A 228,649-nucleotide genomic window follows, 5' to 3' on the forward strand; every position below is an offset into this window, starting at 1 on the left:
CTTGCCGAGGTGGCCGAGGAAAAGTCCGATCGGCAGCGCCACCGCGCAGGCGATCGCGAGCGCGACCGCGCTGACGTAGACGTGCTCGCCGAGCCGGTGCCACACCCCGCTCTCCCCGGACCAGTTGGCGCCGTTCGCCAGCCAGTCCCAGGCCCCTCCGATGACGCCTCCCACGCGCTCAGGCCCCCTTCGCCGGAGCGGAGGCCGATGCCGGCTCCGCGCCCGAAACCGAGGTCGCGGCCGGGGTCGCGGTCGACGTCGTCGCCCGGGTCACGGACCGGCCCCCGGCACCTGCCCGGGTCCACGGGGTGAGCAGCCGCTGTACGCCGAGCAGCAGCAGGTCGGCCACGAGCGCGAGCAGCACGCACAGCACCGAGGCGGTGAGTACCTGGGCCTTGAAGGAACTGTTCACGGCCGGGGCGATGAGGTTGCCGAGGCCGCCCTTGCCGACGATGGACCCGACCGTGGTCAGCGCGACCGTCGAGACGGTGGCGATCCGTACGCCGGCGAGCAGCGCGGGCAGCGCCAGCGGCAGTTCGACCTGCCACAGCAGGCGCCCGGGGCCGTATCCCATGCCGCGCGCCGCCTCCCGTACCTCCTCGGGGACGGCCTCCAGGCCGGCCAGGACGTTGCGGACCAGGATCGTCAGCGAATACAGCACCAGTCCGGTGACCACCAGGGCGGCCGAGAGTCCGAAGACGGGCAGCAGCAGGGAGAACATGGCGAGCGAGGGGATCGTGTAGAGCAGGGTGGTCAGGCCCAGGACGGGCGCCGCCCAACGGCGGCCGCGGCGGGCCAGCAGGGCGAGCGGCACGGACACGGCGATGCCGATCAGGACCGACACGCCCGTGAGCCAGATGTGCTCGACGGTGGCGTCGGTCAGTTCCTGGGAGCGGGAGGTGACGTAGTCCCAGCAGATCCAGTCGTTCGCCACCAGGCAGTTCGGTGCCGTCACACCCCTCACCCCCCGTCATTCGAACGCACGTCTTCACACTCACCCGATACAGCGACCCTAACCCCCACCACCCTCAAGGGACGGAATCCTTCGCATCGAGGCAACACGCCCTTCACAAATCAGCGGCCGGCGTGCGGAAAGATGGGCTTGTGATCCGATTCGAGCATGTGACCAAGCGCTACCCCGACGGGACGACAGCCGTCGAGGACCTGTCCTTCGAGGTGGCGGAAGGTGAGCTGGTCACGCTCGTGGGCCCGTCCGGCTGCGGCAAGACGACCACGATGAAGATGGTCAACCGGCTGATCGACCCGACCTCCGGCCGGATCCTGCTGAACGGCGAGGACATAGCGGCCGCCGATCCGGTCGAGCTGCGCCGCCGGATCGGGTACGTCATCCAGCAGGTCGGGCTGTTCCCGCACAAGACGGTGCTGGAGAACACGGCGACCGTGCCGCAACTGATCGGCACCCCCAAGGCGAAGGCCCGCGCCCGGGCGGCCGAACTCCTCGAACTGGTCGGCCTGGACCCGGCCGTGTACGGGGGCCGGTACCCGGAGCAGCTGTCCGGCGGCCAGCGCCAGCGCGTCGGCGTGGCCCGCGCGCTCGCCGCCGATCCGCCGGTGCTGCTGATGGACGAGCCCTTCGGCGCGGTGGACCCGGTGGTGCGCGAACGCCTCCAGAACGAGTTCCTGGACCTGCAGAGGACGGTGCGCAAGACGATCCTGCTGGTCACCCACGACCTGGAGGAGGCGATCCGGCTCGGCGACCGCATCGCGGTCTACGGCACGGGCACCATCGAGCAGTTCGCCCGCCCGGCGGCGGTCCTCGGGGCTCCCGCCACCGCGTACGTGGCCTCCTTCGTCGGCGCCGACCGGGGGCTCAAGCGGCTCGCGGTCACCGCGGTCGAGGCGGCCGACCTGGCAAAGACGGACGGGCAGGCCCCGGCGGCCTCGGTGGAGCTGGGGGCGACGCTGCGCGAGGCCCTCGCCGTCCTGCTGCAGCAGGACTCGGGGCGGATCGGGGTCACGGACCCGCGATCCGGCGCGCTGGTCGGCGTACTGACCCCGGAGGGCGTCCACCGGGCACTGCGCCGGGCCCAACCGCAGGGGGCCTGACCCCCCGAACGACCGTGACCGGCCCCGTAGGGCCGGTCACAGGTACGTCGGCGCCGGAAGCCGGCGGGCGGGGCGTCCGTCGGACGGCGGGTCAGGCCTGGATACGGCCGCTCATCCACATCAGCATCGGCGGGATCTCACGTCGCCAGGTGTTGAAGTTGTGGCCACCGCTGTCGAGGATGATGGAGGAGACCCGGTCCGGGCCCTGCACCTTCTTGATGAACTTCCTGGTGTCGGCGAGGTTCGGCTCGCCCTTCTCGCTGCTGGTCACGAGGAAGGACGTACCGGTCGGCTTCTTGTGCTCGATGCTGTGCAGCACGTCCGCGCGCTTCTTCAGCTTCTCGTCCCCGTGGAACAGGTCACCGGTCGTCGGGTCGTCCGGCGCCTCGTAGTACGCGGACAGGCCCGCGGCGGCGCCGAAGGTCTGCGGGTAGTGCGCGGCGATCTTCAGGGCGCAGTAACCACCCGTGGAGTTACCGATGAAGCCCATGTTCTCGGGCTTCTTGCCGACCCGGAAGGTCGCCTGGATGGCCTGCGGGAGGTCCTCGCCGAAGAAGGTCTCGGTCTGCGGGCCGCCGGGTATGTCGACGCACTCGGTGTCCCGCGGCGGCGCCACGGTCGGGCGCAGCATGACCAGGATCATCGGCTTCATCTTGCCCGACTTGGACAGGCTGAAGGCCTTCATCGGGTAGTCGAGCCCTTTGATGAGGTTCTCGGCGGTGCCCGGGTAGCCCGTCAGGACGATGGACGCGGGGAAGTTCTGGTCCTTGTGCTGGGGCTGGAAGTACTCGGGCGGGAGCCACACGTAGCCGGGGCTCGTTATCTTCGACTTCTGCCCGGTTATGGCAACCTTCAGGATCTGACCACCGACCTGGGGCTTGGCGCCACCGGGTACGTCCAGCTTCTGCTTGTCGACGACCTTGATGTCCTTGCTGCTCATCGAGTGGTCGACGACCTTGCCCATGGACGTCTCCTGGCCGAGCAGGTCGGCCCAGGAACCGTAGAAGAGGAACGACTTGTTAGCCGCCAGCCCCACAGCCGAGAACAGCGCCAACTGGGTCGCCAGCAGCAGCCCGATACGGCCGGCGAACGCGCGCCAGGTGCGGCCCGAGAGCTTCGGCCAGAACCACACCGTGGCCGCGAAGAGCAGCACACCGGCGATGATGGCCAGCGCCAGAACCGTATTACTGGTGAGACCCATGAGCAGTCAGTCGACTTTCTGGTGGCAGGACTGTTTTTTTCCGACGAAAGAGTGAACCCGCTCCTCGTCGATGTCGTCCTAAGGGACGCACCACACACCGGAGGCTGTCGCGGCCTTCGGCCACATGATCTCTCGCGGAGCAACGGGAAGCGATGTCTAGCAGGATAGATGGCGATAAGTCGGGACAGGTTCCGAGCAGGGTCCGCCGAATCCTCCGAGGTCCACAGCCGGAGTCGGTGCCCGGCCTGGTAGGTACGGCCGTCATGATCGTCGGCCTTCTGGACGTCGCGGCAGGGGTGTTCCCGCGATTCCGGCACAGCCGGATCCACGCGGTCGCCGAGGTGCTGCCGGTGTTCGGCCCCTTCGCAGCGGCCCTCGCCATCAGCGCGGGCGTACTGCTCCTGCTGCTCGCGCACGGCCTCAAGCGCCGCAAGCGCCGGGCCTGGCGGGCGGCGGTCGTACTGCTGCCGGCGGGTGCCGTGGCGCAGTTCCTCTACCGGCACTCGATCCCGGGCGTGATCATCGCGGCGGTGCTCTTCGCCCTGCTGCTGCGCCACCAGAGTGAATTCAAGGCGCTGCCCGACCCGCGCAGCCGCTGGAAGGCCCTCGCCAACTTCGTACTGATGAGCGCCGGCTCCATCGGGCTCGGCCTGCTCATCGTCAACGTCCACCCGAACCGCGTCGTCGGCAACCCGGGCCTGTACGAGCAGATCACCCACGTCGTCTACGGCCTCTTCGGCTTCGAAGGCCCCGTCGACTACGCCGGCCAGGTGTCCTGGACCGTCGGGTACTCCCTCGGCGCCCTCGGCATGCTGACCGCGCTGACCACCATCTACCTGGCCTTCCGCCCCGAGCACCCGGCCGCCCGGCTCACCGCCGACGACGAGGGCAAGCTGCGCGAGCTGCTCGCCAAGCACGGCGGCCGCGACTCCCTCGGCCACTTCGCGCTCCGCCGCGACAAGGCCGTCGTCTTCTCCCCCAGCGGCAAGGCCGCCGTCACCTACCGCGTCGTCTCCGGCGTGATGCTCGCCTCCGGCGACCCCATCGGCGACGTCGAGGCGTGGCCCGGTGCGATCGAGCGGTTCATGGAGGAGGCCAAGGCCCACTCCTGGACCCCGGCCGTCGTGGGCTGCAGCGAGACCGGCGGCGAGGTCTGGACCCGCGAGACCGGTCTGGACGCCCTGGAGCTGGGTGACGAGGCGATTGTCGATGTCAAAGACTTCTCCCTCGCGGGCCGCCCCATGCGCAATGTCCGCCAGATGGTGAAGCGCATCGAGCGCAACGGCTACACCACCCAGGTCCGCCGGGTCAGCGAGCTGACCGAGGAGGAGCTGGAACGGGTCCGCGGCGCGGCCGAGGCCTGGCGCGGCACCGACACCGAGCGCGGCTTCTCGATGGCCCTGGGCCGGGTCGGCGAGGAAGGCGACGGCGACTGCTTCATCGCCACCGCGCACCGCGTGGAGGAGGGCGACACCAGCCCCTTCGGCGACCTCAAGGCCGTCCTGCACTTCGTCCCGTGGGGCAAGGACGGCATGTCGCTGGAGCTGATGCGCCGCGACCGCGCCGCCGACCCCGGCATGAACGAGCTGCTGATCGTCGCCTCCCTGCAGGCCGCCCCCGAGCTGAAGATCGAGAAGGTCTCCCTGAACTTCGCGATGTTCCGCGCGGCCCTCGCCCGCGGCGAGAAGATCGGCGCCGGCCCGGTCCTGCGGATGTGGCGCGGCCTGCTGGTCTTCCTCTCCCGCTGGTTCCAGATCGAGTCGCTCTACAAGTTCAACGAGAAGTTCCGCCCCCGCTGGGAGCCGCGCTTCATGGTCTACCGCAACAGCCGCGACCTGCCCCGCATCGGCTTCGCCGTGATGCAGGCCGAGGGCTTCGTCACGGTGGCCCTGCCCCGGCTCTTCGCCAGCCGCCGTCGGCCCAAGCCGGTGCGCACCTGCACGCACACCCACATGACGGCCGTGCCCAAGCAGACGGATCGCGAGGTCCAGGCCGCGTAGCCCTCGCCGGGTGTGCGGGGCGGACGCGGCGGGGCGGGGCGGGGGCCGGTGGCCCGCGGGCCCACCGCAGGCCCCGGGCCCGGTGGCTCCGGCCCCCGGCAGGCGCGCGCGTCCGCCGGGGGCCGGAGCCACCACCGGCCGGACCACCCGCCGTACGGCCCGCACCTCGCCCAGGCACCGGCCCCGGCACCCTCGTACCGCCCGGCGCGGACAAGGGCGCCGGGGCCCTGCCGTATCCAGGTCAGCCCTACCCTTGGACCTATGAACACGAAGCGCGGAGCCACCGGCAGGGGCCGGGTCGCAGGTCTGCCGGACCGGGACCGCTGCGCGGTCATGGGCGTCGTCAACGTCACCCCCGACTCCTTCTCCGACGGCGGGCGCTGGTTCGACACCACCGCCGCGGTCAAGCGCGGCCTCGATCTCGTCGAGCACGGCGCCGACCTCGTGGACGTCGGCGGCGAGTCCACCCGCCCCGGTGCCTCCCGCGTCGACGAGGAAGAGGAGCTGCGCCGGGTCGTCCCCGTGGTCCGGGGCCTGGCCTCCGAAGGCGTCACGGTCTCCGTCGACACCATGCGCGCCGTCGTCGCCGCCCGGGCCGTGGAAGCCGGCGCGGCCCTGGTCAACGACGTCAGCGGCGGGCTGGCCGACCCCGAGATGATCCCGGCCGTCGCCGCCGCCGAGGTGCCGTTCGTGGTCATGCACTGGCGCGGCTTCAGCGCCGGCATGAACAGCCTGGCCGTCTACGCGGACGTGGTCGCCGAGGTCACCGCCGAACTGCGGGACCGGATCGACGCGGTCGTGGCCGGCGGGATCGCCCCCGAGCGGATCATCGTCGACCCCGGGCTGGGTTTCGCCAAGAACGCCGAGCACGACCTGGCCCTGGTGGCCCACCTGCCCGAGCTGCGCGCGCTCGGCTTCCCGCTGCTGGTCGCCGCGTCGAGGAAGCGTTTCCTCGGCCGGATCCTGGCCGGCGGCGCCGACACCACCCCGCCGCCCGCCCGCGAACGGGACGCCGCCACGGCCGCCGTCTCCGCGATCGCCGCCCACCAGGGCGCCTGGGCCGTGCGGGTGCACGAGGTACGGGCGACCGCGGACGCCGTACGGGTCGCCCGCGCCGTCGAAGGGGCACTCTGATCGTCACCCACCGACAAGGAGCACCGTGAGCAGAACCGACATCGAGGCGGTCGAAGAGGTCAACACGGCCTTCTACGAGGCAATGGAGCGGGGGGACTTCGACTCACTGTCGGCGCTCTGGCTGGAGGACGAGATCTCCTGCGTCCACCCCGGCTGGCCGGTGCTCTCGGGCCGCGGCGAGGTCCTGCGCTCGTACGCGCTCATCATGTCGCACACCGACTACATCCAGTTCTTCCTCACCGACACCAAAGTGGCCGTAATAGGTGATACCGCCCTGGTGACGTGTACGGAGAACATCCTCAGCGGCGGCCCCGCCGAGGACGGCGGCGAACTCGGCCCGCTCGTCGGTCAGCTCGTCGTCGCGACGAATGTGTTCCGACGCACATCCGAGGGCTGGCGGCTCTGGTCCCACCACGGTTCTCCCGTCCTCACGGAGTCCGACGAGGACGAGGAGGAGGACCCCTCCTGACCCCTCCGGCCGGAGCCGGACTGTTTCGCAGGTAAATTCGAAGACGGACGACGCCGACCGCACTCGGCGCAGCCATGGCCCCGGGGAGCCCCGGGACCGGAAGCACCTACGAAAGCAGGAGTGATTCGCGTGGATCGTGTCGCGCTGCGCGGCCTCAAGGCTCGCGGGCACCACGGCGTCTTCCCCCGGGAACGCGAAGAAGGCCAGACCTTCATCGTCGACCTCGTGCTGCACCTCGACACCCGCCCCGCGGCGGCCGGAGACGACCTGGCTAAGACCGTGCATTACGGGGTAGTCGCGGAAGAAGTCGTCGACGTGGTCCAGGGTGAGCCCGTCGACCTCATCGAAACCCTGGCCGAGCGGATCGCCCAGCAGTGCCTCAAGCACGAAGCGGTGGCGCAGGTGGAGGTCGTCGTCCACAAGCCGGACGCGCCCATCACCGTCCCCTTCGACGACGTGACCATCACGATCACCCGGAGCCGCGCATGAACAACGCACTGAACGCTCAGAGCGACCCCACCGTCCAGCCGGTACCCGCCTCCGTCGTCGAGACGGTCGACGCGGCGGACGTGACCCTGTCCAACCCCAAATGGGCCGTGATCGCGCTCGGTGCGAACCTCGGTAACCGGCTGGAGACCCTGCAGGGCGCCATCGACGCCCTCGGCGACACCCCCGGCATGCGGGTCAAGGCCGTCTCCCCCGTCTACGAGACCGAGCCGTGGGGCGTCGACCCCGGCTCGCAGCCCTCGTACCTCAACGCGGTCGTCGCGGTGAAGACCACCCTGCCGCCGTCCTCGCTCCTGGAGCGCGCGCACGCCGTCGAGGAGGCCTTCGACCGCGTCCGCGAGGAGCGCTGGGGCCCGCGCACGATCGACGTGGACATCGTCGCGTACGCCGACCGCGTCTCCGACGACCCGGTCCTCACCCTCCCGCACCCGCGCGCCCACCAGCGTGCCTTCGTGCTGGCCCCCTGGCACGACATCGACCCGGAGGCCCAGATCCCGGGCCGCGGCCCGGTCACGGCACTGCTGGCCGAAATCGGCCTGGTCGGCGTGACGCCGCGCCCCGACCTGGAACTCCACCTCCCCGAGTAGTCGTTAGCCTGTTCACGGCTACTCGCTGAAAGTGGGGAACAGGCAAGTGAAGCAACTGAGGCCGGCGGTCCTGGCGGGCATCTTCGTGGTCGCCGGGATCCTGTCCTGGGCGGGCGCGCGCCTGTGGAACGCCTACGGCACCCTGCCGGGCGTTCCGCTGGCCGCGCCGATCGTCCTGGGCGTCATCGCGGCGGTGCTGCTGGCCACGGCCCTGTCCATGCGCGCCCGCCTCAAGGCCCAGCGCGAGCGCCGCCCGGGCGCCAAGGGCGTGGAGCCGCTGATGGCGGCCCGCGCGGTGGTCTTCGGCCAGGCCAGTGCCCTGGTGGCGGCACTGGTGGCCGGCATGTACGGCGGTGTGGGCGTCTTCCTGCTGACCGATGCCCTCGACGTCCCCGCCCGCCGCGACCAGGCCTGGTACGCCGGCTTCTCGGTCCTGGCGGGTGCGGCGGTCATCGCCGCGGCCCTCTTCCTGGAGCACGTCCTGAAGCTCCCGGAGGACGAGGACCCGACCAAGGCCCCGGCCAAGGCCTAGGCCGTCTCTCGCGGGCGGCCAGGGCGCCTACCGGGGGTGGACGAGCCCCAGCCGCTCCCGGCCGTCCGCCCCGGACACCGGCCTCAGCGGGCCATGATCAGGCTCATGGCCTCGTTACGGGTGGCGGGGTCGCGGAGCTGGCCGCGGACCGCCGAGGTGATGGTCTTCGCGCCGGGCTTGCGGACCCCACGCATGGTCATGCACATGTGCTCGCACTCGATGACCACGATGACCCCGCGCGGGTCCAGGATCTCCATGAGGGAGTCCGCGATCTGCGTGGTCAGGCGCTCCTGCACCTGCGGACGGCGGGCGAACACGTCCACGAGGCGGGCCAGCTTCGACAGGCCGGTGATCTTGCCGTCGGTGGACGGGATGTAGCCGACGTGCGCCACGCCGTGGAACGGGACCAGGTGGTGCTCACAGCTCGACATGACCTCGATGTCCTTCACCAGGACCATCTCGTCGTGGCCCAGGTCGAACGTCGTCGTCAGGACCTCTTCGGGCTTCTGGTACAGCCCGGCGAATATCTCCCGGTACGACCGCGCCACGCGCGCCGGGGTCTCCAGGAGGCCCTCGCGGTCCGGGTCCTCGCCGACCGCGATCAGGAGCTCACGGACCGCCGCCTCGGCGCGCTTCTCGTCGAACACACCGATCGTGCCCTCGTCACCGGTCAGGGTCACTGGGTCGGTCATCTCATCCTCGTTCCTGTCCGAACACGCGGTCGTACGAATATGCCGCGCCCCCCAGGCTAGAACCTGGGGGGCGCGGCTTCCATTCCGGGTGGGTCGAGCCGCCCGTTACTCGGGGCGGTCCTCGGGAGCCACTTCGATGCCCTTCTCCGTGGAGACCGGCAGGGCGGTGGCCGACGTGCCGTTCGCCGAGTTCGTCAGCTGGAGCTCCTTGGGAGAGAGCACCGGCGGACGGGTGGAGGGGGTGCGGCGGGAGGAGCCGGTCCACGCGGGGCGGGCCGGACGCTTCACGATCGTGGAGAAGATCTCGGCGATCTGCTCCTTGTTCAGCGTCTCCTTCTCCAGCAGCGCGAGGACCAGGTTGTCGAGGACGTCGCGGTTCTCGACCAGGATCTCCCAGGCCTCGTTGTGCGCGGTCTCGATGAGCTTCTTGACCTCTTCGTCGACCAGCGCCGCGACCTCTTCCGAGTAGTCCCGCGGGTGCGACATCTCGCGCCCCAGGAACGGCTCGGTGTTGTCGCCGCCGAACTTGATCGCACCGAGACGCTCGGTCATGCCGTACTGCGTGACCATGGCCCGCGCCGTGGCGGTGGCCTTCTCGATGTCGTTCGCCGCGCCGGTGGTCGGGTCGTGGAAGACCAGCTCCTCCGCCGCGCGCCCACCCAGCATGTACGCCAGCTGGTCGAGCATCTCGTTGCGCGTGGTCGAGTACTTGTCCTCGTCGGGCAGGACCATGGTGTAACCCAGGGCCCGACCGCGGGACAGGATCGTGATCTTGTGGACCGGGTCGGAGTTCGGGGAGGCCGCCGCGACCAGGGCGTGTCCGCCCTCGTGGTACGCGGTGATCTTCTTTTCCCGGTCCGACATGATCCGGGTCCGCTTCTGCGGGCCCGCCACGACGCGGTCGATCGCCTCGTCCAGCGAGTGGTTGTCGATCAGCTTCTTGTCCGAGCGGGCCGTGAGCAGCGCGGCCTCGTTCAGGACGTTGGAGAGATCGGCACCGGTGAAGCCGGGCGTGCGACGGGCGACCGCGCCCAGGTCGACGTCCGGGGCGACCGGCTTGCCCTTCTGGTGGACCTTGAGGATCTCCAGACGGCCCTGCATGTCCGGACGGTCGACCGCGATCTGCCGGTCGAAGCGGCCCGGGCGCAGCAGCGCCGGGTCGAGGATGTCCGGGCGGTTCGTGGCGGCGATCAGGATGACGCCGCCCTTCACGTCGAAGCCGTCCATCTCGACCAGCAGCTGGTTGAGGGTCTGCTCGCGCTCGTCGTGACCGCCGCCCAGACCCGCACCGCGGTGCCGGCCGACGGCGTCGATCTCGTCGACGAAGACGATCGCCGGAGCGTTGGCCTTGGCCTGTTCGAACAGGTCACGGACACGCGAGGCACCGACACCGACGAACATCTCGACGAAGTCGGACCCGGAGATCGAGTAGAAGGGGACGCCGGCCTCGCCCGCGACGGCACGCGCCAGCAGGGTCTTGCCGGTGCCGGGCGGGCCGTACAGCAGCACACCCTTGGGGATCTTGGCGCCGACGGCCTGGAACTTCGCCGGCTCCTGGAGGAACTCCTTGATCTCGTGGAGTTCCTCGACGGCCTCGTCCGAGCCCGCGACATCGGCGAACGTGGTCTTCGGGGTGTCCTTGGTGATGAGCTTGGCCTTGGACTTCCCGAAGTTCATGACTCGGGAGCCGCCGCCCTGCATCTGGTTCATCAGGAACAGGAAGACAACGACGATGAGCACGAAGGGCAGGAGCGAGAGCAGCACGCTCAGGAACGGGCTGGTCTTGTCCGGCGTGACGGAGTACCCGTCCGGGATCTGACCGGCGTCGTACTTGGTCTGGAGGCTCTGGGCGAGCTGGACGCCCTGATCCCCGATGTAGTTGGCCTGGAACTTGGTGCCGTCGTGCTTGCCGAGCTTCTCGCCTTGCTTGAGCTCGATCTTGATCATCTGGCTGTCGCCGGTGGTCAGCTTGGCTGTCTCCACCTGGCCAGTGTTGATCGCCTTGATGACCTCGCTGGTGTCCACCGACTTGTAGCCGCCGCCGGAGCCGACGACATTCATCAACACGACCACGGCGAGGACGGCCAGCACGATCCACATGACCGGCCCACGGAAGTATCGCTTCACGTCCATCCATACGGGACGCCAGGCGTCCCGTCCCTCCTGCCCGTAGGTAAATGCTGCTGTGAGTAAAGACTGTTCTTCGGAATGTACCCCTGAATTGTCACCCGCGGCCCTGTGGGACGGCTGACAGACCCGCCTTCCCCTGCTTCAACGCCGGGAATCGCCCCCAGGTTCCCCGCAGGCTCGGCGGGGTTCCCGGGGACGGGGGGCGGGCGGGGGTGGATCAGCCGCCGTAGACGTGCGGGGCGAGCGTGCCGACGAACGGCAGGTTGCGGTACTTCTCCGCGTAGTCCAGGCCGTAGCCCACGACGAACTCGTTGGGGATGTCGAAGCCGACCCACTTCACGTCGATCGCGACCTTCGCCGCCTCGGGCTTGCGCAGCAGCGTGACGACCTCCAGGGAGGCCGGCTGGCGGGAGCCCAGGTTCGACAGCAGCCAGGACAGCGTCAGACCCGAGTCGATGATGTCCTCGACGATCAGGACGTGCTTGTCCTTGATGTCGGTGTCCAGGTCCTTGAGGATCCGCACCACACCGGAGGACTGGGTCCCGGCGCCGTACGAGGACACCGCCATCCAGTCCATGGTGAGCGGGGTGGACAAGGCGCGCGCCAGGTCCGCCATCACCATCACGGCGCCCTTGAGCACACCGACGATGAGCAGGTCCTTGCCCGCGTACTCCGCGTCGATCTTCGCGGCCAGCTCGGCCAGCTTCGCGTCGATCTCTTCCTTGGTGATGAGCACCGACTGGAGGTCGCTGCCCATGTCCTTCTCGTCCACCCGCATCACTTTCGTTGTCGGCCGGGGCTCCGGGGGCGACCCCGGAGGACTCAGCCGTGTTTCAGCACCAATCAGCCCTGCCGGATGACAAGTCTGCCACCCTGCCGCTGGGCCTCGACCCGGCCGGGCAGGTTGATGGCGCCCTGACCCCGCCATCCGGTGATGAGACGGTCGACTTCTTCGATGTGGCGGGCGAAGAGGGAGCCCGCGGGAGACCCCGCCGCGACGACGGCCCTGCGCAGCACGCGGCGGCGGACGGCCGGGGGCAGGGCGTAGAGCTTGGCGCACTCCAGGCGGCCGTCCGCGTCGCGTACGCCGGTCTCCGCCTCGGCGGCCCAGGCGTCCAGGGCGTCGGCGTCGTCGCGGGAGAGCTGCGCGGTGCGGGCGAGCGCCTCGACGACCCCCTTGCCGAGCGCCTTCTCGAGGGCGGGCAGCCCCTCGTGGCGCAGCCGGGAGCGGGTGTAGGCGGGGTCGATGTTGTGCGGGTCGTCCCAGACGGGGAGGGACTGGACCATGCAGGCCTTGCGGGCGGTCTGCCGGTCGACCTGGAGGAAGGGGCGGCGGTAGCGGTTCGTGCGGCCGGCGGACCCGCCGGAGACCTCGGGCATGCCGGAGAGCGAACGGATGCCGGAGCCGCGGGCCAGGCCCAGCAGGACGGTTTCGGCTTGATCGTCCCGGGTGTGGCCGAGCAGCACGGCGGCGGCGCCCAGGCGGTCCGCGGCCTCGTCCAGGGCCCCGTAGCGGGCGTCGCGGGCGGCGGCCTCGGGTCCGCCGTCGCGGCCGACGCGCACGGCGACGGACTCCACCGGGTCGAGCCGGAGTGCGGTCATGCGGGTGACGACCTCGGCGGCGCGCAGGTCGGAGCCGGGCTGCAGTCCGTGGTCGACGGTGATGCCGCCGGCCCGGATGCCGAGCTTGGGGGCCTCGAAGGCGAGGGCGGAGGCGAGCGCCATGGAGTCCGCGCCGCCGGAGCAGGCGACGAGGACGAGCGGCAGGGGGCCCCCGGGGCGGCGGGGGGCGGCGGGACTGCCTGTGTGGTCGGTGAGGTCGGTGAGGACGTCGTGGAGTACGCGGCGGACCGCCAGGCGTATCGCCGCGACCGCAGGATGGGGACCCATGTCCGGTGCCCTTCGATGGAGTTCGGATGCCTCGGAGGCGTTGGGGTGGTGTGCTGGGGTGCTGCTGCCCGGCTGCCCCCGCGGAACGGGAGGATGTCACTCAGAGTGCGTCGATGGTGACAGAACCGAGCCGTTCCCCGAGCATCGCACGCCCTTCCACGGCCCACGGTCCCTCGGACGGGTGACGCTGCTTCCCCCAGTGAGACATGTTTACGCCCCCTGTGTCACTCCGCTTCGCTCGGTTCGCTCCCCTTACGGTGCACGCGTGCCACCCAGTCGGCGGGGCTGGCGATCTCGGCCTTGGTCGGCAGTGTGTTCGGGGAGGTCCACACCCGGTTGAAGCCGTCCATGCCCACCTGGCCGACGACGGCGCGCACGAAGCGCTCGCCGTCGCGGTACTGGCGCAGCTTGGCATCGAGGCCCAACAGCTTGCGCAGGGCGACGTCGAGGCGGCCGGCGCCGCTGGCCCGGCGCTGCTGGAACTTCTCGCGGATCTCGGCGACCGAGGGCACCACCTGGGGGCCGACCCCGTCCATCACGAAGTCGGCGTGGCCTTCCAGCAGGGACATGACGGCCGTCAGACGGCCCAGGATCTCGCGCTGCTCCGGGGTCTGTACGAGTTCCACGAGGGAGCGTCCCTCGTCCCCCTGGTCGGTGTCGGGGCGGGCGCCCGCGAAGGACTGGGCGGCCTCGCGGAGGCGTTCCAGGACGGTGGACGGGTCGACCTCGGTGGCGCCGAGAAACGTCTGGATTTCGCCTTCGAGGTGCTCGCGCAGCCACGGGACGGCCGTGAACTGTGTACGGTGCGTCTCCTCGTGCAGGCAGACCCAGAGCCGGAAGTCGTGGGGGTGCACCTCCAACTCGCGCTCGACGTGCACGATGTTGGGCGCGACGAGCAGCAGCCGGCCACCGCCGGCGCCGGGCAGGTCCCGGGTGACCGGTGCGAAGGTCTCGTACTGGCCCAGGACCCGGGAGGCCAGGAAGCTCAGCAGCATCCCCAGTTCGACGCCGGTGACCTTGCCGCCGACGGCGCCGAGGACGGCTCCGCCGGTGGTGCCCGCGCGGCGGTCCTGCATCTTGCCGAGCAGCGGCTGGAGCAGCTCGCGGAATCCGGCGACGTTGGCCTTGACCCAGCCGGCCCGGTCGACGACCAGGACGGGCGTGTCGGGGACGGTCACCCCCTCGGGGATCATCCGGGTGAACTCGCGCACGTGCCGTTCCGAGGTCTTGGCGTGCCGCCGCAGCTCCGCGACGACGGCCCGCGCCTCGTCCCGGGTGACCTCCGGGCCGGGTCGTACCAGTCGGGTCGCGGTCGCCACCGCGAGGTTCCAGTCGACCATCTCCGCACCACCGATGCTCGTCATGCGTCAACCGTACGTGGACCGGCCCTTCTACGGACCCCCTACGAAGCGGTCGCGACGGCGGCGGCCAGCTTGTCGAGGGCCTTCTCCGCGCTCTCGGGGCCGGGGCTGTTCGCCGTGAGGAAGGCGAAGGCGAGCAGTCGGCCGGAGGAGTCGACGACCGTCCCGGAGAGCGAGTTCACCCCGGTCAGGGTGCCGGTCTTGGCGCGGAGCAGGCCGGCGGCCGGGGAGGTGCCGGAGTTGCGGCCCTTCAGGGTTCCGGTGAATCCGGCGACGGGCAGTCCGGTGAGGACCGGGCGCAGCTCGGGGCGAGCGGGATCGGCGGCCTTGGTGAGGAGCCCGGTCAGCAGGCCGGCGCTGACCTTGTCGGCGCGGTTCAGGCCGCTGCCGTCGGCGAAGCGGGAGCCGGCGGTGTCGATGCCGAGGGCGGTGAGCCGGTCGGTGACGGCCTTCTCGGCGCCTTCGAAGCTCGCGGGTCGGCCGGAGGCCAGGGCGGTCTGGCGGGCGAGGGCCTCGGCGATGTCGTTGTCGCTGTTGGTCAGCATCCGCTCGACGAGCCCGCCGATCGGGGTGGAGAGGGTGACGGCCAGCGGCTGGACCCCGGCGGCGGCCCGGGCCTTCGCCGGTTCGCCGGTGACCTTGATGCCGCGCTCGGCCAGCAGGGTGCCGAAGGCGCGGGCGGCGTCGCGGGAGGGGTCCTCGGAGCGGTCCACGGGCCCGGAGGCGGAGTCGTCGGGGCGGCCCTCGTCGGCCGTCAGGGCGGTCACGGGAGCGATGTTGGGGTTGCCGCCGATCGGGTGGCGGACGGGTCCGGTGTAGAGGCTGTCGTCGTAGCCGAGGGTCACCGTGTCGGTGCCGGCGGCCTTGAGGGCCTGCGCGGTGTCGGCGGCGAGGGCGACGAGGCTGCCGCCGGATCCCGCGGGGCGCTTCTTCTTCGCGGTGAGGGAGGGGTCGCCCCCGCCGACCAGGACGATCTGTCCGGGGGCGGCGCCGGGCGTGACGGTGGTCCGGATCCGGTGCTCGGGCCCGAGGGCGGCCAGCACGGCCGCGGCGGTGACGATCTTGACGGTGGAGGCGGGGGTCATCGCGTCCCGCGCCCCGGAGTCGTAGAGGACCTGCCCGGTGGCGGTGTCGACCACGGACGCGGTACGGACGGTGCCCAGCGCGGGATCGGCGAGCAGCGGCTTCAGGGCGGCGCCCAGGCCGTCGGCGGAGGCGGGCTCGGCGGGGGCGCTCTGCGCGCGCGGGGCGCCGGGGCCGATCGCGCCGAGCACCCCGGGGGCGCTGGGCGCGGCCTCGGGCAAGGTGCCGGAACGGGCCCCTCCACCGTGATCTGCGCCACCCGTACGGTCCCAGGAGGCGGCTCTGTCCCGCTCGGCCTTACGCTGGCCGGAGTCCCAAGGACCGGCCGCGGTCACCGCTGCCACCGACAGGGCGAGGCCGGCGACGGCCGACCCTGCGATGAGCTGCCAGGTCTTGACCAATGGCACCTCGGACCAGCCCCTTTCGCGATCACACATATGCGTGAGGGACACTTAACCACTGCGTCTTGCCGCGAGCATGGCACCCCACCCGGCAGGGCTGGGACGGACGCGCACGCAGATGAATCGACGCAGTCCCGAAGCAATGCAGCTGATCATGGAGGAGCAGGACGTGGAGTTCGACGTCACCATCGAGATCCCCAAGGGTTCGCGGAACAAGTACGAGGTGGACCACGAGACCGGCCGGATCCGTCTGGACCGTCGCCTCTTCACCTCGACCAGCTACCCGGCCGACTACGGCTTCGTCGAGAACACCCTCGGCGAGGACGGCGACCCGCTGGACGCGCTGGTCATCCTCGACGAGCCGACCTTCCCGGGTTGCCTGATCAAGTGCCGCGCCATCGGCATGTTCAACATGACGGACGAGGCGGGCGGCGACGCCAAGCTGCTCTGCGTGCCGGCCTCCGACCCGCGTGTCGAGCACCTGCGCGACATCCACCACGTCTCCGAGTTCGACCGCCTGGAGATCCAGCACTTCTTCGAGGTCTACAAGGACCTGGAGCCGGGCAAGTCCGTCGAGGGCGCGAACTGGGTCGGCCGCACCGAGGCCGAGGCCGAGATCGAGGCCTCGTTCAAGCGCCTGGAGGCGCAGGGCGGCCACCACTGAGCTCGCGCTCGGCGGTGACGGGCCGGGGTGCTCCCCCGCGCCCCTCGTGACATGGCGGGCGGTATCCCGGACCGGGATGCCGCCCGCTGTCGCGTTCTCGGACCGCTGCGACGGGCGTCACCGGGTATGCGGTGGGTGCGCGCCGGCCGTACGGCGGGTGCGCGCTGGGTGTGCGGCGGGAGGAAACGATTCCGCATACTGATACCCCGGGTGATCACGGACTGGAGGACGCGTGGCGGAGGCCGACGGGGCAGAGGACAGGAAGCCCCAGTCCGACGAGGCGCACAGCGCCTTCACGCCGCCGCCCGGCATGGAGCCGGACGTTTTCGAGGAGGACCAGCCCACCTCGGAATTCGCCCGTCCGGCGGGCGCCGATCCGGTGGAGCCCGAGCCCGAGGGGTCGGCCTTCGCCGCCCCGGCCACCTACCGGGCCGCGCAGTCCCCGCCCGCCTACACCCCCGGCCAAGGCTTCCCCGTCGCGCGGATGAAGGAATCGCCCTGGCAGGACCGCATGCGCACGATGCTGCGCATGCCGGTCGACGTGCGCCCCGTACCGGAGCTCGTGCAGCGCCACAGCGAGACCGGGCCCGCCGTGGGCCGTGTGCTCGACCTGACCCTGCGCATCGGCGAGCTGCTGCTCGCGGGTGGTGAGGGCGCCGAGGACGTCGAGGCCGCGATGTTCGCGGTGGCCCGCTCGTACGGACTGGACCGCTGCGAGCCGACCGTCACCTTCACCATGCTCTCCATCACCCACCACCCCTCGCTGGTGGGCGACCCGGTCACGGCCAGCCGGACCGTGCGCCGACGCGGCACCGACTACAACCGGCTCGCGGCCGTGTTCCGGCTCGTGGACGACATCAGCGCCCACGAGATCGACGTGTCGCTGGAGGAGGCCTACCGGCGCCTCGCCGAGATCCGCCGCAACCGGCACCCCTACCCCGGCTGGATGCTCACGGCCTCCGCCGGACTGCTCGCCGGGGCCGCCTCCACGCTCGTCGGCGGCGGGGTCCTCGTCTTCGTCGCGGCTGCGATCGGCGCGGTCCTCGGTGACCGCCTGGCCTGGCTGTGCGCCGGGCGCGGGCTGCCCGAGTTCTACCAGTTCGTGGTCGCCGCGATGCCGCCGGCCGCCATCGGGGTCGCGCTCAACATGACGACGATCGACGTCAAGGCCTCCGCCGTGATCACCGGTGGGCTCTTCGCGCTGCTGCCGGGACGAGCTGTGGTCGCGGCCGTGCAGGACGGTCTGACCGGCTACTACATCACCGCCTCCGCCCGGCTGCTGGAGGTCATGTACCTCTTCATCGGCATCATCATGGGCGTGCTGGTGGTGCTCTACGTCGGGCTGCAGTTCGACGCCTCGCCGCGCCCGGAGGAGGTCTTGCAGATCCAGCAGCGGCCGCTGATCCAGATCGCCGCCTCGATGGTGCTGGTGTTCACCTTCGCGATCCTGCTCCAGCAGGAGCGCTCCAGCGTCTGGATCGTGACGCTGAACGGCGCGGTCGCCTGGGTCACCTTCGGGGCCCTGCACTACGCGGGAGGCATTCCGCCCGTCCCGTCCACGGCCGTCGCGGCCGGGCTGGTGGGCCTGTTCGGGCAGCTCTTCTCCCGCTACCGCTTCGCCTCCGCCCTGCCGTACGTGACGGCCGCCATCGGCCCGCTGCTGCCCGGCTCGGCGGTGTATTACGGGCTGCTGCTGATCGCCGAGAACCGGCTGAACGAGGGCCTGGGCTCGCTGGTGAACGCCGCGGCCGTCGCGCTGGCCATCGCGATCGGGGTCAACCTCGGGTCGGAGGCCTCGCGGCTGTTCATGCGCATCCCGGGAGCCGCCAGCGCCGCCAAGCGCCGTGCGGCCAAGCGGACCCGAGGCTTCTGAGCACCGACGCACCGCGTGGATGCGCTCGTGCGGGGCCCGTGCGGGGCCCGTACGAGACCCGTGCGTGGCCCGTACGTGTGCCCGTACGCGGCCTGGTGCGGGCACACGTACGCCCCGGGGCCCTTGATGGGCTCTCCGGGGCGGTACGGGCGTACGGGGGTGCTGCGGGCGGGCCTCAGCGCTTGGCGTGGCGGCCGCGCGCGCCCGGGGCCTGCGGGGCGGAACCGTCGACCACGGCCTCGGCGGACTCGGCGGCCGCCTTGCCCTCCTTGCGGGCCTTCAGCACCTCGAAGATCACCGGGATGACCGAGATCAGGACGATGCCCACCAGGATCGGCTCGACGTTCGTCTTGATGAACTCGATCTGTCCGAGCCAGTAGCCGGCGAGCGTGACGCCCGCACCCCAGCCGATGCCGCCGATGACGTTGTAGGTCAGGAAGGTGCGGTACTTCATCGTGCCGGCGCCCGCGACCATCGGGGCGAAGGTGCGGATGATCGGCACGAAGCGGGCGAGCACGATGGCCTTCGGGCCGTGCTTGTCCATGAACTCGTGCGCCTTGTCCAGGTTCTCCCGCTTGAAGAGCTTGGACTTCGGGCGGTTGAAGAGCTTCGGCCCGAAGAACTTGCCGATCATGTATCCGACCTGGTCACCGATGATGGCGGCGGCCACGATCAGGGTGCAGACCAGCCACAGCGGCTGCTTGATGTACTGCCCGTCCGCGACCAGCAGACCCGCCGTGAACAGCAGGGAGTCACCGGGAAGGAAGGCGAAGAGTCCCGATTCGGCGAAGACGATGACCAGGATGCCGATCAGACCGAAGTGCGAGATCAGGTAGTCCGGGGACAGCCACTGTGGGCCGAGCGCAAGCGTATACACGGGTTCCGGGCTCTCCTGGATCGGGGGGCGTAAGGCGGAAGGAGCGGTTTCAATTATCAACGCACACGACCCCCGCCCGGTTCCAGGGACCGGAGGGGGTCGCGCGGGTGATCATCCGGCTACGCCTTGCGCACCGCGTTCGCCAGGATCGCGTCCCTGACGTAGACCGCGAGGCCCGGCCGGACGGCCTCGTAGTACTGCGTGAACCGCTCGTCCGCGACGTACATCTCGCCGAGGCAGGTGTGGACCTCGTAGGTGCAGAAGTAGTAGCTGCCGTTGATCCAGCCGCGGTGCTCCTCGGCGAGGTCCATGGCCTCCTCGCACTCCGCGGGCGCGCCGGAGGCCAGCAGGTCCGCGAACCGCCGGTTGATCCCCTCGGCCTGTGCCTGGACCCGCTGCCAGTCCTCCTTGGTGTACGAGGCGGTCCGGCGCGCCGACTCCTTGTACGCGTCCGTTCCGCCCCAGCGGCGCTGCGCCTCCTCGGCGTGCTCGTCGGGATCGAAGTCACCGAAGACCTCGAACTTCTCCTCGGGCGTGAGGTTGATGCCCATCTTCTTCGCCTCCATGGCGTGCTCGACGGCCTTGGCCATCTGCTGGAGCCGGTCGATCCGGTCGGTCAGCAGGGCATGCTGCCGGCGCAGATGCTCCCGCTGATCGGTCTCCGGGTCGTCCAGCAGGACCGCGACCTCGTCGAGGGGGAAGCCGAGCTCCCGGTAGAACAGGATCCGCTGCAGCCGGTCCAGGTCGGCGTCGTCGTACCGCCGGTGTCCCGCGTGGCTGCGGCCGCTCGGTGAGAGCAGCCCGATCTCGTCGTAGTGGTGCAGGGTGCGCACGGTGACCGCGGCGAAGCCGGCGACCTGGCCCACGGAGTAGCTCATCTCTTCCGCCCTCTGGTCGGGTACGCCCTTCACTGTGGTCCCTCACGTGGCGTGAGGTGCAAGTCCGCTCCGGCGGCTACCGGCTCAGGCCCCGGAATCTGCCCACCGCCAGCGGGAAGAAGACCGCCAGTAGCAGGACCGGCCAGCCGACGGCGAGCAACGCCGCGTGGTCACCGGCCCACGAGCCGCCGGCCGCGGCGGGGTTGTCGAACAGGTCGCGGACCGCCGTCGCCGTCGCCGACATCGGGTTCCATTCCACCACCGTCCCCAGCCAGCCCGGCATGGCCTCCGGTGTGGCGAAGGCGTTGGAGAGGAAGCCCACCGGCCACACCAGGATCTGCACCGCCTGCACCATCTCCGGACGGCCCGCGACCATGCCGAGGTAGATGCCGATCCACAGCATCGCCAGGCGCAGCAGCAGGAGCAGCGCGAAGGCCGCCAGGGTGGCTGCGGGCGAGCCGTGCGGGCGCCAGCCCAGCAGCAGGCCGACGCCCGCGAGGACGACCAGGCCCAGTGCCGACTGGACCATGTCCGCCACGCTGCGGCCGACCAGGACCGCCGCGGAGGACATCGGCATGGCGCGGAACCGGTCGATCACCCCCTTGCCGAGGTCCTGGGTGACGGCGGTCATCGTCGCCTCCAGGCCGAAGGCCATGGTCAGCGCGAGCATCCCGGGCACCAGGAACTCCACGTACTCGCCGTCGATCCCGCGGCCGCCGCCGATGAGGAAGCCGAACATCAGCAGCAGCATCACCGGGAAAGCCAGTCCGACGACCATCTGGACCGGCCGCCGGCCCCAGTGCGCGAACTCGCGCCGGGTCATCGTCCAGGAGTCCGAGACCACCCATGCGGCGCTCATGCGGCCACCTCCGTGGCGTCCTCGCGGTCGGTCAGGTGCAGGAAGACCTCGTCGAGCGTGGGGCGGCGGACCGCGACGTCGAGCGCCTCGATACCGGCCCCTTCCAGTGCGCGCAGGGTCAGGGTCAGGCCCGCCGTCCGGTCCGCCACCGGGAAGCTCAGGGTCAGGGACTCCGGATCCACGGTCGGGTCCGGCAGCAGCCGCGCCGCCTGCGCCACTCGCGCCGCGTCCCGCAGGACCACGACGATCCGGTCCGCCCCGACCAGGGCCTTCAGCTCGTCGGCCGTGCCCTCGGCCGCCACCCGGCCCGCGTCGAACAGCGTGATGCGGTCGGCCAGCTGGTCGGCCTCCTCCAGGTACTGCGTGGTCAGCAGGACGGTGGTGCCGCCGCCCACCAGGGAGCGGACCGCGCTCCACACCTCGGCGCGGCCGCGCGGATCGAGCCCGGTGGTGGGCTCGTCGAGGAAGAGCACCTGCGGGTCGGTGATCAGGGACGCCGCGAGGTCGAGCCGGCGGCGCATGCCGCCGCTGTACTGCTTCACCGGCTTGCGGCCGGTGTCCGCGAGGCCGAAGCGGTCCAGCAGTTCGTCGGCCCGCAGTGCGGCCCGCCGCGCGCCGAGGTGGTGGAGCCGGCCGAACATCTCCAGGTTCTGCCGTCCGGCCAGGTCCTCGTCGAGCGCCGCGTGCTGGCCGAGCAGCCCGATCCGGGCGCGGACGGCCGGCGCCTGGGTGCGTACGTCGTGGCCGGCGACCCGGACCACGCCCTCGTCGTGCCGCAGCAGGGTGCTCATGATGCGCACCGCCGTGGTCTTTCCGGCTCCGTTGGGCCCGAGCACGGCGTGCACCGTGCCGGGCTTCACCTCCAGGTCGAGCCCCGCCAGCGCGGGCTTGTCGCCGTACCGCTTGTGGACACCTTCGACGAAGATCGCCAAAACCGCTCCTCCGGTAATCAAATTTGAGTAGCTGGGGGCGCCAAGGTAATGCCCGCCTTCCGGCTAGTCAAACTTGATTACGCATCCTGGTGCGCGGCGTACGGATTCTCCTGGCCGTCCGCGAGGACCCCCACGAACGGAGCGCCGCCCTCACCGGCGAAGGAGTACGCGCCGCCCTCGATCCGGGCGACCAGCCCGCGCGTCCACTCCGCCTCGGCATCCGCGGAGTGGACCCACATGTGCATGATCTCGCCGATGTGGCCCAGCGCCTCCGGGCCGCCCTCCGGCGTGTAGTAGTCCGTCACCGACGACCGCCAGAGCGCCAGCTTCGCCATCCGCTCCCGGAGCAGCGCGAGCACCTCCGCCCGCGGCAGATCGACCATGAAGCCGATCGCCGCGGACAGCACGTCCGTCTTCTGGTCGTACGCCGCGAGGGCCTCGCGCAGCAGCCGGAAGTACTCCTCACGGCCCGCGTCCGTCACCTCGTACTCGGTGCGCGGGGGCCCGCCCGCCGCGCTCGGCGCCACCTCGTGCGCGTGCAGGACGCCTTGCTTCGCCATCTGCTTGAGCGCGTGGTAGATCGATCCGGGCTTGGTGTTCGACCACTCGTGGGCGCCCCAGTACTCCAGGTCGTTGCGTACCTGGTACCCGTGGGCCCGCCCGTGCTGGCGGACCGCACCGAGGACAAGAAGCCGGATCGCTGACATGGGGCCAGGCTACTCACCCACGTTCAGCCCATGGCGCGGGTGCCGTCCAGGGACTCCCGGACGATGTCCGCGTGACCCGCGTGCCGGGCGAACTCCTCCACCAGGTGCAGGAGCATCCAGCGCATCGAGACCTTGGTGTCCTTGGGGAACCAGGGCGCCGGCGGCAGCGGGAAGGTGTCGTCCAGGCTCGGGACGGAGGCGACGAAGGCCGCCGTCTGCTGCGCGACCTCGTCCCAGAAGGCGAGCACCGACGGGATGGACTCGCCGTCGACCAGGCGGAAGGCCTCACCCCAGGTCTCCTGGGTACGCGCCCGCTCGTTCGGTGCCTGCTGCGCCAGGCGCAGCCAGTTCAGCTCGACCTCGGCCACGTGCTTGAGCAGACCGGACAGGTTGAGCTCGCTGACGCTGGGGCGGCTCGCGGCCTGCTCCTCGCTGAGCCCGAGGAGCGATTCGCGGATCGCCGTGCGCTGGGCTTCGACGAAGGCGAGGAGAGTGCCGCGCTCGTCGCCGGGGACTTCGGTGGAGATCTGAGCCATGACCGACCGCCTTATGCGTGGGGTGTCGTGCCGGGGGGCTTCTTCCCCCCGACACGACCCACGCTACGCAGCATCTAGGTCAGAGCCTGTCCTCATCCGAGGTTCAGTTGCCTTCGATCTCGCCGTCGGGGCGGATCGCCGGCAGCGCGGTGGCGGGCTGCGGGAGCAGGGCCTTGGAGAGGTCCTGCTTGCCCGTCGGGTCGAGCCCGTACATCGCCTCGTAGATGTTGCGAACGGCCGGTCCCGAGGCGCCCGAGCCGGTGCCGCCCTGGGAGATGGTCATGACGATCGCGTAGTCCTCGGTGTACGAGGCGAACCACGAGGTCGTCTGCTTGCCCTGGACCTCGGCCGTGCCCGTCTTGGCGTGCATCGGGATCTGCTTCTGCGGCCAGCCACCGAAGCGCCAGGCGGCGCTGCCGTTGGTGGCCACGCCGGCGAGGGCCTCGTCGATGTTGTCGCGGGTCTTCGCATCCATCGGCAGCTTGCCCGTCTCCTTGGGCGCGATCTCCTGGACCGACTTCCCGTCGGCGCTCACGATCGCCTTGCCGATGCTGGGCTGGTGCAGCGTGCCGCCGTTGGCGATGGCCGAGTAGACGGACGCCATCTGGATCGGGGTGACGAGCGTGTCGCCCTGCCCGATCGAGTAGTTGATGGCGTCACCCTCACGCATCTGGTTGCCCTGGCGGCAGTTCTCGTAGGCGATCTTCTCGGCGAAGGAGCCGTTCTTCTTGCCGTCGCGGCACCAGGCGTCCTTGTTCGCCTCGAAGAAGTCCTGCTTCCACTTGCGGTCGGGGACCCGGCCGGGGACCTCGTTCGGCAGGTCGATGCCGGTGCGCTTGCCCAGCCCGAACTCGTGGGCGGTCTTGAGGAACCAGTCCTTCGGGTCCTTCTTCGGCTTGATGCCGCCGTCCTTCTTCCACTCCTGGTCCGCGAGGGCGTAGTAGACGGTGTCGCAGGAGACCTCCAGCGCCCGACCGATGGTGATGTCACCGTGGCCCTGGGACTCGAAGTTCGTGAAGGTCTGGCTGCCGACCGAGTACGAGCTGGGGCAGGGGTAGCGGTTGTTGAACGGGTACCCGGCGTTGACCGCGGCCGTCGAGGTGACCACCTTGAAGATGGAGCCCGGCGCCGCCTGGGCCTGGATGGCCCGGTTCAGCAGCGGGTAGTTCGACTCCTTGTCGGTGAGGCCGGCGTAGTCCTTGGCGGAGATGCCGCCCACCCAGGCGTTGGGGTCGTAGGTCGGGTTCGAGGCCATCGCCACGACCCGGCCGGTCTTGGTCTCCATCACCACGACGGCGCCCGAGTCGGCCTCGTAGTTGCGGCCGGTGTTCTTGTCGTTGACCTTGCGGGCCTCGATCATCGCGTTGTTCAGCTCGCGCTCGGCGACCGCCTGCACCCGGGAGTCGATCGAGGTCACGACGTTCGAGCCGGGCTTCGCCGGGTCGGTCTCGCCCTGGCCGATGACCCGGCCGAGGTTGTCCACCTCGTAGCGGGTGATGCCCGCCTTGCCGCGCAGCTCCTTGTCGTACGTGCGCTCCAGCCCGGAGCGGCCCACCTGGTCGGAACGCAGGTACGGCGACTCCGACTTCTTCGCCTTGGCGATCTCCTCGTCGGTGACCGGCGAGAGGTAGCCCAGCACCTGGGAGGTGTTGGCCTCGTCCGGGGCCGCGTACCGGCGCAGGGCGGTCGCCTCGGCCGTGATGCCCGGGAAGTCCTCGGGGTGCTCGCGGATCTGCAGGGCCTGCTCGGTGGTGGCCTGGTTGCTGACCGGGATCGGCTGGTAGGGGGAACCGTTCCAACAGGGCTGCTTGGTCTTGGCGTCGCAGAGCCGGACCTTGTCGATGACCTCCTGGGGATCCGTGCCCAGCACCTCGGCGAGCCGGGTCAGCACGGACCGGCCCTTGTCCTTCATGGTCAGCAGCTCGGTGCGGCTGGCGGAGACCACGAGGTGGGTCGCGTTGTCGGCGAGCGGCACCCCGCGCGAGTCCAGGATCGAGCCGCGCACGGCGGGCTGGACCACCTGCTGGACGTGGTTGTTCTTCGCCTCGTCCGTGTACTCCGAGCCATTGCGTATCTGGAGGTACCACAGGCGTCCGCCCAGCGTGAGCAACAGTGAGAAGACCACGATCTGGATGACGACGAGCCGGTTCTGGACCCGAGGGGTCCGGCCGGTCTCCGGTATGTTGCTCAACTCGATCTCCCCCGGGCGGCTGCCTACGCCCGGCCGAGTCTAGGGGGACGACCTGTGAGACCTAGAACGGGAAGGTCGTCCGGCCGTGCTGGACGGAGATCCACTTCTGGGTGGTGAAGGCCTCGATCGTGGCCTCGCCGTTCAGTCGGCCCAGGCCCGAGGCCTTCTCGCCGCCGAACGCGGCCAGCGGCTCGTCCCCGATCGTGGAGTCGTTGACGTGGATCATGCCCGTCTCGATCCGCTGGGCGAAGCGGACGCCCCGCTCCACGTCCCGGGTGTGCACGGCGCCGCTGAGCCCGTACGGGGTGGCGTTGGTCAGCCGTACGGCCTCGTCCTCGCCGTCGAAGACCACGAGCAGGGCCACCGGGCCGAAGATCTCCTGGCTCAGCAGCGGGGAGTCCTCGGGGATCCCGGCGAGCACCGTGGGTTCGACCAGGTTGCCGCGCGTAGAACCCCGTACGAGGGCCTGCGCGCCGGATTCCACGGCCTGGTCCACGAGCGTGGTCAGGGCGTCGGCCTGGAAGGAGTTGATCAGGGGGCCGATGTGGGTGTCGGCGTCGTGCGGGTCGCCGGTCTTCAGGCCGCGCACGCGCGCGGTGAACTTCTCGGTGAACTCCTCGGCGACGGAGGCGTCGACGAGGATGCGGTTGGCGGCCATGCAGACCTGGCCCTGGTAGACGAAGCGGCTGAAGACGGCCGCGTCCACCGCGTAGTCGAGGTCGGCGTCGTCGAGCACGACGAGCGCGCTGTTGCCGCTGAGTTCCAGGACGGTCCGCTTGAAGTGGCGGGCGGCGATCGCCCCGACGTGCCGGCCGACCCGGTCCGATCCCGCGAACGAGATGACCTTGGGGACGGGGTGCGTCAGGAGCGCGTCGCCTATCTCGGCGATGTCGGTGACCAGGACGTTCAGCAGGCCGGCGGGCAGCCCGGCGTCCTCGAAGATCTTGGCGATCACGCCGCCGCCCACGACCGGAGCGTTCTGGTTGGGCTTGATGACGACCGCGTTGCCCAGCGCCAGGGCCGGGGCGACCGACTTCAGGGTCACCAGGAAGGGGAAGTTGAAGGGGCTGATCACCGTGACGACACCCACGGGGAGCCGCTGGACCCGGTTCTCCTTGCCCTCGACCGGCGAGGGCAGGATCCGCCCCTCGGGCCGAACGGCGAGCTGGAGGGACTCCCGGATGAACTCCATCGCGAGGTGGACCTCGTACTCGGCCTTGGGACGCGTCCCGCCGAGCTCGTCGATCATCGCCTCGACGATCTCCTTCTCGCGCTCCTCGGTGATCCGCAGGGCGCGTTCCAGGACGGCGCGTCTGATGTACGGGCTGGTGGCGGCCCACTCACGCTGGGCGCGCTCGGCGCCGCGGTAGGCCTGGTCCACCTGCTCGACGGTGGCCACCGTGATGGCCGCGAGCTTCTCCCCGTTGTAGGGGTTGACGTCGATGATGTCCCACGAACCGGTACCGGCCAGCCATTCGCCGTCGATGTACTGGTGAGCCAGGTCGCTGAATATGGACATGCCATCCCTTACTGCGAGCGCGCACCCGTGCGCTGCACCGGAGACCGATCGGTCATCATGCACTGATCAGACGTCATACTACGTGCGGATCAAGACAGTTGGAGCAGGCCGCGGAGAAGATCCCGGGTCCGCTCGACATCGGGGCAGTCCGCCTGGAGCCGTTCCATCGCCCGTTCGTACTGCCCCACTTCCTCGCCCTTGTCCAGGTAGAGGGCACTGGTGAGCTGTTCCAGATAGACGATGTCCTGGAGGTCGGACTCGGGGAAGCGCAGCAGGGTGAAGGCTCCGCTCTCGCCCGCGTGGCCGCCGAAGGAGAAGGGCATCACCTGGAGCTGCACGTTGGGGCGCTGGGAGACCTCGATGAGGTGCTCCAGCTGGCCGCGCATGACTTCGCGGTCGCCGTACGGGCGGCGCAGCGCGGCCTCGTCGAGGACGGCGTGGAAGATGGGGGCGTTCTCGGACACGAGGACCTTCTGGCGCTCCAGGCGCAGGGCGACGCGGCGGTCGATCTCGGCTCCGGAGGCGCCCGGCATGCCGCGGCTGACGACGGCGTGGGCGTAGGCCTCGGTCTGCAACAGTCCGTGGACGAACTGGACTTCGTAGATGCGGATGAGGGAGGCGGCGCCTTCCAGGCCGATGTACGTCTGGAACCACCCGGGCAGCACGTCGCCGTAACTGTGCCACCAGCCGGTCGCGTTGGCCTCGCGGACCAGTCCGAGCAGCGACTCGCGCTCCGTGCTGTCCGTGACTCCGTAGAGCGTGAGGAGGTCCTCGACGTCTCTGGCCTTGAAGCTCACCCTTCCCAACTCCAAGCGGCTGATCTTCGATTCGGATGCGCGGATCGAGTAGCCGGCCGCCTCACGGGTGATGCCGCGGGATTCTCGGAGTCGCCTGAGCTGGGAGCCCAGGAGGATGCGGCGCACCACAGAACCGCTTGCTTCTGCGGTCACTAGTACTGCCCTCCCCATCGCATTGGCGTGCGCGTGGTGTGCGCGAGCGTCTCGGGGCCCCCGTACCCCAGGGGCCGCAGTCTGCCACCAAAACGCATCGGCCCGTACTCGTTCCGTAACGGAATCCCGCCTCCGGGAAAAGAAGTCCGTAAGTATGCGTAGGAAGAAATGAGTCAGAACCGTCACGGGAGGGGACAGGTCCGGCGCGTGCACGTGCATCTGCCCTTGCATCCGGCCCGAGCATTCGGAACGATGGTCCCCGCGCACCTGCGTGCTGTTCGCGCCGGCGCCGGACCCACCCCGCAGTTCTTTCTGGACGGAGATGACCGCTCCGCCCGCGAATCCCGGGAGTGCCTCGCATGGGGACGAATGGATCGACCATGCTCGAGCCGTTACGGCAGGGGCTGCCCCCGGTCGACCCCACGGCTGTCTCCGGGTCCGCCTCCTGCGCCCTGCCCGCCCGCTACGACGCGGTGCGCGGAGCGCGCTCCTTCTGTCGTTCGACCCTGTCCCAGTGGGGCCTCGACGACCGCTTCGACGACGTGGCCCTGGTCGTCTCCGAGCTCGTCACCAACGCGCTGCGCCATGCCCTGCCCGAGGACGCGCGGGGTGCGGACGCCGAGCCGGAGCCGCCGGTACGGCTGCACCTGATGCGGTGGAGCACGCGACTGGTGTGCGCGGTGCGGGACCCCAGCGAGGACCGGCCCGGCGGGGCGTTCTCACCGGAGCGGACGTCGGAGAACTGCGACCTGGAATCCGGGCGCGGGCTGTTCCTGGTGGATGCCTACAGCGACAGCTGGGGTTGGCACCCGCTCGCGGGTCGGCTGACCGGCAAGGTGGTCTGGGCGCTCTTCCTGCTCCCGGACTGAGCACCGCCGGCCGGCGACCGGCGGCCGTCCCTCAGGGGCGCACACAGGACAACTGGCCGGGATCGATCATTGCGATCGGTCCCGGCCAGTGCACGTGCATGGCCTGATGGATGCGCTGTTCCGTCAGCTGATCAGGTGATCGAACTCGCCGTCCTTGACGCCCAGCAGCAGGGCCTCTATCTCGGCCGGTGTGTAGACGAGCGCCGGTCCGTCGGGAAAGCGCGAATTGCGCATGGCGACATCGCCGCCCGGCAGCCGCGCGAACTCCACGCAGGAACCCTGCGAGTTGCTGTGTCTGCTCTTCTGCCACGTCAGCTCAAACAAGGTAGCGAGTTCTGCAGCTGCCATCCCGTTGTACGCGTGGTCCACAGGAAGCCCCCGATAGTGCAGATGTCAACTCCTCCGGATCATAGCTGTGTTCATGAGCGGCTGCACGGGCAGATGCACGTGCACGCGGGGTGGTCCGTTGATCACGTACAGGTCCCTACTCGGGGGTAGGGAGTCCCGGTCGTCTCGGCCGGCGTGACCGGAAGCCGCGCGGTGAGCCCGCCCGCTTTCAGGACTTCTTCAGATTTGTCCTACCGCGGGCCGAGCCTGTTCCATGAGCCGGTCGTTCGAAAAGAAGCGGCCCGTACGGAAGGTGAGACGCCTGTGCTCCGCAATGCGTTCCAGCCCTGGCACCTGGTCCTGGTCCTGGTGGTCTGCCTGCTGGTGTTCGGTTCCAAGAGACTGCCCGACATGGCCCGCTCGCTGGGCCGGTCGATGCGCATCCTGAAGTCCGAGGCACGCGCCCTGCGCTCGGAGGACACGCCTTAGCGGCGGGCCGTCCGTGGTGGGATGGCCCGATGATCGCCACAGTGCTCTGGGAGCGCGCATTGCACCAGCGGGGCGGCGGCTCGGCCTAGCCCGGCAGCGGCTTGTGTCGGCCGCCCATGTGGGCGCGGTCGGCGGCCGCCGTGCCGTCCTCCCAGCCCGCGTGGTCGGTGGCGCCCCGCAGCCGGGTCGTGGTGGTCCGGGGGAACATCTCCTCCGCGCGCGAGGTGACCGCCACGTCGCGGGCCACCAGGGCCGGCAGGTTGTCGGGGGCCTCCGTCGCCGTGTGTTCGGCGGTCTCGGCGAGCCGGTGGCCGAGCCGGCTGGCGTACGCGAGCAGGAAGGACTGCCTGAAGGTCTTCGTCCGCTTGCGTCCGCCGGAGCGCTGCGCGGCCTCCGCGCGGGTCATCGCCGCCGTGCCCTGCACGAGCAGCGAGGTGTAGAGCAGCTCCACCGCCTCCAGGTCGCTCTCGAAGCCGACCACCGTGGAGAACTCGAAGCCGCCGTTCCACACCGCCCGGCAGCGGTTGGCGCCGGCCACCGCGTCGAGCAGCACCGCCTTCGCCTCCTCGTACGGCGGCTCGACCCCGATCCGGCAGGCGCCGGGCACCTGCGCCGGGCCCTTGCCGCTCGCCGCCAGCACCGCCTCGTCCACGGTGTGCCGGGCCATCAGTTCCTGGGCCTTGGCGCTGAGCGCCTCCGCCTCCTCCGGGAAGGTGGTCGCCTCCGCCTTGGCGAGCAGGGCCCGGATCCGGCCCAGCATCCGGGGCTCGATGTGGGCGTGCTCGGCGAGCGCGTCGGCCGGGTCGCCGGGCAGCGGACCCACCGGCTCGATCGAGGGCAGCCTGATCAGCAGCCGCAGCACCTCCAGGAAGGCGGTGGCCAGCGTGAACCGGTCCGATCGTTCCCGCTGCGCCAGCCCGTCGGCGTACTCCTCGTCGCTCTTCCACCACACCTCGGAGACGCCCCAGCGCGCCGGGAGCCGGGCGTAGCGGCGCGCCTCGGCGGCCATCAGGTCCCCGGTGATGCGCAGGTGCCGCTCCTCCAGGTCCCGGCGGACCAGTCGCAGCACGTCGGCCGGCTGCCAGCCCCGCTCCCAGCCCTGGCGTACGTACGCCTCCCCGCGCGCCAGCAGCTCCCGCCCGACGGCGGGCCAGCCCGCCTGGTCCGCGACGAGCAGCGAGGCGCCGGTGTCCAGCCCGGCGTCGTCCTGGGCGTAGAGGGCGGCGGCGAAGGCTCGGTCGACGGTCTCGGCAAGGTCTCTCACACCTCTCAGCTTGGCATGTCCCCTTTCGCGTCCCCTTCCCGGCAGCGTCCACCTCCACCGGATCTGGGCCGCCGCGCCCGGGGGACGGCCGCCGCCCGGCCCCTGTCAGACCCTGGTGGGACACTCGCACCCATGAGCGACCGCACTCCCCGGTGGGCCCTCGCCGAGGACGGCGACGGGTGGTGGCACGCCGCGCCCGTGCCCGGCTCCGACGGAATCCGGATGCGCGTCCGCGACCCCGCCGAGGCGATCCGGGCCGCCCCGCCCGGCACCCGCTGGGTCTGGCGGTCCACCGCGGCCGTGTACCCCCGGCTGCTCGCCGCAGGCGTCCGCGTCGAGCGGTGCCACGACATCGAGGCCGCCGAGCTGCTGCTCCTCGGCCACGAGGGCCGCTTCGGCGAACCCCGCTCGGCGGCCGCCGCCTGGGCCCGGCTCACCGACGCCCCCGTACCGCCCGATCCGCGCCCGCGCGCCGCCGAACCCCGCGCCCAGGACTCCCTCTTCGAACCGCAGCCCACCCCGGTCCCCTTGGACGCCCTGCTCGCCGTCCATGCCGACCAGACGCGACGGATCGACGCCACCGGCCACCCCGACCGGATGCGGCTGCTCACCGCCGCCGAGTCGGCGGCCTTCCTCGTCGCCGCCGAGATGAACCGCGCGGGCCTGCCCTGGCGGGCCGACGTGCACCGCGCGCTGCTGACCGAGCTGCTGGGCGAGCGGTACGCGGGCGGCGGGGAGCCCCGGCGCCTCGCCGAGCTCGCCGACCGGGTGTCCGCCGCCTTCGGCAGACGGGTGCGTCCCGATCTGCCCGCGGACGTCATCAAGGCGTTCGCGGGGGCCGGCATCAAGCTGAAGTCCACCCGCCGCTGGGAGATCCAGGAGCTGGACCATCCCGCCGTGGAGCCCTTGATCGAGTACAAGAAGCTCTATCGGATCTACACCGCCCACGGCTGGTCCTGGCTCGCGGACTGGGTCCGGGACGGCCGCTTCCGCCCCGAGTTCATCCCCGGCGGCACCCTCACCGGCCGCTGGGTCACCAACGGCGGCGGGGCCCTGCAGATCCCCAAGGTGATCCGCCGGGCCGTGGTCGCCGACCCGGGCTGGCGACTGGTCGTCGCCGACGCCGACCAGATGGAGCCGCGCGTCCTCGCCGCGATCTCCCGTGACCCCGCCTTCATGGAGGTCGCCGGGGAGGCCTCGGACCTCTACACCGCCGTCTCCCGGCAGGGCTTCTCCGGTGACCGGGACAAGGCCAAGATCGCCGTGCTCGGCGCCGTCTACGGCCAGACCTCCGGGGACGGCCTGAAGAACCTGGCCGCGCTCCGCCGCCGCTTCCCCCGGGCCGTCGCGTACGTGGACGACGCGGCGAAGGCCGGGGAGGAGGGCCGGCTCGTACGGACCTGGCTGGGCCGCACCTGCCCGCCGCCCGCCGGCTCCGGCGAGGGCGACGAGGCGGGTGACGGCGGAGTCGACCCGGGCGAGGGGTACGACGAGGGCGGGACCCGGACCGCGCAGGACCGGGAGGACGGCTGGACGCCGAGCTACGCCTCGACCAACACCCGGGCCCGCGGCCGGTTCACGCGTAACTTCGTCGTCCAGGGCAGTGCGGCCGACTGGGCCCTGCTGCTGCTCGCGGCCCTGCGGCAGGCGACCGTCGACATGCGCGCCGAGCTGGTGTTCTTCCAGCACGACGAGGTGATCGTGCACTGCCCGGCCGAGGAGGCCGAGGCCGTCGTGGAGGCCATCCGCACCGCCGGCGAACGGGCCGGCCGGATCGCCTTCGGCGACACCCCGGTCCGATTCCCGTTCACGACGGCGGTCGTGGAGTGCTACGCGGACGCCAAGTAGGACCGCTCGGTCGGGACCGGAGGCCGATCAGTCGGTGGGCGCGGGCGTGGGCGTGGGCGTGGTGAGCTTCCACTCCGGGGCGAGCGCGAGCTGCCGTAGCTGCTTCATCGTCAGCGCGGGTGCGGGGCGGGTGGCCGGGCCGTGCTGGTCGGCCGTGTTGAAAGCCGTGATCAGCACGCGCAGCCCGTCCCCGCGCAGGGTGTCCACCTTCCACTGGGTCACGCCCTTGTTCTTCTCCCCGGGCCCCGCCGTCTCCTTCACCTCGGTGCCGTCGGGCTCCGTGGTGACGGCGGGGTTGCGCGCGAAGCCCAGCGGGCCGGCGGCCGCCTGGACGTTGATCTGGACCAGCGACCTGCCCTTGCCGTCGTCGAGTACGACGTAGCCGTACCCGCCCTGCCCGCCCCGGGAGACGATCGGGACGGTGATCCCGAGCCGGCGCATCAGCTGGTCCAGGGCGTCCACGGCCTTGCGGTCCCGCAGGGCGATCGACTCGGGCCGGGGCGCCGGCTCGGGCTCGGCCGCCGGCAGGTCGTTCAGGGCCGCGTGCCAGGTGTCCGAGGTGACCAGGCCCTTCAACTGCTCGATGGTCAGCGGTGGATCGGTCCGGGAGACGGGGGCGCCCTTGTCGGCCGCCGCGTTCCACTCGGACGCGTCGACCAGGAAGCCCTTCACCGTCACGAGCACGGCCCGCCAGACCTTGGTGTCCTCCCGGCGGTCCGGGTACTCGTACCCCTGGTGGAGCAGCAGCCTGGACCCGTCAGGCAGTTGTTCCACCCGGCAGTCGTCGTAGCTGTGCAGGTTCTTGTCCTCGCACTCGGTCTGCGCGCGGGCCCCGCTACCGAACGGGTCCACCCGTTGGAGGCCGAGGGAGACGGCCGCCGGTCCCTTGCCGTCGTCGAACACGACGCCGACACGGGGTCCCAGCTCGTCCTCCGTGCCCCGTGCCGTGGGCGCGGTGATCCGGCCGCCCGGCAGGAGCGCCTGCATCTTGGCGATCATCCGGTCGGCGGTGACCGCGCCGGTGCCGGTCCGCCGCCCGTTGCTCGGCGGTGTCGGGGCCGGGGCCGCGACACGGACCGCGCCCTCGGCGTAGAAGTCGCCGAACAGGCCGCCGGAGTAGGCCGCCGTGGCGATCAGGACCAGGGCCGCCACGGATCCACCGGCCACGGCGGCCCGGCGGCGCGCCACCAGGCGCCTGCCGCGTGCCCGGCCCGCTTCCGCGAGGGCCCCGGGGTCGGGGGCGAAGCCCTCCCCCGTGCGCCGGAGGGCTTCGGCGAGTTCGTCTTCGAAGGACATGCGGACCAGGCCTTCCGTGTGCCGGGTGGAGGGAGGGGGAGGGGATGGCGGTAGGGGGTGGGGATGGGGTGCGGGAGCCTGCCGGAGCCTTCAGAGGTCCACGAAGGCGGTAAGGCTGCCGCCCAACTGCTCCCGCAGCCGGGCGAGCGCGCGCGAGGTCCGCGCACGGACCGCCGCCGAGCCGGCGTTCATCGCGTCGGCGGTCTCCTCGACGCTGCGGTCCTCCCAGTAGCGCAGCACCAGCACCGCCCGGTCCTTGGGCGACAGCCGCCCCAGGGCCTCCAGCAGCGTCGGCCGCGACGCCGGACCCCCGCTCCCGGGCGTCGGCGCGCCGACATCGGGGAACTCGCCGACCGGCCGCTCCCCCGCGGACCGACCGCGCCGGTGCGTGAGGAAGACCCGTACCAGCACGGTCTGCGCGTACGCCGCCGGATTGTCGACACGGGAGATCCGGCCCCACCGCAGGTACATCCGCCCCAGGGTCTCCTGCACCAGGTCCTCCGCGAGCTGGGTGTCCCCGCCCACGAGCAGGGCGGCCGACCGGTACAGATGGCCCGAGCGGCCCGCGGCGAACTCACGGAACCCGTCCTTGCGCGCCTGGCGCATGTGCTCCCCCCTCACGTCCCTCTCACCCCTGTGACGCGCCGGCGGCGGAGAATGTTTCACCTCTCCGCCACCGATCCCGTGAGCGCTCCTGCCGCGGACCCGTCAGCCCAGGTCGTGGAAGTACACGTGGAACTCCTCGCGGACGAAGCCCTCGCTCTCGTACAGCCCCTGCGCGACGGTGTTGTCGTACGCCGTCTCCAACTGCACACCGGACACCCCGGCCTCGTGGGCCCGGCGCAGCACCTCGCGCAGCAGCGCCCGGCCGGCCCCGGTGCGGCGGCCGGCGGGAGCTACGTAGAGGTCGTTGAGGACCCAGGCGGTCTTCAGGGAGAGGGAGGAGAACCCGCGGTAGACCTGCGCGAAGCCGACCGTGCCGATCTCCGGGACATCGGCGAGCAGGACCAGCGACTCGTCCTTGGCGATCCGCTCCGCCAGGAAGGCCCGCGGGGCGTCCGGGTCCTCGATGTCCACCTCGTAGAAGTCGAGGTAGCCGCGGAACAGCGCGGCCGCCACGTCGACGTCCGCCTCGCCGGCCGCGCGGACCGCGACCACCGATACGGAGTCCTCCGCCGGGGACCGGCCGTCCCGCTGTGCTGCCTGACCGTTCATGTGCGTCTCCCTCAGGGGTGTTTCGCGCCGCGGACCATGATGGGTGGAGGGTGCCGAGCGGTCCGGGACCCCCGACGCCCTCGACCGCCTACGCTACGGCCGGAGTCGGCCAGGGCGAAGGACGGGACGGGACGCATGTAGCGGCGGGCCCCGGGACCGAAGTCCCGGGGCCCGCCGCTCACATGTGGCTGTCGGAGGGTCCGCTCACGACGCCGGCTGGGCGGGGAGCGTGTAGACCCGGTCGGGGGTCACGATCTTGGTGATCGCCTCGCCGAACAGGGTGCTGGGCTCCTGGCCCTGGGACCCGATGTCCGTGTTGAGCAGCACGACCAACGTGGCCTTCGCCTCGGGCAGGTAGAGGACCAGCGATCCGTAGCCCGGCAGTGAGCCGTTGTGGCCGATCCAGCCCTGGACGTTGAAGATGCCGAGGCCGTAGCCCGTGCCCGGGAGCGCGTCGACCACGTCGAGACGCTGGGCCTGGGTGGCGGGGGTGAGCAGGGTGCCGGTCGCCAGGGTCTTCGCCCAGCTGCGCATGTCGGGGAGGTCGGAGATCATCGCGCCGGCCGCCCAGGCCCAGGAGGGGTCCCATTCGGTGGAGTTCTCGGTCTTTCCGGAGGCCGTCTGGTTCGTGTAGCCCTGGGCGTGCGGGCTGGGGAACTCCGAGCCCGTGGGGAACAGTGTGTGCTTCAGCCCGGCGGGCGTGACGACCTCCCGGTCGATGAACCGGTCGAGGGGGACGCCGCTGACCTTCTCCACCACCAGCCCGAGCAGGATCAGATTGGTGTTGCAGTAGTAGAACTGCGCGTTCGGCTCGAAGAGCACCGGGTGCTCGAAGGAGTAGGCCAGCAGCTCCTGCGGGGTGAAGCGCCGGTCGGGGTCGCTGGTCAGCGCCTTGTAGAAGTCCTCGTCCGCCGAGTAGTTGAACAGACCGCTGCGCATGCCGGCCAGCTCGCGCAGGGTGATCCGGTCGCCGTTGGGCACTTTGGAGATGTACTTGCCGATCGGGTCGTCCAGGGCGACCTTCCCCCGGTCCACCAGCTCCAGCAGGGCGGTCACGGTGAAGGTCTTGGTCACGCTGCCGATCCGCATGTTCAGGTTCGGGGTCATCGGCGTGCCCGTGGCCTTGTCGGCGACGCCGAAGGACCGTATGTACTCACCCTTGCCGGGAGCCGACACGGACACGATGACACCGGGGACCTTCGCCTCCGCGAGGACCTTCTTGATCGCGGTGTCCAACTGGCGGGTGACGGCGGGGGTCAGTTGCGCGAACTCGTCGGAGGCGGCGGGTGTCGGGGTCGGAGCCGGGACCGTCGAGGTCGGTACGGACGCCGTGGGCGCCGCCGCGTCCCAGGCGTACACCGCGCCCGCTCCCGCCCCTACGGGCCCCACCACGAGTCCGACCGCCGCCACGGCCACGGCGGCACTGCGCCAACGTGTCGTCATGCCCGGCCTCCTCACCCACCGAGCCGAGAAACCTTCCCTCCACGCTAGACCTGCGCCATCGGGCGGGCGACCGGAGCCGGCGGCGAGGAATTTCGTCCAAAAATCTGTTCTAGAAATATCTCCGGATCGGCCAGAATTCCCCCATGACCGGTCGTACCTCCGGCCCACGGCCGGAACCCGACGAGCGGCGGACCGCCGGCTTCGGCCCGCCGCCCGCGCCGTTCGCCCCACCCACGCCACCCACGCCACCCACGCCACCCGCACCGCCCCTACCACCCACGCCACCGGGGCCGCCCCTACCGCCCACCGTGATCGCCGCGCCGTCCGGCGGGCGCCGTCGGCCGCGGCTGCCCCGGCCCGTGGCCGCCGCCGGCGCCGTCGCGGCGCTGCTCGCCGCCCTGCTCGGGATCGGCGGCGGCGCCTACCACCTCACGGTCCGTGGCGGGAGCGCGGAGCCCCTGGCCGGTCCCACCGGTTCGCCCTCGGTCGACCAGGGGGACGGCAAGGGCGACGGCAAGGGCGGTGGCGCGGGGCCCGCTGCCTACGACCCCAACGCCGGTATCCGGGCGGGCGAGGCCCGGATCTGGCTGCGCGACAACCAGGCCGAGGTGGCCGGATCGGGGACCACGCAGTACGGCCCGTGGCGGGTGGGCGACACCGTGGTCAGCGCGATCCAGAGCGGTTTCACCGCGTACGCGGTGACCGACGGCCAGGAGAAGTGGAAGCTTCCGGTCCAGACCCCGCTGTGCGGGATCCCACCGGCCCCGTCCGCGAACGGCAAGCTCGTCGTGGGGGTGAAGGAGAGCGCCTCGGAGAGCTCGCGCTGCACCCACCTCCAGCAGATCGACCTCACCACGGGGCGGGCGGGCTGGAAGGTTCCGCTGCCGCCGGAGAACGCGTACGACAGCACGGCCCAGTTCGAGCTGGTGATCAGCGGTGACACCGTGGTCGTCGTCCGGTCGGCCGTCATGAGCGGGTTCTCGGTCACCGACGGCCACAAGCTCTTCGGCACGTCGAGCCCGAACGGCTGCTACCCGTACGGCTTCGCCGGGGGCTCGCGGTTGATCGCCATCCGCCAGTGCCCCGACCCGAAGGACGTCGTCGCACGCGGACAGGCGATGGTCGAGGAGCTGGATCCGGCCACGGGCGCCGCGCGGTGGAGCTACAAGTACGCCCCGGACTGGACGGTCGGCCGGGTGCTGTCCCTCGACCCGCTGGTGATCACCGCCCACCACAAGGACAAGAAGACCTGGAACCTCACGGCGTTCGCCGCCGACGGCACGGTCCGCTCGCAGAGCGCCCCGGCCTTCGGGGTCAGCGGCCGGTGCAACGGCTTCGGCAACGCGACCGGTTTCCAGGAGTGCTACGCCGTCGCGGCCGACGCCGACTCGATCTACATCGGGGCGGGCAAGCCCGGCACCACCCTCGACACCGACGCCACGAACCAGGTCGTCGCCGTCGACCTGAACACCGGCAAGGAGCGGTGGCGCACCGCCGAGCAGCCCAAGGGGCGCACCATGTGGCCGCTCGCGGTCGAGGAGGGCAAGGTCCTCACCTACGTCACCCCGGGCAGCGGCGAGGCGGGGGCGGTCGTCTCCCTCGCCGCTGCCGACGGGGCCTCGCGGCCCCTCCTGCAGAGCCCGGCGGCGGCCGCCGGACCCGAGGACGTCTTCTACCCCCACGGCATCCGCATCGCGTGGGCGGGCGGGCGGTTGTTCCTGCTCAACGGCCGGGTCTACAGCCCGGAACCGCGCAAGGTGAGCCGCGCGATCCTGTCCTTCGGCAAGTAGGGCAGGCAGGTACCAGGAGGGACACCGTGCAGAACCCGTACCAACAGCCGACCCACCCCGGCGGCCTGTACCCGCCGCCGCTCCAGGCGCCGCGGGAGCCCGACACCGTTGCCGGCGGGGGTCGGACCGGCAGAAGACGGCGCGTCGTCGGGATCTGCGCCCTGACCGCCCTGGCGGTCGTCGCCGCCGGGACCGGCGTCGCACTCGGCGTCCGCGAGAACCGGGCCCGCGCCTCGGCGGTGGCCGCGGCGTCGGCGGCGGACCCGACTAGGCCGCTCGTCGCAGGCTGGAAGACCGTGATCAACCCCACGCACGGCACCGCGTTCGACGTCCCGCCGGGGTGGGAGGTCCTCGAACCCCAGGTCTTCAGCGGCTATGAGGACAGCAAGGACCGGGAGAAGGTCCTCATCGGGCACACGGCGCCCGCCTTCTACAAGTCCCGGTGGTGCACCGTCGACGGCGACGGCGACGGCTCGGTCTCGGACGTCCGGCTCGCCAACACCGGCACCAAGGGCGCCGGCGGCGCCAAGGACCCCGCCGACATCGCCGTGAAGGAGGCACCCACCTGGGTCTACGCCGCCTACACCCAGCCGGACAAGAGCGTGGTCACGTCCGACAAGCCGGTGGCGTTCACCACGAAGTCGGGGGTCAAGGGGAGTTACGTCAGGGCGCGCTCCTCGGGCGCCGCGCGGACCGACCCCTGCGCGGGCGACGGCCAGGCGATCGTCTTCGGCTTCCGCAACTCCCGGGGCGACCTCGTCTCCTGGGACTTCTACGGCCGCACGGGGGTCCCGGGGGCCGTCGACGACGCCCTGATCATGCGCATCCTGAGCACGGTCCGCCTGGCGGGCGACCCGAAGGACCCCGGCCCCGGGCCGTGATCGCCCGGGGCCGTCCGCCCGGCGTCCCGGGCGGCGGCTCCGGGCGGTCGTCCCGGCCCGGTCTCACCCCTTCAGGAGACGGGCCTCGGCCTCCTCGGTGAGGCCGTCCGCGAGGCTCAGCTCGGCCGGCGGGACCGACCGCTGCCAGTCCCAGGTGTCGGCGACCGTCTCGGACACCGGGCGGCAGACCAGGCCCGTGGCGTGGGCCCGGGAGACGTCACCGGCGTGGATCGCGGCGTGGAAGTCCGAGCCGGGCGGGGCCCAGACGGGGAGGTCGGTCCACGGGGAGACCTCGGCGGCGGCGATCGCCTCGGGGGAGGTCCAGCGCAGCTCGGCGGCGGCGCCCGTGACGCGTACGCAGAGGTCGAGGAGCTCACCGATGGTGGTGTGGCCCGGCTGCGAGACGAGGTTGTACGGGCCGTGCAGGGAGGACTCCAGCGCGTCCAGGAGCCAGGCCGCGAGGTCGCGTACGTCGACGTACTGGAGCGGGGTGTCCTGCGGACCGGGGGCCGGGACCTCTCCGCCCCGGGCGATGCGCGACAGCCACCACGGCAGGCGGCCCGCGTTCTCGCGCGGGCCCAGGATCAGGCCCGGCCGCACCAGCAGGGTGCGGGCCTCGCCGAACGCGCGCAGCACAGCCAGTTCCGACCCCCGCTTGTCGGCCGCGAAGTCGGTCGCCTCCGCGTCCGGATCGCCCTCGGCCAGGGGCCCGAACTCGTCCAGCCCCGCCGGCACCGGCCAGGCGTACACCGAGCGGCTGGAGACGAAGGCGTGGCGGCCGGTACGGCCCGCCAGCAGGTCGGCCGCGTCGCGGACCACGGTCGGGGCGCCCGACCAGGTGTCGACGACGGCGTCCCACTCCCCCGTCGCGAGGGCGGCCAGGCCGTCCGCGCGCGTGCGGTCGCCGTGGCGGACCCGTACGCCGGGCGGGGCCGGGTGCTCGCCCCGGTGGAAGACGGTCACGTCCCAGCCCCGGGCGACCGCGCCCTCGGCGACGGCGCGCCCCGCGAAGTCCGTTCCGCCCAGCAGCAGCAGCCTCATCCTGGTTCCTCTCCGTGGAGCCGAGTTCGTCCGTCGTGTCGTGCGGCGCGCGAACGCCGCCGAGGGCCGTGGGGCCGCCGGCGGCGTTCGGCGCGGATCCCCGGTCAGCGGGCGGTGCGGTCCCGGTACGCCGCGAAGCGCTCGGCGATCTCCTGGGCGCGGCCCTCGGCCTCCGAGAGCTTCATCTCGGCGCAGTCGTAGCCGAGTTCCTCCTTCATGATCGCCATGGCGGAGGGCTCGAAGACGACGGTGCCGTCCGCGCGGATCTCGCTGATGCCGTCGTGCAGCTGCCCGGAGACGTTGATGGCGTGGGCCTCGTCCGCCGTCATGCCGTCGGGGAGCAGCGCGCGGAACTTGCCGTTCTCGATCGCCACCGGGTAGCCGCCGAGCGCACCGTCCGCGCCGGGCGCGTGGACCACCGCGTCGCGTTCGTCGGCGAGCGGCTCCAGGACGCTGAGCGCGGAGGAGGCGGTCATCGTCTGGCCGGGCAGGCCGCCGGTGCGGCGGTACGCGCCGGGCAGGCGGTTCAGGAGCTCCGCGACGTCCAGCTCTCCGGTGACGTCACGCCCGTCGAGGCGGATGCCGAGGCCCATGCCGGCGGGGCCGCTGCTGCCGGTGCGGGACAGTCGGTGCGAGACGTAGTGGTGGGCCACCAGGCGGACCTCGACGTCGGCCGTGCTGCGGCCGAGCTCGTCGGCGGCCACCGCGGTGATGCCGGGGACGTTGTTGGCGACGTTGCCGATGCCGATGTGCGGGGAGAGGCCGACCGCGGTGAGCGCGGGGTGCACGGCGTCGGGGTAGGCGGCGTTGACGACCACGGCCTGGGTGCCGGAGAGACGGACGGCCTCCATGGCCTTCATCACCGGAACGAGGTGCATGGGCAGCCACGGGCCGTAGTTGGCGGCGTAGACCCGCTGGAAGGCGTCCTGCTGGAGGGTGGAGATGACCCACCAGGACTGGTAGCTGACGGCCAGGAAGATGATGTCGGGGTCGAAGGCGGATATCCGCTCGGCGGTGCGCGCCACGTCCGTGATGTCGGTCCGGGCGTGGCTGACCTCGTTGGTCCAGCCGCGCTGGACGCTGCAGAAGCGCGTCAGGTTGGCGGCCTTCAGGACGGTCTCCTCGTCGCGGCCGACGAGCTGGACGTGGCGCGGGTTCGGGCTGTGCGCCAGCTCGTGGAAGACACGGCGGCCGATGTCGCCGGCACCCAGGACCATGATCTTGCGGGCGTTGTTCATGAGGTACCTCCGAAGGGCGCGGCAGCGGCGAAGGGGGTGGCGGCGGGGGCCATCAGGTGGGCGTCGCGGACGAGTCGGGGCAGTGCGCGCATGGACGGGAAGGTGAGGGCGCCCTCCCGGTGGGGCGGGGTGGCCGGGTCGGCGGTGTACTGCAGGACCCGCATCCCGGCGGCCACGGCGGCGTCCACGCCGACCGGGCTGTCCTCGACCACGACGCACTCGTCGGGCGTGACGCCACACCTCTCGGCGGCCCAGCGGAACAGCCTCGGGTCGGGCTTCCACGCGTCGACGTCGTACGCGGAGAAGAGCCGGGCGCCGAAGTGGTGCAGGATCCCGGCCTTCTCCAGGCGGCTGCGCATGATGGCGAGCGGGCTGTTGGAGGCCACGCACATGCGCTCGCCCACGGCGGCGGTGAGCTGTTCGAGGGCGTACGCGACACCGTCGATGGGCTCGATCCGGTCGCCGATCAGCTCCTCGCACCGGGCGCGGGCGATCACCATGGCGTCCTGCGGCGGGGCGTTGCCCGACAGGTCCGCCATCAGGTCGAAGCACTCCTGCATCTTCTTGCCGGAGAACAGCTCGTCCCTCTGGTCCTTGTCCAGCCGCAGGCCCATCATCTCGCCGACGTGCGCGATCCCGCCGTTCTCGGCGTCCTGCGTGTCCACGAGGACGCCGTCCAGGTCGAAGACGACGAACTCGTCGGCTCGTACGGGGAACTCACTCATAGTCGATCCAGTCCACGCTCTCGATGGCGGCGACGGTCGCGGCCAGTTCCTCATGGGTGGCGGCGGAGCCGATGACGGCCGCCGTGTTGCCGCGTGCGCCGATCCGCCAGTCCACGTCCGCGCCGGGCTCGGCGAGGACGACGACCCGGTCGACGTGGGCGAGGCGGCGCAGCGCGGAGACGCCCCGGATGGCGCGCACCCGGCGGGCGCCGACGGGCGGCACGGTCAGGTAGTGGAAGGCGATCGGTCCGCCCTGCTTGACCTCGGGGGTCTGGTACGGGAGGCCGAGCGCGGCGGCGACCGCCACGTACGCGGGGTCGGAGGTGCCGGAACGGACGGCGAGGTCGTCGACCCAGGCGCCGAGCCGGCCGTTGACCTCGATGACCCGGGGGCCGTCGGCGGTCAGTTTGATCTCGACGTCGGCGACGCCGTGGATGTTCAGGGCGCGGACCGCGCGGCAGGCGAGATCGCGGACCGCCCGCTCCTCGTCCTCGGGCACGACGGAGAAGCCGCCGTAGCCGCCGCGCTCGCGGAACGGCTCGGCCAGCGCGAACTTGCTGGTGACGAAGACCGGTCGGACGTCGTCGCCGTCGGCCACGCAGTCCACGGCGATGTAGTCGCCCCAGGGCGCCGGGGTGGGCCGCCCGACCAGGAGCTCCTCCAGCATCACGGCGGTCTCGGCGGGTCCGCCGTCGGAGCCGGTGAAGATCGCCGCGAGGGCGGCCCGGCACTCCTCGGGGGTGGCGACGGCCTGCGTGTTGCGGCTGGACGCGCCGATCACCGGCTTGATGATGGCCGGCAGCCCGACGTGGGCGATCGCCTCGTCGGCCTGGGCGGGGTCGGTCAGGGTACGGAAGCGCACGCTGTCCACGCCCGCCTCGGCGAACCGCTCGCGCTGCAGGTCCTTGTGGGTGATCGCGTCGACGTCGGCCGGCCGGTGGTAGCGCAGACCGAGCGCCTCGGCGAGCCGCACGGTCGGGGCGATCCGGAACTCGCTGAAGGTGATGATGCCCGCCGGGGCGAGCGCGCGCAGCTCCGTCTCGGTCTGCTCCTCGGTGCGCCCCGCGGTGTTCACCACGGTGCCGACCATCTCCAGGGTCGGGATCATCTCCTGGGCGTGCGCGGTGTCCGCGGTCACGAACACCAGGTCGCAGCCGGCCTGCCGGGCCGCCTCGGCGAGCCGGGTGGGTGCGAGGCTGCCGACGTCGTAGACGACGAGCAGCACGGGGCGGGTGGGGGTCGCGGTCATGGGTCAGCCTCCGGCCGGGAACGCGCCGGTGCGGCGGGCGACGGTCAGGGCCCCCGCGAGCGACTCGACGGTCGAGTAGGTGAACAGGGTGCGTACCGGGATCTCCAGCCCGAAGTCCTCCTGGAGCCGCAGCGCCACCCGGGTCGCGGTCAGGGAGTCGCCGCCCAGGTCGAAGAAGTCGTCCTCGGCCCCGACCTCGTCGGCGTACAGCGTCTCGGCCCACACCCGGGCCACCGCCCGCTCGGCGGGGGTGCGCGGGGCGATGAACTCGGCTTCCAGGCCGGTGCGTTCGCCGTCGGGCGCCGGTAGCGCCTTGCGGTCGGTCTTGCCGCTGGTGGTCAGCGGCATCCGGTCCAGGAAGACGTACGTACCGGGCACCATGTAGCCGGGCAGGGTGCGCCCGCACCGGTCGCGCAGCGCGCCGATGCCGGGCACCGGGCGGCCGGACACCGGGACGACGTACGCCACGAGCGTCTTCTCGCCGGGGACGTCCTCGCGGACCGTGACGACGCAGGAGTCGACGTCCTCGTGGGCCAGCAGCGCGGCCTCGATCTCGCCGAGCTCGATGCGGAAGCCGCGCACCTTGACCTGGTGGTCGAGGCGGCCGAGGAACTCCAGGTCGCCGCCGGGCAGCCAGCGCACCAGGTCGCCGGTGCGGTAGACCCGGCCGTCCGCGAACGGGTTCGGGGTGAAGCGCTCGGCGGTCAGGTCGTCGCGGCCGAGGTAGCCGCGGGCCACGCCGGCGCCGCCGATGAGCAGTTCGCCGGGTACGCCGACGGGGACCGGGCGGTCCGCGTCGTCGACGACGTACAGCTCGGTGCCGGCGGTGGGGCGGCCGATGGGGACCGTACCGGTGGTGTCGGTGATCTCGGCGACGGAGGCGTAGACGGTGGTCTCCGTCGGGCCGTAGCCGTTGAGGACGCGGGTGCCGGCGCGCAGCATCCGGGCGGCCAGTTCGGCGGGCAGGGCCTCTCCGGCGGCGAAGATCTCCAGGGCGCGCGGCCGGTCGCCGAGGGCGTCCAGGAGCGGGCGCAGCGCGGACGGTGTGGCCTGTACGAGGGTGACGGCGTGCCGGTCGATCAGCTCGACGAGGGCCGGCGGGTTGTGGATCTGGTCCTGGTACGCGCCGACGATCCGGCCGCCGGTGATCAGCGGCAGGAACATCTCGACGCCCGCGATGTCGAAGGTGGCCGAGGTGGTGAACAGGACCCGCTCGTTCGCCGGCGCCGGGAAGGTCTCCCGCATGCCGCACAGCAGGTTGCCGAGGCCGCCCCGGGTGACGGCGACGCCCTTGGGGGTGCCGGTGGAGCCGGAGGTGTAGAGGACGTAGGCGAGGTGCTCGGGCCCGGCGGCAGCCGCCGGTTCCACCACGGGGGAGGCGGCGATCGCCGCGGCGTCGGAGTCGAGCGCGACGAGGTGTCGCGACCCCGCGCCGTCGCCGCCGGACAGCCGGCCGCGCAGCGACTCCTGGGTGACGACCACCGGCGCGGCCGTGTCCCGCAGGACGAACTCCAGGCGGTCGACCGGGTGCTGGGGGTCGAGCGGCACGTAGGCCGCGCCCGAGCGGAGCACCGCGAGCAGCGCCACGATCAGTTCGGTGCCGCGCTCCAGGCAGACCGCGACCGGCACGTCCGGGCCGGCGCCGAGGCCGCGCAGGTGGTGGGCGAGGCGGTCGGCGCGGGCGTCGAGCTCCCGGTAGCCGACCTCCTCGGCGCCGAAGACGACGGCGACGGCGTCGGGTACGCGCCCGGCCTGCTCGGCGACCAGAGCGGCCACGTCCACGCCGTCGGCCTCCGCCGCGGGGAACGCGGCGCGGCCGCGGCCCCAGCCGGTGAGCAGCAGCTCGCGCTCGGCGGCGCCGAGCGGGTCGAGCCCCTCCAGTGCGATCCGGGGGGCCTCCGCGACGGCGGTGAGCAGGGTGAGGTAGCCGTCGGTGAGCCGCTCGGCGCTCGCCGCGTCGAACAGCTCGGCGGCGTACTCGACGCGCAGGCCGAGGCCCTCGCGGCCGGCCGCCGGGTCCAGGACCAGGGTCAGGTCGGGCGGGCAGCCGCCCTCGGCCCGGTGGGCCGGCGCGTCCGTGAACAGGGCCTGGACCACGGGGTGGTGGCCGTCGGCCGGCGGCCCGAAGGCGGCGGCGAGGCGGGTCACCGGCAGCGCGGCGGCCCGGCCGCGGGTCAGCGCGGCGTCGGTCCGCACGACAAGCTCGGCGAAGGCCGGGCCGGCGGTCAGGTCGGCGCGGACGACCGCCAGGGCGCCGTCGGGGCCCGGGACGCCCACCGCGAGGTCGCCGCGGCGGGTCCAGCGGCCGAGCAGCACCTGGTAGGCGGCGAGCAGTACGGACGACAGCGGGGCGCCGTACTCGGCGGCCGCCTTGTCCAGCCCCTGCGCCGTGCCGGCCGGAACGGTGCGGGTGACGTGGCCCAGGGCGCCGGTACGCGCCGAGGGGCGCGGCCGGTCGGTGGCCGGCTCCAGCGGTTCCAGGCCCGCCAGTTCGGTACGCCAGTACTCCAGCGCGTCGGTCATGACCCCTCCGTCGTGTCGAGGATCCGCGCCAGTGCCTTGCGGTCCGTCTTTCCGTTGTCGTTGAGCGGCAGCCCGCCCGGCAGGTGGGTGAGCGAGGCGGGCACCATGTGCAGCGGGAGCAGCTCGCGCAGCCAGGCGTCGAACCGCTCGGGGTCCACCTCGCGGCCCGCGTAGGCGCCGACCAGCTCGGTCTCGCCGTCCGGGCCGGGCAGGGCGAGCACCGCGGCGTCGATGACGTGCGGGTGGCGGTGCACGGCCGCCTCTACCTCGCCGAGCTCGATACGGAAGCCGCGCACCTTGACCTGCTGGTCGAGGCGGCCCCGGTGCACGTAGAGCCCGTTCTCGCGCCGGACCCGGTCACCGGTGCGGTACCAGTGGCGGTCGGTCAGCGCGGTGCTGCCGTCGTAGTCCGTGGCGGGGCCGCCGTCGGGCTCGTACGCCACGAACCGCCCGGCGTTCTCACGCGGGTCGAGGTAGCCGCCGAAGCGCTGCGCGCCGCGCACGCACAGCTCGCCCTCCTCGGCCGCCAGACCGTCCGCGTCCAGCAGCACCATCTCGTTGCCGGGGAAGGGGACGCCGATCGGCACGGTGCCGTTGGAGAACTCCGGCCACCGCGCACTGGGCCCGGACAGGTCGTGGTGGGTGCAGCACACCGTCAGCTCGGTGGGCCCGTACACGTTGTGGATCACGGTGTTCGGGGCGACCGCGCGCCACAGTTCGGCGTGCTGCGCGGTGACCGGCTCGGCGCCGAACATGCTGTGCCGCAGGTTCACGGCGCGGCCCAGGGGCAGGTTGCCGAGCCGCTGCGCCTCGCGGATCACCGAGGGCACCGAGAACCAGTGGGTGAGCTCGCGCTCGACGACGAAGTCGATCGGCCGGTAGAGGTCGGCGGCGAGCGGCACCACCAGGGTGGCGCCGCCGCCCCAGGTCGCGAACAGGTCGATGACGCTCGCGTCGAAGGTCAGGCCGAAGGTCTGGGTGAGCCGGGCGCCCGGCGCTATCTCGTACCGCTCGATGTTGTGCGCGAGGAACAGCGAGGTGTTCCGGTGGCGGATCGGCACGCCCTTGGGCTGGCCGGTGGAACCCGATGTGAACATCAGGTACGCCTCACGGTCCGGGTCGTCCGGGACCGGCGGCAGCGACCGCTCCAGTACGTCGCTCGCCGTCCCGGAGACCCGCTCGTCCTCGTCGAGTGCGAGGACGGTCGGCCGGTGACGTTCGGGCAGCCGCGTGAACAGCTCGGCGGACCGGGTGTCCACCAGGGCCACCTCGACACCGGCCCGCTGGGCGATGTCGAGATTGCGCTGGGCGGGGTAGTCGGGGTTGAGCGGGACGAGGCTCGCGCCGAGCCGCTGGATCGCCAGGTAGCCGGCGTAGGCGGCGACCGAGCGGGTGGCGGCGAGCGCCACCCGGGTGGGCGGCGAGCCGTGCTTGGCGGCGATGCGGTCGGCGAGGGTGAGCGCGAGGGCGCGCAGCTCGCCGTAGGTCAGTACCTCGTCGCCGATCTCCAGGGCGGGCAGGCCCGGCTGCCGCAGGGCCGTTCCCTCGAACCACTGGTAGAGCGTGCGCTGTTGCACGTCGTCGTTCATCGCTTCCTCGGTATCGGTGTGCTGGTCCGTCGGGCGTCGCCGCGGGCGCGCATGGCCTCGGCGCGGGCCTGGGCCCGGCTCTGCCCGCGCTCCCCGGCGGCCGAGGGGGCGTCCGGGGCGGGGACGCCGCCCAGGAAGGCGGCCATGGCCTTGACCGTGGAGTGCCGGAACAGGTCCACCACGTCGACCTCGCGGTCCAGTGCGCCGCGCAGCCGGTCCCGCAGTCGGATCAGGAGCAGCGAGTTGCCTCCCACGTCGAAGAAGTTCTCCGAGGCGCCGACGGTGCGGCCCAACACCTGCTCCCAGGCCGCCGCGACGGTCCGCTCGGTGTCGGTCGCCGGGTGTGCGTCGGCCCCGTCGGCCGGCTGTGCGGCCTCGGCGGCGGCCGCCTCGGCGATCAGCTTCGCGATCGCCTCCCGGTCGGGGCGTCCGCCCGGCAGCAGCGGCAGCCGGCCGGCCAGGTGCAGCCGGGCGGGCAGCAGATGGCCGGGCAGCAGGTCCCGCAGGTGGGTACGGAGTACGTCGACGGTCAGGTCCGCGCCCGGCCGGGTCGCCACGGCCGCCGCGAGCGAGCCGTCCGCCGGGTCGATGAGGACCTGGGCCCGGGCGACGCCCCGGTGCGCGAGCAGCGCGGCCTCGACGTCGAGGGCGGCCACGCGGACGCCCCGTACCAGGGCGTGGTCGGCGGCCCGGCCGGCGAAGACGAACCGCCCGTCGGGGAGCCGGCGGGCCAGGTCGCCGGTGGCGAACAGCCGTGCGCCGGGCTCGCCGCCGAACGGGTCGGGCAGGAAGCGTTCGGCGGTGCGGCCGCCCCGGTCCAGGTAGCCGCGGGTGACGGCCGGGCCGCCGATGTGCAGCTCACCGATCGCGCCGGTGGCCGCGATCGCGCCACGCGCGTCCAGGACGTAGGCCGTGGCTGTGGCCGGCGGTCCCAGCGGCAGGGGGCCGTGGTCCTCCCCCTGCGGGGTGCGGGCCGGGCCCGCGAGGACGGGGCCGGCCGTCTCGGCGCAGCCGTAGAGCTGGTGCACGTCCGTGGCCCCGGCGGCCAGCGCGGCCGCGAGGGTGCCGGGGAACAGCGGCTCGCCCGTGCTGAGTACGGGGATCCGCGCACCGCCGGTGAGCAGCCCGGCCAGCTCGGCGGGGGCCGCGAGCACGGTGGCCTCGTCGCCGCCGGTGGGGACGACCGCGCGGCCGCCCCGGGTCAGCGGGCCGAACAGCTCCAGGAACGCGGCCGGTGAGTCCGGGGCCGCCAGCTGGGCCACCGCGTCGAGGGCGGAGGCGGGCAGCTCGCGGTGGGCCCAGCGCAGCCGGGACACCAGGTTGCGGTGCTCGGCGACGACCGCGCGCGGCTCGCCGGTGACACCGGCCGTGCGCAGCACCCAGGCGGCGCCCCGCGCGGTGACCCGTACGGCCCGCGGCGCCGTCCCGGACGCGTCGTCGGCGGCGTCCTGCGCGTCGAGCACGTCGACCCGGGTGTGGTCGAACAGCGCGCCGGAGTACGCGTCGGCGAGGACGGTGCGCAGCCCCGCGTCGTCCACGGCGAGCCGCAACAGGAACGCGGGCAGCTCCGGGTCGAGCGGTACGCAGATCCCGCCCGCCCGGACCACGCCCAGCTGGGCGGCGGCCAGCGCGAAGGACTTCGGGGCGCACACCCCGACCGGGGTCTCGGGGCCGACCCCGAGCGCCCCGAGGCGCGCCGCCACCCGGTCCGCCGCGCGGTCGAGTTCGCGGTACGTCCAGGTGCGCGTCCCCGCGGCCACGGCGACCGCGTCGGGGGTGCGGGCGATCTGCTCGGCGACCAGCTCGTGCAGGGTGCCCGGGGCCCCGTCCTCGTACGCGGCCCCGGGCGCCGGGGCCTCGGTGCGCAGCAGAGCGGAGACCCGGGCCTTCGGGTCCGCGCCGATCCGCTCCAGGACCAGGCGCAACCGGTCGAGCAGCAGCCCGACGGTGGCCTCGTCGAAGAGGTCGGTGCGGTAGTCCGCGAGGGCCAGCAGGCCGTGCTCGCCCTCCACGGTGTCGATCGCCAGATCGGTCTTCATGGTGGGCAGGCGCAGCTCGGCCGCCCCGAACCGGGAGCCGGCCGCCTCGTGGAGGGGCGCCGCCGGCGCGTGCGTGTACATGACCTGGTAGAGCGGGTGGTAGCTCGGGTCGCGGGCGATCCCGAGCCGGTCCATGACCTCGTCGACGAGCAGGTCGGGGTGGTCGAGGGCGTCCAGGAGGTCGCCTCGCACCCGGCCGATCAGGTCGGTGAACTCCGGGTCGTCGGCGAGCTCGCCGCGCAGGACGACGGGCCGGGTGAGGTAGCCGATGACACCGGCGCTCTCGGTGGTGTCGCGGCCGGAGACGGCCATGCCGGTGAGCACGTCGGTGCCGCCGTACTGGCTGAGCACCACGTCCACGGCGGCCTTGAGCACCATGAACAGGCTGGCGCGCTTGGTGCGGGCCAGCCGGCGCAGGGGCTCCACGACCGGCTCGGGGACCACGGTGGTCACCCGGGCCCCGGTGTGCCCGGCGCGTGCCCGGCGGGGCCCGGCGAGCGGCAGTTCGAGGAGGGCGGGGGCGCCGGCCAGGCGCTGTGTCCAGTAGGCCAGCCGTTCGGGCGCGGCCTCCTCGTCCTGTGCGGTGCGCGCGGCGAGGAACTCCCCGTACCCGACGGCGGGCCGGGGCAGGGGTTCGGTCCGGCCGGTCGCGAACGCCTCGTACAGGGCGACGAGTTCGGTGGTGAACAGCTCCAGCGAGGCCCCGTCGAACACGATGTGGTGGACGCCGACGAGGAGCTGGTGGCTCAGCGGGGACAGGCGCAGCAGCTCGGCCCGCAGCAGCGGTCCGCCGTCGAGGTCGAAGGGGGTGCGGACGAAGGCGTCCGCGCGGGCGGCCGCCTCCTCCCGCGTCACGTCGACCGGGTCGAGGGCGATCGGGGCGGGCGCCCCGATCCGCTGTACGGGCTCGCCGTCGGCGTCCCGCTCGATCCGCACCCGCAGCGCGTCGTGGCGCCGGACGAGGGCGTCCAGGGCCTGCCGCAGGGCGTCGACGTCGAGCGGGCCCTCGACGGTGATCGCGAAGGGGATGCTGAAGAACGGGTCGGCGGGCCGGAGTTGTCCCAGCGCCCACAGCCGCCGCTGGGCGGGTGTCAGCGGGAGGGCGGGCAGGGGAAGGGCGGGCGGGGGAAGCGTGCTCATGCGACGGCCTCCGGTTCCGGGGCGCCCGCTCGGTCACCGCGGCCGCCGCGCAGCCGGGGGACGAGCAGGACGAGGGCCGCGACGACCAGGACGGCGCCGGCCACCACGATGGAGTCGGCGATGCCGACGAGCCCGGCGAGCAGGCCTCCGACGACCACGCCGAGGACGGTGAAGTTGACCATCAGGGCGTTGAGCAGGCCGACGCCGCGTCCGCGCAGCTCCTCGGGCAGGTCGCTGAGCAGGGTGTTGGCGACCGGCACCTGGAAGAGCCCCGAACCGAGCCCGGCCAGGACGCACCAGAGCAGGACGACGATCAGACCGAGTACGCCCTGGTCGGTGGCGTCCCACACGGTGCCCGTGGGGGCGAGCAGCAGCAGGGAGGCGCCGAAGAGCACGATCGACCCGATGAGCAGTCCCCGGTCGGAGTACCGGCGCACCAGCGGCGGGCCGGTGAGCGCGCCGATCACACAGCCCGCGCCGAAGCCGGCCTGCGCCAGTCCGTACTCGAAGGCCGGCAGCTCGAAGACGCTCAGGAGCTGGGAGTTGAGGTTGGTGGTGAACAGGCCGAGGACCAGCATCACCGGCACCATGACGATCGCCAGGAAGCGCAGCGAGGGCACGGCGAGCACACCCGAGATGCCGGTGCGCAGCGACTGCCAGTACCCCTCGCGGCCGCTGTCGGCGCCCCGCACGGGCACCTCCCGCAGGACCGCCATGCTGGCGAGCAGCAGCGCCGAGACCACGAACGTCACGGCGTCGAGCACGAAGACCGTGGTGACGCTGCCGAAGGCGATGAGCAGTCCGCCGAGCGCCGGGCCCACCAGGTTGAGGGTGTGGTTGGTGGACTGGAAGAGGGCGACCGCCGTGGGGATGCTGTGCCCGCGCACGATCAGCGGGATCGCGGTGATGCGGGCCGTCTCGAAGAAGGCCTTGGCGATGCCGCTGAGCAGGATGAGGACGAGCAGCAGCAGCGGGGAGTCCCGTACGACGATCATCGCGAGCACCAGGGCGACGCGGACCAGGTCCGAGCCGACCATGAGCAGCCGGGCCGGCAGCCGGTCGGCCAACGGGCCCACGAACGCGCCGAGCACACCGAAGGGCAGCAGCTGCGCGATGACGACCAGGGAGACGTACAGGACCGGGTCGTCGGTCTCGGTGGCCACCACGTAGATCAGGGTGATCTTGGTGATGGCGTCACCGAGGAAGGAGGCGACGACGGCCGACCAGTACCGGATGTAGGTCCGGTCCTTCAGCAGCTCAAGCATGGTTCTCCCCGCCGTTCCCGGCCGCGCCGCCCAGTACCTCGTTCAGGACGTCGGCGACGCCCTCGATGTGGGGGTGGCGCATCATCGTGTAGTGGTTGCCGCCGACCGTGCGGACGTCGAAGTGCTGTCCGGTCAGCTCGGTCCAGGAGGTGGCGAGGTCCCACTCCTCCTCGTCGGCGCGGATCAGCGTGACCTTGCCCTTGACGGGGTCGGGCCGGAAGTTCCACACCAGGCGCAGGTTGGCGACCCACAGCTCGTAGATGCCCTGGATCTGCTCACGGCCGGCGTCCGGCGGCAGGTAGTCGCAGTCGCGGGCGATGCCGAGCAGGTAGTCGAGGTGCTCGCCCTCGTCCATGGCCTGGAGCTCGGCGAGCGGCTTGAGGCGCTGCCCGTAGTCCCACTGCAGGTTGGCGGCGATGGCCTCGACGATCTCGGCCGGGTCCGGCTCGGAACCGGCCGGTACGACGGCGGGCGCGTGCGCGTCCATCATGACCACCGACACCTCGGCGCCGCTCTTCTCCAGCTCCCCCGCGACGGCGAAGGCGTTGGCACCGCCGTAGCACCAGCCGGCCACCGTGTACGGGCCCTCGGGCTGGGTCTCGCGGATCAGCGCGGCGTACTGGGCGGCGCGGTCGCCGAAGCCGGTGAACGGCAGCTCGCCGCCGGTGGGCGGCGGCGAGGCCAGCGCGTACAGCGGGCGCCCGGCCGGCTCGACGAGCGCGGCGAACGGCATGTAGCAGACGACCTCGCTGCCGGCCGGGTGGGCGAAGAACACCGGGGAGCCGGCGCCGCCGTCACCGGAGCCGAGCTCGACCAGGTGCACCCCGGTCTCGTCCTGGTAGCCCTCGCGCAGCATCCGGGCGAACCGCTCGACGGTGGCGCCCCGGAAGATCGCCGCCATCGGGAGCTGCTGACCGAACCGCTTCTCGATCTCCGCCATCAGCCGCAGGACGAGCAGCGAGTGACCGCCCAGGTCGAAGAACCGGTCGTGCAGGCCGATCGGGGAGACCCCGAGGACCTCCTCCCAGATGTGCGCGACCTCCAGCTCGACGGCGTCGCGCGGCGGCACGTAGCTCGCGGCGTCGCGTTCGACGGCGGGGGCGGGCAGGGCCCTACGGTCGATCTTGCCGCTGGTGTTGAGCGGGAAGGTCTCCAGCCGGACGATCGCGGCGGGGACCATGTAGTCGGGCAGGAACCCGCGCAGGTGCTCGCGCAGGTCCTCGGCGGTCACCGCCTCGTCGGCGGACTCGACGTAGCCGGTGAGCCGCTTGTCGCCGGGGCGGTCCTCGCGGACCAGGGCGACCGCGCGGCGCACCGCCGGGTGCTCCTCCAGCCGGGCCTCGATCTCGCCCAGCTCGATGCGGAAGCCGCGCAGCTTGACCTGGCCGTCGTCACGGCCGAGGAAGACGAGCGTGCCGTCCTCGCGCAGCCGCGCCTTGTCGCCGGTGCAGTAGAGGCGGGCGCCGGAGCGGCCGCCGAACGGGTCGGGAACGAACCGCTCCGCGGTCAGGCCGGGCCGGCCGCGGTAGCCGCGGGCGACCCCGGTGCCGCCCAGGTACAGGTCGCCGGGCATGCCGACGGGGACCGGGGCGAGCCGGTCGTCCAGGACGTACACCTGGGTGTTGTCGAGCGGCCGGCCGATGGAGATCTGCTCGGTGCCGCTGTCCAGGCGCCGGAAGGTGGACCAGATGGTGGTCTCGGTCGGCCCGTACACGTTCCAGGTGCGGCCGGGTTCGCGGACCAACTGCTCGGCCAAGGCGGGCGGCAGGGCCTCACCACCGACCAGGACGCGCAGCGAGCCGTCGTTTCGCCAGCCCGCCTCCACCAGCAGGTGCCAGGTGGCGGGGGTGGCCTGCATGACCGTGGCACCGGTCTCGGCGAGCAGCTCGGCGAGCCGCCGGCCGTCGACGGCCTGCTCCTTGGTGACGACGTGCACCCGGGCCCCGCTGATCAGCGGGGCGTACAGCTCCAGGCCCGCGATGTCGAAGGTGACGGGGGTGACGGCGGCGAGCGTGTCGCCGGGGGCCAGCCCGGTCTCCCGGGCCATCGCCAGGAGCAGGTTGACCAGGTTGCGGTGGGTCACCTCGACGCCCTTGGGGCGGCCGGTGGAACCCGAGGTGAAGATGACGTACGCGAGGCGGTCCTCGCCGGAGGCGGGCTGCGCCGGGACGGCGGGCGCGGCGGCGATCGCCTGCGCGTCGGTGTCCAGGCGGATCCGCTCGCCGGGGCAGTCGGCGAGCGCGCCGAGCAGACCCTCGCGGGTGAGCAGGAAGCCGGTGCCGGCGTCGCCGGTCATGTCGGCCAGGCGCTGCGCCGGGTAGGCGGCGTCGAGCGGCAGGTAGGCGCCGCCCGACATGACCACGCCGAGCAGGGCGACGACGAGGTCCACCGAGCGGTCCAGGCAGACGCCGACGACGGTCTCGGGGGCGACGCCCCGCGCCTGCAGATGGGACGCCAGCCGGCCGGAGCGGTCCAGGAGTTCGCCGTACGTCAGGCGCTCGTCGCCGCAGGAGACGGCGACCGCGTCGGGGGTGGCGGCGGCCTGGCGACGGACCAGCTCGTCCAGGCCGAGGCCCGGCTCGCGTGCGGCCTCGGTGCTGTTCCACTCGACGAGCAGGGTGTGCGCCTCGTCGGCGTCGACCAGGGACAGGTCCTCGACGGTGCGTGCGGCGTCCTCGGTCATCTGCTCCAGGAGCCGCACGACCTGGCGGGCCATCCGCGCCATGGTGCTCTCGTCGAACAGGTCGGTGTTGTACTCGAACAGGCCGTGCAGGTGGTCCGCGGCGAGCTGCGGGTCGTCGAGGAACCCGAGGAACACGTCGTCCTTCGCGGTGGCGTTGTCGAGCATCAGCTCCTCCACGCGCAGCCCGGCCATCGGCGGCGGGTCCTCGTGGACGAAGTCCACCAGGATGAAGGAGGCCTGGTAGATCGGCGTACGACTGGGGTCGCGGGGGATGTCGAGCTCGTCCAGCAGGGTGCCGAACGGGATGTCGAAGTGGTCGAAGGCGCCCAGCATGGTGGAGCGGGTCGCCTGGAGCAGCTCGCGCACCGTCATCGCGGGCGAGACGGTGGTGCGCAGCGGCAGCATCGTGAGGAAGTAGCCGATCATCGGCTCGGTCTCGGGCCGGCCGCGGGTGGAGGAGGTGGTGCCGACGACCACGTCCTGCTGGCCGGTGAGCCGGTGCAGCAGGGTCTTCCAGGCGGCGAGCAGCACGATGTTGATCGTGACGTCCTCGCGCTTGGCGAGGTCGCGGATCGCCTGGGTCAGCTCGGGGGTGAGCGGGAACTGGTAGCGGGCGCCGTTGGAGGTCATGACCGGCGGGCGCGGCCGGTCGGTGGGCAGCTCCAGGACCAGTTCGGCGCCTTCGAGCTTCTTCTTCCAGTACGGCAGGTGCTTGTGCCGGACCTCCTCGCGCAGCCACTGCGGCTGCCACTCGGAGTAGTCCGCGTAGTGCACCTCGACGGGCGGCAGCCGCGGCTCCCGGCCCGTCGCGAACGCCGTGTAGAACTCGGCGAACTCGGCGTTGAAGATGCCCATCGAGCCGCGGTCCCAGACCAGGTGGTCGACGGTGCCGACGAGCACGTGCTCGTCGTCGGCGACCCGCAGCATCGCGATGCGCAGCAGCGGTCCCTCGACGAGGTCGAAGGGGGCGCGCATCTCCTCGGTGGCCAGGCGCGTCAGCTCCGCCTCGCGCTCCTCCTGCGGTACGGAGCGCAGGTCGACGTGGCGGACCGGCACCTCCATGGCGGGGTGGACGACCTGGACGGGCGCGTGACCGTCCTGCTCGAAGGTGGTGCGCAGGGCCTCGTGGCGCCGCACGAAGGCGTCGGTGGCGCGCTGGAGGGCGTCCCGGTCCAGCTCGCCGTGCAGCTTCGAGGCGAAGTAGACGTTGTAGAGCGGGTCATCGGCGTCGAACTGGTGGATCAGCCAGATGCGCTCCTGGTCCACGGTGAGCGGGATCCGGTCGCCGCCCGTGCGCCGGGGGATGGGGCCGGCCGTCGCGGGCGTCTGCGCCCGCTCGCGCATCTTCTTGTCCAAAAGGGCCCGTTGGGCGGGCGTGAGGCCGGCGAGCCGGTCGGCGAGTTCGGTCACGACTGGTCTCCTTCGGTACAGGCCTCGGCGGCCCGGTACCGGTTCTTGAGTTCGGTGAGGTGTTCCAGGCCCTTGACGACCTGGCCCGGCGCGAGGCCGAAGTCGACCAGGCAGGCCACCTCGTCCACGCCGATGTCGACCAGGTCCTCGATCAGGGACTCGCACTTGTCGGGCGTACCGAGCAGCGCGAGCGTGTCGAAGTACCGCTCGAAGGTGGCGTTCAGCATCACGTCGCGCTCGGCCTCGGAGAGCTTGGAGTACTCGCTGCCGAAGCTGTCCTGCTGCGCGAGGAAGGTCTTGAGGTAGCCGGTCAGCGGCTCCCGCACGATCTCCCGGGCGCTCTCGTCGTCGGAGTCCAGGAACGTGTGCACCATCGCGGTGACCTTGGCGCGGGACGGGTCGTGCCCGGCCCCGACGAGCGCCTCGCGGTAGGCGGCGATCTTGTCCTTGAGGTCGGCGGGCCGCTGGGCGACCAGACCGGTCAGCAGGTACGCGCCCGCCTCACCGGCCTTGACGAACGTCTCGGGGCTGCCCTGCGCCGACACCCACACCGGGAGTTCGGCCTGGATCGGGCGCGGCAGGGTGCGTACCGACTGGAGCGAGCCGTCGGCGCGGGGCAGTTCGACGCTCTCCCCGGCCCACAGCCGCCGGATCGTGGCGATCGCCTCGAACATCTCCTCCTTGCGGCGCGGGTAGCGCTGCTGCCCGTCACCGGGGGCCAGGAGGAAGTCGTCGGGGTGCCAGCCGGAGGCCGCCGAGATCGCGGCCCGACCGCCGGACAGGTTGTCGACGACCGCCCACTCCTCGGCGACGCGCACCGGGTGGTGCAGCGGCAGCACACAGCTGCCCGCCCGGATCTGGATCGACTGCGTCTGTACGGCGATGGCCGCGGCCAGCACCGACGGGTTGGGGTAGAGGCCGCCGAAGTCCACGAAGTGCCGCTCGGGCACCCAGATCCCGGCGAAGCCGTTGGCGTCGGCGATCCGGGCGCTCTCCATCAGCAGGTCGTACTTGCCCGGACCGGCGGCGGTGCCGTCGCCGGAGAAGAAGAAGAGGCTGAACTCCATGGTGCTGTCGGGGCGCCGGGTGCGGCGCGGCGCTGCGCTCGGCCGGGCGCCGGCCTGCTGCCCCGCGTCCACGGTGGCGGGCGCCTTGAGGCCGCGCTCGCGCATCGCGCGCAGCAGGACCTCGCGCTGGTCCGGGCTCAAGGAGGCGAGCCGCTCCTGGAGCATGCGGGCCTGCGCCGCCTCGGCGTCGATGGTCGTCTTCTCGTCAGCCATGGTCAGTGCTCACCCTTCAGCTTGTGTTCGGCCTCGGCGGCGGAGAGGGCTTCGACCTCGCGCAGCATCGCCTCGAACTCGTCCAGACCGATGGACTCGGCCTGGTGGGCGCGGATCGCTGCCGCGAGCCCGGGTACGGTCGGCGCCTCGAAGACGGCGCTCATCGGGAAGTCACCGTGCGCCTGGCGCAGCCGGCCCACGATCTGGATGGCGAACAGCGAGTTCCCGCCCAGGTCGTAGAAGTCGTCGTCCGGGCCGATGGGGGAGGCGCCGAGCGTCTCCTGCCACACCCGGGCCACCGACCGGGCCAGTTCGTCGTCCGGCCAGACCGTGGCGGGGTCCCAGTCGCCGGCCTCGCCGCGGCCACCGCCGAGCGCGTTCGTGAAGGAGGCCGCGGTCATGCCCTGCTGGTCGGCCAGGACGTCCTGGAAGTCGGCCCGGGACACGACCAGCTGGGGCAGGCCCGCGAAGAGCGCGGCACGGGCCAGGGCGAGACCGTCGGCGACGGGGATGCCCTGGCTCAGGCGCAGCCGCTCGTAGAGCTCGCGCACCTCGGGCAGCCCGGCCATCTGCTGCTCGAACCAGTCGTCCCACTCCCACTGCGACCAGTCGAGGGTGACGGTGGTGCGGCCCTGGGCGGAGCCCGCGGCGGCGAAGGCGTCCAGGAAGGCGGCGGCCGCGCAGTTGTCGGCCTGGCCGAAGCCGCCGACGATGCCGGTGGTGGCCGAACCCGACAGGAAGAAGTCCAGGTCGTCGCCGGCGAGCAGCTCTTCGAGCAGCAGCGTGGAGCGCACCCGTGCCGCCAGTACGGCCTCGAAGTCGTCCCGCGACTTGAGCGCGACGAGTCCGGTGCCCCGGGCGTCCGCGCAGTGCAGGACTCCGTCGACGCCGCCCAGCAGGGAGCGGGCCTCCTCGACGAGCAGCCGGGCCTGCTCCGGGTCGGCCAGGTCGGCCGACCGGTAGGTGACGGCGTCCGGGCGGGCGGCGCGCAGCGCGGCGATCCGCCCGGCGCGGGCCCGCTCTGCGCCCGCGGGAAGCGCGGTCCACTCGCCCTCGGCCGGGAAGTGCGGGTCCCCGACGAGCACCAGGCGGGCGCCCGCCGCGGCGAGCTCCTCGGCGAAGCTCAGCCCGGCCTCGCCGGACACGCCGGTGACCAGGTAGCCGGCGTCGGCCCGCCAGGCCCGCGGGGAGGGTACGGCGGCCGGCTCGACGGGCGCGAAGGCGCGGATCAGCCGCTGGGTGCCCCGGTAGGCGACGAGGTTCTCGCTGCCGGGACCGGCCAGTTCGGCGGTGAGCTGCCGGGTCAGCCGCGCCCGGGCGGCGCTGTCCGCCGGGGGCAGCACGTCGACGCTCCGGCAGGTCAGCCAGGTGTACTCCTGGGGCAGGACGGTGACCGCCCCGTACAGGGCGGCCCGCTCGGGGCGGATCACGTCCGAGCCGTGCGCGTCCTGCAGCCGGTCGGTGAGTACGTCGACGCGCACCGGGGTGTCGACGCCGCTCTCGCCGAGCGCCTGGGCCAGCGCGACCAGGCTGTGGAAGCCGGTGGCGACGCCGTCGGCGTAGCGGTCCACGGCCGGGGCCGCGGCCGGGGCCGAGCCGTCCGGTCCGGTGACGGCCCAGGCGTGCACGATCCGGTCCGGGACCGTCCCGTCCTGGCGCAGCTCCGCCAGGACGCGGCCCAGGTGCGCGGCGTCCGCCGGGTCGGCGTCGAAGCCGCGCTCGCAGGTGCGGGCGTACGTCGCCGCCTTGCGCACGGTGATGACGCCGTCGCCGCGCTCGCGCAGGGCGGCGGCCAGGTCGTCGGTCAGTCCGCGGTCGTCGGCCAGCACCAGCCAGGTGGCCGGTCCGGTCGGCTCCGGTCCGGTCGGCTCCGGGGCGGCGGCCAGCGGCGCGCGGTGCCAGACCGGCGCGTACGTCCAGCGTGAGCTGTCGGTGCGGACGCTCGCGGTCCGGGTGGGCTTCGGCAGCAGGTGGCTGCGGCCCTGGAAGGGGTAGGCGGGCAGCGGCACCCGGCGGCGCGCGGTGCCCTCGTGCAGCGCGCTCCAGTCGACGCCGACGCCGTGGCGCCACAGCTCGGCCAGGCCCTCACGGACCGCGCGGTTCTCGGCGGGCGCGTCGGCGCCGGCGCGCGGCTTGCGCAGCAGGGTGACGACGGGGCCCGGCTCCGGGTGGGTCTTGACCAGCCCGCCGAGCTGGCTGCCGGGACCGGCCTCGACGAACACGGCGGGGCCGCGCTGGGCGAGGGCGGCGACGCCGTCGGAGAAGCGCACGGGGCGGCGGGTGTGGGCGACCCAGTACGCCGGGTCGGTGGCCTGCTCGTCGGTGATCCAGGTGCCGGTGACGTTGGACAGGAAGGGGATCTGCGGCGCGTTCAGCGTGACCGAGCGCAGCACCTCCTCCAGGCCGGCCAGGGCGGGCTCGACCAGCGCGGTGTGGAAGGCGTGCGAGGTCTCCAGCTCGCGTACGGAGGCGCCCTGGGCCTCCAGGACCCGACGGGCCTCGGCGACCTCCTCGGGGGTGCCGGCGACCACGCAGGAGCCGGGGGCGTTGACCGCGGCGATCGTCGCGCGGCCCTCCAACGCCCGGGCGAGCGCCTCCTCGTCGAGGAGCACCGACAGCATCCGGCCGGGCGCGAGGTCCTGCATCAGCCGGGCGCGGCGGGCGACCACGCGCGTGATGTCCTCCAGGGTGAACACCCCGGCCAGGCAGGCCGACACGTACTCGCCCAGGCTGTGGCCGGTCATCGCGGACGGCCGGACGCCCCAGGAAAGCAGCAGCTGCGCGGTGGCGTAGTCCACGGAGAAGACGGTGGGCTGGGTGTAGAGGGTCCGGCTCAGCCGCTCGCGGGTCTCCTCACCGTCGGCGGCGAACGCCACCTCCCGGACGTCCCAGCCCAGGTGGGGCAGCAGCAGTTCGGCGCAACGGTCGAGGGCCGCGCGGAAGACGGGCTCGGTGCGGTACAGGTCCGCTCCCATGCCCGGGTACTGGGCTCCCTGGCCGGGGAAGAGGAACACCACCTCGGGAGTCCCCTCGCCCTGACCGGCGGCCACGGCGGGCCGGCCCTGGCGCAGCGCGGCGGCGGCGCCCTCCCGGTCGGCGGCCACCACGGCCCGCCGGTAGGGGAGTTCGGCGCGCCCCTGCTGCAGGGTGTGGGCGGCGTCGGCGAGGGCCGGGCCGCTCCCGGCGAGCGCGTCCGCGAGGCGCTCCGCGGCGGCGTCGAGGGCCTCGGGGGTACGGGCGGACAGGGGCAGGATCTGCCAGTCGCCCTCGGTGTCCCCAGCCGTCCCGGGTTCCGTGGCGACGGTGGGGGCCGCCTCCAGGACCACGTGCGCGTTGGTGCCGCCGATGCCGAAGGCGCTCACCCCGGCGCGCGGCGGGGTCGCCGTCACCGGCCAGGGGATGCCTTCGCCGGTGACGACGAAGGGGCCCTTGTCGAGGGCGAGCCGCGGGTTGGGGGCGCGGAAGTGCGCGGTCGGCGGGATGAAGCGGTGCTCCAGGGCGAGCGCGGCCTTGATCAGGCCGGCCACGCCGGCGGCGGCGTCGAGGTGGCCGATGTTGGACTTCACCGAGCCCAGGTGGACGGAGCCGGCGGCCGCGTCGGGCCCGAACGCCTCGGTGAGCGCCTGCACCTCGATGGGGTCGCCGAGCGGGGTGGCTGTGCCGTGCGCCTCGACGTACTGGACGGTGCCGGGCGGGGTGCCCGCGACGGCCAGCGCCTCGGCGATGACCTCGGCCTGACCGTGCGGGGACGGTGCGGTGAAGCCGATCTTCGCGGCGCCGTCGTTGTTGACGGCCGAGCCGCGGATGACGGCGTGGATGTGGTCGCCGTCGGCGACCGCGTCCTCCAGGCGCTTGAGGACGACCAGGGCGACGCCGTCGCCGGAGACCGTGCCGGAGGCGTCCGCGTCGAACGGGCGGCAGTGACCGTCCGTGGAGAGGATCGCGCCCTCCTCGTAGCGGTAGCCGCGCGGCTCGAACTCACGCACCGCGACCCCGCCCGCGAGCGCCATGTCCGACTCGCGGCCGAGCAGCGACTGCACGGCCAGGTGCACGCCCACCAGCGAGGAGGAGCAGGCGCTCTGCACGGTGAAGCTGGGGCCGGTCAGGCCGAGCTTGTAGGACAGGCGCAGCGCGAGCATGCCGGGGTCGTTGCCGATCGCGACCTGGATCTCGTCGGAGATCAGGCCGTCGTCGCCGGCGTCGGCGATCCGCTCGCGCAGGTAGCCGCTGCCGGAGGTGCCGGCGAAGACTCCGGTACGGCCCTGGAAGGAGCCCGCCGGATAGCCGGCCCGCTCCAGGGCCTGCCAGGCGGTCTCCAGCAGCAACCGGTGCTGCGGATCCATCAGTTCGGCCTCGGAGCGGGTCACACCGAAGAACTCGGCGTCGAACCGGTCGAACCCGTCGAGGGGGAAGCCCGACTTCACGTAGGCCGGGTCGGTCAGCAGCCGCTCGGGCACGCCCGCCTCGGCGAGCTGCTCGTCGGAGTAGTCGGTGCGTCCCTCCTCGCCCGCCGCCACCATGCGCCACAGGGCGTCGACATCGCCGGCACCGGGGAAGCGACCGCTCATCCCGATGATGGCCACGGACTGCTCGGGCAGCGGCAGATCCGCTTCGTACGTCATGCGTTCTCCCCGTGCGGGTTGGTGGTGGACTGTGCGGCGAGCAGCTCTTCCAGGGCCGCCGCGAGTTCTCGGACCGTGGGCAGGTCGAAGAAGATCCGCAGCGTGACGGCGACGCCGAACTGCTCCTTCGAGCGGGCCACGACCTGGGTCGCGAGCATCGAGTGCCCGCCGAGGTCGAAGAAGTCGTCGTCGAGGCCCACGCGGTCGACCGAGAGGACGTCGGCCCAGATCTCCGCGAGGGCCTTCTCGACCGGGGTACCCGCGGCCTCGAAGTCGCCGCCCAGGTCGGGGCGTACGGCCTCGGGCGCGGGCAGCGCCCGCCGGTCGACCTTGCCGTTGAGGGTCAGCGGCAGCCGGTCCAGCCGGGCGAAGACGTTCGGCAGCATGTACGCGGGCAGGGTGCGCCCCAGGTGCTCACGCAACTCGACGGTGCTGTCGTCGCGTTCCGCACCGCCGGACACCCAGTACGCGACCAGGCGGGGCTCGCCGACCGAGTCCTCGTCGACGATCACCACGCAGTCCCGGACGTCCGGGTGGCGGGTCAGGGCGTTCTCGATCTCGCCGAGCTCGATCCGGTAACCACGCACCTTGACCTGGTGGTCGAGCCGGCCGAGGTACTCGTGGTCCCCGTCCGCGCGCCGTCGGGCGCTGTCGCCGGAGCGGTAGCGGCGGGCGCCGGGCTCGGTCGCGTCCGGGTCGGGCAGGAAGCGCTCGGCGGTCAGGGCGGGCCGGCCCAGGTAGCCGCGGGCCACGCCGGCGCCGCCGACGAACAGCTCGCCGGCCTCGCCGTCGGCGGCCCGCGTGCGCCCGGCGTCCTGCGCGCCCTCGCCGTCCTGCGCACCCTCGACGGGGGCGACCTGCATCGTCCAGCCCCGGAAGGCGCCGCCGATCATGGAGCCGGCGCCGGCGTCGAGGTCGGCCGAGGTCATCCGGCGGTAGGTGGAGTGCACCGTGGTCTCGGTGATCCCGTACATGTTGACGAGCTCGGGCCGGTCCTCGCCGTGCCGGGCGATCCACGGCCGCAGCATCTCGGGCGGCAGCGCCTCCCCCGCGAAGACGACCAGGCGCAGCGCGTCGAGGGCGGCCGGTCCGACGCCGGGCGGCTGCTCCTCCTCGTACCGCACCAGCTGCCGGAAGGCGGCCGGGGTCTGGTTGAGGACGGTCACCCGCTCGCGGTGCAGCAGCGCGTGGAACTCCTGCGGCGAGCGCCGGGTCTCCTCCGGTACGACGACGAGCCGCCCGCCGTGCAGCAGCGCGCCCCACATCTCCCACACCGACACGTCGAAGGCGGCGGAGGCGAACAGGGACCAGACGTCCTCGGGACCGAAACCGAAGTGGCCCCGGGTGCCGGTGAGCAGGCTCGTCACATTGCGGTGCTCGATCATGACGCCCTTGGGGGTGCCGGTCGAGCCGCTGGTGTATATGACGTACGCGAGGCTCGTCGGGCCGGTGCCCACGCCCTCCGGCGCGGTGTCCGGGAAGGCGCTCAGGTCGGTGCCGCCGGGGCCGGTCAGGACGGTGTGCGCGGCGGGCAGGCCCCGCCCGTCCCGGTCGGTGACCAGGACGCCGGCGCCGGCGTCGGCGAGCGTGAAGGCGATCCGCTCGTCCGGGCTCGCCGGGTCGAGCGGTACGTACGCGCCGCCCGCCTTGAGCACCGCGAGCAGCGCCGTCACCAGGCCGGCGGTGCGCTCCACGCAGACGGCGACCGGCACTTCGGGGCCGACGCCGAGGGAGCGCAGGTGGTGGGCGAGGCGGTTGGCGGAGCGGTCCAGCTCGCGGTAGGTCAGCCGGCCGTCGATGCCGGTCACGGCGATCGCGTCGCCCCGCGCCGAGGCCTGCCGCGCGAACCAGGCGTCGATGGTGCCCGTTCCCGGGGCGGCCAGTGGGTCAGCGGTCACGATGCGTGTTCCTCTCGGTGCCGGACTGCCGGAAGCGGACCGCTGGAAGATCCAGTACGGGCCCGTCCGGGAAGGTGATGGCGTCGTGCAGGGTCTGCTCGTAGGCGGCCAGCAGCGCGGCCGGGGTCTCGGGCCCGAACAGGTCGGTGTCGTACTCGAGGGTCAGCGCGACCGACGCACCGCTCTCCTGCGCGTACAGGCTGAGGTCGTACTTGGCGGTGTCCTGCGGGCCCGTGAGGTCGAGGGAGCAGTGCTCCAGCCCGGCGAAGACCGGGTCCGACTGCTCCTTGAGGAAGCTGAACATCACGCGGAACACCGGCAGGAAGTCCCGGCTGCGCCGGGCCACCAAGGCCTCCACCAGCTTGTCGAAGGGCAGTTCCTGCTGCGCGGACGCGTCGAGCAGGGCGGTGCGGGTGCGGGCGAGCAGAGCCCGGAAGGCCGGGTCCCCACCGAGCCCGACGCGGACCGGAACCATGTTGATGAGGCAGCCGAGGAGCTCCTGGAGCTCGGGCCGGGTGCGGCCCGCGACCGGGATGCCCACGGTGACGTCCTCGGTCCCGGACCAGCCCGCGAGCAGCGCCTGGAAGGCGGCGAGCAGCGTCATGTTGAGCGTCCCGCGCTCGCCCCGGCCGAACTCGCGCAACCGGCCGGTGAGTTCGGGCCCGAGATCGCGGGTGACGACCGCGCCCCGGAAGGAGCGGTGGCGGGGCCGGGGGTGGTCGGTGGGCACGGCGAGGGCCTGCGGGTCGCTGCCGAGCACGGCCCGCCAGTGGGCGGTCAGGGCGTCCAGGGTGTCGCCCTGGAGCCGCTCGCGCTGCCAGCCGGCGTAGTCGGCGTACTGCAGCGCCGGTGCGCCGCCCGCGTCCGGGTCGCCGTACAGCTCGCCCAGCTCCCGGAAGAAGATCTCGACGGACCAGCCGTCGACGGCGATGTGATGGAACGTCACCACCAGGTGGTGGTCGTCGGCGCCGAGCCGCAGCAGGTGGGCGCGCAGCGGCAGGTCGGCGGCGAGGTCGAAGACGTACGCGCCCACCTCGGCGGCGATGCGCGCCGCTTCGGCCGCGGGCCGCGCCCCGGCGCTCAGGTCGGTGTACGGGAGCGCGAATCGCACCGGTGCGCAGACGACCTGGTGGGGCACCCCGGACGTCGCCCCGTAGGTCGTGCGCAGCACCTCGTGCCGGGCGACGAGCGCGGTCAGCGCCCGCCCGAGCCGCTCGTGGTCGAGGGCGCCGCGCAGCCGCAGCACGGTCGGTACGTTGTAGAGCGTGGTGTCGGGGTCGATCTGCTGCATGAACCAGAGCCGCTGCTGGGCGAAGGACAGTGCGGGCCGCTCCGGCCGCGCACCGGCCGTCGGGCCCGCCGCTGCTGCGGCCGCCGGAGCGGTCGCCGCCTTCCGGGCCGCCATGGCGCCGCGCACCAGGCGGGCCATGCCCTCCAGGGTGCCCGCGTCGAGCAGCCCCGCGGGCTCGACATGGGCGCCGAGCTCCTCGTCGATGCGGTCGGCGAGGGTGCGTACGGCTTCCGGCCGCCCGCCGAGTTCCTGCCAGTGCGAGCCGAGCGTCACATCGGAGGCGTCGAGGATCTCGGCCCACATCTGGGCGAGCTCCTCCTCCACGAATCCCATGACCGTCATATGAGTTGTGTCCCGGAGTGAGAGTGGCGCACGGCGTCCTGGAGCAGTTCGAGGAATGTGGGCGGGTTGCCGCTGAAGTAGAAGTGGTCGCCCTCGAAGACGTGCACGTCGGCGTCGGCCGTCGTGTGGGCGCCCCAGGCGCCGGCCTCGGCGAGCGGCACGTCGTGGTCGCCGTCGGCGACGAACACGGTGACCGGGCAACCGACCACGGCGCCCGCGTCGACCCGGTACTCCGCGAGGGCGCGCAGGTCGCCCCGGATGGCGGGAAGCACCAGCCGCATCAGTTCCGGGTCCTGGCGCACACCGTCGCTCGTGCCGCCGAGGCCCATGATCCGGGCGAGCACGGCGTCGTCGGGCTCGGGCTCGGACTCGGCCTCGCCGTGCCGGGCGCCCGCCCCGGCGCCGGCGCCGGCGGTCAGCATGTCCGTGCGCACCGAGGGCGCCGGACTCGCCGAGGCGACCAGGAGGTGGGGAGCGGCGCCCCCGGCCGCCTCCAGCCGCCGGGCGACCTCGAAGCCGACGAGCCCGCCCATGCTGTGCCCGAAGAAGGCCGGGCGGCGCGGCAGCCGGGTACGCAGCGCCTCGTACACGCCGTCCGCCAGCGCCGCCACCGATCCCGCGGGCTCCTCGAAGAGCCGGTTCTCGCGGCCCGGGTACTGGACGACCAGCATCTCGATGTCCGGGTCGAGCGCCGCCGACAGGTCGAAGTAGTAACTGGCCGACCCACCCGCGTGCGGGAAGCACACGAGGGTGTACCGGGCGGTCGGCTTCGGGTGGAAGCAGCGGATCCAGGTGGTGGGGGCGAGGGCGGGACCGGTTCCGAGGACACGCACCGGTGCCGTCGTGGCCGGAGCGCCGTCGGGACGGTGGCTCCCGTCGGGACGGTGGCCTTCGTCGGGACAGTGGCCTTCGTCGACGCCGCTCAGCACGCGTGCACCGCGTCGGACCGCAGCGCCCGGTGGGCCCGGCGCGCCTCCGCGAACTCGACGACCTGGCCGGCCATCGCGGTCAACTGCTGCTGGATGTGCGGGTCGGAGCACTCGCCGTCCGCACCGAACCCGGCCGTCGCGCTGTTGAGCGCCACCCCCAGCGGGGTGGTCCAGCCGCGCAGGGCGTGCACGATGTCGCGCAGGGCGGCGAGCGTGGTCACCGCGCCCTGCCAGCCCATCCCGACGGACAGGCAGCCGACGGCCCGTCCCGAGAGGTAGGGCCGGGGGTCGCCGCGCAGCTCCTCGGTGTGGTCCAGGGCGTTCTTCAGGAGCCCGGACACCGTGCCGTGGTACGCGGGGCTCGCCAGCACCACGCCGTCCGCCGACGCCACCTCGTCGAGGAGTCGGCGCGCCTGGGGCGGGCAGGCCGCCACCCGCGGGTCGTACAGCGGCATGACCAGGTCGGCGCCGCTGACGAGGCTGACCTGGGCGCCCAGCCGGGCGGCCTCCGCGAGCACCACCCGCAGCCCGAGCTCCGCGGTGGAGCCAGGTCGGGAGGATCCCCCGATTCCGACGACCTTCACGGCCTGCTGCATGAACTCCCCGTTTCGCGTGTTCCGGTCCGGAACCCCGGCCGCCCGTCCTTTCGGCGCGCCGGCTTCCCCGGTGGTCGATCTCCCCGGTCGATCAGGACCGGCCACAGCCTTCGGTACGGCAACTTGCCGGTCAACGCCCGCTGTCCGGGGAGATCCGATGGCCTCGTTCGGACATTCCGATGCCGCTTGCGGTAACACCGCCACCCGTCGGCGGACTCGCCCGTACCGCGCGCCCCGGGCCCGCCGGGATCGATCGTTCCCATTGATGGGAGCCATCGGAGATACCCGTCGGCCCGCCCTGTGCCGGGCGCCCGCGAGCGCGGATCATCGCAGTGGCGCCGATCGCGCACACCGCTCCATGTCGAACTTCCGGCGCGTACTCGAACAGGGTCGTGCACCGGAACCGACGGCCCGCACGGCCACAGGCCGTCCGTGTTCCCTGCCCACCGCGGATCCGAGAAGCCCATGCCCCAGGTCGACGACCCCGCCGCCCCCCGCATCGCCGTCGTCGGAGCGACCGGCGCGGTGGGCGGCACCCTGCTCGAACTCATCGAGGACCGCGCCCTGCCGTACCGGAGCCTGCACCTGGTGGCCTCCGACCGGTCGGCCGGCCGGACGATCCGCGTCGACGGCCGCGACCACCGCGTCATCGAGCTCCCCCGGTTCGCGTTCGGCACGGTCGACGTCGCCCTGTTCTGTGCCGGCGAGCGGATCAGCAGGCAGTGGGTCCCGGTCGCCGTCGCGCACGGCGCGCTGGCCATCGACAGCACCCCGGCCTTCCGGATGACCCCGGGCACCCCCTTGGTCGTCCCACAGCTCGACGCGGCCGAGCTGGGCCGCCGTCCGGCGGGCGGGGTGATCGCGGTGCCCGGCGCCGCCACGGTGCCGGTGGTCCGCGTGCTGCGGGACGTGGAGCGCCGCTGGGGGGTCCGCCGGATCGTCGTCAGTACGTACCAGGGCGCCTCGGGAGCCGGGCACGGCGGTATCGAGGAGCTCCAGGACGGCTCGCGCACGGTCCTGCAGGATCCGCAGGCCACCGTGCCCTCGACGCAGTTCTCGCCCCCGCTGGCCTTCAACGTGCTGCCCGGCATCGGCGAGGTCCTGGAGGACGGCTCGACCCTCCAGGAGCGGGAGGTGGCCGACGAGGTCCGTAAGGTCCTGGGAGTGCCGGGCATCGAGGTCACGGCGACCTGCGTTCGGGTCCCGATGGTCAGTGGGCACGGCGCGGCGGTGTGGGTGCAGTGCGCTTCCGCGGTGGACCGTACCGAGCTGGTGGCGTTGCTCCGGGCGTTGCCCGAGGTCGTGGTCCACGACCCCGGTGGCCCGACCCCCGCGGCGCTGGGCGACCCGGACCAGCTCCACGTGGGGCGGATCCGGGTCTCGACCACCGCCCCCGACGCCTTCTGGGTGTGGCTGGCCACCGACAACCTCCGGGTGGGCGGCGCGCTGGACGCCGTACGGATAGTGGAGGAACTGCTGGCTCGGGGCGCGTTGTGAGCACGGCCCCGCCGGCCCGCCCGGAGGCGGTGCCGGCAGGGTCGTATGCGGGTGGTCCTCGGCAGCCCCCGACAGCTCTCGGTAGCCCTCAGCAGGCCACGAGCTGCCGGTCCTGCTCCGCGAACCGGACCATCCAGTCGATGAACACCCGCATCTCACGGGTGAGGTGACGCCCGGACCGCCACGCGATCTGGGTGTAGACCTCGAACGGAGCCGTCCAGTCCAGTACGGTCAGCGACTGCGCCTCGATCTCGGCGGCCACCGCCATCGCGGGCAGCACGCTGACCCCCAGACCGGCCGAGACCCCGCGCTTGATGGACTCGATGTTGCCGAACTGCAGCAGCGGTACGGGCTGCTCGGTGCCGCTGTTGAGCTCCGCCTCGAACATCGCCCCGTACGAGCAGCCCGCCTCCGGCGCCAGGATCGGCACCGCCCGCAGATCACTCGTGGAGACGTCGCGGACGCCCGCCAGGACGTGGCCCGGGGCGGCGACCGCGACCAACGGTTCGCGGCCGAGGACCTCGGTCCTGATCCCGGGATGGTCGGTCTCGGCCTCCATGAGGAAGCCCAGGTCGAAGGTGCCCTGCCGGAGCGCCTCGCAGGTGTCCCGGCACAGGCTGGGCCGCAGGGCCAGCTGGAGCTGCGGGTAGCGGTGGTGGAAGTACTCGAGGACCGGGGGCATCCGGTAGGACGTGAAGCTCTCCATCGTGCCGATCGTCAGCACCCCCGAAGGCTCGCCCAGGCCGGTGGTCCGGTCCCGGGCCTCATCGACCAGGGACAGGATCTGCTCGGCGTACGGAACGAGCCGTTCTCCCGCCGGAGTCAGCCGGATCCGTCCCCGCAGGCGCTCGAAGAGCTCCACCCCCAGCGCCACCTCCAGGCCTTTGACCTGGGCGGTGACGCTGGACTGCGCGTACTTCAGGTCGGCTGCGGCGCGGGTGAAGCTCAGCAGTGTCGCGACCCGGTGAAACGTGGTGAGCTGCTTCAGATCCATGCGCTGTCCCGGCGGTGCGCCGTCCCCGTGCTGGTGGAGTCGGTCACTGCCAGCCCATGTCCGTCTTCTGGGCGTCGACCTGCGTGGTGGGCGCGGCGGCGCCCTGCGGTGCTTCCGTGGTGTCGGCCTGCGCGACGGCGGGCGCCATCAGCACGGCGGTACCGAGAACGACGATCGTGACGGCTTTGCCCATACGAGTGCTCAGCATCAAAAAACATCCCCCTGTGACATGCGTGTTTCTTGCGGCTCCAGCATCACCACGCGTCACAGACTCGGGAAAGGGGTTTTCGGTGGTCGGATTGGGCCCTGACCCAATCTGACCAGCACGGGCCGAACGAGCCACGGCGGAGATAATGGTGGCTGCTGACGGATGGGGGGGCCGATGCTCGACGTACTGGGACTGGACGGACCGACCGAAGCCGTTTACCGAGCGATGTTGAGCCACCCGCGGGGCGACGCCGAGGAGCTGGCGGAGCTGCTCGGGATCCCCGAGGAAGCCGTGCACGAGGCATGGGACCGGCTGTCCGGCCTCTCGCTCGTGCAGTACCCCGCCGACGGGCCCGCCGGCGCGTCGGCGGCGCCCCGCGCGGTCAGTCCGGAGGTCGGCCTGGAGTACCTGCTGGCCCGGCGCCAGGCCGCGCTGGCCCTGGAGAACGAGCGCATCGCGGGCGCCCGCGCCGTGGCCCGACAGCTGATCTCCGAGTACGAGGACCTGCGCCCGGTCGGGGCACCCGTCAGCGTGGAGCACCTCGCCGACGTCGACGAGGTCCGGACCCGCCTCGCCGTGCTCACCGAGAACGTCCGCACCGAGGTGATGGTCTTCGCCCCCGGTGGGGCGCAGACGGAGGCGAACATGGCCGCCTCCCGGCCGCTCAACGAGCGGCTGCTCGGCCGGGGCGTCGCCATGCGGACGATCTACCTGGACAGCGTGCGCAACGACCCGGCCAGCGAGGCGCACGCCAAGTGGCTCACGGAGCTGGGCGGCCAGGTCCGCACGATCTCCGTGCTGCCGCTGCGCATGACCATCGTCGACCGTACGACCGCCGTCCTGCCCGTGAACAGCGAGGACAGCGGGGAAGGCGCGGTCGCGCTCACCGGCCAGGGCACGCTCACCGCCCTGTGCACGCTCTTCGAGACGGTGTGGGAGAACGCCCGGCCGCTGGGCCGGGCCCCGCGCCGCGACGAGGCCGAACTGGACCACCAGGAGGCCGCCAGCCTGCGCCTGCTCGCCGAGGGCCACACCGACGAGGGGATCGCCAAGCGCCTCGGTGTCTCCCACCGCACGGCCCGCCGCATCGCCACGGTCCTGATGGAACGCCTGGGCGCCCGGAGCCGCTTCGAAGCGGGCGTCCGAGCGGTCCAGCGCGGCTGGCTCCCCCCGGACGCGTGACCCGGCCGCGTGACCCGGAGCCGATGACGGGCTAGCGCACGCTCAGCGGGCGCTGGTCCGTCCAGACCTCGTCGATGTGCTCGAGGCACTCCTCCTTGGTGCCGGTCACGCCCGTGTTCCGCCACCCCAGGGGCACTTCGCGCCCTTCCGCCCAGATCGAGTACTGCTCTTCGCCGTTGACGACAACGGTGAACCGCCCCACTGCGCACCTCCACCTACGCGCCGGCCCGACAGCGCGGCGACCTCATCTGCGGGCCCCAGCCTCATCGGCCCGCCCCGCCACCACAACACCCGTCCCATACCGGCTCCCGAACCGCACAATCGCCCCAGCCGATCGCCGGCGACGTACGCCGCTCTGAGTAGACGCAACGTCTAGTCTAATGTCACGCTCGGACGCAACGCATCGTCCAGTCTTTTGCCGGAGGTCATCCCGTTCGGCGCGCCGGTCGCGCTGCTCGCGCTCACGGTGCTGCTGAGCCTCGCCCGCACGCACAAGGGGTCCGCGTGATCGGCCGGTTGCGACCCCGATCCGGTGTGCCAGAATCGCGGCATTCGCACGAAACGAGAGGTGGCCGACCATCAGCGCCGCACGGAAGACCGAAGGCCGCCGCGTCCCCTCCCCCGTCGTGAGCCGCACGGGTCCGCGGCGCAGTGAGAGCATCCGCGTCGCGGTGCTGAACGCCGCCGACGACCTGCTGGTGGAGCAGGGTTTCGCCGCGACGACGATCGAGGGCATCGCCACCCGGGCGGGCGTCGCCAAGCAGACGATCTACCGCTGGTGGAAGTCGAAGGTCGAGATCCTGCTCGACGCCCTGGAGGACGACGCACTCGAAGGGCTGGCATGGGCCGAGCCGGCCGGTACCCCCGTCGAGGACCTCGTCGCGCACCTGCACCGCGTCGCCGACTTCTTCCAGGAACCGGCGGGCCAGGTGCTCCAGGCCCTGCTCGGCAACGCGCAACTGGACCAGGACGCCGCCGTCGCGCTGCGCGAGGGATTCCTGCGGGGGCAGCGCGAGCGCGATCTGGTCGGCCTGGGCGCGATCGTCGAACGTCACACCGGCGAGGCCCCGGACAGGGAGCACCTCGGCCGCCTGGCCGATCTCCTGCTGGGCCCGATCTACTACCGCGTACTGGTCTTCGGCGCTCCGGCCGACAAGGAACTCGGTGAGGCCGCGGCGCACCTCGTACTGGGATCCACGGACTGACCGAGCAGCACCGTGAGGCCGATGCCGATGCCGATGCCGGTGCCCTGCGCGGGCATCGGCACCGGCGGATGCGGCATCAGTAGCGCGGCTTGCGCGTGAGGATCAGACCGCCGAGCAGGAACAGCACGCCGATCGCGCCGGCGACGACGGCGGAGGTCATCTGCGCGGGCTTGCTGCTCGCGTCGAGCACGGCGGTGACCAGCCCGGCGACGCCGCTGATGTAGCAGAAGATCGTGATGAAGATCTTGAGGTTGGGGTTCATGGGGGGCCTCTCGTTTCGGTTCGGTTCTTGTCGTGCCGGGCTTGTCATGCCGCCGGGCCGGGGGAGGTCCCGGCGGCGATGAGGCCGAGCAGCATCACCCAGGCGTCGGGGTCGGAGCGGAACCGGTTCCACCGGTCGGCCGCCAGGGAGAGTTCGGCGAAGGACAGCACCCCGGTCGCCAGCAGGGGTTCGAGGCGTTGCGGCCCGAGATGGGGAGCGAACGCCTCGGTCGGGTGGTCGTCGTTGGTGGTGGCGAACGGGCGCAGTACGACGTCCTCGAAGCCGTCCGCGCGCAGCATCCGGGTGAGCCGGCGGCCGATCGAACGGTCACCGCCGGCCGCGCGCTGGGCTCCGGCCACCTTGGCGTGGATGCCCGCCATCTCCGGATAGGACGGTTCGGCGATGCCCCAGCAGGAGGTGTCCACCTCGGTGACGATCACCCGGCCGCCGGGCCGCAGCACCCGTCGGACCTCGGTGAGCACCTTCGACGTGTCCGGCACGTGTTGCAGGACGTAGCGCAGCAGGACGGTGTCGACGCTGCCCGTCTCCAGCGGCAGGTCCGCCGCGTCGGCGACGATCAGCTCGGCGCCGGTGCCCTCGGCATGGGCGAGCAGGGTTTCGTCGATGTCGACCGCGACGATCCTGAGGCCGGGGAGCGCGGCGCGCAGGCAGCGGGTGACCGCGCCCGATCCGGCGCCGAGTTCGAGCAGGGTCGAGGACTCGCTGACACCCAGCTCGCGCAGGATGCGCAGCTCTTCGGGGAAGGACAGGGCGGCCTGTGCTTCGAGGCGGGCCAGCTCGCCGGTCAGACCGCCGGTGGTGGTCCGGGCCGGATCGTACGAACCGCCCTTGAGGGTCGAGGTGTTCACCGGGTCCTCACCATCATGCTCATGCCGTGCCGGGGGCGCAGGGTGACCAGCGCTTCCGGCTCGACGGGGAAGTCCTCGACGAGTTCGCACGCGACGGACTGCGTCAGCATGGCCAGGACGAGGGTCGCCTCGACCATCGCGAAGTGCTGGCCGATGCAGATCCGGTCGCCGCCGCCGAAGGGCATGTAGAGGTGGCTGGGGAGGTCGGCGTCGATGAAGCGGTCGGGGACGAACTCCTCCGGCGCCTCCCAGTGGTCGGGATGACGGTGCAACACCCACTGGCTGATGCAGATCAGGGTGCCCGGCGCGACGTCGTAGCCGCCGATGACGTCGGGACCGGTCGCCCGCCGGGAGGTGAGCCACACCGGCGGGTAGAGGCGCATGGCCTCCTTGATCGCCCGCTGACAGACGGGCAGGTCCACCAGGTCGGCGGCGGTCGGGGTACGCCCCTTCAGCACCCGGTCCACCTCCTCGCGGACCCGCGCGGCCTCGGCCGGGTTGCGGTCGAGCAGGTAGAGCGTCCAGGTCAGCGACTTCGCGGTGGTCTCGTGACCGGCCATGATGATCGTCAGTACCTGGTCGCGCAGATCGGCGTCGGAGACCTGGCGGTCGGCACTCATCATCGCGTCCAGCAGATTGGTGCTGCCGGTGGCGGCGCCGGTGGCCCGGCGGGAGGCGATGAGGGTACGGGTCACGGCGTCCAGGAAGGCGCGCGCCGAGGCGAATCCCTGCCGACGCAGCGCGGTGTCCGTCGGATCGGGGTCCTCGGCCGGTACGTAGTGGCCGATGTAGCGGTTCACCGCGTCCACCGCGCGACCGAAGCCCTCGCCGATTCCGTCGATGTCGGCGCCCAGGATCGCCCGGGTGATGATGCCCAGGGTCAGGGCCGTCAGATGGTGGTCGACGGCGATCGGTCCGGCGCCGTCCAGCGCCGGGCGCCAGCGCTCCAGCATGTTCGCGGTGGCGTCGGTGACGATCCCGTCGAACGTCCTTACCGCGCTGGGCCGGAAGGCGGGCGCGCACATCCGGCGCTGCTTCGCCCACTCCTCGCCGTCGCTGGTCAGCAGCCCGTTGCCGAGCAGGGGACGCAGCATGTGGTCGTCGGGAGTGTTCTCCTTGGTGTAGTTGGCGCCGTTCTCCTTGAGTACGTAGCGCGCCAACTCCGGCCGGTTGAGCAGGTAGACGGTGTCGCCGTCGGCGCGGTGGCAGGTGATGTCGCCGTACTCATGCGCGAGCCCGGTGACGAAGGCCAGCGGATCGTTGCGCATCTCCTGCATGTCGGCCGGGCCTTCGGGGCCGGGGGGCAGGACCAGGGTCCGTGCGGGCATGGTGGCGGTCACCTCCGTGGTGTGGCCGTCGGTCGAATGCGTACACCGAATGCGTACGCAGAATTCTGAATACGTAGCAGAGGGCACCCGATACGTAATCGGAATACGTACACCTAGGGTCGGCAATACGTATCGATTCGCATGTCCAAGGGGTTCTGCGGGGCGCAATCTATCGCACTGTTCTGGGGCGCTCAATACTTACCGATGCACGCCGAAGATTAAGTCTTGGCGGGGTCTTTCCCGCATGCCAAGCTTCGTTTTGTCGCCGGCACAACACGGTGCTCGGCGGTACTCGAAGGAGGAGTCCACATGTCGCTGGACCCGCAGCAGCGCGCTGAATTCGTCAACGCGTACACCAAGACGCTCATCACCGCCTGGTCGAGCGAGGAGTACGTGGCCCGCCTCAACTCGGAGCCGCGTGCCGCGCTGGCCGAGTCCGGTCTGAACGTCCCCGAGGGCGCCGAGATCGTCATCGTCCGCACCCTCCCGGACGGCAAGCAGGACGGCAACCTGGACGTCCAGGTTTCCTTCTGGGAGCAGGGCCTGGCCACCGGCCGCTTCGAGTTCCACATCCCGGAGACCCCGGTCGTGGACACCGCCGAGCTCAGCGAGGGCGACCTGTCCGACGTCGCCGCCGGTGGCAACTACTGCTGCTGCCCCTGCTCCTGCTGCACCTGATCCGCGGCTGCGGAGAGCTCGAAAAGGTTCGCGGCTCCGCAGGATGACGGAACCGGTGCTGTGCGCGGGCCCTCGGTCGGACAAGGCCGAGGCCCCGCGCAGCCGGCTCCCGCCACAGCATTCGGATCCTGTTCTCGGTGCCCCCCGTGCGTCCCCCGTGTACGGGGTGCCTGGAATACATAGAAAGAGAAACCAGCATGGCGATGGATGCCCAGCAGCGTACTGAATTCGTCAACGCCTACACCAAGACGCTCATCACCGCCTGGTCGAGCGATGAGTACCGTGCCCGACTGAAGTCGGACCCGCGCTCGGCCCTTGCGGAATCCGGGCTGACCCTTCCCGCGAACGCCGAGATCGTCATTGTCAGCGCCGACCCGGAGACCCAGCCGGACGGAAACCTGGACGTCCAGGTCGGTCTGTGGGAGGCGGGGCTCGCGAGCGGCCGCTTCGAGTTCCACGTGCCGGACGCGCCCGTCGTCGAGACCTCCGAGCTGAGCGAGAGCGACCTCTCGGGCCTCTCCGGCGGCGGCAAGGGCGGCGGCCCGACGGTCCTCACGTGCTGCTGCCCCTGCTCCTGCTGCACCTGATCACCGCCTCGTAAGGAGAGCACCGAAGTGCTGCACACCGCATCGGAAGAAGACCCTGTCGTTGTCCGGGGCCTGCGCAAGCAGTACGGCGATTCGCACGTCGTACAGGGCGTGGACCTGACCATCCACAAGGGAGAGGTGTTCGCCCTGCTCGGGCCGAACGGCGCGGGCAAGACGACGACCGTCGAGATCCTCGAAGGGGTCCGCCGGCGGACCGGCGGCGACGTGCGGGTACTCGGATGCGATCCGGCCGAGGACAGGCGGGACTGGCGGGCACGCATCGGTGTCGTGCCCCAGTCCACGGGCGCCTACACCGATCTCACCGTGCGCGAGGTCGTGGAGCACTTCGCGGCGCTGTATCCGGCGCCGTTGCCCGTGGGCCAGGTCATCGACATGGTCGGGCTGGGCAAGCACGGCAAGAAGCAGACGACGGCTCTGTCCGGCGGCCAGCAGAGGCGCCTGGACGTGGCCGTCGGGGTGATCGGTGACCCCGAACTCATCTTCCTCGACGAACCCACCACCGGGTTGGACCCGGTGGCTCGTCGAGAGGCCTGGGATCTGGTGCAGTACTTCGCCGACCGTGGGCGGACGACCGTACTCACCACGCACTACCTGGACGAGGCCGAGGCGCTCGCCCAGCGCGCGGCCGTCATCGTCGACGGAAAGGTCGCCGAGGTCAGCCGGGTCTGCGAACTCGGCGGACGCGCCGACACCTCGACGACGGTGTCCTTCCGGATGCCGCCGGAGCTGGTCGGACGGACCCTGCCTGCCCTGCCCGCCGACGTCACGGTCGAACGGGACGGAAGCAAGGGCGACGGCATCGTCAGCATCCTGACCAGAACCCCCACCGCGGTCCTCCTGGTGCTGCTGGCCTGGGCCGCCGAGGCCAGGGTGCGGGAGCTTCCTGAGCTGCGCGTGCACCGGCCGACGCTCGAGGAGATCTACCTCGACCTGATCAGCAGGACCCGCGACGCAAAGGCAGGAACCCCGTGACCGTGTCAGACGCCCCCTCCGTCCCTGCCCGCACGACCGCGAGGACCGCCGCGACCGCCGCGACCGCCGAAGCCGGCGAACACCGCGCGCCCCGCCGTACGCCGGGCATCTGGCGGGCCTCCGTCGCGCGCTCCTCGGTGGAGCTCAAGAGCTTCTTCCGCAACAAGCAGTCGCTGATCTTCACGCTCATGTTCCCGGTGCTGATGCTCCTGGTCTTCGGATCGATCTTCTCGGGCAAGGTCGCGGGCACGGACACGGACCTCAAGCAGGTCTTCATGGCCGGGATCATCGCGTCCGGCGTGATGAGTACCGCCTTCTCCGGTCTCGCGATCAACATAGCCATCGAGCGCGACACCGGTACGGTCCGCCGGCTCGCCATGACGCCGATGCCCAAGTCCGCGTACTTCATCGGCAAGTTGGTGCGCGTGGTGGTCACCACCGTGCTGGAGACCGCACTGCTGATGGCGATCGCCGTGACGGCCTTCGGCCTGCCGCTGCCCTCCACCGCGCAGCGCTGGACGACGCTCGGGTGGGACCTGGCGCTGGGCACGGTCGCCTGCGCCCTGCTCGCCGTGGCCTACAGCGCGATCATCCCCAACAGCCGGTCGGCCGCCGCCATCGTGACCCCGGTCTTCATGGTCACGCAGTTCATCTCGGGTGTGTTCTTCCCCTTCAACCAACTGCCCTCCTGGATGCAGACCCTCGCGGCGTTCTTCCCCCTCAAGTGGATCGCCCAGGGATTCCGGTCGGTGTTCCTGCCGGACTCCTTCGCCGTGGTGGAGCCTGCCGGCAACTGGGAGCTCGGCAGGATCGCGCTGATCCTGGCGCTCTGGTCACTGGCCGGACTCGTGCTCACCGCGATGTCGTTCCGCTGGCGCGGCCCGCGCGTCAACTGACCCAGACAGGAACCGTCGTGTCCTCAGCCACCCTTCGCCTTCCGGGCCACCTCGCTCATCCGTTCTCGCCGATCGGACGGGTGGACCCCCACCCGGCGTACCGGTGGCTGCGGACGTACGCCCCGGTGTACCAGGACCCCGCCACCCGGATGTGGCTGCTCACCAGCCACGCGGACTGCTCGGCGGCCCTGCGGAGCGACGCCTTCTCCGCGGCCCAGGGTCAGCAGGGGCGTGCCAGGGACGACGCCCTCCCTCCGTCGATGCTCACCACCGACGCACCCGACCATCACCGGCTGCGCGCCCCGGGCGGCCTGCTGCTCGGCCCGGAGGCGATCCGGTCGGTGGCGGACGGGATCGGCCGTGAGGTCGACGCCCTGCTGGAGCGATCGGCCGGTCGGGCCGGGGAGCTGGACGCGGCGACCGACATCGGACAGCCCCTGGCCACCGCCGTCTACGCGCGACTCTTCGGGCTGGCGGACGCCGAGCGCCCGCGCTTCGAGGAGCTGGCCCGCGCGGTCTCCGTCAACCTCGACCCGATGGCGGGACCGGCCGCGGCCGCCGCGGGCCGGGCGGCCATGGGTGAGCTGAGCCGCTACCTGGACGCGGTGGCGCGGCGCCACGCCGCGACCGGATTCGACTGCCCGCTGTCCCGGCTCGCCGCCGACGACCGGCTGACCAGGCCCGAGATGCTCGGCATCCTGGGCCTCGCCGTCGTCGGCGGCTGGCAGCCGTTGGCCGAGACGGTGGGCAACGCCCTGTACTGGCTGCTGCCCCGCCCGGCTGCGGTGGAGTACCTGCGGCGGGCCGACGACCGTGCGGCCGGCACCGCCGTGGACGAGCTCCTGCGTCTGGAGGCCCCGATCCCGTTCACCGCGCGCGTCACCACGCGGGAGGTGGAACTGCCCGGCGGCCGGGTGCCCGCCGGCGCTCGGGTGCTGGCCGTGCTCGCGGCCGCGAACCGGGATCCGGCGGTCTTCGAGCGCCCCGACGAGCCGCTCCTGGACCGGTCCCCCAATCCCCACCTGGCCTTCGGCGGCGGGCCGCACTTCTGCCTGGCGGCCGTGCTGGTCCGACGGACCGGGGCCCTGCTGCTGCCCCGTCTGCTACGCCGCTTCCCGGGCGTCTCGGCCCACCAGGACCGCGCCCGCTGGGACGACTGCGTGCTGCCTCGCCGCCTCGCGGAGTATCCGCTGGAACTGGACCCGCGCCCTTCGGCCACCTGCGGCCGGAACACGAACCACATGGAGGCCTGATGCGAACCGACGTCCTCGTCGTGGGCGCGGGAATCAGCGGTTTGACCTGCGCGAGCCGCCTCACCGAGGCAGGCCTGCGCGTCGTCGTCCACGAGGGCCGCGCACGGGTGGGCGGACGGATCCGCACCTTCCGTCCGGCCGACGGCGGACCCGCTCTCGAACTCGGCGCGCAGGTGGTCCACGGCGTCCGCAACCCGGTCCACACCCTCATGGGGAGCGACCGCATGGAGAGCGTGCCGCGCGACGTCGCGGCCCGGGTCGTCGAGGACGGCGCGCCGGCGGAGATGGGAGTGCTCGCCCGTGGCCGACGCGGCCCGTGGGCACTGGAGGCCGAGCTGAACGCGGCGCGGACCGATGCGGACGTGTCGGTCGGCGACTGGTTGCGTTCCCGGGGCGCCGACGGTGCCGAGGAGCGCGCGGCACGGGAGTGGTACCGGCAGAACTGGGCAGCGGAACCGGACGAGGTGAGCGCCTCGGCGGTGGCCGCCGCGCACCACGCGGATGCCGTCGGTGGCGGCGAGTTCGCGGTGAGCGGCGGTTTCGACCGGCTTCCCGAGCAGCTCGCGCAGAGCCTCGACGTACGCCTCGGCTGCCCGGTGGACGAGCTCGACTGCTCCGATGGACAGGTACGGGCCCGCACCGCGCAGGGCCTGTTGCAGGCCGGTGCGGCGGTCGTCACCGTTCCTCCGCAGGTGGTCGCGAGCGGCCGGCTGCGGATCGTCGGGCTGCCCGCGGCCAAGTGGCAGGCGGCGAAGGACCTGCCGGCCGGTGACGGCTACTGCGTGGTCGTCACCCTCTCCGCGCCCGCGCCGGAGTCCGCGGTGGTGTTCGACGTGGACGGCCTGGGCGGATTCGCCCGCAGCCGGGCCGGCCGGCCGGAGGTGCTGATCGTGGCCAAGGCCACGGCCGCCGCCGCCGTACGGTCCGCCGTACGAGGAAGCGGCGGCCTGACGGCGCTGCTGGCCCGGTCCATGCCGTGGACCCGGTCCGCGCGGGTGGTGGCCACCGAGGCGGCCGACTGGGGGAACGACCCCTGGTCGGGCGGAGCTTTCACGGCTCCCAGGACCGGCGCGCGGGACGCGTCCGTCCGGTGGGCCGAACCGATCGAGGGCACCTTGTTCTTCGCCGGAGAGGCGACCGTCTGCGGCCGTCAACTTCCCTGGGTCCAGGGGGCGATCGCCAGTGGCGAGCGCGCGGCCGCACAGATCCTGTCGGGAGAGGCACGATGACCGTACGATCCGAGGCCGGGCGGCCGGCGGCGGTGCGCCGCGAAGGGGCGTACTCCCGAACGGTGCACTCCGGCTGGCACCTGGTGGCCTTCCTGTCCGAACTCACCGCCGAGGTGACCCCGCTGGCGATCGGCCCGCGCCGCCTGGTGGCGGTCCGCGACGGCGACGACGTACGGCTCTTCGACGCGAACTGCCCGCACCGGGGCGCGCACCTGGGATACGGCGGCACGCTGGACGGCAACTGCCTGGTCTGCCCCTTCCACGGCAAGCGCATCGCGCTCGGCGACGAGACCAAGCGCTGGTCGGTCGCCGAGCACCAGGTGCTCCGGGCCGGTGAGGCGGTCTTCGCCCGGCTCGGCGACACCGCGCGGGACGACCGAGGGTTCGAGAAGGTGATCAAGGAGATCGCCGTCAGCCACCCGCTGGTCGAGGCGGTCGTCCTGCCGGTCGCCGCTCCGTCCGGTCTCATCATCGAGAACGCCTTCGACACGGACCACTTCACCGCCCTGCACAAGGTCGAAGCCGTCGAAGGCATGGACATCGTGCCGACCGAGAACGGTGAACTGGCCATCGAGGGCACGTTCCCGATGCGCAACTCCCCCTGGAAGAGCGATCTCGCCCGGGCGGAGGCCAAGTGGCGGGCGATGCGTAACGGCGACACACGACGGGAGTACGTACCGCGGTTCTACGCACGCGCCTTCAGCCCGGGCCTGGTGGTCACCGAGTTCGGGCCGCCCGGACAGGTGCACGTCCTGGTCACCGGAGCCACGCCCACCCCGGACGGCTGTGTCGCCCGGGTGGCGGTCGGGGTCGTCCCCGGCCGGGAGAGCGACCTGCGGATGTTGATCGTCGGCAGCGAACGCGCGCTCGCCGAGGACCTCACCGTCTGGGAACACCTGGATCCGCACGCGCCCGTGCGCTACGACGCCCGGGACGAGCCGGTGATCGCCTTCCGCGAGTTCTGCGAAGGCTTCGAGGAAGTGAACTGATCATGAACCAGCTGTCCGTCCGCACGTCCGGCAGCGGCCCCGCCGTGCTGTGGATCCACGGCTACACCATGGACTCCAGCACCTGGGAGCCGCTCTGGGAACTCCTGCCCGGCTGGCGGCACATCGGCGTCGACCTGCCCGGCCACGGCGGCTCCGACCCCATTCCTCGCGGGCTGACCCTGCCCGCTCTGGCGCGGCAGATCGCCGAGATCGTCCGGGCCGAGCAGGCCCACCGGATCGTCTCGCTCTCGTACGGCTCGTCCGTGGCCCTCCAACTGGCCATCGACGAACCCGAGCTGGTGCACGCCCTGGTGGCCGCCGCGCCCACCCTGGCGGGCGCGGCCCCGGACGCCGACGCCCGGCGGCGCTACCAGCAGCTGATGATGCTCAAGCCGCTCGCCGGCCCCGGGGAGCGGATGGCCGATCTGTGGATGGCCTCGCCCCCCGACATCTTCCGCGGCACCGAACGGCACCCGGAGCTGCGCGCCGCGCTGCGCTCGGTGATCGTCAGGCACTCCTGGGCCGAACTGGACAGCGGCGCCATGATGACGCTGTCCGCGCACCGCCACAGCCCGGCGGACCTGGCCCGCATCCGGGCCCGGACCCTGGTGTTCATCGGCGACGAGGACATGCCCGCCTTCGTCCGCAACGCCGAGCTGCTGCGCGACAACGTCGCCGACTGCAAGGTCGTGACGCTGCCCCGGTCCGGTCATCTGCCGCTGCTGGAGCGGCCCGAGGCCGTCGCGGCCGACCTCGCGGCGCACCTGCTCCACGCCGGCTGAACCACCGACCCGGCTTCCGTTCCCCCCTCATGCCGACGGCCCGCGGACTCCCGTCCGCGGGCCGTCGGCATGGGCGGGTCTCAGCGGTCGGACGAGGCTTCGGGGCCGTGCGCCGTACGGAACCGCCGCACCATCAGCGCGTGGCCCGGGCCGGTGGCGGCCTCGTACGCGCCGAGGGCGTTGACCCGCTCCACGGTGGAGGAGCCCAGCTCGGCCCGCAGATCGGGCGAGCGGGAGAGCAGGAACATGCCCTCCTCCGTGTAGCCCTCGTCCAGCCAGCCCTGCCACAGCGCGTCCCGGTCCTGCTCCTGGCCGGCGAAGTACGCGGTGCTCCGCTCCCGTGGCGCGGTGGGCGGGGCGGTGTCCGGGACGGGGGCGGCGCGCAGGACGATCCGCCGGCCGCCGAGGTAGGCGATCCGCAGGCCCTTGCGGATGCAGAAGACCAGCGCCTCGGCCGCGGTGTCCACGACCGGCTCGCCGCGGTCGTTGAGCGAGGTGTTGCACACGATCGGCACCCCGGTCCGGGCGTGGAACGCCCCGATCGCGCGGTGCAGCAGCGGGTTGGCCGCCGCGGTGAGGACTTGGTGGCGCGCCGATCCGTCCAGGTGCACGATCGCCGGTACGGCGTCGCGTACCTCCGGCCGCACCTGGACGGTCTCCAGCATGTACGGGGACGGCCGGTCGCCGTCGAACCAGTCCGGGGCGTACTCGGCCGCCACGATCGGGGCGACCGGGCGCCACCACTGCCGCTGCTTGTACGCGTTGAGCAGGTCCTTGACCTTCGTCGACCGGGGGTCGCCGAGCAGACTGCGATGGCCGAGGGCCCGGGGGCCGATCTCGGCGGCGCCGTCCACCCAGGCGACGACGCTGTCGTCGAGGTCCTCGGCGAACCGCTCGGGCGAGAAGTCGCCGACCTCCTCGATCCACGGCGCGAACTCCGCCAGCGCGGCGTCCACGTCACGCAACTCGTTGCCGTAGTAGGCCGATTCGATCAGGATGTCGGCGCTGTCCAGGGCGCCGGTCCCGTACAGGGCGAGCAGCCCGAGTCCCAGTGCCTGGCCGGAGTCGTTGGCGCAGGGCGGGGTGAGCAGGCCCTTGAAGCCGAAACGGTCCATCAGCAGGGAGTTGGCGGGGCAGTTCAGCGCGAAACCGCCGCTCGTGGAGAGGTAGGCGTCCTCCGCCCGGACGCCGCCGATCGCCAGCAGGCGTTCGACGTTGCGGACCGCGACCAGCTCGCAGCACCGCTGGACGACCTCCATGACGGCGCTCTGCAGGTTCTCCTCGTCGGTGAACTCCCGGTCCAGCTCCTTGCCCGCCAGCTGCCGGCGGGCCTCGGACACGATCGAGGCGACGACCCGGTGGGCGTCCTGCCACGGTGCCCGCCGCCCGCCGAACAGCTCGACGCCGGCCATGACCGCTTCGACGTCGAGGTCGATCCGGGTCCGGCAGGCCGAGGCCAGGGCCATGAGGGTGCCCGGCTCCTTGCCGAAGATCGTCTCGGCCGCCGTGTAGAGGGGGCCGGGGGATTCCACCGGGGCGAAGGCCGGCCGTCCCTGGACGGAGACGCACCCGGCGTACCAGGCGCTCTTGGTCTCCCGGTCCTGGACGAAGTCGGGGCCGCCGTCCACGGCCATCGCGATGATCGTCTCCCGTTTGAACAGCGCGCTGTCCATCAGCAGGCCGCTGAAGAGATGACCGAGGCTGTGGAGGGGGAAGTCCTCGGCGCCGGCCGGGACCGGGATCTCCGCGTGGCCGGGCAGGCCCGGGGTGCCCCAGGAGGCGCTGATGTCCGACAGGTCCAGGCCCTCGGTGGCGAGCAGTCCGTTCAGGAACGCCTCGGCCCGGGCGGGGGTGTAGAGCGGCTGATGGTGGTGCTTGTGGCCACTGACCCGTTCGAGTTCCCAGACGCGTACGAGCTCCACGGCCCGGCCGCCGCGTCGCCACAGGGCGACGTTCTGGTCGTGGCGCGCGGACAGCACGGCGGTGGGACCCGGCGGTGTCAGGTAGCCGGAAAGGAAGTACTCGACGTCATGCCGATCGGCCACGGCACTGCTCCTCTGCTTGCTGTCCGGTGGGTTCATCGGGGTGTTCAGGAGGCGCCGGGACGATCGCAGCGGCGCAGCCCGACCGCGTTCCCGGGGCCCACCGGCATCCGCCGGGCCCACTCCCGTGCTTCTTCCTCGGTGGCCACCTCGATCAGCCACAGGCCGCCGAGCTCCAGCTCGCCGGGCGTCGCGCGGTCCTCCCCGGCAGCGCCGTCGGGGCGGGCCAGCCGGGCGCCGTAGCGCACCCGCACCCCCGCCTCGGCGAGGTCACGGCCGTAGGCGCGGTTCGCCTCGTACCGTTCCTGGCGTTCGGTCGGAGACATGTCGTCCCATGCGCGCTCTTCGCCGTAGACGAGCAGTGCGAATTCCATGAAGATCCTTCCTCAGGAGACCTGGCGGCTGGCCAGGCGGGCGAACAGGCCGTTCTCGTCGGCGAGCAGTTCCTCGTAGCGGCCCTGCTGCACGATCCGTCCCTGGTCGAGGACGATGACCTTGTCGGCGTCGGCCACCGTCGACAGCCGGTGGGCGATGACGATCCGGGTGGCGCTGAGCTTGCGGGTGCTCTCCGCGACCAGCCGCTGGGTCGGGTTGTCCAGGGCGCTGGTGGCTTCGTCGAAGAAGACGATGCGGGGGCGGGCGACCAGGGCGCGGGCGATCATGAGCCGCTGGCGCTGTCCGCCGGAGAGGGTGTTGGTCCCTTCGGAGAGCACGGTATTCATGCCCATGGGCATGGCCGAGATGTCGTCGGAGATGCCCGCCATGGATGCCGCCACCCAGGCGTCGTCCAGGGTGTGGCTGCTGCTGCCGATGATGTTGGCCTTGATGTCGCCGGCGAGCAGCGAGCCGTTCTGCAGCACGACGCCGCACTGTCGGCGGACGGCCGAGACCTCCAGCTCCGCCAGGTCCTGCCCGTCGTACAGCACCGTGCCCGACACCGGCTGTTCGAAGCCCAGCAGCAGCCGCAGCACGGTGGACTTGCCGCTGCCCGAGGAGCCGACGATGGCGACGAACTCGCCCGGCGCGATGGAGAGGGTGACGTCGTCCAGCACGAGCGGGCCGTCGTCGCCGTAGCGGAAGGAGACCCGACTGAGGTCGAGCCGGCCGGAGAGGTCCCCCGGGGCGGCCTTGGACCGGTCGACCTCCGGTGCCGTCTCCAGGATCGGGCGCAGCTTCTCCAGCAGCGGTACGACGCCCATCGCCGTGATCGCCGCCGAGGTGAACTGCAGGCTGGAGGCCAGGAGCAGGTTGAAGGCCGCGAAGAAGGAGAGGAAGGCCGCGATGGGCACCTGGTCCTGCAGCGGCCCGCCGATCACCGCGAAGATGATGACCGAGCACACCAGCGGGAAACCGGCGTTGAAGGTCGTCACGATGTTCTGCACCCGCCGGGACGCGGCGGCCAGGCTGCGGCCCTTGGCCAGTTCCGAGGCCCAGACACCGAACACCCGGTCCTCGGCGGCGGTGACCCTGAGCTTGGGTACGGCGGTGAGCAGTTGGAAGACCCGCGAGGACAGCTTCTGCTCGTGTGCGTAGAGCTTGCGCTGCCAGCGCACCTCGATCCGTCCGGCCACCAACGCGAACACCGCTCCGACCAGCACCAGCACGGTGGCCAGCAGCGCGAGCCGCAGGTCGTAGAAGTAGACGAGGACGAGATTGGCGGAGCCGGTGATGAAGCCCAGGGTGGCGCTGGTCATCATGCCCGAGAGCATTTCCTGGGCGGCGCTGACACCGAGCACGGTCGTGCCCAGTTCCCCGGTGGAATAGCGGGTGAAGAAGGACGTGGGCAAGGAGAGCAGTTTGGTCCAGACGCCCACCTGCATGGCGGCGGTGGATCGGCTCTCGATGCGCAGGACGGCGATGTTCTGGACGATGGACAGCGCCGCGACGACCAGGGCCGAGCCGATCACCACCAGCGAACCCTGGACGATCAGACCCCGCTGGGCCTGCGCGACGAAGGTGCCGAGGACCTGCCCGGTCATGACCGGGACCAGCAGGCCGACCAGGGCGGCCAGGGCCGCCGTCCAGGCGAACATCCACAGGTCGCGCCGGTTGCTGCGGATACCGAAGCGCAGCAGCCCGCTGATCGACCGGACCGCGGAGGGCAGCGGCTGGTAGAGCATGACGGCCTTGGTCTGCAGCTCCTCGGCGAGCTTGCCGGTCACCTCGGTGATCTTGCCCGCCTCGGCCAGCACATAGCGGCCGCCGATGGGAAGCAGCGCCACCGGCTGATCGCCCACCTTGCGGTAGCCGATCGCCGGGCCGAAGTCCGTCCGCCACCACCGGCCGTCCAGCCGGATGGCTCGGGTGCGGACACCGGAGGCGTGGGCGATGGACTGGAGGTCGTCCAGGTTGCGGCCGTGACCGCTGCCGACCAGGGGTGCCTTGACGGTGAAACCCTGGTGCGCGGCGACCAGCCGGGCGGCCGCCAGCGTCGGCGGGTCCGCGGCGACGTCCGCGAGCCGGATCCGGGCCTCGGTGTCGTGCAGGACGGCCTCGAAGCTGCGGGCCGTGGTGGCCAGGGTGCCGGCCTCGTGGGCCTGGCGGACGTCGAGGGCCTGGCGTTCCAGGCCGCGCTGGCCCTCGATGCGCCGGTCGACGGTGTAGAGCAGGCGGGTCGCGTGGGCGAGCAGGAGTCCCCAGAGGGCTCCCTCGTCGAGCAGTTCCCGCGAGGAACGGGCCCGCAGCCGGGCGGGTGAGTCGGCGATCAGCCAGTCGCGCTGGGTGAGGCAGGTCTCCATACCGGTCGTGAGCCGCCCGGAGACGCCCTCGCCGAGCTCGACCGAGCCCTCCTCCACCCGCACCCAACGGACACCGTCCACCGAACGCACGGCCGCTCCGGCGGCGAGCTCGGTCGGCCCGTCGGTGGACAGGGGGACGAACTCACGGGGCGGCAAGGTGTCGCGCAGCGCTTGGGCGAGAGCCACGATGCCCTGCTCCAGGCCGTCCAGGAACTGCTGCACCGCGTCCCGGTAGGCCTCGGTGGACAGGGCGCGCACCGCCAGCCCCGACGGGGTGTCGCAGGCGGCTCGGCGGGCCGAGAGGCCTTCGAGGTGGGAGAGCGGCAGGTACGACAGCACAGTGTCGGGCACCGGCCGGCCGACGATGCCGTGCCGCGGTCCGGACGGCGATCCCATGAGCAGGGCTCCGGCCTCCACACGGGCCAGGAAGTTCCAGCGCCCGGTGGGTACTCCGTCCACCAGGCGGACCGCGAACAGGTCCACGGCGCCGGACTCCACCAGCAGCACGCGGCGTACGTCGTCCAGGACGGTGAACGGGTCGGTGTCGAGGTCGGCGGGGGTGGCCGCGTCGGAGAAGAACGGCGCGAACGCGGAGGTGATCACAGGTCGCCCCCTTCGGCGGTGCGGACCGAATCGATGAGACCGGCGTAGTGGCCGCCGCGGGCCAGCAGGTGCTCGTGGGTGCCGCGTTCGGCGATCTGCCCCTTGTCGAGCACGATGATCTCGTCGGCGTCCCGCACGGTGGACAGGCGGTGGGCGATGGTCAGGCAGGCGCAGCCACGGCGGCGCAGGTTGTCCATGATGACTCGTTCGGTTTCCGGGTCCAGGGCGCTGGTGGCCTCGTCCAGGATGAGCAGGGTGGGCTGGGTGGCCAGGGCGCGCGCGAGTTCCAGGCGCTGGCGCTGGCCGCCGCTGAAGTTGCGTCCGCCCTCCCAGACCATGGAGTGCAGACCACCGGGGCGGGCCATGACCGTCTCGAAGATGGCGGCGTCGTGCAGCGCGGAGACGATGACGTCGTCGGGGACGTCGTCGTTCCACAGCGCGAGGTTGTCCCGGACGCTGCCCTCGAAGAGGGAGATGTCCTGGTCGACATAGGCGACCGAGGCGGCGAGCACGGTGCGCGAGATCTCCTCGCGGGGCCGGCCGTCGAGCAGGATGCGGCCCGACCACGGCGCGTACAGACCGGTGAGCAGCCTGCCGAGGGTCGACTTCCCGCTGCCGGAGCTGCCGACGACGGCGATCCGGCGGCCGGGCACCACGGAGAAGGACAGGTCCTTGATGAACGGCGCGGCCAGCGGGCTGTAGCCGAAGGTGACGTCCTCGAACTCCAGGTGCCCGTCGAGGCGCCCGGTGCGCGAGGGGTCCTCCGGAACGTCGAAGGAGGTGTCGGCCGGATAGTGCTCGACGTCGTACAGCCGCTTGATGTCGGCGGTGACGTCCTGGAGCCGGCCGCCGAGGTTGGTGAGCTGGGTGACCGGGCGGCTGAGCGCGGCGAGCAGGGTCTGGAAGGAGACCAGGATGCCGACGCTGATCGCGCCGTCCACCACCCGCTGACCGCCGACCAGCAGGATCAACCCGCTGTTGAGGGAGGCGAGCATCGGGGGCACCACGATCAGCACGGCCGTCGGGACGCCCAATTGCTGCTTCGCGGAGATGACCTTGGCCAGGAAGCCCGCCCAGCGGCTGAAGGCATCGGGCTCGGCGCCGGTGGCCTTGACCGTCTCGATCTGGCTGAGGGTGGTGAAGGTGGTCGCCGTGAGGTTGCCGCGGTCGGTGCGCAGCGCCACCACGGCGTCCGTACGGGCCCGGGCGACCCAGCGCAGCACCACGATGTTCAGCAGCGCCATGCCGACACCGATGGCGCCGAGGAGGACGTCGAAGTGGATCAGCAGGGCGGCGTAGAACACCACGAGCACGAGGTTGACGACGGTGAGGGCGAGGTCCCGGGAGAGGATCTCGGCCACGACGTCGTTGCCCGCGACCCGGTTGGCCACCTCGGCGGGACGTCGCTGCATGAAGAAGTCGACGGGCAGCCGCAGGAGATGGCGGAAGAAGCGGGCCGAGGAGACCAGCCCCATCCGGATCTCCAGGCGCAGCAGGTAGTGCCGCTGCACGGAGGTGAGGACGAAGACGCACAGCGCCGTGAACATCATGGCGAGCAGCAGGGGCACCAGGTACCCCGCCGATCCTCCCGCCAGGACCCGGTCGATGAAGACCCGGGTGAAGGCGGGGGTGGCGATGCCCGGAACGACCAGCAGCGCGCTGGCCATCAGCACGAGCGGCAGGGCCCGCCCCGAGGGCAGCCGACGCGACAGCAGCGCGGCGCCGACCTTGGTACGGGTACCGCCGCGCACGAAGTCCGGGCCGGGCTCGAAGGACAGGACGACTCCGGTGAAGCCGGAGTCGAACTCCTCCCAGGCCATCAGCCGGGGCCCGCCGGCGGGGTCGTTGACGGCCACGACGGTCTTGCCGTACTGGGTGCGCACGCCCTCGACGACCAAGAAGTGCTGGAAGGCCCAGAAGATGATGACCGGGCGGTCGAGGTCCTTCAGGTTCTCCGCTTCGGTCTGGTAGCCCCGGGCGGTCATGCCGTACTGGCGGGCCGCCGCCAGGACGGTGGCGGCGTTGGCGCCGTCCCGGGACACCCCGCACACGCCGCGCAGCTCTTCGAGCGGGACGTGGCGTCCGTAGTGGGCGAGGATCATCGCCAGGGAGGCCGCGCCGCACTCCACCGACTCCATCTGCATGACGGTGGGGACCTTGTGGCGCCAGGGCCGCATGCGGGGCAGCGGCATCCGTCGGCGCCAGCCGCCCGGCCGGTCGGGTCCGCGGGTGGCGGGCGGGGTCGTGTCCTTCGCCGGGGGCTCGGCCGGGGGCTTGGCCAGGGTGCTCTGCGTCATGGCGATGTCCCCTCAGCGTCCGAGGATCAGATTGAACGGGGTCTGTTTGCCGAGATTGATCGTGGCCGACACCCCCACCTGGGTGGTCAGCGCCGTCTGGGGGCCGCTGGTGTTGGACCAGGCGAAGCCGGAGCGGGTGTTCTCGTCGCGCACCAGGTCCACGACGACCAACCGGGGCGCGGAGCCGGAGGCGAACTGCCGCGCCGCCAGCTCGCCGCCCACCAGGCCGGACAGGGCCTGCGACGTCAGCGGGTAGGGGCTGACGGAAGTGACGGTTCCGCGGAGCAGGCCGAAAGCGGCGGGCGGGGCCGTGGACACGGCCAGGTCCACCTTGTTGCCCGGATGGAGCCGTGCGGCCCGGTCGGCGGGCACGAACACCATGGCGATCATGCGATCGCCGGAGACGTCGGTGCGCTCCACGGTCAGGACGGCGGAGCCGACGTCGATCATCTGGCCGTCGCTGACCGCCAGCCCGACCACGTGGCCCGCGAACGGGCTGGTGATCCGGCGGACCTGACCGGCGGGATCCTGCACCTCGATGACCGTCTGCCCCGCGGTGACCGTGGCGGTGGGCTGGGTGAGCACCCGCTGCACCATGCCGGTGAAGGGACTCTGCACCTGCGCCGTGCCGCCCGGGCGGGTCAGCATCCCCGGCGCGCTCACACTGATCAGCAACTGGCCGGCGAACGCCCAGATCACCGCGGCGGTCATGGTGATCATGACGACGAACAACGCGATCCAGCCACGTGGCGCCGCCAGCAGGGTGGGCGAGTCCAGTTCGTCGGGCTCGCGCATCCGCTGGAGCGCCTTGAAGCGGAACATCATGACTGCTCCTCCCCGCGTGGGACTCCCGCGCTGTGCCGCAGCGTCCGCGGGCGGCTGCCGACGACGAGTTCGCCGACCGTGCCCTCGACGTGCCGGTCCAGGCCCGAGGCGGCCGCGAACTCGTCCGCGTCCCCGCCGCCGAGGCCGCACACCGCCAGGCCCATGGCCGTTCCGACCAGGTAGAGGGTCTGGTAGAGCACGCCGACGTGCTTGAGGACGAGCGAGTAGGCGACGCTCTCGTACTTCCACATGACCCGCCCGAAGCGGGCCGCGACCAGCAGCGTCACCTGCGGAGCGGAGTCCATCAGGGCGCTGCCCCGGGCGGACTCCACCAACGCGGCCGTGGCGGGGCCGGGTTCGGCCACCAGCTCCAGCTCGTGCCGGTCCGGCGCGTAGTGCCACAGCCCCGGCTCGGCGCCGACGCACTCGGTGATGAGCGGGTAGACCTCCAGCTCGTGGACGGAACCACCGGACGGGTACGGCCGGTCGGCCAGCTCCTGCCCGTCGCCGCCGGTGAAGGTCTGCCGCAACCGCATGCTGCGGTACAGCAGTTCACCCAGCTGCTCCAGGGTGATCGGCGCGTCCGCGTCGTGCTCGCGGATCGACCTGCGCCGCTCCAGCACCTCGCTCAACGAGGCCTCGCTCCTCGCACGGGCGTCCAGGTCGGGGACGGCCAGGGCGATCCGCCGTCCGGGGAAGGGCTCCCGGGACGCCGGCTCGGGGCCGAAGCGCTCCCCGAGCGGGTAGGTGCCGCCGTAGCCGGCGACCGTACGCGGACCCCGGGTGCGGGAGTGGAGGGCCAGGTCGGCGGCGGACCACTGGGCGAGCCGGCGCTCCCCGGTCTCCGGGTCGTGTTCCGGCCCGCCGGTGACGAGCAGCCCACCGGCCGCGCACAGCCGCAGCACCTGGGACACGGCCGGATCCGGGAGCCCGGACAGCTTGGCCGCCCCGGCCGGGCTGTTCCAGTCGGCGAGGACACCGAGCAGTGCGGCGGCGGTCGGGGAGAGCTCCAGCGCGAGCGCGCTGCCCGGCGCGCGCACCACCAGCAGCCCGCCCTCGGCGGTCGCGGTGGCGAACCGGGACAGCTTGACGAGGGCGTCGGCGGCCGGAGCGGCCGGGAGCGCGAGGCGGCCGCGGCCGACCTGGCGCAGCCGGGCGATCGACTCACCGTCGAGCCGTACCGCGCGCTCCGTCATGCCGGCGGCGTCGAGCTTGTGCAGCAGCATGTGGAGGCGCAGCAGGCCGAATTCCCCGTCGTGCGCGGTGACGAGGGGAGCGAGCCGGTCCTCGGCCTGGTCGTCGGCGGCGAGGGCGGTCAGCACCGCCAGCAGTCCGGGAGTGGTGTCCGGCAGGGCGACGGCGCCGGCCGGGGCCGACAGGAGCCAGGCCCCGGTGGCGACGGCCCCGGGGCCTGGGGCTTCCTGGAGCGTCGCGTCCCGCCGCAGCCGCAGGACCGCGTGCACGGTGCGGGCGGGGTGCTCCGGGTGGGCCAGGTGCTGCGGGTGCTGCGGGTGTTCCAGGTGCTGCGGGTGGGCTCGGTCGGTCTGCCCAGTCGTCATGATGTCCGTCCGGCCGGGTCTAGAAGAAGACATTCCAGGGATTCATCTCGTCCTCGGTACGCGGCTGTTCCAGCCGCCCGGTGCGGGTCGGGACCTCGTAGAGCCGACCGGGGCCCAGCCGCCGCCAGAAGTGCCGCATGCCGGGGGCGATGACCTTGACCACGCACAGGTCGAGATCGGGGCGGGTCTGGTCCAGCACGATCACCTCGATGCCGGCGGCCTCGGCCCGGGACACACAGTCCTTGATGTGGTCGGCGAGGTCATGGCCCACCAGCGGGGCGAAGTCACCCACCGTGGTGGGCTTCCGGTCCGGGTCGGGGGTCAGCCACGGCTCGTCCGCCAGCTTGACCTTCTTGCACCACGCCAGGGTCTCCGGGTCGTCCGACCGGTAGACGGTGTTGCCGTCGGCGTCGCGGCGGTCCACGTACGGCAGGAACTGGTTGACCTCGGTCAGGGCACGGACGGCGGCGATCCGCGCGTCCGGGTGCGAGCCGAAGCCGACCATGACGTCCTCGACGTCGTGGCGGCGCCCGGAGACCGCGGCGAAGGTGGGGATGCCCAGGTCGGAGGTGATGTCCAGGACCCACACGTCGCGGTCCATGCTCGCGTAGAACTCGCGCATGGTGTCCACGTACGGGTCGTCCAGCGAGTCCAGGTCGAACTCCGGGACCCGCAGGCGGTTGTACCACCACAGCGCCACCGAGTCGCGCTCCACGACCTCGCAGAAGCCCTGGAGGATGGCCTCTTCCAAGGTGTTTCCGCTGGCCCCGCCGTTGGAGTCGCCCACGCAGTAGAAGTGCTCGGCGAGGTCCGGGTGGCCGTACCAGGCGTAGCCGGACGGAATCATCCGCTCGGTCTCGCGGGTCAGGGACCAGCCGGTGGACCAGTCGATCGGCAGATCGGTGCGGAAGGGGTCCGGAACCAGGTGGAGCCGGTGGGTGGGATCGGCGTTCCACCGCTCGCGGCCGGCGACCTGCGCCTCGGAGAAGCCCAGCAGTTCGTCCATGTGCACGGCGACGTCCGGGTCGAGGTCCTCGTACGCGGCCCGGGTGACCGGCTCGCCGCCCCGCCACACCGCCGAGTAGCGCTCGATGGCCTCGCACATCGCGCTGACCTTGGCCTGTATCTCGGAGCGGCCCTTGCCGCCGCTCTGGCCGCGCATGTTGCGGCGCAGCAGGTCCATGTTGTCGTTGACCATCGCGAAGTTGTGGCCCGCGGTGAAGCTGTAGGTGACGCCGTTGCCGGTCTCCTCGTGGGCGCCGAGCTTGGTGATCGCGCCGAGGTAGGGGCTGATGTGCCGCTTCAGCCGGTCGTACGTCAGCTGCGGCGGCTGGATCCGGTAACCGCCGTCCGTGGTGTGCCGGGCGGGACTCGCCGTGAGGGCGACCTTGGGGCTGCGCTCGGAGACCAGCGTCGGGTCACCGCAGGAGGCACACTGCGGCTGTCGTACGAGGGTGTGCTCGGCGCTCTCCAGGGTGATCAGGTCCATGGTGCGCATCACGCCGGTCAGGGACTCGGACGTGCCGGTGACGACGATCCGGGCGGCCTCGACGGCGAGCAGGCCCGCGATCAGGGTCGCGCTCGCGGGGAGTGCCGCGTGCGAGGGGTGGCGGGGGGTGTGGTCACCGCGCTTGCCGGAAAGGTAGCGCTCGACCTGGCGGTTGCCGCCGAGGCGCTGGGCCAGGCAGGTCCAGCAGCCGGTCTCGCCGGGGCGCAGGAAGGGGCCGACCCACGGCACGACACCGGCGGGCTTGGCGGGCAGCCAGGAGCGGCCGGCGGCCAGGTACGCGGTGTTGAGGCGGTCCAGTTCCGGGTCGAGGTAGTCGTCGACCAGGACGACGGTCAGGCCGTCGCCGTCCCCGGCGTCCGCCGAGCCGATCGCCTCGTCGAAGCCGACCACACGCACCCGCAGGCCGTTGGACTCCAGCGCGTCGAGCACCGGTCGGTGGTCCAGGCCGGTTGCGGCGACCAGGGTCAGCTCGGTGGCCGCGGTGGCGGCCACCACCCGGTGCGGGTCGATGCCCTGGGCGTCCCAGAAGGCCAGCGCCTCGTCCGACATCTCGGGACGACCCTCGGCCAGATGACCGGCTGCCTCGTACCGACGCAGGGCGGTCAAGGTCTCGGTGATCGACAGCTGTCCGGCGAGCGCCCCCACGATCTCGGCAACGGTCCTACGGCCGTCGAGGTGCGGAAGCACCGCGGCCGCCGCGGCCCCCTGGACGAGGAAATCTTTTCCCTCGGCGAGCAGGAAGACTTTCGAACCGTCGACCACTTCACTGATGAAATGGGCCTTGAGTCGCGGACGCTCCATCTGGCTTTCCCCCTGCTTTATCCCCGGTGTTCCATATTTCGCTCGCCATCCAATCATGTGGCTGAAACCCATGTACATGCTGAAAAGCGTGAGGTGATGCGCCGCTTAGGTATGTGCGGGTCGATACGTAATCGCGGGCCGCGATACGTAAGCCATACGTATCTTTTCGAAAGGCCGCACCTGTTCTGGACTACAGTGGTCGCGGATGCGATGATCATGGCTGCGGTCGACTGCCGCTGACGGGGGATGATTTACGGTGCCGACGGGGCAGTTGCAGCATCGGGAAGGCGAGTTGGCCGCACTGGGGGAAGTGCTCGACGAGGCGGCTCAGGGCCGTCCGGCGCTCGCGTTGATCCAGGGACCCCGGGGCATCGGCAAGTCCGAGCTGCTCCGTGCGGCCCTCGCGAGGCTGCCCCAGCAGAGCATCGTTCTGCGGGCCCGATGTCATGAGAACGAGCAGGAATATCCCTACGGCGTCGTGCGCCAGCTGTTCGACCCGTTCATATCGGCGTCCGGGAGTTCCGGGGCCACCCCGGAACCCCTCTCCGTGAATTTGCCGAACAGCCTTGACCAATCAGCCGTTCCCGCGAACGGCGCCGCCGCACATCATCTTCTGCAGAATCTGTTCCAGGCCACCCGCTCCATGGCGACGACGCGGCCGCTGGTCATAGCCATCGACGACCTCGATTTCGCCGACGAAGCCTCGCTGCAGTGGTGCTCGTACATCGCCCGCCGCCTCGAAGGCCTCCCGGTCGCATTGCTGGCCACCGTTTCCTCGGAGTCCGCCGACGTCCACGAGAACCTGCCCGCCGAACTGGGCGCCCTGCCGTACACCCGGGTGGTCCGGCCGGGTCCGCTGTGCGACACCTGCAGCGCGGAACTGATGGCCGCCGCGTTCGGGGCCCCGCTCGACGCCGAACTCGCCGCCGCCTGCCACACCTTGTCCCAGGGCAACCCCTTGGTGCTGCGGGAGCTGACGAAGCGCCTGATCGCCGCGCCGATCTCGCCCGGGTCACCGAACCTGGACGACGTGCTGCGCATCGGCGCACAGACGCTCTCCGACACCACGTTGACGTGGCTCGACCAGTACCGGCCGGCAGCGGTGGAGCTGCTCAACAGCCTCGCGATCCTCGGGCCCGGGGCCGATCCGACGACCGCGGCCATCCTGGCCGGCCAGGGCGACTTCCAGGCCGCGCAGGCCCGGGCGGCGCTGTGCCGCACCGGTCTGCTCGACCCCGGGCCCCCGGAACACTTCCGCAACGAGCTGGTCCGTACGGCGATCCTGTCCCGCATCGACTCCGACCACCGCCTGGACCTGCACGAGCGAGCCGCCGCCCTGCTCGCCCGGCTCGGCGCCCCGGCCACGCAGACCGCCGAGCACCTGATGTCCCTGGGTACCGCCGACCGCGCCTGGGCACTGCCGATCCTACGGACGGCTGCCGACGAGGCCGCCGCGGCCGGGGCATGGGACACCGCCGCGCGCTACCTGCGCCGGTCCCTCGCGGAGTCCGACGACCCCATGGCGCTACGGGAGACCACGGCCCGACTGGGCGCCGTGGAGCTGCACCGGGACCTCGCCTCGTGCGTGCGCCACGCCACGACGGCCGCTGCCGCCGCCGACCCGGCCGACCGCGCCCGGGACCTGCTGCCCTTGGCCCATCCCGCCCTCACCGTCACCTCCACGACCGCGGCCCGGCACTTCGCCGATGCCGCCGCCGCGTTGAGCACCGTCGAGGACGCCCCGCGCGAACAGGTGCTGCGACTCGGCTCCCAGGCGCTGCTGGCCGGCCACCGCGTCGGCATGAAACGCGCCGTACGTGAACTGCGCGCCGCCGAGAACGTCCCGGCGAGCTGGAGTTTCCTCGGCGCCCTGGCCGCGATGACGGCCGCCGGAGGCCGGTCGCCCCTGCGCGCCGCCCGGCTGGCGGTGCGTTGCACCGAGGCCGCGTCCCCGGCCGGTGCGGACGCCGGGCTGGTGGGCGCGGTACTGGCCTTCGCCTGGACGGGCCGGCCGGCCGAGGCGGAGCGGTGGAGCACCTGGGTCGTCCGGTCCGCACGGCGACTGCGTAGTCCCGCCGAACTGGCCTTGGCGTTGCTGGTGCGGAGCGAGGTGACCTACCGCCGGGAGAAGTGGGACGAGAGTCTGCGCGACGCCCGTGAGGCCGCCTCACTCGCCCGGGCCGTCAACGCCGTCGGCCTGCACGGCGCGGCGACCGCCTGCGCGGCACGCGCCCTGGTGCGGCTCGGTCAGGTGGCGGAGGCGGCGGGCTCGCTGGTGGGCATGGAGGTCCCGAGCGAGGTCCATCCTCTGATCCGGGGCGTGATCCTGGAGGGGCAGGGCGTCGTCGCGGCCGCCCGGGGCGACCACCAGGAGGCGCTGCGGCTGTTCCTGGAGTGCGGGCACCAGCTCGCCACCCGGGGCATCGCCAACCAGGCCTGCGTTCCCTGGCGGGCCCATGCGGCCAACTCCTACCAGCGCCTGGGCGAGTACGCCGCCGCGCGGACCATCGTCGCGGATTCCGTCGGCACCACCGCGCGCCGGACGTCCGGTGCGGGGGCGCCGGATCGGCCCCCGCCGGGGAGCGCGACGCCGGAAGCCGCGGGCGCGGCCTCGACCTCGGCCGTCCGACTGAGCCCCGCCGAGCGCCGGGTGACCGACCTCGTCCTGATGAACCTGAGCAACCTCGAAGTGGCCGAGCGACTGTGCCTCAGCAAGCGCACGGTCGACACCCACCTGGGCCGGATCTACCGCAAACTCGGGATCGTCGGCCGCCCCGAGCTGGCCGCCGCCGTCGAGGGGCTCGCACCACGCGGCTGAGGGCTCCCCGACATACGAGAAAGCGGCGTGTGCACAGCCGAGAGGCTGTGCACACGCCGCTTCGTCGGTCGGGGCCGGCGCCCGCGCGGTGATTCAGACCTGTGCGGAGGGCCTGGTCATACCGAAGACGGCTCCCCAGGGGTCGCGCAGCACCGTCCGGGTCCCCGTCGGCCGCCGCACGAGCCGCGCCCCGGCGGCGAGCGCGTCGGCCTCCGCCGCGACGAGGTCGTGCACGCCGATGTACGGGATCCAACCCGGTTGCGCCGCGGGGTCTTCGACGAGCCCGGCCCACGCGGTGCCGTGCAGATCGAGGGTGAGCCGGCCCTCGTCGCCCGCCGCGTCCACCCCCTGTGCCCGGTGTCGGCCGGTACGGAATCCGAACAGGCCACCGTAGAACCGCTCGGCGGCATCGGCCCCGGGCACCACGAGATCGTGGCCGCACACGGCCCCGGCCTCGTCGGCCAGGACGACGCCCTGGGCGTGATGTCCTTCCCAGAAACCGACCGGCGCTCCTTGCGGGTCGACGGCCAGGAACAGCCGTCCGTCCTCGCCGGCCGGCACGGGTCCCATCACGACGGTCCCGCCCAGGTCCTCGACATCGGCCCGGGTCCGGTCGACGTCCTTGGTGGCCAGGTAGACGTTCCAGGCGGCCCCGCTCCAGCGGCCGGGCGGCGCCGTCCCCAGGCCGCCGATCAGTTCCCCGTCGAGGACGGCCAGTCGGTAGTTTCCGCCTTCGTCGGCGAACTCCCAGCCGAAGAGGTCCCCGTAGAAGCGTTGGGCGCCCGTCAGATCAGGAGTGATGCAGTCGACCCAGCAGGGGACGCCCGGCCGGTAACTGGTACGTCTGGGCACAGCTCTCGCCTTTCCGAGGTCATTCGGTGATCGATGAGTCCGGCGGCTTCCTCGGCGCCACCGGACTCGGGAAGCTCCAGACGGAACGAAGGGACGTCCGCCATCTCCGCGGCGGCCTCCGGCGGCCAGGTCTGCGTGGGAAAGTCCCACGGCTCCAGCCGGGCGCCCTCGTTGCCGCTCCGGCACAGCCGGAAGAGCTCCGGCGGCCCGAGCCTCGCCCGGATGGGCACGATGTCGCCCAGAGCCTCCGGGCGCACCATGAGGACCTCCCCCGTCAGGGGTGACGTACGGGATGTCCAGGTGCCCGGAGCGAGCCCGGCGGCCCGGAGGCCGACGGCCGTGGCACCGCGGAATTCCAACGGAACGTGATACGGCATGACGTTTCCGTCGGTCCGGTCGGTGATGAGCAGTTGGCCGGAAACGATCCGCCACGAGCGCTGGGCCAGCGCGAGGGCGACACCCTCGCGGTCGGAGTGCGGGCTGCCGATCAATGCGACGGTCGTCCCCCCTTTGGCCAGCACCACCGCCTGCACCAACGAAAACCGCTCGCGGAGTACGGAAAATGGCGGCACGGGAGGCGGAACATTGCTCCAGCCGCGGAATGCCCGGCGCAACAAGGGGGGCCCGTCGTCACGTCGGACCACCAGCTCCGCCCAGGCGTCGCCGGATACGGAATGCCCCGGGCGCGGATACCCGAACTCGACCCGGAGCCGGTCGGCGGCTCCGGAGTCGGGCACGACGTGCGGACCGAAGAGGAATTCCAGATCGGATACGTCGCCGGTGGTGGTGGAGACGGAAATCTCGGCACCGAAGAACTCAAGACAGAGGGAATCCATGTCGGCGTCGGCGGTCCCTTCCGGTTCAGCGGCGAACGGTGGCGGCCATGGCGTGCGGCACCACGGCGAGGACACGGGGCGATCTCACAGCTCCGACGCCCATGCCCAGCCGCCCAGCTGCCGAGCGGCCTCCATCGCCCGACGGCAGGTCTGCGAGACGGCCGACGCGGCCGCGCACGGACTCTCCGTCGCATGGAAGAACACCAGCTCAACGCGGCCTGGAGTGCTCCGGACGGTGATGTGCTCGGGACGGTCGGCCGGGGCGCAGGTCCCCGTGAGCAATGCCGTGAGCAGCTCCGGGTCGAGTTCGAGTCGGGCATCACCGTCGACGGCGACCATGGTCACCTCGGTCATGTGCACGCCGGCGGCCTCAGTCCCAGTTGAGGTTCGCGTTGTGGGCCGGAGCGAAATCCCAGTTGAGATTCGACGGGTGGACCCGCTCCGCCACCGCCGTTTCCCCGGCGGTCACGGCCGATGCGGTGGCGGCCGGAGAAACGGCGCCGACGCCGGCGGCGAGACAAAGGCAAGCTGCCGCGGCACGCCAAAAGGAAAGGGAAGAAGACATGGTGGTACCCCGTTGGTTGTAGCGAAGTGTCTGCACGCCAGGCGCTGGAATCGAGGCCTGTGGTCCGCGTGGTCGGCGGGCATTGCCCCTCCGATGATCACAAGTCTGCGTGAGTTGTTTTGCAACGGGAAGGGGGTGGGCCTGGCAGCAAAAGCCGGGTGGCACCTCAGTGCCAAATCAGAATCCTTGAACCTTGAATCAGCGATTCATTCCGCCCCGCGCGACCCCCTACAGAACCACCCGATCAAACTGTCCCTTTGGTCACATATTGTCACGATCAAGCACTTCCTTTGCCCGTAAAAGCACAACTTCTTGGCCTACGGTTTGCTTGATCATGGTTGGTGCATTGCGAAGGGTAGGAATGATGACGCGGGCGGTGACTTCAGGCCAATGCAAGGGGGGGGTAGGGCGAGCCATGCTCGAGGTGTTGGGGCTTGACATGCGTACGGAGGCGATCTACCGCCTCATGCTGACCAATCACCGCTGGGGTGTGGCCGAGCTCGCCGAGCAAGTGGGGCTGTCGGAAGCCGAGTTGCGTACATCTCTCGACCACCTGGCCGAGCTGAAGCTCCTGACCCACTCGGCCGTCCCCGGCGAAATGGTGCCGCTGGACCCGAAGGTCGGCCTGCAGACCCTCCTCCAGCGGCAGCGCTTCGAACTGCAGCGACAGCAGGAGGAGTTCGAGCGGTGCCAGGCCGCCATCACCTGCGTCCTGGACGAGTACGCCGATCTGTACGCCGGCCGCCAACAGCACGCCGAGCACCTCATCGGCGTCGAGGCCGTGCAGGAGCGCATCAAGGACCTGGCCCGCGAGGCCACTTCGGAGTGCCTGACCTTCAACCCCGGTGGCGCACAGTCCGCGTTGAGCCTGGAGGCCAGCAAGCCGCTGGACCGCGATGTCATGTCACGTGGCGTCATGATGCGGACCGTGTATCTCGACAGCGTGCGCAACGACTCCGTGACGGCGGAGTACGCACGGTGGCTGACCGAATGCGGCGGCCAGGTGCGAACCGTCCCGGCCCTGCCGCTACGGATGCTGCTGATCGACCGTCGCGTGGCCCTGGTCCCGGTCGACCCCGGAAACTCCCGCAAGGGCGCGGTCCAGCTCAGCGGAATCGGCGCCGTCGCCGGCCTGGTCGCGCTCTTCGAACAGGTGTGGGCCGGCGCCGCCCCCCTCGGAGCCAGCCCCGAACGCGACGAACAGGGCCTGAGCCGGCAGGAGCAGGAACTCCTGCGTCTCCTGGCCGAGGGACTCACCGACGCCGCCGCGAGCGTGAAGCTCGGCCTCTCCCTGCGCACGGTCCGCCGCATGATGGCCGACCTGATGGAGCGCCTGGACGCCCGCAGCCGCTTCGCCGCCGGCCTCCGCTCGGCCGAACGCGGCTGGCTCTGACGCCGCCCCGGGGCGCCCGCAGCCACCCACGCCGGACCAGGACCTCGTCGAGGCACCTCAGCCGCGACGAGACCGCCGTCCACGTGCACCTCGAGCCGCACCGGCACCCCACTCCTCGGTGCCCGGACAGGACGGCCTCACGACGGCCTCACGACGGCCTCACACGAGGGCGCGAAGATCGTCGCGCACCGTCCCCGCCTCGCCGGGGCATAAGAAAAACCCCAGGTCACGGCGAGTGAGTCCTGGGGTTTCTCTGGAGCCGCCTTCGGGATTCGAACCCGAGACCTACGCATTACGAGTGCGTTGCTCTGGCCAACTGAGCTAAGGCGGCACCGCTGGTCAGACAAGTATTCCCTCGAAGAGGGGCGCTCATCAGCAGCGGCGCCAAGTCTACAGGGTGTGGACGGGTGCCCCGAACCAGGTTTCGCGGGGGCGGGACACAGGCCACTTTTCGGGGCTTTCCCGGCCTACCGGGGCGGTGGTCTCAGCACTTCTTGCCGTCCTGCGGGGGCTTGCCCTCCAGCAGGTAGCGGTTGATCGCGGTGTCGATGCACTCGCTGCCGCGGCCGTATGCCGTGTGCCCGTCGCCGTCGTAGGTGAGGAGCGTGCCCGACTCGAGCTGGCCGGCCAGCGCCTGGGCCCACTTGTACGGGGTCGCCGGGTCCCGGGTCGTGCCCACCACCACGATCGGCGCCGCGCCCTTCGCGGTCAGCTCCCTCGCCTTGCCCGTGGCCTTCACCGGCCAGTACGTGCAGTTCAGCGCGGCCCAGGCCAGACCCGCGCCGAAGACCGGGGAGGCCTTCTCGAAGGACGGCAGGGCGCGGTCCACCGCCTCGGGGCCGCTGAAGGCCGCGGGCTGGTCGATGCAGTTGACGGCGGCGTTCGCGGACATCAGGTTCGCGTACGTGCCGTCCGCCTCACGCTCGTAGTAGCTGTCGGACAGGCTCAGCAGCCCCGATCCGTCGCCGTTCATCGCCGAGCTGAGCGCCTCGCGCAGCTGCGGCCAGGCGGCCTCGTCGTAGAGCGCCGCGATCACCCCGGTCGCCGCCAGGGCCTCCCCCAGCGGACGGTTCGGGTCGCCGGTGGCGACGGGCTGCGCGTCGAGCTTGCGGAACAACTCCTTCAGGCGGTCCGCCACCGCGTCCGGGTCGCCCTTGCCCAGCGGGCAGTCGGGCTGCTTGGCGCAGTCCTTGGCGAAGGAGGTGAAGGCCGTCTCGAAGCCCTCCGTCTGGTCCCGGTTCATTTCGAGCGCGGGCCGACTGGGGTCCATCGCCCCGTCCAGGACCAGCCGGCCGACCCGGTCCGGGAAGAGGTCCGCGTAGGTGGCGCCCAGCATGGTGCCGTACGAGGCCCCGACGTAGTGGAGCTTCTCGTCACCGAGCACCCCACGCAGCAGGTCCATGTCCCGGGCCGCGTCGACGGTGGAGACGTGCGGCAGGACCCGCCCCGACTTCGCCTCACAGGCCTGCGCGAACTCCTTGAAGGCGGCCACCAGCTTCGCCTTCTCGGCCGGGTCGTCCGGCGTCTGGTCCACCTGCGTGTACTTGTCCATGGCCGGGCCGCCGAGGCACTCGACGGGGCTGCTGCGTTCCACGCCGCGCGGGTCGAAGGACACCATGTCGTACCGGGCCCGCACGGCCGCGGGATAGCCGATGCCCGCGTACGCCTGGAGGTAGCCGATGCCGGAGCCGCCGGGACCGCCCGGGTTGACCACCAGCGAGCCGAGGCGCTTGCCGGGCCCGGTGGCCGTGCGGCGCGACACCGCGATCTCGACGTCCTGGCCGGAGCCGGGGTTCGCGTAGTCCAGCGGGGCCTTCATGGTGGAGCACTGGAAGCCGGGGACACCGCAGTCGCGCCAGGTCAGCTTCTGCGCGTAGTACGGGCGCAGCGCGGCGGCGTCCGGCGACGGCTGAGCCGAGGACGCGCCGGACTCCGATGGGGACAGCGCGGCGGCCCCCGGGTCCCCCAGCCCGCCCGAGGTGCACCCGGAGAGCAGCAACCCGGCGGCTGCGATCACGGTTCCGGTCGTACGCAGCAGGCGACTGGTGTCCATCCTCGGAGCGTACGTCCTGCCGGGGGCGATGAGCAGGCGTACCGGGGCCGGACGGCCGCACGCCTTCCGTGCCCCGCACCGGGCGTGGCCCGGACCGGGCGCTGCCCGGCCCCGACGGCCGATTCGCCCGCACGGGTGAGCCGGTCAACCGGGTGTGGACCGCCGCCCGGCGGACCGGCCGCGGTCAGCCCGCGCGCAGGGCCATCGTCATCGCCTCGACGGCGAGGAGCGGGGCGACGTTGCGGTCGAGGGAGTCCCGGCAGGCGATGATCGCCTCGATCCGGCGCAGGGTCCGCTCAGGGCCCGAGGCGCGGGCGATCCGGTCCAGGTCGTGCCGTATCTCCTCGTTGGCGATGGCCACGGACGAGCCCAGCTGCAGGGCCAGGACGTCGCGGTAGAAGCCGGTGAGGTCGGTCAGGGCCACTTCGAGGGTGTCGCGCTGGGTGCGGGTGCGCCGGCGCTTCTGCCGGTCCTCCAGCTCCTTCATCACGCCCGCCGTGCCGCGCGGCATCCGGCTGCCGGCGCCCGCTCCGGCGCCGAGCGCGGCCCTCAGCTCCTCGGTCTCCTTGGTGTCGACCTCGTCGGCGACCTGCTTCGCGTCCTCCGCGGCGGCGTCGACCAGCTCCTGCGCGGCTTTGAGGCAGGCGCCGATGTCGTCCACCCGAAGCGGGAGCTTCAGGACCGTCGCCCGGCGCTCCCGGGCCGCCTCGTCGGTGGCCAGCCGACGGGCTCGGTCGACGTGCCCCTGGGTGACCCTGGCGGCGGTCAGGGCCACCGTCGGCTCGATGCCGTCGCGCCGCACCAGCATGTCGGCGACGGCCGCGATCGAGGGGGTGTTGAGGTTGAGGTGGCGACAGCGCGAGCGGATGGTGGGCAGCACGTCCTCGACGGAGGGCGAGCAGAGCAGCCAGACCGTACGGGGCGCGGGCTCCTCCACGGCCTTGAGGACCGCGTTGGCGGACTTCTCGTTCAGCCGCTCGGCGTCCTCGACCAGGATGATCTGCCAGCGGCCCGTCGCCGGGGACGTGTAGGACTTGCGGACGGTGTCGCGCATGTCGGCGACGAGGATCTGGCTGCCGACCGCGACGACGGTGGAGACGTCCGCGTGCGTACCGACCATCGTGGTGTGGCAGCCGTCGCAGAACCCGCACCCGGGCTCCCCGCCGAGCGCCCGGTCGGGACTGGTGCACTGCAGGGCGGCGGCGAAGGCCCGGGCGGCGGTGGTCCGCCCGGATCCGGGCGGACCGGTGAACAGCCAGGCGTGGGTCATCTTGGACGTCTCGGGCGGCGCGGTCCCGGCCGTGGTGGCCGTGACCAGCGCGTCGGCGTCACGGGCGGCGGCCGCCAGCTGCGCCTGGATCCGCTCCTGTCCCACCAGGTCGTCCCATACGGGCATCCCGCCCACCACCTTTCACTCTCCGTGCACCCATTGTGGCGGGCGCCACCGACATTCCCGTCCCCGCCGAGATCAGCGGCGGCGGCGCGGTCCGCGTTCGCCCTCGTCGCCGTCCTCGTCGTCGTGGCGGCGGCCCAGCAGTTCGTCCGCCAGCGTCGGCAGGTCGTCCAGCGGGGTCTCCTCGGCCCACTCCGGGCGCGGCCGACGCGGCCGGCCCTCGCCGTCGACGACGGGAAGCTCCCGCGTCCGGTCGTTGCCGGAGTCCCGGAAGATGCCCGAGGGCACCCGGTCGGTCGGATTCTCCTCGGGGCGCTGGGCCGTCGGCCGCGTGGCGGACCGGGACCGCCCGGTACCGCCGTCCTGCTGGGACTGCGGCGCCTGCGGGGACTGCGGTGCCTGGGGGGCGGCCGGGCGTACCGGCGGCAGCACCGCCGTCTCGTCGACCGGGCGTACGGGCGGCAGCACCGCGGTCTCGTCCGTCGCGCGAACCGGCGGCAGCACCGCGGTCTCCGCGGCGGAGGCCGGGTCGACCTTGGGCACCGGGACGGTCTGGGTGACGTCGTCCGGCTGGACGACCCGCTTGACCGGCTTGGCCTCCGAAGCCGCCGGGGCGACCGGCGCCACCGGGGTCTCCACCGTCACCGCGTCGTCCGGATGCGGCTCCGGCTCCGGCTTCTTGGTCATACCGATCTTGGGCGCCGCAGACGTAGCGGCAGGTGCGGGCGCGGGAGCGGGAGCCGGCGGCGCGACCGCAGCGGCCTCCGCGGCCGCCACGGCGGCAGCGGCCGCCGCCTTCGCCGCCGCCTCGGCCGCCACCAGCCGGCGGGCCTCCTCGGCCTTCAGCAGGGCCTCCTCGGCGCGCCGCTGCTTCTCCAGCCGGCGCTCCTCGGCCTCGGCCCGCAGCCGGGCCTCCTCCTCGGCCTGCCGGCGCAGCCGCTCGGCCTCCGCCGCGCGGGCCTTCTCCTCGGCCTCCGCGCGCAGCCGCTCGGCCTCGGCCCGGGCGCGGGCCTCCTCCTCGGCGCGCAGCCGTGCTTCCTCCGCCTGGCGGGCGGCCTCCGCCTCGGCCCTGATCCGCGCCTCCTCGGCCTCGCGGGCCAGCCGTGCCTCCTCCTCGGCACGCAGCCGCGCTTCCTCCGCCTTGCGTGCCGCCTCTTCCTCGGCTTTGCGCCGTGCCTCCTCCTCGGCGAGGCGTCGCGCCTCCGCCTGGGCGGCGACCTCGGCCTCCGAGAGCGGCAGCATCCGGTCCAGGCGGTGCCGTACGACGGTGGTCACCGACCCCGGGTCCTGGCCCGCGTCGACCACGAGGTAGCGGCCGGGGTCGGCCGCGGCGAGGGTCAGGAACCCGGACCGCACCCGCTGGTGGAACTCCGCCGGCTCCGACTCCAGCCGGTCCGGAGCCTCCGTGAACCGCTCGCGCGCCGCCTCCGGCGATACGTCGAGCAGCACGGTCAGGTTCGGGACGAGCCCGTCGGTGGCCCAGCGCGAGATCCTGGCGATCTCCGTCGGGGAGAGGTCACGGCCGGCGCCCTGGTAGGCCACCGAGGAGTCGATGTAGCGGTCCGAGATGACGACCGCGCCACGCTCCAGGGCCGGGCGCACCACCGTGTCCACGTGTTCCGCCCGGTCGGCGGCGTACAGGAGGGCCTCGGCGCGGTTCGACAGACCGGCCGAGGAGATGTCGAGCAGGATCGAGCGGAGCCGCTTGCCGACGGGGGTCGCGCCGGGCTCCCGGGTCACCACGACCTCGTGGCCCTTGCCCCGTATCCAGTCGGCCAGCGCCTGGACCTGGGTGGACTTGCCGGCTCCGTCGCCGCCCTCCAGGGCGATGAAGAACCCGGTGGCGGACGCCGCCTGTACGGGCTCCCCGCCGCGCAGCGCCTCGCGCAGGTCCCGCCGCAGGGGGACGCCCCGGCGGTCGTCGGCCTTCGTCAGCACGACCACGGCGACCGGCAGCAGCAGGGCGCCGACCAGCATCAGGGTGAACGCGGCACCGCCGTGCGCGAAGACGACCTCGGCACCGGTCAGCCGGTGCGGGCCGATCGCCGCGGCCAGCACGGGCGCGGCGACGGCGCCGAGCGCCACGGCCACCCGGACGGCCGCCTGGAGGTGCTCGGTGATCCGCGCCCGCCGGAACTCCTCGGTCTCCTGGTCCAGCAGGGTGTGGCCGGTGTTGGCCGCGACGCCCGCGGCGATGCCGGCGAGCAGCGAGAGGAACAGCACGGTCGCCATGTCCGGGACGAGCCCGGTCAGCAGCAGCGCGAGCCCGGTGACCGCTATGGCGAGGGCCATCAGCCGGCGGCGGGACAGGGCGGGCAGCACCTTGCCGGCCTGGGTGGCGCGGATGCCCACGGCGGTGCCGCCGACCAGCGCGAGGACGAACAGCGCGAAGGCGGCCGGGCCACCGCCCAGGTCGAAGGCGTGCAGGACGGACACGGACACGGCGCAGGACACCGCTCCGGCGACCGCGGCGCAGCTCAGGACGAGGAGGGGGATGGCGCCCGTACGGCCCTTGTCGGGTCGGTCGCCCGCCTTGGGGGTGCGCAGGCCCTCCAGCGGCGAACGCGGACGCGGGGTCGTCCCGCCCGGCAGCACCAGCGGCAGCAGCAGCGAGACCGAGGCCGCGAAGAGGCCGGAGGCCACGTACGAGCCGAGGGCGGCCTGGTTCGCGGCGAACCAGTCGATGCCGAGGCCGAGCGCCTTGCCGACCAGGGTCGCGGCGAGCAGCGCGGCCGCGGCGATCGGGAGCGCCGCGAAGGAGGTCCGCAGGGTCAGCCGCCGCAGCGCGTCCAGGTGGTCCGGGAGCGGCCGTACGGTCGCCCCCTCCGGCGGCGGCGCGGGCAGCAGGGCGGGCGCCGCGCTCTCCTTGGCCAGGGTCCACAGCCGCTCGGCGGCGCCGGAGACGAAGACGGTGGCCAGCAGCGCGGTCAGCGCGTGGGCCGGGATCCAGTCGAGCCACAGCGGGGCGACGACGAAGAGCCCGAGGCGGACCCCGTCGGCCCCGATCATGGTCCAGCGGCGGTCCAACTTGCCGCCGGCGCCCAGCAGCCCGGCCAGCGGGCCGAGGAGGACCGCGCCGAAGAGCAGGGTGGCGAGGATCCGGACCCCGAAGACGGTGGCGACGGCGAGGGCAGCGCCGCGGGATCCGCCGCCGAAGGCCCCTTCCGAGGCCACGGCCTGCAGGGCCAGCAGCACCAGCACCAGCAGGGCCAGGGCATCGCCGATGCCGCTCACCAACTGGGCGCTCCACAGCCGGCGCAGCCTGGGAGTGCGCAGCAGTGCGCGCACCGCACGCTCGCGGGAATCCGCGGCTAGGGCTTCGTCGTAAGTGGGGTTCCCCGGGGCGGTCACGACCGCCGGCTGCTCGGCTCGCGTCATCCGCCCAGCCTATCCGCTGCGCTCGGCGGCTGCGGAGGCCTGTGGACGGGGCAGTGTGTGACCCCGGACCCACCTTCCGGGAAGCGGCCCGACGCCGGTGCGAGGCTCTGCCCCGAACCCCGAACCCCGAACCCCGAACCACGCCCCCGAACCACGCCCCCGAACCACGCGCCTCGAACGCCGACGGGGCTGGAGTCGCCGTGTGGCTCCTCCGGCCCCGCCAGGGGTGCTACTCGTCCGCGGCCACCGGGGTCGCGACCGTCTTCTTGGCCGTCGCCTTCTTGGCCGTGGCCTTCTTCGCGGCCGTGGTGGTCTTCTTGGCCGCCGTCGTCTTCTTCGCGGCAGCGGCCTTGGTCGCCGTCGCCTTCTTCGCCGGGGCCTTCTTGGCGGGGGCCTTCTTCGCCACCTTCTTGGCCGGGCCCTTCGCCCGCTTCTCCGCGAGCAGCTCGTAGCCGCGCTCCGGCGTGATCGTCTCGACGTCGTCGTCCCGCCGCAGCGTCGCGTTCGTCTCGCCGTCCGTCACGTACGGCCCGAAGCGGCCGTCCTTGACCACGACCGGCTTCTCGCTGACCGGGTCTGTGCCCAGTTCCTTCAGCGGCGGCTTGGCCGCGGCCCGCCCGCGCTGCTTGGGCTGCGCGTAGATGGCGAGGGCCTCGTCCAGCGTGATCGAGAAGAGCTGGTCCTCGGTCTCCAGCGACCGCGAGTCCGTGCCCTTCTTCAGGTACGGGCCGTAGCGGCCGTTCTGCGCCGTGATCTCCACGCCCTCCGCGTCCGCGCCGACCACGCGCGGCAGCGACATCAGCTTCAGCGCCTCGTCGAGGGTGACCGTGTCCAGGCTCATGGACTTGAAGAGCGAGGCCGTCCGCGGCTTGACCGCGTTCTTGCCCGTCTTCGGGGTGCCCTCGGGGAGGATCTCCGTCACGTACGGCCCGTAGCGGCCGTCCTTGGCGACGATCTCGTTCCCGCTGACCGGGTCCTTGCCGAGCTCGAACTCGCCGCTCGGCTTGGCGAAGAGCTCCTCCGCGTAGGCGATGGTCAGCTCGTCCGGGGCCATGTCGTCCGGGACGTCGGCGCGCTGGTGGCCCTCCGCGTCCTTCTCACCGCGCTCCACGTACGGCCCGTAGCGGCCGACGCGCAGCACGATGCCCTCGCCGACCGGGAAGGAGGAGATCTCCCGGGCGTCGATCGCGCCGAGGTCCGTGACCAGCTCCTTCAGACCGCCGAGGTGGTCCCCGTCGGCCGGCACGACCTCGGTCGCGTCCTCCGAGCCGAAGTAGAAGCGCTTCAGCCACGGCACGGACTGGGCCTCGCCCCGCGCGATGCGGTCGAGGTCGTCCTCCATCTTCGCGGTGAAGTCGTAGTCGACGAGGCGCCCGAAGTGCGTCTCCAGCAGGTTGACCACGGCGAAGGACAGGAAGGACGGCACGAGCGCCGTGCCCTTCTTGAAGACGTAGCCGCGGTCCAGGATCGTGCCGATGATCGACGCGTACGTCGACGGACGGCCGATCTCGCGCTCTTCGAGCTCCTTGACCAGCGAGGCCTCGGTGTAGCGGGCCGGCGGCTTGGTCGAGTGCCCGTCCGCCGTGATCTCTTCGGCGGCGAGCGCGTCGCCCTGCGCGACCTGCGGCAGGCGCTTCTCGCGGTCGTCGAGCTCGGCGTTCGGGTCGTCCGCACCCTCGACGTAGGCCTTCATGAAGCCGTGGAAGGTGATCGTCTTGCCGGAAGCGGTGAACTCGGCGTCGCGCCCGTCCGAGGCCCGGCCGCCGATCTTCACGGTGACGCTGTTGCCGACCGCGTCCTTCATCTGGGAGGCGACGGTCCGCTTCCAGATCAGCTCGTACAGGCGGAACTGGTCGCCGGTCAGACCCGTCTCGGCCGGGGTGCGGAAACGATCACCCGACGGACGGATCGCCTCGTGCGCCTCCTGCGCGTTCTTGACCTTGCCCGCGTAGACGCGCGGCTTCTCCGGCAGGTAGTCGGCCCCGTAGAGCTGGGTGACCTGCGCCCGCGCCGCCGACACCGCGGTGTCGGACAGCGTGGTGGAGTCGGTACGCATGTAGGTGATGAAGCCGTTCTCGTACAGCTTCTGCGCCACCTGCATCGTCGCCTTCGCGCCGAAGCCCAGCTTGCGCGAGGCCTCCTGCTGCAGCGTCGTCGTACGGAAGGGCGCGTACGGGGAACGGCGGTAGGGCTTGGACTCCACCGAGCGGACGGCGAACGAGGCGTCCGCCAGCGCGGCGGCGAGCGCCCGCGCGCCTCCCTCGTCGAGGTGCAGCACCTCGCTCTTGAGCTGCCCGTTCGAGCCGAAGTCGCGGCCTTGGGCGACGCGCTTGCCGTCCACCGTGTTCAGGCGGGCGACCAGCGTCGAGGGGTCGGAGGCGTCACCGGCGCGGCCGGTGGAGAAGGTTCCGGTCAGGTCCCAGTACTCGGCGGTGCGGAAGGCGATGCGCTCGCGCTCCCGCTCGACGACGAGGCGGGTGGCCACCGACTGGACACGGCCCGCCGAAAGCTTCGGCATGACCTTCTTCCACAGGACCGGCGAGACCTCGTAGCCGTAGAGGCGGTCGAGGATGCGGCGGGTCTCCTGGGCGTCGACCATGCGCTGGTTGAGCTCGCGCGGGTTGGCGACGGCGTCGCGGATCGCGTCCTTGGTGATCTCGTGGAAGACCATCCGGTGGACGGGGACCTTGGGCTTGAGGACTTCCTGCAGGTGCCACGCGATGGCTTCGCCCTCGCGGTCCTCATCGGTGGCGAGGAAGAGTTCGTCGGACTCGGCCAGCAGCTCCTTGAGCTTCCTGACCTGGGCCTTCTTGTCCGCGTTGACCACGTAGATCGGCGCGAAGTCGTGCTCGACGTCGACGCCGAGGCGGCGGACCTCGCCCGTGTACTTGTCGGGCACCTCGGCCGCGCCGCTGGGGAGGTCGCGGATGTGCCCGACGCTCGCCTCGACGACGTATCCGGGGCCGAGGTAGCCCTTGATCGTCTTCGCCTTGGCTGGGGACTCGACGATGACGAGTCGGCGGCCGCCCTTTGCGGTCTCGCTAGTCGGGGACAACTTGGCTCTTCTCTCCGGTCGGCACTCGGTCGCAGTACGGCGACGCTGCGGAGTGTGACGGTACAACCCGCCCCCGTGTCAAACGGCAGAAGCCCGCAACGGCCACTCGAACGGTAACCCGACAAGTGCCGTTTCTGCCGCCCGGATGCCGCGCCGGGGCGTTCCCGATCACCGGGCAGGGTGGCCGAAGGGCCGTCTGGCCGCGCCGTCCCACCTGGTACCGGGCCTGCTCCGACCTCGGCTTTCGGGGCCGGATCCGTGGCCGGATCCCGGTCTGCCCGAGTGTCTCGATCTCGGTGTCGCAGTCGCGCGAGGCGCCGCGCTCCGAGGGCCGTCGCCGGCCCGCCGACGCCCCGCCTGGGAGCCCGGCCGACGCCCCGCCGGAGAGCCCGGCCGGCGCCACGGCCGCGACGGGGCGCGTGACCTCCGCCACCGTCACGCGGTGGTGGGGCACGCGCCTCCGTCAGGCCTGCAGAGCGGCCCCGAACAGCGGGAACACGGCCGCCGCGAAGATCGCCGGACCGTTTTCCGCACCGCTTCCCCATACCCCCGGGCCGCTCACGGGATCCCCCCGGATCCCCCTGCCTAGGAGACTGACAGCCGTACGGATACGGCGGGCGAACCCCGGGTTACATCCCGGGGCCGGCTACCGCGCGGGATCCGTCACAGGGCCCGTACGGGAGCCCGTCACGGGGTCCGTACGGGATCCGTCACAGGGTCCAGGAAACCCTGCTCGACCAGCAGCCGGATGGCCTCCGGAGTGCGGTCCCGCAACACGATCGGGTCCTCCTGCATCAGCTGCGCGATCGCGTCGAGGATCCGGCCCGCGCTCAGTGAGCCGTCACACACTCCGGCGAAACCGGCGCCGACCGTGTCGACCTTGGTGGCGCGCCGCATTCCGCGGTTCTGCCGGAGCACGACATGTTCCGGATCCTCCGCGCCGGGCGCGCCGACCTGTTCCTGGACCACTTCCTCGGCCAGCGCGAAATGGGCCTCCAGCAGGGCCGCGTCGTCGTGCCGCCGCAGGTAGTCCTGGCGCGCGAAATGGGCCAGGACGGCCTCGCCGAGGGGCTGCTCCACCGTGTGGGGCCACTCCTCGACCACGATCGAGGGCTCGGCCGCGTCCGTCCGGCGCAAGGTGATCCAGCCGAAGCCGACGGACTTGGTCCCGCGCGCCTCGAACTCGTCCAGCCAGTCCTCGTAGCGCCGCGTGTACTCGGCCGGGTCGGTCCGGTGGTCGCCCGCGTCGCGCAGCCACAGCTCTGCGTACTGCGTCACGTCCTGCACGTCACGCTGCACGATCCAGGCGTCGCAGCCCCGCGGGACCCAGGAGCGCAGCCGGTCGCGCCAGTCCTCGCCCTCCACGTGCTGCCAGTTGCCGAGGAACTGCGCGTACCCGCCCTGGTTGAGCCGCGCGCCCGCTTCCTGGACCAGGGTCCGGCACAGGTCGTCGCCGCCCATGCCGCCGTCCCGGTACGTCAGCCGGGCGCCGGGGGAGATCACGAAGGGCGGGTTCGACACGATGAGGTCGTACGTGGCGTCTCCGACGGGCTCGAAGAGCGACCCGGCCAGCAGCTCGGCCTCCGGCGCCCCGGAGAGCGCCAAGGTCAGACGGGTGAATTCCAGGGCCCTGGGGTTGACGTCGGTGGCGGTGACCCGGGTGGCGTGCCGCGACGCGTGCAGCGCCTGGATTCCGGATCCGGTGCCGACGTCGAGGGCGGAACCGACCGGGGTGCGGACGGTGATCCCCGCGAGGGTCGTGGAGGCGCCGCCGACACCGAGGACCACGCCCTCCTCGCGGCTACCGATGCCGCCGGCCCCGCCGACGGAGCAGCCGAGGTCGGAGACGATGAACCAGTCCTCGCCGTCCGGGCCGCCGTACGGGCGCACGTCGACGGTGGCGTGCACCTCGTCGCCCTCCAGCCGCAGCCAGCCGTCGGCCAGCGCCGCCTCGACGGGCAGCGCCTCCGCGGCGTGCACGTACGGCTCGGGCTGCTGCAGCAGGAACAGCCGGACCAGGCTCGCGAGCGCGCCGTCACCCGGGCCTCGGGTGGCGCGCAGGGCGGGGACGGTCTCGCTGCGGGCCAGCGCGGCGTAGGCGGGGGCGCCGAGCAGGTCGAGCAGCCCGTCGGCGGTGAAACCGGCGGCGAGCAGCGCGGCGCGGAGCTCGGGGGCGCGGTCGGGCTTGGGGAGGCTGGTGGTACTCACCCGTCCATTGTGTCCGCTGGGACCCGTACTGCCGATCACACCGGGCCCGGAGGGACGAAAGAGCGGCCGCGGCCCCTTCCGGGACCACGGCCGCCCTGAGCGACGTACCGCGCGGAACTCGGCCCGCGCGGTCCGACGGTGCTACCGGGACGCTACTGGGCGGACTCCGGTGCCGCCGCGACCTGGCAGCCCTTCTGGCCGTTGATGGCCTCGCCCAGGCCGCCCGCCTTGAGCTGGGCGAGCGCGTCCTGGCCGCCCTTCGTCACGTCCTTGAGCCCACCCGCGACCTCCTTGAGGCCATCGGCGAACTTCGCCTTGTCCTGTGGGTCGAGGGCGTCCGTCTTCGTCTTCAGGTCGGCGTAGCCCGTGGAGGTCGTCTCGAAGCCCTTGGCCGCCGCCTCCTGGGTCGCGGCGCCGTTCTTGACCGGCGGAACACCCGCCGACCGCAGCGCGTCCGCCATCGCCTTGTACGACTCGGTCATGGTCCCGAACGCCGCCGAGTCGGTCTTCTGGACCTCGTCGGGCTTGCTGCTCTCGGAGGCCACCCGCTTGATCTCGACGTTGGCGGCTTCGATCTTCTGGATCTGGGGCTGCCACTGGTCACAGACCTTCTTGGCCCACGAGCCGGCCTTCTGGTCGGTCTCGTCCCCGCCGCATCCGGACAGGACGAGCATCAGTGCCGCACCGCCCGACAGCGCGGCCGCAAACTTCTTGTTCACCGGATTCGTCCCTTCGAAGGCTTCCGCCCGGAAGATACACGTCCACCCTCGGCAGACGCACAAAGGCGGACAGACGGCGCGTGAGTCCGCGCCGCCCGTCCGCCTTTCGGGCGTACCCTCCGGCCCTGCCCGGCCCGGCCCGTACCGCCGGCCGGACCTGGGGTCAGGAGACCGTCGCCGGGTCGGCCGACTGGGCCACCCGCTCGGCGGCTCCGCCCTCGGTCTCGTCGCCGACGGCGATGCCGCGGCGCTTGGAGATGTACACGGCGACGATGATGACGCCGATCGACAGGACCGCGACGACGGCCCGCACGGCCGGGCTGCTGTCCGCGCCGTAGCTGAACTGCACGACCGCGGGGGCGATCAGCAGCGCCACCAGGTTCATGACCTTGAGCAGCGGGTTGATCGCCGGCCCGGCGGTGTCCTTGAACGGGTCGCCGACCGTGTCGCCGATGACGACGGCGGCGTGGGCCTCACTGCCCTTGCCGCCGTGGTGACCGTCCTCGACGAGCTTCTTCGCGTTGTCCCACGCGCCGCCGGAGTTGGCGAGGAAGACCGCCATGAGGGTGCCCGTGCCGATGGCGCCGGCCAGGAAGGAGCCGAGCGCGCCCACACCGAGGGAGAAGCCCACGGCGATGGGGGTGAGCACCGCGAGCAGGCCGGGAGTGGCGAGTTCGCGCAGCGCGTCCTTGGTGCAGATGTCCACGACACGCCCGTACTCGGGCTTCTCCGTGTAGTCCATGATCCCGGGGTGCTCGCGGAACTGGCGGCGCACCTCGTAGACGACGGCGCCCGCGGAGCGGGAGACGGCGTTGATGGCGAGGCCGGAGAACAGGAACACGACGGCCGCGCCCAGGATCAGCCCGACGAGATTGTTGGGCTGTGCGATGTCCAGGCTGAGGTTCAGCTCCCCGGCCTTGGCACCGACCTCCTTGACCGCGGCGGCGATCGCGTCGTTGTACGAACCGAAGAGCGCCGCCGCGGCGAGCACGGCCGTGGCGATGGCGATGCCCTTGGTGATGGCCTTCGTGGTGTTGCCCACGGCGTCCAGGTCGGTCAGGACCTGCGCACCGGCGCCCTCGACGTCGCCGGACATCTCGGCGATGCCCTGGGCGTTGTCGGAGACCGGCCCGAAGGTGTCCATGGCGACGATGACGCCGACGGTGGTGAGCAGGCCGGTGCCGGCCAGGGCCACCGCGAAGAGCGCGAGCAGGATCGACGACCCGCCGAGCAGGAACGCGCCGTAGACGCCGAGCCCGATGAGCAGGGCCGTGTAGACGGCGGACTCCAGCCCGACCGAGATGCCGGCGAGGACGACGGTGGCGGCTCCCGTCAGGGAGGACTTGCCGATGTCCCGGACGGGGCGCCGGTTGGTCTCGGTGAAGTAGCCGGTCAGCTGCTGGATCAGGGCCGCGAGCACGATGCCGATGGCGACCGCGACGACGGCGAGGATCCGCGGGTCACCGGAGTGGTTGGTGATCGCCGGGTTCTCGACGCCGACGAGCTCCTTGTAGGTGGCCGGCAGGTAGGCGTAGACGGCGATCGCGACCAGTGCCAGGGAGATCACGGCGGAGATGAAGAACCCGCGGTTGATGGCGGTCATGCCGCTGCGGTCGCTGCGCCGCGGGGAGACCGCGAAGATGCCGATCATCGCGGTGACGACGCCGATCGCGGGCACGATCAGCGGGAAGGCGAGGCCCAGGTCGCCGAAGGCGGCCTTGCCGAGGATGAGCGCGGCCACCAGGGTGACGGCGTAGGACTCGAAGAGGTCGGCCGCCATTCCGGCGCAGTCTCCGACGTTGTCGCCCACGTTGTCGGCGATGGTCGCGGCATTGCGCGGGTCGTCCTCCGGAATGCCCTGCTCGACCTTGCCGACCAGGTCGGCGCCGACGTCGGCGGCCTTGGTGAAGATTCCGCCGCCCACGCGCATGAACATCGCGATCAGGGCGGCGCCGAGCCCGAAGCCCTCCAGGACCTTGGGCGCGTCGGCTGCGTAGACCAGGACGACGCAGGAGGCGCCGAACAGGCCGAGGCCGACGGTGAACATGCCGACGACGCCGCCCGTCCGGAAGGCGATCTTCATCGCCTTGTGGGAGACCTCGGTCAGGTCCTTGGCGGGCTCCCCCTCGGCCGGGGTGGCCTCGCGGGCGGCCGCGGCGACACGGACGTTGGCGCGGACCGCCAGGCGCATGCCGATGTAGCCGGTGGCGGCCGAGAAGACGGCGCCGACGAGGAAGAAGGCGGAACGCCCGCCCCGCTGCGTCCAGTCGTCGGCGGGGAGCAGGAAGAGCAGGAAGAAGACCACGACGGCGAAGATGCCGAGGGTGCGCAACTGTCGGCCGAGATAGGCGTTGGCGCCTTCCTGGACGGCTGCGGCGATCTTCTTCATGCTGTCGGTTCCCTCGTCGGCCGCGAGGACCTGGCGGACCAGGATCTGCGCGACGACGAGTGCGGCGAGTGCCACGGCCGCAATGACGATCACGATGAGCCGATTGTCATCGGTGAGTACTGCGGCTGCCAGATCCGTGGTGCGATCCGGCGCAATGGGGGTGAAGAGCCCCGTCATTCGTCCTCCTTGACGTGATGAGCTCAAGATGTGGACGGATTGTAGGGAGCGCGCCCCGATCAAAACAGTGCGCAGGAAACGCAATTGGCGTGCTCTCGCTCCTCAGCAATAGATCGCGTCACTCCATTACCCTCGAAAGCGGTAATGGGGCAAAGGCATTGACGCCTCGTCATTGATCTAGAAAAGATCCGAAGAAATGAAAAAGGCCCTGCTCAGCAGGGCCTTGATAAAGATCTGAAGATACGAAGGTTTAAGCGCGGGGCGGATCACCGTGGATCACGGCGGATCTCAAGGGAGCTCGGAGACGCCGGCCACCGGCCAGCTCATCCGGATGGTCCCGCCCGATTCCCCACTGCTCACCTCGACGTCGTCGACGAGCCCGCTGATCACCGCGAGACCCATCTCGTCCTCGGTCTCGACCTCGGACTCCAGGACGGCGGTGATGCCGGGCACGGCGTCGACGCCGCCACCGGACGGCGCGGGAACCCCGTCACCGACCTCGATGGAGAACACCTTGTCCTCGTCGGTCAGCACCACCCGGACAGGAGCCGTCAGCCCGTTGCTCCGATGGAGTCCCACGGCACGCGAACAGGCCTCACCCACGGCGAGGCGGACCTCGTCGAGGACGGCTTCCTCCACACCGACCCGGCGCGCCACGGCGGCCGCGACCAGGCGGGCCGTCCGGACGTGTTCGGGCTGGGCGCTGAAGCGCAGTTCAACGGTGGCCATGCGCATCCCCCTCGGACTACGGGCGTGCCTTGACAGGGGCCCGGGCCAACCATGGCCCGGTACCCCCGCTCTCCTTGTCGGCTCCCTGCCGCCCGGAGGCTGCAGGGGGCCGCGCGGAGCCGTCAGTCGGTCGCGTTGACGGCGTCTTCCACCGTGGTGTGGATCGGAAACACCTTGGTCAGACCGGTGATGCGGAAGATCTTCAAGATGCGCTCCTGGTTGCACACCAGACGGAGCGAGCCCTCGTGCGCACGGACGCGCTTGAGGCCTCCGACGAGCACACCAAGACCGGTGGAGTCGAGGAAGTCCACCCGCTCCATGTCGACAACCAGGTGGTAGCTGCCGTCGTTCACCAACTCGACCAACTGCTCGCGCAGCTTGGGCGCGGTATACACATCAATCTCGCCACCGACCTCCACGACCGTACGGTCGCCGACAGTGCGAGTCGACAGGGACAGGTCCACGGATCCTCCAGCACCTTGCTATCGAGCGACGCCCCCTCACCCGAAGGTAGGCGAGGGATTGGCTGCCGCGATGGCATTCAATCACTTACCGGCAGGCGCGCACGACGCCTTCGGACCATTGTCCCGCACGCCGGTGACACACTCGGTTCCGATGGCCAACACTTCTGGTCCCGGACGGCCCACGGCACCTACGGACCCACGACCCACCCCCGACACGGTCCTGGACCGCCTGTCACGGGGGCCTTCCCGTGCTGCGCGCATCACCCATACGGAGCACTTGCCCCCTCGGGCGGGTCGTCATGCAGTCTGGCCCGACCGCATCCGAACTGACGTCGTAGCCGCGATCGGATCGGCCGGAATCGACCATCCGTGGGAACACCAGGCCGCCGCGGCCGAGCTCGCCCTCGACGGAACGTCCGTGGTCGTGGCCACCGGAACCGCCTCGGGCAAGTCCCTCGCCTACCTCGCTCCCGTGCTCTCCGCCCTCGCGGACGGCGCCGAGGCCCCGAACGGCAGGGGCGCGACCGCCCTGTACCTGGCCCCCACCAAGGCCTTGGCGGCCGATCAACGGCGCGCCGTACGGGAACTGGCCGCCCCACTGGGCAACGCCGTACGCCCGGCGGTCTACGACGGGGACACCCCCGTGGAGGAACGCGAATGGGTGCGTCAGTACGCGAACTACGTCCTGACCAACCCCGACATGCTGCACCGCGGGATCCTCCCGGCCCACCCGCGCTGGGCCTCCTTCCTGCGGGCCCTGCGCTACGTCGTGATCGACGAGTGCCACACCTACCGCGGGGTCTTCGGCTCCCACGTGGCCCAGGTGCTGCGCCGGCTACGGCGGCTGTGCGCCCGCTACGGCGCCGACCCGGTCTTCCTGCTGGCCTCCGCCACCGCGAGCGACCCGGCGGCGGCCGCGTCCCGACTGACCGGCGTACGGGTGATCGAGATCACCGACGACGCCTCACCGCGGGGCGAGGTGGTCTTCGCCCTCTGGGAGCCGCCGCTGCTCACCGAGCTGCGGGGGGAGAAGGGCGCGCCCGTACGCCGTACGGCCACCGCCGAGACCGCCGACCTGCTGACCGACCTGGTCGTCCAAGGGGTCCGTACGGTCGCCTTCGTCCGCTCCCGCCGCGGCGCCGAGCTGATCTCCGTGATCGCCCAGGAACGGCTCGCGGCGGTCGACCGGTCGCTGCCCTGCCGGGTCGCCGCCTACCGGGGCGGATACCTCCCCGAGGAGCGCCGGGCCCTGGAGCGGGCCCTGCACTCCGGCGAGCTGCTCGGGCTGGCCGCCACGACGGCCCTGGAGCTGGGTGTGGACGTCTCCGGCCTGGACGCCGTCCTGATCACCGGCTACCCCGGCACACGGGCCTCCCTGTGGCAGCAGGCGGGCCGCGCGGGTCGCTCCGGCCAGGGCGCCCTGGCCGTGCTCATCGCCCGGGACGACCCGCTGGACACCTACCTCGTCCATCACCCGGAGGCGCTGTTCCACCGGCCGGTGGAGGCCACCGTCCTGGACCCGGACAACCCCTACGTCCTGGCCCCCCACCTGTGCGCGGCGGCGGCGGAGCTACCGCTGACGGAGGCGGACCTGGAACTCTTCGGCCCGGCGACCGAGGACCTCCTTCCCCAGCTCGAAGCGGCGAAGCTGCTGCGCCGCCGGGCGACCGCCTGGCACTGGACCCGCCGGGAACGGGCCTCGGACCTGACCGACGTCCGGGGCGGCGGCGGCCGCCCGGTGCAGATCGTCGAGGCCTCGACCGGCCGGCTGCTGGGCACGGTCGAGGAGTCCGCGGCCCACACCGCCGTGCACGAGGGAGCCGTCCACCTCCACCAGGGCCGCACGTACCTCGTGCGGCACCTGGACCTGGAGGATTCCGTGGCCCTCGTGGAGCAGGCGGACCCGCCCTTCTCCACCACGGCCCGTGACACCACCTCCATCTCCGTCCTGGAGACCGAGACCGAGATCCCGTGGGGCTCGGCCCGGCTCTGCTTCGGCTCCGTCGAGGTCACCAACCAGGTCGTCTCCTATCTGCGCCGCAAGCTGATCACCGGCGAGGTGCTGGGCGAGGCCAAGCTCGACCTGCCGCCCCGCACCCTGCGCACCCGGGCCGTGTGGTGGACGGTGACCGAGGACCAGCTCGACGAGGCCCGGATCAACCCGGAGATCCTCGGCGGCGCCCTGCACGCCGCCGAGCACGCTTCCATCGGCATGCTCCCGCTGTTCGCCACCTGCGACCGCTGGGACATCGGCGGCGTCTCCGTGCCGCTGCATCCCGACACCCTCCTCCCCACGGTCTTCGTCTACGACGGCCATCCCGGCGGCGCCGGCTTCGCCGAGCGGGCCTTCGGCACCGCCCGCGCCTGGCTGACGGCGACCCGCGACGCGATCGCCGCCTGCGAGTGCGAGGCCGGCTGCCCCTCCTGCATCCAGTCCCCCAAGTGCGGCAACGGCAACGAGCCCCTGCACAAGCGAGGCGCCGTCCGGCTCCTCACCCGCCTCCTCTCCGAATCCCCGACCGCCGAGACCTCCGAGCCCTGACGGTCCCGAAGGGGCCGTACGGGCCCTGACGGACGGGCCCGTACGGGGCCCGGAGCGGCGGGACGGGGCCTGAAGCGGCGGGACGGGCTCGGACAGGCCCGGCGAGGCCGAAGCGGGCCGGACGCAAGGCCGGAGCGAGCCGACGAGGCCGGAACGAGCCCGACCGAGGCCCGACCGGGCCCGACGGAGGCCCGACCGGGGCCGGAGGAGGCCCGACCGGGGCCGGAGGAGGCCCGACCGGGGCCGGAGGAGGCCCGACCGGGGCCGGAGGAGGCCCGACCGGGGCCGGAGGAGGCCCGACCGGGGCCGGAGGAGGCCCGACCGGGGCCGGAGGAGGCCCGACCGGGGCCGGAGGAGGCCCGACCGGGGCCGGAGGGGCCGACGAGGCCGGACAGGCCGCCCCCGCTCCGCCCCTCAGTCGGGCGGCGCCACGGGCGGCCCCGCCCGAGCCCGGACCGCCGGGGTGAACGGTCCCGCCGCGACCTCGGCGGTGACCTCGGCGACCTCGCCCCGCACCAGGCAGCCCCCGAGCGCCGCACCCTGCGCCCGGGCCACCCGCAGGGCCGCCGCGCAGGCCGCCTCCGGCCCATGGGCCCAGGTGGCCGCCGCCGCGAGCCCCGCCAGGTCGGCCGCCGCCGCCGCGCGGTGACGGGCCACGACGGCCTGGCCGAGCAACAGCACCCCGCCGAACACCGCACCCAGCACCGTCGCCACCAGCGCCGCCCAGACCGTGGCCGAACCCCGGTCCCGGCTCACGGCGGCGGCCCCACGCTGTCCTCCGCCAGGGCCACCGCCTGCGCGCCGAGCCGCACCGGCAGCGCGCCGGGTCCGGGTGCCGGCGCGACCACCCGGACCCGCCAGAGGTCGCCCGCCCGCTCCAGTTCCACCCGCGCCCCCGGTGGGGCGGCCGCCCGGGCCGCGGCCCGAGCCACCTCCACGGGCTCCGACCGGGCCGCCGCCCGGGCACCGGCCCGGGCCGCGTCCACACACCGGATCTGCGCGGCCGCCGCCATCAGGGCCCACACCAGCAGCGCCGCGAACAGCACCAGCGCCGGGATCACCAAGGCGGCCTCCGCCGTCACATATCCCCGATCCGACTTTCCCCCGGCGCTCCGTGACCCACCCTCAGAACGGCACATCGAGTGCCTTTCCGATGGTCGACTGCAGGGCCGTGGCGACGACTTCGCTCGTCACCACCTTGTAGAGGACGGCCGCGAATGCGCAGGCCGCGATGGTGCCCATGGCGTATTCCGACGTGGACATCCCCCGGTCGCCCCCGCGCGCCCTCAGTGCCGTCCGCACACGAAACCAGATGATCCTCATGACAACCTCCTGTGGATTTCAGCTGTTGATATCTGTGGTCAATGCGACTTCAGGTGTTCGAGAGAAGTCCCGAGGCCATACCGATCACCACCGGCGCGACCCCGATCGCGAGAAAAGCGGGGAGAAAACACAGCCCGACCGGAGCGGTGACGAGGACCGCCGCCCGCTGCGCCCGCGCCCCCGCCGTGCGGGCCCGGTCCTCCCGGATCCCCGATGCCAGCCGGGAGACCCCCTCCGCCGCGGGCGCCCCCGTCCGCGCGGCCCGTTCCAGGCAGTCGGCGAGCGCCCGGGCACCCGGTATCTCCGCCAACCTCCCCCACCCGGCACCCGGTTCACCACCGAGCCGTAGCTCCGCGCCGGCCCTCGCCAATCGGTCGCCCACCGGGCCGCCCAGCGACTCCCCCACCACCTCGGCGGCCTCCACCGGGCCCGCTCCCGCCGCCAGGCAGGCCGCCAACAGATCGGCGGCGAACGGCAGCTGACGTTCCGCCTCCCGTGGATCCACTCCGGCCGGCGGCCGCGCCCTCGCCCGCCACCGCCGCACACCGAACGCGGCCAGGCCACCGACGGCCACACCCGCCACCCCGCCCACGAGCACCCAGCCCGCCAGCAGCGCACCGGCCGGGCCGGCCCACGCGGCCACCGCGCCTTTGAGCGCGGAGCCGACCAGCGGCCCGTGAAGTCTCGGCCCGGCCCCCAGCAGGGCCGCGGCCCTGCGCCCGGCCGCCCGCGTGCGGACCCGCGCCGTCACGGCCGACACCAGCCACAGCGTGACCACGGCCAGGCAGACTGCGATCCCCAGCCTGTGGACGACGAAGCCGACCATCACCGCTCCCCCGCCCGGACGATCCGCCGACACCACAGCAGTCCCAGCGCCTCCAGCACCCCGCCCGCCAGCAGGCAACCCCACCCCATCGGCGTGTGCAGCAGCACCCGCAGCGGATCCGCGCCCAGGCCGGTGCCGATCAGCAGGCCCACCAGCGGCAGCAGGGCGAGTACGAGCACCGTCGACCGCGCCCCCGCCAACTGGGCCCGCAGCGACTCCTGCCGGTCCCGCTCGGCCCGTAGGGCGCCCTCCAGCCGTTCCAGTCCGGCGGCCAGTCCCGCACCGCCGTCCACCGACACCCGCCAGCAGGCCGCCATCCCGGCCAGCCCGTCCGCCCCGGGCTCCCCCGCCGCCTGACGCAACGCTGCGGGCACGTCCCCGCCGAAGGCCGCCGCGGCCAGCACCCCTGCCTCGGCCGCACCCGGCCCGCCGGGACCGTCGGCCGTCCGGCGCATCGCGGCCGTCAGCGCCTGCCCGGGCTGGGCTCCGGCCCGCAGCTCACCCACCACCGCCCCGCACAGGGACACCACCTCGGCGGCCCGCGCCGCCCGGGCCCGCTCCCGCGCCCGTACCCGCAGCCACCGGCGGACCAGCGGCACCGCCGCCGCACCCGCCAGCAACGGGATCACCGACCCGCCGAGCGCCGCGATCACCAGCCCCGCCGCGAGAGGGGCCCACTCCCGCCACCGCGCCGCCCGCTCCCGTACGGCGATCAGCAGACGCTCCCGGTGCAGCGGACCGCCCGGAAGCACCGGACCGCCCGTGGCGAGCACCACCCGGGCCCGCCGGGACACCCGGTCGCCGCCGGCGAGCCCCCAGGCGGCCGCCCCGGCGCACAGCATCCCGGCGAACAGGGGCACCGGCAGTGCCGCTCCCGCGTTCACCGGACGCCCCGCAGCAGCGGGCGAAGCCGTTCCCAGCCGCGCTCCCGTACGAAGCCTCGAGCCGCCCAGCGCAGCGCCGGTACGGTGACCACCAGCCCGGCGGCGTCCCGCTCCAGCACGTGCACCTCGGCCAGTCGGCGCCGCCCCTCCCGGTCCCGGACCAGGTGGAGCACCAGGGTCAGCGCCGCGGCCAACTGGCTGTGCAGGGCTGCCCGGTCGAGCCCGGCGGCCGTACCGAGCGCCTCCAGTCGGGCGGGGACATGGGCCGCTGCATTGGCGTGGACCGTCCCACAGCCGCCCTCGTGGCCCGTGTTCAGGGCGGCGAGCAGGTCCGCCACCTCGGCGCCCCGCACCTCGCCCACCACCAGCCGGTCGGGGCGCATCCGCAGCGCCTGGCGGACCAGGTCCGCCAAGGTGACCAGGCCGGCCCCCTCCTGGTTGGCCGGCCGGGTCTCCAGCCGTACGACATGTGGATGGTCGGGGCGCAGCTCGGCCGAGTCCTCGGCCAGGACGATCCGCTCGCCGGGGCCGACCAACCCCAACAGGGCACTGAGGAGAGTGGTCTTGCCCGTTCCGGTGCCGCCGGAGACGAGGAACGACAGTCGGGCCTCGACCATGTCCCGGAGCAGTCGGTGGCCGCCCGGCGGCAGTGTCCCCGCGGCGACGAGCTCCTCCAGCGTGAACGCCCGCGGCCGCACCACCCGCAGCGACAGGCAGGTCGATCCCACCGAGACCGGTGGCAGCACGGCATGCAGCCGGGTCCCGTCGGGCATCCGGGCGTCCACCCAGGGCCGGGCGTCGTCCAGGCGCCGGCCCGCTACGGCGGCCAGCCGCCCCGCGAGCCTGCGCACGGCATCGGCGTCGGCGAAGGTCACCCCGGTCAGCTCCAGTCCGCCACCGCGATCCACCCAGACCCGGTCGGGGGCTGCCACCAGCACATCGGTGACCTCCGGATCTGCGAGCAGTGGCTCCAGCGGGCCCGCGCCGACCAGCTCGGACCGTAACTCGGCGGCCACACCCAACACTTCGGCGTCACCGAGCAGCCTGCCCTGGGCCCGTAGGGCCGCCGCCACCCGCGCCGGGGTCGGTTCCGCCCCGCTCTCCGCGAGCCGCCGGCGCACCGCGTCCAGGAGCACCGCGCTCATGCCGGCACTCCCTGGGCGGTGCCGAGGGCCCGCTGCCAGAAGCCGTCGCAGAAGCGGGCCAGCGCCCCGCGACCCTGCGTCCCCGGCGGTTCGCCCTCGGCCACCCGCCCCGGGAGCCCCACCTCGACCGGCACCTCACCGGCCAGCGGCGCCCCCAACAGCCCGGCCACGGACTCCGGATCGAGGCCACCGGGGCAGCGTCCCCGTACGACGACCCGCACGTCCCGGGCCACCATCCGCACCCCGGCCGCCACCCGGCCCGCGGCGGCCACCGACCGCAACTCGCCCGGCACCACCATCAACACCAGGTCGAGCTGGGCCAGTACTTCGGCCACGGCTTCGTCGACGCGCCGCGGGAGGTCGACCACCACCACCCCGCCCCGGCGGCGCGCCGCGGCCACCACGGACCGGATCGCGGCGGGCGGCACCACCACCCGGTCCCCGCGGTCCCAGCTGAGCACGCGAAGGTCGTGCAGCTCGGGCAGGGAGTCCTCCAACGCTCCGGCGCCGACCCGGCCCCGTGAGGCCGCGAAGTCCGGCCAGCGCAGGCCTTCGGCGCTCTCACCCCCGAGCAGCACGTCCATGCCGCCGCCCAGCGGGTCACCGTCGATGAGGATGGTCCGTTCTCCGGCGCGGGCGGCCCGCACGGCGAGCGCGCAGGCCAGGGTGGAGGCTCCGGCCCCGCCGCTGCCGCCGATCACCCCCACGGCGAGGGCGGGCTGCCCGGCTCCCTCGACGACATCGGCGAGGCGGTCGACGAGCCGGTTCTCGGCATCGGGGAGCCGCAGCACCTCCTCGGCGCCGATCTCCACCGCCCGTTGCCAGACATGAGGGTCGTCCAGGTCCCGTCCGACGAGGAACACCCCGGCCCTGCGCGGCGCCCCGCGTACCCGCCGGGCGGCGTCGTCACCGACCAGCACGAGCGGGGCGGTCTCCCATCCCGCGTTCCCGGCCTCTTCACCCTCGGCGGCGGCCCCGCCCGGCTCGGGAACCGCGTGGTGCACATGCGGCTCGGCGCCGGCCGCGGCACACAGCCGCAGCAGATCGTCGAGCAGCAGCGGGTCCTCGGTGATGATCAGAGGTCGTCCGCCGCCGGGAAGCGGCCGTCCCCCAGCGGGTGCGGATCCGGCCATGGAGCCGGCTCCGAGACCCGTCCCGACCCCTGTTCCCCTTCCGCCGACCACGGACTCCGGCGTTTCGCACGACTTCGATCGAGCCACGATCTCCGCCCCCTTCTCACTGCAAATGCTTCCGCCACGGACTTCGCGGCTGGAATCACCGTGCAGCGATCAGGAAAAAGAAGTGGATCTTGTTGGATAACTGTGGACAACCCGTCGGTTGTGAATAACCCGGTCACCCTCTCAGGTGAGTTCCGGAGCGGGACGGAACCACTACGCAGCGTCACGAGTTCGATGGGGTGAGGGCCTTCGCCGCGTCGGCCCCGCACAGGAGGAGGGGCCGGATCATGGTCACTTGGGGCCGAAGGCAGGGACGCGAACCGCGTCCGGACATGCGACGACCCCCGCCGGGGGGGAGAGCGGGGGTCGTCCCCACGGTCCGACTCGGGGGGGGAGGAGCCAGACCGGGTTAGCACGGTCGCGAACGATCCGTGACTTCCATGGTGTACCCGAGAGCCTTCTCAGGCAAACCCACGCGCCACACCTTACGCCGAATGGTGGGCGCATATGCTCGGGGCGTGGAAAATCAGCCCTTGCCGCACTCCTCGCCTCGCACCGCAGCCTTCTTCGACCTGGACAAGACGGTCATTGCGAAGTCGAGCACCTTGACGTTCAGCAAGTCCTTCTACCAAGGCGGCCTGATCAACCGGCGAGCCGTGTTGCGCACCGCGTACACGCAGTTCATCTTCCTGGCCGGCGGCGCCGACCACGATCAGATGGAACGGATGCGGGAGTACCTGTCCGCCCTCTGCAAGGGGTGGAACGTGCAGCAGGTGCGGGAGATCGTCGCCGAGACCCTGCACGACCTCATCGACCCGATCATCTACGACGAGGCCGCGTCCCTGATCGAGGCCCACCACACCGCGGGCCGCGACGTGGTGATCGTGTCCACCTCCGGAGCGGAAGTCGTCGAGCCCATCGGAGAGATGCTCGGCGCGGACCGGGTCGTCGCCACCCGCATGGTCGTGGGCGAGGACGGCTGCTTCACCGGCGAGATCGAGTACTACGCCTACGGACCCACCAAGGCGGAAGCCGTACGCGAACTCGCGGAGTCCGAGGGGTACGACCTGACCCGGTGCTACGCCTACAGCGACTCGGCCACCGACGTCCCGATGCTCGAAGCGGTCGGACATCCCCACGCCGTCAACCCCGACCGGGCACTGCGGCGGGAGGCCGTGGCCCGCGAGTGGCCGGTCCTCGTCTTCAACCGGCCCGTGCGACTGAAGCAGCGCCTGCCCGGACTCTCCATGCCGACCCGCCCCGCCCTGGTCGCAGCGGCGGCCGTGGGCGCGGCAGCCGCCACCGCCGGGCTGGTCTGGTACGCGAGCCGGCGGCGCGCCCACGCCCTGGCCGCGACCCGCTCCGCCTGAATGTCCCGACCTGCACGGATAAGACCCGTCCGGTTCGTCCTTGATCGTCCAGGAAAGTAAAAACTGGAGCCAGGGGTTTCGCATGGCTCCGAAGCGGAGTACAAATAAAGCAACGGCCCGCGAGACCAAAGAACATCCGAGAGGATCATCTTTAAAACGCAGTAAGGCCCACGGACCGAAGCATGAGCGCCGAGCACCCACGCGACGTCGACCCGTCGATTACGGGCCAGCCGCACCAGGTAACGGGCAAAGACCCCGACCTGATGGGCATATATCGAGGACGCTTGGTAACTGGGCGTAAATGCCAGCGGCGACACCAGAGCAAGACGGTGTCGCCGCAACCCATGTCCGGGGCCCCGAACTCAGTCCCGAGGCCTGACACGCATGGCCGGGGCGCCCCGGACGCGGGGCCGAACGGAGGAAATCGGGTGGCTCAGGCCGCGCCGCGCTGCAGGGCCTCACAGACCGCCGTCGACTCGCGGACACCCAGTTCGATCGCCCGGCCGCAGTGCGCGATCCACGCGGACATGCCCTCCGCGGTCCCGGAGACGTACCCCTCGAACGCGGCCAGATAGGCCTCGCGCCCCTGCTCCGCGTGGCCGACCTCCGCCGGGCAGATGGCCTTCGGGTCCAGCCCGCTGTTGATCAGGACGATCCGCTCGGCCGCCCGCGCGACCAGCCCGTTGTACGAGGCGAACGGACGCAGCGCCAGCAGCTCCCCGTGCACCACAGCGGCCGTGATCAGAGCCGGGGCGGAGCCGCCCGCGATGATCAGGCGGGACAGCCCGTCGAGACGACCCGCCACCTCCTGCGCGCTCGGCAGCGGGAGTTCGACCAGGGGCTCCGTCACCGGCTCGCCCGCCAGCCGGGGGCGGCCCACCACATCGCCGTCCGCCGTCGACCCGCACGCCACCAGGTGCAGCCGCGCCAGGACCCGGAGCGGCGACTGCCGCCAGATGCTCAGCAGCTGGCCGGCCTCGGCCGTGAGCCGTAGCGCCGCGCCCACCGTCAGCGCCTCCGGCTCGGAACCGAAGTCGGTGCGGCGGCGCACCTCCTCCAGCGCCCAGTCCGCGCCGGACAGCGCCGCGCTCCCGCGGGCGCCGCGCAGGGCGGCCTCCGAGGTGATCTCACCGCTACGGCGGCGCATCACCCGGTGCCCGTAGACGCGGTCCACGGCCTTGCGTACGGAATCCACGGACTCGGCGACACCAGGCAGCTCGGCCAGAGGGGCCAGCGGGTCAGAAACGCTACTCATAAGTAGGGAGCCTACGCACTGCGCACCCATAGCACCGACCCCTCCTTGGAGTGGTCTTCTTCACTCACCTTGACAACACAGTGCTATCGAACCACTACGCTTGGTGAACATGAAGATCGCTTTCGTAGGAAAGGGCGGCAGCGGCAAGACGACCCTGTCCTCCCTCTTCATCCGCCACCTCGCCGCCAACGAAGCCCCTGTCGTCGCGGTGGACGCCGACATCAACCAACACCTGGGCGCCGCGCTGGGCCTCACCGAGGAGGAGGCCGCCGAACTGCCCGCCCTCGGCGCGCACCTGCCCCTGATCAAGGAGTACCTCCGGGGCTCCAACCCGCGCATCGCGTCCGCCGACACGATGATCAAGACCACCCCGCCCGGCGGCGGCTCGCGCCTGCTGCGCGTCACCGAGGACAACCCGGTGTACGAGGCCTGCGCGCGCACGCTCCTGCTCGACGGGGAGCCCGTACGGCTCATGGCCACCGGCCCGTTCACCGAGGCCGACCTGGGCGTGGCCTGCTACCACTCCAAGGTCGGAGCGGTGGAGCTCTGCCTCAACCACCTGGTCGACGGCCCGGACGAGTACGTGGTCGTCGACATGACGGCCGGCTCGGACTCCTTCGCCTCGGGCATGTTCACCCGCTTCGACGTGACCTTCCTGGTCGCCGAACCGACCCGCAAGGGCGTCTCCGTCTACCGCCAGTACAAGGAGTACGCGCGGGACTTCGGCGTCGCGCTCAAGGTCATCGGCAACAAGGTGCAGGGACCCGAGGACATCGAGTTCCTCCAGGACGAGGTGGGCGAGGACCTGCTGGTCACCGTCGGACACTCCGACTGGGTGCGGGCGATGGAGAAGGGCCGCCCCGCCCCGTTCGAGCTGCTGGAGGCGTCCAACCGGTTCGCCCTCCAGGAGCTCCAGGACGCCGCCGACGACTCGTACGCGCACCGCGACTGGGCCCGGTACACGGAGCAGATGGTGAGCTTCCACCTCAAGAACGCGGAGAGCTGGGGCAACGCCAAGACCGGAGTCGACCTGGCGGACCAGGTCGACCCCGATTTCGTCCTGCGCGAGGGGGCGGAGGCGCTCGTCAGCCCTCGTTCGCACTCTCCGCGGCCGGCTCCGCAGCCGGCTTGACGCCCGCGGGGGCGGCCGGCTTCGCCGGCGGCCCCGCGGTCAGGAACTTCGCCCAGCCCTCCTTCGGCGCCTCGCCGACGTCGAGGCCGCGCATCCACTCCAGCGTCTTGGGATCCTGCGCGTCCAGCCAGTCCGCCAGCTCCCGGAACGGGACGCAGCGGACCTCCTTCTGGGTGCACATGGTCTGGATGGACTCCTCGACGGCGCGCATGTAGGTGCCGCCGTTCCAGGACTCGAAGTGATTGCCGATGATCAGCGGTGCGCGGTTGCCCTGGTAGGCCCGGTCGAAGGCCTCGCGCAGGCCGTCGCGCATCTGGTCACCCCAGTACGCGTGCTGGGAGGGGTCGCCCTGTGAGGTCGTCCCGGACTGGTTGACCATGTAGTTGTAGTCCATGCTCAGGGTGTCGAAGGCACGCCCCGGCATGGGCACCAGCTGCAGCGGGATGTCCCAGAGCCCGTCCGTCTTCTTGGGCCAGATCTGCTTGCTGATGCCGCTGGAGTCGTAGCGGAAGCCCATGTCCTTCGCCGCCAGCATGAAGTTCTTCTGGCCTTCCAGACACGGGGTCCGGGCGCCGATGAGCTCCTTGTCGTAGTTGAAGGGGAGCGCTTCCTGGTTCTTCAGGCCGGAGTTGGTCTTCCAGTTCTTGACGAACGACTTGGCCTGGTTGATCTCGCTCTTCCACTCCTCCACCGACCAGGTCCCGACGCCGCCGTCGGGGCCGCAGAAGTGCCCGTTGAAGTGGGTGCCGATCTCATTGCCCTCCAGCCAGGCCGCGCGGACCTGGGTGGCGGTGTCCTTGATGCCCTGGAGGTCGCCGAAGCCGATGTCGGAGAGGCCGGACGAGTGCTGGGGCGCCGTATAGAGGGAACGTTTCTCCTCCGGGAGCATGTATACGCCGCTGAGGAAGTACGTCATGCGGGCGTTGTACTTCTTGCCGACCTCCCGGAAGTGCGAGAAGAGCTTCTGGCTGTCCTCGCCGGCCCCGTCCCACGAGAACACCACGAACTGTGGCGGCTTCTCCCCGGGCTTGAGCTTGTGCGGCTTCTGCACGTTCGGCTGCATGCCGGTGTACGCGGTCGAGCCGTCGCCGATGGGTCGGTTGACGCTACCGGGGGCCTCCGGAACGGCCGCCCCCTTCACCGCGTTCGGGCCCCCGGGAGCCGGGGACTTGGCGGGTCCCGAGGTGCTGCACCCGGCGGCCCCCAGGACCAGCGCCGTGGCGACCAGGCCGCCGGCGATCTTCTTCGTGGCGGCGATCATCCGCCCCACCTCTCCCTCGCAGTTCCATCGCTGGACTTCCGCGCCGCAACGTCCCATGCGGGCCGCTCAGGAGAAGGTATGACAAGCCGTACAAAATGCTTAATCACCCTTGAGTGCTAATTTGTAGGCCATTTGCCCGTATTATTCACCGCTCACCTTTACTCTCCATTACCGTTCATTTACCGAGTGTTGAGACTCCCGCCGCTTCATCCCTCCCCCGAGGAGACGGGAACCCATGACAGTCACTTCCCCCACCCGTCCGACCCGGGAGATCCGCAAGGACCTCCCGACAGACTTCTCCGCCTCCATCGCCGTCTTCCTGATCGCCCTGCCGCTCTCGCTCGGCATCGCCCTGGCCACCGGCGCCCCGCTCCAGGCGGGGCTGGTCGCCGCGGCGGTCGGCGGGATCGTCGGCGGTTGGCTCGGTGGCGCTCCGCTCCAGGTGAGCGGGCCCGCTGCCGGACTCACCGTGGTCACCGCCGAGTTGATCCAGCACTACGGATGGCGCACCACCTGCGGGATCACCGTGCTCGCCGGCGTGTGCCAGCTCGGCCTCGCCGCGCTGCGCACGGCCCGGTCGGCCCTGATGGTCAGCCCCGCCATCGTGCACGGTCTGCTCGCCGGAATCGGCGTGACGATCGCTCTCGCCCAGCTGCACATCGTGCTCGGCGGCAACCCGCAGAGCTCCGCCGTGGCCAACGTCCTCGGGCTGCCCGCACAGTTGGCCGATCTGCACCCCGCGGCTCTCGGCGTCAGCGCCCTGACCCTCGCCGTCCTGCTCGCCTGGCCCTGGCTGCCCGGACGGGCCGGCCGGGCCCTGCGCAAGGCCCCCGCCGCACTGGCCGCCGTGGCCGTGGCCACCGCCGCCGCGTCGTTGTCCGGGCTCGCGCTGCCCCGGGTGGACCTGCCGTCCTGGCGCAGCCACGCCCTGCCCGAGCTGCCCGAGGGCCCCGTCCTCGGTATCCTCGCCGCCGTCCTGACCATCGCCCTGGTCGGCAGCGTGCAGTCCCTGCTCTCCGCGGTCGCGACGGACAAGCTGATCGCCTCCGAGCGGCGTACGGGCAACCGCCCGCCGCGGGCCGACCTCAATCGCGAGCTGTGGGGTCAGGGTGCGGCGAACATCGTCTCCGGCGCGCTCGGCGGACTGCCCGTCTCGGGTGTGGCCGTCCGAAGTGTGGCCAACGTCAAGTCCGGTGCGGTCAGCCGCAGATCGACCATGCTGCACGGCCTCTGGGTCGTGCTGGCGGCCGGCCTGCTCGTCCCGGTCCTCGACCTGATCCCGCTGGCCGCGCTGGCCGCGCTCGTGATGGCGGTCGGCGTACAGATGGTCAGCATCACCCACCTGCGCAGCGTCACCCGGCACCGCGAGATCCTGGTCTACGGCACGACCATCGTCGCCGTGGTCCTCGGCGGGGTCCTCGAAGGCGTGGCCATCGGTATCGCGGTGGCCGTCGCACTGGCCCTGCACCGGCTCGCCCGGACCCGGATCACCGTGGACCGATCGGACGACGGGGTCCACCGGGTGCGTGCCCGAGGGCAGTTGACCTTCCTGGCGGTACCCCGGCTGAGCCGCGTGCTGAACCAGATTCCGCACGCCGGGCACGCGGTGATCGAGCTGGACGGCTCGTTCATGGACCACGCGGCCTACGAGACGCTGCACGACTGGCAGGACTCCCACCTGGCGCACGGGGGCTCGCTGGAGGTCACCGGCCGCGCCGGATCGTCGGCGCGACTGCCCGAGCCCGTACCCGTGGACGCGTCCACCGACACGTCCACCGGGTCCGACGGCCGGCCCGCCGACGCGAGCCACCACGGGGACCGGTCCCGCCGCGCACCGCAGCGCGGGGTGCACCAGTGCTGCCGGCCTTGGACACCGTGGCAGAACCACTGCGACCACCGCGCCGCGGGCACCCGTACGATCACCGCCGCCGCCGCGGCCAAGGCGGCTGCGGCGACCACCGAGGCGCGGGCGGAGGCAGCCGCCGAGCAGGCCGGTCCGATCGCGCCCCGGCGGCGCGGCGCGGGCCAACTGGCCAGCGGGATCAGTGCCTTCCAGCGCGACACCGCGCCCCACGTGCGGGACGAGCTGGCCCGACTGGCCCGCGAGGGGCAGCGGCCCTCCCAGCTCTTCCTCACCTGTGCGGACTCCCGCCTGGTCACCAGCATGATCACGGCCAGCGGGCCGGGCGATCTGTTCACGGTCCGCAATGTCGGCAATCTGGTCCCGCTGCCCGGCGCGGAGTCCACCGACGACTCCGTCGCCGCGGCCATCGAGTACGCCGTGGACGTACTGCAGGTCGACAGCATCACGGTGTGCGGGCACTCGGGCTGCGGGGCCATGCAGGCTCTGCTCTCGTCCACGCCCGGGGCCCCGATGACCCCGCTGCGCCGCTGGCTGAAGCACGGGCTGCCCAGCTTGGAGCGGATGGCCAGCCGCCACCACGCCTGGGCCCGGATCTCGGGTCGGCTCCCGGCGGACGCGGTGGAGCAGCTGTGTCTGACCAATGTGGTCCAGCAGCTGGAGCATCTGCGGGCCCACGAATCGGTGGCCAGGCGGCTCGCCGAGGGCACCTTGGAGCTGCACGGGATGTACTTCCACGTGGGCGAGGCGCAGGCGTATCTGCTGTCCGAGGGCGAGGACTTCTTCGACTGCCGGGTCTTCGACAGCGTGGGCCAGCACGCCTGAACCGATACCCTCCCGTATTCGTGCAATCGTTTGGCCCCTTCCCGTCCTCCGCGGCGGGGAGGGGCCATTCGCACTCCGTTCTCGCGCGGCCCGGATCGTGATATAGGTCTAAACCAATTCTCGGCTACCCCTTGTCACCTGGGCCGCTGACTGATGAGCTATGCCCGGGGACACAACGGACACCCTGGGAAAGGGAGATGTCGTGAGCAATGAGAGCCTGGCCAATCTGCTCAAGGAGGAGCGGCGGTTCGCACCGCCCGCCGATCTGGCCGCCGCCGCCAACGTGACCGAGGCTGCGTACGCACAGGCCGACGCGGACCGGCTGGGCTTCTGGGCCGAGCAGGCCCGGCGGCTGACCTGGGCCACCGAGCCGACCGAGACGCTCGACTGGACGAACCCGCCCTTCGCGAAGTGGTTCGCGGACGGCAAGCTCAACGTCGCGTACAACTGCGTGGACCGCCACGTCGAGGCCGGCAACGGCGACCGCGTCGCCATCCACTTCGAGGGCGAGCCCGGCGACAGCCGCGCGATCACCTACGCCGAGCTCAAGGACGAGGTCTCCAAGGCCGCCAACGCCCTCACCGAGCTGGGCGTCGAGGCCGGCGACCGGGTCGCCGTCTACCTGCCGATGATCCCGGAGGCGGTCGTCGCGATGCTCGCGTGCGCCCGTGTCGGCGCCGCACACTCCGTGGTCTTCGGCGGTTTCTCCGCCGACGCCGTCGCCTCCCGCATCCAGGACGCCGACGCCAAGCTGGTCATCACCGCCGACGGCGGCTACCGCCGCGGCAAGCCCACCGCCCTGAAGCCCGCCATCGACGAGGCCGTCGCCAAGTGTCCGCAGGTCGAGCACGTGCTCGTGGTGCGCCGCACCGGCCAGGACACCGCCTTCACCGAGGGCCGCGACGTCTGGTGGCACGAGGTGGTCGGCCGGCAGTCCGCCGAGCACACCCCGCAGCCCTTCGACGCCGAGCACCCGCTCTTCATCCTCTACACCTCGGGGACCACGGGTAAGCCGAAGGGCATCCTGCACACCTCCGGCGGCTACCTCACGCAGGCCGCGTACACCCACCACGCGGTGTTCGACCTGAAGCCGGAGACCGACGTCTACTGGTGCACCGCCGACATCGGCTGGGTGACCGGGCACTCCTACATCGTCTACGGGCCGCTCGCGAACGGCGCCACCCAGGTGATGTACGAGGGCACCCCCGACACCCCGCACCAGGGCCGGTTCTGGGAGGTCGTCCAGAAGTACGGCGTCACCATCCTCTACACGGCGCCCACGGCCATCCGCACGTTCATGAAGTGGGGCGACGACATCCCCGCGAAGTTCGACCTGTCGAGCCTGCGTGTGCTGGGCTCGGTCGGCGAGCCGATCAACCCCGAGGCCTGGATCTGGTACCGCAAGCACATCGGCGGCGACCGCTGCCCGATCGTGGACACCTGGTGGCAGACCGAGACCGGCGCGATGATGATCTCCCCGCTGCCGGGCGTCACCGCCACCAAGCCGGGCTCCGCACAGCGCGCCCTGCCCGGAATCTCCGCCACCGTCGTGGACGACGAGGCGCGCGAGGTCCCCGACGGCGGGGGCGGCTACCTGGTCCTCACCGAGCCGTGGCCGTCGATGCTGCGCACCATCTGGGGCGACGACCAGCGGTTCATCGACACCTACTGGTCGCGCTTCGAGGGCAAGTACTTCGCCGGTGACGGTGCCAAGAAGGACGACGACGGCGACATCTGGCTGCTCGGCCGGGTGGACGACGTGATGCTGGTGTCCGGCCACAACATCTCGACCACCGAGGTCGAGTCGGCGCTCGTCTCGCACCCGTCGGTCGCCGAGGCGGCCGTGGTCGGCGCGAACGACGAGACCACCGGTCAGGCCATCGTGGCCTTCGTCATCCTGCGCGGCAGCGCCTCCGAGACCGAGAACCTGGTCGCGGACCTGCGCAACCACGTGGGCAACACGCTCGGCCCGATCGCCAAGCCGAAGCGGATCCTGCCGGTCCAGGAGCTGCCGAAGACCCGCTCGGGCAAGATCATGCGCCGTCTGCTGCGCGACGTCGCGGAGAACCGCGCGGTCGGTGACGTCACCACGCTCGCCGACTCCTCGGTCATGGACCTGATCCAGAGCAAGCTCCCGGCCGCCGGTAGCGAGGACTGAGCCACGGGCCCGCGGTACGGGCCCACCGCATGACACACCGAAAGGGGCACTCGGCGCGCCGCGCCGGGTGCCCCTTTCGCACTTAAAGTGTCGATCGCCGGATACGTCCTCGCGTTCGCCCTGTAAAGTATTCGAAGCGTAAAGAAAGATCACAGGGTGCGCCGGGAAGTCTGGTCGGCAATGAGCTTCGCCATGCCGTCCAACCGACCCCCGGAGGTGCCCCCTCGTGGCCGCGCCCAGCCCCACCGACCACCAGAGCCGCAAGCTGCTCGGCCGCCTCTCCCTGCCTGAGCTCCGCTTCGTCGGCGATGCCCTGCGCGCCGAGACCGTCGGCGGCGTGCTGCTCCTGGTGGCCGCGATCGCCGCCCTCCTGTGGGCGAACATCCCCGCCGTCTCCGCGAGCTACTCCAGCGTCTCGTCCTTCCACATCGGCCCCGCCGCCCTCGGCCTCGACCTCTCGCTCCAGCACTGGGCGGCCGACGGGCTCCTCGCCATCTTCTTCTTCGTCGCCGGCATCGAGCTCAAGCGCGAACTCGTCGCGGGCGATCTGCGCGACGCCCGGGCGGCCGCGCTCCCGGTGATCGCCGCCCTGTGCGGCATGGCCGCACCCGCGGTGGTCTACGTCATCGTCAACATCGTGGGCAACGGCTCCACGGACGGCTGGGCCGTACCGACCGCCACCGACATCGCCTTCGCGCTCGCCGTCCTCGCCGTCATCGGCACCTCGCTGCCGTCCGCCCTGCGCGCCTTCCTGCTGACCCTCGCGGTCGTCGACGACCTCTTCGCCATCCTGATCATCGCGGTGTTCTTCACCAGCGACATCGACTTCCTCGCGCTCGGCGGCGCGTTCGTGGGCCTCGCCCTCTTCTGGTTCCTGCTCCGCCGCGAGGTGCACGGCTGGTACATCTACGTTCCGCTCGCCCTGGTCATCTGGGGCCTGATGTACAACAGCGGCGTCCACGCCACCATCGCCGGCGTCGCCATGGGCCTGATGCTCCGCTGCACCCGCCGCGAAGGCGAGCGGCAGTCCCCCGGCGAGCACATCGAGCACCTGGTCCGGCCGCTGTCGGCCGGACTCGCCGTACCGCTCTTCGCCCTCTTCTCCGCCGGGGTCTCCCTCTCCGACAAGGCCATCGCCCAGGTGTTCACCCGGCCCGAGGCCCTCGGTGTCGTGCTCGGCCTCGTCATCGGCAAGGCGGTGGGCATCTTCGGCGGCACCTGGCTGGCCGCCCGTTTCACCAAGGCCGAACTGAACGAGGACCTCGCCTGGCCGGACGTGCTCGCCGTGGCCTCGCTCGCCGGCATCGGCTTCACCGTCTCCCTCCTGATCGGCGAACTCGCCTTCGCCGACAACGCCGTCCTCACCTCCGAGGTCAAGGCCGCCGTCCTGATCGGCTCCCTGATCGCCGCCGTGATCGCGTGCGTCATGCTCAAGCTCCGCAACCGCAAGTACCGGGCGCTCACCGACGCCGAGGAGCGCGACGAGGACCACGACGGCATCCCGGACATCTACGAGGAGCACAACCCCGAGTACCACCTGCGGATGGCGCGGATCTACGAGGACCGGGCCGCGGAACACCGTCGCCGGGCCGAGGAGGCGGCCGCCGCCGCACTCCGAACAGGAGCCGGGTCCACCGCCGAGGGCGACCGTCCGGCATGATCTGACTGACGACGCAGGACAGCCGCGCCGCCCGGCAACAGACGACAGAGGGAGAGAGCGATGAGCGCAGTGGACCAAGAGGCGCAGGGAGCCGAGCGCACACTCGGCCAACTGGTCGCCTCGGCCACCGCCGAGATGTCCGCGCTGGTGCACGACGAGATCGCCCTCGCCAAGGCGGAGATCCGCGAGGACGTCAAGCGCGTGGGCAGCGGTTCCGCCTCGATGGTGGCCGCCGGTGTGCTCGCGCTCTTCTCCGTCCCGGTGCTGACCTTCGCCGCGGCGTACGGGATCCACAACCTCGGGCTCGGGCTCGCCTGGTCCTTCCTCATCGTCGGCGGCGCGTTCCTGCTGATCGCGGGCCTGCTCGTGCTGATCGGCGTACGCAAGTTCAAGAAGGTCAAGCCGCCGGAGAAGTCCATCGCGTCCGTCAAGCAGACCGCCGCGCTGGTCCAGACCGTCAAGCCGCACCCGCGGCCGGTGAGTGACAACGCTGTGGGTGTGGCACGCTCGTCCTCATGACAGCGCCCACGCCGGACCCCAGCGTTCCTCCCACAGCTGCCACGGCGGTACGGCTCGACCTTCCGGGCGCGCGGGCGGTGATGCACCGGGACGTCGCGGCGAACGGCGCCCGCTTCCACGTCGCCGAGGTCGGTGACGGGCCGCTGGTGCTGCTGCTGCACGGCTTCCCGCAGTTCTGGTGGACCTGGCGGCACCAGATGACCGCGCTCGCCGACGCCGGCTACCGGGCGGTCGCGATGGACCTGCGCGGGGTGGGCGGCAGCGACCGCACCCCGCGCGGCTACGACCCCGCCAACCTGGCGCTCGACATCACCGGAGTCGTACGGTCCCTCGGCGAGCCGGACGCCGCGCTCGTCGGGCACGACCTGGGCGGCTACCTCGCCTGGACGGCGGCCGTGATGCGGCCCAAGCTGGTGCGCCGGCTCGTGGTCTCGTCCATGCCGCATCCGCGCCGCTGGCGCTCGGCGATGCTGTCGGACTTCGGTCAGACCCGGGCGAGTTCACACATCTGGGGCTTCCAGCGGCCGTTCGTTCCCGAGCGGCAGCTCGTCGCCGACGGCGGGGCGCTCGTGGGAGAGCTGATCCGGGACTGGTCGGGGCCGCGGCCGCCGGAGGACGAGGATCTGGCCGTGTACCGGCGGGCCATGTGCATCCCCTCCACCGCGCACTGCTCGATCGAGCCGTACCGCTGGATGATGCGGTCGATGGCGCGGCCCGACGGGATCCAGTTCAACCGGCGGATGAAGCGTCCGGTGCGGGTGCCTACGCTGCATCTGCACGGTTCGCTGGACCCGGTGATGCGTACGCGCAGCGCGGCCGGTTCCGGTGAGTACGTCGAAGCCCCGTACCGGTGGCGGCTGTTCGACGGGCTCGGGCACTTCCCGCACGAGGAGGACCCGGTCGCCTTCTCGTCCGAGCTGGTCAACTGGCTCAAGGACCCCGAGCCGGACCGCTGACGGGGCGACAGTCCGTTCCGGTTCCGGGCGGGCCGCGCGACGGCCGGCGGAACGCGCCTCGGAGCCGGCGACCATCCCCTGAAAGCAGGGGAGTTCGATCGTGTGCTTGTCCTACGAACATTCAATTGCCTGGCGCATAGGCCAATTGGCCGCCCCTGACGGGATTACGGACCTTGGGGCACGGGCACAGCTCGGAGTATGAGCTGGACGCACGACTACGGTGACACCGCGCACGAACGCCGCTCGGCAGCTACGCCGGGCACCTACGAGAGGGCCGGCCGGCACGGCCACGACCCCCGCCTCGGGATTCCGCTCATCCTGCGCCGACGGGCCCGCTGGGTCTCCGCGCGCCTGCGCCATCCACGGACGTAGGGACCCGGCGGGAGCGTCGACTCAGAGGGCGCAGCCCTGGCTGTCGACCCGTCGTACGGCGTTCTGGCCGATCCGGATGTCGTCGCGGATCTCGTCCACCGTCAGCACGTAACCGGTGTTGGGGTCGTCGAGGGACTTCGCGAAGACGACCCCGTACACCTTGCCGTCGGGCGTCAGCAGCGGTCCGCCGGAGTTGCCCTGGCGGACCGTCGCGTACAGCGAGTAGACGTCCCGTCGGACGGTACCGCGGTGGTAGATGTCCGGTCCGTTCGCGTTGATCCGACCACGGACGCGGGCCGACCGGACGTCGTACGCGCCGTTCTCCGGGAAGCCGGCGACGATCGCGTCGTTGCCGCTCGCCGCGTCCTTCTCGGAGAACTCCAGCACCGGGGCCTTCAGCTTCGGCACGTCCAGAACGGCGATGTCGCGCGCCCAGTCGTAGAGCACGACCTTGGCGTCGTACAGCTTGCCCTCACCGCCGATCTGCACGGTCGGCTCGTTGACCCCACCGACCACATGCGCGTTGGTCATCACCTTGCCAGGCGCGAAGACGAAGCCCGTGCCCTCCAGCACCTTGCTGCAGCTGGGCGCGGTGCCGACGACCTTCACGATCGAGCGCTTCGCGACCTCGGCGACGGGGCTGCCGGCGAGCGTCGGGTCGGGCGCCTTGACCTCGGTGATGGGCTCGTTGGAGAAGGGGCTGAACACCTGGGGGAAGCCGTTGCGCGCGAGGGTGGAGCTGAAGTCCGAGAACCAGGTGTCCGCCTGGTCGGGCAGCACCCGCGAGACGCCGAGGAGGACCTTGGAGTTACGGACCTCCTTGCCCACGCTGGGCAGCGCGGTCTGCGCCACCAGCAGCCCGATCAGCCACGCCACGAGCAGCATCGCGACCACGTTGACCAGGGCACCGCCGGTCGCGTCGAGCGCGCGCGCCGGTGACCAGGTGATCTTGCGGCGGAGTCTGCTCCCGAGATGGGTGGTCAGGGCCTGGCCGATCGAGGCGAAGATGATGATCACGACCACGGAGATCACGACGACCGTGGTGGACACCTGGGTGCCGTTGTCCGTCACCCGGTCCCAGACCAGCGGGAGCAGGGACACGGCGATGAGACCACCGCCGAGGAAGCCGATCACCGACAGGATGCCGACGACGAACCCCTGGCGGTAGCCGACGATCGCGAACCATACGGCGGCGAGCAGCAACAGGATGTCCAGCACGTTCACGTGGGCCACCGTCTCATGCGCGCCAGTCGAGCGGGACCTGCCGTGAGCGGTCCCACGGACGCTCCCAACCCGCGAAGTGCAGGATCCGGTCGATCACCCCGGCGGTGAATCCCCAGACCAGAGCCGATTCGACGGTGAATCCCGGCCCCAGGTGGCCGCTCGGATGAACGGTCATGACCCGGTGTTCGGGATCCGTGAGATCGGCCACGGGAACCGTGAAGACCCGCGCCGTCTCGGCGAGGTCCACGGCTCCGACCGGGCTGGGCTCGCGCCACCAGCCGAGGACCGGGGTCACGACGAACTCGCTGACCGGGATGTAGAGCCGGGGCAGCACACCGAAGAGCTGAACACCGGACGGATCCAGTCCGGTTTCCTCCTCGGCCTCGCGCAGCGCGGCGCGCAGTGGGCCGGTGGTGTGCGGATCGCCGTCCTCGGGATCCAGCGCGCCCCCGGGGAAGGACGGTTGGCCCGCGTGCGAGCGCAGGGTGCCGGCGCGCTCCATCAGGAGCAGCTCGGGGCCGCGGGAGCCCTCCCCGAAAAGGACGAGCACGGCGGACTGCCGCCCGCGGCCGTCCTCGGGCGGCAGGAACCGGCTGAGCTGCCCCGGCTGGACGGACCGGGCCGCCTCGACGACGGGGTCGAGCCATGCGGGCAGGCCGTCGGTGGTGACGGCCGGGCCGCCGCCCTCCCGGGCTCCCACCGTGGTTCCGGTCTCGTCCCGTGTACCGCGCGTCATAGGCACCTCTGTCCGCGTCGTCCTGTCAAGCGCCGTCTCCCACACCGCAAACGCGGTCCGGGTACCGATTCGTTCCTGAGCCCCCGGGCGCACGGGCCCGCGAGCCCCCGCAGCCCTGCGTCCCGGGCGCTTCCCGCCCCTCACCCGCCCCTGTGTGCCCACCGGCCCCATAGGCCCGCTACGGCGCCGCCACGGCCCCGCCCAGCGGCGGTGCGGGGAGGCCCGGGTAGTCCGGGGGCGGGGTCAGCCGCTGGCCGGGCTGACCGCCCTTCTCGTACTTCAGCAGCTTCTTCGCCTTCTCCGGGTCGGTCTCGCCCTCCCCGTACGCCGGGCAGAGCGGGGCGATCGGGCAGGCCCCGCAGGCGGGCTTGCGGGAATGGCAGATCCGGCGGCCGTGGAAGACGACCCGGTGCGAGAGCATCGTCCACTCGCTCTTCGGGAAGATCGCGCAGATCTCGGCCTCGACCTTCTCCGGGTCCTCCTGCTCGGTCAGCTTCCAGCGGCGCACCAGCCGGCCGAAATGGGTGTCCACCGTGATCCCCGGGACACCGAACGCATTGCCGAGCACCACGTTCGCGGTCTTGCGGCCCACTCCGGGCAGCGTCACCAGGTCCTCGATCCGGCCCGGCACCTCCCCGCCGAAGTTGTCCCGCAGGGCCTGCGAGAGGCCGAGCAAGGACCGCGACTTGGCCCGGAAGAACCCGGTCGGCCGGATCAGCTCCTCCAGATCCTCCGGGGCGGCCGCGGCCATGTCCTCGGGGGTCGGGTAGGCCGCGAAGAGGGCCGGGGTCGTCTGGTTCACCCGCAGATCGGTGGTCTGGGCGGACAGCACCGTCGCGACGAGCAGCTCGAAGGGATTGCGGAAGTCGAGCTCCGGATGGGCGTACGGATAGATCTCGGCCAGCTCACGGTTGATGCGCCGCGCCCTACGCACCATGGCCAGGCGCGATTCCGGCTTGACCGACTTCGGTTTCTTGGCCGAAACTTTGCCCTGTGGGGTGGCCGCAGCCCTCGCGGACGTCTTCACTGGGACATGTTCGCCCACGGCAGAATTTTGGGGCTCCGTCACTCCGGCGGACCCCTTGGCCTGTGCTCTCACCGGCTTATTGGACACCCGGCCAGCCTAAGGCCGGCCGCTGACACCCGCCCGGACCTCAGGTAACACCACTCCGATTGGCTTCTCGCCGCACAGCACGCCCGTCCGTCCGGCATCCTTGTGATTGATCGCACTGATAGAGCCGTCCGGCAAAATGGGGAGCATCGGTCCCCCTGAGCCGGTCGACATAGGAGAGAGACTCGTGGACGACGTTCTGCGGCGCGCCCCGCTCTTCGCGGCGCTCGATGACGAGCAGGCCGCGGAGCTCCGCGCCTCCATGGGCGAGGTGACCCTCGCACGCGGTGACGCCCTGTTCCACGAGGGCGACCCCGGCGACCGGCTGTATGTCGTGACCGAGGGCAAGGTGAAGCTCCACCGCACCTCCCCCGACGGCCGCGAGAACATGCTGGCCGTCCTCGGCCCCGGCGAGCTGATCGGCGAGCTGTCGCTCTTCGACCCGGGCCCGCGTACCGCCACCGCCACCGCGCTGACCGAGGTCAAGCTCCTCGGCCTCGGCCACGGTGACCTCCAGCCCTGGCTCAACGCCCGGCCCGAGGTCGCGACCGCGCTGCTGCGCGCCGTCGCCCGCCGCCTGCGCAAGACCAACGACCAGATGTCCGACCTGGTCTTCTCCGACGTTCCCGGCCGTGTGGCGCGGGCGCTCCTCGACCTGTCGCGCCGCTTCGGCGTCCAGTCGGAGGAGGGCATCCACGTGGTGCACGACCTGACGCAGGAGGAGCTCGCACAGCTCGTCGGCGCCTCGCGCGAGACCGTGAACAAGGCCCTGGCCGACTTCGCGGGCCGCGGCTGGCTGCGCCTGGAGGCCCGTGCGGTCATCCTGCTGGACGTGGAGCGCCTCGCGAAGCGCTCGCGCTGACGCCGCCGGCCCAGAGCCGTTCGTAGGGGTCCTGCCCGCCCGGGCAGGGCCCCTACGCGTTCGTCCGGCCCCACAGCGCACGGCGCCTATGGGTCCGACCCGCCGACGCACGGCCTCGGCTCGGCCGCCCCGGACCGGCGGCCGGGCACAGTGGAGTCATGGAGCACAGAGGGCTGGACGCGTACGGGTACTTCGAGCGGGAGGGGTCCCTCGGGCGGGTGCGGAGCGAGTTCAAGGGGGTCGTGGCGGCCGCACGGGCCCGGACCGCCGAGGCGTACGGCCGACGGCTGCACAGCGCGTACCTCTACGGGTCCGTACCGCGCGGGACGGCCCGGCCCGGGCGGTCCGACCTCGATCTGCTGCTCGTGCTGCACCATGAGCCCTCCGACGAGGACCGGGACACCGCCGAGGTGCTCGCCCGTGGGCTCGACGAGGACTTCCCCGAGGTCGACGGGGTCGGCATCCTGCTCCAGGACAAGGTCGCCGTGCTGAGCGAGGCGGAACGATTCGACCTGGGCTGGTTCCTCGCCTGCCTGTGCACCCCGCTGCTCGGAGCGGACCTGGCCGAGCACCTGCCGCGCTACCGGCCGGACAGCCTGCTCGCCCGGGAGACCAACGGCGACCTGGCCGAGCTGCTGCCCGGATGGCGGACGCGGGTACGGGAGGCCTCGACCCCCGAGGAGTACCGCACGCTGAGCCGGATCGTCGCCCGGCGCCTGGTGCGCACCGCCTTCACGCTGGTCATGCCCCGGTGGGGCGGTTGGACCAGCGACCTCGGCGAATCCGCGGAGATCTTCGGCATGTACTACCCGGAACGCGCCGCACAGATGGAGGCCGCGGCCGCCGTCGCGCTGGATCCCGTCGCGGACCCGCAGGTGCTGCGGGGTTACGTGGAGGACCTCGGGCCGTGGCTGGCGGACGAGTACACGGCCCGGCACGGCACGAAGACGTCGCGCCGCGGCTGAGCGTCGGTCCGGGTCCGGGTCAGGCCTTCTCGGCCTCGGCCAGGCGGTCGACGGCCAGCTTGGCCTCCGCCAGGCCCGCGCCGGTGATCCGGCGGTACTCCTTGATCGCCGAGATGTGTCGGTCGGCCCTCAGGTGGGCGCGTACCTCGTCCATCCCGGCCGGCTCCGGTTCCTCGATGCCGAAGTGCTCCAGTACCAGGGCCAGTCGCCGCTCCGTGCGGTCCGCCTGGTGCTGCAGGCTCTGCACCCGAAGGGTCACCGTCGAGGTGATCCATCCGGCCGTCGCGACCAGCACGACCAACAGGAACACGGTGTTCATTCAGGCCCTCCCGGGATCAATCCGTGATCTTGAAGGTACTCCAACTGCGCCCGGACGGACCATTCGGCGGCCGGCCACAAGGATCGGTCCACGTCCGCGTAGACCTGGGCGACGACCGCCTGCGGGGTCAGGCAGCCGTTCTCGACGGCGGTCTCGACCTGGGCGAGCCGGTGGGCCCGGTGGGCCAGGTAGTACTCGACGGCGCCCTGCGCGTCCTCCAGGACCGGCCCGTGGCCCGGCAGGACGGTGTGCACCCCGTCGTCCACGGTGAGCGAGCGCAGCCGGCGCAGGGAGTCCAGGTAGTCCCCGAGGCGGCCGTCGGGGTGGGCGACGACGGTGGTACCGCGACCCAGGATGGTGTCGCCGGTCAGTACGGCCCGGTCGGCGGGCAGGTGGAAGCAGAGCGAGTCGCTGGTGTGGCCGGGGGTCGCCACCACGCGCAGCTCCAGCCCGCCGGTCCGGATCACGTCACCGGCGCCCAGGCCCTCGTCCCCCAGGCGCAGGGCCGGATCCAGGGCGCGGACCTTCGTACGGGTGAGCTCGGCGAAGCGACCGGCGCCCTCGGCGTGGTCGGGGTGGCCGTGGGTGAGCAGGGTGAGGGCGATCCGCTTGCCCGCCTGCTCGGCGGTGGCGATGACCGCCCGCAGGTGTATGTCGTCCAGCGGGCCGGGATCGATCACGACGGCGAGGTCGGATCCGGGCTCCGACACCAGCCAGGTGTTGGTGCCGTCGAGGGTCATCGCGGAGGCGTTGGGAGCCAGGACGTTCACCGCGCGGGCGGTCGCCGGGCCCGAGGTGACGACTCCGCGGGGCTGTCCGGGCAGTGCGGCGGCGTCGGTCATGCGGGGCCTCCGGGGCCGGCGGGACGTCCGGGGCGGACGCGCTTGGTGAACTCGTCGTGCCCCGGCCAGCTGAGCACCAGCTCGCCGTCCTCCAGCGTGGCCTGGGCCAGCACCGGGGCGAGGTCCTGCTCGGCCGCGGCGGCGAGCGCGCCCGCGGCGCTCCCGTACGGCTCCAGCGACCGCAGCGTGGAGATGGTGGGCGGCATCATCAGCAGCTCGCCCTTGTCGTACCCGGCGGCCGCGTCCGTGGGCCGGATCCACACGGTCCGGTCGGCCTCGGTGGAGGCGTTGCGGGTGCGCTGGCCCTCGGGGAGAGCGGCGACGAAGAACCAGGTGTCGTAGCGGCGCGGCTCGAACTCGGGGGTGATCCAGCGCGCCCAGGCGCCCAGCAGGTCCGAGCGCAGCCGCAGACCGCGGCGGTCGAGGAACTCCGCGAAGGACAGCTCCCGCGCCACGAGGGCCTGCCGGTCGGCCTCCCAGTCGTCCGCGGTGGTATCACCGACGACCTCGTCCGGGGTCTGCCCGGCGAGCAGGACGCCCGCCTCCTCGAAGGTCTCCCGTACGGCGCCGCAGACGATGGCCTGGGCGGTGAGGGGATCGGTTCCGAGCCGGGCGGCCCAGTCCTCCCGGGAGGGACCCGCCCAGCCGACCTGGTGCTCCTCGTCGCGCGGATCGACCCCACCGCCCGGATAGGCGTACGCGCCCCCGGCGAAGGCCATGGAGGCCCGTCTGCGCAGCATGTGCACGGCGGGACCCTCGGGGGTGTCGCGCAGGAGCATCACGGTGGCGGCGCGCCGCGGCTGCACCGGGACGAGCGAGCCGTCCGCGAGCGCGCGGATGCGGTCGGGCCACTCCGGCGGGTACCACTGGCCTCCGGCGGGGGGCTGCTGCTGTCCATGCTGACCATTCGGCATGGCCGGATGCTACGGCCATCCGGCCCGATGTTCGAGGGTCCCCCGTCGCGGGTGGCCGGCGCGGTGGCCTGCACGGGTGGTCGGCGCGATGGCCGGCGCGGGCGATCCCGCGCCCGGGGCAGCACGCGGAACGGGCCGGGACGCGCGCGTGCGCGTCCCGGCCCGTCCCTGCGGAACCCACCCCGAAGGGATCAGGCTCCGGCGACCAGCTCCACCTGGATCTCGACCTCGACCGGGGCGTCCAGCGGCAGGACCGCCACGCCGACGGCGCTGCGGGCGTGGACGCCCTTCTCGCCGAGGACCTCGCCCAGCAGCTCGCTCGCACCGTTCAGCACGCCGGGCTGGGCCGTGAAGTCGGGGGCGGAGGCGACGAAGCCGACGACCTTCACGACACGCGCGATCTTGTCGAGGTCACCGACGACCGACTTGACGGCGGCCAGGGCGTTCAGCGCGCAGATCGCCGCCAGCTCCTTGGCCTGCTCCGCCGAGACCTCGGCGCCGACCTTGCCGGTGATCGGCATGCTGCCCTTGACCATCGGGAGCTGGCCCGCGGTGAAGACGTACGAGCCCGACCGCACGGCCGGCTGGTACGCGGCCAGCGGCGGGACGACGCCCGGGAGCGTCAGGCCGAGCTCGGCCAGCTTCGCCTCTACGGCACTCATGCCTTCTCCCGCTTGAGGTAGGCCACGAGCTGCTCGGGGTTGTTCGGGCCGGGCACGACCTGGACGAGCTCCCAGCCGTCCTCGCCCCAGGTGTCCAGGATCTGCTTGGTGGCGTGAACCAGCAGCGGGACCGTCGCATATTCGAACTTCTTGGTCATGGGAGCGAGGGTAGTGCCTGTCGTGCGGGCCGCATGCCGCGCCCGGAAGCGACGGCCGGACACCTCACCCGAGCAGGCGTCGAGCCGGCCCGACGTAACGGAGCTCACCCCCGAACACTCCGGCAGAACCACCCGGCACCACCGGAGTCGAACCGAAGGAATTAGGCTCGGACGCTGTGAGCAGGCTCCAGGTGGTCAGCGGCAAGGGCGGCACCGGCAAGACCACGGTCGCCGCAGCACTCGCGCTTGCCCTCGCACGCGAGGGCGGCCGGACTCTTCTGGTGGAGGTCGAGGGCAGGCAGGGGCTCGCGCAGCTCTTCGGCGCCGAGGCACTCCCCTACGAGGAACGGAAGATCGCCGTGGCGCCCGGCGGGGGCGGTGAGGTCTACGCGCTCGCCATCGACGCCGAACGGGCGCTGCTGGACTACCTCCAGATGTTCTACAAGCTCGGCTCGGCCGGCCGCGCGCTCAAGAAGCTCGGCGCCATCGACTTCGCGACGACCATCGCCCCGGGGCTGCGCGACGTGCTGCTGACCGGCAAGGCGTGCGAGGCGGTACGCCGCAAGGACAAGGCCGGCCGGTACGTCTACGACCACGTGATCATGGACGCGCCGCCGACCGGGCGGATCACCCGGTTCCTTAACGTCAACGACGAGGTGGCGGGCCTGGCCCGGTTCGGGCCGATCCACAACCAGGCCCAGGCCGTCATGAAGGTCCTCAAGTCCCCCGAGACGGCCGTGCACCTGGTCACCCTCCTGGAGGAGATGCCCGTCCAGGAAACCGCGGACGGCATCGAGGAGCTGCGCCGGGCCGGCCTGCCCGTCGGGCGGGTCGTCGTGAACATGGTCCGGCCGCACCACCTGGACGAGGACACCCTGCGCACCGCGGCCGGCGACCACCGCGCCGAGGTGGCGAAGGCGCTGTCCCGGGCGGGTCTCGGCGGGGCGCGCCGTGGCGGGCTGGCCGAGCGGCTGGTGGACCCGCTGCTCACGCAGGCCGCCGAGCACGCGAGCCGGGTGGAGCTGGAGCGCGCGCAGCGCTCCGTACTGGCGGGGCTGGACCTGCCGACGTACGAACTGCCGCTGCTCGGCGCGGGGATGGATCTGGCCGGGCTCTACGCGCTGGCCAAGGAATTGCGGAAGCAGTCGGTGGCCGAATGAGCGAGGGGGTGGACACCGTGGGCATGGACACTCCGCCGCGGCTGGCGGTCGACCGGCTGTTGGACGACCGGGAGACCCGGATCATCGTGTGCTGCGGGGCGGGCGGGGTCGGCAAGACCACCACCGCCGCGGCCCTCGGCGTACGGGCGGCCGGGCGCGGGCGCAAGGCCGTCGTGCTCACCATCGACCCGGCGCGGCGGCTCGCGCAGTCGATGGGGATCGACTCGCTGGACAACACCCCGCGCAAGGTGGGGACCGTAGGGGCGGGCGGCGGCGAACTGCACGCCATGATGCTGGACATGAAACGGACCTTCGACGAGATCGTCGAGGCGCACGCGGACGGCGAGCGGGCCCGGGCCATCCTCGCCAACCCCTTCTACCAGTCCCTGTCGGCCGGCTTCGCGGGCACGCAGGAGTACATGGCGATGGAGAAGCTGGGGCAGCTGCGGGCCCGCGACGACTGGGACCTGATCATCGTCGACACCCCGCCGAGCCGGTCCGCGCTGGACTTCCTGGACGCGCCGAAGCGCCTCGGGTCCTTCCTGGACGGGAAGTTCATCCGGGTGCTGATGGCTCCGGCGAAGGTGGGCGGCCGGGCCGGGATGAAGTTCCTGAATGTCGGCATGTCGATGATGACGGGCACCCTCAGCAAGCTGATGGGGGCCTCGCTGCTGAAGGACGTCCAGACCTTCGTGGCCGCGATGGACACGATGTTCGGCGGCTTCCGCACCCGCGCGGACGCCACCTTCAGGCTGCTGCAGGCTCCCGGCACGGCCTTCCTGGTGGTCGCCGCGCCCGAGCCGGACGCCCTGCGCGAGGCGGCGTACTTCGTGGAACGGCTGGCCGCGGAACGCATGCCGCTGGCCGGTCTGGTACTGAACCGGGTGCACGGCAGTGGCGCCGACCAGCTGTCCGCCGAACGGGCGTTGGCCGCCGCAGAGAATCTTGAAGAAGGCGGCATTGTCGATCAGGAGTCCGGGAAAGCTGGACTTCGTGACTCGGGCTCGGAACCCACCGAGCCCACCGAGCCCGCCGCAACCACCCGGACCGCGAACCCTCCCGAGACAGGCTCCCCCGGCACCGAAGGCGATACCGCGGTCGTCGACCGGATCACGGCAGGACTGCTGCGTCTGCACGCGGAACGCATGCAGGTGATCGCGCGTGAACAGCGCACACGCGATCGCTTCACCTCGCTCCACCCCGAAGTGGCGGTGGCGGAAGTGACCGCCCTGCCCGGCGATGTGCACGACCTCGCCGGGCTACGGGCCATCGGAGAACGACTCGCGGCCGGGGTACCGGCCGGAGCGTAGGCGTTCGTACGTCGTGGCCGCCGTGTGATCTACCCGGCTGCCGCGTATGTCTCGTACGCCACGTCGATCTCCGCGTCTGCATCCATGGTGAGGATGCCCGTGCTGCGCTCGTACTCCGTACGTGCGGTTTCGAGCAGCCGTCGCCACGAGGTGACGGTGGGACGCCGGCGCAGCAGCGCACGTCGTTCCCGCTCGGTCATTCCGCCCCACACGCCGAACTCGACACGGTTGTCGAGCGCGTCGGCCAGGCACTCGGTCCGCACCGGACATCCGGTGCACACCGCCTTGGCCCTGTTCTGTGCCGCTCCTTGAACGAATAGTTCATCCGGATCGGTAGTGCGGCAGGCTGCCTGCGCACTCCAGTCGGTAACCCAGCCCATCCCGGCGCCGTCCTCTCCCGAATCGAGGCTCCCCCACGGCGGTAGCGGCATATTCACCGCTGCCAGTTGAGGACGTTACGGAAGGCGAGCACAGTGCAACACCCCCGACGGGCCCAATCTTGAATGGTCCGAACGGACTATGGGTAAGCGGCAGATCACCCGACGGAGTGATCCGGCGACATGCCCGACCATTGCGGCAATTCGGGTGTAATCGTGCGTTCGACTTCAGCAGAGGGGCCAGATTCGGACATGCGTCCACCCCATTCGGGAAGGGTGAAAATCAAGCCGAGGGGTTGATGTCGCACCACACTGCTGTGACAGTTGGGGACAGCTTAGGCCAAGGCATTCGCATGTGTCCGGCGAATGAGAACGTAGGCTGCCCCCTATGGGAAAGAAGCGCTCGGGCGGCGGGCTCACGGGGAGCCAGCAGGCCGCCAAGTTCCTCGGGGTGTCCGTCCTCTCCGGGGTGGTACTGGCCGGCATGGCGATTCCGGCCGCAGGCGCCCTGGGCCTGGCGGCCAAGGGGACGGTCGAGGGATTCGACGAGATCCCGGCCAATCTCAAGACTCCGCCACTGAGCCAGCGGACCACGATTCTGGACGCCGAGGGTGGCACGATCGCCACCGTCTATTCGCGCGACCGTCAGGTGGTCCCGCTCACGGCGATCTCCCCGTACATGCAGAAGGCCATCGTCGCCATCGAGGACTCGCGTTTCTACGAGCACGGCGCGGTCGACCTCAAGGGCATCCTGCGCGCGGTCAACCGCAACGCGCAGGAAGGCGGAGCCGCGCAGGGCGCCTCCACCCTCACCCAGCAGTACGTGAAGAACGTGTTCGTCGAAGAGGCCGGCGACGACGAGACCAAGGTGCGCGAGGCCCAGGAGAAGAGCCTCGGCCGCAAGATCCGCGAGCTGAAGTACGCGATCCAGGTCGAGGAAGAGCTCGGGAAGAAGAAGATCCTCGAGAACTACCTCAACATCACCTACTTCGGCCAGCAGGCGTACGGAATCGAATCCGCCGCCCAGCGCTACTTCAGCAAGCCGGCCAAGGACCTGACGCTGGAGGAGTCCGCGCTGCTCGCGGGCGTCGTGCAGTCGCCGAGCCGGTACGACCCGGTGAACGACGCGCAGGAGGCGACCAAGCGCCGCAACATCGTCCTGCAGCGGATGGCCGACACGAAGGACGTCTCGCAGGCGGAGGTGGACGCGGCGAAGGCGAAGCCGGTCACCCTCAAGGTGACCAAGCCCAAGAACGGCTGCATCACCGCCGTCAAGGGCGCGGGCTTCTTCTGCGACTACGTGCGCAACTCCTTCCTGACCGACACGGCCTTCGGCAAGACGCGCGAGGACCGGGCGAAGGTCTGGAACCAGGGCGGCCTGACGGTACGCACCACCCTGGACCCGCAGTCGCAGGACGCGGCCAACGAGTCGATCAAGGACCACGTCTACCAGGAGGACTCGATCGCGACGGCTGTGACCATGGTCCAGCCGGGCACCGGTCGGGTGCTGGCGATGGGTCAGTCCAAGCCGTACGGCTTCGGCAAGAACGAGACGCAGATCAACTACTCCGTGGACAAGCGGATGGGCGGCTCGAACTTCGGCTTCCAGGTCGGCTCGACCTTCAAGCCGTTCATCGCCGCGGCCGCCATAGAGCGGGGCATGCCGGCGACCAAGGTGTACCAGGCGCCGAACAAGATCGATTACCCGACGCCGATCCCGCGCTGCGACGGCAGCCAGTGGCTGAACCTGCCGATCAACGGCAAGATCCAGACGGCGAAGAACGAGACCGAGGACGAGGTCGGTCCGTACGCGCTGCGGACGGCGATGGAGAAGTCCATCAACACGTACTTCGTCGAGATGATCGGCGAGATCGGCCTCTGCCCGGTGACGGAGATGACGCAGAAGCTCGGCGTGGTCCCGGCCGACGGCTCCAAGATCCCCGAGTCCCCGTCGATCGCGCTCGGCTCCGCCGAACTCTCCCCGCTGACGATGGCCAACGCGTACGCGACCTTCGCCAACCGCGGCGTCTACTGCACGCCGGTCGCCATCGAGTCGATCACCGACGCGCACGGCAAGGCGCTCGCGGTGCCGAAGTCCAAGTGCGAGCGGGCGATGGCCACCGAGACGGCCGACACCATCAACACCCTGCTGCGCGGAGTCGTCGACTCCGGTACCGGTGAGCGGGCCGGTCTCAGCGACCGCGACAGCGCCGGCAAGACCGGTACGACGGACGAGCGCTACAACGCCTGGTTCGTCGGCTACACGCCGAACCTCTCCGGCGCGGTGTGGGTCGGCTCGGGCGGCGCGAAGAAGATCACGATGGAGAACATCGTCATCGGCGGCAAGCCCTTCGACAAGGTCTTCGGTGGTGGCCTGCCCGGCCCGATCTGGAAGGACGCGGTCAGCGGCGCGCTCTCCGGCCGTGAGTCGGGGAACTTCGTCACGGTCGGCATCGCGGAGCCGACCCTTCCCACCGGCGGCCCGCGCGGGAACAAGCCGCCCACGACGAACCCGAACAAGCCCGGCAAGCCCGGCGGTGACGGCAAGCCCGGTGGCCGGCCCGGCGGCCACAACGGCGGAGCCAACGCAGGCGCGGGCGGCGGCGGCACGGCTGGAGCCACGGGCGGGGCCACGGGCGGTGCGGGCGGCGGTGTCGAACCGCAGCCCCCGTTCCCCGGGCTCACCGAAGGAGTGATCGGCGGCCGCGACGACCAGTAGCGGTCGACGCACAGCACGACACGCGAAAGGGGGGAGGCCCCGGCCGACACGGCCGGGGCCTCCCCCCTTCGTACGTCTCGTACGTCTCGTACGTCTCGTACGTCGTGGTCCTACGAGAGCTGCTGCTTGACGACGGCGGCGACGCGCCCGCCCTCCGCCAGCCCGGCGACCTTCGGGTTCACGATCTTCATGACGGCACCCATGGCACGCGGCCCCTCGGCACCCGCGGCCTTGGCCTCCTCGACGGCCTGTGCCACGATCGCCACGAGCTCGTCGTCGCTGAGCTGCTTGGGCAGGTACGTGTCGAGGAACTCGCCCTCCGCGGTCTCGCGCGCGGCCTGCTCGGGACGGCCGCCCTGGGCGAAGGCGTCCGCGGCCTCACGGCGCTTCTTCGCCTCCTTGGCGATCACCTTGAGGACTTCCTCGTCGGAGAGCACACGTGCCTCCTTGCCCGCGACCTCCTCCTTGGTGATGGCGGAGAGGGTCAGGCGCAGCGTGGACGAGTGCAGTTCGTCGCGCGCCCTGATGGCGGTCGTGAGGTCTTCCTGGAGCTTGGCCTTGAGCGTGGTCATGGTTGTGAGTCTGCCAGGTGCGGGGGCGGTGGCGCTCACGGGTTTTCCGCGTCTGCGACGATGGGTCCATGCGTGCGCGTTACGGAGTACCCCTGAAGGCGGCTGCCGGAATCGCTGCGGTGGGGGCCGCGGGTGTGGCCTATGCCGCCGGTTTCGAGGCACGGTCCTTCCGCCTGCGCCGGGTCACGGTGCCTGTCCTTCCCCAGGGGATGCGCCCGCTGCGCGTGCTCCAGGTCTCCGACATCCACATGGTCGGTGGACAGCGCAAGAAACGTGCCTGGTTGCAGTCCCTGGCCGGCCTGCGCCCCGACTTCGTCGTCAACACCGGCGACAACCTCTCCGACACCGAGGGCATCCCCGAGCTGCTCGACGCCCTCGGCCCCCTGATGTCCTTCCCCGGTGTGTACGTCTTCGGGTCGAACGACTACTACGGACCGCGGCTGCGCAACCCCGGGCGCTACCTCCTCGAGAAGGCCCAGGGCCGGCACGGGCTGAACGGCAACAAGCCGGTCGTCGGCGCCGTCCACAACCCGTGGGAGGAGATGCGGGACGCCTTCGACGCGGCCGGCTGGCTGAACCTCACCAACACCCGGGGGCGCCTGAAGCTGGACGGGCTGGAGCTGGCCTTCACCGGGCTCGACGACCCGCACATCAAGCGCGATCGCTACGCCGAGGTCGCCGGCGGCCCGGAGGCGGACGCCGACTTCTCGATGGCGGTCGTGCACGCCCCGTACCTGCGCGTCCTGGAGTCGTTCACCGCCGACCGCTACCCGCTGATCCTGGCGGGTCACACCCACGGCGGGCAGCTGTGCATCCCCTTCTACGGGGCGCTCGTCACCAACTGCGACCTGGACACGAAGCGGGTCAAGGGGCTCTCCACGCACGAGGCCGAGGGCCATCGCGCGTACCTGCACGTCTCGGCGGGCTGCGGCACCAACCGGTTCACCCCGGTCCGCTTCGCGTGCCCGCCGGAGGCGACGCTCCTGACCCTGACCCCGAAGGGGTAATACGCTGCGGGGATGACCGCCCCGTCGCGCCTCGTCCCGGTGGTGTTCCGCGCCCTGGTCTGCGGCGCGGCCGTGGTGGGGGTGGTCATCGACTGCGTGTACGGGAGCGTGCCCGTCGTCCTGAGCTACTTCACGATCTGGACGAACATCCTGGTCGCGCTCGTGCTCGGGGTGTCGGCGGCGCGCGCCTGGCGGCGCCGGCCCGATGTCGCTCCCCTCTACCGGGGCGGGGTCCTCCTCTTCATCCTGATCACCGGACTCGTCTTCCACCTGGTCCTCGCCAACCCCTCCAGCCCCTTCAACGTGGTCCCGGAGCTCGACCGGCTGACCGGCGCCAGGGCCGTCGCCAACCAGCTCCTCCACACGGTCACCCCGGCCGGCGCCCTCCTGGACTTCCTCCTCCTGACGACCCCGCGCACCCTGCGCCCGCGCCATGCCGCCCAGTGGTTGGCCTACCCGCTGACGTACGTGACCTTCGCGCTGCTCCGCGGCGCCCTGCTCGCCCCCGACAGCGCGCGCCGGTACACGTACCCCTTCATCGACGCGGCCCGGTACGGCTACGCCCGCGTGAGCCTGAACGCCCTGGTCCTGGGCGCCGTCTTCTACGCCCTCGGCCTCGCCCTGGTCGCGGCGGACCGCTTCCGCCCGATGCCTCCCCTGGCCCCGCGACCGCTCCGCGAAAACCGGATTTCGTCTCCGGCGAGAGGTCCGCTAAAGTAATCGATGTCGCCAGGGCAGCAAGCGCTGCAAGGCGGCGATCGGGGTGTAGCGCAGCTTGGCAGCGCGCTTCGTTCGGGACGAAGAGGTCGTGGGTTCAAATCCCGCCACCCCGACAGAGTAAGACCAGGTGAGAGCCGGTACAGAGCAATCTGTACCGGCTCTTTCTGCTTCCGGGCGACCCGAGGAGCCCGTAGCCGCCCTCTCAGTACGGGCGGGGGGACATGATGTGCGGCTCGATGGCCGGGGCCTCGAAGATGCAGCGGGGGACACCCGGTCCGGGCGTCGCGCGGACGGAGACCTGGGTCGGTGGATCCGTCGGCAGCTCGACGTGCACGGTCACCGGGTGGTCGTCGTGCGTCGTGGCGTGTCCGGTCTCCTTGCCGTCGACCAGTACCTCCACGACCGCCTTGTGCCCCGTCTGGACCGTGGCGCTGACCGAGTGCCCATCGTGGTCGATGTGGAAGTGATGGCGCCGACCCATGAGATCGCCTCCCGTGACTGCCCCCTCATGACCAGGGTAGCCACGGGAGCGCGGGCTCACAGCTCGCCGGGGGCGCCGAGTTCGGCGAGTTCGACCCGGGCCAGGGCGAGGAAGGCCGCGGAGGGTCGGGCCGGCACGGCGCGCGTGTCGGCGAGGTCGTCGAGGTGGTCGAGGACGGCGGCCACGGTGGGGAAGGGGCCGACCGGACGGAGCAGCCACAGGCGCCCCCGCGGCCGGGGCGGGAGCCCGAGGACGGCGAGGGCCTCGTCGGCCTCGCGGTCGAGGTCCCGGAGGTCGGGCTCGGGCAGCGGGGCGCACTCGACGCCGGTGATGTGGCCGTGGCCGTCGAGGGCGGTGTCCACCGCCCAGTGCGTGGAGCGGTCGGGGATCCAGGTGCGGTCCGCCGGGGGCCAGACGTACGGGAGGAACACCCAGCGCAGGTCCTCGGGCGCCGGCTCCCAGCCGAGCACCTCCAGTTCCCGCATCTCGGGCAGCCGGTCCGGCTCCAGTTCGCTGCGGCCGGTGCGGCGCTGTGCGAGCGGGTGCGGTGTTCCGTCCTCGTCCCACGACATGCGGGCACGTTATCCGACACCGTGACCGATATGCGTGACCGATCTGTGTGACCGGTACGCGTGCCCCCGGCGGCCAGGGCTACCCCAGCGGGTTCGCCGCGATCCGGGTGGCCGCGCCCCCGGCCACGTACGCGGCCGCCGCGCACGTGGGCTTGCGGGCGGCCTGGTCCTCGACGAGCGCGAGGAACACGGCGCCGAAGTCGCCCCGCGGGTACGCGGTGAGGAGGTCGGCGGTGAAGGCGGGATCGAACTCGGCGAGGCGCAGGCCCGAGACGTCCGCGCTCGTACCGACCTGCAGCAGGTGGCTCTCCACGTCCTCGGCGGCGCTCACGTCGTCCCGCATGTGCAGCACGATGATCTCCTCGGCGCGCGCCCGCCGGGCCGCCGGCCAGCCCAGGCCCGCCGTCAGGACCCGTGCGACATGGCCGCCCGCCTCCTCGAAGGGCAGGGTGTGGCTGTCGAAGGGCGCGGTCAGGCCGAGGTCGTGCACCAGGGCGCTGACGTAGAGGAGTTCCTCGTCGTACGCCAGCTCGTGCTGCTCCGCGTACCGGGCCCCGAAGGCGAAGGAGCGGACCGAGTGGTTCAGGAGGGCCGTGTCCGCGTACTCCGAGGCGATCTCGTGCGCGGCGCGGGCCGATGCGGTGTCAAGTGTCCACGTCTTCATGGGGCGTCAGCGTAGGCGTCGGGCGAAGTCGACCTCGGACGGCGGCTCCCCCGGCCAGTTCAGCCGGGTCGGGGCGGGCGGGGTCTCTGCGAGGACGGTGCCGCGCGAAACCACGTACCGCGGGCGGACCTGGCGGCGGATCGCTTCCTCGGGCGACGGGGCCGGGAGCAGGACGAACGAGGCGGGGGCGCCGGCGGTGATGCCGTACTCCGTCTCCGCGAGGCCGAGCACCCGCGCCGCACGCTCCGTCACCATCGAGAAGGCCAGCGGGATCTCGTCGGCCCCGGTGAGCTGGGCGGCGTACAGCCCGACGAGGGCGGTCTGCAGCGGGTTGGCGGTGCCCAGCGCGTTCCAGGGGTCCATCACGTCGTCGTGGCCGAAGGCGACGTTGACCCCGGCCGCCAGCATCTCCTTGACCTGGGTGAGGCCGCGCCGCTTGGGATAGGCGTCGAAGCGGCCTTGGAGGCCGAGGTTGGCGAAGGGGTTGGAGACCAGGTTGATGCCGGAGCGGGCGAGCAGGCGCTGGAGTTTGAAGCTGTACGCGCCGTTGTAGGAGCCCATGGCGGTCGTGTGCGAGGCCGTGGCGCGCCCCCGCAGCCCCGAGCGCAGGGCGAGGGTGGCCAGCAGCTCCACGAAGCGCGACTGTTCGTCGTCGATCTCGTCGCAGTGCGCGTCCACCCGCAGGCCGTGTTCCTCGGCCAGGGCGAAGGCCGTGTGCAGGGACGCCAGGCCGTCCTCGCGGGTGTCCTCGAAGTGCGGGATCGCGCCGACGACGTCCGCCCCGCGGGCGACGGCCTCGCGCAACAGCCCCTCGCCGCCCGGGAAGGAGACGATGCCCTCCTGCGGGAAGGCCACGATCTGCAGCGTCATGACGTCACGCACCCGGTCGCGCACCTCCAGCAACGCCTCGAGCGCGGTGAGGTCCGGGTCGGTGATGTCGCAGTGGGTCCGTACGTGCAGCACCCCGTGGGCGGCCTGCCAGCGCAGCACCTCCGTGGCCCGCGCGATCACGTCCTCGCGGGTCAGGGTCCGCTTGCGCTCGCTCCAGCAGGCGATGCCCTCCCACAGGGTGCCGGAGGCGTTTGGGCGGGGCTCGCCGACGGTCAGCGCCGTGTCGAGGTGGATGTGCGGCTCGACGAAGGGCGGCGTGAGCAGGCCGCCGTGGGCCTCGACGAGGATGCCGGTGGCGGGCGGTTCCTTCTGGTCGTCGTACGGGATCACCCGCGCGATGCGGCCGTCCTCCGCGACCTCGACGTCGGACAGGCCGTGAGTGTGCAGCAGCCGGGCGCCCCGGACGATCATCCGCATGACGCCAGCCTAGAGAGACATCCGGCGGAGCGGGCCTAGCCGCGCTTGGCCTGGGCCTTCTGCTGCATGCCGCGCGTCTTCGCGGCGGTGCTGTGCATGTCCCGGACCGCAGCCTTGGCGCGGGCCTCGGCAGCCGTGTTCTTCGCCAGCGCGCGCTCGGAGTCCTGGTGGCTGTGGTGGCCGGTGCGGGCCTTCTTGGCCATGATCGTTCCTCCTCGGACGGGACGGCCGATGCGTTCCACTCTCCGCCCGTTCCCGGCGGTCGGCATCCCGAGGAGCCGTGCGGCCACAATGGGGCGCATGACCAGCGACAGTGAGATGACTCCCGACATGCCCGACTGGGAGAAGCGGTTCCGGGCACCGCGCGTCGGGCTCCCCGACTGGGCCGAGGACGCCCCGGACCGTTCGCTCTTCGTCTCCAACGCGACCGGCACCTTCGAGATCTACGCCTGGAACCGCGCCACCGGCGAGCAGCGGCAGGCCACCGACCGCCCCAACGGCACCACCGACGGCACGCTCTCCCCCGACGGCGAGTGGATCTGGTGGTTCTCCGACACCGACGGCGACGAGTTCGGCACCTGGGTGCGCCAGCCCTTCGCGGGCGGCCCCGACGTACCGGCCACCCCGGGCCTGGAGCCCTCGTACCCCGCCGGGCTGGCCATCGGGCGGGACGGGACGGCCGTCGTGGGGCGCTCCACCGACGAGGACGGCTCGACCGTGCACGTGGTCCGGCCCGACGGCTCCGCGCCCACCGTGATCTACCGACACCGGGAGTCGGCCGGCGTCGGCGACCTGTCCCGCGACGGCACCCTGGTCGCCGTCGAGCACACCGAGCACGGCGACGCGATGCACTCCGCCCTGCGCGTCCTGACCCTGGACGGGAGCACCGTCGCCGAGCTGGACGACACCCGGGGCGGCTCCGAGGACCTGGGCCTGGAGGTCCTCGGTTTCGCCCCGGTCGCCGGCGACACCCGGCTGCTCGTCGGTCACCAGCGGCGCGGCCGCTGGGAGCCGATGGTCTGGGACGTGGCCACCGGCGCCGAGCAGGAGCTCGCGATCGACCTGCCGGGCGACGTCAGCGCCGAGTGGTACCCGGACGGGTCCGCGCTGCTGGTCGCGCACAGCTTCGAGGCGCGCAGCGAGCTGTGGCGCTACGACCTGGCCGCGCGGGAGCTCGTACGGGTGGACACGCCCCCGGGGTCGGTCTCGGGGGCCACGGCGCGGCCCGACGGGACGGTGGAGTACCTGTGGTCCTCGGCCGCCGAGCCCTCGACGGTACGGTCCACCGCGGGCGGGATCGTGTTGGACCCGCCCGGTTTCCGGGCGCCCGGCTCGCTGCCGGTCCAGGACGTGTGGGTGGACGGCCCGGGCGGGCGGATCCACGCGCTGGCGCAGCGGCCGGCGGGCCACGGCGAGGGCCCCTTCCCGACGATCTTCGAGATCCACGGCGGGCCGACCTGGCACGACAGCGACTCCTTCGCGTCGGCCCCGGCGGCCTGGCTGGACCACGGCTTCGCCGTGGTGCGGGTCAACTACCGGGGCTCGACGGGTTACGGCCGTGAGTGGACCGACGCCCTCAAGCACCGGGTCGGGCTGATCGAGCTGGAGGACATCGCGGCGGTCCGGGAGTGGGCGGTGGCCTCCGGCCTCGCGGACCCCGCGCGCATGGTGCTCTCGGGCGGTTCCTGGGGCGGGTACCTGACGCTGCTGGGCCTGGGCACGCAGCCCGACGCCTGGGCCGTGGGTCTGGCCGCCGTACCGGTGGCGGACTACGTGACGGCCTACCACGACGAGATGGAGGCGCTGAAGGCGCTGGACCGCACCCTCTTCGGCGGTACGCCGCAGGAGGTCCCGGACCGGTTCGAGGCGTCCTCTCCGCTGACGTACGTGGACGCCGTGAAGGCGCCGGTGCACATCGCGGCCGGGGTGAACGACCCGCGCTGCCCGATCCGCCAGATCGACAACTACGTGGACCGGCTCGCGGCGCGCGGGGCGGTGCACGAGGTGTACCGCTACGACGCCGGGCACGGTTCGCTGGTGGTGGAGGAGCGGATCAAGCAGGTCCGGATGGAGCTGGAGTTCGCGCTGAAGCACCTGCCGCACTGACCCTGCGGGCGGGCGACCGGTGCACCCCCCGTACGGTGGTGGGGTGCACCGGTTTCTCCTGACCCCGCGCTGGTGGGGGATCAACGTCTTCGTCGCGCTCGCCGTTCCCTTCTGCCTGTACATGGGGTCCTGGCAGCTCGGCCGGTTCGAGGATCGCGTCGACAGCCACCGGGAAGCGAACGCGCAGCAGCCCGCGGACCAGGTGGCCGCCCCTCTGGACTCGCTGCTTCCGGTCGACAAGACGACCTCCGGACGGATGGCCGCCACGGCCGGGGAGTACGGGGATCAGCTGCTGGTGCCCGAGCGGCGGCTGGACGGTGCGTCCGGGTTCTACGTGCTGACCCTGCTGAAGACCGACTCCGGCAAGGCCGTCCCCGTGGTCCGGGGTTGGCTGCCGGGGGTGGCGGATCCCGCGAAGGCGCCCGCCCCGCCGACCGGCCGGGTCGAGGTCACCGGGGCCCTGCAGTCCGCGGAGAACTCCGGGACGAAGGGGGTCCACTCCCAGGGCGGGCTGCCGGCCGGGCAGCTCGGGGTGATCGGGGCGGCCTCGCTGGTCAACATCGTCCCGTACGAGCTGTACGACGCCTGGCTGACCGTGCAGACCCCGTCGGACGGGATGACGCCGGTGCCCGCGCAGGCACCGACCGACACCGGGCTCGACCTGAAGGCCTTCCAGAACCTCGGCTACACCGGCGAGTGGTTCGTCTTCGTCGCCTTCGTGCTCTTCATGTGGTTCCGGCTCTACCGTCGTGAGGTGGAGACCATCCGCGACGCCGAAGCCGGCCTGCTGGAGCCCGCCGCGCGGTAGCCGCGCGCCGTCCGGAAAAGCCCCGGCCATCACCACAACGGCCCCTGGCACGGGCTCCGAGGCGGACCCTTGCGTCAGGCCCGGCAGGCCGGGCGGCAGGCTCCGACGGCAGGTCAGGGCACCAGGGCCCGGCGCCAAGCCCCGGATCTAGGACAGCGGGATCGCGCCGGTCCGGTAGACCGTTCCGCCGCAGGCCTCGGGGATCGTCGTCCGCGTGGTCGCCGCCCCCGACTGCGGGGTGTGCGAGACGGCCACTCCGGCCGGGGCCGGGGTCGCGCCCGCCTGCGGTTCGGTGCCCGTACCGCTGCCGGTACCGCCCGTGGCACCCGCCGTGTCGCCCTGCGGGGCCTTCGCGCCCGCGTCCGGATTCGCCTGCGAGCAGCTCTCCCCCGACGGCACCCACGCGAAGCGGACCTCGTACGCCGTGTTCGGCGGAAGCACCAGCGCCGAAGCGGCCGCCGCCGGGTCGGGCAGCAGCCCGCTCGCCGGATCCCCCGCCGTGTGGCCGACCACGGCGACCGCGGAGGCCGCTCCGGTCCCCGCTCCGGGCGCCGGGGCCGCCGTCACGGTGTCCTGGCCGCTGACGGCGCAGCCCTGCGCCGAGATGTTGGTGACCCGGAAGCTGCCGTAGACCTTTCCGTCGGTCTCCGGGGATCGGGCCGAGCCCACCACCCCGAGCTGGTCGGCGCCGCATCCGGGCACTCCCGGCGCCGCCACCGGCGGCAGCGGGCCCGAGCCCACCACCGAGCCGCCGGAACCGGCCGGTCCGGCGGCGGTCCCGGCGCCCGACGGGCCTGCCGTCAGACCGCCCACCGGGGGGCCCGCCGTGGCGCTCGGCTGCCCGGTGCCCCCACCCGAGGACGGCATCTCGCCGAAGGAGCGGGTCGACCTCGGCTGGGACCCGAAGCCGTTCTGGTGCGGATCGGAGGGCGACGCGGCGCGCCGGTCGTCCGTGGCCGAGCCGTGCCCGGCCATCGCCGGGTGGTCGGTGGCCGCGCCATCGGCGGCGGACAGGTGCAGCGCGGTCGGGATCGTCGTCCCGGCGAGCAGGACGGCCGCGGCGGCGCCGACGAGGGCGGCCCGGCGGTTACGGGTCCGGCGCGCGGGGACGGCGTCCCGTAGTCGCTCCAGCGCGTTCGCGGAGGGCTGCAGGCCCTCGACGGCCCCGCGCAGCAGGATGCGCAGCTCTTCTTCCCCGCTCGCCCCGCCCGGCGAAGTGTGGTCGTCCATCATGACTGCGCAGCCTCCATCGCCACCCGCAGCGCGGCAATGCCCCGCGATCCGTACGCCTTCACCGATCCGAGCGATATGCCGAGCGTTTCGGCGACCTGGGACTCCGTCATGTCCGCGAAGTAGCGCAGCACGAGCACCTCGCGCTGGCGGCGCTGCAGTCCACGCATCGCCTTGATCAGATCGTCGCGTTCCAGCTGGTCGTACGCGCCTTCTTCGGCGCTGGCCATGTCCGGCATCGGCTTCGAGAGCAGCTTGAGGCCGAGGATGCGGCGGCGCAGGGCGGACCGCGAGAGGTTCACGACGGTCTGGCGCAGGTACGCCAGGGTCTTCTCCCGGTCGCGGACCCGGTTCCGGGCGGAGTGCACCCGGATGAAGGCCTCCTGGACCACGTCCTCGCAGGAGGCGGTGTCGTCGAGGAGCAGCGCGGCCAGGCCCAGGAGCGAGCGGTAGTGCGCCTGGTAGGTGGCGGTGAGGTGGTCGACGGTGGTGCCGGCCACCACCTCGGCGGCGACGGCCGTCTCATCCGTCTCGTCCGTCTCGGGCTTCCCGGTCGTCTCGGCCGTCACGGGCTTCTCAGCCGTCTCGACCATCTCGACCGTATCGGCCTTCTCCGCCTCGCCCTTGCTGCTCCCGTCCGTCTCAGCGCCGTCGCGCGGCGCGGGCACGAGGCCGCCCCTGATCGTCACGGCCGTGCGTACGGGCGCCTCTGTCGGCCCCACCGGCGGGACGGGCACGATCACGGGAAAACCGCCGCCGGGCGCACGGAGACGCCGGCGCGACGGGATGATCCCGATCTGCGCCGGACGGACGGCCGGTTCGAGCAGTGTGTCTGCCACGCCGGTTGGACACGCGTCCCCCCATCAGGGTTGTACGCGCGAGGCATCCTCACCAGCAAAATCCCTCTTGCCCTCATGCGTACCCGCTCTTCCCGATTGCCCCGTCTTTATCGAGACGGCAGTCGGGCCATCACCTTGATCAAGGGATCAGCACCGATCCTACAAAGCGAATTACGCAAATTCACCTGCGATCAGTTCCGCGATCTGTGTGGCGTTCAGCGCTGCGCCCTTGCGGAGATTGTCTGCGCACACGAAGAACTCCAGGGCGTGAGGATCGTCGAGCGAGGCCCGTACCCGGCCCACCCAGGCGGGATCCGTCCCCGCCGCGTCCACGGGGGTGGGGAACTCCCCGGCCGCCGGGTCGTCGACGAGGACCACGCCGGGCGCGGCCTCCAGGATCTCCCGGGCGTGCGCTGCCTCGACCTCACGCTCGAACCGGGCCCGCACGGTCAGCGAATGCCCGGTCAGCACCGGCACCTGGACGCAGGTCACCGACACCGGGAGCTGCTCCAGCTGCAGGATCCGGCGCGTCTCCCCGCGTACCGCCAGCTCGTGCGAGGACCAGCCGTCCGCGCGCAGCTCACCGGACCAGGGCACGACGTTGAGGGCGAGCGGGGCCGCGAAGGGGCCGGTGTCCTCGCCCACGGCGCGTCGTACGTCCCCGGGCTGCTCGCCCAGGGAGGTACCGGCGACCAGCGACTGCTGGCGGCGCAGTGTCTCGGATCCGGCCCGCCCGGCGGCGCTCGCGGCCTGGTACGAGGAGACGACCAGGTCGCGCAGCGCGTACTCGGAGTGCAGCGCGCCCAGGGCCGCGATCATGGTGGCGGTCACGCAGTCCGGGCCGGCGACGATGCCGCGCGGCCGGATCCGTACGGCGTGCCCGTTGACCTCGGGCACCACCAGCGGGACCTCGGGGTCCTCCCGGAAGGCGGCGGACAGGTCGATGACGACCGCGCCGCGCGTGGTGACCACGGGGGCCCACCGGGCCGAGACGTCGGCCGGGGTGAGGAAGAGGGCGATGTCGCCCGGTCCGAGGCCGTCGAAGGCGTCCTCGGTGAGGGCGATCACCTCGGTCTCCTGCGCGCGGACGACCAGCATGCGGCCGGCCGAGCGTGCGGAGGCGATCAGACGGATCTCGCCCCAGACGTCCGCCCGCAGGGACAGCATCCGGAGCAGGACCGAACCGACTGCACCGGTCGCCCCGACCACGGCGAGTGCCGGGCCGGAGGACCGGGTGCGGGTCATCGTCCGGTGCCTCCGTAGACGACGGCTTCGGCACTGTCGGAGTCGAGGCCGAAGGCCGTGTGCACGGCGCGGACGGCCTCGTTGACGTCGTCCTGGCGGGTGACGACCGAGATGCGGATCTCGGAGGTCGAGATCAGCTCGATGTTCACGCCCGCGTCGGACAGCGCCTGGAAGAAGGAGGCGGTGACGCCCGGGTTCGTCTTCATGCCCGCGCCGACCAGGGAGATCTTGCCGATCTGGTCGTCGTAGCGCAGGGAGTCGAAGCCGATGGCGCCCTTCGCCTTCTCCAGCGCCTCGATGGCCTTGTGACCCTCGGCCTTGGGGAGGGTGAAGGAGATGTCCGTGAGGCCCGTGGAGGCCGCGGAGACGTTCTGCACGATCATGTCGATGTTGATCTCGGCGTCCGCGATGGCACGGAAGATCGCCGCGGCCTCGCCCGGCTTGTCCGGGACACCGACGACCGTGATCTTGGCTTCGGAGACGTCGTGCGCGACTCCGGAGATGATGGCGTGCTCCACCTGCGCGTCCCCTTGCGGATTCTCGTTGCTGACCCAGGTGCCCGGCAGTCCGGAGAAGGACGAACGGACGTGGATCGGGATGTTGTAGCGGCGCGCGTACTCGACGCAGCGGTGCAGCAGCACCTTGGAACCGGAGGCCGCGAGCTCCAGCATGTCCTCGGAGGAGATCCAGTCGATCTTCTTGGCCTTCTTCACGACGCGGGGGTCCGCGGTGAAGACGCCGTCGACATCGGTGTAGATCTCGCAGACCTCGGCGTCCAGCGCCGCGGCGAGCGCGACGGCCGTGGTGTCCGAGCCGCCCCGACCGAGGGTGGTGATGTCCTTGGAGTCCGCGGACACACCCTGGAAGCCGGCGACGATGGCGATGTTGCCCTCGTCCAGCGCGGTGCGGATCCGGCCCGGCGTGACATCGATGATGCGCGCTTTGTTGTGGACCGAGTCGGTGATCACGCCTGCCTGGCTACCGGTGAACGACTGGGCCTCGTGGCCCAGGTTTTTGATCGCCATGGCCAGCAGGGCCATGGAGATCCGCTCTCCGGCGGTCAGCAGCATGTCGAATTCACGCCCCGCAGGCATCGGAGATACCTGCTCGGCGAGATCGATCAGCTCGTCCGTCGTGTCGCCCATCGCGGAAACCACGACGACCACCTGGTGGCCGTTCTTCTTGGCATCCACGATCCGCTTGGCAACACGCTTGATGCCCTCGGCATCGGCTACGGAGGAGCCTCCGTACTTCTGCACGACAAGGCCCACGTGCGCTCCTCGCTCAGTCCGTCTCATTGCTGGTGCAGTGTAACGAGCGACCGGGATCCGACCGCCTCGTACCACATCATGAGACGAGAAGATCAGAGAATGAGTTCCCTGTTCGGCACGGTCGCCGCGCCCGCTCCAGGTGGCGCTCAGGTACGGCCGAGTCCGCCGAGCTCCTCGGCCATCACCTGTCCGGCCTGTTCCGCGAGGTCGTCCTCGGTCATGTCCTCGTCCGTGTCCAGGCCGTCCAGGGCCGCGAGGGGCTGGTCGAGGCGGACGTGGGCGATCAGCGACTGCAGGGCGCGCAGTGTCGCCGAGGCGGTCGGACCCCAGTTGGTGAAGTACGAGAACTGCCACCACCACAGCGCCTCGGTGATCCGACCGGCCTGGTGGTGGATGAGCCCGTGCCGCAGGTCGGCGACCACGTCGGCGAGGTCGTCCGAGATCCGGTGCGCGACCGGGGCCTTGCGCGGCTCGTACGGGTCGAAGACCTCGGAGTAGACGTCGACCGGCTCCAGCATGACCGCGAAGCGCTCGCGCAGGTCGTCCACGTCCGGCTCCGGGCCCAGGTCGGGCTCGTAGCGCTCGTCGGGCAGGACGTCCTGGTACGCGCCCAGCCGGCCGCCCGCCAGCAGCAGCTGGGACACCTCCAGGAGGAGGAAGGGCACCGCGCTGTCCGGGTCCTCGCCCTTGGCCACCTCGGTGACCGCGACGATGAAGGACTCGATCTGGTCCGAGATCGAGGCGGCGAAGTCGTCCGGATCCTGTCCCAGGGCGTGCAGCGTTGCGTCAGACATCGAGAAGTCGCCTTCCTTCAAAGGCCCGCCCGAGCGTGACCTCGTCCGCGTACTCCAGATCTCCCCCGACGGGGAGCCCACTGGCCAGGCGGGTGACCTTCAGGCCCATGGGCTTGATCATGCGGGCGAGGTAGGTGGCGGTGGCCTCGCCCTCCAGGTTCGGGTCGGTGGCCAGGATCAGCTCGGTCACCTCACCGTCCGCCAGGCGAGCCAGCAGCTCGCGGATGCGCAGGTCGTCCGGGCCGACGCCCTCGATCGGGCTGATCGCGCCGCCGAGGACGTGGTACTTCCCCCGGAATTCGCGCGTCCGCTCGATGGCGACGACGTCCTTCGGCTCCTCGACGACACAGATGACCGTGGTGTCGCGGCGCGGGTCGCGGCAGATGCCGCACCGCTCCTCCTGCGCCACGTTCCCGCACACCGCGCAGAACCGGACCTTGTCCTTGACCTCCAGCAGCGCGTGCGCGAGGCGGCGGACGTCGGTGGGCTCGGCCTGCAGGATGTGGAAGGCGATCCGCTGCGCGCTCTTGGGCCCGACGCCGGGCAGCCTGCCCAGTTCGTCGATCAGGTCCTGAACCACGCCTTCGTACAACGGACTGCCTTCTTTCGTCGGATAGGGGTGAGGAGGGTCAGAACGGGAGGCCGGGGATACCGCTGCCGCCGCCCAGCCCCTGGGCCAGCGGGCCCAGCTTGCGCTGCTGGAGCGCCTGCGCATTCTCGTTGGCCGCCTGCACCGCGGCGACCACCAGGTCGGCGAGCGTCTCCGTGTCCGTGGGATCCACGGCCCTCGGGTCGATCACCAGGGCGCGCAGCTCGCCGGATCCGGTGACGGTCGCCTTCACCAGACCGCCGCCGGCCTGGCCCTCGACCTCGGTCCGGGCGAGCTCCTCCTGCGCGGCCGCGAGATCCTGCTGCATCTTCTGGGCCTGCTGGAGCAGCTGCTGCATGTTGGGCTGGCCACCACCGGGAATCACAGGGCACTCACTCCATACGTCGTACGTCGAGATCTTCGGAACGCTGGTCAATCCGAGCCTACGTGCTCCCCGGGCGCCGCGCCCTACGCCGTGAGGACCAACTCTTTCGAGTGAGAGACGGGGCGTACGCGTACCTGCTGGAGACCTCCTTGCGAGCGGAATTCCCGGGAATCGTCGCCCACCGCCCGTCATTCGAAGGTAGGAAGAGCATGCGCATCATTGCGCACACGCGCACCACCACACGTCAGCGCAGGCAGAGGGAGTGCCGGGTGAGCCAGCCGGAGATGCAGCCCGAGGGGCCACCCCGGGATCCCCGGGAGGAAGGCGGCGGACCGATGGCGGCGGGCGACCTGACCGGCCGGCCGTTCCCCCTCGGGGACTGGGGTGAGCCCGCCGAGCGGCTCGACGAGCTCTACCGACGGGTCGAGGCCGACGCGCTGCGCACCGCCGAGTGGTACCTGTCCGACCGGGCGTGGAAGCGGCGCGGTGCGCGCGTGCTGCGCGCGGGCGCCGCCGTGGGCGCCGTCACGGGTGCCTCGATGCCGCTGCTGGAGCTGACGGGCTCGATCCCGGGCGCCTCCACGTACGGCTACCTCGCGCTGCTGCTGGGTGCGGCCGCGCTGGCCTGCGACCGGTTCTTCGGGCTGACGTCGGGGTGGATGCGGGACGTGGCCACGGCCCAGGCGGTACAGCGCCGGCTGCAGACCCTGCAGTTCGACTGGGCCTCGGAGAACGTGCGCGAGGTGCTCGGCCCCACCGAGGGCACGGCCAGCGAGGCCGCGGAGCGGTGCCTGACCGTGCTGCGCCGCTTCTCCGAGGACATCACCGAGCTGGTGCGCTCGGAGACGGCGGACTGGATGGTGGAGTTCCGGGCCGGGCCCGCGCCGCTGGTGATGCAGTCGCTGGGGGCCTCCGGGGGGCGCGCGGACGCGAACATCCCGCCCGCCCGCTTCCCGCTGCCGCCGGGCACCAGACCGAACATGCCCCGGCAGCGGCCGCCGGAGCAGCCGCGCTGAGAGGGCGGGAGGGCCCTGCCGTTGCCGAGATGGGCGGGGCCACCGGGTCGAGGCGGGCGGGGCCGAGGTTCCGCGTAGCGGACCCGTACCCCGCCCACCGGACCGCTCAGCTGAAGATGATCATCGAACCCTGGCCGAGGCTCCGCGTCGCGGCCGCGTGCAGTCCCAGCCACACGTGCCGTTCACGGGCGAAGGGACTGTCGTCGTACGGGATCGGACCCGCCGGCTCCTCCAGCAGCGTCGGCCGCCCCGGCGGCGCCGGCGCGGCGGGCGGGTTCCCCGGGTCTATCCCGATGGCGGGGGCCACGAACAGCAGCTCCCGAAGCAGCCCCTGTGCGGACCCCAGCGGTCCACCCCCGGCCAGCAGCTCCTCGTTCGCCAGCGGAGCCGCGAAGTCCACCGGGACGTAGGCCCCGGCGTGGTCGTAGTGCCAGACCAGGTGCGACTGCTGGGCCGTGGGCTCGAACATCTCCAGCAGTTGCTCGTAGTCCCCACCCAGCTCGTCCACCGGGGTCACGGGCAGCCCGCAGAGCTGGAGCATGTACGCCCGCCTCAGGAAATGCAGGGCGTCGTAGTCGAAACCGGCGACCGGGGCGACGTCCCCGCTCAGGCCCGGCATGTAGGCGAAGACGGGCACGGACGGCAGTCCGGCCGCGCCCAACGCCCTGTCGTACGAGGCGATCTCTTCCGCGAAGGGGTTGTCGGGGCTGTGGCACAGCACGTCGACAAGGGGGACCAGCCACAGGTCACAGGCCACTCGGCCTCCGATCAGTCGATGCCGCCGATCAGGCCAGCGTAGTGGGCCGGACACCCTCCGCGAAGGGGTGCGCAGAACCTCGGGCCTCGGCGGGCTTCAGAGGCGGGCGGCCCAGGCCAGCGCGTGCTCGTTGTAGCCCCGTACGATGCCGCGCACCGCGTCGGCGTCGGCGAGCGTCACCGCGTCCACCAGCTCGCTGTGGCCGTCCCACAGGGCCGCGTGCAGCTGCGACTCGCGCTGCAGGTGGGGGACGGCGAAGACCCAGCACTGCACGCGGATGCGGTGCAGGAACTCGGAGATGTAGGTGTTGGCGACCAGCCCGCTCAGCTCCCGCCAGAAGCGCAGGTCGTAGCCGATCAGCACCTCGAGCGAACCGCTCTGCGCGGCCCGGTGGGCCTCCTCGCCCCGGCGGCGCACCGACACGAGCAGCTCGCCGGAGCCGGGGGCGGTGCCTCGCTCGGCGAGGCGGCGGAAGATCCCGTCCACGACGAGCGCGCGGGCTTCGATCATTCCCCGGAAGTCGTCCACGGAGAAGATCCGCACCCGGAAGCCACGGTGCTGGACCAGTTCGAGCAGTCCTTGGGCGGAGAGGTCGACGAGTGCCTCGCGTACCGGGGTGGCGGACACCTCGTACTGCTCGGCGATCTGCTTGACGGTGAACTCGGTCCCCGGAGGCAGGCGTCCCGCGAGCACCTCGTCACGCAGCGCGTCCGCTATCTGCTGGCGAAGTGTGTTGCGGGTGACAGCTCCGCTGCCTGGCATAGGGGTCCGTCTCCTGTCGTAGAGCTTCGGACACCATAGGCCAGACAACGCGGCTGAAAACCGATCGGTAGCTAACCGATATCCGACATCCGCACCCGCCGTGCGGGGCGGATGTCGGATGCCGGATGTCGGACACAGGTGGTGCGGGCGACGGGGCCGGTGCGGGCCTAGCCGGCCGTGGTGTGGCGGTCGGCGACCGTCAGCGCCTCGTCCAGCAGGGCCAGGCCCTCCTTGGCCTCCGCCTCCGTGACGTTGCAGGGCGGGACCACGTGGGTCCGGTTCATGTTCACGAAGGGCCACAGGCCCGACGCCTTGCAGGCCGCCGCGAACTCGGCCATCGGCGCGTTGTCCGCACCGGCCGCGTTGTACGGCACGAGCGGCTCGCGCGTCTCCTTGTCCCGTACGAGCTCCAGGGCCCAGAAGGCGCCCAGCCCGCGGACCTCGCCGACCGAGGGGTGCCGCTCGGCGATCTCGGCGAGCGCCGGGCCGATCACGTTCTCGCCGAGGTGGGCGGCGTGCTCGACGATGCCCTCCTCCTCCATCGTGTTGATGGTGGCGACCGCGGCGGCGCAGGCCAGGGGGTGGCCGGAGTACGTCAGTCCGCCCGGGTAGGGGCGGGTCGCGAAGGTCTCCGCGATGGCGGCCGAGATGGCCACGCCGCCGAGCGGGACGTAGCCGCTGTTCACGCCCTTGGCGAAGGTGATCAGGTCAGGGGTGACGTCCCAGTGGTCGGCGGCGAACCACTTACCGGTGCGGCCGAAGCCCGACATGACCTCGTCCAGGATGAAGACGATGCCGTGGCGGTCGCAGAGCTCGCGCACGCCCGCGAGGTAGCCGGGGGGCGGGGTCATGATGCCGGCGGTGCCGGGCACGCTCTCCAGGATGATCGCCGCGATGGTCTGCGGCCCCTCGAAGGCGATGGTGTCGGCGAGGTGGGCGAGGGCGCGGGCGCACTCCTCGGCCTCGGTGGTGGCGTGGAAGGCGGAGCGGTAGAGGTACGGGCCCCAGAAGTGCACGACGCCGGCGGAGGCCGTGTCGGAGGGCCAGCGGCGCGGGTCGCCGGTGAGGTTGATCGCGGCGGCGGTGGCCCCGTGGTAGGAGCGGTAGGTGGAGAGCACCTTGGCGCGGCCGGTGTGCAGCCGGGCCATGCGGACGGCGTTCTCGACGGCCTCGGCGCCGCCGTTGGTGAAGAAGATCTTGTCGAGGTCGCCCGGGGTCCGCTCGGCGATGAGGCGTGCGGCCTCGGAGCGGACGTCGACGGCGAAGCCGGGCGCGAGGGTGCAGAGCCGGGCGGCCTGCTCCTGGATCGCGGCGACGACCTTGGGGTGCTGGTGGCCGATGTTGGTGTTGACCAGTTGGGAGGAGAAGTCGAGGAACCGCTTGCCTTCGTAGTCCCAGAAGTACGACCCCTCGGCCCCGGCGACGGCGAGGGGGTCGATCAGGGCCTGGGCGGACCAGGAGTGGAAGACATGCTTCCGATCTGCGTCCTTCACGGCGGCAAGGGTGTGCGAGGTGACATGAGGGGTCATGCCGTCACGCTAGAAGTGCGCAGGTCGGGCGGGATATCGGCGGACTGTATGGGGGTGGGGGGCCGCTCTCGGCAGTCTGTCTGCGCGGGGTGCGGAGAGCACCCACAGGATTGACAGCATCCTGTCGTTATGACAGTCTATTGTCATAGAGCAGGAATCCACGCCGGAGGCGAAGCACCATGAGCGAGACCCCGCGCAAGCCCGTCCACCTCGCGGTCTACGACACGTACGCGGACTGGGAGACCGGCCACACCACCGCGCACCTCACCCAGCGCGGGCACACCGTGCGCACGGTCGGCCTGAGCGCCGCGCAGCCGGTCACCACCATGGGCGGCGTCCGCATCCAGCCTGACCTGGCCCTGGCCGACCTGCGACCGGAGGACTCCTCGCTGCTGATCCTCACGGGGGCGTCCCTGTGGGACACGGGCGACGAGCTGACGCCGTTCGCGGCCAAGGCGAGGGAGTTCCTGGCCGCGGGGGTGCCGGTCGCGGCGATCTGCGGAGCGACCGCCGGACTCGCCCGTGAGGGCCTGCTGGACGGCCGGACCCACACCAGCGGCGCCTCCTTCTACCTGGCGGAGCAGCCCGGCTACGGGGGCGCCGAGAGCTACGTCGAGGCGGACGCGGTGACCGACGGAGACCTGATCACGGCGGGACCGACGGAGCCGGTGGCCTTCGCCCGCGAGGTGTTCGCCCGGCTGGACGTCTACAAGCCGGACGTCCTGGACGCCTGGTACGGGCTCTTCCACGACTCGGACCCGGCCGCGTACCCGGTCCTGATGGCGGCGTCGGCGGCCGGCGATGCGTGAGGCGACGCACGAGCCGCTGCCCGTCGGGGACCTCGGGGCGCTCGGACCCGGGGAGGTCGGTTCCGGGGAGCTCGGGTCCGGGGAGCTCGGGTCCGGGGAGGTCGGTCTCGGGGGGCTCGGTTCCGGGGAGCTCGGGGGCTCCCGTGACCAGCAGGACCTGCTGAGCCGTACCGCGCTCGGGGTATTCCGGCTCAACGGCCAGTTCCTCGCCATCTCGGAGGAGCTGGCCAAGCCGGCCGGGCTGACGGCCGCCTGGTGGCAGGTGCTGGGCGCGGTGCTGCGGGAGCCGCTGCCCGTGGCGGGCATCGCCCGGAGCATGGGCATCACCCGGCAGAGCGTGCAGCGCATCGCGGACCTGCTGGTCGACAAGGGCTTGGCCGAATACGCCCCGAACCCCGCCCATCGGCGGGCGAAGCTGCTGCGGCCCACGGAGGAAGGGCGGGGGGCGGTGGACCGGATCGGTCCGGGCCACGCGGCACTGGCGGCCCGCCTCACGGCGGAGCTGGGCGATACCGCTTTCGCGGAGACGGTTCGCGCCCTGGAACGGCTGGCCACGGCACTGGACGCACTGGAATCCGCGGCGCCGTCCACCAGCGTTCCGGCGCCTTCGTCGGAGTGATCCCCGGCCGTCGCGAGCGATTGTGTCGAAGTCAATAAGCCTGCAAGCAAAGCTTGTTACGTATAACGGGGCTGTCGGACACTGCCGCACATGGAGCCGTTGAAGGTAGTGGCACAACTGTGGGAGCGGATCGAGGCACGCGACTGGAACGGCGTGGCCGAGCTCATTGCCGAGGACGCGGTCATCGAATGGCCCGTGAGCGGTGAGCGCATCGTGGGGCGTGCCAACTTCATAGCCGTGAACAGCGACGACGGCTACGCGGACGAAAGATCCGTGGAACTGCTACGGATCCTGGCCGACGGGAACCTCGTGGTCACCGAGGTGGAGATACCTCAGGACCACGTCGTCTACCGGGCCGTCTCCCTCTGGACCGTGCGGGACGGGGAGGTCGTGGGGGCGAGGGAGTACTGGACCAGCCCCGGTCAGGACCCGGCGCCCCGCTGGCGGGCGGGCTACGTCGAACCCCTGGTGGCGGACTGAGCCGCACGCTCACCGCCCTGCTCGGCGGGTCCCGGGGGACCGGGCTCGCCGGGCTCGCTGCGGCGTCATCGGCGTCATGTCCGTGCCTCGCAGGTATCCCCCGTCATACCTGAGAGCTACGCGCGAACACGGCTCCATGGCGTGACGCCGACCACGGGCCCGGATTTCTAACTTCGGTAGCAGAGAAGAGCGTTCGCGGCTCTTCCGGCGACCGGAGGAAGAGGGCCATGGCAACGGGGACGGGCACGAGCACGGGGACAGGTACCGGGACCGGGACGCGTACCGGGAGCACGGGGGAGAGCCGCCCGGCGGGCACGGCGCCGGCCACGGGGAGGGTGAGGTCCGGCGGCGGCCGGCTGCGCCGCGGCCTGCTGGCCACTCTGGTCGCCGCGGCCGTGGTCGTCCCCGTCTCCGCCGCGGCCTCCCCGAACGTCCCGGCCCCGGCGCCCGCCACGTTCTCCGAGGACGCCACGCCCCGAAGCCGGTACACCGCCAACATCGCCGCCCTCGCCGAGGCGGCCCGCATGGCCGAGGACGCCGACCGCCCCGGCCGGGCGGCCAGGCTGCGCGCCATGAGTTCGGCCGGAGCGGCCCGGTTCCTCACCTTCGACGGCCGCGGGCGGGGCCGCGCCGTCGAGGTGTTCGGCGAGTTGGAGAGCGCCGACCGGGTCGCCGTGCTGGTGCCCGGCTCCGACACCACCCTGGACACCTACCAGCGGTTCCGTGCCGGAGCCGTCTCCCTCCAGCAGCGCCTGCAGGCCGAGCATCCGCGCTCCGCCGTGGTCGCCTGGCTCGGGTACGACACCCCCGGCACGGTGAGCACCACCGTCCTGAGCGCCGACCGGGCCGACGAGGCCGCTGTCGAACTGGCTCCCTTCCTGGACCGGTTGCGAGCCATATCGGGGCCCGGCGCCCAGCTCTCCCTGCTGTGCCACTCCTACGGCTCCGTGGTCTGTGCCCGGACCGACACCGGGTCCTCGGTCAGTGACATGGTGCTGTTCGGCAGCCCGGGCACGGGCGCCGGATCGGCCCGGGAGCTGCCGACCACGGCCCGGGTCTGGGCCGGCCGGGGCAGCGACGACTGGATCGGCAACGTCCCGCACGTCCGGTTCGGCGGGTTCGGTTTCGGCCCCGACCCGGTCGACCCCGCCTTCGGGGCCCGGGCCTTCGACGCCGGCGCCGTCGGGCACAGCGACTACCTCAAGCCGGGCACCGAGTCCCTCGACAGCCTGGCCGCCATCGTCCTGGGCACCACCCCCGCGTCTGAGGTCGACCATGGTTGAGATCCGCGCCCGCTGGTCCACCCTGGCAACGGGCATCGACGCGGCCACGCCGGTCGACCGTGACCGCGCCGTGGACGCGCTGCGGGCCTTCGCCATCCTCGGCGTGGTCCTCGGCCACTGGCTGGTCACCGCGTTGACCGCACGCGACGGCGGTCTGAGCACCACCAGCCCGTTGGCGCACATGCCCTGGCTGGCCCCGGTGTCCTGGGTGTTCCAGACCTTGTCCGTCTTCTTCCTGGTCGGCGGTCATGTGGCCGCCCGTGGGTACGCTTCGGCACGCGAACGCGGCCTCTCGTACGGCGCCTGGGCCGGGCAGCGGCTGGCCCGGCTGTTCCGTCCCGTCGCCGCGGTACTGCTCCTCTGGGCGGTCGTGGCGGGCGGGATGTTGATCGGCGGGGCGGAGTTCGACACCGTCCGATCGCTGGTCAAGCTGGTGCTGTCGCCCTTGTGGTTCCTGCTCGTGTTCGCCGCCCTCACCGCCGCGACCCCGCTCGTGGCCCGGATCGGCCCGCTGTGGCCGCTGGCCGTCGTCGCTGCCGTCGACGTGTGGCGCTTCGGACCGGACGGCCCGCAGTGGATCGGCTGGGTCAATGTGGCGGCCGGCTGGCTCGTCCCGTTCACCCTCGGTGCCGCCTGGTCGCGCGGGGCCTTCGCAGGGCGCGGCCAGGCGCTGCTCCTGATCGGCGCGGGGAGCGTCGCCACGGCCGCGCTGATCCTCTGGGGCGGGTACCCGGCGTCGATGGTGGGTGTCCCCGGGGCCGCCGTGTCGAACCTGAACCCGCCGACGCTGGCCGCGGCCACCTTCGGGCTGGCCCAGTGCGGGCTCGCCCTGCTGGTGCGCGAGCCCCTGGCCCGGGCCATGCGGCGGCCGACTGCCTGGGCGAAGGTGGCTCTGGTGAACCTCTCCGCCATGACCGTCTTCCTGTGGCACCAGACCGCCATGATGGCCGTCACCGCCCTCGGGCTGCTGGTCTCGGCCGACCTGCCCGGGCTGCACACGGTGCCCGACTCGGTGGGTTGGATAGCGGCCCGGCTGCTGTGGCTGCCGGTGTTCGCCGCCGCGCTGTCGCTCTGCTGGGCGGCGTTCCGTATCCACGAGCAGGCCTCCCGCCGCCCGAGGCCGTCCCGCGCCACCCGTACCGCGGCGCTCCCCGGACCCAGGGTGGACCCCGACAGGGAGATCACCCATGTCTAGGACCCGCCTTAGCCTGAACGGCGTGAACCAGCAGACCGAGCCACCCGCCGACGAAGTCCGTATCCGCCTACCGCGCGGCCTGGCAAGGGAGTTGTTCACCCTGGAGCGGGACCCGCTGCCGAAGATGTCCCGCCCACGCTGGCTGGCCTGGCTGCCGCATGTGGTCCTCTGCTACGTGGCCATTCCCTGCGGCGTTCTCACGGGGATGCAGCTGAACGACCACTACGGGGTGAGCGGTCCGGCCTTGGTGGTGCTGTCGCTGCTGACTTCCGCGTCCGTCGTGCTCAGCATGTTCCGGCCCATCGCCGCCTGGTGGCTCGGGCTCGTCACCGCGGGCCTGATCGCCTGGGCCCTCCACGACCACGTCGGGCAGGGGCAGTCCTGGCCGTGGACGCCGGCCGGGCCGTTCACGCTCGCGCCCGTGCTCCTGATGGTCGCCCTGCGGGTGCCGCCCCGGGTGACCGTAGCGGTCATCGGCATCACCCTCACCCTCAACGGGCTGGCCGACATCGTCCTCAGACCGCCGCAGAGTCAGACGATGATCGGCGGCGCCGCCCTCGTCTTCGGGTTCGTAGGGATCCTCGGCTATGCGCTTCGGGCCACCCGCCTCGCCCGCGGCAAGCTCGTGGAGCAGGAGACACTCACCGAGGAGGAGCGGGCCCGGCGCACCCTGCTGGAGGAGCGCAGCCGCATCGCCCGCGAACTGCACGACGTCGTCGCCCACCACATGTCGGTGATCTCCATCCAGGCGCAGGTCGCCCCGCACCTGGTGGACAACCCGTCGGAGGAGCTCAAGGAGAATCTGGCCGGCATCCGGGAGAACGCTCTGGAGGCGCTGACCGAGCTGCGGCGGGTGCTGGGCGTGTTGCGGTCCGAGCATCCCGACGATCCCGCGAACCCCCATCATCCGCAGCCCACCCTCGCCGAACTGGGCGGCCTCGTGGACAACGTGCGGGGGGCCGGGCTGGAGGTCACGACCGAGATCGCGGGGATACGGCGGCCGCTGACCCCGGGCGTGGAGCTCACCGCGTACCGGATCGTGCAGGAGGCGCTGAGCAACGCGTTGCGCCACGCGCCCGGTTCGAGGGTGGAGGTGGGTATCGCCTACGGGCCGCGTGATCTGCATCTGTGCGTCGCGAACAGCGCACCGACCCGGGCGGCACCGCCCTCGCCCGGAGCGGGGCACGGGCTGCTGGGGATGCGGGAGCGGGCAGGCATGCTGGGGGGCGAACTGGCCGCGGGCCCGCGCCCCGACGGGGGGTACGAGGTGAGCGCCGTACTCCCGATGGATCCGCAGGACCTGCCCGCGGTCCGCGACCCCGAGACGAAGAAGGCCTCATGAGCACCCCGATCAAGGTGATGATCGCCGACGACCAAATGATGGTCCGGCAGGGCTTCACCGTGCTTCTCAACGCACAGCCCGACATAGAGGTCGTGGGGCAGGCGGTGGACGGGGCGGACGCGGTTGCGAAGGTCGCCGAGCTGACTCCGGACGTGGTGCTGATGGACATCCGCATGCCGGGGATGGGCGGGATCGAGGCCACCTCCGTCATCACGGCGGTTCCGGACGCCGCCGTGAAGGTGCTGGTGCTGACCACCTTCGATCTCGACGAGTACGTGTACGAGGCGCTGCGGGCCGGCGCCTCCGGGTTCCTGCTCAAGGACGCGTCGGCCGACCAGCTCGCCGAGGCGGTGCGGGTGGTGGCGGCCGGGGAGGCACTGCTCTCTCCGAACATCACGAAGCGGCTGATCACGGAGTTCTCCCGGCTGGGGGCGCCGCGTGCGCCGTCACGGGCCCGGATCGAGGCCTTGACCGAGCGGGAGACGGAGGTGCTGTCGCTGATCGCCCAGGGCCTGTCCAATGCCGAGATCTCGGAGCACCTGGTGCTGGCGGAGCAGACGGTGAAGACTCATGTGAGCCGGATCCTGGTGAAGCTGGGTCTGCGGGACCGTACGCAGGCGGCGGTGTTCGCGTACGAGACGGGTCTGATCCGTCCGACGGGCTACTGAGCGGACCCGAGTAGTACTTGAGGGGGACCCTGGGATATCACCATCAGCGGCGACGCGGACGAGGGCGGTACGGACCTACGGTGGTGTGTATGACCGAGACGAGCACCGGGGGGACATCCCGGGCACCTGAGTTCCGACTGGCATCCGAGGTGATCGCGACACTGCGCCGGGATCTCGTCACCGATGCCTTCGCCTACCGGCCGCTTCCGCTCGCGGATACGTCCGGACCCGTGGTGCGCCGGCTCCCCGGGGTGCTGCGCCGGTACGCGCCGTGGCGGCGGCATGCGGCGGTCGGGGTCCTGGCCTTCCTCGTCGGGATGATCTCGCTCAACACGCAGTCGGACGCCTGGGGCGACCTGGCGCCGATCGCCATGGCGATGCTGACGGCGACCCCGATCCTGATGACGCTGGTGCGGCCGGTCGGCGCGTGGTGGGCGGCCATCGCGATGACGGTGGTGACGGCGGGCATCAGCAGCCGCCTGGGCAGTGGCATCAGCTGGCCCTGGACCGACGGCAGCTTCTTCTCCTACATCGTGGTCATGGTCCTCGTCACGCTGCGGACCGGGCCACGGGTCGCGGCCTGGATGTGGGCCCTCACCCTCGCGCTGGGAACCACGATCTCCGTCGTGTTCAACGGCCACTGGGGATCGAACATGCCGGAGATGGCGTTCGCCTCGGCCTTCGCCCTGGTGATCGCCGGCAGCATCCAGATCCGCCGGGACGCGAAGGCGGAGGTGAGCGCCCAGCAGGAGGTCACGGCCGTCGAGCGGGACAAGCGGACGCTGCTGGAGGAGCGGACCACGATCGCCCGGGAGTTGCACGATGTGGTGGCCCACCACATGTCGGTGGTGGCGATCCAGGCGGAGGCCGCGCCGTACCGGGTGAAGAACCCGCCGCCGGAGCTGGAGGCGGCCTTCGTCACCATCCGGGAGAACGCGGTGGCGGCCCTGACGGAGCTGCGGCGGGTGCTGGGCGTGGTGCGCTCCGCGGACTACGAGGCCCCGGACGCCCCGCAGCCGACGCTGGCCTCGTTGGACGGGCTGCTGGCCAATGTGCGGGAGGCCGGTCTGAGCGTCGAGAAGACGATCACGGGCTCGGTGCGGGAGCTGCCGCAGGGCGTGGAGCTGTCGGCGTACCGGATCATCCAGGAGGCCCTGAGCAACACGCTGCGGCACGCGCCGGGGGCGGCGGCCGAGGTGGAGGTCTCGTACGTGCTCGGTGGCCTGGGCATAAGGATCGTCAACGACCGGGCGACCGGGGACGCGCGGCCCTCGCCGGGGGCCGGGCACGGGATCACCGGCATGCGGGAGCGGGTGGCCATGCTGGAGGGCGAGATGACGGCCGGCACGACGGCGGACGGCGGGTACGAGGTGGCGGCGTTCATACCGGTGCCCCACCGCGGTGAGCGGGCGCCGGAGCCGAAGGAGGGGACGGTATGACGATCCGGGTGTTGATCGTCGACGACCAGGTCATGGTGCGCGAGGGGTTCTCCGTTCTGCTGAACGCCATGGACGGCATCGAGGTGGTCGGCGAGGCGGTCGACGGCCGGGAAGCCATCGACCAGGTGGCGGCGCTGCGGCCGGACGTGGTGCTGATGGACATCCGGATGCCGCGGATGAACGGGCTGGAGGCCACGCGGGAGATCGTGGCCGCCGACACGGACGCGAAGGTGTTGGTCCTGACGACCTTCGACCTCGACGAGTACGTGTACCAGGCGCTGCGTGCCGGAGCCTCCGGGTTCCTGCTCAAGGACGCGTCGGCCCGTCAGCTGGCCGACGGGGTACGGGTGGTGGCGGCCGGGGAGGCCCTGCTGGCGCCGTCGGTGACCAAGCGGCTGATCGTGGAGTTCTCGAAGATCTCCGAGGCCCGCAAGCTCGCGGATCCGTCGAGCACGGGGGAGCTGACGGAGCGGGAGACGGAGGTGCTGGTGCTGATCGCGCAGGGGCTGTCCAACGCGGAGATAGCCGACCGGCTGGTCGTCGCCGAGTCCACCATCAAGACCCATGTGAGCCGGATCCTGGTGAAGCTGGGTCTGCGGGACCGGACCCAGGCGGCGGTGTACGCGTACGAGACCCGCCTGGTGACACCCGCCTGATCGGGCGCGACTGCCTCTAGGGTGCGGGGATGGGCTTTGATCCGTGGGATGCCGCGTTCGTCGCCGATCCGTATCCGGCGTACCGGGAGTTGCGGGAGCAGGGGCGGGCCATGTGGTGGGAAGCCACCGGGCAGTGGCTGGTGCCGCACTACGCCGATGTGAGCGCGCTGCTGCGGGACCGGCGGCTGGGGCGGACCTACCTCCACCGGTTCTCGCACGAGGAGTTCGGACGGCAGGCGCCGCCACCGGAGCACGAGCCCTTCCACGTGCTCAACGGCAACGGCCTGCTGGACCTGGAGGATCCCGCGCACGCGCGGGTGCGCCGGCTGGTGGCGAAGGCCTTCACCCCGCGAACGGTGAAACGGCTCGTGCCGGCCGTGCGCAGGCTGGCCGGGGAGTTGGTGGGGCGGCTGCGTGCGGACGGGGGCGGGGATCTGCTCACCGTGGTCGCCGAGCCGCTGCCGGTGGCGGTGATCGCGGAGTTGCTGGGCGTCCCCGAGGCCGACCGGGGGCTGCTGCGGCCCTGGTCGGCCGATATCTGCGGGATGTTCGAGCTCCGGCCGGACGAGGAGACGGCGCGGCGCGCGGTGCGGGCGAGCGTCGAGTTCAGTGCGTACCTGCGGGGGCTGATCACCGAGCGGCGAAGCCGCCCCGGGGAGGATTTGATCTCCGGGTTGATCGCCGCCCACGATGAGGAGGGGCGGCTCAGCGAGCAGGAGATGATCTCCACCTGTGTGCTCCTGCTGAACGCCGGGCACGAGGCCACGGTCAACACGACCGTCAACGGGTGGTGGGCGCTGTTCCGCAATCCCGCGCAGCTCGCCGCGCTCCGCGAGAGCCACGATCCCGAAAAGTTGTCCACAGCTGTGGATGAACTCATGCGGTACGACACTCCCCTCCAGATGTTCGAACGCTGGGTGCTCGACGACATCCGGATCGGTGACACCGTCATCCCCCGCGGCGGCGAGGTCGCGCTGCTCTTCGGGTCCGCGAACCGGGATCCCGCGCGGTTCGAGGGCCCCGACGCGCTGGACCTCGTACGGGCCGACAATCCGCACCTGACCTTCGGGGCCGGTATCCACTACTGCCTCGGAGCGCCCCTGGCGCGGCGGGAGTTGGAGGCCTCGTTCGGTGCGCTGCTGGCCGACGGCGTCCCGCCACTGCGGCTCGTCGAGGAGCCGCGGTGGCGGGACGGGTATGTCATTCGGGGGCTGGAGGAACTGCTGGTGGAGTTCTAGGTCACCGGACCGCGCCGGCGGGTCGCTACGCGATCATGTCGCGGCGGCGCAGGGCGCCGAGGCCGGCCGCCGCGGCGGCCACCGCCAGCGCGGTCAGCACCGACAGGGGAGCCCAGTGCAGGTCCTGCGCTCCGGGGAGCCGGGGCAGGTGGGCGAAGGGCGAGAGGTTCAGGACGGCCTGCGGGAGGTTCAGCGCCGGGCCGACCCAGCCCAGGGCCAGCGCGCCCCCGGCCACCGCCCAGGCGGCCGCCGCGTACTGCGGGACCGCGCCGTGGAGCAGCACCGCCAGCGCCCCGATGAGCCATACCGCGGGGAGTTGGGCGAGCGTCGCGCCGATGGCCGCGCCCGGCTCCCGGCCGTGCCCGATGCCGAGACCGAGGCCCGCCAGGAGCAGGATGAGCGCCGAGCCGCCGAAGGCCACGGCCAGGTGGCCGCCGGCCCAGCGCAGTCGCCCGACCGCGTTCGCGAGCAGCGGCTCCGCGCGCTGCCCCGACTCCTCTCCGGCCAGGCGCAGCACCGACGAGACGACGTACAGGGCGGCGACCATGCCGAACATGCCGGCCATCGTGGCGAGGAAGGCGTCGGTGAGCGCGCCCGATCCGCTCTGCGCCCCCTGCCCACCCATCCGTTCGATGATCTCGCGGGTGCGGTCGTTGTCGCCGACCAGGTCCGCGGCGCCGTCCGCCATCCCGCCGAAGACGACACCGGCGATCAGGAAGCCCACGGCCCAGCCCAGTACGCTGCCGCGCTGCAGCCGCCAGGCCAGCGCGCCCGCCGTGCCCAGGCGCCCCTCGGCCGGCCCCGGCCGGGACGGCAGGAAGCTCATGCCCAGGTCACGGCGCCCGGCCAGCACGTACGCGGCGCCCGCCTGCGCCGCGACGGCGGCGGCGAACAGCAGGAGCACCCACCAGCGTTCGGCGGCGAAGGCCCGTACGTTCTCCACCCAGCCGAGCGGCGAGGCCCAGGTCAGGGCCGAGCGCCCGCCCTGCGTACCGGCGTCGCCGGCGGCCTTCAGGACGAAGGCGACGCCGAGCACGGCGGCCGCGATCCCCTTGGCCGCACGGGCGCTCTCGGTCAGTTGGGCGGCGATGGCGGCCACACAGGCGAAGAACATCCCGGTGGCGGCGACGGCCAGGCCGAGAGCGACCGCGCCGGGTGCGCCCTGCCCCGCGAGACCGCCCGCCACGAGCAGGGCGACGCAGGCGTTGGCCACGAGGGCGGCGAGCAGGGCGGCGGTCAGCGGGGCCCGTCGTCCCACCATCGCCGCCGAGAGCAGCTCCTGACGGCCCGTCTCCTCCTCCTCGCGGGTGTGCCGGACGACGATGATCAGACTCATGGCGGCCGCGAGGACGGCGGCGTAGACGCCGGCCCGCCATGCGGTCAGGCCGCCGAGGGAGTCACCGAAGACCGGTCCGTACAGGGCGCGCATCGAGCCGTTGGCGTTCATCGAGGCGGCGACCCGGGCGCGTTCGGCGGCGGTGGTGTACACACTGCCCAGCGAGCCGGGCATGCTCACCGTCATGAGCGTGGTGACCAGGACCCACACCGGCATCATCACGCGGTCGCGGCGCAGGGCGAGCCGCAACAGCACGCCGGTTCCCGCCAGTCGGTTCTTCATCGGGACGCCTCTTCGGTGTAGTGGCGCAGGAAGAGTTCTTCGAGGGTGGGTGGGGTCGAGGTCAGCGACCGCACCCCCGACACGGTGAGGGAGCGCAGTACGGCGTCCAGCTTGTCGGTGTCGGCCTGGAGGCGGACCTGGTGCCCCTGCACCTGGACGTCGTACACGCCCGGCAGGTGGACGAGGCCGTTCGGCGGTCCGGCCAGCTCGGCGCTGATCGACGTGCGGGTGAGGTGGCGGAGTTCGGCGAGCGTGCCGGTCTCCACGGTGCGGCCCTTGCGGATGATGCTGACCCGGTCGCAGAGGGTCTCGACCTCGCTGAGGATGTGCGAGCTGAGCAGGATGGTGCGGCCGGCGGCGCGGGCCTCGGTGACGCAGCTCTGGAACACCTCCTCCATCAGCGGGTCGAGGCCGGAGGTGGGTTCGTCGAGGACGAGCAGTTCGACGTCGGAGGCGAAGGCGGCGACAAGGGCGACCTTCTGCCGGTTGCCCTTGGAGTACGTGCGCCCCTTCTTGGTGGGGTCCAGCTCGAACCGCTCGACGAGCTCGGCGCGCCGGGTCCGGTCGAGGCCGCCGCGCAGGCGTCCGTAGAGGTCTATGACCTCGCCGCCGGAGAGGTTGCGCCACAGGGTGACGTCTCCGGGGACGTAGGCGACGCGGCGGTGGAGGGCGACCGCGTCGGCCCAGGGGTCGCCGCCGAGGAGTTCGGCGGCGCCGGAGTCGGCGCGCAGCAGGCCCAGCAGGACCCGGATGGTGGTGGACTTGCCGGCGCCGTTGGGGCCGAGGAAGCCGTGGACCTCGCCGGTGGTGACCGAGAGGTCGAGTCCGTCCAGTGCGCGAGTGCGGCCGAAGGCCTTGTGGAGGCCGGCGACGCTGATTGCCTTCGTCATGCTTCCGAACGTACGTTAGTTTCACAAATTTGTGAAGCTTGAGAATGTCAGGAATCGCGTAAAGTCAGGAAGGTGGCAGATGACATGGTGAACACGGACGCGAAGACCGACACGGATACCGACATCGATGCCGGAGCCGGTACCGATGCCCGGGACGGCGACGCCGTCTCCCGCTTCGTCGAGCGGTTCGCCGCGCAGCTGACCGAGGCCGGGATGCAGCGGATGGCCGCGCGCGTCTTCGCCCAGCTGCTGGCCAGCGACGGCGGCGCGATGACCTCGGCGGAGCTGGGTGAGGCCCTGAGGATCAGCCCGGCCGCCGTGTCGGGCGCCGTGTCCTACCTGACCCAGGTCAACATGGTCAGCCGCGAGCGCGAACCGGGCTCACGCCGCGACCGGTACGTCCTGCACAACGAGCTCTGGTACGAGACCTTCACGCGCCGCGACCAGGTGCTGACCCTGTGGGAGAAAACCTTGCGCGAGGGCGCGGCCACCCTCGGCACGGACTCGCCCGCCGGGGCCCGCGTCGCGGAGACGGCGGCCTTCTTCGAGTTCATGCAGGGCGAGATGCTGGGGCTGATGGACCGCTGGCGGGCCCACAAGGCGACGATCGGCCTCGGCTGAGCGGACCGGTCGCAGGCCGACGCGGGCCGACGCACCGACGCGGGCCGACGCAGGCCGGCGCAGGCCGGCGCACCGACGCGGGCCGACGCAGGCCGACGCAGGCCGACCGCAGGCCGATCGAAGGCCCGCCCCAGCCCCGCCGTACGGTGATCGAATCCGGAAGCGCCGATACCCGCAGACGGGACACCTCCCGCGTGCCATGCTGGAACGCATGAACCTGGAGGACCTGGTACGGCTGCGCCGCGCCCGGGACATGATGGACCGCGAGTACGCGGAGCCGCTGGACGTTCAGGCACTCGCGAACGTCGCCCTCATGTCCCCGGGACACTTCTCCCGCAGCTTCCGCGCCGCCTTCGGGGAGACCCCGTACAGCTACCTCATGACCCGCCGCGTCGAGCGCGCGAAGGCGCTGCTGCGCCGCGGCGACATGAGCGTGACGGACGTCTGCTTCGCCGTCGGATGCACCTCGCTCGGGTCCTTCAGCTCGCGCTTCACCGAGCTCGTCGGCGAGACCCCCAGCGCCTACCGGGCCCGCAGCCACGACGACGGCGCGGCGATCCCGGCCTGCGTCGCCAAGATCCTCACGCGACCGGTCAGGATCGGAGAAGCGAAATCCGCACCCTCCTCGTAGCGTCGACGGCATGGACATCAACCTCTCGCAGTGCTTCATCGCCGTCGACGACCACGACAAGGCGCTCGCCTTCTACCGCGACATCCTGGGCCTGGAGGTCCGCAACGACGTCGGGTTCGAGGGGATGCGCTGGGTGACCGTCGCCTCCCCCACCCAGCCGGACGTGGAGATCGTCCTCGAACCGCCGCTCGCCGACCCGGGCGCCTCGGCGGCCGACCGGCAGGCCATGGCGGAGCTGCTGGCCAAGGGCCTGCTGCGCGGCGTGATCTTCTCCACCGACGACGTCGACGCCACCTTCGAACACATCCGGGCCGCCGGCGGGGAGGTGCTGCAGGAGCCGGTCGACCAGCCGTACGGCGTCCGCGACTGCGCCTTCCGCGACCCGGCGGGCAACATGCTCCGCTTCAACCAGCCCCGCAAGCACTGAGGACCGACTGCCTCAGGAGTCCGCGCAGGAGTCCGAGCAGACGGCCCGCCCGAGAGATGGAGACACGATGAGCAGGGCCCCCGAGCCGGACTCCCGCCCCACCGACGCTCAGGCACCGCAGGCGCAGCACGCCGCCGACAGCCACGGTCTGATCCGCGTGCACGGCGCACGCGTGAACAACCTCAAGGACGTCAGCATCGAGATCCCCAAGCGCCGCCTGACGGTGTTCACCGGAGTCTCCGGTTCGGGCAAGAGCTCGCTGGTGTTCGACACGATCGCCGCCGAGTCCCAGCGGATGATCAACGAGACGTACAGCACCTTCCTCCAGGGCTTCATGCCCACGCTGGCCCGCCCCGAGGTCGACGTACTGGACGGGCTCACCACCGCGATCACCGTCGACCAGCAGCGCATGGGCGGCGACCCGCGCTCCACGGTCGGCACCGCCACCGACGCCAACGCGATGCTGCGCATCCTCTTCAGCCGGCTCGGGAAGCCGCACATCGGCCCGCCCAGCGCCTACTCCTTCAACGTCGCCTCCGTCCGGGCCAGCGGCGGCATCACGGTCGAGCGCGGCGCCGCCAAGACCAAGACCGTCAAGGCGACCTTCTCCCGCACCGGCGGCATGTGCGTGCGCTGCGAGGGCCGCGGCTCGGTCTCGGACATCGACCTCACCCAGCTGTACGACGACTCCAAGTCGCTCGCCGAGGGCGCCTTCACCATCCCCGGCTGGAAGTCCGACAGCTTCTGGACCGTGCGCGTCTACGCCGAGTCGGGCTTCCTCGACCCGAACAAGCCGATCGCGAAGTTCACCAAGAAGGAAATGCAGGACTTCCTCTACCGGGAGCCCACCAAGGTCAAGGTCGAGGGCGTCAACCTCACCTACGAGGGCCTCATCCCCAAGATCCAGAAGTCCTTCCTGTCCAAGGACAAGGAAGCGATGCAGCCGCACATCCGGGCCTTCGTGGAACGGGCGGTCACCTTCACCGTCTGTCCCGAGTGCGAGGGCTCCCGGCTCAGCGAGGGCGCCCGGTCCTCGAAGATCAAGAAGATCAGCATCGCGGACGCCTGCGCCATGCAGATCAGCGACCTCGCGGAGTGGGTACGCGGCCTCGACGAGCCCTCGGTGGCCCCGCTGCTCACCGCCCTGCGGCTCACCCTCGACTCGTTCGTGGAGATCGGCCTCGGCTACCTCTCGCTCGACCGGGCCTCGGGCACCCTGTCCGGCGGCGAGGCGCAGCGCGTGAAGATGATCCGCCACCTCGGCTCCTCGCTCACCGACGTCACCTACGTCTTCGACGAGCCCACTATCGGCCTGCACCCGCACGACATCCAGCGCATGAACGACCTGCTCCTGCGGCTGCGCGACAAGGGCAACACGGTGCTCGTCGTGGAGCACAAGCCGGAGACCATCGCGATCGCCGACCACGTCGTCGACATCGGTCCCGGCGCGGGCACCGCGGGCGGCACCGTCTGCTACGAGGGCACCGTCGAGGGGCTGCGCTCCGGCGGCACCATCACCGGCCGTCACCTCGACGACCGGGCGAAGCTCAAGCCGTCGGTACGCAAGCCCACCGGCGCGCTGGAGATCCGCGGGGCCACGGCGAACAACCTGCGCGACGTCGACGTCGACATCCCGCTCGGGGTGCTCACGGTCGTCACCGGCGTCGCCGGCTCCGGCAAGAGCTCGCTGCTGCACAAGTCGCTCTCCCCGGACGCGGACGTGGTCTCCATCGACCAGGGCGCGATCCGCGGCTCGCGCCGGAGCAACCCGGCGACCTACACCGGGCTGCTCGACCCGATCCGCAAGGCGTTCGCCAAGGTCAACGGGGTGAAGCCGGCCCTGTTCAGCGCGAACTCGGAGGGCGCCTGCCCGAACTGCAACGGCGCCGGGGTCATCTACACCGACCTGGCGATGATGGCCGGCGTCTCGACCACCTGCGAGGAGTGCGAGGGGAAGCGGTTCGACGCGTCGGTGCTGGAGTACCACCTCGGCGGCCGCGACATCAGCGAGGTGCTCGCGATGTCGGTGACCGAGGCCGAGGAGTTCTTCGGGGCGGGCGAGGCGCACACGCCCGCCGCGCACCGCATCCTCACCCGGCTCGCCGACGTCGGCCTCGGCTACCTCAGCCTGGGCCAGCCGCTCACCACGCTGTCCGGCGGCGAGCGGCAGCGACTCAAGCTGGCCACCCACATGGCGGAGAAGGGCGGTGTCTACGTGCTCGACGAGCCGACCACCGGCCTGCATCTGGCCGACGTGGAGCAGTTGCTCGGTCTGCTCGACCGACTGGTGGACTCCGGGAAGTCGGTCGTCGTCATCGAGCACCACCAGGCGGTCATGGCGCACGCCGACTGGATCATCGACCTCGGTCCCGGTGCCGGCCACGACGGCGGCCTGATCGTCTTCGAGGGCACCCCCGCCGACCTCGTGGAAGACCGCTCCACCCTCACCGGCGAGCACCTCGCGGCGTACGTCGGCGCCTGACCCCGCGGCGCCGGAGCGGCGGCCGAGCGGCGGCCGAGCGGCGGCCGAGCGGCGGCCGGACCCCTGCCCGTATCAGTGGCAGGGGTCCGGGGAGCCGGCTGCGGGGGCGCGCCCGCCGCTCACCGTGCACCCGGTGTGGTCACCGGGGCACGGTGAGCGCCCAAGCCCCCGGACGCAGGGTCCACGTACGGCGGCGAACCGGGCCGGTCAGCGCCGCGTCGGCGCGGTACCGGAAGTCCGCGCCGGACACCGTCACCGTCCTCGCCCGGGCCGTGACCGTCGATTCGGCGGAGCTTCCGCCGCCCGTCCGGACCACGACCTCCGCCGCGCCGCCGTCGTCCCGGGTGCGAACCGAGACGTCCTCCACGGGCCGGTCCACGTCCGCGAGCAGCACCCCGTCGGCCTCGACCCGCAGCCGGTGCCGGCTCGTGGCCGCGCCGCCGGCCGCCGCGACCGGCCGGACCAGCGTCCGGACCAGCGAGCGGTAGGCGCTCCACACCGACGGCCCGGCGGGCCGCGGGACCCCGTGCACCGGCGGAATCCGCAGCGCGCCGAGCACCACCCCGTCGCTGTCGTCGACCAGCAGGTCACAGCTGCGCACCGCCCCGTCGAGGACGGCCCGGGCCGCGGTGACGGCCGACAGCGGCACGCCGAGGGACCTGGCCAGCCCCAGCGACCCCACCGGGCCGACCGGGACCAGCGCCAGGGGTCCTTCTCCCAGCCCGCGCTCCCGGTGCAGCAACCCCACGGCGCGCACCAGGGCACGGTCGTCACCGACGATCACCAGCCGTCGATGACCCCGGCGGGCAAGAGCCCGCGCAAATTCCTCCTGCGAATCCGGCAGGCAGATTTTCGCTGCCGCGCCCGCTGACAACACATCCTTCGCGATCCGCACGGACTCGCCGTCAAGACGGCGGGCGACCGGGTCGACGAGCACGAGCAGGCCGCCTACCGGCGCGCCCGCTTGGCTCATGGTGGGCTCTGGAGCCGACACCTCGGTCCTTCCTCGGGTAGCATCTTTGTGCAAGAGGCCCTTGCGCTATTGCGCCAGGGCCTTCGTCTATTCCGGGGCACCGGTCCGACGGCTCAGCCTGCGGTGTACATCGTCGTACGCCCCCTGACCTTGGACATGCCCCATCCGGAAGAGGTGTACGCCTGTGCCCGCTCTTGTGCTGCTCGGAGCTCAGTGGGGTGACGAGGGCAAGGGAAAGGCCACCGACCTGCTCGGTGGATCCGTTGACTACGTGGTGCGTTACCAGGGCGGCAACAATGCCGGCCACACGGTCGTCGTAGGCGACCAGAAGTACGCGCTGCACCTTCTCCCTTCCGGCATCCTCTCCCCCGGATGCACCCCGGTCATCGGTAACGGTGTCGTCGTCGACCCGGCCGTCCTGCTCTCCGAGCTGCGCGGCCTGAACGAGCGCGGCATCGACACCTCCAAGCTGCTCATCAGCGGCAATGCGCACCTGATCACGCCGTACAACGTCACCCTCGACAAGGTCGGCGAGCGTTTCCTCGGCAAGCGCAAGATCGGTACCACCGGTCGCGGCATCGGCCCGACCTACGCGGACAAGATCAACCGCGTCGGTATCCGCGTCCAGGACCTCTACGACGAGTCGATCCTCGTCCAGAAGGTCGAAGCGGCGCTGGAGGGCAAGAACCAGCTCCTCGCGAAGCTCTACAACCGCCGCGCGATCGAGGCCGGTCAGATCGTCGAGGAGATGCTCCAGTACGCGGAGCAGATCAAGCCGTACGTCGCCGACACCACGCTGATCCTCAACAACGCGCTGGACGAGGACAAGGTCGTGCTGTTCGAGGGCGGCCAGGGCACCCTGCTCGACGTCGACCACGGCACCTATCCCTTCGTCACCTCGTCCAACCCGACCGCCGGCGGCGCCTGCACCGGCACCGGCGTGGGCCCGACGAAGATCAGCCGTGTCATCGGCATCCTCAAGGCCTACACGACCCGAGTCGGCGCCGGCCCGTTCCCGACCGAGCTGTTCGACCAGGACGGCGAGGACCTGCGCCGCATCGGCGGCGAGCGCGGCGTGACCACCGGACGTGACCGCCGCTGCGGCTGGTTCGACGCGCCGATCGCACGTTACGCCACCCGTGTGAACGGTCTCACCGACTTCTTCCTCACGAAGCTGGACGTTCTGACCGGCTGGGAGCAGATCCCGGTCTGCGTCGCGTACGAGATCGACGGCAAGCGCGTCGAGGAGCTGCCGTACTCGCAGACGGACTTCCACCACGCGAAGCCGATCTACGAATACCTCCCCGGCTGGTCCGAGGACATCACCAAGGCCAAGACCTTCGAGGACCTCCCGGCGAACGCCCAGGCGTACGTCAAGGCCCTGGAAGAGATGTCGGGCGCCCCGATCTCCGCGATCGGCGTCGGCCCCGGCCGTACCGAGACGATCGAGATCAACTCCTTCCTCTAGGAGACCCGGTCCCCCCGGAGGGGCGGCAGGCGCACCCCGCGCCCGCCGCCCCTCCGGCGTTGTCGGGCGGCCCGGGAACGCCTCTGGCACGCCCCCTGGCACGCCCCCTGGCACGCCGCCTGCGGGACGCCGGAAAGAAATGTCCCGCTCCCTGTCACATCCGTCCGCTCCCCTCCGTCAGTGCTGTGAAGACACCGACCGAAGGAGAGCAGCAATGACGAACACCTCCATCTCGCGGATGCCGAACCCGGCCGAGTTCGTCCCCGAGCTGAACGACATCAGCGCCGCCCTCTTCCGGGCCACGGGCAACCGCTCCGTGCCGCGGACCACGATGAGCCTGGTCCACCTGCGCGCCGGGCAGATCGTCGGCAACACGTACCTGACCGTCCTGAACACCGGTTTCCTGCGCAAGGCCGGGGAGTCCGAGGAGCGCATCACGGCCGTCTCCTCCTGGCAGGACGCCCCCTACTTCACGGCCGCCGAGCGCGCCGCCCTCGCCCTGGTGGAGGCCACCCTCCAGCCCGCCCCGCACGGTCGGGAGCGGGTCACCGACGAGCTCTACGCCGAGGTCGCCGCGCACTACGACGAGAAGGCCCTCGCCACCCTCACCATCGCGATCGGGCAGATCAACTTCTTCATCGCCCTGGCCGTGATCGGCAAGCCCCAGCCGGTCACCTCGCTGGCCGACGAGCAGTGGGGCTGAGGTCGGTGGGCCGAGGTCTCCGTAGGCCCGCCCCCTGGGCCCCGTAAGGGCAGGACCGGTCTCGGGGGGCGGGTTCCGGGTGGGCGGAAATATGATGTGCACGGGCCTGTGCACGGGCTTTTCGCGCAGCGGAGGCAGGGACGGATGGATGCACCTCGGAGCGTTCCGTGACTCCTCGCCGTGCCCCGCGGGCGGCCAGCGCCGACCTGCTCAGCACGCTCGGGCGGCTCGCCGACCAGGCCCGCCGCGGGGTGGAGCTGCAGCAGGCCCGGGTGGACCTGGCCGAGGCGCTGCAGAGCGAGATGCTGCCCGCCTCGCTTCCCGCGCTGCCGGGCCTGCGGACCGCCGCCCGGTACGCGCCCGCCCGGCACGGCCTGGACATCGGTGGTGACTGGTACGACGGCTTCCGGCTGCCCGAGGGGGCTCTGGCCTTCTGCATCGGTGACGTCCAGGGGCACGACGTGGAGGCGGCCGCCTTCATGGGGCAGGTGCGGATCTGCCTGCGCGCCGTGGCGGCCGTGGTCGTCGATCCGGGCGAGGTGCTGAGCCGGGCCAACGAGGTGCTGCTCTCCATGGACCGCGACCTCTTCGCGACCTGCAGCCTGCTGCGCTTCGACCCGGAGACCCGGGAGCTGGAGACCGCCCGGGCCGGCCATGTTCCGGCGGTCTGGGCCACCGTCGACGGCGAGTACGGCATAGCCGAGGACGACGGCGGCCTGCCGCTGAACCTGGCGCCCGGGGCGGGGTACGCGGTGACCCGCCGCCGCCTGACGAAGGCGGGGTCGATCGTGCTGCTCACCGACGGTGTGGTCGAGGGGCCGAAGTTCCCGATCGAGGTGGGCCTGGAGCGGGTGGCCAAGGTGGTGCGGGAGGCCGCGGGCACCGATCCGGGCGAGCTGGCCGCCGAGGTGATGAAGGTGGCCGACTCCACCGGCCACGCGGACGACGCCGCCGTGCTCGTGCTCACCCACGACGCCCGACCCGACCCGCAGGAGACGGGCTAGCGCGTGTCACGGCCCGCGGGGGGCGCCGGGCTGTTGTCTGATGCTGTGGTGCGCACCGAGGGATGGCGACGTCTGCCCGCAGCTCTGCTGCCGATCCTCGCCGTCGCCGTCGCCTACTACGTGGGCGGTCTGATCGGCCTGTACCAGCGTGTGGTCGTCAACGGCGCCGAGGTGACACCCCTGTGGCTGCCGACCGGCATCGCCGTGGCCTCCCTGCTCTGGATGGGCCTGCGGGCGTGGCCCGGGATCGCGCTCGGTACGTATCTCACCATCGAGCAGATCAGCGATTTCGACCTGCCGGGCCTGATCATCGTCGCGGGGAACGTGCTCGCCCCCGTGTGCGCGTACCTGATGCTGCGCCGGGTGGGTTTCCGTACCGAGATGGACCGGCTGCGGGACGCCCTGGCGCTGGTCTTCCTGGGCGGTCTGCTGCCCATGCTGATCAGCGCGACGATCGGGACCTGCACGCTGGTGCTCACCGGGGACCTGCCGACGTCGCAGTTCTGGTCGGTGTGGTCGGCCTGGTGGGCCGGGGACGCGATGGGCGTGCTCGTCCTGACCCCGCTGCTGCTGGTCCTGCGCCGGGTCACGACGCTCCGGCGGTCCCGGGAGGGCTACCGGACGGCCGAGGCGGCGGCCCTGGTGCTCGCCTCCGTCGGCGTCACCCTCCTGGCCACCCGCAGCCCCCTCTCGCTGCTCTTCCTCGTCTTCCCGCTGATCATCTGGGCGGCCGTACGTTTCCAGCTCGCCGGGAGCGCGCCGGTCACCCTGTTGGTGTCGGTCCTGACGATCGCGGCGGCGACCGCCCACGTCGGGCCGTTCGCCCATCACACCCTCTTCGAGATCATGATCAACCTCCAGGGCCTCAACGGCGCGGCGGCCCTGACCGGGCTGCTGCTGTCGGCCCTGGTCACCGAGCAGAACAACGTCCGGCTGAAGATCGAGCAGGTCTGCGAGGACCTCGCCGAACTGGTGGAACACCTGGCCCCGGGCAAACCGGATCGATAGAGGCCGGTCGTCGGAGGCGGCGACGAGGGTCGGCGACGGGTGTCACACCGCCGGGCGCTACCAGGCCAGCTGCGAGATCTCCTCGGCGACCACCGCGCACGCGTCCGCCGCCGGGTCGATCAGCGGGAAGTGTCCGACGGCGTCCAGGAGGGTCAGCCCGACCATCTCCCCCGCCTTCGCGGCCGCCGCCACATAGGCCTCGGCCACCTGCTGCGGGACCACGATGTCGTCCCGGCCCTGGACCACCGCCGTGGCGATCCCGGTCGGCAGCAGTGCCGCCGGATCGGCGTACGGCAGCCGTTCGTCCCAGTGGTCCGCCCCGCCCAGCAGCTGCGCGCTCGCGCCGCCGCACACGCCCAGTTCCTCCGCCACCGCGAAGTCGGCGATCGGGGCCAGTGCCACCACGCCCCGCAGCATCGGCGGGGCGGGCAGCCGCCACGGGGAGCCCGCGGGGAGGACGTGCCGGGCCGCGGCCCACAGCGCGAGGTGGCCGCCCGCCGAGTGGCCGGTGACGACCGTGCGGCGGACGTCGGCCTGCGGGAGGGCGTCGGCCGCCAGCCCCGGCAGGGCGTCCATCGCGGCGGCGACATCGTCGAAGGTCTCCGGCCAACGCCCGGCGACCGGACCCTCGGCGTTCTGGTGCGGCAGTGAACTACCACGTCGGTACTCGACATTGGCGACGGCGAACCCTCGACGGGCCAGGAAGTCCGCGAGCGGTGTGACGTGTTGTCGGTCGTACGGGGCCCGCCACGCGCCCCCGTGCAGCAGCACCACGAGCGGTGCCGGCCCCTGGGCCTCACCGCGCGGGGCGTAGAAGTCGACGACGTGGTCGGGGTGTTCCCCGTACGCGGCGGTCACGTCCGGCGCCACGGTCGGGTGGGCGAAGGCCGAGGCGGCCTCCGCGGCGTCCCGTTCCACTGCGGCGGGGTCCGTCATCGGCTCAACCTCTCGGTAACGCGTGGGACAGCGGGGACAGATGTTCCGGTGGTCCGGCAGAGCGGGACCGTATCAGTCCGGAACAGGCTGTTCCGTGCGGGGACCGGAATATGACCGGGCGGACGGAGCCGTAGCCCCGCCCGCCCGGTGATGTGACGTTTCCCTACCGAGTCACCCGAAAATGTGACCCAGTGTTTGCGCGGCACGCTCGGCGTCGGCGAAACCGACGTAGAGCGGGGTGAAGCCGAAGCGCAGGACGTCGGGTGCGCGGAAGTCGCCGATGACGCCCCGGGAGATGAGCTCACCCATGACCTCACGGGCGTTCTCGGTCCGCAGCGAGATCTGGCTCCCGCGGCGGCCGTGCTCGACCGGGGTGACCGACTCGACCCGGCCCTGCGGGACGTACGCCGCCACGCATTCCAGGAAGAAGTCGGTCAGGGCGAGGGACTTGGCCCGTACGTCTTCGACGGACACGCCGTCCCAGGCGTCGAGCGCCGACTCCAGGGCCAGCATGGACAGGATGTCCGGCGTGCCGACCCGTCCACGGGTCGCGCCCTCGGCCGCCTCGAAGGCCGGGGTCATCGCGAACGGATCCGCGTGACCGTTCCAGCCCGGGAGCGGGGAGTCGAAGTCGGCCTGGTGGCGGGTGGCGATGTACAGGTACGCGGGCGCGCCGGGGCCGCCGTTGAGGTACTTGTACGTGCAGCCGACCGCGAGGTCGACGGCGTGCGCGTCGAGGTCGACGGGCAGGGCTCCGGCGGAGTGGCACAGGTCCCAGACCGTGATCGCCCCGGCGGCGCGGGCCGCCGTGGTGAGGGCGGCGAGGTCGTGGAGCCGTCCGCTGCGGTAGTCGACGTGGTTGAGGAGGACCACGGCGGTGTCCGCGTCCATGGCCTCGGCCGCGTGCGAGGGGTCCACCGGGACGACGGTCAGGCCCGTCATCCGGGCCGCGGACTGCGCGATGTAGCCGTCGGTGGGGAAGGTGGCCGCGTCGACCAGCAGCTTCGTCCGGCCGGGGGCCGCGAGACGGGCGGCACCGACCAGAGCCTTGAAGAGGTTGACGCTGGTGGAGTCACCGACGACCACCTGACCGGGGGCCGCGCCGACGAGCGGGGCGATCTTGTCGCCGATCCGCTCGGGCGCGGTCCACCAGCCGCTCTCGTCCCAGGACCGGATGAGCAGCTCGCCCCACTGCCGGGCGACGACGTCCGCGGTGGTGTCGGCGACACCGGCCGGGAGCGCGCCGAGCGAGTTGCCGTCCAGGTAGACGACCCCGTCGGGGAGGGTGAAGCGCTCGCGGAGCTTGGCGAGCCCGTCGGCCGCGTCCAGCTCGGCCGCACGCTCGCGCAGGTCCGCCGAAGGCTCCCTCGATATGTTCGTGGAGGCGTCAGACATAGCTGCGGGCCGTCCAGAGCTCCGGGAAGACGTTCTTCGTCGCCCGCTTCTCCAGCCAGGTCACGCCGGCCGAGCCGCCCGTGCCCGTCTTCGCGCCCATCGCGCGACGGGTGGCGACCAGGTGGTCGTTGCGCCAGCGCCAGACGAGCTCGGCGACATCCGTGAGGACCTCGCCGAGGCGGTGCAGGTCCACGGTCTCGTTGTCGTCCGGGGCGGCGTACAGGCCCGTCCAGACGGCCTCGACCTCGGGGGAGGGCTCGTAGCGCTGCGACAGGTCGCGGTTCAGCACGGCCTCCGGGACCGGCAGGCCGCGGCGGGCGAGCAGGCGCAGCACCTCGTCGTAGAGGCTGGGCTCGTGCAGGGCCTTCTCCAGCTCCGCGTGGACGCGCGGGGCACCCCGGTGCGGGACCAGCATGGAGGCGGACTTCTCGCCGAGCAGGAACTCCATGCGGCGGTACATCGCCGACTGGAAACCGGAACCCTCGCCGAGGGCGGCGCGGTAGGCGTTGAACTGTCCCGGGGTGAGCTGGGCGAGCGGGCGCCAGGATGCGTTGAGGGCCTCGAGCTCACGGAGGGAACGTTTCAGCGCATCCATCGCGACCTGGATGCGGTCCTCGCGCAGGGCCTTCGCGGCGGTTTCCCACTCGTGGACGATGACCGTGAACCACAGCTCCATGACCTGGGTCGTCACCAGGAAGACCATCTCGCCCGGGTCGTCGGAGCGCAGGTGCTGGAGGTGGGTGAGAACGTCCGCCTGGACGTAGTCCTCGTACGGGGTGGTGCCGTCGAAGTCGAGGTTCGGGGTTTCAGACCCGCCGACTCCGGAGGCATCAAGGGTTTTCGACATCGCTGTCTCCTCGACACGTGCTTCCGGGTAGCGGTCCGCCCCTTCCGTGAGGTGAGTGGAGCCCCGGTCCCCTGCCCGCATCATAGGACCCCGTCGCGCCGGCGCTCCAGCGGAGAGTGACACGAATTACACACTTTGGGTGCGTGTCACTCCCCGCCGTACGGACTCAGGCGCTCAGCGTGTCCGCGGCCGTCGGGGACGAGTCACGCAGGAAGGTCGAGCAGCGCTCGTACTCCTCCTTCTCGCCGATCGCCTCGGCCGCGCGGGCCAGGGCGTGCAGGGCGCGCAGGAAGCCGCGGTTCGGCTCGTGCTCCCACGGCACCGGGCCGTGGCCCTTCCAGCCGGCGCGGCGCAGCGCGTCGAGGCCGCGGTGGTAGCCCGTACGGGCGTAGGCGTACGACTCGACGGTGTTGCCGGCCGCGAAGGCCTCGTCGGCGAGGACCGCCCAGGCCAGGGACGACGTGGGGTGCGCGGCCGCCACCTCGACGGCGGGGGTGCCGGCGGCGATGGCCTCGCGGCCCGGCTCGTCGGGCAGGTGGGTGGGGGCGGGGCCCCCGAGCAGGTTCTGGTGAATGGACATGCCCCCAGTCTGCCGGGCCGCCGCCGCCGGACGAGCGGTGGTCCGCCGGATCCGGGTGCGGGGCGCGGCGGGGCCGGTCGGGCGCGGCGCGGCGGGGCCGGTCGGGCGCGGGGCGGCGCGGGCCGGCGCGTGCCTGCGCCGGGGGGCCGGAACCGGATGCGCGCCCCGGCGCCGCGGATCAGCCGACGGCGGCCGGGACCGGTGCGGACGGGCTCGAACAGTCGCACCGGGCGGCCTCGTCCGGGCCGTGCAGCACCCGCGCGCCGCGCCCCGGAGCGGTGTCGAGCCGGGCCGCCACGGCCGGGACCACCAGGCTCGGCAGCACGCTCGTGTAGAGCGCCGAGATCTCCCGGTCCAGGTCGAGCCCGAGGGTCTGCGACATGACGTTGAGCCCGGCGAAGGCCCCGACCACCAGCCGCGAGGGCCCCGACGGGTCCACGTGCGGGAGCAGTTCGCCGTGCTCCCTCGCCCGCACCAGCAAGGCGGTGTGCAGATCGATCCACCCCTGGTACGGCGCCGCCCGGTCCAGTTCCCGGCCGTTCTGCTCCAGTGTGAGCCGGGCACTGCCGCGCATCAGCACGTCATGGCGGAGGCGGTGCGAGAAGACCATGCCGACGTCGACGAACTCCTGCGCCCTGAACTCCTGCGGGGTGACCGGCGCGTGCATGATGACCTGGGCGTCGATCACGGCCTGCGCCAGGTCCTCCTTCGAGTCGAAGTGGAAGTAGAGCGCGCCTTTGGTGACATTGGCGAGCCGCACGATGTCCGTCAGTTTGGCCGCGCCGTAGCCCCGGTCCTCGAACACCACGGCGGCGGCCTCCAGGATCGCCCGGCGGGTGCGCACGGCGCGGTCCTGCATCGCCTGCGTTCGTTCGGCCCTCATGTGCACATGCCCTTCCCCCGCCCCCGACCGATCGGTCCGTACATGCCCCCGACACGTACCTCCGGGGGCAGTTCACACCATCGTGCGGTCACCGTCCACCGCCGCACCCCTGCCGGGGGACGCCGAAGGGCCCGGCCTCCGTCGTGGGACGGGGGCCGGGCCCTTCGGTTCGACTCGCTGCTGCCGACTACTTCAGCTTGGTGCCGGTGGAGCGCAGGTTCGCGCACGCCTCGGCGACGCGCGCGGCCATGCCCGCCTCGGCGGCCTTGCCCCAGGTGCGGGGGTCGTACTTGGACTTCGTACCGACCTCGCCGTCGACCTTCAGCACACCGGCGTAGTTGCTGAACATGTGGTCCACGACCGGGCGGGTGAAGGCGTACTGGGTGTCGGTGTCGAGGTTCATCTTCACGACGCCGTTCTCCAGCGCGGTGGCGATCTCCTCGGCCGTGGAGCCCGAGCCGCCGTGGAAGACGAAGTCGAACGGGGAGGCCTTGCCGTACTTCTCGGCGACACCGGCCTGGAGGTCCTTGAGGAGCTCGGGGCGCAGGACGACGTTGCCCGGCTTGTAGACGCCGTGGACGTTGCCGAAGGAGGCGGCCAGCAGGTAGCGGCCCTTCTCGCCCAGGCCGAGGGCCTCGGCGGTGCGGATCGCGTCGTCGACGGTGGTGTACAGCTCGTCGTTGATCTCGTGGGTGACACCGTCCTCCTCGCCGCCGGTCGGGGTGATCTCGACCTCAAGGATGATCTTGGCGGCGACGGCCTTGGCGAGCAGCTCCTGGCCGATGGCCAGGTTGTCGGCCAGGGTCTCGGCGGAGCCGTCCCACATGTGCGACTGGAAGAGCGGGTTCAGACCGCGGGACACGCGCTCGGCGGAGATGTCGAGCAGCGGACGTACGTAGCCGTCCAGCTTGTCCTTCGGGCAGTGGTCCGTGTGCAGGGCGACCGTGATGTCGTACTTGGCGGCCACGATGTGCGCGAACTCGGCCAGGGCGACCGCGCCGGTGACCATGTCCTTGTTGTGCTGGCCACCCAGGAACTCCGCACCACCGGTGGAGATCTGGATGATGCCGTCGCTCTCGGCCTCCGCGAAGCCGCGCAGGGCAGCGTGCAGGGTCTGGGATGAGGTCACATTGATGGCCGGGTAGGCGAACTTGCCTGCCTTCGCCCGGTCGAGCATCTCGTTGTAGACCTCGGGGGTTGCGATGGGCATCTGCCGGCTCCTTGGATGTGCGGGGAGTGTGCTTATTGCGGGCCCTGACCTGGGGGCGACGTCATCGTCGCGCCTATCTTTCCAGACTCGGCGCAGGGGTCCAGACTGCCGGTCTCACGTGGTGGGCGAACGGCCCGGGATGTTTCACGTGAAACACCCCGGGCGTCCGGGAAAGGGCAGGTCAGGCCGGTCCGAGAGACGGCCGAGGTCTTTCTTCACCAGTTCTCGCGGTGGCCGGACCGGGCCGACGCGGGCGGGAGCGAGACCGACCCGGTCCGCGGCGCGGCGGCCGGGGCCCGCACGATCCGGCGGAGCCTAGGACAGGCCGAGGTCCTCGAGGAGGTAGCCGGTCAGGTACGGCAGGCCGGCCTCGGCGATCGCGTCGGCCGCACCGCGGTCGACGATCGTGGCGACGGCGACGACCTCGCCACCGGCCTCGCGGACCGCCTCGACGGCGGTCAGCGGGGACCCGCCGGTGGTCGAGGTGTCCTCGACCACCAGGCAGCGCTTGCCCTTCACGTCGGTGCCCTCGATACGGCGCTGCATGCCGTGGGCCTTCTGCGCCTTGCGGACGACGAAGGCGTCCAGGCGCTCACCGCGCGCCGCGGAGGCGTGCAGCATCGAGGTGGCGACCGGGTCGGCGCCCAGGGTCAGACCGCCGACGCAGTCGAATTCGAGCTCGGCGGTGAGGTCGAGCATGACCTGGCCGACCAGCGGGGCCGCCTCGCCGTCGAGGGTGATCCGGCGGAGGTCGATGTAGTAGTCGGCCTCGCGGCCGGAGGAGAGGGTCACCTTGCCGTGCACGACGGCCTTGTCCTTGATCTGCTGCAGAAGCGCATCGCGTACGTCACTCATGCTTCTGAGCTTAGAGGTGCCCTCGCGAGCGGCCTAGCCGAGGCGACGCCAGGTCCAGGTCGTGGAGACCTCCAGCGGATCGACCGGGGTGACCAGGCGCGGAAGGGAATTCAGCCCGTTCGGCGGACCCGACTGCGGCTCCACGCAGACGGCCTCGGGCTCCTCGTCGTAGATGACCACCCATTCGGCCCGGCTGGTGACCCGCAGTTCGAGGGCGCCCGGCCAGGTGAGGGTGACGTCCACGCCGTTCGGCATGCCGAAGCAGTCGTCCCAGGGGCGGGGCTTCGGGTCGATGCGCCTGCCGGTGGGGATGTGGTCCTCGCCGCGCTCCTCCTGCCATCCGGGTTCGAAGGAGACCTCCGCGTCCGGGCCGCCGGCCCCGAGGTTGCGCAGGAACCACGGGTGCCAGCCGACCTGGGCCGGGAAGGAGTCCCCGTACGTCTCGACGCCCATGGCGAGGGTCAGCGAGTCCTCGGCGAGGGTGACGACCTGGGTCACCCGTCCGGGGTACGGCCACGGGTCGGCGAGGTCGTAGGCGAAGGCGGCTTCGGTGGCGGTGGCCCCGGCCGGGCGCCAGGGCGCGTCACGACCGAAGCCGTGGAGAGCGTGCGGCGGGTGGTTGAGCGGCATCTGATGGACGGTCGCGCCGTCGTGGAACCGTCCGTTCGCGACCCGGCCGCACCACGGGACCATCGGGAAGGCCCCGAACCTCGGCCCCTGGCGCAGTAGTTCCGTTCCGTCGATGCGCAGGCTGCTGATCCGGCAGCCGTTCTCCTGGTCGACCGTCACCTCGGCGCCGCCGGCGCTCAGTTGCGTACTCATGCGGTCGACCCTAATGCGGTCGGCCCGCGGATCAGCGACGACGGCGCAGGGCACGGCCGATGACGACTGCCGAGGCCAGCGCGAAGGCGGCGGCCGGGGCGATCCACCGCAGGCTGTCTCCGGCCCCGGCCGAGGTGGGCGCGGGGACCGGGGCGTACCGGCCGCGCGGCGGCGCGTGGTCCACCTCCTCCGCACTGCGGCCGATCATGGTGCGGCGGGCGTGGGCGGCCTCGGCCGGGGGCCGCGGCGCTCCGTCGGAACCCTCGAACCGACCGGCGAGGAAGGGGTCCAGGGACGGCGGCGGTACGTCCGTCTCGAAGAGGGAGGCGGTGACCTCGGTGACGTCGTCCTCGACGTACCCGGGCCCCTGCCCGTCCGCTCCGCCCTCGCCGCCCTCCGCTTCCTCGGCCTCGGCCTCGGCCACCGGGTCGCTCACGGCGTCGGGAGCGGCCTCGGGAGCGGCGGCGAGGGTCAGCTGTCCGGCGGCGCGGTCCAGCAGGCGCACCACGGCGGTGGCCGCGGCCTCGGGCGGGAAGGCCGCGGCGCGCCCGTCGGCGGTGGCCGCGGCGGTGAAGTCCAGCCGGGTCCCGTCCGGGATCGGGGTCAGGCGCAGGTCGAGGGAGAACGTCACGGTTCCGCTGCCGCGGACCTCCGTGCCCTCGCCGTCGAAGGTGAAGTGCCCGGGGTCCCGCTCGGTGACGGTCAGGGCGCCCCGGTAGGTCACGGTGCTCCCGCCGACCCGGACCTTGAGCCGGCCCGAGACCGGCCCGGCGTCGGTGTCGGCGTCCTGCTGGAGTCCCGGCACGCACCGGGCCACCCGGGCGGGGTCGCGCAGCACGGCGCGGAGATCGTCTGCCGGTACCGGGACGAACACCTGATGCTCCATGTGGTCGAGCCTACCGACGAGACCCGCACCAGGTCACGAATAGCGCGGGTGCGGCAAGGTCGACGGAGGGAGTCCGGGCACCCGGGTGCGTTCCGCGTCGCGTGCGGCGTCCTGGAGGGAGCGGGTCGAGAGCGAGCGCAGCGCGGGCGTGTCGCGGTCCACGCGCAGGGGCGGCTGCTGGTCCCGGGCGGCCAGGACGAAGCCCCAGTCCTGCGGTGGTACGTCGGTCACGCCGTGGGGGGTGCGGTCGGGTCCGGCGGCGAAGCCCGCGAGGCGGCCGCCCGCGCTGTAGGGGGCGGTGCGCAGGCCGGCGGCGCGCAGGGTGGAGTCGACGGTCCAGTACGCACGCGGGCGCGTGGCAAGCGGTCCGGCGTGCACGGCGATGCGGCCCCCGGGACGCAGGGCCCGCGCGGCCAGCCCGTAGAACTCCTGCGAGTACAGCTTCGTGCTGGGGGTGATGCCCGGGTCGGGGAGGTCGGAGACGATGACGTCGAAGCGGTCGCCGAAGGCCGGTCCCCGCAGCCAACGGAAGGCGTCCTGCGTGACGACGGCCAGCCGCGGGTCCTCGTACACCCCGGCGTTGAGGGCGGAGAGCATCGGATCGGTGCGGGCGAGGCGGACCACGCCGGGGTCGAGTTCGACGACGGTGACGGATGAGACGTCCCGGTAGCGGAGCACCTCGCGCGCGGCGAGCCCGTCACCGCCGCCCAGGACCAGGACGCGGGCGTGCGGGCCGGTCATCGCGGGGTGGACCAGGGCCTCGTGGTAGCGGTACTCGTCGTAGCCGCTGACCCGCAGCCGCCCGTCCAGGTAGAGGTCGAGGGAGCGCGGGGATCCGGTGCCCGGGCCGGTGAGCACCAGTTCCTGCACCCCGGTCTGAACGGCGACCCGGACCTCCGCGCCGTAGACGGCGCGGCGGGCGTTGCGCTCGAAGTCGTCGGCGAGGACGGTCGCGGAGGCGAGCACGGCCAGGACGGTCACGTTCGCGCCGATCAGCAGCCAGCGGCAGCGTCTGCTCAGGTCGCGGCGGAACAGCCACAGGACCAACCCGCCGCCGACGATCACGTTGACGGTGCCGGTGACCATGGCACCGGTGAGCTGGCCGAGCATCGGGAGCAGCAGGAAGGGGAAGGCGAGGCCGCCGACCAGGGCGCCCACGTAATCGGCGGCGAACAGGTCGGCGACGGCCCCGCCCGCGTCCTGTCTGCGGATGCGCTGGATGAGGACCATCAGCAGCGGGATCTCGGCGCCGATGAGCACCCCGATGGCGAAGGAGAAGGCGACGAGCGCGGGGCGGGACTCCCCCAGCCAGGCGAAGCTCGCGTACAGCGCTACGGCCGACAGCCCGCCGAGCAGGGCGAGCCCGGCCTCGATGGCGCCGAAGCCGAAGGCGGGCCGGTGGCGGAAGCGCTTGGCGAGCAGGGAGCCGACACCCATGGCGAAGACCATGACGGACAGCACGACCGACGCCTGGGTGACGGAGTCGCCGATGAGGTAGGTGCCGAGGGCGAGCAGCTCCAGCTCGTACACGAGCCCGCAGGCGGCGCAGATGAACACGGTGGCCAGGACGAGGAGTCGGCCGGTCCGGGGCCGTACGGGCAGGGCGGCCGGGACGGTCGCGGCGCCCCGCGGCTCCGGGGCCGGGAGTACCCGGCGCGGGACGGAACGGTCGATCATGAAGCGAACCGTACGTCACCACCCACCCACATCCGGTCACCCACATGGGTGCAAGTGACGTACTGAACCCGCCAGTTGGCGTAACCGTGGCACGACGATCGCGCCCCGGCGCCCGCTACAGCAGGGCGGGCGATTCCAGGGCCGCCGGTGCGGGCGCCCCGATCCGTACGCCCACCCGTGTCCGGGTGGCCACCAGCTGGCCCTCCTGCGGGTACGCGTGCCAGGTCCGCCAGCGCACCTGACCCTCGAAGCGCTGCGCGAGCATGGCGGTGAAGGCGTGCGGACTTCCGGGGAAGGTCCCCGCTAGTCCGTTCGGGTGATCCGCCACCAGTGCGAGCAACTCCTGGGCCCGCCCGGCGAAGGAGCCGCGGGAAAGGGTCTCGACCCGCGCGGCGAACTCGTACTCCCAGTCGCCCACCCGCTTGGCCACGCCGAGCGGCAGCGGTGTGCTGCTGCCGGGCATACAGGCGACGGTCTCCGAGCAGAGCACCTCCCCCTCCTCCAGAAGCACCTGGTGGGACGCCCCGAGCAGGCGCAACTCCACCTTCGCCCCCGAAAGTTCGAGGTTCAGTACGGCCAGGGCGGGCAGCCGGTCCCGACCCAGGGCCCAGGCGAGATCGGCGGCACGCGTGTCGGTGTATGAGGTCTGGAGGGTCGTGAGCATGAGTCGGCTCCGCAAACGCGCGAGGGAGATGGGCCGGGGCCCGCCAGCGGTAGCAAGCACGGGTGGGGGGAAACCGGCACGGGTCCACAGGGAGTCCCGGGAGGTCCGAGGACTGGTCTACTCAACCGAGGGAATCATGAAAGGCACGGCACTCACAGCGTTTTTACCCAACTTGACGGGGTTTACATCCCCCCGGGGGCTCGGCAGTTCACGTGTTCAACAGGTTGCGTCCCGCGCGTCGTCATGCATCGGCGAACGAGAGGGCGCAGGACGGCGATCGGACCGTCGAACGCCCTCGTCCACGCGGTACCGCGAGGGTGCCGGGCGCGTGCCTTTGCGGTGCTCGGTGCACGGTGCACAACGCCCGGCGCCCGGCGCCCGACACCCTGCGCCCGGTGTCAGCTGGACCCGCCGCCGCAGCCGCCGCCTCCGCACGAGGAGGACGATCCCCCGCACGAGGAGGACGAGCCGCAGCCGCCCCCCGAGTCGCCGCCGCCGTCACCCGCCCACCAGCCGCCGTGGCCGGTGCTGCCGCTGCCGCCGCGGCCTCGGCCACGGGACGAGCTGCGCCTCGTGGACGACCGGACCAGCTTGGTAAGGAAGTACGCCGCGATGAACAGCAGGATCACGACAAAGACGAAGACGAACCCCATGTCCGCCACCTCTCTCCCACCCCGGTCTTCCCGGGGGAGCGGGATCCCCGCGTCCCGCGTGAAGGGGAAATGCCCCCGGGCCGCACGGCCCAAAGCACACTTGAGGAAGTCCAGAGGTTGCCCTCAGGATGACGACCATGAGCACCCCCGTGAGCAGCGACCGCCCCTTCCTGAACCGCCGTCTGGCGGCCTTCGGCACGACGATCTTCGCGGAGATGTCGGCGCTGGCCACGCGCACCGGTTCGATCAACCTCGGCCAGGGCTTCCCCGACACCGACGGCCCTGCGCAGATCGCTGAGGCGGCCTCCCGCGCCGTCCTCACGGGACTCGGCAACCAGTACCCGCCGGGGCCGGGCGTCCCGGAGCTGCGCACCGCGATCGCCGCGCACCAGCAGCGCTTCTACGGTCTCGCTCACGACCCCGACACGGAGGTCCTCGTCACGGCGGGCGCCACGGAGGCCATCGCCGCCGCCCTCCTCGCCCTCCTGGAGCCGGGCGACGAGGTCATCGCCCTGGAGCCGTACTACGACTCGTACGCGGCCTGCATCGCCATGGCCGGCGCGGTACGCGTACCCGTCACCCTGCGTCCGCACGCCGGGGCCTTCGCCCTCGACCTGGACGAACTGCGCGCCGCCGTCACCCCGCGCACCCGCCTGCTGCTCCTGAACACCCCGCACAACCCGACCGGCACCGTCCTGACCCCGGCCGAGCTGACGGCGATCGCCGAGCTGGCGGTCGAGCGCGACCTGCTGGTGGTCACGGACGAGGTGTACGAACACCTGGTCTTCGAGGGCGCCCACACGCCCCTGGCGGGTCTCCCGGGCATGCGCGAGCGCACGGTCACCATCTCCTCGGCCGGGAAGACCTACTCGTTCACGGGCTGGAAGGTCGGCTGGATCACCGCGTCCCCGGAGCTGATCGCGGCGGTCCGCTCGGTGAAGCAGTTCCTCACCTACGTCTCCTCCGGCCCCTTCCAGTACGCGATCGCCGAGGCCCTCGCCCTGCCCGACAGCTACTACGACACCCTCCGCGCCGACCTGGCCGCCAAGCGCGACATCCTCGCCGACGGCCTCGCGGCGGCCGGCTTCGAGGTCTTCCGCCCGCAGGGCACGTACTTCATCACCACCGACATCACCCCCCTCGGCGAGAAGGACGGCCTCGCCTTCTGCCGCGCCCTCCCGGAACGCTGCGGCGTGGTCGCCATCCCGAACCAGGTCTTCTACGACGACAAGGCCGCCGGCGCCACCCAGGTCCGCTGGGCCTTCTGCAAGCGCGAGGACGTCCTGCGCGAGGCCGCGGAGCGGCTGCGCCGGCTCTGACCACGGGCCCGGTGATCTCGTTCCCCCGGACCGTTCCACCCGCGGACATCCCGCGTCCTTGCGGGGTTGTGGGGGCGGTGTGAAGCTGTGCGTCGTGCACGTGCCCCAAGCCCTCACCGCCGGGTGAGCGGACCCACCGCGAGCTGGAAGTCGGGGATCGATGGCAACGGGCAGAGCCGGCGTGTCCGTGTCGCCGCTGGAGATGCGCGCGGTCCGGGCCGTGCGCTCGGCCGCGCCGACCACGGTGATCGCGCTGGGGGTGTTCGCCGCCGTGCGCGGGGGCGGGGTGCTGGTGCTCGGCCTCGGGGCCTGGTGGGCCGGGCGGGATCCGCTGAAGGTGCTCGGCAGGTCCTGGGACTCGGACTGGTACCTGCGGATCGCCGCCCACGGCTACGGGCGGACCCTGATGTGGCCCGGGGCCACCACCGGGACCGGGCCCGTGCAGAGCGACCACGCCTTCTTCCCGCTCTACCCCACCCTGATACGGCTCGTCTCCCCGATACTGCCCGGCGGGGCGGTCCCCGCCGCGCTCCTCGTCGCCTGGGTCTCCGCCGCCGTGGCCGCCCTCGGGATCTACCGGGTCGGGGAGCGGGTGATCGGCCCGCGCGCCGGGCTGCTGCTCGTGGGTCTGTGGGCGGCGCTGCCGCACGCGGTGGTGCTCACCCTGGCCTACACCGAGGCCCTGCTGGCCGCCTTCGCCGCCTGGGCGCTGTACGCCCTGCTGCGCGAGCGCTGGCTGTGGGCCGCCGGTCTCGCGGTACTGGCCGGGCTGACCCGCCCCACCGGGCTGGCAGTCGCGGCCGCCGTCTCGGTCGTGGCCCTGCACACCGTCGTCGTACGAAGATCCCGGGCACCCGAGGTGTGGCTGGCCGGGCTGGTGGCGCCGGCGGGCTGGACGGCGTACGTCCTGGCCGTCGGCGTGCGGGTGGGCGACCCCTTCGGCGGCTACTTCGCCGTGCAGCGCGACTGGGGCTCCCGCTTCGATTTCGGCGCCGGGGCGCTGCGCTCCGCCGAGCGGGTGCTGACCGGTGGGCACGTGCCGCTCGCCACCACCGTGACCGTGGTCCTGCTGGCCGCGGCCGGGCTGCTGGCGGTGCTGCTGGTGCTGGACCGCATCCCGCTGTCCCTGCTCGTGTACACCGCGGTCCTGATGGTCATCGGCTTCGGCGGGGCCGGCTTCTTCGAGTCCAAGCCGCGCTTCCTGCTGCCGGCCTTCCCGCTGCTCCTGCCGATGGCCGCCGTCATGGCGAAAGCCCGGCCGCGCACCGCGGTCATGGTGACCTCGGTGCTGGCCGGGCTCGGTTACGGCTACGGGCTGTATCTGCTGCTCATCGCCCGTGTACCGCTGTAACGGCTAGCTGTTGGCGTCGCCGTTGCTGTCGTCGTCGCCGTCGGTGGAGTCGATGTCCTGCTCCAGGCCGAGCTGCTCGACGAGCCACTTGTCGAACTCGATGGAGGCGCGGACCCAGCTGACCGTGGAGGACACGAAGTGCTCCAGGTTGACGCCGGTGCCGATCAGCATCTGCGCCTCACCGATCAGACGGACCGAGCCGTCGTCGTGCGTGTGGCTGTAGACCTTCGGCCACAGGGTGCGGCGGTTCCAGTCGTCGATCGACTCGAGAAGCTGCGGCTTCTCGTCGATCTTGTGCGGACGGTCGTAGAAGGTCCGCACCGAGAAGACCTGCTGCTCGTCCTCGCCGCGGAACATGAAGTACGTGCGGAACTCCTCCCACGGCGCCGCGAGGTCACCCTCGTCGTCGACGACGTACTTGAGCTCCATCTGCTCCAGCAGCTGCTTGACCAGATCCTGGTCGGGGACGACGGGGCCCGCCGGTCCTGTGGCCTGCGGATCGGGCTGCTGCCCTCCGAAGTTCGGAATCGAGGCCGGGTCGATGCTCACCGTGTTTTCCCTTCGTGCGGATACCTGCATCCTCCCCCATCGCGCCCACCCTGTGTCCAGCCCCGCACGTACGATCCGCTCCGGGCGGAACGAGTAAGAACCGGGTAAGGGGAGTGCATGGTCACGCGCGGTGCGTCGAAGCCGGTCCTGGGCGTGGTCGTGGCCCTCGCGGTCGCCGTGGGCGCCGCCGCGCTGTGGCCGGCCGCGGAGGATCCGGGCGGGACCGACGGCCCTCGGGGGACGGCCGACTGCGCGGAGGTCCTGGCGTTCGCCCGGATGGCCCCACCGGCGCTCTCGCGGGACGGACGGTGCGACCGGACCGCCGCGGCGGACGGCCGCACGAGCGTCCTGGGCACCTTCCGCATGGAGCACGTCGATGTCGAGGCCTGGGTCGCGTCCTTCCCGAAGGCACCGGAGCAGGTCGCCTGCCCGGGGCCGCATCCGCAGAACTACGACCCGGAGAGCGAGGGCTGCTTCGCCCTCACCCACGACGTGCCGCAGCCCGGCCGGGCGGCCGGGCTGCGGTTGCGGATCACTCCCGAGGTCGGGACGACCGTGAAGGTCCGCTTCGACGCCTCCTGAGGCTCAGAGCGCCTTGCCGACCAGCAGGTCCTCGCCCGCCACGTCGACCCGTACGGTGTCGCCGTCCCGGACCTCGCCGGAGAGGATCTCCTTCGCCAGGCGGTCGCCGATCGCCGTCTGGATCAGGCGGCGCAGCGGCCGGGCTCCGTACGCCGGGTCGTTGCCCTTGTCGGCCAGCCAGGCCAGGGCCTCGGGCGTGACGTCCAGGGTCAGCCGGCGGTCGGCCAGGCGCCGGGCCAGGCGGCCGATCTGGAGCTCCGCGATGTGCGCGAGCTCGTCCTGGGTCAGCGCGGAGAAGACCACCAGGTCGTCCAGGCGGTTGAGGAACTCCGGCTTGAAGGAGGCCCGCACCACGTCCAGGACCTGCTGCTTCTTCTGCTCCGGCGGGGTCAGCGGATCCACCAGGAACTGGCTGCCCAGGTTCGAGGTCAGGATCAGGATGGCGTTGCGGAAGTCCACGGTCCGGCCCTGGCCGTCCGTGAGCCGGCCGTCGTCCAGGACCTGGAGCAGGACGTCGAAGACCTCGGGGTGGGCCTTCTCCACCTCGTCCAGCAGCACCACGCTGTACGGGCGGCGGCGCACAGCCTCGGTGAGCTGGCCGCCCTCCTCGTAGCCGACGTAGCCGGGCGGGGCGCCGACGAGGCGGGCCACGCTGTGCTTCTCGCCGTACTCCGACATGTCGATGCGGACCATGGCCCGCTCGTCGTCGAAGAGGAAGTCGGCGAGCGCCTTGGCCAGCTCCGTCTTGCCCACGCCGGTCGGGCCGAGGAAGAGGAAGGAGCCGGTCGGGCGGTCCGGGTCGGCGATGCCGGCCCGGGTGCGGCGCACGGCGTCCGAGACGGCCCGGACGGCCTCGCCCTGGCCGATCAGCCGGCGGCCCAGCTCGTCCTCCATGCGCAGCAGCTTCTGGGTCTCGCCCTCCAGCAGCCGGCCGGCCGGGATGCCGGTCCAGGCTCCCACCACGTCGGCGATGTCGTCGGGGCCGACCTCGTCCTTGACCATCGCGCCTTTGGAGTGTCCGGTCTTGGAGTGCCCGGTCTTGGACGCCTCCGCCTCCTCCTCGGTGGCCTCCGCCAGCTCGCGCTCCAGGGTCGGGATCTCCCCGTAGAGCAGCTTGGACGCGGTGTCGAAGTCGCCGTCGCGCTGGGCGCGCTCGGCCTGACCGCGCAGGTCGTCCAGGCGCTCCTTGAGTTCGCCGACCCGGTTGAGGGACTGCTTCTCCTTCTCCCAGCGGGCGGTCAGTCCGCGCAGCTCCTCCTCCCGGTCCGCGAGGTCCTTGCGGATCTTCTCCAGGCGCTCGATGGAGGCCGGGTCGGACTCGTTCTTCAGGGCCAGCTCCTCCATCCGCAGCCGGTCCACGGAACGCTGGAGCTCGTCGATCTCCAGCGGGGAGGAGTCGATCTCCATGCGCAGCCGGGACGCGGCCTCGTCGACGAGGTCGATGGCCTTGTCGGGGAGGAAGCGGGAGGTGATGTACCGGTCGGAGAGGGTCGCGGCGGCCACCAGCGCGCTGTCGTTGATGACGACCTTGTGGTGGGCCTCGTAGCGGCCCTTGAGCCCGCGCAGGATCGCGATCGTGTCCTCGACGGACGGCTCGGCGACCAGCACCTGCTGGAAGCGCCGCTCCAGCGCCGGGTCCTTCTCGATCCGCTCGCGGTACTCGTCGAGGGTGGTCGCGCCGACCATCCGCAGCTCGCCACGGGCCAGCATGGGCTTGAGCATGTTGCCCGCGTCCATGGCGGAGTCGCCGCCGGCGCCCGCGCCGACGACGGTGTGCAGCTCGTCGATGAAGGTGATGATCTGGCCGTCGCTGGACTTGATCTCCGCGAGTACGGTCTTCAGCCGCTCCTCGAACTCGCCGCGGTACTTGGCGCCGGCGACCATGGCGCCGAGGTCCAGGGAGACCAGGCGCTTGTTCTTCAGGGACTCGGGGACGTCGCCCTTGACGATGCGCTGGGCCAGGCCCTCGACGACGGCGGTCTTGCCGACGCCGGGCTCGCCGATGAGCACGGGGTTGTTCTTCGTACGGCGCGAGAGCACCTGCACGACGCGCCGGATCTCCTGGTCACGGCCGATGACCGGGTCGAGCTTGCCCTCACGCGCGGCTGCCGTGAAGTCGGTGCCGAACTTCTCCAGGGCCTTGTACTGACCCTCGGGATCGGGGGTGGTCACCCGCCGTCCTCCTCGTGCGTTCTCGAAGGCGTCGAGCAGCTTCTTCGCCGTCGCGCCCTGGGTGGAAAGGACCTCGCCGGCCGCGCCGCCCTTGGCGGCGACGGCGATGAGGAGGTGTTCGGTGGAGAGGTAGTCGTCGCCGAGCTTGCCCGCCTCCGCGTCCGCCTCGGCGAGTACGGCGAGCAGCTCGCGGGTGGGCTGCGGGGGCGCGACCGTGGAGCCGGTGACGCTGGGCAGGGCGGCGAGCAGCCGCTCCGCCCCGGCGCGTACGGCGGCCTGGTCGGCGTCGGTGGCGACCAGCAGGTCGATGACGTTCTCGTTGTCCTCGCCGGCGAGCAGGGCCAGCAGGAGGTGCGCGGGGGTCAGATCCGCGTGGCCGTCCTTGACGGCCCTGCTGGTGGCCGCGTTCAGCGCGTCCCGGCTCTTGTTCGTCAGCTCGGCGTCCACGGTGTCCTCTCCTCTCCCCGAGGGGTAGCTGGCAAGCTCGCACGAGCCCCCAACAAGCTCTGACAACAACACTGACAGAGTCAGCGTATGCAAAGTTGAGTCTATTCCACTCAAGGCAACTGAGGACACCGTTGGGCCGTACCCTTCGGGCCATGTCTCATGACGTACTCAACCCGACGCCCGAGTACCTCGCCTTCTGGCGGGAGCGGCACGTCTGCACCCTGACCACCCCGCGCCCCGACGGCACGCCCCACGTGGTGCCGGTGGGCGTGACGTACGACCCGGAGGCCGGCCTGGCCCGGGTGATCAGCAACCGGCACAGCAAGAAGGTGCGCAACATCCTGGCGGCGCAGGAGACGCGACCGCAGGGCGCGCGGGTCGCGGTCTGCCAGATGGAAGGGCGCCGCTGGGCCACGCTGGAGGGCCTCGCGGTGATCCGCACGGACGAGGCGTCGGTCGCCGACGCGGTGGCGCGCTACGCGGAGCGCTACGGGCGCACGCCGTCGCCCAATCCCGACCGGGTCGTCATGGAGATCACCCTGGACCGGGCCATGGGGCGCGCGTAAGCCGTTGATTTTTCATCTTGTCCGGATAAGACACTGGACGAGGGCATCACAACGGCGCCATCGTGGTCAGGTCCACGATGGCGCCGTTGTGTGGGGGTAGCGCCTGAGCGATCTGGAACGACGGGGGAATCGCGTCAGGCACTGCGGGGGGTGGCGGTGGTGATATCGGGTTCGAAGAGCTGGTGATCACGCTGATCGAGATTGACGAAGACCATTCCGTAGCGCACCTCGCAGCGGACGGGCTGCGGCGCGCCCCGCGGGCGGCGCAGGCACCGGTAGGCACGTACGTCCTCGTCCTCCTCGCGCACGACGACGATCGGTTGGCCGAACAGGGTGACCATCAACGAGTCGCCCGGGTGGGGGATGGCCGTGGCGAGATCGATGAACTGCCAGCCCGATCGGTAGGCCGAGGCCATCTCGCGGCGGAAGCCGCGATCGTCGGGGGTCACGCGGACACCGTCACAGGCGCGTCGGTCCAACCCGTATCGCCGTTTCCGCCCAGCTGGTGGCTGGTCCAGCCGGTGTCCGCGTACTTACCCGCGGGTGCCGTGGTCCAGCCCGTGTCGTCCGTGCTCGTCAGGCTCGTGCCCTGACCGTCCCTAGCGCTCCCCGCGTCACTTTCGACGGCGCTGACTGCCCCAAAAACCGCAACGGCGGAGAAAACTATGGCAAGCACCGAGCGAAGCATTCTCTTGTACATGGTCGGCTTCGTCCTCACTTGATGGAATCCTCTCCCCCGCGTGACAGACGATGGCTCATTCAGGCACGTCAATGCCACAGGGACGATGCATCATGTTCTTGCATGTTCAGGACCCTGGGGGGTGGAGATTTGACGCGAAACGAGACAAAGGCGACACATCCCCACCCTGTGACGTCCATGTGCGCCGAGGGGACGCGGCTCTACGCCACCGCGCTGAGCACCGGCCGGATCGCCCGGGGCGAGATCCAGAACGCCCCCTGCCTGCTTGAATTCGCTCTTCTGCAGCCCGACCCGGATGACGCGAACCAGCTCCGCCCGGTTCCGCCGGCCGTAGCTTTGGCTCAACGGCTCCATCCGATTGAACGTGAGATCCAGGACCGCCGACGCAGCGCTGTAGATCTCACCGACACTTTCGAGCCTTTCCTTGCCATCAGCGCACAGAGCCCGGCCAACACGCATGCCATCACGGTGCTGGAGGGCTTCGAACAGATCAACGCCGCCCTGAACCTCGCGACGGCCGAATGTCATACCGAGGTGCTGACGGTCCAACCGGGCGGCGCCCGCCCCTCCCTGGCCCTCACCCAGGCCCTGGAACGCGACCAGCCGCTGATCGACCGCGGGGTCAGCATACGGACCTTGTACCAGCACACCGCGCGGCACAGCCAGGGCACGCTCGCGTACGTGGAGCGGATCTCCACGGGCAAGGTGGAGATCCGCACCCTGGAAGAACTGATAGAACGCCTGATCATCTTCGATCGTACGGTGGCCTTCATCCCGGTGAGCGACGACCGCCGGGTCGCCCTGGAACTGCGTCACCCGGGCCTGGTCGACTACCTCATCAAGGTCTTCGAGCAGCTGTGGCACCGGGCCGTGCCGCTCCAGGAGGAAGTGACCTACCGCAGCACCCCCGGCGGGATCTCCGGCGTGCAGCGGACCATCGCCCAGCTCCTGATCGAGGGCCACGTCGACGAGGCCATCGCACGCCGCCTCGGCATGAACGTCCGCACCTGCCGGGCACACATCGCCAAGCTCGCGACCACCCTCGGCAGCGGCAGCCGCGCCCAGCTCGGCTACCTCATCGCCCAGGCCGGCATCCTGGGCCGCCCCTCGGGCCCGGAGCAGGACTGCGAGGGCCACCCGGACCACGAGCCGGATCCGGAAGGTCTCTGAGGGCTCCACCGAAGGCCGCAGGCCCCGCCCTGGAAGGGGCGGGGCCTGCGGGTGTACGCGTGTGCGAGAACGGAACCGGCGGGGTGCCGGTCAGTCCATCGGGCGCTTGGGGTTCGGGCGCCAGACGACCAGGGCGCTGCCCGGCTGCGGGGGCTGGTACGGGACCAGGTCGCGCCGGTACGAGGCGTGCACCTGGGCCTCGCGGGCCTGCAGCGTGGCCGCCGCCCCGTCCACGGCCGCGGCGAGCTCGGCCACGCGCTGCTGGAGCGCGGCGACCTGGTTCTCCAGTTCGATGATGCGCTTGATGCCCGCCAGGTTGATGCCCTCGTCCTGCGACAACGCCTGCACCGTACGGAGCAGTTCGATGTCACGGGCCGAGTAGCGCCGGCCGCGGCCGGCCGTACGGTCCGGGGAGACCAGGCCGAGACGGTCGTACTGGCGGAGGGTCTGCGGATGCAGACCGGAGAGCTGGGCGGCCACCGAGATCACGTAGACCGGGGTCTCGTCGGTCAGTTGGTAGGCACCACTTCCCAGACGGGAGGACTGTCGTCGGCGGCCGTCCATGTCATGCTCCCTTCGCGGACTCGAACAGCGCGGAGCGCGGGTCCTGCGACTCCGTCGCATCGCGGTACATCTCCAGGGCCTCGCGGGCCTTGTCGGACAGTTCGGTCGGGACCGCGACCTCCACCGTGACCAGCAGGTCGCCGCGGGTGCCGTCCTTGCGGACCGCTCCCTTGCCGCGGGCCCGCATGGTGCGCCCGTTGGGGGTGCCCGGGGGCAGCTTCAGCGTCACCGAGGGACCGTTCAAGGTCGGGACCTTGATGTCGGCACCCAGCGCCGCCTCCGCGAACGTCACGGGCACGGTCACCGTCAGGTTGTCGTCCTTGCGGCCGAACACCGGGTGGGAACCGACGTGCACGACCACGTAGAGGTCACCGCCGGGACCGCCGCGCTCGCCCGGCGCACCCTTGCCGCGCAGCCGGATCCGCTGGCCGTCGGAGACGCCCGCCGGGATCCTGACCTGCATGGTGCGGGAGCTACGGGCGCGCCCGCTGCCCTTGCAGACCTCGCACGGGGTCTCCGCGATCAGGCCGCGGCCCTTGCAGTCCGCACAGGGGTCGGTCAGCGAGAAGCCACCGCCGCTGCCCCGCGAGACCTGGCCGGTGCCGACGCAGGTCGGGCACACCCGGGGGGTGCCGTTCTTGTCGCCGGTGCCCGAACAGGCCTTGCAGGGAGCCTGGGAGGACATCCGCAGCGGGACCGTGGCCCCGTCCACCGCCTCCGTGAAGGAGAGGGTGACCTCCGACTCGATGTCCTGGCCGCGGCGCGGCTGGGTACGGGTGCCCGTACCGGGGCCGGCGCCGCGGTTGAAGAGGCCGCCGAAGACGTCACCGAGGCCGCCGCCGAAGCCGCCGGCCTGGCCGGCGCCCTGCTGCTGACCCCCGAAGAGGTCGCCGAGGTCGAAGTTGAACGAGCCGCCGCCGCCCGGCCCGGGGCGGAAGCCACCGTTACCGAACAGTGCGCGCGCCTCGTCGTACTCCTTGCGCTTCTTGGCGTCGCCGAGGATGTCGTTCGCCTCGGAGATCTCCTTGAAGCGCTCCTCGGCGGAGGCGTCGCCCTTGTTGGCGTCCGGGTGGTACTCGCGAGCGAGCTTCCGGTACGCCTTCTTGATCTCGGCCTCGGTGGCGTCCTTCGGGACACCGAGGACCTTGTAGTAGTCCTTCTCGACGAAGTCCTTCGTGCTCATCCCCGGTGTCCCTCCTCCCGTGCTGCTACGTGTGGTGCATCAGCCCTTGTCGGGGGCATCCGCGTCCAAGCCGTCCGGCGCTTCGCCCTCCGCGGACTCGGACTTGGGGGCCGCCCCCGGCTGGGGCTCGGCCACCGCGACCCGTGCGGGACGGATCGTACGCTCGCCGATGCGGTACCCCGGCTGAAGGATCGCCACGCAGGTGTCCTCCGTGATGTCCGGCGCGTACGAGTGCATCAGGGCCTCGTGGATCGTCGGGTCGAAGGGCTCGCCCTCCTTGCCGAACTGCTGCAGGCCCATCTTGGCGGCGACGGTCTCCAGCGATTCGGCCACCGACTTGAAGCCGCCGACCAGCTCGCCATGTTCCCGCGCCCGGCCGATGTCGTCCAGGGTCGGAAGCAGTTCCGTCAGGAGGGACGCGACCGCGATCTCCTTGACGGTGATCCGGTCCCGCTCCACCCGGCGGCGGTAGTTCTGGTACTCGGCCTGAAGCCGCTGGAGGTCCGCGGTGCGCTCGGAGAGCGCGGTACGGGCCTGGTCCAGCTGCGCCAGCAGCGCCACGTCCTGGCTTGCGTCCCCGGCCGGGGCCGCCGCCTCCTCCTTGGCGGAGTCGGCGGCCTTCGGCTCGGCGTCGTTCTGACCGGTGTCGGGGACTTCGGGCTTCTCGTCGAAGCCCGGGGTCTCCTCCGACATCAGGCAGCGCCGCCCTTCGGCTTCTCGTCGTCGACGATCTCGGCGTCGACGACGTCGTCGTCGGCCTTGGCCTGGCCCGCGTCACCGGCGCCGCCGGCCGCCTGGGCGGCCTGCGCGTCGGCGTAGATGGCCTGGCCGAGCTTCTGGCTGACCGCGGCGAGCTTCTCCGTCGCGGTGCGGATCTCGGCCGTGTCCTCGCCCTTGAGCGATTCCTTCAGCTCGGCGACGGCGGACTCGACCTCGGTCTTGACGTCGGCCGGGACCTTGTCCTCGTTGTCCTTGACGAACTTCTCCGTCTGGTAGACGAGCTGCTCGCCCTGGTTGCGGGACTCGGCCGCCTCCTTGCGGCGCAGGTCCTCGTCCGCGTACTGCTCCGCCTCCTGGCGCATGCGGTCGACCTCGTCCTTGCCGAGCGAGGAGCCGCCGGTGACGGTCATCTTCTGCTCCTTGCCCGTGCCGAGGTCCTTGGCCGTGACGTGCATGATGCCGTTCGCGTCGATGTCGAAGGAGACCTCGATCTGCGGGACGCCACGCGGGGCCGGGGGCAGGCCCGTCAGCTCGAACATGCCGAGCTTCTTGTTGTACGCCGCGATCTCGCGCTCGCCCTGGTAGACCTGGATCTGCACGGACGGCTGGTTGTCCTCGGCCGTCGTGAAGATCTCGGAGCGCTTCGTCGGGATCGTGGTGTTGCGCTCGATCAGCTTGGTCATGATGCCGCCCTTGGTCTCGATACCGAGGGACAGCGGGGTCACGTCGAGGAGCAGGACGTCCTTGACCTCACCCTTGAGCACACCGGCCTGGAGGGTGGCGCCGATGGCGACGACCTCGTCCGGGTTGACGCCCTTGTTGGCGTCCTGACCACCGGTGAGCTCCTTGACGAGCTCGGCGACGGCCGGCATACGGGTGGAGCCGCCGACCAGGACCACGTGGTCGATCTCGGACAGCGCGATGCCGGCGTCCTTGATGACGTTGTGGAACGGGGTCTTGCAGCGGTCGAGCAGGTCCGCGGTCAGCTGCTGGAACTGGGCGCGCGTGAGCTTCTCGTCCAGGTGCAGCGGGCCCTCGGCGGAAGCCGTGATGTAGGGCAGGTTGATCGAGGTCTCCGTGGAGGAGGACAGCTCGATCTTCGCCTTCTCGGCGGCCTCGCGCAGGCGCTGGAGCGCCATCTTGTCCTTGGAGAGGTCCACGCCGTGGCCGCTCACGAACTGCTTCACCAGGTAGTCGACGACGCGCTGGTCCCAGTCGTCACCACCGAGGTGGTTGTCACCGTTGGTGGCCTTCACCTCGACGACGCCGTCGCCGATCTCCAGGAGCGACACGTCGAAGGTGCCGCCACCGAGGTCGAAGACGAGAATGGTCTGGTCGTCCTTGTCGAGGCCGTAGGCCAGGGCGGCGGCCGTCGGCTCGTTGACAATACGCAGGACGTTCAGGCCCGCGATCTCGCCGGCCTCCTTCGTCGCCTGACGCTCAGAGTCGTTGAAGTAGGCCGGGACGGTGATGACCGCGTCCGTGACCTTCTCACCCAGGTACGCCTCGGCGTCGCGCTTCAGCTTCTGCAGGATGAAGGCGCTCATCTGCTGCGGGTTGAAGTCCTTGCCATCCAGGTTGATCTTCCAGTCAGTGCCCATGTGGCGCTTGACGGAGCGGATGGTCCGGTCCACGTTCGTGACCGCCTGGCGCTTGGCCACCTCGCCGACGAGGACCTCGCCGTTCTTGGCGAAGGCGACGACGGACGGCGTGGTCCTGGCGCCCTCGGCGTTGGTGATGACGGTGGGCTCGCCGCCTTCCAGAACGCTGACGACGGAGTTAGTGGTGCCCAGGTCGATGCCGACCGCACGTGCCATTTCAATTCCTCCAGCTGACTTGAGTGGAACAGACTCAACCATGCCCCATCGCCGCGCATGCGTCAACAGAACTGAGTCGAGTCGACTCAACCTTTAGGCCATCCTTACGCGCAACCCGCCCGCGATTCCCGCCCGGCGGGCCTTCGAGGCACGGAATCCGGGGCCGCGCCCCGGCGCGGCGCCGGGACCGCCGAACGGGTCACGGCAGCGCGCGCCACCGCAAGACCGCCGAAGGCGTACGGCAGCGTGCTGGCATGCCCCTCCTGCTGACCCACCCCGCCCGGTCAGGGCCATGGCTCCGGCTCCGGCCGGCCAGGCCACCGGCCAAGCGGGTGCTCGACCTCGTCGGGGCGGTCGCCCTGCTGGCCCTCGCCGCCGCGCCCCTCGCACTGGCCACCGCCGTGCTGTACGTGACCCAGGGCGGGCGGCCCTTCGTACGGCAACCCGTGGCGGGCCTGGCCGGGCGCCCCTTCCGCACCTGGCGACTGCGCACCGACGACGGCGCCGGCCGGATCGGCGCGGCCCTGGACCGCTGCGCCCTCGACTGCCTCCCGCAGCTGCTGAACGTGATCCGCGGCGAGATGTCGCTGGTCGGGCCGCGACCGGAGGCCCGCACCGACCGCCCCGAACGGCTGCTCGTACGCCCCGGAATGACCGGATTGTGGCAGGTCAGCGCGCGTTCGGACCTCCCCTGGGAGGAGATGGCTCTGCTCGACCGGCATTATGTGGAGAACCACTGGCTCGGGATGGACCTCGCGATCCTGGCGCAGACCCCGCGTGCGGCGTACCGGCAAAGGGTCGCCTGAGCGACACAGATCACCGCACGCTCGGCTACATTGCGGCGTCGGGAATGGGTAACCTCAAGCCTTGACTTCATAAGTTACCGCTTAGTAAGTGCCGCCCGAGGAGCCCTTCCATGCAACTCGCCGCGATCATCGTGTCGCTGGTCATCACGGTGGTGGCCGTCGCACTGTTCGGCCGTGCCACCGTGCAGATCTACCGCTTCGTGCGACTCGGCCAGCCAGTGCCCGCGGGCACGCGCACCGGCGATCCCACGCAGCGCACCATCACCCTGGTCAAGGAGTTCCTCGGCCACACCCGTATGAACCGCTGGGGCATCGTCGGCTTCGCGCACTGGTTCGTGGCGGTGGGCTTCTTCTCGCTGCTGCTGACGATCGTCAACGCCTTCGGCCAGCTCTTCCAGGCCGACTGGCTGATCCCGATCATCGGTGACTGGCTGCCGTACGAGATCTTCACCGAGTTCCTCGGCCTGATGACCGTGCTCGGCATCGTCACCCTGATCGTGATCCGTCAGCTGAGCCGACCGAGCGCGGCGGGCCGCAAGTCCCGCTTCACCGGTTCCAAGACGGGCCAGGCGTACTTCGTCGAGGCCGTCATCCTGATCGTCGGCGTCTGCATCATGACGCTGCGCGCGCTGGAGGGCGTCCAGCACGGCGTCGACGGCTGGGAGCCGGGCTTCTTCGCCTCGTACCCGCTGATCGCCGCCTTCGACGGCCTGAGCCTGAGCACGATCCAGTACCTGACGTACTTCTTCGCGGCGCTCAAGATCGTCACGTCCTTCACCTGGATGATCACGGTCTCGCTCAACACCAACATGGGTGTCGCCTGGCACCGCTTCCTCGGCTTCCCGAACATCTGGTTCAAGCGGAACGCGGACGGCTCCACGGCCCTCGGCGCCCTGCAGCCGATGACCTCGGGCGGCAAGGAGATCGACTTCGAGGACCCGGGCGAGGACGACTCCTTCGGTGTCTCCCAGGTCGAGCAGTTCTCCTGGAAGGGCATCCTCGACTTCTCCACGTGTACGGAGTGCGGTCGCTGCCAGTCGCAGTGCCCGGCCTGGAACACGGGCAAGCCGCTGTCCCCGAAGCTGCTCATCATGTCGCTGCGCGACCACGCGCACGCCAAGGCCCCGTACCTGCTGGCCGGTGGCGGCAAGGACATGGAGGGCAACGAGAAGGCCACGGCGGAGCAGCTCGCCGGAGTCCCGGCCGCCGCTCTCGCGGAGGCCGAGCGCCCGCTGATCGGCACCGCCGAGGAGAACGGCGTCATCGACCCGGACGTGCTGTGGTCCTGCACCACCTGCGGTGCGTGCGTGGAGCAGTGCCCGGTCGACATCGAGCACATCGACCACATCGTCGACATGCGCCGCTACCAGGTGATGATCGAGAGCGCGTTCCCGTCGGAGGCGGGCACGATGCTCAAGAACCTGGAGAAGAAGGGCAACCCCTGGGGCCTGGCGAAGAAGCAGCGCGTCGAGTGGACCAAGGAGGTGGACTTCGAGGTCCCGATCATCGGGAAGGACGCGGAGGACCTCTCCGAGTTCGACTACCTCTACTGGGTCGGCTGCGCCGGCGCCCTGGAGGACCGGGCCAAGAAGACCACGAAGGCCTTCGCGGAGCTGCTGAACATCGCGGGCGTCAAGTTCGCGATCATGGGCGGCGACGAGAAGTGCACCGGTGACTCGCCGCGCCGCCTGGGCAACGAGCCGCTGTTCCAGCAGCTGGGCCAGGAGAACGTGGCCATGCTGAACATGGCGTTCGGCGAGGACGACGACGACCCGTCGACGAAGAAGCCGAAGTCGGCGAAGCGGATCGTCTCGACCTGCCCGCACTGCTTCAACACCATCGCGAACGAGTACCCGCAGCTGGGCGGCGAGTACGAGGTCATCCACCACACGCAGCTGCTGCAGCACCTGATCGACGAGGGTCGCCTCACGCCGGTCACGCCGGTCGACGGCCTGATCACGTACCACGACCCGTGCTACCTGGGCCGGCACAACAAGGTCTACACGCCGCCGCGCGAGATCATGTCGGCCGTGCCGGGCCTGCGTCAGCAGGAGATGCACCGCCACAAGGAGCGGGGCTTCTGCTGTGGCGCCGGTGGCGCGCGGATGTGGATGGAGGAGCGGATCGGCAAGCGCATCAACAACGAGCGCGTCGACGAGGCCCTGTCCCTGAACCCGGACATCGTCTCCACCGCCTGCCCCTTCTGCCTCGTGATGCTCACCGACTCGGTGAACGGCAAGAAGAACGACGGTCAGGCGAAGGAACACGTCCAGGTCGTCGACGTGGCGCAGCTGCTGCTCGACTCCGTGAAGGCCCCGGGCCCGACGGAGGAGGAGCTGGCCGCGCTGGCGGCGGAGGCCGAGGCGGAAGCCGCGGCCGAGGCGGAAGCGGCTGCCGCGAAGGCGGAGGCGGAAGCCAAGGCGAAGGCCAAGGCGGAGGCCGAGGCGAAGGCGGAGGCCGAGGCGAAGGCGAAGGCTGAAGCCGAGGCTGAGGCGAAGGCGGCGGCGGAGGCCGAGGCCAAGGCGCCGGCCGAAGCCGAGCCGGAGGCGGAGTCCGCCCCGGAGGCAGCGGCAGATGCAGAGGCCGAGGTCGAGCCGGAAGCCGACACGAAGCCCGAGGCCAAGCCCGAGGCCGAGCCTGCGCCTGACACCAAGCCCGAGGCCGACACCAAGCCCGAGGCCGAGGCCAAGTAGGACGCAGAGCGCCCGCAGTACCGGAACGGCCGGTCCCCCACTGGGGGACCGGCCGTTCCGTCGTACGGGAGGGGGAGGGCCTCAGCCCTGGTGGCTCACCATGCTGTAGCCCAGCCCGGCCGCACCGGCCGCCGCCGTACCGCCGGCCGAGGGGACCAGCACCGGGTGGCCGGCCCCCGCCGGGTCGACCGTGTACTTCTCGATCAGCTTGCCGTCGAAGTCGTAGACCCAGCTGTTCCCGCCGCCCTTGCCGTCGATGACGACGAACTTCACGTGCTTGCCGTCCTGGACGAGCTTGTACGTCCAGCCGTCGTGCCCGCCGCTCGGACGTCGCAGGTCGATCGTGACGAGGGCGTGGCCCTTCGCGGTGGAGAGCTCGACGCGCTTGCCGTGCGGGCCGTTCACGAGCTCGGCGATCCGCCCGTCGGGCATGGTGATCCGCACGGAGCTCGTCAGCTGCGGTTGCGGCTTCGACTTCGGCTGCGACACGCGGTCCGTCCAGGAGGTGACCGTGCCGTTCGGTCGCAGCACGACGTGCAGGCCGTCGCTCTGCCCGTACGAGGCGGCGACGCCCTTGCTGACCAGCGTGTCCAGCTTCGTGGAGCCGGCGTAGATGTCCGCCTCGAAGTGGTTCGCGCCGACCTTGTGAACCTTGGCTACGGACCCGTCCGCCAGCTTCACCGTGGTGACGTACGCGCGGACGCTCGGAGCCGGCGCCGGTACGGCCGTCGGCGAGGCCGCGAAGGCGGCCCCGACCGGGAGGGCCAGCACGGTGGCCGCGCCGGCGACGACGACGGCGGCGCTGCGAAGGGTGGTTCGGCGGGTGTTGCGCATGTGGGAGCTCTTCTCGTGTCTCGTACTCGTACTCGTTCGTGCTCGTTCGTGCTCGTTCGTGGTCGTTCGTCATGCGTGACGGCGACGAGTACGAAGCTACGGACCCGATATGTGCGTATTCCATCGAGAATGTAACGGAAAGCCGCAGAACGCCCCTCAGCCTCGTAAATCGGACATACGACGGGGTCGGACACGGGGTGGGGACAGCCCCTCCGGGATCCCCTAAGGGATGTCACAGGTCAGCCGCAAAGGGTGGCTGTTCCGGCCGCAATTCCACCGATGCTCGCCGGACCAGGTACGTTCGATCACGTGGCTGGATTCAGGATCGGACGCGGCAGGGACAACAACCGCTCTCCGCAACAACCCCCGCAGCAGCAGCAGTCGTACGGTCAGCAGCAACCGCCGCCGTACGGCCGTCCGCCCTACCCTCCCGTCGGCGGCCCGCCACCGCAGCAGCAGTGGCCGCAGCCGGGCGCGGGAGGTCACGGCGAGCCGGAGTACTTCGACCCGTACGGGCAGCAGCAGCCGCACGCGCAGCAGCCCCCGTACGGCCAGGGGGGCCACGGAGGCGGTGGGGGCTACAACAACGACAACCCGGGGCACACCCAGGTCTTCGCCGTCGGCGAGGACCCGTACGGCCAGGGCGCGACCTACCAGGCGGGTGCCACCTCGGCGGCGCCGTCCGGACCGCGACTGCCCTGGAAGGAGCTGCTCCGCGGCATCGTGACGCGCCCCGGGCAGACCTTCCTGCAGATGCGCGACTACGCGGTCTGGGGTCCCGCGCTGATCGTGACCTTCCTCTACGGGCTGCTCGCGGTCTTCGGCCTCGACGACGCCCGCGAGGACGTCATCAAGGCGACCGTGCCGAAGGCCATCCCGATCGTCCTGTCCGCCGGTGTGGCCTTCGTCATCTGCGGCCTGATCCTGGGCGCGGTCACGCACACGCTGGCCCGGCAGATGGGCGGCGACGGCTCGTGGCAGCCGACGGTGGGCCTGTCGATGCTGGTCATGTCCATCACGGACGCGCCGCGCCTGCTGTTCGCCGTGTTCCTCGGCGGCGACAACATGGTCGTCCAGGTGCTGGGCTGGGCGACCTGGGTCGCGGCCGGCGCCCTGTTCACCTCGCTGGTGAGCAAGTCGCACGACCTGCCGTGGCCGAAGGCCCTGGGCGCGTCCGCGATCCAGCTGGTCGCCCTGCTGTCGATCATCAAGCTGGGCACGATCTAGCCCGCACCCGACGCACCGCACCTCGCATACGAAAGGGCCCGCCGCGCATCGCGCGCGGCGGGCCCTTCGCGTACTGCTACCGGCACCCCTCAGGCGTCGAGGACCTGGCCCTCACGCTTGACGACGGGCGGCTCGACCGACCACGGGAAGTTGATCCACTCGTCGGTCTTCTTCCACACGTACTCGCACTTCACGAGGGAGTGGGACTTCTCGTAGACGACGGCGGAGCGCACCTCGGCGACGTGGCCCAGGCAGAAGTCGTGGACGAGCTTCAGCGTCTTGCCGGTGTCGGCCACGTCATCGGCGATGAGGACCTTCTTGTCGGTGAAGTCGATCGCCTCGGGCACGGGTGCCAGCATGACCGGCATCTCCAGCGTGGTCCCGACGCCGGTGTAGAACTCCACGTTCACCAGGTGGATGTTCTTGCAGTCGAGCGCGTACGCCAGGCCGCCGGCGACGAACACCCCGCCGCGGGCGATGCTCAGGATGATGTCGGGCTCGTAGCCGTCGTCGGCGATCGTCTGCGCCAGCTCGCGGACGGCACGCCCGAAACCGTCGTAGGTCAGGTTCTCGCGTACGTCGCTCATGCCTCGTGCCTCACCTGGGTGCGGTGGAAGTTCTGGAAGGAGCGCGAGGCGGTCGGCCCGCGCTGCCCCTGGTACCTGGATCCGTAGCGCTCGCTGCCGTACGGGAACTCGGCGGGCGAGCTGAGCCGGAACATGCACAGCTGCCCGATCTTCATGCCCGGCCAGAGCTTGATCGGCAGGGTGGCGAGGTTCGACAGCTCCAGGGTCACGTGCCCCGAGAACCCGGGGTCGATGAACCCGGCGGTCGAGTGCGTCACCAGGCCGAGGCGGCCCAGGCTGGACTTCCCCTCCAGTCTGGAGGCGATGTCGTCGGGGAGCGAGATGACCTCGTAGGTCGAGGCGAGCACGAACTCACCGGGGTGGAGGATGAACGCCTCGTCACCCTCCGGCTCGACCAGCCGGGTCAGGTCCGCCTGCTCGATCGCCGGATCGATGTGGGCGTAGCGGTGGTTCTCGAACACCCGGAAGAACCGGTCGAGACGTACATCGATGCTGGAGGGCTGCACCATCGATTCCTCGAACGGGTCGATGCGAACCCGTCCGCTGTCGATCTCGGCCCGGATGTCTTTGTCAGAGAGAAGCACGTCCCGAGGATACGCAGAGCGCGCGGGCCACCCCCAATCGAGAGCGACGACCCGCGCGCCCGCCCGGCGACTACCGCTTCGCGCCGCCCACGGGCACGGCGTGCCGCAACCGCGCACACCGCGGACACCGCAGCAGCCGCCCGGGCCCGATCCGGCCGGCACCGAGGTGCTGCAGCGGGAAGGAGGCGGTACTGAAAACGTGCCCTTCGGCACAACGGACGACGGTGTGCTCCATCGAGTCCCTTTCCCCAACGAGCCGTACTGCGACGAATCGCCACATTAGGGGATGATCGGCACCCACTCCAGCCGCCGCTCCGCGTCACACGGTACGCCCCAACTCCCGCACCCACACGTCCCGGTGTACGCCACACACGACAACGACCCCGCGGCAAATTCACCGGGGGTCGATCATGGGGTAGAGTGAGCAAAACCAGGGATCCAGGCAACTGGCCCGCTGTGCGGATGTAGTTTAATGGTAGAACATGAGCTTCCCAAGCTTATAGCGCGGGTTCGATTCCCGTCATCCGCTCTTGAACGAAGGCCCAGGTCAACGACCTGGGCCTTCGTCGTTGTCTAGACCTGTTGCGCGCTCCCGTGCCCTCTACGTGCCCCAACTGGCTGGAATGCCCTGCTCGGAGGGTCTGCCGCGCACCACATGCACCACACGGGCCCACGCCGGTCTCGCGTCGCGAGACGCGTTCTCGATGACCTGCGTCACACCGCAGCCTCCGTCGCGTGAATTCGCTTTCAAAAAGGGACGGTTGGCCGGAGGGGTTGCTCAGGCCCTCGACGGGACCACTTGGTCCTCTTTCCCCGCCAACACGCGATCGGCAACGTAGTGCGGGCAGGAAGGGAGGTGCCACGTCACCGTCGCCCTGCGCCTGTCGGCGGAGATGGTACGGGCCTGCCCGGTGGCCGGGCGGGCCGCGCAGTGCGGGCACACGACGGTTTCTAACTTCAGCTCAGCCATCACCTACGCCGCCCTCCCCGCCAACGGCGCTCGCGACGAGAGTGCCACGCCTCTCAGCGGGACAGGCTTCACACACCGGCCCCCTGATCCAAGTCTCGAAGAAAGCGGCGCACCGCACCGGGGCTCGGGGGCGGCTTGGTCCAGCCGTGCCAGTGAGATGGCCACTGAGATCACCGTTGAGCTGACCATCTCGTCAGGAGGTTCCCACGGGTGCCGGTGCATGAAGGCAGTGACCCTGAGCAGGACACTCCGGCAGAGCGGCCGGGCACGGATGACCCTGCCGCTCACGTGTGGGCCACGGCTGGCCCACCACGCCTTCCCGCTGAGGCGGCCGCCACCGTCGAGGCCATTGTGAGGGCTGTGCACCATGGCGATGACGTTCGCATCCGGATCCTTTTGGCCGCCTTGGTCGACGTCGCCGACACCGAGGTTCTCCTCCACCTGCGAGAGCGGCTTCGCGAACGACCGCAGTGACAGATGGCCAGGCGCTGCGGAACAGACGTGTAGCGGTGCCGGGACGGGGCGCGGCCGGCTTGCCTGGACGCCCGCGAGACCACCATGGAGCACCTGCGAGCTGCTGATCCCTTCGGGACGGCGCTGCGGACCCACCCCGCAGGCTCACGTCCCGGTGGACTGCACGTCGCAACTGGCGGACGCCCTTGCTCCCCGAAACGCTGCACTCGGGGGAGAATCAATATCTATCCCGGCGGTCAGAGAGTTTAATGGACCCCGCAGGGAGAGTTTTTCCGGTCCGCACAGGGTGGAGATATTTAACGCACAAAAACCGCTGCAGCGTGCTACTGTCGATCTCGGTTGCAGTTTTGGTACCCAAAAACTTCAAGCGCTCCAGTCGGCCTCCGCGCCACATTCGAGTGCTTCATATTTCCGGGTCATTTTCCGGCGGGGCATCATCGCGGCGACACGGTGTCCGTACAGTGCGGATTCTGGTGTACTGCCCCATAAGGAGATTTGACATGGCATCTGGCACCGTGAAGTGGTTCAACGCGGCTAAGGGTTTCGGCTTCATCGAGCAGGACGGTGGCGGCGACGACGTCTTCGCCCACTTCTCGAACATCGCCGCCCAGGGCTTCCGCGAGCTGCTGGAGGGTCAGAAGGTCACCTTCGACATCGCGCAGGGCCAGAAGGGCCCGACTGCGGAGAACATCGTTCCCGCCTGACACTGACGCGCATTTCGTAGCTGGGGCCCGCATCCCTCGGGGTGCGGGCCCCAGCTGCACACCTTTCCCGCAGTGGTGTCACCTGCGGGACGAAACACTCAGGGTCACAGCCTCCTCGGAGCTTCAACCCCACTCGACTTTTCTGAACTCCGCGTCCACCTGACGCCACCCCATCTCAGCACCTGCGACCGTACAGAATCTCTGTAGCCCAGAGTTGCTTTCGCATTCCATTCGGCCCGTTCTTGCGATTCCCCGCGCTGCGTTTCTGCTGCGGGAATTCCTTGATATGTGCCGCATCAAGGAAGGTTCTGAATGAACCGCACACGTACGAACGACCGTTCCTCTCGCACCCGCAGCCGAACCGGCGGCCCCGCTTTCGGCGCTGCCGCCGGTTCGGAGCGGGGCAACCGCTTCGGCTCGTCGGCCCCGAGCCGTTCCGGAGGTCCGAGCCGCTCGGGCGGCTACGGCCGCCGGCCCGCCGCGGTCCAGGGCGAGTTCGCCCTGCCGAAGACGATCACTCCGGCGCTGCCCGCCGTCGAGGCCTTCGCCGACCTGGCCATGCCGGCCGAGCTGTTGGCCGCCCTCGGCGCGCAGGGCGTGACCGTGCCCTTCCCGATCCAGGGCGCCACCCTGCCCAACACCCTTGCGGGCCGTGACGTGCTCGGCCGCGGGCGCACCGGCTCCGGCAAGACGCTCGCCTTCGGCCTCGCCCTGCTGGCCCGCACCGCCGGGCAGCGCGCCGAGCCCCGCCAGCCGCTCGCCCTCGTCCTCGTCCCCACCCGCGAGCTGGCCCAGCAGGTGACCGACGCCCTCACGCCGTACGCCCGCGCCGTGAAGCTGCGCCTGACCACCGTCGTCGGCGGCATGTCGATCGGCAAGCAGGCCGGATCGCTGCGCGGAGGCACGGAGGTCGTCGTAGCCACGCCCGGCCGGTTGAAGGACCTCATCGACCGGGGTGACTGCCGACTCAACCAGGTCGCGATCACCGTGCTCGACGAAGCCGACCAGATGGCCGACATGGGTTTCATGCCCCAGGTCACCGCGCTACTGGACCAGGTCCGTCCCGAGGGGCAGCGGATGCTGTTCTCCGCCACCCTGGACCGCAATGTCGATCTGCTGGTTCGTCGGTACCTGACCGACCCGGTCGTGCACTCGGTGGATCCCTCGGCCGGTGCGGTGACGACGATGGAGCACCACGTGCTCCACGTACACGGCGCCGACAAGCACCGCACCACGACGGAGATCGCGGCGCGCGAGGGCCGGGTGATGATGTTCCTCGATACCAAGCACGCCGTCGACCGGCTGACCCAGGACCTGCTGAACAGCGGTGTCCGGGCCGCTGCCCTGCACGGCGGTAAGTCGCAGCCGCAGCGCACCCGCACCCTGGCCCAGTTCAAGACCGGCCACGTGACCGTGCTGGTCGCGACGAACGTGGCGGCGCGCGGTATCCACGTCGACAACCTCGACCTCGTCGTCAACGTGGACCCGCCGACCGACCCCAAGGACTACCTCCACCGCGGCGGCCGCACCGCCCGCGCCGGCGAGTCCGGCAGCGTCGTCACCCTGGTCACCCCCAACCAGCGCCGCGACATGACCCGCCTCATGCAGGCCGCCGGCATCACCCCGCGGACCACCCAGGTCCGCTCGGGCGAAGAGGCCCTGAACCGCATCACCGGCGCCCAGGCACCCTCCGGCGTCCCCGTCGTCATCACCGCACCGGTCGTCGAACGCGCCAAGCGCGGCACGGCCTCCCGGGGCAGGCGCCGGCCCGCTTCGACCGTCCGGCGTGTAAGCGTGCGGCAGTCGGCCTTCGATGCGGCGGCCTGAGAAGCGCGTGATCAGGAAACTGACCCATCTCTGCAGGAGGCACGTTTTGACGCTGGTCCAGATGCAGCCCCGCTCGACGAACGCCAACCCTGTGCACCGGACGGTGGACGACGCGATGGAGGCGGCCGGTCCACAGGTCTGTGACGACATGACGGTCGAGGTGGCCCTGGCTGTCATGGCCAGTGCCCGCGCGGATCATCTGCTCGTCTGCGACGAGGACGGCCTGTGCACAGGGCTGGTCACCCAGGCCGGGCTCGCCACCGTCCGGGACAGCGCGGCGTACACGGACCAGGTCCGTCTCCGCGACCTCCTGGGAGACCGCGGGCCGGTCACCTCGCCCTTGACCACGATGGCCGAAGCCGAGCACGCGATGCGCTACCGCGGGCTCGACGCCCTTCCGGTCGTCGACGAGCAGGGCAGCGCTCTGGGCGTCCTCGCCCTTGCCCGCTGAACCGCCTCACCGCAGAACGACCGTCCCCCTTCTTCTTCCTGTGAGGCAACATGCGCTGTGTCATCGCCCGTTTCCCGTTCGACCTGACCAAGAGCGGTGTCCTGGAGTCGATGAAGGGTGTCAAGCCCGAGCAGGTCGTCGGCGAGTCAGTGATCATCGGGCGCCGTACCTACCCCGTCAAGCAGGTCGGCCAGGTCATCACCCGCCAGGACCGGCGTGACTTCAGTGCCGGTGAAGTCCTCCGGGCCATGACCCAGCTCGGTTTCACCTGCCGCGGCCTCCCCCGGGCCGCCGTGCCCACTCGCGTCCTCAGCCCGCTCCAGCAGGCTTCCGCGATGCTCGGCATCCCAGTGACTGCCTGACCGACAGGACCGGCGCAAGCCGACACCCGAACAGCGAGGAGGGCCCGACCGGCACGTGCCGGTCGGGCC

198 protein-coding genes, 3 tRNA genes and 2 pseudogenes (1 of these 203 cut by a window edge) are annotated in these 228,649 nt (G+C 71.7%); 78 read left to right on the forward strand and 125 right to left on the reverse strand.

Translation table 11 applies throughout. The features are described from left to right. Positions 1-174: the start of an ABC transporter permease gene (locus tag BCL76_RS08815; protein ID WP_109778963.1), read on the reverse strand. 501 nt of this gene lie to the left of the window's left edge; 174 of the gene's 675 nt are visible here — the first part of the coding sequence; the start codon lies at positions 172-174; its stop codon lies off the left edge, out of view. Positions 175-178: 4 nt separating this feature from the next. Beyond that, positions 179-955 carry an ABC transporter permease gene (locus BCL76_RS08820; protein WP_258309474.1) on the reverse strand — a complete coding sequence of 259 codons (777 nt, stop codon included), beginning with the start codon at positions 953-955 and terminating at the stop codon, positions 179-181. A 149-nt stretch (positions 956-1,104) separates the two neighbouring features. Between BCL76_RS08820 and BCL76_RS08825 the strand changes: the two genes are divergently transcribed. After that, complete coding sequence (locus BCL76_RS08825; RefSeq protein WP_109778964.1) at positions 1,105-2,067, forward strand: ABC transporter ATP-binding protein; 963 nt, start codon at positions 1,105-1,107, stop codon at positions 2,065-2,067. A gap of 91 nt (positions 2,068-2,158) precedes the next feature. Here BCL76_RS08825 and BCL76_RS08830 read toward each other — a convergent pair whose 3' ends face one another. Beyond that, positions 2,159-3,268, reverse strand: a complete 1,110-nt coding sequence (locus tag BCL76_RS08830; RefSeq protein ID WP_109778965.1) for an alpha/beta hydrolase — start codon at positions 3,266-3,268, stop codon at positions 2,159-2,161. 152 nt (positions 3,269-3,420) lie between these two features. Here BCL76_RS08830 and BCL76_RS08835 point away from each other — a divergent pair, with 152 nt between their 5' ends. From BCL76_RS08835 to BCL76_RS08860, 6 genes are all read left to right on the forward strand, one after another. After that, a complete protein-coding gene (locus tag BCL76_RS08835) occupies positions 3,421-5,268 on the forward strand; it encodes a phosphatidylglycerol lysyltransferase domain-containing protein (RefSeq protein ID WP_109778966.1) in 1,848 nt (615 codons plus the stop codon). A gap of 261 nt (positions 5,269-5,529) precedes the next feature. Continuing rightward, on the forward strand, positions 5,530-6,402 hold the full coding sequence (folP, locus tag BCL76_RS08840) for a dihydropteroate synthase (RefSeq protein ID WP_181382482.1): 873 nt from the start codon (positions 5,530-5,532) through the stop codon (positions 6,400-6,402). Between the two features lie 82 nt (positions 6,403-6,484). After that, on the forward strand, positions 6,485-6,871 hold the full coding sequence (locus tag BCL76_RS08845; protein WP_051781667.1) for a nuclear transport factor 2 family protein: 387 nt from the start codon (positions 6,485-6,487) through the stop codon (positions 6,869-6,871). A gap of 129 nt (positions 6,872-7,000) precedes the next feature. Beyond that, positions 7,001-7,360: a dihydroneopterin aldolase gene (gene folB / locus BCL76_RS08850; protein WP_030010912.1), complete on the forward strand. Its 360-nt coding sequence runs from the start codon at positions 7,001-7,003 to the stop codon at positions 7,358-7,360. Continuing rightward, positions 7,357-7,965: a 2-amino-4-hydroxy-6-hydroxymethyldihydropteridine diphosphokinase gene (gene folK, locus BCL76_RS08855; protein ID WP_109778967.1), complete on the forward strand. Its 609-nt coding sequence runs from the start codon at positions 7,357-7,359 to the stop codon at positions 7,963-7,965. Before folB ends, folK begins: the two co-directional genes overlap by 4 nt. Positions 7,966-8,011: 46 nt before the next feature. Then, positions 8,012-8,497, forward strand: a complete 486-nt coding sequence (locus BCL76_RS08860; RefSeq protein ID WP_109778968.1) for a DUF3180 domain-containing protein — start codon at positions 8,012-8,014, stop codon at positions 8,495-8,497. Positions 8,498-8,580: 83 nt separating this feature from the next. Here BCL76_RS08860 and folE read toward each other — a convergent pair whose 3' ends face one another. The 6 genes from folE to dacB all read right to left on the reverse strand — a co-directional run bounded on the left by folE (position 8,581) and on the right by dacB (position 16,090). After that, entirely contained in the window at positions 8,581-9,189 is a 609-nt protein-coding gene (gene folE / locus BCL76_RS08865; RefSeq protein WP_030756162.1) for a GTP cyclohydrolase I FolE, read from the reverse strand. Between the two features lie 105 nt (positions 9,190-9,294). Next, positions 9,295-11,322: an ATP-dependent zinc metalloprotease FtsH gene (ftsH, locus tag BCL76_RS08870; RefSeq protein WP_030726946.1), complete on the reverse strand. Its 2,028-nt coding sequence runs from the start codon at positions 11,320-11,322 to the stop codon at positions 9,295-9,297. A gap of 214 nt (positions 11,323-11,536) precedes the next feature. Then, positions 11,537-12,097, reverse strand: coding sequence for a hypoxanthine phosphoribosyltransferase (gene hpt, locus BCL76_RS08875; protein WP_030228417.1), 561 nt, complete (start codon positions 12,095-12,097; stop codon positions 11,537-11,539). Between the two features lie 65 nt (positions 12,098-12,162). Continuing rightward, on the reverse strand, positions 12,163-13,209 hold the full coding sequence (gene tilS, locus BCL76_RS08880; RefSeq protein WP_109778969.1) for a tRNA lysidine(34) synthetase TilS: 1,047 nt from the start codon (positions 13,207-13,209) through the stop codon (positions 12,163-12,165). A 224-nt stretch (positions 13,210-13,433) separates the two neighbouring features. Continuing rightward, positions 13,434-14,573, reverse strand: a complete 1,140-nt coding sequence (locus tag BCL76_RS08885; RefSeq protein WP_109778970.1) for a zinc-dependent metalloprotease — start codon at positions 14,571-14,573, stop codon at positions 13,434-13,436. 38 nt (positions 14,574-14,611) lie between these two features. After that, positions 14,612-16,090, reverse strand: coding sequence for a D-alanyl-D-alanine carboxypeptidase/D-alanyl-D-alanine endopeptidase (gene dacB, locus BCL76_RS08890; protein WP_109778971.1), 1,479 nt, complete (start codon positions 16,088-16,090; stop codon positions 14,612-14,614). A 133-nt stretch (positions 16,091-16,223) separates the two neighbouring features. Here dacB and BCL76_RS08895 point away from each other — a divergent pair, with 133 nt between their 5' ends. Continuing rightward, entirely contained in the window at positions 16,224-16,718 is a 495-nt protein-coding gene (locus tag BCL76_RS08895; protein WP_030756147.1) for an inorganic diphosphatase, read from the forward strand. 232 nt (positions 16,719-16,950) lie between these two features. Then, positions 16,951-18,591 (forward strand): threonine/serine ThrE exporter family protein, encoded by a 1,641-nt coding sequence (locus BCL76_RS08900; protein WP_109778972.1) that lies wholly within the window; start codon positions 16,951-16,953, stop codon positions 18,589-18,591. A gap of 205 nt (positions 18,592-18,796) precedes the next feature. Here the strand turns inward: BCL76_RS08900 and BCL76_RS08905 are convergent. From BCL76_RS08905 to BCL76_RS08945, 9 genes and pseudogenes are all read right to left on the reverse strand, one after another. Next, positions 18,797-19,468: pseudogene (locus BCL76_RS08905) on the reverse strand (DedA family protein); the annotation flags it as partial. Positions 19,469-19,587: 119 nt separating this feature from the next. Beyond that, complete coding sequence (locus BCL76_RS08910; RefSeq protein WP_109779427.1) at positions 19,588-20,346, reverse strand: MerR family transcriptional regulator; 759 nt, start codon at positions 20,344-20,346, stop codon at positions 19,588-19,590. Between the two features lie 76 nt (positions 20,347-20,422). Continuing rightward, positions 20,423-21,205, reverse strand: coding sequence for an ABC transporter permease (locus BCL76_RS08915; protein WP_109778974.1), 783 nt, complete (start codon positions 21,203-21,205; stop codon positions 20,423-20,425). Next, the gene (locus BCL76_RS08920) at positions 21,202-22,137 is read right to left on the reverse strand and encodes an ATP-binding cassette domain-containing protein (protein ID WP_258309476.1); all 936 of its coding nucleotides are present in this window, start codon (positions 22,135-22,137) and stop codon (positions 21,202-21,204) included. The genes BCL76_RS08915 and BCL76_RS08920 overlap by 4 nt, the downstream gene beginning before the upstream one ends. A gap of 77 nt (positions 22,138-22,214) precedes the next feature. Then, entirely contained in the window at positions 22,215-22,844 is a 630-nt protein-coding gene (locus tag BCL76_RS08925; RefSeq protein WP_030726923.1) for a PadR family transcriptional regulator, read from the reverse strand. A 23-nt stretch (positions 22,845-22,867) separates the two neighbouring features. Continuing rightward, positions 22,868-23,380, reverse strand: coding sequence for a DinB family protein (locus BCL76_RS08930; RefSeq protein WP_109778975.1), 513 nt, complete (start codon positions 23,378-23,380; stop codon positions 22,868-22,870). A 103-nt stretch (positions 23,381-23,483) separates the two neighbouring features. Continuing rightward, entirely contained in the window at positions 23,484-25,571 is a 2,088-nt protein-coding gene (gene mrdA, locus BCL76_RS08935; RefSeq protein WP_109778976.1) for a penicillin-binding protein 2, read from the reverse strand. Between the two features lie 61 nt (positions 25,572-25,632). After that, on the reverse strand, positions 25,633-27,090 hold the full coding sequence (locus BCL76_RS08940; protein WP_109778977.1) for an aldehyde dehydrogenase family protein: 1,458 nt from the start codon (positions 27,088-27,090) through the stop codon (positions 25,633-25,635). An 89-nt stretch (positions 27,091-27,179) separates the two neighbouring features. Then, positions 27,180-28,058, reverse strand: coding sequence for a helix-turn-helix domain-containing protein (locus BCL76_RS08945; protein ID WP_051781661.1), 879 nt, complete (start codon positions 28,056-28,058; stop codon positions 27,180-27,182). Between the two features lie 362 nt (positions 28,059-28,420). Between BCL76_RS08945 and BCL76_RS08950 the strand changes: the two genes are divergently transcribed. Beyond that, complete coding sequence (locus tag BCL76_RS08950) at positions 28,421-28,909, forward strand: ATP-binding protein (protein ID WP_030756114.1); 489 nt, start codon at positions 28,421-28,423, stop codon at positions 28,907-28,909. A 123-nt stretch (positions 28,910-29,032) separates the two neighbouring features. Here the strand turns inward: BCL76_RS08950 and BCL76_RS08955 are convergent, their stop codons facing one another. Then, positions 29,033-29,278 (reverse strand): DUF397 domain-containing protein, encoded by a 246-nt coding sequence (locus tag BCL76_RS08955; protein ID WP_030726905.1) that lies wholly within the window; start codon positions 29,276-29,278, stop codon positions 29,033-29,035. A 282-nt stretch (positions 29,279-29,560) separates the two neighbouring features. On the opposite strand from BCL76_RS08955, the gene tatA reads away from it, so the two are divergent. Next, entirely contained in the window at positions 29,561-29,725 is a 165-nt protein-coding gene (gene tatA, locus BCL76_RS08960) for a Sec-independent protein translocase subunit TatA (RefSeq protein ID WP_030756110.1), read from the forward strand. Positions 29,726-29,810: 85 nt separating this feature from the next. Here the strand turns inward: tatA and BCL76_RS08965 are convergent, their stop codons facing one another. Next, positions 29,811-30,989, reverse strand: a complete 1,179-nt coding sequence (locus tag BCL76_RS08965; RefSeq protein WP_109778978.1) for a DUF2786 domain-containing protein — start codon at positions 30,987-30,989, stop codon at positions 29,811-29,813. A gap of 132 nt (positions 30,990-31,121) precedes the next feature. On the opposite strand from BCL76_RS08965, the gene BCL76_RS08970 reads away from it, so the two are divergent. Next, positions 31,122-32,837 (forward strand): bifunctional 3'-5' exonuclease/DNA polymerase, encoded by a 1,716-nt coding sequence (locus BCL76_RS08970; protein ID WP_109778979.1) that lies wholly within the window; start codon positions 31,122-31,124, stop codon positions 32,835-32,837. 27 nt (positions 32,838-32,864) lie between these two features. On the opposite strand, the gene BCL76_RS08975 is transcribed toward BCL76_RS08970, so the two are convergent. The 4 genes from BCL76_RS08975 to BCL76_RS08990 all read right to left on the reverse strand — a co-directional run bounded on the left by BCL76_RS08975 (position 32,865) and on the right by BCL76_RS08990 (position 36,791). Further along, entirely contained in the window at positions 32,865-34,133 is a 1,269-nt protein-coding gene (locus BCL76_RS08975) for a hypothetical protein (RefSeq protein WP_109778980.1), read from the reverse strand. A 90-nt stretch (positions 34,134-34,223) separates the two neighbouring features. Then, entirely contained in the window at positions 34,224-34,739 is a 516-nt protein-coding gene (locus BCL76_RS08980) for a SigE family RNA polymerase sigma factor (RefSeq protein WP_109778981.1), read from the reverse strand. A gap of 102 nt (positions 34,740-34,841) precedes the next feature. Further along, positions 34,842-35,348: a GNAT family N-acetyltransferase gene (locus tag BCL76_RS08985; RefSeq protein ID WP_109778982.1), complete on the reverse strand. Its 507-nt coding sequence runs from the start codon at positions 35,346-35,348 to the stop codon at positions 34,842-34,844. Positions 35,349-35,552: 204 nt separating this feature from the next. Then, entirely contained in the window at positions 35,553-36,791 is a 1,239-nt protein-coding gene (locus tag BCL76_RS08990; protein ID WP_109778983.1) for a serine hydrolase domain-containing protein, read from the reverse strand. 308 nt (positions 36,792-37,099) lie between these two features. Between BCL76_RS08990 and BCL76_RS09000 the strand changes: the two genes are divergently transcribed. Together BCL76_RS09000 and BCL76_RS09005 are read left to right on the forward strand one after the other, a co-directional pair. After that, positions 37,100-38,581 (forward strand): outer membrane protein assembly factor BamB family protein, encoded by a 1,482-nt coding sequence (locus tag BCL76_RS09000; protein WP_109778985.1) that lies wholly within the window; start codon positions 37,100-37,102, stop codon positions 38,579-38,581. Between the two features lie 26 nt (positions 38,582-38,607). Further along, positions 38,608-39,462, forward strand: coding sequence for a hypothetical protein (locus tag BCL76_RS09005; RefSeq protein ID WP_109778986.1), 855 nt, complete (start codon positions 38,608-38,610; stop codon positions 39,460-39,462). 63 nt (positions 39,463-39,525) lie between these two features. On the opposite strand, the gene BCL76_RS09010 is transcribed toward BCL76_RS09005, so the two are convergent. From BCL76_RS09010 to BCL76_RS09080, 15 genes are all read right to left on the reverse strand, one after another. Then, on the reverse strand, positions 39,526-40,503 hold the full coding sequence (locus BCL76_RS09010; protein WP_109778987.1) for an NAD-dependent epimerase/dehydratase family protein: 978 nt from the start codon (positions 40,501-40,503) through the stop codon (positions 39,526-39,528). Positions 40,504-40,607: 104 nt separating this feature from the next. Further along, positions 40,608-41,741, reverse strand: a complete 1,134-nt coding sequence (locus BCL76_RS09015; protein ID WP_109778988.1) for a hypothetical protein — start codon at positions 41,739-41,741, stop codon at positions 40,608-40,610. Continuing rightward, complete coding sequence (locus BCL76_RS38860) at positions 41,738-42,466, reverse strand: HAD family hydrolase (RefSeq protein ID WP_181382483.1); 729 nt, start codon at positions 42,464-42,466, stop codon at positions 41,738-41,740. Before BCL76_RS38860 ends, BCL76_RS09015 begins: the two co-directional genes overlap by 4 nt. Further along, entirely contained in the window at positions 42,459-43,715 is a 1,257-nt protein-coding gene (locus BCL76_RS09025) for an ATP-grasp domain-containing protein (protein WP_109778989.1), read from the reverse strand. The genes BCL76_RS38860 and BCL76_RS09025 overlap by 8 nt, the downstream gene beginning before the upstream one ends. 3 nt (positions 43,716-43,718) lie before the next feature. Beyond that, positions 43,719-46,238, reverse strand: coding sequence for a non-ribosomal peptide synthetase (locus BCL76_RS09030; protein WP_109778990.1), 2,520 nt, complete (start codon positions 46,236-46,238; stop codon positions 43,719-43,721). Continuing rightward, positions 46,235-47,827, reverse strand: a complete 1,593-nt coding sequence (locus tag BCL76_RS09035; protein ID WP_109778991.1) for an amino acid adenylation domain-containing protein — start codon at positions 47,825-47,827, stop codon at positions 46,235-46,237. The genes BCL76_RS09030 and BCL76_RS09035 overlap by 4 nt, the downstream gene beginning before the upstream one ends. After that, the gene (locus BCL76_RS09040; protein ID WP_109778992.1) at positions 47,824-51,006 is read right to left on the reverse strand and encodes a condensation domain-containing protein; all 3,183 of its coding nucleotides are present in this window, start codon (positions 51,004-51,006) and stop codon (positions 47,824-47,826) included. The genes BCL76_RS09035 and BCL76_RS09040 overlap by 4 nt, the downstream gene beginning before the upstream one ends. Beyond that, complete coding sequence (locus BCL76_RS09045) at positions 51,003-52,271, reverse strand: MFS transporter (RefSeq protein WP_109778993.1); 1,269 nt, start codon at positions 52,269-52,271, stop codon at positions 51,003-51,005. Before BCL76_RS09045 ends, BCL76_RS09040 begins: the two co-directional genes overlap by 4 nt. Then, positions 52,264-56,364 carry a non-ribosomal peptide synthetase gene (locus tag BCL76_RS09050; RefSeq protein WP_109778994.1) on the reverse strand — a complete coding sequence of 1,367 codons (4,101 nt, stop codon included), beginning with the start codon at positions 56,362-56,364 and terminating at the stop codon, positions 52,264-52,266. Before BCL76_RS09050 ends, BCL76_RS09045 begins: the two co-directional genes overlap by 8 nt. Then, positions 56,361-57,644 (reverse strand): MupA/Atu3671 family FMN-dependent luciferase-like monooxygenase, encoded by a 1,284-nt coding sequence (locus BCL76_RS09055; RefSeq protein ID WP_258309483.1) that lies wholly within the window; start codon positions 57,642-57,644, stop codon positions 56,361-56,363. Before BCL76_RS09055 ends, BCL76_RS09050 begins: the two co-directional genes overlap by 4 nt. 2 nt (positions 57,645-57,646) lie before the next feature. Next, positions 57,647-62,266: a type I polyketide synthase gene (locus tag BCL76_RS40295; RefSeq protein ID WP_109778995.1), complete on the reverse strand. Its 4,620-nt coding sequence runs from the start codon at positions 62,264-62,266 to the stop codon at positions 57,647-57,649. Further along, complete coding sequence (locus BCL76_RS09065; protein WP_109778996.1) at positions 62,263-64,164, reverse strand: amino acid adenylation domain-containing protein; 1,902 nt, start codon at positions 64,162-64,164, stop codon at positions 62,263-62,265. The genes BCL76_RS40295 and BCL76_RS09065 overlap by 4 nt, the downstream gene beginning before the upstream one ends. Then, entirely contained in the window at positions 64,154-65,797 is a 1,644-nt protein-coding gene (locus tag BCL76_RS09070; protein ID WP_109778997.1) for a condensation domain-containing protein, read from the reverse strand. The genes BCL76_RS09065 and BCL76_RS09070 overlap by 11 nt, the downstream gene beginning before the upstream one ends. Further along, positions 65,794-66,630, reverse strand: a complete 837-nt coding sequence (locus BCL76_RS09075; protein ID WP_109779430.1) for a thioesterase II family protein — start codon at positions 66,628-66,630, stop codon at positions 65,794-65,796. The genes BCL76_RS09070 and BCL76_RS09075 overlap by 4 nt, the downstream gene beginning before the upstream one ends. Positions 66,631-66,719: 89 nt before the next feature. Further along, the gene (locus tag BCL76_RS09080) at positions 66,720-67,322 is read right to left on the reverse strand and encodes an NADPH-dependent FMN reductase (RefSeq protein WP_109778998.1); all 603 of its coding nucleotides are present in this window, start codon (positions 67,320-67,322) and stop codon (positions 66,720-66,722) included. Positions 67,323-67,787: 465 nt separating this feature from the next. Here BCL76_RS09080 and BCL76_RS09085 point away from each other — a divergent pair, with 465 nt between their 5' ends. After that, a complete protein-coding gene (locus tag BCL76_RS09085; RefSeq protein WP_109778999.1) occupies positions 67,788-68,819 on the forward strand; it encodes an aspartate-semialdehyde dehydrogenase in 1,032 nt (343 codons plus the stop codon). An 88-nt stretch (positions 68,820-68,907) separates the two neighbouring features. Here the strand turns inward: BCL76_RS09085 and BCL76_RS09090 are convergent, their stop codons facing one another. Further along, positions 68,908-69,813: a LysR family transcriptional regulator gene (locus BCL76_RS09090; protein WP_109779000.1), complete on the reverse strand. Its 906-nt coding sequence runs from the start codon at positions 69,811-69,813 to the stop codon at positions 68,908-68,910. A 43-nt stretch (positions 69,814-69,856) separates the two neighbouring features. Next, positions 69,857-70,021 (reverse strand): hypothetical protein, encoded by a 165-nt coding sequence (locus BCL76_RS38865; RefSeq protein ID WP_181382484.1) that lies wholly within the window; start codon positions 70,019-70,021, stop codon positions 69,857-69,859. A 174-nt stretch (positions 70,022-70,195) separates the two neighbouring features. Here BCL76_RS38865 and BCL76_RS09095 point away from each other — a divergent pair, with 174 nt between their 5' ends. After that, positions 70,196-71,203 (forward strand): helix-turn-helix transcriptional regulator, encoded by a 1,008-nt coding sequence (locus BCL76_RS09095; protein ID WP_109779001.1) that lies wholly within the window; start codon positions 70,196-70,198, stop codon positions 71,201-71,203. 31 nt (positions 71,204-71,234) lie between these two features. Here the strand turns inward: BCL76_RS09095 and BCL76_RS09100 are convergent, their stop codons facing one another. Further along, the gene (locus BCL76_RS09100; RefSeq protein WP_109779002.1) at positions 71,235-71,405 is read right to left on the reverse strand and encodes an MbtH family protein; all 171 of its coding nucleotides are present in this window, start codon (positions 71,403-71,405) and stop codon (positions 71,235-71,237) included. Between the two features lie 424 nt (positions 71,406-71,829). Between BCL76_RS09100 and BCL76_RS09105 the strand changes: the two genes are divergently transcribed. Next, positions 71,830-72,408, forward strand: a complete 579-nt coding sequence (locus BCL76_RS09105) for a TetR/AcrR family transcriptional regulator (RefSeq protein WP_258309484.1) — start codon at positions 71,830-71,832, stop codon at positions 72,406-72,408. A gap of 76 nt (positions 72,409-72,484) precedes the next feature. Here the strand turns inward: BCL76_RS09105 and BCL76_RS09110 are convergent, their stop codons facing one another. The 3 genes from BCL76_RS09110 to BCL76_RS09120 are packed head-to-tail and all read right to left on the reverse strand — an operon-like array spanning position 72,485 to position 74,867. Continuing rightward, positions 72,485-72,670: a hypothetical protein gene (locus BCL76_RS09110; RefSeq protein WP_030756074.1), complete on the reverse strand. Its 186-nt coding sequence runs from the start codon at positions 72,668-72,670 to the stop codon at positions 72,485-72,487. Between the two features lie 44 nt (positions 72,671-72,714). Next, entirely contained in the window at positions 72,715-73,539 is an 825-nt protein-coding gene (locus BCL76_RS09115) for a class I SAM-dependent methyltransferase (protein ID WP_181382485.1), read from the reverse strand. Continuing rightward, the gene (locus tag BCL76_RS09120) at positions 73,536-74,867 is read right to left on the reverse strand and encodes a cytochrome P450 (RefSeq protein WP_146228345.1); all 1,332 of its coding nucleotides are present in this window, start codon (positions 74,865-74,867) and stop codon (positions 73,536-73,538) included. Before BCL76_RS09120 ends, BCL76_RS09115 begins: the two co-directional genes overlap by 4 nt. Before the next feature lie 309 nt (positions 74,868-75,176). Between BCL76_RS09120 and BCL76_RS09125 the strand changes: the two genes are divergently transcribed. The 8 genes from BCL76_RS09125 (at position 75,177) to BCL76_RS09160 (ending at position 82,274) form a co-directional block, all read left to right on the forward strand. Next, a complete protein-coding gene (locus BCL76_RS09125; RefSeq protein ID WP_030756063.1) occupies positions 75,177-75,545 on the forward strand; it encodes a hypothetical protein in 369 nt (122 codons plus the stop codon). Between the two features lie 197 nt (positions 75,546-75,742). Further along, the gene (locus tag BCL76_RS09130) at positions 75,743-76,132 is read left to right on the forward strand and encodes a hypothetical protein (protein ID WP_258309486.1); all 390 of its coding nucleotides are present in this window, start codon (positions 75,743-75,745) and stop codon (positions 76,130-76,132) included. A gap of 27 nt (positions 76,133-76,159) precedes the next feature. Next, on the forward strand, positions 76,160-77,125 hold the full coding sequence (locus BCL76_RS09135; protein WP_258309487.1) for an ABC transporter ATP-binding protein: 966 nt from the start codon (positions 76,160-76,162) through the stop codon (positions 77,123-77,125). A 2-nt stretch (positions 77,126-77,127) separates the two neighbouring features. Next, a complete protein-coding gene (locus tag BCL76_RS09140; RefSeq protein ID WP_109779434.1) occupies positions 77,128-78,021 on the forward strand; it encodes an ABC transporter permease in 894 nt (297 codons plus the stop codon). Positions 78,022-78,101: 80 nt separating this feature from the next. After that, positions 78,102-79,274, forward strand: coding sequence for a cytochrome P450 (locus BCL76_RS09145; protein ID WP_146228346.1), 1,173 nt, complete (start codon positions 78,102-78,104; stop codon positions 79,272-79,274). Next, entirely contained in the window at positions 79,274-80,503 is a 1,230-nt protein-coding gene (locus tag BCL76_RS09150) for a flavin monoamine oxidase family protein (RefSeq protein WP_109779006.1), read from the forward strand. The genes BCL76_RS09145 and BCL76_RS09150 overlap by 1 nt, the downstream gene beginning before the upstream one ends. Further along, positions 80,500-81,492: a Rieske 2Fe-2S domain-containing protein gene (locus tag BCL76_RS38870; RefSeq protein ID WP_109779007.1), complete on the forward strand. Its 993-nt coding sequence runs from the start codon at positions 80,500-80,502 to the stop codon at positions 81,490-81,492. Before BCL76_RS09150 ends, BCL76_RS38870 begins: the two co-directional genes overlap by 4 nt. 2 nt (positions 81,493-81,494) lie before the next feature. Continuing rightward, positions 81,495-82,274 carry an alpha/beta fold hydrolase gene (locus BCL76_RS09160; protein ID WP_109779008.1) on the forward strand — a complete coding sequence of 260 codons (780 nt, stop codon included), beginning with the start codon at positions 81,495-81,497 and terminating at the stop codon, positions 82,272-82,274. 80 nt (positions 82,275-82,354) lie between these two features. On the opposite strand, the gene BCL76_RS09165 is transcribed toward BCL76_RS09160, so the two are convergent. From BCL76_RS09165 to BCL76_RS09195, 7 genes are read right to left on the reverse strand one after another with little or no spacing between them, the layout of a single operon-like run. Continuing rightward, the gene (locus tag BCL76_RS09165) at positions 82,355-84,319 is read right to left on the reverse strand and encodes a carbamoyltransferase C-terminal domain-containing protein (protein ID WP_181382486.1); all 1,965 of its coding nucleotides are present in this window, start codon (positions 84,317-84,319) and stop codon (positions 82,355-82,357) included. Positions 84,320-84,363: 44 nt separating this feature from the next. Next, entirely contained in the window at positions 84,364-84,690 is a 327-nt protein-coding gene (locus BCL76_RS09170; protein WP_109779010.1) for a YciI family protein, read from the reverse strand. A 12-nt stretch (positions 84,691-84,702) separates the two neighbouring features. Next, a complete protein-coding gene (locus tag BCL76_RS09175) occupies positions 84,703-87,657 on the reverse strand; it encodes an NHLP bacteriocin export ABC transporter permease/ATPase subunit (protein WP_109779011.1) in 2,955 nt (984 codons plus the stop codon). Further along, complete coding sequence (locus BCL76_RS09180) at positions 87,654-89,954, reverse strand: NHLP family bacteriocin export ABC transporter peptidase/permease/ATPase subunit (RefSeq protein WP_258309488.1); 2,301 nt, start codon at positions 89,952-89,954, stop codon at positions 87,654-87,656. Before BCL76_RS09180 ends, BCL76_RS09175 begins: the two co-directional genes overlap by 4 nt. 12 nt (positions 89,955-89,966) lie before the next feature. After that, complete coding sequence (locus tag BCL76_RS09185) at positions 89,967-90,779, reverse strand: HlyD family efflux transporter periplasmic adaptor subunit (protein WP_109779012.1); 813 nt, start codon at positions 90,777-90,779, stop codon at positions 89,967-89,969. Then, positions 90,776-92,338 (reverse strand): SagB family peptide dehydrogenase, encoded by a 1,563-nt coding sequence (locus BCL76_RS09190; RefSeq protein ID WP_109779013.1) that lies wholly within the window; start codon positions 92,336-92,338, stop codon positions 90,776-90,778. Before BCL76_RS09190 ends, BCL76_RS09185 begins: the two co-directional genes overlap by 4 nt. 19 nt (positions 92,339-92,357) lie before the next feature. After that, positions 92,358-94,649: a TOMM precursor leader peptide-binding protein gene (locus BCL76_RS09195; protein ID WP_109779014.1), complete on the reverse strand. Its 2,292-nt coding sequence runs from the start codon at positions 94,647-94,649 to the stop codon at positions 92,358-92,360. A gap of 256 nt (positions 94,650-94,905) precedes the next feature. Between BCL76_RS09195 and BCL76_RS09200 the strand changes: the two genes are divergently transcribed. After that, a complete protein-coding gene (locus BCL76_RS09200; RefSeq protein WP_109779015.1) occupies positions 94,906-97,467 on the forward strand; it encodes an AAA family ATPase in 2,562 nt (853 codons plus the stop codon). A gap of 93 nt (positions 97,468-97,560) precedes the next feature. Here BCL76_RS09200 and BCL76_RS09205 read toward each other — a convergent pair whose 3' ends face one another. From BCL76_RS09205 to BCL76_RS38490, 4 genes are read right to left on the reverse strand one after another with little or no spacing between them, the layout of a single operon-like run. Beyond that, a complete protein-coding gene (locus BCL76_RS09205) occupies positions 97,561-98,319 on the reverse strand; it encodes a VOC family protein (protein ID WP_109779016.1) in 759 nt (252 codons plus the stop codon). Then, a complete protein-coding gene (locus tag BCL76_RS09210) occupies positions 98,253-99,230 on the reverse strand; it encodes a hypothetical protein (protein WP_146228347.1) in 978 nt (325 codons plus the stop codon). The genes BCL76_RS09205 and BCL76_RS09210 overlap by 67 nt, the downstream gene beginning before the upstream one ends. A 9-nt stretch (positions 99,231-99,239) precedes the next feature. After that, positions 99,240-99,509, reverse strand: a complete 270-nt coding sequence (locus tag BCL76_RS09215) for a hypothetical protein (RefSeq protein WP_146228348.1) — start codon at positions 99,507-99,509, stop codon at positions 99,240-99,242. Positions 99,510-99,525: 16 nt separating this feature from the next. Beyond that, a complete protein-coding gene (locus BCL76_RS38490; protein WP_146228349.1) occupies positions 99,526-99,720 on the reverse strand; it encodes a hypothetical protein in 195 nt (64 codons plus the stop codon). 439 nt (positions 99,721-100,159) lie between these two features. On the opposite strand from BCL76_RS38490, the gene BCL76_RS09220 reads away from it, so the two are divergent. Further along, positions 100,160-101,113 carry a helix-turn-helix domain-containing protein gene (locus tag BCL76_RS09220; RefSeq protein ID WP_258309489.1) on the forward strand — a complete coding sequence of 318 codons (954 nt, stop codon included), beginning with the start codon at positions 100,160-100,162 and terminating at the stop codon, positions 101,111-101,113. Between the two features lie 254 nt (positions 101,114-101,367). On the opposite strand, the gene BCL76_RS09225 is transcribed toward BCL76_RS09220, so the two are convergent. The 10 genes from BCL76_RS09225 to bldG all read right to left on the reverse strand — a co-directional run bounded on the left by BCL76_RS09225 (position 101,368) and on the right by bldG (position 117,678). Beyond that, positions 101,368-101,444, reverse strand: a tRNA-Thr gene (locus BCL76_RS09225). 153 nt (positions 101,445-101,597) lie between these two features. Beyond that, complete coding sequence (locus BCL76_RS09230) at positions 101,598-103,166, reverse strand: alpha/beta hydrolase (protein WP_109779020.1); 1,569 nt, start codon at positions 103,164-103,166, stop codon at positions 101,598-101,600. A gap of 184 nt (positions 103,167-103,350) precedes the next feature. Further along, positions 103,351-104,562, reverse strand: a complete 1,212-nt coding sequence (locus BCL76_RS09235; RefSeq protein ID WP_109779436.1) for a DNA polymerase III subunit delta' — start codon at positions 104,560-104,562, stop codon at positions 103,351-103,353. A gap of 72 nt (positions 104,563-104,634) precedes the next feature. Next, positions 104,635-107,937, reverse strand: a complete 3,303-nt coding sequence (gene tmk / locus BCL76_RS09240) for a dTMP kinase (RefSeq protein ID WP_109779021.1) — start codon at positions 107,935-107,937, stop codon at positions 104,635-104,637. 229 nt (positions 107,938-108,166) lie between these two features. After that, positions 108,167-110,992, reverse strand: a complete 2,826-nt coding sequence (gene topA, locus BCL76_RS09245) for a type I DNA topoisomerase (protein WP_109779022.1) — start codon at positions 110,990-110,992, stop codon at positions 108,167-108,169. Positions 110,993-111,679: 687 nt separating this feature from the next. Continuing rightward, complete coding sequence (locus tag BCL76_RS09250; RefSeq protein WP_109779023.1) at positions 111,680-113,200, reverse strand: DUF7059 domain-containing protein; 1,521 nt, start codon at positions 113,198-113,200, stop codon at positions 111,680-111,682. Between the two features lie 152 nt (positions 113,201-113,352). Next, positions 113,353-113,919, reverse strand: a complete 567-nt coding sequence (locus BCL76_RS09255) for a small secreted protein (RefSeq protein WP_109779024.1) — start codon at positions 113,917-113,919, stop codon at positions 113,353-113,355. Between the two features lie 163 nt (positions 113,920-114,082). Beyond that, entirely contained in the window at positions 114,083-116,485 is a 2,403-nt protein-coding gene (locus BCL76_RS09260; protein WP_109779025.1) for a sodium-translocating pyrophosphatase, read from the reverse strand. 288 nt (positions 116,486-116,773) lie between these two features. Continuing rightward, complete coding sequence (locus tag BCL76_RS09265; protein WP_109779026.1) at positions 116,774-117,214, reverse strand: ATP-binding protein; 441 nt, start codon at positions 117,212-117,214, stop codon at positions 116,774-116,776. Positions 117,215-117,336: 122 nt separating this feature from the next. Continuing rightward, positions 117,337-117,678, reverse strand: coding sequence for an anti-sigma factor antagonist BldG (bldG, locus tag BCL76_RS09270; protein ID WP_008743037.1), 342 nt, complete (start codon positions 117,676-117,678; stop codon positions 117,337-117,339). Positions 117,679-117,748: 70 nt separating this feature from the next. On the opposite strand from bldG, the gene BCL76_RS09275 reads away from it, so the two are divergent. Then, positions 117,749-120,220 (forward strand): DEAD/DEAH box helicase, encoded by a 2,472-nt coding sequence (locus tag BCL76_RS09275; RefSeq protein ID WP_109779027.1) that lies wholly within the window; start codon positions 117,749-117,751, stop codon positions 120,218-120,220. Between the two features lie 414 nt (positions 120,221-120,634). On the opposite strand, the gene BCL76_RS09285 is transcribed toward BCL76_RS09275, so the two are convergent. The 7 genes from BCL76_RS09285 to ssd all read right to left on the reverse strand — a co-directional run bounded on the left by BCL76_RS09285 (position 120,635) and on the right by ssd (position 125,531). Next, positions 120,635-120,976, reverse strand: coding sequence for an Rv3654c family TadE-like protein (locus tag BCL76_RS09285; protein WP_109779028.1), 342 nt, complete (start codon positions 120,974-120,976; stop codon positions 120,635-120,637). Next, positions 120,973-121,359 carry a TadE family type IV pilus minor pilin gene (locus BCL76_RS09290; protein WP_109779029.1) on the reverse strand — a complete coding sequence of 129 codons (387 nt, stop codon included), beginning with the start codon at positions 121,357-121,359 and terminating at the stop codon, positions 120,973-120,975. Before BCL76_RS09290 ends, BCL76_RS09285 begins: the two co-directional genes overlap by 4 nt. Continuing rightward, a complete protein-coding gene (locus BCL76_RS09295) occupies positions 121,346-121,483 on the reverse strand; it encodes a DUF4244 domain-containing protein (protein ID WP_309136814.1) in 138 nt (45 codons plus the stop codon). The genes BCL76_RS09290 and BCL76_RS09295 overlap by 14 nt, the downstream gene beginning before the upstream one ends. Before the next feature lie 109 nt (positions 121,484-121,592). Continuing rightward, positions 121,593-122,369 carry a type II secretion system F family protein gene (locus BCL76_RS09300; protein WP_109779031.1) on the reverse strand — a complete coding sequence of 259 codons (777 nt, stop codon included), beginning with the start codon at positions 122,367-122,369 and terminating at the stop codon, positions 121,593-121,595. Further along, positions 122,369-123,211 (reverse strand): type II secretion system F family protein, encoded by an 843-nt coding sequence (locus BCL76_RS09305; protein WP_109779437.1) that lies wholly within the window; start codon positions 123,209-123,211, stop codon positions 122,369-122,371. The genes BCL76_RS09300 and BCL76_RS09305 overlap by 1 nt, the downstream gene beginning before the upstream one ends. 38 nt (positions 123,212-123,249) lie before the next feature. Next, positions 123,250-124,398, reverse strand: a complete 1,149-nt coding sequence (locus BCL76_RS09310; protein WP_109779032.1) for a TadA family conjugal transfer-associated ATPase — start codon at positions 124,396-124,398, stop codon at positions 123,250-123,252. Beyond that, positions 124,395-125,531: a septum site-determining protein Ssd gene (ssd, locus tag BCL76_RS09315; protein WP_109779033.1), complete on the reverse strand. Its 1,137-nt coding sequence runs from the start codon at positions 125,529-125,531 to the stop codon at positions 124,395-124,397. The genes BCL76_RS09310 and ssd overlap by 4 nt, the downstream gene beginning before the upstream one ends. A 539-nt stretch (positions 125,532-126,070) precedes the next feature. Here ssd and BCL76_RS09320 point away from each other — a divergent pair. Beyond that, the gene (locus BCL76_RS09320; RefSeq protein WP_051778799.1) at positions 126,071-126,946 is read left to right on the forward strand and encodes an HAD family hydrolase; all 876 of its coding nucleotides are present in this window, start codon (positions 126,071-126,073) and stop codon (positions 126,944-126,946) included. A gap of 433 nt (positions 126,947-127,379) precedes the next feature. Here the strand turns inward: BCL76_RS09320 and BCL76_RS09325 are convergent, their stop codons facing one another. Next, positions 127,380-128,201: an oxidoreductase gene (locus BCL76_RS09325; RefSeq protein WP_109779034.1), complete on the reverse strand. Its 822-nt coding sequence runs from the start codon at positions 128,199-128,201 to the stop codon at positions 127,380-127,382. Positions 128,202-128,310: 109 nt separating this feature from the next. Here BCL76_RS09325 and BCL76_RS09330 point away from each other — a divergent pair, with 109 nt between their 5' ends. Next, positions 128,311-129,333, forward strand: a complete 1,023-nt coding sequence (locus BCL76_RS09330; protein ID WP_109779438.1) for a nucleotide-binding protein — start codon at positions 128,311-128,313, stop codon at positions 129,331-129,333. Here the strand turns inward: BCL76_RS09330 and BCL76_RS09335 are convergent. Then, entirely contained in the window at positions 129,287-130,594 is a 1,308-nt protein-coding gene (locus tag BCL76_RS09335; RefSeq protein ID WP_109779035.1) for a hypothetical protein, read from the reverse strand. The genes BCL76_RS09330 and BCL76_RS09335 overlap by 47 nt on opposite strands. A 235-nt stretch (positions 130,595-130,829) precedes the next feature. Between BCL76_RS09335 and BCL76_RS09340 the strand changes: the two genes are divergently transcribed. The 6 genes from BCL76_RS09340 (at position 130,830) to BCL76_RS38875 (ending at position 138,945) form a co-directional block, all read left to right on the forward strand. Further along, positions 130,830-133,280, forward strand: a complete 2,451-nt coding sequence (locus BCL76_RS09340; protein WP_109779036.1) for a SulP family inorganic anion transporter — start codon at positions 130,830-130,832, stop codon at positions 133,278-133,280. A 160-nt stretch (positions 133,281-133,440) separates the two neighbouring features. Beyond that, positions 133,441-135,438 carry an acetate--CoA ligase gene (gene acs / locus BCL76_RS09345; RefSeq protein ID WP_109779037.1) on the forward strand — a complete coding sequence of 666 codons (1,998 nt, stop codon included), beginning with the start codon at positions 133,441-133,443 and terminating at the stop codon, positions 135,436-135,438. 226 nt (positions 135,439-135,664) lie between these two features. Beyond that, on the forward strand, positions 135,665-137,098 hold the full coding sequence (nhaA, locus tag BCL76_RS09350; protein WP_109779038.1) for a Na+/H+ antiporter NhaA: 1,434 nt from the start codon (positions 135,665-135,667) through the stop codon (positions 137,096-137,098). A 60-nt stretch (positions 137,099-137,158) separates the two neighbouring features. Further along, positions 137,159-137,617 (forward strand): phage holin family protein, encoded by a 459-nt coding sequence (locus BCL76_RS09355; protein ID WP_109779039.1) that lies wholly within the window; start codon positions 137,159-137,161, stop codon positions 137,615-137,617. Continuing rightward, positions 137,614-138,573, forward strand: a complete 960-nt coding sequence (locus BCL76_RS09360; protein WP_109779040.1) for an alpha/beta fold hydrolase — start codon at positions 137,614-137,616, stop codon at positions 138,571-138,573. The genes BCL76_RS09355 and BCL76_RS09360 overlap by 4 nt, the downstream gene beginning before the upstream one ends. A 198-nt stretch (positions 138,574-138,771) precedes the next feature. After that, positions 138,772-138,945, forward strand: a complete 174-nt coding sequence (locus BCL76_RS38875) for a hypothetical protein (protein WP_167745540.1) — start codon at positions 138,772-138,774, stop codon at positions 138,943-138,945. A gap of 21 nt (positions 138,946-138,966) precedes the next feature. Here the strand turns inward: BCL76_RS38875 and BCL76_RS09365 are convergent, their stop codons facing one another. The 3 genes from BCL76_RS09365 to nth form a co-directional block, all read right to left on the reverse strand. Further along, positions 138,967-140,169 carry a MarP family serine protease gene (locus BCL76_RS09365; protein WP_109779439.1) on the reverse strand — a complete coding sequence of 401 codons (1,203 nt, stop codon included), beginning with the start codon at positions 140,167-140,169 and terminating at the stop codon, positions 138,967-138,969. A gap of 13 nt (positions 140,170-140,182) precedes the next feature. Further along, the gene (locus BCL76_RS09370; RefSeq protein WP_051781646.1) at positions 140,183-140,905 is read right to left on the reverse strand and encodes an NUDIX hydrolase; all 723 of its coding nucleotides are present in this window, start codon (positions 140,903-140,905) and stop codon (positions 140,183-140,185) included. A gap of 178 nt (positions 140,906-141,083) precedes the next feature. Continuing rightward, on the reverse strand, positions 141,084-141,932 hold the full coding sequence (gene nth, locus BCL76_RS09375; protein WP_258309492.1) for an endonuclease III: 849 nt from the start codon (positions 141,930-141,932) through the stop codon (positions 141,084-141,086). 271 nt (positions 141,933-142,203) lie between these two features. On the opposite strand from nth, the gene BCL76_RS09380 reads away from it, so the two are divergent. Further along, the gene (locus BCL76_RS09380; protein WP_003981529.1) at positions 142,204-142,878 is read left to right on the forward strand and encodes a Crp/Fnr family transcriptional regulator; all 675 of its coding nucleotides are present in this window, start codon (positions 142,204-142,206) and stop codon (positions 142,876-142,878) included. Positions 142,879-143,036: 158 nt separating this feature from the next. Then, a complete protein-coding gene (locus BCL76_RS09385) occupies positions 143,037-143,843 on the forward strand; it encodes a nucleotidyltransferase domain-containing protein (RefSeq protein ID WP_109779042.1) in 807 nt (268 codons plus the stop codon). Between the two features lie 19 nt (positions 143,844-143,862). On the opposite strand, the gene BCL76_RS09390 is transcribed toward BCL76_RS09385, so the two are convergent. The 5 genes from BCL76_RS09390 to BCL76_RS09410 all read right to left on the reverse strand — a co-directional run bounded on the left by BCL76_RS09390 (position 143,863) and on the right by BCL76_RS09410 (position 146,738). After that, positions 143,863-144,162: a hypothetical protein gene (locus BCL76_RS09390; RefSeq protein WP_109779043.1), complete on the reverse strand. Its 300-nt coding sequence runs from the start codon at positions 144,160-144,162 to the stop codon at positions 143,863-143,865. Continuing rightward, positions 144,159-145,004: an MBL fold metallo-hydrolase gene (locus tag BCL76_RS09395; protein ID WP_109779044.1), complete on the reverse strand. Its 846-nt coding sequence runs from the start codon at positions 145,002-145,004 to the stop codon at positions 144,159-144,161. Before BCL76_RS09395 ends, BCL76_RS09390 begins: the two co-directional genes overlap by 4 nt. Then, positions 145,001-145,918, reverse strand: a complete 918-nt coding sequence (locus BCL76_RS09400; protein WP_109779045.1) for an NUDIX hydrolase — start codon at positions 145,916-145,918, stop codon at positions 145,001-145,003. The genes BCL76_RS09395 and BCL76_RS09400 overlap by 4 nt, the downstream gene beginning before the upstream one ends. A gap of 191 nt (positions 145,919-146,109) precedes the next feature. Further along, positions 146,110-146,580 carry a RidA family protein gene (locus BCL76_RS09405; RefSeq protein ID WP_030755866.1) on the reverse strand — a complete coding sequence of 157 codons (471 nt, stop codon included), beginning with the start codon at positions 146,578-146,580 and terminating at the stop codon, positions 146,110-146,112. Further along, on the reverse strand, positions 146,577-146,738 hold the full coding sequence (locus BCL76_RS09410; protein ID WP_007264966.1) for a DUF4177 domain-containing protein: 162 nt from the start codon (positions 146,736-146,738) through the stop codon (positions 146,577-146,579). The genes BCL76_RS09405 and BCL76_RS09410 overlap by 4 nt, the downstream gene beginning before the upstream one ends. A 176-nt stretch (positions 146,739-146,914) precedes the next feature. Between BCL76_RS09410 and BCL76_RS09415 the strand changes: the two genes are divergently transcribed. Together BCL76_RS09415 and BCL76_RS09420 are read left to right on the forward strand one after the other, a co-directional pair. After that, on the forward strand, positions 146,915-147,898 hold the full coding sequence (locus BCL76_RS09415; protein WP_030755865.1) for an ArsA family ATPase: 984 nt from the start codon (positions 146,915-146,917) through the stop codon (positions 147,896-147,898). Positions 147,899-147,921: 23 nt separating this feature from the next. Further along, on the forward strand, positions 147,922-149,208 hold the full coding sequence (locus BCL76_RS09420) for an ArsA family ATPase (protein ID WP_375137899.1): 1,287 nt from the start codon (positions 147,922-147,924) through the stop codon (positions 149,206-149,208). A 29-nt stretch (positions 149,209-149,237) separates the two neighbouring features. On the opposite strand, the gene BCL76_RS09425 is transcribed toward BCL76_RS09420, so the two are convergent. Further along, positions 149,238-149,588, reverse strand: a complete 351-nt coding sequence (locus BCL76_RS09425; RefSeq protein WP_181382488.1) for a WhiB family transcriptional regulator — start codon at positions 149,586-149,588, stop codon at positions 149,238-149,240. A gap of 385 nt (positions 149,589-149,973) precedes the next feature. Between BCL76_RS09425 and BCL76_RS09435 the strand changes: the two genes are divergently transcribed. Beyond that, entirely contained in the window at positions 149,974-152,304 is a 2,331-nt protein-coding gene (locus BCL76_RS09435; protein WP_109779048.1) for a transglycosylase domain-containing protein, read from the forward strand. A 110-nt stretch (positions 152,305-152,414) separates the two neighbouring features. Here BCL76_RS09435 and BCL76_RS09440 read toward each other — a convergent pair whose 3' ends face one another. After that, positions 152,415-152,876 carry a GatB/YqeY domain-containing protein gene (locus BCL76_RS09440; protein WP_030755860.1) on the reverse strand — a complete coding sequence of 154 codons (462 nt, stop codon included), beginning with the start codon at positions 152,874-152,876 and terminating at the stop codon, positions 152,415-152,417. 68 nt (positions 152,877-152,944) lie between these two features. Here BCL76_RS09440 and BCL76_RS09445 point away from each other — a divergent pair, with 68 nt between their 5' ends. The 3 genes from BCL76_RS09445 (at position 152,945) to BCL76_RS09455 (ending at position 154,716) form a co-directional block, all read left to right on the forward strand. Next, positions 152,945-153,883 (forward strand): metallophosphoesterase, encoded by a 939-nt coding sequence (locus tag BCL76_RS09445; protein ID WP_109779049.1) that lies wholly within the window; start codon positions 152,945-152,947, stop codon positions 153,881-153,883. Positions 153,884-153,895: 12 nt separating this feature from the next. Next, complete coding sequence (locus BCL76_RS09450; protein WP_109779050.1) at positions 153,896-154,603, forward strand: Pr6Pr family membrane protein; 708 nt, start codon at positions 153,896-153,898, stop codon at positions 154,601-154,603. A gap of 39 nt (positions 154,604-154,642) precedes the next feature. Further along, a tRNA-Pro gene (locus tag BCL76_RS09455) sits at positions 154,643-154,716 on the forward strand. Positions 154,717-154,805: 89 nt separating this feature from the next. On the opposite strand, the gene BCL76_RS09460 is transcribed toward BCL76_RS09455, so the two are convergent. From BCL76_RS09460 to BCL76_RS38880, 5 genes are all read right to left on the reverse strand, one after another. Beyond that, complete coding sequence (locus tag BCL76_RS09460) at positions 154,806-155,084, reverse strand: hypothetical protein (RefSeq protein ID WP_109779051.1); 279 nt, start codon at positions 155,082-155,084, stop codon at positions 154,806-154,808. A gap of 56 nt (positions 155,085-155,140) precedes the next feature. Continuing rightward, entirely contained in the window at positions 155,141-155,656 is a 516-nt protein-coding gene (locus tag BCL76_RS09465) for a DUF5956 family protein (protein ID WP_181382489.1), read from the reverse strand. A 79-nt stretch (positions 155,657-155,735) separates the two neighbouring features. Beyond that, positions 155,736-156,320: an HD domain-containing protein gene (locus BCL76_RS09470; RefSeq protein ID WP_109779052.1), complete on the reverse strand. Its 585-nt coding sequence runs from the start codon at positions 156,318-156,320 to the stop codon at positions 155,736-155,738. A gap of 6 nt (positions 156,321-156,326) precedes the next feature. Further along, a complete protein-coding gene (gene codA, locus BCL76_RS09475) occupies positions 156,327-157,628 on the reverse strand; it encodes a cytosine deaminase (protein ID WP_181382490.1) in 1,302 nt (433 codons plus the stop codon). Positions 157,629-157,663: 35 nt separating this feature from the next. Next, positions 157,664-157,831: a hypothetical protein gene (locus tag BCL76_RS38880; protein WP_158781069.1), complete on the reverse strand. Its 168-nt coding sequence runs from the start codon at positions 157,829-157,831 to the stop codon at positions 157,664-157,666. A 97-nt stretch (positions 157,832-157,928) separates the two neighbouring features. Between BCL76_RS38880 and BCL76_RS09480 the strand changes: the two genes are divergently transcribed. Together BCL76_RS09480 and BCL76_RS09485 are read left to right on the forward strand one after the other, a co-directional pair. Next, positions 157,929-159,734, forward strand: coding sequence for a S9 family peptidase (locus BCL76_RS09480; protein WP_109779053.1), 1,806 nt, complete (start codon positions 157,929-157,931; stop codon positions 159,732-159,734). Between the two features lie 43 nt (positions 159,735-159,777). Beyond that, complete coding sequence (locus BCL76_RS09485) at positions 159,778-160,542, forward strand: SURF1 family protein (RefSeq protein WP_109779054.1); 765 nt, start codon at positions 159,778-159,780, stop codon at positions 160,540-160,542. Between the two features lie 147 nt (positions 160,543-160,689). Here BCL76_RS09485 and BCL76_RS09490 read toward each other — a convergent pair whose 3' ends face one another. From BCL76_RS09490 to BCL76_RS09520, 7 genes are all read right to left on the reverse strand, one after another. Beyond that, on the reverse strand, positions 160,690-161,775 hold the full coding sequence (locus BCL76_RS09490) for a hypothetical protein (protein ID WP_109779055.1): 1,086 nt from the start codon (positions 161,773-161,775) through the stop codon (positions 160,690-160,692). After that, entirely contained in the window at positions 161,772-162,365 is a 594-nt protein-coding gene (locus BCL76_RS09495) for a SigE family RNA polymerase sigma factor (protein ID WP_258309546.1), read from the reverse strand. Before BCL76_RS09495 ends, BCL76_RS09490 begins: the two co-directional genes overlap by 4 nt. Positions 162,366-162,782: 417 nt before the next feature. Next, entirely contained in the window at positions 162,783-163,856 is a 1,074-nt protein-coding gene (locus BCL76_RS09500) for an aspartate-semialdehyde dehydrogenase (protein ID WP_109779056.1), read from the reverse strand. Further along, positions 163,853-165,127: an aspartate kinase gene (locus BCL76_RS09505; protein WP_030755832.1), complete on the reverse strand. Its 1,275-nt coding sequence runs from the start codon at positions 165,125-165,127 to the stop codon at positions 163,853-163,855. The genes BCL76_RS09500 and BCL76_RS09505 overlap by 4 nt, the downstream gene beginning before the upstream one ends. A 146-nt stretch (positions 165,128-165,273) precedes the next feature. Beyond that, positions 165,274-165,921: a DUF5063 domain-containing protein gene (locus BCL76_RS09510; RefSeq protein ID WP_030755830.1), complete on the reverse strand. Its 648-nt coding sequence runs from the start codon at positions 165,919-165,921 to the stop codon at positions 165,274-165,276. Next, positions 165,914-166,513 carry a recombination mediator RecR gene (gene recR, locus BCL76_RS09515; protein WP_030010802.1) on the reverse strand — a complete coding sequence of 200 codons (600 nt, stop codon included), beginning with the start codon at positions 166,511-166,513 and terminating at the stop codon, positions 165,914-165,916. Before recR ends, BCL76_RS09510 begins: the two co-directional genes overlap by 8 nt. Positions 166,514-166,550: 37 nt before the next feature. After that, positions 166,551-166,895: a YbaB/EbfC family nucleoid-associated protein gene (locus BCL76_RS09520; protein ID WP_109779057.1), complete on the reverse strand. Its 345-nt coding sequence runs from the start codon at positions 166,893-166,895 to the stop codon at positions 166,551-166,553. A gap of 269 nt (positions 166,896-167,164) precedes the next feature. Between BCL76_RS09520 and BCL76_RS09525 the strand changes: the two genes are divergently transcribed. Beyond that, a complete protein-coding gene (locus BCL76_RS09525) occupies positions 167,165-167,911 on the forward strand; it encodes an SLATT domain-containing protein (RefSeq protein WP_181382491.1) in 747 nt (248 codons plus the stop codon). Positions 167,912-168,017: 106 nt separating this feature from the next. Here BCL76_RS09525 and BCL76_RS09530 read toward each other — a convergent pair whose 3' ends face one another. From BCL76_RS09530 to BCL76_RS09540, 3 genes are all read right to left on the reverse strand, one after another. Beyond that, positions 168,018-168,668, reverse strand: a complete 651-nt coding sequence (locus BCL76_RS09530) for a hypothetical protein (RefSeq protein WP_109779058.1) — start codon at positions 168,666-168,668, stop codon at positions 168,018-168,020. A gap of 96 nt (positions 168,669-168,764) precedes the next feature. After that, positions 168,765-169,430 carry a GntR family transcriptional regulator gene (locus tag BCL76_RS09535; protein WP_109779059.1) on the reverse strand — a complete coding sequence of 222 codons (666 nt, stop codon included), beginning with the start codon at positions 169,428-169,430 and terminating at the stop codon, positions 168,765-168,767. A gap of 167 nt (positions 169,431-169,597) precedes the next feature. Beyond that, positions 169,598-170,959 (reverse strand): aspartate aminotransferase family protein, encoded by a 1,362-nt coding sequence (locus tag BCL76_RS09540; protein ID WP_109779060.1) that lies wholly within the window; start codon positions 170,957-170,959, stop codon positions 169,598-169,600. Between the two features lie 179 nt (positions 170,960-171,138). Here BCL76_RS09540 and BCL76_RS09545 point away from each other — a divergent pair, with 179 nt between their 5' ends. The 10 genes from BCL76_RS09545 to BCL76_RS09590 all read left to right on the forward strand — a co-directional run bounded on the left by BCL76_RS09545 (position 171,139) and on the right by BCL76_RS09590 (position 180,688). Next, on the forward strand, positions 171,139-171,768 hold the full coding sequence (locus BCL76_RS09545; RefSeq protein ID WP_109779061.1) for a DJ-1/PfpI family protein: 630 nt from the start codon (positions 171,139-171,141) through the stop codon (positions 171,766-171,768). Between the two features lie 157 nt (positions 171,769-171,925). Then, positions 171,926-172,387 carry a MarR family winged helix-turn-helix transcriptional regulator gene (locus BCL76_RS09550; RefSeq protein WP_109779442.1) on the forward strand — a complete coding sequence of 154 codons (462 nt, stop codon included), beginning with the start codon at positions 171,926-171,928 and terminating at the stop codon, positions 172,385-172,387. Positions 172,388-172,477: 90 nt separating this feature from the next. Next, the gene (locus BCL76_RS09555) at positions 172,478-172,867 is read left to right on the forward strand and encodes a nuclear transport factor 2 family protein (protein ID WP_181382492.1); all 390 of its coding nucleotides are present in this window, start codon (positions 172,478-172,480) and stop codon (positions 172,865-172,867) included. Between the two features lie 335 nt (positions 172,868-173,202). After that, entirely contained in the window at positions 173,203-174,150 is a 948-nt protein-coding gene (locus BCL76_RS09560; protein ID WP_258309494.1) for an alpha/beta hydrolase family protein, read from the forward strand. Further along, a complete protein-coding gene (locus BCL76_RS09565; RefSeq protein WP_109779064.1) occupies positions 174,143-175,345 on the forward strand; it encodes an acyltransferase family protein in 1,203 nt (400 codons plus the stop codon). Before BCL76_RS09560 ends, BCL76_RS09565 begins: the two co-directional genes overlap by 8 nt. 22 nt (positions 175,346-175,367) lie before the next feature. After that, positions 175,368-176,687 carry a sensor histidine kinase gene (locus BCL76_RS09570; RefSeq protein ID WP_258309495.1) on the forward strand — a complete coding sequence of 440 codons (1,320 nt, stop codon included), beginning with the start codon at positions 175,368-175,370 and terminating at the stop codon, positions 176,685-176,687. Next, on the forward strand, positions 176,684-177,355 hold the full coding sequence (locus BCL76_RS09575) for a response regulator (RefSeq protein ID WP_109779066.1): 672 nt from the start codon (positions 176,684-176,686) through the stop codon (positions 177,353-177,355). Before BCL76_RS09570 ends, BCL76_RS09575 begins: the two co-directional genes overlap by 4 nt. Before the next feature lie 89 nt (positions 177,356-177,444). Next, positions 177,445-178,794, forward strand: coding sequence for a sensor histidine kinase (locus tag BCL76_RS09580; protein WP_109779067.1), 1,350 nt, complete (start codon positions 177,445-177,447; stop codon positions 178,792-178,794). After that, positions 178,791-179,450 (forward strand): response regulator, encoded by a 660-nt coding sequence (locus BCL76_RS09585; protein ID WP_109779068.1) that lies wholly within the window; start codon positions 178,791-178,793, stop codon positions 179,448-179,450. Before BCL76_RS09580 ends, BCL76_RS09585 begins: the two co-directional genes overlap by 4 nt. A 29-nt stretch (positions 179,451-179,479) precedes the next feature. Further along, positions 179,480-180,688, forward strand: coding sequence for a cytochrome P450 (locus BCL76_RS09590; RefSeq protein WP_109779069.1), 1,209 nt, complete (start codon positions 179,480-179,482; stop codon positions 180,686-180,688). A gap of 25 nt (positions 180,689-180,713) precedes the next feature. Here BCL76_RS09590 and BCL76_RS09595 read toward each other — a convergent pair whose 3' ends face one another. Further along, complete coding sequence (locus BCL76_RS09595) at positions 180,714-182,306, reverse strand: ABC transporter permease (RefSeq protein WP_109779070.1); 1,593 nt, start codon at positions 182,304-182,306, stop codon at positions 180,714-180,716. Next, on the reverse strand, positions 182,303-183,196 hold the full coding sequence (locus tag BCL76_RS09600) for an ABC transporter ATP-binding protein (RefSeq protein WP_109779071.1): 894 nt from the start codon (positions 183,194-183,196) through the stop codon (positions 182,303-182,305). The genes BCL76_RS09595 and BCL76_RS09600 overlap by 4 nt, the downstream gene beginning before the upstream one ends. A gap of 84 nt (positions 183,197-183,280) precedes the next feature. Between BCL76_RS09600 and BCL76_RS09605 the strand changes: the two genes are divergently transcribed. From BCL76_RS09605 to BCL76_RS09620, 4 genes are all read left to right on the forward strand, one after another. Further along, entirely contained in the window at positions 183,281-183,817 is a 537-nt protein-coding gene (locus BCL76_RS09605) for a GbsR/MarR family transcriptional regulator (protein ID WP_109779072.1), read from the forward strand. Positions 183,818-184,028: 211 nt separating this feature from the next. Further along, positions 184,029-184,448 (forward strand): helix-turn-helix domain-containing protein, encoded by a 420-nt coding sequence (locus BCL76_RS09610; RefSeq protein ID WP_033215078.1) that lies wholly within the window; start codon positions 184,029-184,031, stop codon positions 184,446-184,448. Between the two features lie 10 nt (positions 184,449-184,458). Continuing rightward, positions 184,459-184,875, forward strand: coding sequence for a VOC family protein (locus BCL76_RS09615; protein WP_030726511.1), 417 nt, complete (start codon positions 184,459-184,461; stop codon positions 184,873-184,875). A 67-nt stretch (positions 184,876-184,942) separates the two neighbouring features. Then, complete coding sequence (locus BCL76_RS09620) at positions 184,943-187,357, forward strand: ATP-binding cassette domain-containing protein (protein WP_109779073.1); 2,415 nt, start codon at positions 184,943-184,945, stop codon at positions 187,355-187,357. 139 nt (positions 187,358-187,496) lie between these two features. On the opposite strand, the gene BCL76_RS09625 is transcribed toward BCL76_RS09620, so the two are convergent. Then, complete coding sequence (locus BCL76_RS09625; RefSeq protein WP_109779074.1) at positions 187,497-188,330, reverse strand: diacylglycerol kinase family protein; 834 nt, start codon at positions 188,328-188,330, stop codon at positions 187,497-187,499. A gap of 184 nt (positions 188,331-188,514) precedes the next feature. Between BCL76_RS09625 and BCL76_RS09630 the strand changes: the two genes are divergently transcribed. The 4 genes from BCL76_RS09630 (at position 188,515) to BCL76_RS09645 (ending at position 192,513) form a co-directional block, all read left to right on the forward strand. Further along, positions 188,515-189,798, forward strand: a complete 1,284-nt coding sequence (locus BCL76_RS09630) for an adenylosuccinate synthase (protein ID WP_109779075.1) — start codon at positions 188,515-188,517, stop codon at positions 189,796-189,798. A gap of 214 nt (positions 189,799-190,012) precedes the next feature. Then, complete coding sequence (locus BCL76_RS09635; RefSeq protein ID WP_181382493.1) at positions 190,013-190,501, forward strand: carboxymuconolactone decarboxylase family protein; 489 nt, start codon at positions 190,013-190,015, stop codon at positions 190,499-190,501. Positions 190,502-190,668: 167 nt separating this feature from the next. After that, entirely contained in the window at positions 190,669-191,505 is an 837-nt protein-coding gene (locus tag BCL76_RS09640) for a PP2C family protein-serine/threonine phosphatase (protein ID WP_109779076.1), read from the forward strand. A 45-nt stretch (positions 191,506-191,550) separates the two neighbouring features. After that, positions 191,551-192,513: an MASE1 domain-containing protein gene (locus tag BCL76_RS09645; RefSeq protein WP_109779077.1), complete on the forward strand. Its 963-nt coding sequence runs from the start codon at positions 191,551-191,553 to the stop codon at positions 192,511-192,513. 57 nt (positions 192,514-192,570) lie between these two features. On the opposite strand, the gene BCL76_RS09650 is transcribed toward BCL76_RS09645, so the two are convergent. From BCL76_RS09650 to BCL76_RS09705, 12 genes are all read right to left on the reverse strand, one after another. Further along, a complete protein-coding gene (locus tag BCL76_RS09650) occupies positions 192,571-193,449 on the reverse strand; it encodes an alpha/beta hydrolase (RefSeq protein ID WP_109779078.1) in 879 nt (292 codons plus the stop codon). A 171-nt stretch (positions 193,450-193,620) separates the two neighbouring features. Further along, the gene (gene kynU / locus BCL76_RS09655) at positions 193,621-194,844 is read right to left on the reverse strand and encodes a kynureninase (protein WP_109779079.1); all 1,224 of its coding nucleotides are present in this window, start codon (positions 194,842-194,844) and stop codon (positions 193,621-193,623) included. Next, positions 194,837-195,691: a tryptophan 2,3-dioxygenase family protein gene (locus BCL76_RS09660; protein ID WP_109779080.1), complete on the reverse strand. Its 855-nt coding sequence runs from the start codon at positions 195,689-195,691 to the stop codon at positions 194,837-194,839. Before BCL76_RS09660 ends, kynU begins: the two co-directional genes overlap by 8 nt. A gap of 166 nt (positions 195,692-195,857) precedes the next feature. Then, entirely contained in the window at positions 195,858-196,271 is a 414-nt protein-coding gene (locus BCL76_RS09665; protein WP_052870398.1) for a DUF3151 domain-containing protein, read from the reverse strand. Between the two features lie 178 nt (positions 196,272-196,449). Continuing rightward, a complete protein-coding gene (locus BCL76_RS09670; RefSeq protein WP_181382494.1) occupies positions 196,450-197,154 on the reverse strand; it encodes a ScbR family autoregulator-binding transcription factor in 705 nt (234 codons plus the stop codon). 187 nt (positions 197,155-197,341) lie between these two features. After that, positions 197,342-198,364 (reverse strand): class II fructose-bisphosphate aldolase, encoded by a 1,023-nt coding sequence (gene fbaA, locus BCL76_RS09675; RefSeq protein ID WP_109779081.1) that lies wholly within the window; start codon positions 198,362-198,364, stop codon positions 197,342-197,344. A gap of 315 nt (positions 198,365-198,679) precedes the next feature. Continuing rightward, the gene (gene pyrE / locus BCL76_RS09680; protein ID WP_030755741.1) at positions 198,680-199,219 is read right to left on the reverse strand and encodes an orotate phosphoribosyltransferase; all 540 of its coding nucleotides are present in this window, start codon (positions 199,217-199,219) and stop codon (positions 198,680-198,682) included. Positions 199,220-199,252: 33 nt separating this feature from the next. Beyond that, complete coding sequence (locus BCL76_RS09685) at positions 199,253-200,041, reverse strand: aldose epimerase family protein (RefSeq protein ID WP_109779082.1); 789 nt, start codon at positions 200,039-200,041, stop codon at positions 199,253-199,255. A gap of 31 nt (positions 200,042-200,072) precedes the next feature. Beyond that, on the reverse strand, positions 200,073-200,927 hold the full coding sequence (locus BCL76_RS09690; protein WP_109779083.1) for an SRPBCC family protein: 855 nt from the start codon (positions 200,925-200,927) through the stop codon (positions 200,073-200,075). A 33-nt stretch (positions 200,928-200,960) separates the two neighbouring features. Continuing rightward, the gene (locus tag BCL76_RS09695) at positions 200,961-202,604 is read right to left on the reverse strand and encodes a polyamine aminopropyltransferase (RefSeq protein ID WP_109779084.1); all 1,644 of its coding nucleotides are present in this window, start codon (positions 202,602-202,604) and stop codon (positions 200,961-200,963) included. A gap of 115 nt (positions 202,605-202,719) precedes the next feature. Beyond that, entirely contained in the window at positions 202,720-203,268 is a 549-nt protein-coding gene (locus tag BCL76_RS09700) for a DUF2617 family protein (RefSeq protein ID WP_109779085.1), read from the reverse strand. A gap of 398 nt (positions 203,269-203,666) precedes the next feature. Beyond that, positions 203,667-203,921, reverse strand: coding sequence for a hypothetical protein (locus BCL76_RS09705; RefSeq protein ID WP_109779444.1), 255 nt, complete (start codon positions 203,919-203,921; stop codon positions 203,667-203,669). 128 nt (positions 203,922-204,049) lie between these two features. Between BCL76_RS09705 and BCL76_RS09710 the strand changes: the two genes are divergently transcribed. Together BCL76_RS09710 and BCL76_RS09715 are read left to right on the forward strand one after the other, a co-directional pair. After that, on the forward strand, positions 204,050-205,240 hold the full coding sequence (locus BCL76_RS09710; protein ID WP_375137900.1) for a pyridoxal phosphate-dependent aminotransferase: 1,191 nt from the start codon (positions 204,050-204,052) through the stop codon (positions 205,238-205,240). Positions 205,241-205,400: 160 nt separating this feature from the next. Continuing rightward, positions 205,401-206,591 (forward strand): glycosyltransferase family 39 protein, encoded by a 1,191-nt coding sequence (locus tag BCL76_RS09715; protein ID WP_181382495.1) that lies wholly within the window; start codon positions 205,401-205,403, stop codon positions 206,589-206,591. Positions 206,592-206,594: 3 nt separating this feature from the next. Here the strand turns inward: BCL76_RS09715 and BCL76_RS09720 are convergent, their stop codons facing one another. Next, positions 206,595-207,140 carry a YbjN domain-containing protein gene (locus BCL76_RS09720; RefSeq protein ID WP_109779086.1) on the reverse strand — a complete coding sequence of 182 codons (546 nt, stop codon included), beginning with the start codon at positions 207,138-207,140 and terminating at the stop codon, positions 206,595-206,597. Positions 207,141-207,257: 117 nt separating this feature from the next. On the opposite strand from BCL76_RS09720, the gene BCL76_RS09725 reads away from it, so the two are divergent. Continuing rightward, positions 207,258-207,722: a hypothetical protein gene (locus tag BCL76_RS09725; protein WP_109779087.1), complete on the forward strand. Its 465-nt coding sequence runs from the start codon at positions 207,258-207,260 to the stop codon at positions 207,720-207,722. A gap of 3 nt (positions 207,723-207,725) precedes the next feature. On the opposite strand, the gene clpB is transcribed toward BCL76_RS09725, so the two are convergent. Beyond that, positions 207,726-210,341 (reverse strand): ATP-dependent chaperone ClpB, encoded by a 2,616-nt coding sequence (gene clpB / locus BCL76_RS09730; protein ID WP_109779088.1) that lies wholly within the window; start codon positions 210,339-210,341, stop codon positions 207,726-207,728. A gap of 152 nt (positions 210,342-210,493) precedes the next feature. Between clpB and BCL76_RS09735 the strand changes: the two genes are divergently transcribed. Next, a complete protein-coding gene (locus BCL76_RS09735; protein ID WP_109779089.1) occupies positions 210,494-210,907 on the forward strand; it encodes a pyridoxamine 5'-phosphate oxidase family protein in 414 nt (137 codons plus the stop codon). 134 nt (positions 210,908-211,041) lie between these two features. Here the strand turns inward: BCL76_RS09735 and BCL76_RS09740 are convergent, their stop codons facing one another. Continuing rightward, positions 211,042-211,323 carry a (2Fe-2S)-binding protein gene (locus BCL76_RS09740; RefSeq protein WP_051762453.1) on the reverse strand — a complete coding sequence of 94 codons (282 nt, stop codon included), beginning with the start codon at positions 211,321-211,323 and terminating at the stop codon, positions 211,042-211,044. A 386-nt stretch (positions 211,324-211,709) separates the two neighbouring features. On the opposite strand from BCL76_RS09740, the gene BCL76_RS09750 reads away from it, so the two are divergent. Beyond that, a complete protein-coding gene (locus BCL76_RS09750) occupies positions 211,710-212,777 on the forward strand; it encodes a helix-turn-helix transcriptional regulator (protein ID WP_181382496.1) in 1,068 nt (355 codons plus the stop codon). A gap of 90 nt (positions 212,778-212,867) precedes the next feature. Here the strand turns inward: BCL76_RS09750 and BCL76_RS09755 are convergent, their stop codons facing one another. The 4 genes from BCL76_RS09755 to dnaK are packed head-to-tail and all read right to left on the reverse strand — an operon-like array spanning position 212,868 to position 217,061. Beyond that, a complete protein-coding gene (locus BCL76_RS09755) occupies positions 212,868-213,341 on the reverse strand; it encodes a heat shock protein transcriptional repressor HspR (RefSeq protein ID WP_109779091.1) in 474 nt (157 codons plus the stop codon). A 1-nt stretch (position 213,342) separates the two neighbouring features. Next, a complete protein-coding gene (gene dnaJ / locus BCL76_RS09760) occupies positions 213,343-214,524 on the reverse strand; it encodes a molecular chaperone DnaJ (protein ID WP_109779092.1) in 1,182 nt (393 codons plus the stop codon). A 39-nt stretch (positions 214,525-214,563) separates the two neighbouring features. Further along, entirely contained in the window at positions 214,564-215,217 is a 654-nt protein-coding gene (gene grpE, locus BCL76_RS09765; protein WP_109779093.1) for a nucleotide exchange factor GrpE, read from the reverse strand. After that, the gene (gene dnaK / locus BCL76_RS09770; protein WP_109779094.1) at positions 215,217-217,061 is read right to left on the reverse strand and encodes a molecular chaperone DnaK; all 1,845 of its coding nucleotides are present in this window, start codon (positions 217,059-217,061) and stop codon (positions 215,217-215,219) included. The genes grpE and dnaK overlap by 1 nt, the downstream gene beginning before the upstream one ends. Before the next feature lie 254 nt (positions 217,062-217,315). Here dnaK and BCL76_RS09775 point away from each other — a divergent pair, with 254 nt between their 5' ends. Together BCL76_RS09775 and BCL76_RS09780 are read left to right on the forward strand one after the other, a co-directional pair. Next, a complete protein-coding gene (locus tag BCL76_RS09775; RefSeq protein ID WP_109779095.1) occupies positions 217,316-217,867 on the forward strand; it encodes a sugar transferase in 552 nt (183 codons plus the stop codon). A gap of 110 nt (positions 217,868-217,977) precedes the next feature. Further along, positions 217,978-220,230: pseudogene (locus BCL76_RS09780) on the forward strand ((Fe-S)-binding protein); the annotation flags it as partial. Between the two features lie 411 nt (positions 220,231-220,641). On the opposite strand, the gene BCL76_RS09790 reads toward BCL76_RS09780, so the two are convergent. Further along, positions 220,642-221,394, reverse strand: coding sequence for a hypothetical protein (locus BCL76_RS09790; protein ID WP_109779096.1), 753 nt, complete (start codon positions 221,392-221,394; stop codon positions 220,642-220,644). A gap of 309 nt (positions 221,395-221,703) precedes the next feature. On the opposite strand from BCL76_RS09790, the gene BCL76_RS09795 reads away from it, so the two are divergent. Then, positions 221,704-222,621, forward strand: a complete 918-nt coding sequence (locus BCL76_RS09795; protein ID WP_109779097.1) for a Yip1 family protein — start codon at positions 221,704-221,706, stop codon at positions 222,619-222,621. An 89-nt stretch (positions 222,622-222,710) separates the two neighbouring features. Here BCL76_RS09795 and BCL76_RS09800 read toward each other — a convergent pair whose 3' ends face one another. Further along, positions 222,711-223,208 (reverse strand): phosphoribosyltransferase, encoded by a 498-nt coding sequence (locus BCL76_RS09800; protein ID WP_030009869.1) that lies wholly within the window; start codon positions 223,206-223,208, stop codon positions 222,711-222,713. Beyond that, positions 223,205-223,792 (reverse strand): dCTP deaminase, encoded by a 588-nt coding sequence (dcd, locus tag BCL76_RS09805; RefSeq protein WP_109779098.1) that lies wholly within the window; start codon positions 223,790-223,792, stop codon positions 223,205-223,207. Before dcd ends, BCL76_RS09800 begins: the two co-directional genes overlap by 4 nt. A gap of 458 nt (positions 223,793-224,250) precedes the next feature. Between dcd and BCL76_RS09815 the strand changes: the two genes are divergently transcribed. The 5 genes from BCL76_RS09815 (at position 224,251) to BCL76_RS09845 (ending at position 228,580) form a co-directional block, all read left to right on the forward strand. Next, positions 224,251-224,321, forward strand: a tRNA-Gly gene (locus BCL76_RS09815). A gap of 1,415 nt (positions 224,322-225,736) precedes the next feature. Then, on the forward strand, positions 225,737-225,940 hold the full coding sequence (locus BCL76_RS09830) for a cold-shock protein (protein ID WP_030647895.1): 204 nt from the start codon (positions 225,737-225,739) through the stop codon (positions 225,938-225,940). Between the two features lie 312 nt (positions 225,941-226,252). Continuing rightward, the gene (locus BCL76_RS09835; protein WP_109779101.1) at positions 226,253-227,767 is read left to right on the forward strand and encodes a DEAD/DEAH box helicase; all 1,515 of its coding nucleotides are present in this window, start codon (positions 226,253-226,255) and stop codon (positions 227,765-227,767) included. A gap of 46 nt (positions 227,768-227,813) precedes the next feature. After that, on the forward strand, positions 227,814-228,218 hold the full coding sequence (locus BCL76_RS09840) for a CBS domain-containing protein (RefSeq protein ID WP_109779102.1): 405 nt from the start codon (positions 227,814-227,816) through the stop codon (positions 228,216-228,218). A 50-nt stretch (positions 228,219-228,268) separates the two neighbouring features. Beyond that, on the forward strand, positions 228,269-228,580 hold the full coding sequence (locus BCL76_RS09845) for an SCO5918 family protein (RefSeq protein ID WP_109779103.1): 312 nt from the start codon (positions 228,269-228,271) through the stop codon (positions 228,578-228,580). The last annotated feature ends 69 nt before the right edge of the window (positions 228,581-228,649 follow it).

It is taken from the genome of Streptomyces sp. CG 926 (genome assembly GCF_003148825.1).
Lineage (GTDB): Bacteria > Actinomycetota > Actinomycetes > Streptomycetales > Streptomycetaceae > Streptomyces.

Excerpts from the sequence above, each read along its gene's own strand:
- BCL76_RS09190 (WP_109779013.1), bottom strand. The coding sequence starts at position 92,338 with ATGACGACTGGGCAGACCGACCGAGCCCACCCGCAGCACCTGGAACAC.
- BCL76_RS09390 (WP_109779043.1), bottom strand. The coding sequence starts at position 144,162 with ATGAACACCGTGTTCCTGTTGGTCGTGCTGGTCGCGACGGCCGGATGG.
- BCL76_RS09440 (WP_030755860.1), bottom strand. The coding sequence starts at position 152,876 with ATGACCACGCTCAAGGCCAAGCTCCAGGAAGACCTCACGACCGCCATC.
- BCL76_RS09110 (WP_030756074.1), bottom strand. The coding sequence starts at position 72,670 with ATGAACCCCAACCTCAAGATCTTCATCACGATCTTCTGCTACATCAGC.
- BCL76_RS09045 (WP_109778993.1), bottom strand. The coding sequence starts at position 52,271 with ATGCTTGAGCTGCTGAAGGACCGGACCTACATCCGGTACTGGTCGGCC.
- BCL76_RS08970 (WP_109778979.1), top strand. The coding sequence starts at position 31,122 with ATGAGCGACCGCACTCCCCGGTGGGCCCTCGCCGAGGACGGCGACGGG.
- BCL76_RS09180 (WP_258309488.1), bottom strand. The coding sequence starts at position 89,954 with ATGACGCAGAGCACCCTGGCCAAGCCCCCGGCCGAGCCCCCGGCGAAG.
- BCL76_RS09590 (WP_109779069.1), top strand. The coding sequence starts at position 179,480 with ATGGGCTTTGATCCGTGGGATGCCGCGTTCGTCGCCGATCCGTATCCG.
- BCL76_RS09800 (WP_030009869.1), bottom strand. The coding sequence starts at position 223,208 with ATGAGCGACGTACGCGAGAACCTGACCTACGACGGTTTCGGGCGTGCC.
- BCL76_RS09405 (WP_030755866.1), bottom strand. The coding sequence starts at position 146,580 with ATGAGTGCCGTAGAGGCGAAGCTGGCCGAGCTCGGCCTGACGCTCCCG.
- BCL76_RS09085 (WP_109778999.1), top strand. The coding sequence starts at position 67,788 with ATGCCCCAGGTCGACGACCCCGCCGCCCCCCGCATCGCCGTCGTCGGA.
- BCL76_RS09775 (WP_109779095.1), top strand. The coding sequence starts at position 217,316 with ATGCCCCTCCTGCTGACCCACCCCGCCCGGTCAGGGCCATGGCTCCGG.
- BCL76_RS08830 (WP_109778965.1), bottom strand. The coding sequence starts at position 3,268 with ATGGGTCTCACCAGTAATACGGTTCTGGCGCTGGCCATCATCGCCGGT.
- BCL76_RS08980 (WP_109778981.1), bottom strand. The coding sequence starts at position 34,739 with ATGCGCCAGGCGCGCAAGGACGGGTTCCGTGAGTTCGCCGCGGGCCGC.
- BCL76_RS09025 (WP_109778989.1), bottom strand. The coding sequence starts at position 43,715 with ATGACCGCGACCCCCACCCGCCCCGTGCTGCTCGTCGTCTACGACGTC.
- dnaK (WP_109779094.1), bottom strand. The coding sequence starts at position 217,061 with ATGGCACGTGCGGTCGGCATCGACCTGGGCACCACTAACTCCGTCGTC.
- BCL76_RS09030 (WP_109778990.1), bottom strand. The coding sequence starts at position 46,238 with ATGACCGACGCGCTGGAGTACTGGCGTACCGAACTGGCGGGCCTGGAA.
- BCL76_RS09305 (WP_109779437.1), bottom strand. The coding sequence starts at position 123,211 with ATGCTGTGCGCCGGGGCGGCCGCCTGGGGGCTCGCCGGCGGCGACCGG.
- BCL76_RS09185 (WP_109779012.1), bottom strand. The coding sequence starts at position 90,779 with ATGATGTTCCGCTTCAAGGCGCTCCAGCGGATGCGCGAGCCCGACGAA.
- BCL76_RS09080 (WP_109778998.1), bottom strand. The coding sequence starts at position 67,322 with ATGCAGCAGGCCGTGAAGGTCGTCGGAATCGGGGGATCCTCCCGACCT.
- BCL76_RS09015 (WP_109778988.1), bottom strand. The coding sequence starts at position 41,741 with ATGAACAACGCCCGCAAGATCATGGTCCTGGGTGCCGGCGACATCGGC.
- BCL76_RS09635 (WP_181382493.1), top strand. The coding sequence starts at position 190,013 with ATGACGAACACCTCCATCTCGCGGATGCCGAACCCGGCCGAGTTCGTC.
- BCL76_RS09610 (WP_033215078.1), top strand. The coding sequence starts at position 184,029 with ATGAACCTGGAGGACCTGGTACGGCTGCGCCGCGCCCGGGACATGATG.
- ssd (WP_109779033.1), bottom strand. The coding sequence starts at position 125,531 with ATGGCCGGATCCGCACCCGCTGGGGGACGGCCGCTTCCCGGCGGCGGA.
- BCL76_RS09160 (WP_109779008.1), top strand. The coding sequence starts at position 81,495 with ATGAACCAGCTGTCCGTCCGCACGTCCGGCAGCGGCCCCGCCGTGCTG.
- BCL76_RS09755 (WP_109779091.1), bottom strand. The coding sequence starts at position 213,341 with ATGGACGGCCGCCGACGACAGTCCTCCCGTCTGGGAAGTGGTGCCTAC.
- BCL76_RS09615 (WP_030726511.1), top strand. The coding sequence starts at position 184,459 with ATGGACATCAACCTCTCGCAGTGCTTCATCGCCGTCGACGACCACGAC.
- BCL76_RS09580 (WP_109779067.1), top strand. The coding sequence starts at position 177,445 with ATGACCGAGACGAGCACCGGGGGGACATCCCGGGCACCTGAGTTCCGA.
- BCL76_RS09010 (WP_109778987.1), bottom strand. The coding sequence starts at position 40,503 with ATGAGGCTGCTGCTGCTGGGCGGAACGGACTTCGCGGGGCGCGCCGTC.
- BCL76_RS09690 (WP_109779083.1), bottom strand. The coding sequence starts at position 200,927 with ATGGAGCATCAGGTGTTCGTCCCGGTACCGGCAGACGATCTCCGCGCC.
- BCL76_RS09195 (WP_109779014.1), bottom strand. The coding sequence starts at position 94,649 with ATGGAGCGTCCGCGACTCAAGGCCCATTTCATCAGTGAAGTGGTCGAC.
- BCL76_RS09575 (WP_109779066.1), top strand. The coding sequence starts at position 176,684 with ATGAGCACCCCGATCAAGGTGATGATCGCCGACGACCAAATGATGGTC.
- BCL76_RS09845 (WP_109779103.1), top strand. The coding sequence starts at position 228,269 with ATGCGCTGTGTCATCGCCCGTTTCCCGTTCGACCTGACCAAGAGCGGT.
- BCL76_RS38490 (WP_146228349.1), bottom strand. The coding sequence starts at position 99,720 with ATGTCTTCTTCCCTTTCCTTTTGGCGTGCCGCGGCAGCTTGCCTTTGT.
- BCL76_RS38860 (WP_181382483.1), bottom strand. The coding sequence starts at position 42,466 with ATGAGTGAGTTCCCCGTACGAGCCGACGAGTTCGTCGTCTTCGACCTG.
- BCL76_RS09835 (WP_109779101.1), top strand. The coding sequence starts at position 226,253 with ATGAACCGCACACGTACGAACGACCGTTCCTCTCGCACCCGCAGCCGA.
- BCL76_RS09055 (WP_258309483.1), bottom strand. The coding sequence starts at position 57,644 with ATGGCTGACGAGAAGACGACCATCGACGCCGAGGCGGCGCAGGCCCGC.
- fbaA (WP_109779081.1), bottom strand. The coding sequence starts at position 198,364 with ATGCCCATCGCAACCCCCGAGGTCTACAACGAGATGCTCGACCGGGCG.
- BCL76_RS09330 (WP_109779438.1), top strand. The coding sequence starts at position 128,311 with ATGAAGATCGCTTTCGTAGGAAAGGGCGGCAGCGGCAAGACGACCCTG.
- BCL76_RS09495 (WP_258309546.1), bottom strand. The coding sequence starts at position 162,365 with ATGGTCGAGACGGCTGAGAAGCCCGTGACGGCCGAGACGACCGGGAAG.
- BCL76_RS09735 (WP_109779089.1), top strand. The coding sequence starts at position 210,494 with ATGTCTCATGACGTACTCAACCCGACGCCCGAGTACCTCGCCTTCTGG.
- BCL76_RS09070 (WP_109778997.1), bottom strand. The coding sequence starts at position 65,797 with ATGACGGTCATGGGATTCGTGGAGGAGGAGCTCGCCCAGATGTGGGCC.
- BCL76_RS09465 (WP_181382489.1), bottom strand. The coding sequence starts at position 155,656 with ATGTCGTGGGACGAGGACGGAACACCGCACCCGCTCGCACAGCGCCGC.
- BCL76_RS09435 (WP_109779048.1), top strand. The coding sequence starts at position 149,974 with ATGGGAAAGAAGCGCTCGGGCGGCGGGCTCACGGGGAGCCAGCAGGCC.
- BCL76_RS09565 (WP_109779064.1), top strand. The coding sequence starts at position 174,143 with ATGGTTGAGATCCGCGCCCGCTGGTCCACCCTGGCAACGGGCATCGAC.
- BCL76_RS09355 (WP_109779039.1), top strand. The coding sequence starts at position 137,159 with ATGAGCGCAGTGGACCAAGAGGCGCAGGGAGCCGAGCGCACACTCGGC.
- BCL76_RS09150 (WP_109779006.1), top strand. The coding sequence starts at position 79,274 with ATGCGAACCGACGTCCTCGTCGTGGGCGCGGGAATCAGCGGTTTGACC.
- BCL76_RS38870 (WP_109779007.1), top strand. The coding sequence starts at position 80,500 with ATGACCGTACGATCCGAGGCCGGGCGGCCGGCGGCGGTGCGCCGCGAA.
- BCL76_RS38865 (WP_181382484.1), bottom strand. The coding sequence starts at position 70,021 with ATGCTGAGCACTCGTATGGGCAAAGCCGTCACGATCGTCGTTCTCGGT.
- BCL76_RS09275 (WP_109779027.1), top strand. The coding sequence starts at position 117,749 with ATGGCATTCAATCACTTACCGGCAGGCGCGCACGACGCCTTCGGACCA.
- BCL76_RS08910 (WP_109779427.1), bottom strand. The coding sequence starts at position 20,346 with ATGAGCTACTCCGTGGGCCAGGTCGCCGGCTTCGCCGCGGTCACCGTG.
- BCL76_RS09695 (WP_109779084.1), bottom strand. The coding sequence starts at position 202,604 with ATGATCGACCGTTCCGTCCCGCGCCGGGTACTCCCGGCCCCGGAGCCG.
- BCL76_RS09335 (WP_109779035.1), bottom strand. The coding sequence starts at position 130,594 with ATGATCGCCGCCACGAAGAAGATCGCCGGCGGCCTGGTCGCCACGGCG.
- BCL76_RS09235 (WP_109779436.1), bottom strand. The coding sequence starts at position 104,562 with ATGCCCGTATGGGACGACCTGGTGGGACAGGAGCGGATCCAGGCGCAG.
- BCL76_RS09400 (WP_109779045.1), bottom strand. The coding sequence starts at position 145,918 with ATGCCGAATGGTCAGCATGGACAGCAGCAGCCCCCCGCCGGAGGCCAG.
- BCL76_RS09300 (WP_109779031.1), bottom strand. The coding sequence starts at position 122,369 with ATGGTCGGCTTCGTCGTCCACAGGCTGGGGATCGCAGTCTGCCTGGCC.
- BCL76_RS08845 (WP_051781667.1), top strand. The coding sequence starts at position 6,485 with ATGGAGCGGGGGGACTTCGACTCACTGTCGGCGCTCTGGCTGGAGGAC.
- BCL76_RS09220 (WP_258309489.1), top strand. The coding sequence starts at position 100,160 with ATGCGTACGGAGGCGATCTACCGCCTCATGCTGACCAATCACCGCTGG.
- dacB (WP_109778971.1), bottom strand. The coding sequence starts at position 16,090 with ATGTGTGATCGCGAAAGGGGCTGGTCCGAGGTGCCATTGGTCAAGACC.
- BCL76_RS09650 (WP_109779078.1), bottom strand. The coding sequence starts at position 193,449 with ATGACGGACCCCGCCGCAGTGGAACGGGACGCCGCGGAGGCCGCCTCG.
- BCL76_RS09370 (WP_051781646.1), bottom strand. The coding sequence starts at position 140,905 with ATGACGCGCGGTACACGGGACGAGACCGGAACCACGGTGGGAGCCCGG.
- BCL76_RS09700 (WP_109779085.1), bottom strand. The coding sequence starts at position 203,268 with ATGCTCACGACCCTCCAGACCTCATACACCGACACGCGTGCCGCCGAT.
- folP (WP_181382482.1), top strand. The coding sequence starts at position 5,530 with ATGAACACGAAGCGCGGAGCCACCGGCAGGGGCCGGGTCGCAGGTCTG.
- BCL76_RS09670 (WP_181382494.1), bottom strand. The coding sequence starts at position 197,154 with ATGAGGGCCGAACGAACGCAGGCGATGCAGGACCGCGCCGTGCGCACC.
- tmk (WP_109779021.1), bottom strand. The coding sequence starts at position 107,937 with ATGACGCGAGCCGAGCAGCCGGCGGTCGTGACCGCCCCGGGGAACCCC.
- BCL76_RS09620 (WP_109779073.1), top strand. The coding sequence starts at position 184,943 with ATGAGCAGGGCCCCCGAGCCGGACTCCCGCCCCACCGACGCTCAGGCA.
- pyrE (WP_030755741.1), bottom strand. The coding sequence starts at position 199,219 with ATGAGTGACGTACGCGATGCGCTTCTGCAGCAGATCAAGGACAAGGCC.
- folK (WP_109778967.1), top strand. The coding sequence starts at position 7,357 with ATGAACAACGCACTGAACGCTCAGAGCGACCCCACCGTCCAGCCGGTA.
- BCL76_RS09325 (WP_109779034.1), bottom strand. The coding sequence starts at position 128,201 with ATGAGTAGCGTTTCTGACCCGCTGGCCCCTCTGGCCGAGCTGCCTGGT.
- BCL76_RS09360 (WP_109779040.1), top strand. The coding sequence starts at position 137,614 with ATGACAGCGCCCACGCCGGACCCCAGCGTTCCTCCCACAGCTGCCACG.
- BCL76_RS09605 (WP_109779072.1), top strand. The coding sequence starts at position 183,281 with ATGGTGAACACGGACGCGAAGACCGACACGGATACCGACATCGATGCC.
- BCL76_RS09480 (WP_109779053.1), top strand. The coding sequence starts at position 157,929 with ATGACCAGCGACAGTGAGATGACTCCCGACATGCCCGACTGGGAGAAG.
- BCL76_RS08885 (WP_109778970.1), bottom strand. The coding sequence starts at position 14,573 with ATGACGAGCATCGGTGGTGCGGAGATGGTCGACTGGAACCTCGCGGTG.
- BCL76_RS09750 (WP_181382496.1), top strand. The coding sequence starts at position 211,710 with ATGTTCAGGACCCTGGGGGGTGGAGATTTGACGCGAAACGAGACAAAG.
- BCL76_RS09535 (WP_109779059.1), bottom strand. The coding sequence starts at position 169,430 with ATGCCAGGCAGCGGAGCTGTCACCCGCAACACACTTCGCCAGCAGATA.
- BCL76_RS09290 (WP_109779029.1), bottom strand. The coding sequence starts at position 121,359 with ATGTGCCGTTCTGAGGGTGGGTCACGGAGCGCCGGGGGAAAGTCGGAT.
- BCL76_RS09705 (WP_109779444.1), bottom strand. The coding sequence starts at position 203,921 with ATGGGGTTCGTCTTCGTCTTTGTCGTGATCCTGCTGTTCATCGCGGCG.
- BCL76_RS09295 (WP_309136814.1), bottom strand. The coding sequence starts at position 121,483 with ATGTCCACGTCGGAATACGCCATGGGCACCATCGCGGCCTGCGCATTC.
- BCL76_RS08835 (WP_109778966.1), top strand. The coding sequence starts at position 3,421 with ATGTCTAGCAGGATAGATGGCGATAAGTCGGGACAGGTTCCGAGCAGG.
- BCL76_RS09600 (WP_109779071.1), bottom strand. The coding sequence starts at position 183,196 with ATGACGAAGGCAATCAGCGTCGCCGGCCTCCACAAGGCCTTCGGCCGC.
- BCL76_RS09320 (WP_051778799.1), top strand. The coding sequence starts at position 126,071 with ATGGTGGGCGCATATGCTCGGGGCGTGGAAAATCAGCCCTTGCCGCAC.
- BCL76_RS09450 (WP_109779050.1), top strand. The coding sequence starts at position 153,896 with ATGACCGCCCCGTCGCGCCTCGTCCCGGTGGTGTTCCGCGCCCTGGTC.
- BCL76_RS08990 (WP_109778983.1), bottom strand. The coding sequence starts at position 36,791 with ATGACGACACGTTGGCGCAGTGCCGCCGTGGCCGTGGCGGCGGTCGGA.
- BCL76_RS09260 (WP_109779025.1), bottom strand. The coding sequence starts at position 116,485 with ATGACGGGGCTCTTCACCCCCATTGCGCCGGATCGCACCACGGATCTG.
- acs (WP_109779037.1), top strand. The coding sequence starts at position 133,441 with ATGCCCGGGGACACAACGGACACCCTGGGAAAGGGAGATGTCGTGAGC.
- BCL76_RS09470 (WP_109779052.1), bottom strand. The coding sequence starts at position 156,320 with ATGAAGACGTGGACACTTGACACCGCATCGGCCCGCGCCGCGCACGAG.
- BCL76_RS09500 (WP_109779056.1), bottom strand. The coding sequence starts at position 163,856 with ATGACCCGCACCCGGTCCTCCGGCCCGGCACTCGCCGTGGTCGGGGCG.
- BCL76_RS09090 (WP_109779000.1), bottom strand. The coding sequence starts at position 69,813 with ATGGATCTGAAGCAGCTCACCACGTTTCACCGGGTCGCGACACTGCTG.
- BCL76_RS09790 (WP_109779096.1), bottom strand. The coding sequence starts at position 221,394 with ATGCGCAACACCCGCCGAACCACCCTTCGCAGCGCCGCCGTCGTCGTC.
- BCL76_RS09710 (WP_375137900.1), top strand. The coding sequence starts at position 204,050 with ATGACGACCATGAGCACCCCCGTGAGCAGCGACCGCCCCTTCCTGAAC.
- BCL76_RS09340 (WP_109779036.1), top strand. The coding sequence starts at position 130,830 with ATGACAGTCACTTCCCCCACCCGTCCGACCCGGGAGATCCGCAAGGAC.
- BCL76_RS08940 (WP_109778977.1), bottom strand. The coding sequence starts at position 27,090 with ATGTCCATATTCAGCGACCTGGCTCACCAGTACATCGACGGCGAATGG.
- BCL76_RS08930 (WP_109778975.1), bottom strand. The coding sequence starts at position 23,380 with ATGGCTCAGATCTCCACCGAAGTCCCCGGCGACGAGCGCGGCACTCTC.
- BCL76_RS09215 (WP_146228348.1), bottom strand. The coding sequence starts at position 99,509 with ATGACCGAGGTGACCATGGTCGCCGTCGACGGTGATGCCCGACTCGAA.
- BCL76_RS09510 (WP_030755830.1), bottom strand. The coding sequence starts at position 165,921 with ATGTCTGACGCAACGCTGCACGCCCTGGGACAGGATCCGGACGACTTC.
- folE (WP_030756162.1), bottom strand. The coding sequence starts at position 9,189 with ATGACCGACCCAGTGACCCTGACCGGTGACGAGGGCACGATCGGTGTG.
- grpE (WP_109779093.1), bottom strand. The coding sequence starts at position 215,217 with ATGTCGGAGGAGACCCCGGGCTTCGACGAGAAGCCCGAAGTCCCCGAC.
- BCL76_RS08925 (WP_030726923.1), bottom strand. The coding sequence starts at position 22,844 with ATGTCAGCGATCCGGCTTCTTGTCCTCGGTGCGGTCCGCCAGCACGGG.
- BCL76_RS08915 (WP_109778974.1), bottom strand. The coding sequence starts at position 21,205 with ATGAGCGCCGCATGGGTGGTCTCGGACTCCTGGACGATGACCCGGCGC.
- BCL76_RS40295 (WP_109778995.1), bottom strand. The coding sequence starts at position 62,266 with ATGACGTACGAAGCGGATCTGCCGCTGCCCGAGCAGTCCGTGGCCATC.
- hpt (WP_030228417.1), bottom strand. The coding sequence starts at position 12,097 with ATGCGGGTGGACGAGAAGGACATGGGCAGCGACCTCCAGTCGGTGCTC.
- codA (WP_181382490.1), bottom strand. The coding sequence starts at position 157,628 with ATGCGGATGATCGTCCGGGGCGCCCGGCTGCTGCACACTCACGGCCTG.
- BCL76_RS09740 (WP_051762453.1), bottom strand. The coding sequence starts at position 211,323 with ATGGCCTCGGCCTACCGATCGGGCTGGCAGTTCATCGATCTCGCCACG.
- BCL76_RS09425 (WP_181382488.1), bottom strand. The coding sequence starts at position 149,588 with ATGGGCTGGGTTACCGACTGGAGTGCGCAGGCAGCCTGCCGCACTACC.
- BCL76_RS09125 (WP_030756063.1), top strand. The coding sequence starts at position 75,177 with ATGTCGCTGGACCCGCAGCAGCGCGCTGAATTCGTCAACGCGTACACC.
- BCL76_RS09660 (WP_109779080.1), bottom strand. The coding sequence starts at position 195,691 with ATGTCGAAAACCCTTGATGCCTCCGGAGTCGGCGGGTCTGAAACCCCG.
- BCL76_RS09665 (WP_052870398.1), bottom strand. The coding sequence starts at position 196,271 with ATGTCCATTCACCAGAACCTGCTCGGGGGCCCCGCCCCCACCCACCTG.
- BCL76_RS09545 (WP_109779061.1), top strand. The coding sequence starts at position 171,139 with ATGAGCGAGACCCCGCGCAAGCCCGTCCACCTCGCGGTCTACGACACG.
- BCL76_RS09040 (WP_109778992.1), bottom strand. The coding sequence starts at position 51,006 with ATGAGCACGCTTCCCCCGCCCGCCCTTCCCCTGCCCGCCCTCCCGCTG.
- BCL76_RS09265 (WP_109779026.1), bottom strand. The coding sequence starts at position 117,214 with ATGGCCACCGTTGAACTGCGCTTCAGCGCCCAGCCCGAACACGTCCGG.
- BCL76_RS09420 (WP_375137899.1), top strand. The coding sequence starts at position 147,922 with ATGGACACTCCGCCGCGGCTGGCGGTCGACCGGCTGTTGGACGACCGG.
- BCL76_RS09490 (WP_109779055.1), bottom strand. The coding sequence starts at position 161,775 with ATGATGGACGACCACACTTCGCCGGGCGGGGCGAGCGGGGAAGAAGAG.
- BCL76_RS09170 (WP_109779010.1), bottom strand. The coding sequence starts at position 84,690 with ATGGAATTCGCACTGCTCGTCTACGGCGAAGAGCGCGCATGGGACGAC.
- kynU (WP_109779079.1), bottom strand. The coding sequence starts at position 194,844 with ATGTCTGACGCCTCCACGAACATATCGAGGGAGCCTTCGGCGGACCTG.
- BCL76_RS09585 (WP_109779068.1), top strand. The coding sequence starts at position 178,791 with ATGACGATCCGGGTGTTGATCGTCGACGACCAGGTCATGGTGCGCGAG.
- BCL76_RS09725 (WP_109779087.1), top strand. The coding sequence starts at position 207,258 with ATGGTCACGCGCGGTGCGTCGAAGCCGGTCCTGGGCGTGGTCGTGGCC.
- BCL76_RS09120 (WP_146228345.1), bottom strand. The coding sequence starts at position 74,867 with ATGCCCGCACGGACCCTGGTCCTGCCCCCCGGCCCCGAAGGCCCGGCC.
- BCL76_RS09715 (WP_181382495.1), top strand. The coding sequence starts at position 205,401 with ATGGCAACGGGCAGAGCCGGCGTGTCCGTGTCGCCGCTGGAGATGCGC.
- BCL76_RS08985 (WP_109778982.1), bottom strand. The coding sequence starts at position 35,348 with ATGAACGGTCAGGCAGCACAGCGGGACGGCCGGTCCCCGGCGGAGGAC.
- BCL76_RS09595 (WP_109779070.1), bottom strand. The coding sequence starts at position 182,306 with ATGAAGAACCGACTGGCGGGAACCGGCGTGCTGTTGCGGCTCGCCCTG.
- tilS (WP_109778969.1), bottom strand. The coding sequence starts at position 13,209 with ATGGGTCCCCATCCTGCGGTCGCGGCGATACGCCTGGCGGTCCGCCGC.
- BCL76_RS09685 (WP_109779082.1), bottom strand. The coding sequence starts at position 200,041 with ATGAGTACGCAACTGAGCGCCGGCGGCGCCGAGGTGACGGTCGACCAG.
- BCL76_RS09095 (WP_109779001.1), top strand. The coding sequence starts at position 70,196 with ATGCTCGACGTACTGGGACTGGACGGACCGACCGAAGCCGTTTACCGA.
- BCL76_RS38880 (WP_158781069.1), bottom strand. The coding sequence starts at position 157,831 with ATGGCCAAGAAGGCCCGCACCGGCCACCACAGCCACCAGGACTCCGAG.
- BCL76_RS09410 (WP_007264966.1), bottom strand. The coding sequence starts at position 146,738 with ATGACCAAGAAGTTCGAATATGCGACGGTCCCGCTGCTGGTTCACGCC.
- ftsH (WP_030726946.1), bottom strand. The coding sequence starts at position 11,322 with ATGGACGTGAAGCGATACTTCCGTGGGCCGGTCATGTGGATCGTGCTG.
- dnaJ (WP_109779092.1), bottom strand. The coding sequence starts at position 214,524 with ATGAGCACGAAGGACTTCGTCGAGAAGGACTACTACAAGGTCCTCGGT.
- BCL76_RS09230 (WP_109779020.1), bottom strand. The coding sequence starts at position 103,166 with ATGGACACCAGTCGCCTGCTGCGTACGACCGGAACCGTGATCGCAGCC.
- BCL76_RS09310 (WP_109779032.1), bottom strand. The coding sequence starts at position 124,398 with ATGAGCGCGGTGCTCCTGGACGCGGTGCGCCGGCGGCTCGCGGAGAGC.
- BCL76_RS09035 (WP_109778991.1), bottom strand. The coding sequence starts at position 47,827 with ATGAACGACGACGTGCAACAGCGCACGCTCTACCAGTGGTTCGAGGGA.
- BCL76_RS09555 (WP_181382492.1), top strand. The coding sequence starts at position 172,478 with ATGGAGCCGTTGAAGGTAGTGGCACAACTGTGGGAGCGGATCGAGGCA.
- BCL76_RS38875 (WP_167745540.1), top strand. The coding sequence starts at position 138,772 with ATGAGCTGGACGCACGACTACGGTGACACCGCGCACGAACGCCGCTCG.
- BCL76_RS09830 (WP_030647895.1), top strand. The coding sequence starts at position 225,737 with ATGGCATCTGGCACCGTGAAGTGGTTCAACGCGGCTAAGGGTTTCGGC.
- BCL76_RS08945 (WP_051781661.1), bottom strand. The coding sequence starts at position 28,058 with ATGGGGAGGGCAGTACTAGTGACCGCAGAAGCAAGCGGTTCTGTGGTG.
- BCL76_RS09385 (WP_109779042.1), top strand. The coding sequence starts at position 143,037 with ATGGAGCACAGAGGGCTGGACGCGTACGGGTACTTCGAGCGGGAGGGG.
- BCL76_RS09130 (WP_258309486.1), top strand. The coding sequence starts at position 75,743 with ATGGCGATGGATGCCCAGCAGCGTACTGAATTCGTCAACGCCTACACC.
- BCL76_RS09395 (WP_109779044.1), bottom strand. The coding sequence starts at position 145,004 with ATGACCGACGCCGCCGCACTGCCCGGACAGCCCCGCGGAGTCGTCACC.
- BCL76_RS09540 (WP_109779060.1), bottom strand. The coding sequence starts at position 170,959 with ATGACCCCTCATGTCACCTCGCACACCCTTGCCGCCGTGAAGGACGCA.
- BCL76_RS09625 (WP_109779074.1), bottom strand. The coding sequence starts at position 188,330 with ATGAGCCAAGCGGGCGCGCCGGTAGGCGGCCTGCTCGTGCTCGTCGAC.
- BCL76_RS09445 (WP_109779049.1), top strand. The coding sequence starts at position 152,945 with ATGCGTGCGCGTTACGGAGTACCCCTGAAGGCGGCTGCCGGAATCGCT.
- BCL76_RS08950 (WP_030756114.1), top strand. The coding sequence starts at position 28,421 with ATGCTCGAGCCGTTACGGCAGGGGCTGCCCCCGGTCGACCCCACGGCT.
- BCL76_RS09460 (WP_109779051.1), bottom strand. The coding sequence starts at position 155,084 with ATGGGTCGGCGCCATCACTTCCACATCGACCACGATGGGCACTCGGTC.
- BCL76_RS08975 (WP_109778980.1), bottom strand. The coding sequence starts at position 34,133 with ATGTCCTTCGAAGACGAACTCGCCGAAGCCCTCCGGCGCACGGGGGAG.